At 45.0% G+C, this 230,686-nt stretch carries 170 protein-coding genes, 7 tRNA genes, 1 pseudogene and 2 riboswitches (1 of these 180 cut by a window edge); of the genes and pseudogenes, 103 read left to right on the forward strand and 75 right to left on the reverse strand.

From position 1 onward, the window contains the following. Positions 1-39: 39 nt before the first annotated feature. The 3 genes from N4A56_RS05585 to N4A56_RS05595 form a co-directional block, all read right to left on the reverse strand. Positions 40-117, reverse strand: a tRNA-Glu gene (locus tag N4A56_RS05585). A 51-nt stretch (positions 118-168) separates the two neighbouring features. Next, a tRNA-Gln gene (locus N4A56_RS05590) sits at positions 169-243 on the reverse strand. Between the two features lie 158 nt (positions 244-401). After that, positions 402-2,111, reverse strand: a complete 1,710-nt coding sequence (locus tag N4A56_RS05595; protein ID WP_295545631.1) for a glutamine--tRNA ligase/YqeY domain fusion protein — start codon at positions 2,109-2,111, stop codon at positions 402-404. Positions 2,112-2,767: 656 nt separating this feature from the next. On the opposite strand from N4A56_RS05595, the gene N4A56_RS05600 reads away from it, so the two are divergent. The 9 genes from N4A56_RS05600 (at position 2,768) to N4A56_RS05640 (ending at position 11,969) form a co-directional block, all read left to right on the forward strand. After that, complete coding sequence (locus tag N4A56_RS05600) at positions 2,768-3,889, forward strand: branched-chain amino acid ABC transporter substrate-binding protein (RefSeq protein WP_295545633.1); 1,122 nt, start codon at positions 2,768-2,770, stop codon at positions 3,887-3,889. Between the two features lie 119 nt (positions 3,890-4,008). Next, a complete protein-coding gene (locus N4A56_RS05605) occupies positions 4,009-4,917 on the forward strand; it encodes a branched-chain amino acid ABC transporter permease LivH (RefSeq protein WP_293669939.1) in 909 nt (302 codons plus the stop codon). 60 nt (positions 4,918-4,977) lie between these two features. After that, positions 4,978-6,201: a branched-chain amino acid ABC transporter permease gene (locus tag N4A56_RS05610; protein WP_295545635.1), complete on the forward strand. Its 1,224-nt coding sequence runs from the start codon at positions 4,978-4,980 to the stop codon at positions 6,199-6,201. Continuing rightward, positions 6,201-6,989, forward strand: coding sequence for an ABC transporter ATP-binding protein (locus N4A56_RS05615; RefSeq protein WP_293669943.1), 789 nt, complete (start codon positions 6,201-6,203; stop codon positions 6,987-6,989). The genes N4A56_RS05610 and N4A56_RS05615 overlap by 1 nt, the downstream gene beginning before the upstream one ends. Continuing rightward, a complete protein-coding gene (locus N4A56_RS05620) occupies positions 6,982-7,686 on the forward strand; it encodes an ABC transporter ATP-binding protein (protein ID WP_293669945.1) in 705 nt (234 codons plus the stop codon). Before N4A56_RS05615 ends, N4A56_RS05620 begins: the two co-directional genes overlap by 8 nt. 134 nt (positions 7,687-7,820) lie before the next feature. Continuing rightward, entirely contained in the window at positions 7,821-8,936 is a 1,116-nt protein-coding gene (locus N4A56_RS05625; protein ID WP_295545638.1) for a DUF6765 family protein, read from the forward strand. Positions 8,937-9,192: 256 nt separating this feature from the next. Next, a complete protein-coding gene (locus N4A56_RS05630) occupies positions 9,193-10,176 on the forward strand; it encodes a MoxR family ATPase (protein WP_295545639.1) in 984 nt (327 codons plus the stop codon). 3 nt (positions 10,177-10,179) lie between these two features. Next, entirely contained in the window at positions 10,180-11,496 is a 1,317-nt protein-coding gene (locus N4A56_RS05635) for a VWA-like domain-containing protein (protein ID WP_295545641.1), read from the forward strand. A 2-nt stretch (positions 11,497-11,498) separates the two neighbouring features. Further along, positions 11,499-11,969 carry a hypothetical protein gene (locus N4A56_RS05640; protein ID WP_293669953.1) on the forward strand — a complete coding sequence of 157 codons (471 nt, stop codon included), beginning with the start codon at positions 11,499-11,501 and terminating at the stop codon, positions 11,967-11,969. Between the two features lie 142 nt (positions 11,970-12,111). Here the strand turns inward: N4A56_RS05640 and N4A56_RS05645 are convergent, their stop codons facing one another. The 5 genes from N4A56_RS05645 to N4A56_RS05665 form a co-directional block, all read right to left on the reverse strand. After that, complete coding sequence (locus N4A56_RS05645) at positions 12,112-13,104, reverse strand: diguanylate cyclase (protein ID WP_295545643.1); 993 nt, start codon at positions 13,102-13,104, stop codon at positions 12,112-12,114. Positions 13,105-13,106: 2 nt separating this feature from the next. Beyond that, positions 13,107-13,691, reverse strand: coding sequence for a chemotaxis protein CheB (locus N4A56_RS05650; protein ID WP_295545645.1), 585 nt, complete (start codon positions 13,689-13,691; stop codon positions 13,107-13,109). A gap of 20 nt (positions 13,692-13,711) precedes the next feature. Next, positions 13,712-14,548 carry a protein-glutamate O-methyltransferase CheR gene (locus N4A56_RS05655; RefSeq protein WP_295545646.1) on the reverse strand — a complete coding sequence of 279 codons (837 nt, stop codon included), beginning with the start codon at positions 14,546-14,548 and terminating at the stop codon, positions 13,712-13,714. A gap of 1 nt (position 14,549) precedes the next feature. Then, the gene (locus N4A56_RS05660; RefSeq protein ID WP_295545648.1) at positions 14,550-18,749 is read right to left on the reverse strand and encodes a response regulator; all 4,200 of its coding nucleotides are present in this window, start codon (positions 18,747-18,749) and stop codon (positions 14,550-14,552) included. A 430-nt stretch (positions 18,750-19,179) separates the two neighbouring features. Continuing rightward, entirely contained in the window at positions 19,180-20,229 is a 1,050-nt protein-coding gene (locus tag N4A56_RS05665; RefSeq protein ID WP_295545650.1) for a TOBE domain-containing protein, read from the reverse strand. Positions 20,230-20,524: 295 nt separating this feature from the next. Between N4A56_RS05665 and modA the strand changes: the two genes are divergently transcribed. Genes modA through N4A56_RS05685 form a run of 4 tightly spaced genes read left to right on the forward strand, consistent with a single transcriptional unit; the run spans position 20,525 to position 23,385 of the window. Beyond that, the gene (modA, locus tag N4A56_RS05670) at positions 20,525-21,259 is read left to right on the forward strand and encodes a molybdate ABC transporter substrate-binding protein (RefSeq protein WP_295545652.1); all 735 of its coding nucleotides are present in this window, start codon (positions 20,525-20,527) and stop codon (positions 21,257-21,259) included. Positions 21,260-21,261: 2 nt separating this feature from the next. Beyond that, positions 21,262-21,921, forward strand: a complete 660-nt coding sequence (modB, locus tag N4A56_RS05675; RefSeq protein ID WP_295545654.1) for a molybdate ABC transporter permease subunit — start codon at positions 21,262-21,264, stop codon at positions 21,919-21,921. Next, on the forward strand, positions 21,918-22,679 hold the full coding sequence (locus N4A56_RS05680) for an ATP-binding cassette domain-containing protein (RefSeq protein ID WP_295545656.1): 762 nt from the start codon (positions 21,918-21,920) through the stop codon (positions 22,677-22,679). The genes modB and N4A56_RS05680 overlap by 4 nt, the downstream gene beginning before the upstream one ends. Further along, complete coding sequence (locus N4A56_RS05685) at positions 22,651-23,385, forward strand: DUF364 domain-containing protein (RefSeq protein WP_295545659.1); 735 nt, start codon at positions 22,651-22,653, stop codon at positions 23,383-23,385. The genes N4A56_RS05680 and N4A56_RS05685 overlap by 29 nt, the downstream gene beginning before the upstream one ends. A 3-nt stretch (positions 23,386-23,388) precedes the next feature. Here the strand turns inward: N4A56_RS05685 and N4A56_RS05690 are convergent, their stop codons facing one another. Beyond that, on the reverse strand, positions 23,389-23,730 hold the full coding sequence (locus N4A56_RS05690) for a LysR family transcriptional regulator (RefSeq protein ID WP_295545660.1): 342 nt from the start codon (positions 23,728-23,730) through the stop codon (positions 23,389-23,391). 190 nt (positions 23,731-23,920) lie between these two features. Between N4A56_RS05690 and N4A56_RS05695 the strand changes: the two genes are divergently transcribed. The 11 genes from N4A56_RS05695 to N4A56_RS05745 all read left to right on the forward strand — a co-directional run bounded on the left by N4A56_RS05695 (position 23,921) and on the right by N4A56_RS05745 (position 37,162). Beyond that, positions 23,921-24,937: a molybdopterin-binding protein gene (locus N4A56_RS05695; RefSeq protein WP_295545662.1), complete on the forward strand. Its 1,017-nt coding sequence runs from the start codon at positions 23,921-23,923 to the stop codon at positions 24,935-24,937. Between the two features lie 133 nt (positions 24,938-25,070). After that, positions 25,071-27,788: a molybdopterin-dependent aldehyde oxidoreductase gene (locus tag N4A56_RS05700; RefSeq protein ID WP_293669976.1), complete on the forward strand. Its 2,718-nt coding sequence runs from the start codon at positions 25,071-25,073 to the stop codon at positions 27,786-27,788. Between the two features lie 55 nt (positions 27,789-27,843). Next, complete coding sequence (locus N4A56_RS05705; protein ID WP_295545664.1) at positions 27,844-30,141, forward strand: pyridine nucleotide-disulfide oxidoreductase/dicluster-binding protein; 2,298 nt, start codon at positions 27,844-27,846, stop codon at positions 30,139-30,141. A gap of 9 nt (positions 30,142-30,150) precedes the next feature. Next, complete coding sequence (locus N4A56_RS05710) at positions 30,151-30,366, forward strand: DVU_1557 family redox protein (RefSeq protein WP_293669980.1); 216 nt, start codon at positions 30,151-30,153, stop codon at positions 30,364-30,366. After that, positions 30,363-31,043 carry a DVU_1556 family methyltransferase gene (gene trsM, locus N4A56_RS05715; protein ID WP_295545666.1) on the forward strand — a complete coding sequence of 227 codons (681 nt, stop codon included), beginning with the start codon at positions 30,363-30,365 and terminating at the stop codon, positions 31,041-31,043. The genes N4A56_RS05710 and trsM overlap by 4 nt, the downstream gene beginning before the upstream one ends. Before the next feature lie 3 nt (positions 31,044-31,046). Further along, positions 31,047-31,505 (forward strand): DVU_1555 family C-GCAxxG-C-C protein, encoded by a 459-nt coding sequence (locus tag N4A56_RS05720; RefSeq protein ID WP_293669984.1) that lies wholly within the window; start codon positions 31,047-31,049, stop codon positions 31,503-31,505. A 2-nt stretch (positions 31,506-31,507) separates the two neighbouring features. After that, positions 31,508-32,857, forward strand: coding sequence for a radical SAM (seleno)protein TrsS (gene trsS, locus N4A56_RS05725; RefSeq protein ID WP_295545669.1), 1,350 nt, complete (start codon positions 31,508-31,510; stop codon positions 32,855-32,857). A gap of 222 nt (positions 32,858-33,079) precedes the next feature. Beyond that, positions 33,080-34,378, forward strand: coding sequence for a DVU_1553 family AMP-dependent CoA ligase (locus tag N4A56_RS05730; protein WP_295545671.1), 1,299 nt, complete (start codon positions 33,080-33,082; stop codon positions 34,376-34,378). A 10-nt stretch (positions 34,379-34,388) separates the two neighbouring features. Beyond that, positions 34,389-35,414: an XdhC family aldehyde oxidoreductase maturation factor gene (locus tag N4A56_RS05735; RefSeq protein WP_295545673.1), complete on the forward strand. Its 1,026-nt coding sequence runs from the start codon at positions 34,389-34,391 to the stop codon at positions 35,412-35,414. A gap of 4 nt (positions 35,415-35,418) precedes the next feature. Continuing rightward, a complete protein-coding gene (locus N4A56_RS05740; RefSeq protein WP_295545675.1) occupies positions 35,419-36,579 on the forward strand; it encodes a DVU_1551 family NTP transferase in 1,161 nt (386 codons plus the stop codon). Between the two features lies 1 nt (position 36,580). Further along, a complete protein-coding gene (locus N4A56_RS05745) occupies positions 36,581-37,162 on the forward strand; it encodes a histidine phosphatase family protein (RefSeq protein ID WP_293669993.1) in 582 nt (193 codons plus the stop codon). Between the two features lie 46 nt (positions 37,163-37,208). Here the strand turns inward: N4A56_RS05745 and N4A56_RS05750 are convergent, their stop codons facing one another. From N4A56_RS05750 to N4A56_RS05765, 4 genes are all read right to left on the reverse strand, one after another. Beyond that, entirely contained in the window at positions 37,209-38,072 is an 864-nt protein-coding gene (locus N4A56_RS05750; protein WP_295545678.1) for a patatin family protein, read from the reverse strand. A gap of 134 nt (positions 38,073-38,206) precedes the next feature. After that, complete coding sequence (panF, locus tag N4A56_RS05755; protein ID WP_295545680.1) at positions 38,207-39,691, reverse strand: sodium/pantothenate symporter; 1,485 nt, start codon at positions 39,689-39,691, stop codon at positions 38,207-38,209. Further along, on the reverse strand, positions 39,688-40,011 hold the full coding sequence (locus N4A56_RS05760) for a YhdT family protein (RefSeq protein ID WP_295545682.1): 324 nt from the start codon (positions 40,009-40,011) through the stop codon (positions 39,688-39,690). The genes panF and N4A56_RS05760 overlap by 4 nt, the downstream gene beginning before the upstream one ends. 640 nt (positions 40,012-40,651) lie before the next feature. Next, complete coding sequence (locus N4A56_RS05765) at positions 40,652-41,527, reverse strand: LysR family transcriptional regulator (protein WP_295545683.1); 876 nt, start codon at positions 41,525-41,527, stop codon at positions 40,652-40,654. Between the two features lie 110 nt (positions 41,528-41,637). Here N4A56_RS05765 and N4A56_RS05770 point away from each other — a divergent pair, with 110 nt between their 5' ends. Beyond that, complete coding sequence (locus N4A56_RS05770) at positions 41,638-42,873, forward strand: amino acid permease (RefSeq protein WP_295545685.1); 1,236 nt, start codon at positions 41,638-41,640, stop codon at positions 42,871-42,873. A gap of 196 nt (positions 42,874-43,069) precedes the next feature. Here the strand turns inward: N4A56_RS05770 and N4A56_RS05775 are convergent. Together N4A56_RS05775 and N4A56_RS05780 are read right to left on the reverse strand one after the other, a co-directional pair. Further along, a tRNA-Glu gene (locus N4A56_RS05775) sits at positions 43,070-43,147 on the reverse strand. A gap of 521 nt (positions 43,148-43,668) precedes the next feature. Continuing rightward, positions 43,669-45,057 (reverse strand): FAD-dependent oxidoreductase, encoded by a 1,389-nt coding sequence (locus N4A56_RS05780; protein ID WP_293671072.1) that lies wholly within the window; start codon positions 45,055-45,057, stop codon positions 43,669-43,671. 290 nt (positions 45,058-45,347) lie between these two features. On the opposite strand from N4A56_RS05780, the gene N4A56_RS05785 reads away from it, so the two are divergent. Beyond that, on the forward strand, positions 45,348-46,724 hold the full coding sequence (locus tag N4A56_RS05785; protein WP_293671071.1) for a hypothetical protein: 1,377 nt from the start codon (positions 45,348-45,350) through the stop codon (positions 46,722-46,724). Positions 46,725-46,859: 135 nt separating this feature from the next. Here the strand turns inward: N4A56_RS05785 and N4A56_RS05790 are convergent, their stop codons facing one another. From N4A56_RS05790 to N4A56_RS05800, 3 genes are read right to left on the reverse strand one after another with little or no spacing between them, the layout of a single operon-like run. Further along, the gene (locus N4A56_RS05790) at positions 46,860-49,286 is read right to left on the reverse strand and encodes a PBP1A family penicillin-binding protein (RefSeq protein ID WP_293671070.1); all 2,427 of its coding nucleotides are present in this window, start codon (positions 49,284-49,286) and stop codon (positions 46,860-46,862) included. A 26-nt stretch (positions 49,287-49,312) separates the two neighbouring features. Continuing rightward, a complete protein-coding gene (locus tag N4A56_RS05795; RefSeq protein ID WP_293671069.1) occupies positions 49,313-49,855 on the reverse strand; it encodes a zinc/iron-chelating domain-containing protein in 543 nt (180 codons plus the stop codon). After that, positions 49,855-51,444, reverse strand: coding sequence for a glycosyltransferase family 39 protein (locus N4A56_RS05800; protein WP_293671068.1), 1,590 nt, complete (start codon positions 51,442-51,444; stop codon positions 49,855-49,857). The genes N4A56_RS05795 and N4A56_RS05800 overlap by 1 nt, the downstream gene beginning before the upstream one ends. 455 nt (positions 51,445-51,899) lie before the next feature. Between N4A56_RS05800 and N4A56_RS05805 the strand changes: the two genes are divergently transcribed. The 3 genes from N4A56_RS05805 (at position 51,900) to N4A56_RS05815 (ending at position 56,540) form a co-directional block, all read left to right on the forward strand. Next, entirely contained in the window at positions 51,900-53,063 is a 1,164-nt protein-coding gene (locus N4A56_RS05805; protein ID WP_295545690.1) for an efflux RND transporter periplasmic adaptor subunit, read from the forward strand. A 2-nt stretch (positions 53,064-53,065) separates the two neighbouring features. Further along, the gene (locus N4A56_RS05810) at positions 53,066-56,338 is read left to right on the forward strand and encodes a multidrug efflux RND transporter permease subunit (RefSeq protein ID WP_295545691.1); all 3,273 of its coding nucleotides are present in this window, start codon (positions 53,066-53,068) and stop codon (positions 56,336-56,338) included. A gap of 126 nt (positions 56,339-56,464) precedes the next feature. Next, a tRNA-Thr gene (locus N4A56_RS05815) sits at positions 56,465-56,540 on the forward strand. A 43-nt stretch (positions 56,541-56,583) separates the two neighbouring features. Here N4A56_RS05815 and N4A56_RS05820 read toward each other — a convergent pair. Next, on the reverse strand, positions 56,584-57,474 hold the full coding sequence (locus N4A56_RS05820) for a LysR family transcriptional regulator (protein ID WP_295545693.1): 891 nt from the start codon (positions 57,472-57,474) through the stop codon (positions 56,584-56,586). A gap of 454 nt (positions 57,475-57,928) precedes the next feature. Between N4A56_RS05820 and N4A56_RS05825 the strand changes: the two genes are divergently transcribed. After that, a complete protein-coding gene (locus N4A56_RS05825; protein WP_293671064.1) occupies positions 57,929-58,138 on the forward strand; it encodes an alkylphosphonate utilization protein in 210 nt (69 codons plus the stop codon). Between the two features lie 497 nt (positions 58,139-58,635). After that, a complete protein-coding gene (locus N4A56_RS05830) occupies positions 58,636-59,358 on the forward strand; it encodes a LuxR family transcriptional regulator (RefSeq protein WP_295545695.1) in 723 nt (240 codons plus the stop codon). Between the two features lie 114 nt (positions 59,359-59,472). Here N4A56_RS05830 and N4A56_RS05835 read toward each other — a convergent pair whose 3' ends face one another. Further along, a complete protein-coding gene (locus N4A56_RS05835) occupies positions 59,473-60,087 on the reverse strand; it encodes a LysE family translocator (protein WP_295545696.1) in 615 nt (204 codons plus the stop codon). A gap of 208 nt (positions 60,088-60,295) precedes the next feature. On the opposite strand from N4A56_RS05835, the gene N4A56_RS05840 reads away from it, so the two are divergent. From N4A56_RS05840 to N4A56_RS05850, 3 genes are all read left to right on the forward strand, one after another. Next, positions 60,296-60,862, forward strand: coding sequence for a flavodoxin family protein (locus N4A56_RS05840; RefSeq protein ID WP_295545698.1), 567 nt, complete (start codon positions 60,296-60,298; stop codon positions 60,860-60,862). Between the two features lie 340 nt (positions 60,863-61,202). After that, the gene (locus N4A56_RS05845; RefSeq protein WP_295545700.1) at positions 61,203-63,620 is read left to right on the forward strand and encodes a methyl-accepting chemotaxis protein; all 2,418 of its coding nucleotides are present in this window, start codon (positions 61,203-61,205) and stop codon (positions 63,618-63,620) included. A gap of 544 nt (positions 63,621-64,164) precedes the next feature. Next, positions 64,165-66,579 (forward strand): methyl-accepting chemotaxis protein, encoded by a 2,415-nt coding sequence (locus tag N4A56_RS05850; RefSeq protein ID WP_295545702.1) that lies wholly within the window; start codon positions 64,165-64,167, stop codon positions 66,577-66,579. A gap of 124 nt (positions 66,580-66,703) precedes the next feature. Here N4A56_RS05850 and N4A56_RS05855 read toward each other — a convergent pair whose 3' ends face one another. Together N4A56_RS05855 and N4A56_RS05860 are read right to left on the reverse strand one after the other, a co-directional pair. Continuing rightward, positions 66,704-67,066: a hypothetical protein gene (locus N4A56_RS05855; RefSeq protein ID WP_295545703.1), complete on the reverse strand. Its 363-nt coding sequence runs from the start codon at positions 67,064-67,066 to the stop codon at positions 66,704-66,706. A 393-nt stretch (positions 67,067-67,459) separates the two neighbouring features. Then, positions 67,460-67,855, reverse strand: a complete 396-nt coding sequence (locus N4A56_RS05860; protein ID WP_295545705.1) for a hypothetical protein — start codon at positions 67,853-67,855, stop codon at positions 67,460-67,462. Positions 67,856-68,821: 966 nt separating this feature from the next. On the opposite strand from N4A56_RS05860, the gene N4A56_RS05865 reads away from it, so the two are divergent. Then, a complete protein-coding gene (locus N4A56_RS05865; protein WP_293671056.1) occupies positions 68,822-69,172 on the forward strand; it encodes a hypothetical protein in 351 nt (116 codons plus the stop codon). A gap of 111 nt (positions 69,173-69,283) precedes the next feature. Here the strand turns inward: N4A56_RS05865 and N4A56_RS05870 are convergent, their stop codons facing one another. Continuing rightward, on the reverse strand, positions 69,284-70,627 hold the full coding sequence (locus N4A56_RS05870; protein WP_293671055.1) for a Na+/H+ antiporter NhaC family protein: 1,344 nt from the start codon (positions 70,625-70,627) through the stop codon (positions 69,284-69,286). A 423-nt stretch (positions 70,628-71,050) separates the two neighbouring features. After that, a riboswitch (glycine riboswitch) is annotated at positions 71,051-71,151 on the forward strand. 101 nt (positions 71,152-71,252) lie between these two features. Between N4A56_RS05870 and N4A56_RS05875 the strand changes: the two genes are divergently transcribed. Continuing rightward, on the forward strand, positions 71,253-72,641 hold the full coding sequence (locus N4A56_RS05875; protein WP_293671054.1) for a sodium:alanine symporter family protein: 1,389 nt from the start codon (positions 71,253-71,255) through the stop codon (positions 72,639-72,641). Positions 72,642-73,318: 677 nt separating this feature from the next. On the opposite strand, the gene N4A56_RS05880 is transcribed toward N4A56_RS05875, so the two are convergent. After that, a complete protein-coding gene (locus tag N4A56_RS05880) occupies positions 73,319-73,555 on the reverse strand; it encodes a hypothetical protein (RefSeq protein ID WP_295545708.1) in 237 nt (78 codons plus the stop codon). 25 nt (positions 73,556-73,580) lie between these two features. Beyond that, positions 73,581-74,174 (reverse strand): class I SAM-dependent methyltransferase, encoded by a 594-nt coding sequence (locus tag N4A56_RS05885; RefSeq protein ID WP_295545709.1) that lies wholly within the window; start codon positions 74,172-74,174, stop codon positions 73,581-73,583. Positions 74,175-74,915: 741 nt separating this feature from the next. On the opposite strand from N4A56_RS05885, the gene N4A56_RS05890 reads away from it, so the two are divergent. Beyond that, a complete protein-coding gene (locus N4A56_RS05890) occupies positions 74,916-75,827 on the forward strand; it encodes an SAM-dependent methyltransferase (RefSeq protein ID WP_295545711.1) in 912 nt (303 codons plus the stop codon). Positions 75,828-76,023: 196 nt separating this feature from the next. On the opposite strand, the gene N4A56_RS05895 is transcribed toward N4A56_RS05890, so the two are convergent. From N4A56_RS05895 to N4A56_RS05910, 4 genes are all read right to left on the reverse strand, one after another. Then, positions 76,024-76,467: a cytochrome c3 family protein gene (locus tag N4A56_RS05895; protein ID WP_293670596.1), complete on the reverse strand. Its 444-nt coding sequence runs from the start codon at positions 76,465-76,467 to the stop codon at positions 76,024-76,026. A 14-nt stretch (positions 76,468-76,481) separates the two neighbouring features. Further along, complete coding sequence (locus N4A56_RS05900; RefSeq protein ID WP_293670597.1) at positions 76,482-77,234, reverse strand: 4Fe-4S dicluster domain-containing protein; 753 nt, start codon at positions 77,232-77,234, stop codon at positions 76,482-76,484. Further along, positions 77,234-80,281: a formate dehydrogenase-N subunit alpha gene (gene fdnG / locus N4A56_RS05905; RefSeq protein WP_295545992.1), complete on the reverse strand. Its 3,048-nt coding sequence runs from the start codon at positions 80,279-80,281 to the stop codon at positions 77,234-77,236. The genes N4A56_RS05900 and fdnG (N4A56_RS05905) overlap by 1 nt, the downstream gene beginning before the upstream one ends. A gap of 838 nt (positions 80,282-81,119) precedes the next feature. Further along, on the reverse strand, positions 81,120-83,018 hold the full coding sequence (locus N4A56_RS05910) for a sigma 54-interacting transcriptional regulator (protein WP_295545713.1): 1,899 nt from the start codon (positions 83,016-83,018) through the stop codon (positions 81,120-81,122). A gap of 445 nt (positions 83,019-83,463) precedes the next feature. On the opposite strand from N4A56_RS05910, the gene N4A56_RS05915 reads away from it, so the two are divergent. From N4A56_RS05915 to N4A56_RS05950, 8 genes are all read left to right on the forward strand, one after another. Further along, complete coding sequence (locus N4A56_RS05915; protein WP_295545716.1) at positions 83,464-83,976, forward strand: TRAP transporter small permease subunit; 513 nt, start codon at positions 83,464-83,466, stop codon at positions 83,974-83,976. A 2-nt stretch (positions 83,977-83,978) separates the two neighbouring features. Then, positions 83,979-85,277, forward strand: a complete 1,299-nt coding sequence (locus N4A56_RS05920) for a TRAP transporter large permease (RefSeq protein WP_293670600.1) — start codon at positions 83,979-83,981, stop codon at positions 85,275-85,277. A 21-nt stretch (positions 85,278-85,298) separates the two neighbouring features. Further along, positions 85,299-86,294, forward strand: a complete 996-nt coding sequence (dctP, locus tag N4A56_RS05925; RefSeq protein ID WP_295545718.1) for a TRAP transporter substrate-binding protein DctP — start codon at positions 85,299-85,301, stop codon at positions 86,292-86,294. Positions 86,295-86,465: 171 nt separating this feature from the next. Further along, positions 86,466-87,584 carry an FAD-dependent oxidoreductase gene (locus tag N4A56_RS05930; RefSeq protein ID WP_293670602.1) on the forward strand — a complete coding sequence of 373 codons (1,119 nt, stop codon included), beginning with the start codon at positions 86,466-86,468 and terminating at the stop codon, positions 87,582-87,584. After that, positions 87,577-87,867, forward strand: a complete 291-nt coding sequence (locus tag N4A56_RS05935) for a (2Fe-2S)-binding protein (protein ID WP_293670603.1) — start codon at positions 87,577-87,579, stop codon at positions 87,865-87,867. Before N4A56_RS05930 ends, N4A56_RS05935 begins: the two co-directional genes overlap by 8 nt. Beyond that, complete coding sequence (locus N4A56_RS05940; RefSeq protein WP_295545721.1) at positions 87,867-89,285, forward strand: FAD-dependent oxidoreductase; 1,419 nt, start codon at positions 87,867-87,869, stop codon at positions 89,283-89,285. Before N4A56_RS05935 ends, N4A56_RS05940 begins: the two co-directional genes overlap by 1 nt. Before the next feature lie 8 nt (positions 89,286-89,293). Beyond that, positions 89,294-89,653, forward strand: a complete 360-nt coding sequence (locus tag N4A56_RS05945; protein WP_295545723.1) for a RidA family protein — start codon at positions 89,294-89,296, stop codon at positions 89,651-89,653. 404 nt (positions 89,654-90,057) lie between these two features. Further along, a complete protein-coding gene (locus tag N4A56_RS05950) occupies positions 90,058-90,843 on the forward strand; it encodes a YwqG family protein (RefSeq protein WP_295545725.1) in 786 nt (261 codons plus the stop codon). 274 nt (positions 90,844-91,117) lie between these two features. Here N4A56_RS05950 and N4A56_RS05955 read toward each other — a convergent pair. From N4A56_RS05955 to N4A56_RS06055, 21 genes and pseudogenes are all read right to left on the reverse strand, one after another. Beyond that, positions 91,118-91,252, reverse strand: a pseudogene (locus tag N4A56_RS05955) (IS3 family transposase); the annotation flags it as partial. Positions 91,253-91,383: 131 nt separating this feature from the next. Beyond that, a complete protein-coding gene (locus tag N4A56_RS05960; RefSeq protein WP_295545728.1) occupies positions 91,384-92,766 on the reverse strand; it encodes a phosphomannomutase CpsG in 1,383 nt (460 codons plus the stop codon). Continuing rightward, positions 92,759-94,162 (reverse strand): mannose-1-phosphate guanylyltransferase/mannose-6-phosphate isomerase, encoded by a 1,404-nt coding sequence (locus N4A56_RS05965; RefSeq protein WP_295545730.1) that lies wholly within the window; start codon positions 94,160-94,162, stop codon positions 92,759-92,761. Before N4A56_RS05965 ends, N4A56_RS05960 begins: the two co-directional genes overlap by 8 nt. 556 nt (positions 94,163-94,718) lie before the next feature. Then, positions 94,719-96,620, reverse strand: coding sequence for a nucleoside-diphosphate sugar epimerase/dehydratase (locus N4A56_RS05970; protein ID WP_295545732.1), 1,902 nt, complete (start codon positions 96,618-96,620; stop codon positions 94,719-94,721). A gap of 104 nt (positions 96,621-96,724) precedes the next feature. After that, positions 96,725-98,194 (reverse strand): aminotransferase class I/II-fold pyridoxal phosphate-dependent enzyme, encoded by a 1,470-nt coding sequence (locus N4A56_RS05975; RefSeq protein ID WP_295545734.1) that lies wholly within the window; start codon positions 98,192-98,194, stop codon positions 96,725-96,727. Continuing rightward, a complete protein-coding gene (locus N4A56_RS05980) occupies positions 98,187-98,816 on the reverse strand; it encodes a NeuD/PglB/VioB family sugar acetyltransferase (protein WP_295545736.1) in 630 nt (209 codons plus the stop codon). The genes N4A56_RS05975 and N4A56_RS05980 overlap by 8 nt, the downstream gene beginning before the upstream one ends. Then, a complete protein-coding gene (neuC, locus tag N4A56_RS05985) occupies positions 98,806-99,936 on the reverse strand; it encodes a UDP-N-acetylglucosamine 2-epimerase (RefSeq protein ID WP_295545738.1) in 1,131 nt (376 codons plus the stop codon). Before neuC ends, N4A56_RS05980 begins: the two co-directional genes overlap by 11 nt. After that, positions 99,929-100,999 (reverse strand): N-acetylneuraminate synthase, encoded by a 1,071-nt coding sequence (neuB, locus tag N4A56_RS05990; protein WP_295545741.1) that lies wholly within the window; start codon positions 100,997-100,999, stop codon positions 99,929-99,931. Before neuB ends, neuC begins: the two co-directional genes overlap by 8 nt. Continuing rightward, positions 100,999-101,808, reverse strand: coding sequence for an SDR family oxidoreductase (locus N4A56_RS05995; protein ID WP_295545743.1), 810 nt, complete (start codon positions 101,806-101,808; stop codon positions 100,999-101,001). Before N4A56_RS05995 ends, neuB begins: the two co-directional genes overlap by 1 nt. 32 nt (positions 101,809-101,840) lie before the next feature. Next, positions 101,841-102,755 (reverse strand): Gfo/Idh/MocA family oxidoreductase, encoded by a 915-nt coding sequence (locus tag N4A56_RS06000; RefSeq protein WP_295545745.1) that lies wholly within the window; start codon positions 102,753-102,755, stop codon positions 101,841-101,843. Position 102,756: 1 nt separating this feature from the next. Next, positions 102,757-103,467 (reverse strand): acylneuraminate cytidylyltransferase family protein, encoded by a 711-nt coding sequence (locus tag N4A56_RS06005; protein ID WP_295545747.1) that lies wholly within the window; start codon positions 103,465-103,467, stop codon positions 102,757-102,759. Between the two features lie 19 nt (positions 103,468-103,486). Next, on the reverse strand, positions 103,487-104,608 hold the full coding sequence (locus N4A56_RS06010; RefSeq protein ID WP_295545749.1) for a hypothetical protein: 1,122 nt from the start codon (positions 104,606-104,608) through the stop codon (positions 103,487-103,489). A 72-nt stretch (positions 104,609-104,680) separates the two neighbouring features. Beyond that, positions 104,681-107,329, reverse strand: coding sequence for an O-antigen ligase family protein (locus N4A56_RS06015; RefSeq protein ID WP_295545751.1), 2,649 nt, complete (start codon positions 107,327-107,329; stop codon positions 104,681-104,683). Further along, positions 107,326-108,651, reverse strand: coding sequence for a hypothetical protein (locus N4A56_RS06020; protein ID WP_295545754.1), 1,326 nt, complete (start codon positions 108,649-108,651; stop codon positions 107,326-107,328). The genes N4A56_RS06015 and N4A56_RS06020 overlap by 4 nt, the downstream gene beginning before the upstream one ends. Before the next feature lie 26 nt (positions 108,652-108,677). Continuing rightward, positions 108,678-109,898 carry a hypothetical protein gene (locus N4A56_RS06025; protein ID WP_295545755.1) on the reverse strand — a complete coding sequence of 407 codons (1,221 nt, stop codon included), beginning with the start codon at positions 109,896-109,898 and terminating at the stop codon, positions 108,678-108,680. Next, the gene (gene asnB / locus N4A56_RS06030) at positions 109,898-111,697 is read right to left on the reverse strand and encodes an asparagine synthase (glutamine-hydrolyzing) (RefSeq protein WP_295545757.1); all 1,800 of its coding nucleotides are present in this window, start codon (positions 111,695-111,697) and stop codon (positions 109,898-109,900) included. The genes N4A56_RS06025 and asnB overlap by 1 nt, the downstream gene beginning before the upstream one ends. Before the next feature lies 1 nt (position 111,698). Further along, the gene (locus N4A56_RS06035) at positions 111,699-112,253 is read right to left on the reverse strand and encodes a sugar transferase (RefSeq protein ID WP_295545760.1); all 555 of its coding nucleotides are present in this window, start codon (positions 112,251-112,253) and stop codon (positions 111,699-111,701) included. Continuing rightward, positions 112,253-113,068, reverse strand: coding sequence for an aldolase/citrate lyase family protein (locus tag N4A56_RS06040; RefSeq protein WP_295545762.1), 816 nt, complete (start codon positions 113,066-113,068; stop codon positions 112,253-112,255). The genes N4A56_RS06035 and N4A56_RS06040 overlap by 1 nt, the downstream gene beginning before the upstream one ends. Further along, complete coding sequence (locus N4A56_RS06045) at positions 113,068-114,501, reverse strand: lipid II flippase MurJ (protein WP_295545765.1); 1,434 nt, start codon at positions 114,499-114,501, stop codon at positions 113,068-113,070. Before N4A56_RS06045 ends, N4A56_RS06040 begins: the two co-directional genes overlap by 1 nt. Positions 114,502-115,373: 872 nt before the next feature. Next, positions 115,374-115,451, reverse strand: a tRNA-Glu gene (locus N4A56_RS06050). Between the two features lie 166 nt (positions 115,452-115,617). Beyond that, a tRNA-Gln gene (locus N4A56_RS06055) sits at positions 115,618-115,692 on the reverse strand. Between the two features lie 155 nt (positions 115,693-115,847). Here N4A56_RS06055 and larB point away from each other — a divergent pair. The 3 genes from larB to N4A56_RS06070 all read left to right on the forward strand — a co-directional run bounded on the left by larB (position 115,848) and on the right by N4A56_RS06070 (position 119,043). After that, entirely contained in the window at positions 115,848-116,594 is a 747-nt protein-coding gene (gene larB / locus N4A56_RS06060; RefSeq protein ID WP_293670634.1) for a nickel pincer cofactor biosynthesis protein LarB, read from the forward strand. Positions 116,595-116,971: 377 nt separating this feature from the next. Beyond that, entirely contained in the window at positions 116,972-118,060 is a 1,089-nt protein-coding gene (locus tag N4A56_RS06065; protein ID WP_295545769.1) for an ABC transporter substrate binding protein, read from the forward strand. A 2-nt stretch (positions 118,061-118,062) separates the two neighbouring features. Continuing rightward, entirely contained in the window at positions 118,063-119,043 is a 981-nt protein-coding gene (locus tag N4A56_RS06070) for an arginine N-succinyltransferase (RefSeq protein WP_295545772.1), read from the forward strand. A 75-nt stretch (positions 119,044-119,118) separates the two neighbouring features. Here the strand turns inward: N4A56_RS06070 and N4A56_RS06075 are convergent, their stop codons facing one another. Then, a complete protein-coding gene (locus N4A56_RS06075) occupies positions 119,119-121,020 on the reverse strand; it encodes a SpoIIE family protein phosphatase (RefSeq protein ID WP_295545774.1) in 1,902 nt (633 codons plus the stop codon). Positions 121,021-121,195: 175 nt separating this feature from the next. On the opposite strand from N4A56_RS06075, the gene N4A56_RS06080 reads away from it, so the two are divergent. Genes N4A56_RS06080 through N4A56_RS06090 form a run of 3 tightly spaced genes read left to right on the forward strand, consistent with a single transcriptional unit; the run spans position 121,196 to position 123,226 of the window. Next, a complete protein-coding gene (locus tag N4A56_RS06080) occupies positions 121,196-121,531 on the forward strand; it encodes an STAS domain-containing protein (protein ID WP_295545777.1) in 336 nt (111 codons plus the stop codon). Between the two features lie 4 nt (positions 121,532-121,535). Beyond that, positions 121,536-121,967 carry an ATP-binding protein gene (locus tag N4A56_RS06085; protein ID WP_293670639.1) on the forward strand — a complete coding sequence of 144 codons (432 nt, stop codon included), beginning with the start codon at positions 121,536-121,538 and terminating at the stop codon, positions 121,965-121,967. Positions 121,968-121,987: 20 nt separating this feature from the next. Further along, entirely contained in the window at positions 121,988-123,226 is a 1,239-nt protein-coding gene (locus N4A56_RS06090; protein WP_295545781.1) for a sigma-54 dependent transcriptional regulator, read from the forward strand. A gap of 178 nt (positions 123,227-123,404) precedes the next feature. Here N4A56_RS06090 and N4A56_RS06095 read toward each other — a convergent pair whose 3' ends face one another. After that, positions 123,405-124,214: a hypothetical protein gene (locus N4A56_RS06095; protein ID WP_295545783.1), complete on the reverse strand. Its 810-nt coding sequence runs from the start codon at positions 124,212-124,214 to the stop codon at positions 123,405-123,407. A 109-nt stretch (positions 124,215-124,323) separates the two neighbouring features. Continuing rightward, entirely contained in the window at positions 124,324-124,803 is a 480-nt protein-coding gene (locus tag N4A56_RS06100; protein WP_295545785.1) for a SycD/LcrH family type III secretion system chaperone, read from the reverse strand. Positions 124,804-125,554: 751 nt separating this feature from the next. Here N4A56_RS06100 and N4A56_RS06105 point away from each other — a divergent pair. Beyond that, a complete protein-coding gene (locus tag N4A56_RS06105) occupies positions 125,555-126,166 on the forward strand; it encodes a TetR/AcrR family transcriptional regulator (RefSeq protein WP_293670643.1) in 612 nt (203 codons plus the stop codon). Positions 126,167-126,408: 242 nt separating this feature from the next. Here N4A56_RS06105 and N4A56_RS06110 read toward each other — a convergent pair whose 3' ends face one another. From N4A56_RS06110 to N4A56_RS06125, 4 genes are all read right to left on the reverse strand, one after another. After that, on the reverse strand, positions 126,409-127,362 hold the full coding sequence (locus N4A56_RS06110) for a DUF4037 domain-containing protein (protein WP_295545788.1): 954 nt from the start codon (positions 127,360-127,362) through the stop codon (positions 126,409-126,411). A gap of 18 nt (positions 127,363-127,380) precedes the next feature. Continuing rightward, the gene (locus N4A56_RS06115) at positions 127,381-127,953 is read right to left on the reverse strand and encodes a DUF4125 family protein (RefSeq protein WP_295545790.1); all 573 of its coding nucleotides are present in this window, start codon (positions 127,951-127,953) and stop codon (positions 127,381-127,383) included. Positions 127,954-128,282: 329 nt separating this feature from the next. After that, complete coding sequence (locus N4A56_RS06120; RefSeq protein WP_295545792.1) at positions 128,283-129,020, reverse strand: sulfite exporter TauE/SafE family protein; 738 nt, start codon at positions 129,018-129,020, stop codon at positions 128,283-128,285. A gap of 198 nt (positions 129,021-129,218) precedes the next feature. After that, the gene (locus tag N4A56_RS06125) at positions 129,219-130,385 is read right to left on the reverse strand and encodes a M20 family metallopeptidase (RefSeq protein ID WP_295545795.1); all 1,167 of its coding nucleotides are present in this window, start codon (positions 130,383-130,385) and stop codon (positions 129,219-129,221) included. A 193-nt stretch (positions 130,386-130,578) separates the two neighbouring features. Between N4A56_RS06125 and N4A56_RS06130 the strand changes: the two genes are divergently transcribed. The 7 genes from N4A56_RS06130 to N4A56_RS06160 all read left to right on the forward strand — a co-directional run bounded on the left by N4A56_RS06130 (position 130,579) and on the right by N4A56_RS06160 (position 141,836). After that, on the forward strand, positions 130,579-132,150 hold the full coding sequence (locus tag N4A56_RS06130; protein WP_293670650.1) for an ABC transporter substrate-binding protein: 1,572 nt from the start codon (positions 130,579-130,581) through the stop codon (positions 132,148-132,150). 250 nt (positions 132,151-132,400) lie between these two features. Next, positions 132,401-133,375, forward strand: a complete 975-nt coding sequence (locus tag N4A56_RS06135) for an ABC transporter permease (protein WP_295545799.1) — start codon at positions 132,401-132,403, stop codon at positions 133,373-133,375. Between the two features lie 15 nt (positions 133,376-133,390). After that, the gene (locus N4A56_RS06140; protein ID WP_293670654.1) at positions 133,391-134,314 is read left to right on the forward strand and encodes an ABC transporter permease; all 924 of its coding nucleotides are present in this window, start codon (positions 133,391-133,393) and stop codon (positions 134,312-134,314) included. After that, positions 134,311-135,276 (forward strand): ABC transporter ATP-binding protein, encoded by a 966-nt coding sequence (locus tag N4A56_RS06145; protein WP_295545801.1) that lies wholly within the window; start codon positions 134,311-134,313, stop codon positions 135,274-135,276. The genes N4A56_RS06140 and N4A56_RS06145 overlap by 4 nt, the downstream gene beginning before the upstream one ends. A 20-nt stretch (positions 135,277-135,296) precedes the next feature. Next, positions 135,297-136,304 carry an ABC transporter ATP-binding protein gene (locus N4A56_RS06150; RefSeq protein ID WP_295545802.1) on the forward strand — a complete coding sequence of 336 codons (1,008 nt, stop codon included), beginning with the start codon at positions 135,297-135,299 and terminating at the stop codon, positions 136,302-136,304. Between the two features lie 509 nt (positions 136,305-136,813). After that, positions 136,814-138,943, forward strand: coding sequence for a methyl-accepting chemotaxis protein (locus N4A56_RS06155; RefSeq protein ID WP_295545804.1), 2,130 nt, complete (start codon positions 136,814-136,816; stop codon positions 138,941-138,943). A gap of 763 nt (positions 138,944-139,706) precedes the next feature. Further along, positions 139,707-141,836, forward strand: coding sequence for a methyl-accepting chemotaxis protein (locus N4A56_RS06160; RefSeq protein WP_295545807.1), 2,130 nt, complete (start codon positions 139,707-139,709; stop codon positions 141,834-141,836). A gap of 158 nt (positions 141,837-141,994) precedes the next feature. Here N4A56_RS06160 and N4A56_RS06165 read toward each other — a convergent pair whose 3' ends face one another. Continuing rightward, positions 141,995-143,437 carry a PLP-dependent aminotransferase family protein gene (locus tag N4A56_RS06165; protein ID WP_295545810.1) on the reverse strand — a complete coding sequence of 481 codons (1,443 nt, stop codon included), beginning with the start codon at positions 143,435-143,437 and terminating at the stop codon, positions 141,995-141,997. Between the two features lie 121 nt (positions 143,438-143,558). Between N4A56_RS06165 and N4A56_RS06170 the strand changes: the two genes are divergently transcribed. From N4A56_RS06170 to N4A56_RS06180, 3 genes are all read left to right on the forward strand, one after another. Further along, positions 143,559-144,281: an AzlC family ABC transporter permease gene (locus N4A56_RS06170; RefSeq protein WP_295545812.1), complete on the forward strand. Its 723-nt coding sequence runs from the start codon at positions 143,559-143,561 to the stop codon at positions 144,279-144,281. Further along, the gene (locus tag N4A56_RS06175) at positions 144,260-144,592 is read left to right on the forward strand and encodes an AzlD domain-containing protein (protein WP_295545813.1); all 333 of its coding nucleotides are present in this window, start codon (positions 144,260-144,262) and stop codon (positions 144,590-144,592) included. Before N4A56_RS06170 ends, N4A56_RS06175 begins: the two co-directional genes overlap by 22 nt. 701 nt (positions 144,593-145,293) lie before the next feature. After that, complete coding sequence (locus N4A56_RS06180) at positions 145,294-145,959, forward strand: response regulator transcription factor (RefSeq protein ID WP_293670669.1); 666 nt, start codon at positions 145,294-145,296, stop codon at positions 145,957-145,959. Between the two features lie 144 nt (positions 145,960-146,103). Here the strand turns inward: N4A56_RS06180 and N4A56_RS06185 are convergent, their stop codons facing one another. After that, on the reverse strand, positions 146,104-147,321 hold the full coding sequence (locus N4A56_RS06185; protein WP_295545815.1) for an outer membrane homotrimeric porin: 1,218 nt from the start codon (positions 147,319-147,321) through the stop codon (positions 146,104-146,106). 649 nt (positions 147,322-147,970) lie between these two features. Between N4A56_RS06185 and N4A56_RS06190 the strand changes: the two genes are divergently transcribed. Then, a complete protein-coding gene (locus tag N4A56_RS06190) occupies positions 147,971-149,062 on the forward strand; it encodes an SEL1-like repeat protein (RefSeq protein ID WP_293670673.1) in 1,092 nt (363 codons plus the stop codon). 74 nt (positions 149,063-149,136) lie between these two features. Here N4A56_RS06190 and N4A56_RS06195 read toward each other — a convergent pair whose 3' ends face one another. Beyond that, entirely contained in the window at positions 149,137-149,589 is a 453-nt protein-coding gene (locus tag N4A56_RS06195) for a YhcH/YjgK/YiaL family protein (RefSeq protein WP_295545817.1), read from the reverse strand. 352 nt (positions 149,590-149,941) lie between these two features. Here N4A56_RS06195 and N4A56_RS06200 point away from each other — a divergent pair, with 352 nt between their 5' ends. The 7 genes from N4A56_RS06200 (at position 149,942) to N4A56_RS06230 (ending at position 158,963) form a co-directional block, all read left to right on the forward strand. Further along, positions 149,942-150,319, forward strand: a complete 378-nt coding sequence (locus N4A56_RS06200; protein ID WP_293670677.1) for a LysR family transcriptional regulator — start codon at positions 149,942-149,944, stop codon at positions 150,317-150,319. A gap of 195 nt (positions 150,320-150,514) precedes the next feature. Then, positions 150,515-153,556 (forward strand): formate dehydrogenase-N subunit alpha, encoded by a 3,042-nt coding sequence (fdnG, locus tag N4A56_RS06205; RefSeq protein ID WP_295545819.1) that lies wholly within the window; start codon positions 150,515-150,517, stop codon positions 153,554-153,556. 46 nt (positions 153,557-153,602) lie between these two features. Then, positions 153,603-154,331: a 4Fe-4S dicluster domain-containing protein gene (locus N4A56_RS06210; RefSeq protein ID WP_295545821.1), complete on the forward strand. Its 729-nt coding sequence runs from the start codon at positions 153,603-153,605 to the stop codon at positions 154,329-154,331. A gap of 60 nt (positions 154,332-154,391) precedes the next feature. Further along, a complete protein-coding gene (locus N4A56_RS06215) occupies positions 154,392-155,327 on the forward strand; it encodes a formate dehydrogenase accessory protein FdhE (RefSeq protein WP_295545823.1) in 936 nt (311 codons plus the stop codon). 16 nt (positions 155,328-155,343) lie between these two features. Next, on the forward strand, positions 155,344-156,222 hold the full coding sequence (fdhD, locus tag N4A56_RS06220) for a formate dehydrogenase accessory sulfurtransferase FdhD (RefSeq protein ID WP_295545824.1): 879 nt from the start codon (positions 155,344-155,346) through the stop codon (positions 156,220-156,222). Positions 156,223-156,252: 30 nt separating this feature from the next. After that, entirely contained in the window at positions 156,253-157,926 is a 1,674-nt protein-coding gene (locus N4A56_RS06225; protein WP_295545827.1) for an FmdE family protein, read from the forward strand. A 326-nt stretch (positions 157,927-158,252) separates the two neighbouring features. Continuing rightward, the gene (locus N4A56_RS06230) at positions 158,253-158,963 is read left to right on the forward strand and encodes a DsrE family protein (protein WP_295545830.1); all 711 of its coding nucleotides are present in this window, start codon (positions 158,253-158,255) and stop codon (positions 158,961-158,963) included. Between the two features lie 25 nt (positions 158,964-158,988). Here N4A56_RS06230 and N4A56_RS06235 read toward each other — a convergent pair whose 3' ends face one another. Then, positions 158,989-159,984 (reverse strand): Stealth CR1 domain-containing protein, encoded by a 996-nt coding sequence (locus N4A56_RS06235; protein WP_295545833.1) that lies wholly within the window; start codon positions 159,982-159,984, stop codon positions 158,989-158,991. 354 nt (positions 159,985-160,338) lie between these two features. Here N4A56_RS06235 and N4A56_RS06240 point away from each other — a divergent pair, with 354 nt between their 5' ends. Both N4A56_RS06240 and N4A56_RS06245 read left to right on the forward strand, forming a co-directional pair. Continuing rightward, positions 160,339-161,553 (forward strand): NAD-dependent epimerase/dehydratase family protein, encoded by a 1,215-nt coding sequence (locus N4A56_RS06240; RefSeq protein WP_295545835.1) that lies wholly within the window; start codon positions 160,339-160,341, stop codon positions 161,551-161,553. A gap of 617 nt (positions 161,554-162,170) precedes the next feature. Further along, on the forward strand, positions 162,171-163,004 hold the full coding sequence (locus tag N4A56_RS06245; protein ID WP_295545837.1) for an EcsC family protein: 834 nt from the start codon (positions 162,171-162,173) through the stop codon (positions 163,002-163,004). Positions 163,005-163,236: 232 nt separating this feature from the next. Here N4A56_RS06245 and N4A56_RS06250 read toward each other — a convergent pair. After that, positions 163,237-163,314, reverse strand: a tRNA-Glu gene (locus tag N4A56_RS06250). Between the two features lie 489 nt (positions 163,315-163,803). On the opposite strand from N4A56_RS06250, the gene polA reads away from it, so the two are divergent. The 6 genes from polA (at position 163,804) to argC (ending at position 173,055) form a co-directional block, all read left to right on the forward strand. Then, a complete protein-coding gene (gene polA / locus N4A56_RS06255; protein ID WP_295545839.1) occupies positions 163,804-166,443 on the forward strand; it encodes a DNA polymerase I in 2,640 nt (879 codons plus the stop codon). Positions 166,444-166,539: 96 nt separating this feature from the next. Continuing rightward, on the forward strand, positions 166,540-167,727 hold the full coding sequence (locus N4A56_RS06260) for a class I SAM-dependent rRNA methyltransferase (protein WP_293670694.1): 1,188 nt from the start codon (positions 166,540-166,542) through the stop codon (positions 167,725-167,727). A 453-nt stretch (positions 167,728-168,180) separates the two neighbouring features. Then, positions 168,181-169,848: a methyl-accepting chemotaxis protein gene (locus N4A56_RS06265; RefSeq protein ID WP_295545843.1), complete on the forward strand. Its 1,668-nt coding sequence runs from the start codon at positions 168,181-168,183 to the stop codon at positions 169,846-169,848. A gap of 691 nt (positions 169,849-170,539) precedes the next feature. Then, positions 170,540-171,700 carry an alanine--glyoxylate aminotransferase family protein gene (locus tag N4A56_RS06270; RefSeq protein WP_295545845.1) on the forward strand — a complete coding sequence of 387 codons (1,161 nt, stop codon included), beginning with the start codon at positions 170,540-170,542 and terminating at the stop codon, positions 171,698-171,700. Between the two features lie 11 nt (positions 171,701-171,711). After that, positions 171,712-171,978, forward strand: a complete 267-nt coding sequence (locus N4A56_RS06275; protein ID WP_293670698.1) for a DUF1844 domain-containing protein — start codon at positions 171,712-171,714, stop codon at positions 171,976-171,978. Positions 171,979-172,002: 24 nt separating this feature from the next. Next, a complete protein-coding gene (gene argC / locus N4A56_RS06280) occupies positions 172,003-173,055 on the forward strand; it encodes an N-acetyl-gamma-glutamyl-phosphate reductase (protein WP_295545849.1) in 1,053 nt (350 codons plus the stop codon). A 71-nt stretch (positions 173,056-173,126) separates the two neighbouring features. On the opposite strand, the gene N4A56_RS06285 is transcribed toward argC, so the two are convergent. Then, positions 173,127-173,930: a DUF4344 domain-containing metallopeptidase gene (locus N4A56_RS06285; protein ID WP_295545851.1), complete on the reverse strand. Its 804-nt coding sequence runs from the start codon at positions 173,928-173,930 to the stop codon at positions 173,127-173,129. Positions 173,931-174,654: 724 nt separating this feature from the next. Here N4A56_RS06285 and N4A56_RS06290 point away from each other — a divergent pair. Continuing rightward, positions 174,655-175,830, forward strand: coding sequence for an aromatic amino acid transport family protein (locus tag N4A56_RS06290; protein ID WP_293670702.1), 1,176 nt, complete (start codon positions 174,655-174,657; stop codon positions 175,828-175,830). Positions 175,831-175,894: 64 nt separating this feature from the next. Here N4A56_RS06290 and rdgB read toward each other — a convergent pair whose 3' ends face one another. Both rdgB and N4A56_RS06300 read right to left on the reverse strand, forming a co-directional pair. Further along, positions 175,895-176,524, reverse strand: a complete 630-nt coding sequence (gene rdgB, locus N4A56_RS06295; RefSeq protein WP_295545854.1) for an RdgB/HAM1 family non-canonical purine NTP pyrophosphatase — start codon at positions 176,522-176,524, stop codon at positions 175,895-175,897. A gap of 161 nt (positions 176,525-176,685) precedes the next feature. Further along, positions 176,686-178,239 (reverse strand): PAS domain-containing sensor histidine kinase, encoded by a 1,554-nt coding sequence (locus N4A56_RS06300; RefSeq protein ID WP_295545857.1) that lies wholly within the window; start codon positions 178,237-178,239, stop codon positions 176,686-176,688. Between the two features lie 73 nt (positions 178,240-178,312). Here N4A56_RS06300 and rimO point away from each other — a divergent pair, with 73 nt between their 5' ends. The 7 genes from rimO to N4A56_RS06335 all read left to right on the forward strand — a co-directional run bounded on the left by rimO (position 178,313) and on the right by N4A56_RS06335 (position 188,384). Continuing rightward, entirely contained in the window at positions 178,313-179,611 is a 1,299-nt protein-coding gene (gene rimO, locus N4A56_RS06305; RefSeq protein ID WP_295545860.1) for a 30S ribosomal protein S12 methylthiotransferase RimO, read from the forward strand. Positions 179,612-179,819: 208 nt separating this feature from the next. Further along, positions 179,820-181,532, forward strand: a complete 1,713-nt coding sequence (locus N4A56_RS06310; protein WP_293670707.1) for a 30S ribosomal protein S1 — start codon at positions 179,820-179,822, stop codon at positions 181,530-181,532. Then, positions 181,519-182,421 carry a signal peptide peptidase SppA gene (sppA, locus tag N4A56_RS06315; RefSeq protein WP_295545864.1) on the forward strand — a complete coding sequence of 301 codons (903 nt, stop codon included), beginning with the start codon at positions 181,519-181,521 and terminating at the stop codon, positions 182,419-182,421. Before N4A56_RS06310 ends, sppA begins: the two co-directional genes overlap by 14 nt. A gap of 72 nt (positions 182,422-182,493) precedes the next feature. Beyond that, positions 182,494-183,996 carry a 4-alpha-glucanotransferase gene (gene malQ / locus N4A56_RS06320; RefSeq protein ID WP_295545866.1) on the forward strand — a complete coding sequence of 501 codons (1,503 nt, stop codon included), beginning with the start codon at positions 182,494-182,496 and terminating at the stop codon, positions 183,994-183,996. 73 nt (positions 183,997-184,069) lie between these two features. Continuing rightward, complete coding sequence (locus N4A56_RS06325; RefSeq protein ID WP_293670712.1) at positions 184,070-185,293, forward strand: 6-phosphofructo-2-kinase/fructose-2,6-bisphosphatase; 1,224 nt, start codon at positions 184,070-184,072, stop codon at positions 185,291-185,293. 344 nt (positions 185,294-185,637) lie between these two features. Beyond that, positions 185,638-187,686 carry a DNA mismatch repair endonuclease MutL gene (gene mutL, locus N4A56_RS06330; protein WP_295545870.1) on the forward strand — a complete coding sequence of 683 codons (2,049 nt, stop codon included), beginning with the start codon at positions 185,638-185,640 and terminating at the stop codon, positions 187,684-187,686. A 350-nt stretch (positions 187,687-188,036) separates the two neighbouring features. Beyond that, positions 188,037-188,384: a DUF190 domain-containing protein gene (locus tag N4A56_RS06335; protein ID WP_293670715.1), complete on the forward strand. Its 348-nt coding sequence runs from the start codon at positions 188,037-188,039 to the stop codon at positions 188,382-188,384. Positions 188,385-188,497: 113 nt separating this feature from the next. Here N4A56_RS06335 and rfaD read toward each other — a convergent pair whose 3' ends face one another. From rfaD to N4A56_RS06355, 4 genes are read right to left on the reverse strand one after another with little or no spacing between them, the layout of a single operon-like run. After that, the gene (gene rfaD / locus N4A56_RS06340) at positions 188,498-189,469 is read right to left on the reverse strand and encodes an ADP-glyceromanno-heptose 6-epimerase (RefSeq protein WP_293670716.1); all 972 of its coding nucleotides are present in this window, start codon (positions 189,467-189,469) and stop codon (positions 188,498-188,500) included. 19 nt (positions 189,470-189,488) lie between these two features. Then, positions 189,489-190,166, reverse strand: a complete 678-nt coding sequence (locus N4A56_RS06345; protein ID WP_293670718.1) for a YkgJ family cysteine cluster protein — start codon at positions 190,164-190,166, stop codon at positions 189,489-189,491. Positions 190,167-190,202: 36 nt separating this feature from the next. Next, on the reverse strand, positions 190,203-191,570 hold the full coding sequence (locus N4A56_RS06350; protein WP_293670719.1) for a DUF1566 domain-containing protein: 1,368 nt from the start codon (positions 191,568-191,570) through the stop codon (positions 190,203-190,205). Positions 191,571-191,586: 16 nt separating this feature from the next. Next, positions 191,587-192,321 (reverse strand): metallophosphoesterase family protein, encoded by a 735-nt coding sequence (locus N4A56_RS06355; RefSeq protein WP_293670720.1) that lies wholly within the window; start codon positions 192,319-192,321, stop codon positions 191,587-191,589. A 206-nt stretch (positions 192,322-192,527) separates the two neighbouring features. Between N4A56_RS06355 and gnd the strand changes: the two genes are divergently transcribed. The 3 genes from gnd to N4A56_RS06370 all read left to right on the forward strand — a co-directional run bounded on the left by gnd (position 192,528) and on the right by N4A56_RS06370 (position 197,963). Beyond that, positions 192,528-193,427: a phosphogluconate dehydrogenase (NAD(+)-dependent, decarboxylating) gene (gene gnd, locus N4A56_RS06360; protein WP_293670722.1), complete on the forward strand. Its 900-nt coding sequence runs from the start codon at positions 192,528-192,530 to the stop codon at positions 193,425-193,427. Between the two features lie 8 nt (positions 193,428-193,435). Continuing rightward, positions 193,436-195,037, forward strand: coding sequence for a glucose-6-phosphate dehydrogenase (gene zwf / locus N4A56_RS06365; RefSeq protein ID WP_293670724.1), 1,602 nt, complete (start codon positions 193,436-193,438; stop codon positions 195,035-195,037). A 136-nt stretch (positions 195,038-195,173) separates the two neighbouring features. Beyond that, positions 195,174-197,963 carry an ATP-dependent DNA helicase gene (locus N4A56_RS06370; protein WP_295545876.1) on the forward strand — a complete coding sequence of 930 codons (2,790 nt, stop codon included), beginning with the start codon at positions 195,174-195,176 and terminating at the stop codon, positions 197,961-197,963. 65 nt (positions 197,964-198,028) lie between these two features. Here N4A56_RS06370 and N4A56_RS06375 read toward each other — a convergent pair whose 3' ends face one another. Continuing rightward, positions 198,029-198,415 carry a hypothetical protein gene (locus N4A56_RS06375; RefSeq protein WP_295545878.1) on the reverse strand — a complete coding sequence of 129 codons (387 nt, stop codon included), beginning with the start codon at positions 198,413-198,415 and terminating at the stop codon, positions 198,029-198,031. 607 nt (positions 198,416-199,022) lie between these two features. Beyond that, positions 199,023-199,183: riboswitch (cobalamin riboswitch) on the forward strand. A 169-nt stretch (positions 199,184-199,352) separates the two neighbouring features. Here N4A56_RS06375 and N4A56_RS06380 point away from each other — a divergent pair. After that, positions 199,353-201,425, forward strand: a complete 2,073-nt coding sequence (locus tag N4A56_RS06380) for a ribonucleoside triphosphate reductase (protein ID WP_293670729.1) — start codon at positions 199,353-199,355, stop codon at positions 201,423-201,425. Between the two features lie 95 nt (positions 201,426-201,520). Here N4A56_RS06380 and N4A56_RS06385 read toward each other — a convergent pair whose 3' ends face one another. Both N4A56_RS06385 and N4A56_RS06390 read right to left on the reverse strand, forming a co-directional pair. Further along, entirely contained in the window at positions 201,521-202,891 is a 1,371-nt protein-coding gene (locus tag N4A56_RS06385) for a PFL family protein (protein WP_293670730.1), read from the reverse strand. A gap of 82 nt (positions 202,892-202,973) precedes the next feature. Further along, positions 202,974-203,537: an ACT domain-containing protein gene (locus tag N4A56_RS06390; protein WP_293670732.1), complete on the reverse strand. Its 564-nt coding sequence runs from the start codon at positions 203,535-203,537 to the stop codon at positions 202,974-202,976. Positions 203,538-203,823: 286 nt separating this feature from the next. Here N4A56_RS06390 and N4A56_RS06395 point away from each other — a divergent pair, with 286 nt between their 5' ends. Continuing rightward, entirely contained in the window at positions 203,824-204,519 is a 696-nt protein-coding gene (locus N4A56_RS06395; protein ID WP_295545882.1) for an aspartate/glutamate racemase family protein, read from the forward strand. Positions 204,520-204,613: 94 nt separating this feature from the next. Here the strand turns inward: N4A56_RS06395 and N4A56_RS06400 are convergent, their stop codons facing one another. Next, on the reverse strand, positions 204,614-205,705 hold the full coding sequence (locus tag N4A56_RS06400) for an SO_0444 family Cu/Zn efflux transporter (RefSeq protein ID WP_293670735.1): 1,092 nt from the start codon (positions 205,703-205,705) through the stop codon (positions 204,614-204,616). A gap of 393 nt (positions 205,706-206,098) precedes the next feature. Then, a complete protein-coding gene (locus tag N4A56_RS06405; RefSeq protein WP_293670736.1) occupies positions 206,099-207,229 on the reverse strand; it encodes a hypothetical protein in 1,131 nt (376 codons plus the stop codon). A gap of 449 nt (positions 207,230-207,678) precedes the next feature. Here N4A56_RS06405 and topA point away from each other — a divergent pair, with 449 nt between their 5' ends. The 3 genes from topA (at position 207,679) to N4A56_RS06420 (ending at position 211,745) form a co-directional block, all read left to right on the forward strand. Continuing rightward, positions 207,679-209,964, forward strand: a complete 2,286-nt coding sequence (topA, locus tag N4A56_RS06410) for a type I DNA topoisomerase (RefSeq protein WP_295545884.1) — start codon at positions 207,679-207,681, stop codon at positions 209,962-209,964. Between the two features lie 447 nt (positions 209,965-210,411). Then, positions 210,412-211,614 carry an MFS transporter gene (locus N4A56_RS06415; RefSeq protein ID WP_295545885.1) on the forward strand — a complete coding sequence of 401 codons (1,203 nt, stop codon included), beginning with the start codon at positions 210,412-210,414 and terminating at the stop codon, positions 211,612-211,614. A 2-nt stretch (positions 211,615-211,616) separates the two neighbouring features. After that, positions 211,617-211,745: a hypothetical protein gene (locus N4A56_RS06420; protein WP_295545887.1), complete on the forward strand. Its 129-nt coding sequence runs from the start codon at positions 211,617-211,619 to the stop codon at positions 211,743-211,745. 154 nt (positions 211,746-211,899) lie between these two features. Here the strand turns inward: N4A56_RS06420 and N4A56_RS06425 are convergent, their stop codons facing one another. Beyond that, on the reverse strand, positions 211,900-212,241 hold the full coding sequence (locus tag N4A56_RS06425; protein WP_293670739.1) for a hypothetical protein: 342 nt from the start codon (positions 212,239-212,241) through the stop codon (positions 211,900-211,902). Between the two features lie 250 nt (positions 212,242-212,491). On the opposite strand from N4A56_RS06425, the gene N4A56_RS06430 reads away from it, so the two are divergent. From N4A56_RS06430 to N4A56_RS06470, 9 genes are all read left to right on the forward strand, one after another. Then, a complete protein-coding gene (locus N4A56_RS06430) occupies positions 212,492-215,896 on the forward strand; it encodes an ABC transporter substrate binding protein (RefSeq protein ID WP_295545889.1) in 3,405 nt (1,134 codons plus the stop codon). A gap of 53 nt (positions 215,897-215,949) precedes the next feature. Next, positions 215,950-217,389 carry a sigma-54 dependent transcriptional regulator gene (locus N4A56_RS06435; protein WP_295545892.1) on the forward strand — a complete coding sequence of 480 codons (1,440 nt, stop codon included), beginning with the start codon at positions 215,950-215,952 and terminating at the stop codon, positions 217,387-217,389. 466 nt (positions 217,390-217,855) lie between these two features. Continuing rightward, positions 217,856-221,509: a pyruvate:ferredoxin (flavodoxin) oxidoreductase gene (gene nifJ / locus N4A56_RS06440; RefSeq protein WP_293670743.1), complete on the forward strand. Its 3,654-nt coding sequence runs from the start codon at positions 217,856-217,858 to the stop codon at positions 221,507-221,509. Between the two features lie 143 nt (positions 221,510-221,652). After that, positions 221,653-223,338, forward strand: coding sequence for an L-lactate permease (locus N4A56_RS06445; protein WP_293670745.1), 1,686 nt, complete (start codon positions 221,653-221,655; stop codon positions 223,336-223,338). A gap of 180 nt (positions 223,339-223,518) precedes the next feature. Then, positions 223,519-224,904: an FAD-linked oxidase C-terminal domain-containing protein gene (locus N4A56_RS06450; RefSeq protein ID WP_295545893.1), complete on the forward strand. Its 1,386-nt coding sequence runs from the start codon at positions 223,519-223,521 to the stop codon at positions 224,902-224,904. 4 nt (positions 224,905-224,908) lie between these two features. Then, positions 224,909-226,204 carry a (Fe-S)-binding protein gene (locus N4A56_RS06455; RefSeq protein ID WP_295545896.1) on the forward strand — a complete coding sequence of 432 codons (1,296 nt, stop codon included), beginning with the start codon at positions 224,909-224,911 and terminating at the stop codon, positions 226,202-226,204. Positions 226,205-226,451: 247 nt separating this feature from the next. Beyond that, positions 226,452-228,566, forward strand: coding sequence for a phosphate acetyltransferase (pta, locus tag N4A56_RS06460; protein WP_295545897.1), 2,115 nt, complete (start codon positions 226,452-226,454; stop codon positions 228,564-228,566). Positions 228,567-228,591: 25 nt separating this feature from the next. Continuing rightward, on the forward strand, positions 228,592-229,794 hold the full coding sequence (locus N4A56_RS06465; protein ID WP_293670751.1) for an acetate kinase: 1,203 nt from the start codon (positions 228,592-228,594) through the stop codon (positions 229,792-229,794). A 115-nt stretch (positions 229,795-229,909) separates the two neighbouring features. Next, positions 229,910-230,686, forward strand: the 5' portion of a protein-coding gene (locus tag N4A56_RS06470) for a DRTGG domain-containing protein (RefSeq protein WP_295545900.1). The gene runs 297 nt beyond the window's last position; only the first 777 of its 1,074 coding nucleotides appear in the window; it begins with the start codon at positions 229,910-229,912; its stop codon lies beyond the right edge, outside the window.

A 230,686-nucleotide genomic window follows, 5' to 3' on the forward strand; every position in this document is an offset into this window, starting at 1 on the left:
AAAAGCTCTTACACTTTCGTGTAAGAGCTTAACTTGCTTTGGCGTCCCCAAGGGGATTTGAACCCCTGTCGCCTGCGTGAAAGGCAGGTGTCCTGGGCCAGGCTAGACGATGGGGACGCGTCGAAATATGTATTTCTAAAAAAACTAGATATATTCTTAGAAAAAATTTGGCTGGGCTACAAGGACTCGAACCTTGATTAACGGAGCCAGAACCCGTCGTCCTGCCAATTGAACGATAGCCCAGCAAGTGAGATGTGTATCTATGGAAAACACAGCCCTCTGTCAACGGAAATTTTCAAAAAAAAGACAAAAAGTAAAGCTTATTGCTTGAAACAGCATTATTATCGACAAAAAAATCCCCTGCTTTGCAAAGCAGGGGATCACTAATAGTCAAACTTTATTTATTTCTGGTTGCGCTCTACACGCTTCCAGCTGTCACGCAATGTTGCTGTACGGTTAAACACAGGCTTTTCAGTAGTCGTATCAAGATCTGCACAATAGTAGCCAAGACGTTCAAACTGTACGCGCTCACCAGCTTTGCATTCAGCCAAACGCGGCTCAAGGTATGCGGTGATAATTTTTTCAGAATCAGGATTAATGTAGTCGATAAAAGTCTTTCCTTCCTCGACCTTATTTGGATTCTCTTTCTCAAAAAGCGGTTCGTACAAACGCACTTCGGCAGGAACTGCATGCTTTACAGAAACCCAGTGCAAGGTGCCTTTTACTTTACGTCCGTCTTCAGACCAGCCACCCTTTGTTTCAGGATCGTAGGTACAATGGATTTCAGTAATTTCACCGTTCTCATCTTTCACAACATCAGTACACGTAATGTAGTATGCGTAGCGCAGACGAACTTCTTTACCTACAGTAAGGCGGAAGAATTTTCGAGGTGCTTCTTCTCGGAAATCTGCACGTTCGATATATAACTCACGAGAGAAAGGAACGGTACGCTTGCCGTACTCTTCAAGCTCTGGATGCAGCGGCATTTCAAACTCATCAACCTGATCTTCCGGGTAGTTTGTGATAACCACTTTTACCGGATCAACAACACCCATCAAGCGTGGTGCTACAGCATTAAGTTTTTCACGCATGCAGAATTCGAGCATCGCAGCATCAACCATAGAATCTGCTTTTGCTACGCCGATACGGGAACAAAATTCGCGAATAGCTTCCGGTGGACAACCACGACGACGCAGACCGGAAATGGTCGGCATGCGAGGATCATCCCAACCACGCACATGTCCTTCTTCTACAAGCTGGATAAGCTTGCGCTTGGAAAGAACAGTGTGCGTAAGATTAAGGCGTGCGAACTCAATCTGCTGCGGGCGGTACACACCAAGAGTCTCAAGCAACCAGTCATACAGCTCACGGTTGTTTTCAAACTCAAGAGTACAAATTGAATGCGTAATATGTTCCTGAGAATCAGAAAGGCAATGTGCAAAGTCGTACATCGGGTAAATGCACCACGCATCACCTGTTCGATGGTGCGTTGCTCTGCGGATACGGTACAATGCAGGGTCGCGCATAATCATGTTCGGTGATGCCATGTCAATTTTGGCACGCAGTACGCATTCACCGTCTGCAAATTCGCCGTTACGCATCCGATTGAACAAATCAAGGTTTTCTTCAACGCTACGGGTGCGGTAAGGGCTTTCTGTACCTGGCTCAGTAAGGGTTCCACGCATTTCACGGATAGCTTCCGGTGTGGAATGATCCACATACGCTTTGCCCATTTCGATCAGCTTTACAGCGTGACCAAAGAGCACTTCAAAATAGTCAGAAGTATAAAATGGCTTTTCGCCCCAATCAAAACCGAGCCATGTAACATCTTCCTGAATGGAACGAACGTATTCGTCTTCCTCTTTCAACGGGTTTGTGTCGTCAAAACGAAGGTTGCAAATGCCGCCTTCGTGCTCTTGCGCAATGCCAAAGTTCAAGCAAATGGATTTTGCATGCCCAAGATGCAGATAGCCGTTCGGCTCCGGTGGAAAACGGGTATGTACACGTCCATCGTACTTACCGCTTTCGCAATCTTCAGCAATAATAGTGCGGATAAAATCCAGACTGGTTCCTTCGTTGTTCTCTTCAGTCGCTACAGGAGCCTTACTCATGAATACGTCCTCTAAATCTATTTCTTCGCATTGGTGCGATTATGAACAATTTATAAGCGGATGACATACGGGAAACAATCGCGACGGTCAATTAACATGCTTCACCGTATATATTTTTAAAATCATTTTCGCCTCATAACCGTGTAACATTATATAGAAGCATGGCAAATGCTCCAAGTACAAATCAAATCGTATCTCAAAGAACAAGGCTTGGCACATGAAATTTATTCCGCAGACCCAGCATCTGTTTTTTCTTTCTGCCTAGAGCTTCTCCGGCACCGTCTGCTTAATCCATACCATTGCACGAAAGAACCTTGCCATATTTTGCAACTGAAATGTAATTTTTATTTTATATTATCAACTTTTTTAAAATTACTGAGCACAACTTCACTTTTTATCAGTACGAAACTTCTTCTTTTATATCAGGAGATAATTGAACACTTACATAAACTAAATTTGATATATTAAGTTTATGGAATATATTTTTTACTTTTTTGATAAAAAGAGCAGTTTTCGTTTTGACAATTTTAGTATTTTCGTGAACAAAGAATATGAACGGGACGTTATTTATTCTCGATTGCGCTAGACGACGCTCAATTGAACAACCATATTGCTAAAATAAAAGGCAATACGTTTTTTTAACGCTGGAGGAACATATGAAATTTTCTGGTCTGGTTAAGTCCATCATAACCGGTCTCGCCGTTACAGCATTGTGTGTCCCTGCATTTGCCGCAGACACAATCAAACTCGGCGTAGCTGGTGCCCACAGTGGCGACCTTGCTTCCTATGGTTTGCCTACTGTTAATGCAGCAAAAGTTGTTGTTGAAAAAATCAATGCCGCCGGTGGCGTAAATGGTAAACAAGTTGAACTGCTCATTCAGGATGACCAGTGCAAACCTGAACAAGCTACAAACGTAGCAACCAAACTTGTTTCTGACGGCGCAGACATTGTTCTCGGTCATATCTGCTCAGGTGCCACGAAAGCAGCATTGCCTATCTACACAGAAGGCAAACTTATCGCCATGTCACCAAGTGCTACCAACCCTATGCTTACCCAGTCCGGTGACTACCCTACATTCTTCCGCACCATCGCATCTGACGATATGCAGGCTCGTCTCGGTGTTGATTTTGCCATCGAAAAGCTTGGTGCGAAAAAAATTGCCGTACTTCACGATAAGGGTGACTACGGCAAAGGCTATGCAGAATTTGCACGCAAATTTATTGAAGAAGGCGGCAAAGCCGAAGTTGTTATGTTTGAAGGCGTAACACCTGGTGCTCCTGACTACTCAGCAGTAGTACAAAAAATCCGTCGCAACAAAGCAGATACCGTTATTTACGGCGGCTACCATCCGGAAGCTTCCAAGCTCGTCACACAGATGCGCAAAAAACGTATTAAAGCAAACTTCGTTTCTGATGACGGCGTAAAAGACGATACATTTATCAAAGTGGCTGGCAAAAATGCAGAAGGCGTATACGCTTCCGGCCCTATCGATGTATCTAATCTGCCAATGTACAAAGAAGCCATCGCGGCACACGTAAAAATGTTCGGAACCGAGCCGGGCGCATTCTACCCGGCAGCATACGCAGCAACAGTAGCAATGCTCACAGCAATTGAACGTGCAGATTCCACTGACTACGATGCAGTTACAGCTAAGCTTCGCAGCGAATTTGTTGATACTCCTGTAGGTAAAATCAAGTTCAACGAAAAAGGCGATGCAGAAGGCGTTGGTTTCTCCATGTATCAAGTTCAGAACGGTAAATACGTAGAACTCAAATAAACCGCATTGACCGCAACTACTACGGGGAGCAGTCTCGTATTGCTCCCCGTTTTACTCAGATAATAGCCTTTGTACCTGCAAATATTTTGCAGACAGGCATCTCTGACAGGGACATACACATGGATTGGGAATTTTTCATCGAATTGGGTCTTGGCGGATTAACGCGCGGGAGTATCTACGCTCTCATCGCTATCGGCTATACGATGGTATACGGTATTATTGAGCTTATTAACTTCGCACATGGCGAAATTTATATGCTCGGTGCATTTACCGGTCTTATCGTTGCCGGAGTTATGGGTGTGTACGGATTTCCTGCTGTTGCAATCCTGCTTATGGCAATAGTTATTGCCGTACTGTACTGTGCTGCCTACGGGTACACTATGGAAAAAGTGGCATACAAGCCGCTTAGAGGCGCTGCTCGCCTCTCTCCACTTATTTCTGCTATCGGTATGTCACTCTTTCTCCAGAACTACATTATTCTGGCGCAAACGTCCGACTTTTTACCGTTTCCAACGCTGATTCCAGACTTTGAATTTATGGAGCCGATTGCACACATTTTCGGCTCTACAGATTTAGTCATTGTTGTAGCCAGTGCAATTTCCATGGCTGCACTTACCGTGTTCATTAAATTTACCAAAATGGGCAAAGCCATGCGTGCTACCGCCCAGAACCGTAAAATGGCAATGCTCCTCGGCATTAACGCCGACAGGATTATTTCTACAACCTTCATCATTGGCTCTTCACTGGCTGCTCTCGGTGGTGTGCTTATTTCAACGCACTCAGGTCAGCTCAACTTTATGATCGGTTTTATTGCCGGTGTAAAAGCATTTACGGCTGCGGTTCTCGGCGGCATCGGCTCCATTCCCGGCGCCATGCTCGGCGGACTCTTCCTCGGACTGACAGAAAGCTATGCAGCAGGATACATTTCCAGTGACTACGAAGACGTGTTCGCCTTCTCCTTGCTGGTTATCTTCCTCATTTTCCGTCCATCCGGTATTCTGGGTAAAGCCCCTGTGGAAAAGGTATAACCGTATTCACTCGTAACGAAAGAAGGAGTTGCAGAACATAGTTTTCTGCGAAGAGATACAATGCAAGGACTGAAACAATCCATAATTACCAGTTTGTGGTTCATGTTCCTTACATTTCCTATCATGGTTGTTCGAGTAAATACCATTGAGAACACCGTTGAATGGAGATGGATGAACCTTGCCTACGTCGGCGTTGCTATATTCGTATTGTCATACGTATGGCGCTGGGCTTTGGCTCGTAAGGAAGCAAAACAATTTGAAACTGAACCTGCAACAAAACCGAAAAAACAACTTTGGATATCCCGTGCTCTTGAAGAACCGGCAGTTGCACGCCCTGCTCTTGCAGCGGTGTTTGCATTAAGCATCGCTATGCCGTTACTCGTAAGCACCTACCAGACGAACATTTTCATTTCATTTTTGTTGTATGTTATTCTCGGTCTCGGCTTGAATATTATCGTAGGCGTAGCGGGTCTTCTTTTCTTGGGACACGCAGCGTTCTATGCAATCGGAGCGTACAGTTACGCCCTGCTCAACCATTATTTCGGAATTGGCTTCTGGATAGCCCTGCCTCTCGGCGGCTTATTCGCCTGTCTTGGCGGCATTATGCTCGCCTTCCCTGTGCTTCGTTTGCGTGGTGACTACCTTGCAATTGTTACACTCGGTTTCGGCGAGATCATCCGGCTTGTTCTGGAAAACTGGAGTGACTTAACAGGCGGCCCTTCCGGTATTTCCAATATCGACAGACCGGGTCTGTTCGGCATGGAGCTTTCCGTAGCGGACGCTAATATCTACATTTACTACATCGTTCTTGCTCTCGCCATCATTACGATGATTGCAGTGCAGCGACTGAAAAACTCACGTATCGGTCGTGCATTACAGGCACTACGTGAAGATGAAATCGCCTGTCAGGCAATGGGCATTGATCGAGTAAACGTAAAACTTATGGCATTCGGGCTGGGTACGGCATGGGCTGGTTTTGCAGGTGTAATTTTTGCTGCAAAAACAACCTTTATCAACCCTGCCAGCTTCACCTTTATGGAATCGGCAATCATCTTATCCATCGTAGTACTTGGTGGCATGGGATCAAACCTTGGTGTAATCCTCGGCTCTGCTTTCCTCGTACTTATGCCGGAATATCTGCGTGCATTCTCCGAATACCGCATGATTCTGTTTGCGGCTGCTATGGTGCTCATGATGGTATTCCGTCCACAAGGACTTATTGCTCCAAAGGGACGTAAATACCATGTAGATGACCCCGATCTTGCAAAAGAAGGAGGAGCGTAATGTCTACAGTACTCAACGTAAGTTCGCTCTCCAAAAGTTTTGGTGGTCTGCGCGCCCTTAACGATGTTGACCTTACGGTGGACAGCGGGGAAATCGTAGCACTTATTGGTCCAAACGGAGCCGGTAAAACAACATTCTTTAACTGCATTACAGGCATTTATGAACCGACTGACGGCGATGTGTTCTTTACACCTCTTGGAGATACTGAACGCCGCGTCAACGGCATTAAGCCCAACAAAGTTACTGAACTTGGTATGGCACGAACCTTCCAGAATATTCGCCTTTTCAAAAATATGACTGTTCTGGAAAACGTTATGGTTGCCCGCCACTGCCGAACCAAAGCCGGAATTCTTGATGCGTTGCTGCGCCCGCCGCATGTAAAACGTGAAGAAAAAGAAAATATTGAGAAAAGTTACGAGCTGCTCAAATACATAGGTCTTCATCAGCACTACAACGATCTTGCCTGCAACTTGCCGTACGGCGATCAACGCAGGTTGGAAATTGCCCGTGCTATGGCAACAGAACCTTCTCTGCTGTTGCTTGATGAACCTGCAGCGGGCATGAACCCGCAAGAGACAGCATCACTCAAGCAACTGGTGCTTGATATCCGCGACAAGTTCAATCTTGCCATTCTGCTTATTGAACATGACATGAGCATGGTTATGAGTCTGTCCGAACGCATCTACGTTATGGAGTACGGATGTCTCATTTCTCAGGGTACTCCTGAAGAGATCAGCAAAGATCCGCAGGTTATCAAAGCGTACCTCGGGGAGGAAAGCCATGCTTAAATTAAACGGAATCAACACATTCTATGGAAACATCCATGCCTTGCATGATGTGAGCCTGCATATTGATGAAGGCGAAATTGTAACGCTTATCGGTGCTAACGGCGCTGGTAAGTCCACAACGCTTATGTCCATTTGCGGTGGCACTCCGCCCCGCTCTGGTGAAATAACATTCGAAGGCAAACCGATCCATAAAACTAAAATGGATCAAATTGTCCGCCTCGGCATATCTCAAGTACCGGAAGGTCGCCTCATTTTCCCTGACTTGACTGTTATGGAAAATTTAGAGCTTGGTGCCTTTCTGCGTAATGACAAAGAAGCCATTAAGCGTGACATGGAATACGCCTTCAGCCTGTTCCCTATTCTGGAAGAACGCCAGAAGCAGACAGGCGGCACACTCTCCGGTGGTGAACAACAAATGCTCGCTATCTCCCGTGCCCTGATGGCAAGACCGCGATTATTGCTCCTTGATGAGCCTTCCCTCGGACTTGCACCAATCATTATCCAGCAGATCTTCGAGATCATCCAAAAAGTAAACGCAACTGGTACTACCGTATTTCTTGTAGAACAGAATGCGAATCAGGCGCTCAAGATAGCGCACCGCGGATACGTGATGGAAACAGGACACATTACCATGGAAGATGACGCAGCAACGCTGCTCGCCAACGAGGACGTAAAAAAAGCATACCTTGGCTTATAGCCAAACCCATTCGAGAGAGGGCGTCAGCTGTTGCTGCGCCCTTTTTCGGTTTCTAACACCTAAATTTTGATTAGCCATATCACTCCTGCATCATCTATGGTATCGAAAGGTAAACACGATACAGGAAGGATATTATGCAATTAGACATGCATTTTTACGGCACATATGCTCTTGCCCGTGCTGCTGGCATCCCGCAAGAGGATGCATACACAATCGCATACGCTGCACAATATGTAGATGACTCAACAAAACAGGATAGCAAGCAACACGAAGATGGCGGTTTGCTCTACGGCATTGCTACCTCGCATGACGGTGGGCAGTGCGTCCTGAATTATCATAAAGACGTACATGGCTCCCGCGAAGAGCAACGCCGTGTATGGGTTCCTTTCCACTTTCTCCCCGGCGCAGAAGGAAAAGATTTCGAAGAACAACTTCTTTGCAAAAAGAACAGCAAGCCTGCGCAGGAAATGATGCAAAACCATCTTCGCCTAGCCGCAGAGAAACCATATGGGCTTGAACTGCTTGGAATTGCAGCCCACGTCTATATGGACACCTTTTCCCACTTTGGTTTTTCCGGCGTCAGTTCTTCGTTAAATAAAATTATCGACGGCAGTATTAAGCCGCTTGAATTAAAAGACCCTAAAATGGCAGACTATGTTCTTTCCAAACTAGGGCGCTTCATCAAGCGTTACAAACTGGGCAGTGTTATCAGCTTTTTTGCAGAAGAAAGCACAGGCAGCCTCGGGCATGGCGCAGTAGCCACATTCCCTGACCGCCCATATTTGAAATGGTGTTTTGAATATGAATACCCGCACGAAAGCACAACTTCCTCTCTTCCGATTGAGGCAGAACAAATAGAAGTGCGCGACAACAAAGTTCATTTCTTTGAAGGATGCGAACTCTTGTACCATTACTTTAGAGGCTTTGCCGGAGCACGATACCCAGAGCCGGATGTCATTCCATTTGAAGACATTGCCGATGACATCAAAGAAATCATCGCAACAGAAGATGATTGCCACGGAAGAATTGATAAATGGCGTGCCCTTTCGTGGAAAAATACGCCGGTAATTAGCCAAAAAATCCGGTATAATAAAAGCGACTGGGAGAATCAGAAATTTGACTTTGATGATTCTGAAGAATCAAAACATAATATTTCCAGTAACGTCTATCGATTCCATCAAGCGGCGGCTTACCATAGATACTATGTACTGAAAGACCTGCTGCCTGCACACGGCCTTGCCGCCTACTAGCCTGCAAGGCTGGTGTTCACTGCGAAGTCTATCTGCAAAAGCGCAGTTTTTTGTTCACCGCACCTGATGGAAACACGATCAAGCCAATAATCACGTAGGCTACTACTAAGACAATCCATACATTACGTTAGGATATAACACTCCTACCCGCTGCACAGCTTGTGTGGCGGGTACTTTTTTGCAAAATGAACACTGCTTGTAATTGACTTTGATTATCAACTTCAATATTCTCCAACAAAACGTAACGGAGAAATGAATGAGACCATCCGAGATAACCTCTGCATTAGAAACACTTATTACCGTAAAACAGCCTGTTTTCATTTGGGGAGCGCCGGGAGTCGGCAAAAGCCAGATAGTATCCCAACTCGCTGCACGGCATGAACTCGACCTTATCGACGTTCGGGCAGTCCTTCTTGACCCAGTTGATCTTCGAGGCATTCCACGCATTGATGACCATGGCAAAACAACGTGGTGTGCCCCGTCTTTCCTGCCGACAACAGGTAAAGGCATTCTCTTTCTTGATGAACTTAATACTGCCCCACCGCTAGTTCAGGCAGCATGTTATCAACTTATTCTCGATAGAAAACTCGGCGAATATGAAATGCCGGAAGGCTGGAGCATAGTTGCAGCGGGTAACCGTGAATCCGATAAAGCTGTCACGCACAGAATGCCTTCCGCCCTTGCAAACCGCATGGTGCATTTACACTTTGATGCAGACCTTGATGACTGGCTGTCATGGGCAGACAACAATGAAATTGTCCCTTCGCTCAAAGCTTTTCTCCGTTTTCGCCCTAAGCTGCTACACTCATTTGATCCTAAAAAAAATGACAAGGCATTTCCTTCTCCTCGCTCATGGGAATTCGTTTCCACAATTCTTGCCGCCAACCCAGTAGCCGCTACACGAAAAGCACTCATCGCAGGGGCAGTCGGCGAAGGTGCTGCTGCGGAGTATCTTGCATTTCTTACAGCATGCGACCAGCTGCCAAGTGTTGAACAAGTGCTGGCTGCACCGGAAGCCATTGAGCTTCCCGATGATCCTGCTGTTGTCTATGCCCTTTGTGAATCAGTAGCCCGTAAAGCCTCGGATGATGTAATTCCCCAGATTGCGCTCCTTGCAGCACGACTTCCTGTAGAATTCAGTGTGCTGCTTATGCGCGATTCCGCAGCCACATCGCCATCCATTGTGGAGACTCCTTCCTTTGCTAACTGGGCATGCGCAAACAGTGACATTCTGGTCTAGGCAATGAATCAAGCTGCACATACAAAAATGCTCAAAGCTCGCATGGAGCTGGTGCTCGACCACCCGTTTTTTGCCAATCTCGCGCTCCGACTGGAGCTGCGTGAAGATACATCTTGCCGCACGGCATGGGCAGACGGGCAAACGCTTGGGTATAATCCTAACTACATTAGCGCTCTGCCATTAGAGAAAGTAAAAGGATTACAATGCCATGAAGTGCTGCATTTAGCATGCTGCCACCATACACGCCGAGGACTGCGGGATATAAAACTCTGGAACACGGCATGCGACTACGCAATCAATCCGGTTCTTCTTGATGCAGGTATTGAGTTACCTACCGGATACCTTGATGACCCGAAACATCATGGCAAAAGTGCTGAAGCTATTTATTCGGCACTGAAAAACCATAATGAAGAGCTAAAAGGCGGCGCAGATGGTGGCGCTGAGCAAGGTGCTATTGCGGGTGAAGATATCGAGGGAGGTGGCGACGGCTCCGCTAGTTCTGAGAGCGAAGAAGAGAAATCAGCACAAGGAACAGATGGTGAAGCTCCAGAGGAAACAGGAGACGGTGCCGGAAGCGGTGATGACGGCGAGGATAATCAGAAGACATCTGATGACAGCAACGACCCCGGCATGACCGGAGAAGTACGCGACGCCCCTTCCAGCAATGGCGGTACAGACAGCGAGTCTATGCAGCAACAAGAAGATGCATGGAAATCTGCCCTGACACAGGCTATCCACAAATCACTTGAATTTGGTGATCTGCCCGGAAATTTGGAAAGATTGTTTAACAACATCATGTCACCAACGCTTAACTGGCAGGAGTTGTTACGGCAGTTTATGGAAGATGCCGCTAAAAATGATTTTTCATGGGTTCGCCCGAACAGGCGTTATCTGCATGCAGGGTTATACCTTCCGGGAATGCACAGCGAAGAGTTAGCAGACGTCGCAGTAGCAGTCGATGTTTCGGGTAGTATTACCCAAAATGAGTTGGACATGTTCGCTGCTGAACTTTCTGATATTTTGGAAGAATTTGACCCAACTATCACAGCTTTTGCGTGTGACACACAGATTACGGAAGAAAAAAAGCTTTCCAAATGGGACTTGCCGCTTGAGCTTACGGCATCAGGTGGCGGTGGAACGGATTTCCGACCGCCTTTCAAAAAATTAGACGAAGAGGATATCACACCTGCATGCCTTATCTACCTGACAGACATGCAGTGTAATCTTTTCCCTGAAGACCCGGGGTATCCAGTACTTTGGGTTAGCACAACACGGCAATACAACTCTCCGCCTTTCGGCGAAGTGCTTGTTATGGAGTAATCATGAATATTGATTGGAGCATCAGCAAAAAACGTGGCAACTATCGCCCTGTTCTCACATACACTATCACCCTTACAGAGTTCGAAAAGAGCCTTGCTATGCCCTCTGTCCGCATTACCAGCACCATACCAGTACCGCCTGAATCCGGCTGGACGCACTGTTGGCCAGACCAGCACGAGCGGACAGACTGGACACCTTCAGAATACTACCAGCTTATGTCTCCTTCACATAAAGCAAAAGATACCCTTGTAACTCTCAAACTCCCTTGGCGAGAGTCTAATGCTTATCCTGAAGTAGAAGAGTCGCTGGCTGCTCTTCGTGACGCATTTGAAAAAGTGCTCATCGATTCAATGAACAGCACCGCTGTTACCATGAAGGGCAACTTAACGACTTCTGCTTCTGCAAAAGGGGTTATCGCTCCTACTTTTGCTGCTGAGCGTATACTTCAGTCTGTCGCTCGCAAAACCGCATAACAATTTTAGCGAGCACCAAACAGTATGATTCCATCACCTAAGCGTTATCATAACTACCGATTAATAAAAAAGGAGGGGGAAACACGACGGCTACGCGTAGAAATTCCACACAAAAAAGTTGCAAACAGTGCTGGGCTACACGTTAGAAATCTTTAATGCAGCAAGCATTGCGCCCATCATCCTTTGCTTTGTACAACGCAGCATCGGCAGCTTGGAAAAGAGTAAGCGTGCCAGCTTTATGTGTCGGGATAATTGACGCTACCCCAACACTCACAGTGATGAATGATGAAGTTGACGAGGCACTGTGCGGAATAGCAAGAGATTCAATCTCCTTGCGTACACGTTCTGCAACAACCAAAGCTCCTTCCAGTTCAGTGTCAGGCAAAATTATAGCAAATTCTTCACCACCTACGCGGGCAGCCCTGTCAACATCACGCTTTACTGCATTTGACAATGAATGCGCTACACTCACCAGACATTCGTCCCCCATGGTGTGCCCGTACGTGTCGTTAAAATCTTTGAAATGATCTATATCGATAAGAAGCAAGGAAAGAGGAGATTGTGACCGGTAAGCCCTGTTCCACTCATAGGTAAAGTTTGTATCAAACTCACGCCTGTTCATTAGACCTGTAAGACCATCGGTTATAGAAAGCTGCAATAATTGTTCATTTGTCTGCTCAAGCTGCTGTTGCAACTCTTCCAGCTCAGCAAGTTTTTGATCCAATTCCTGACTTTTCTGTTCCAGAGCAAGCTTATGGTGGTATAATTCGATAAATACCCCCACCTTACTCTTAAAAATATGGATATCCAGCGGCTTAAACAGATAATCAACAGCACCGGATTCATAGCCCTTGAATACATGTGCTTTGCCTTTAACTTCTGCCGTGACAAAAATAATAGGGAGATGCTTGGTCTTTTTGTTACCGCGCATAAGTTCTGCAACTTCATATCCGTCCATTCCCGGCATCTGAACATCCAGCAGAACCAGCGCAAAGTCATGATCGAGCATATGCGCTAATGCCTCTTCTCCAGAGTTAGCGCGCACAATCTGAATTTCGGGTTGTTCCAACAGGCTTTCCAACGTTAATAAATTTTCCGGCCTGTCATCGACTATGAGTACCTTGGCGATTCCCATGGTTATCCTCTATTACAAAGTGAGTTCATAAATATCCCTATTTCATCCAAAGGCAGAATAACATCCGGTGATGCCACTTCAATAGCAGCTTTCGGCATTGCATCATGCTCTGCGGTTGACGGAGCCTGCACTACAGTCAAACCACCAAGCTGTTTTATTCTATGCAGCCCTTTCGAGCCATCTGCATTTGCCCCTGTCAGTACAATTCCTACAAGACTATCACCGAATGCTTCTGATGCAGTCTCAAACAAAATATCAATCGACGGGCGCGAAAAATTAACCTTATCTTCCGTAGATAACGCTATGCTTTTCTCCGCTTCTACCAACATGTGATAGTTGGGCGGCGAAGTGTAAATAGTCCCTGCGACAAGTAACTCCTTGTCTTCTGCTTCCTTAACTATGCCCGAATAGCTTTTGCTCAGTATTGCAGGTAACCGACTTTCATATTGAGAACTGATATGCTGAACCACAAGAATCGGTAAAGAAAAATTGGCATTGAGCTGCGAGAGAATACGTTGCAGCGCAGCAAGCCCCCCCGCTGAAACGCCTATTACAATAGCTTGATATGCATTTGATTCTTTCTTCATTCAACATGTCCAATGGCTCATTACATGCGCTTTTTCCGATATATCTTTTCGCGCTCTGCAACGACCTCAAACTTATGGGCAACATCTGAAAATTTAATATTTTCCTTCGACCCAAGGCACAAAAAGCCCCCCGGACAAAGACTTTCATAAAAAAGATTCAGCACCCTGTTCTGTAATTCTCTGTTGAAATAAATGAGCACGTTACGGCAAAAAATTGCATTCATTTCCCCGAACACACCATCTGTGACAAGATTATGAGAGGAAAACAGCACTGGTTCTTTCAAAAATCTCTTCATAACTACACTTTCATAGTCTGCCGTGTAGTAATCGGAAAACGAACATGTTCCGCCTGCCTGTTGGTAATTAGCAGTATATTCTCGAACCAGATTCACAGGATAAATACCGTCTTTTGCCTTTGCCAAAATCAACTCGTTAAAGTCTGTAGCATACGTCTGCACGCGATCCATCATTCCTTCTTCGTGCATAACAATGCCCATGGAATACACTTCCTGCCCCGCAGAACATCCAGCATGCCAAACTTTAACAAATGGATATGTTTGAAGATACGGTACAACCAGTTCTCGAACCGCCTTGTAAAACCAAGGATCTCTAAACATTTCAGTAACGTTGATCGACAAATCCAACAGTAGTCGATTAAAAAAAGCTTCATCGTGGATCAAATGATGCTGAACAGCCGACAGATTAGGCAACCCTTCAGCCTGCCGCCTGTGCTCGAGCCTGCGTTTTGTATGAGCACTGGCGTACTTTCTAAAATCATATCCATATCTTCGATAGATAGCCTCTAAGAGCAGCTCTACCTCTAAACGTTCATTCTCAACTTGTTCAATATCACCCATCTTAATACAACCACACCCGCATCATGGAAAGTAACTTATCGGTGTTCACCGGCTTTGAAAGATAATCGTTTGCGCCAGATTCAATACACTTAGCCTTATCACCCTTCATTGCTTTTGCTGTAAGAGCAATGATCGGCAACTTCGCATAATCAGGATTCTTACGAATTTCCGTCATAGCTTCATATCCATCCATTTTCGGCATCATTATATCCATCAACACGCAATCAACTGTTTCATTTTCTTCCAGTTTTTCGAGACACTCAATGCCGTTTCTAGCAACTATCACATCCATGTCTATATCTTCCAATACACTGGAAAGAGCAAAAACATTGCGCATGTCATCATCAACGAGCAGCACTTTTTTACCTTTCAGCACAGACTCTTTATCGTGCACCATTTTCAACATCTGCTGTTTTTCATGCGGCAAATTGGATTCCACACGATGCAGGAACAATGCAGATTCATCCAGCAAGCGCTCCGGTGACTTTACGCCCTTGATAATTATGCTTTCTGCATACTTACCAAGTTCTTTTTCCTCTTTGTGCGTTAAGTCGCGTCCGGTATAAATAATTACAGGAACACGCATTGCGGTTTCACTCTGACGAATTTTTTCTAGCAATTCAAAGCCGGACATATCTGCAAGCCCTAAATCGAGAATCATGCAGTCATAATTGCCTTTTGTAAGCTCGGCATATGCTTCTTTTCCAGTAGCAACATCAGTAATGCTTACGTCACCGTTACCGATCAATTCTTTAATACTCTGGCATTGGATGGAATCGTCTTCCACTACAAGCAGGTTCCGCACAGGCTTGGATATAACATCTTCAAGCGCGCTAAACGCATCATCAATATGTTCCATTGTTACAGGCTTCGCCAGATAGCCAATAGCACCCATACGAAGTGCATCTAAGGAATTATCGTTCGCGGACATAAAGTGAACAGGAATGTGTCGCAGTGCAGGGTTATCTTTGAGCCGCTGCATTACTGTCCAGCCATCAATACCGGGAAGTCCTATGTCCAGAATGATTGCACTCGGCTTATAGTAATCAGCAAAGTGCAACCCGGTTTCACCGTCCTCTGCAACAAGGCAGAGGAAATCTCTTTCCCGTCCAAAATCACGCATTATTTTCGCACAATTCCGATCATCTTCAATAATCAGCAAGCTACGTGATTCAGGCGTCACAGAAAGCCGGTCATCTTCTACATACCCACTCTCCGGCTGCGGAATAATTGGAGTAGAAAGCTCTTCACCTTCCGGCTTGCTTGTATCGACAACAGGCTCTTCTTTTGTATCTTCTTGCACTACGTCTGCTAGTACTGCTTCTACTTGTACTGAAGGTAGAGAAGGTGCAGCCTCTACGGCAAATGTCTCACTACCTACAGCTTGCGGCATAACCTTTGGCTCTTCAATCAGTTCAGAAGAGCAATCTATACACTGATAAAATTCCGGTAAAACAACTGTGAACGTGCTGCCTTTTCCTTCCTCACTTTCCAAGTAAATTGCTCCCTGCAACAGGCGAACAAGTTCACGCGAAATGGAAAGCCCGAGTCCAGTACCACCATAATTACGACTGGTACTACCATCTGCCTGCTGGAAAGCTTGGAAAATAGCAGCCTGCTTATCTTTAGGGATACCAATACCGTCATCAGATACCGCAAACGCAATTGCGTTGCTGGCATCAATGCCCAAATCATCGGTCATTTCCTGCGTCGGTCTGGAAATGTGTAATGATACGCCACCCTGATGGGTAAATTTCAAGGCATTTGTCAGTAGATTGCGTAACACTTGCTGTAATCTCTGGTAATCTGTCTCCATGACATCTGGAATGGATTCATCAAGGTCAATTGAAAATCCAATTCCTTTTTCAGCAGCAAGGTCTTTGTAAAGGCGGGTAAGATCCTCGATTAACTTCGGCATTCCTACCTTTTCAATCAGCAGATCAATCTTACCGGCTTCAATTTTTGATAAGTCCAGAATCTCATTAATGAGCGTCAATAAATCTGAACCTGAGGAGTGAATGGCTTTGGCAGACTCAAGTTGTTTTTCACTCAAGTTACCGTCTTTATTTTGACCGAATAATTGCGACAAAATCAAAATTGAGTTCAGCGGCGTACGCAATTCATGCGACATGTTAGCTAAGAATTCAGATTTGTACTTACTTGCCACTTCCAAATCGCTAGCTTTTTGCTTTACTGCTTTTTGTGCTTTAACCAAATCAGCATTTTTCACTGCAATAGCAGCTTTTTGCTCTTCTAAAGCTCGAGTTCGCTCTTCAAGCTCTTCATTCGTTACACGCAATTCTTCTTGCTGTGATTGAAGCTCAGATTCAGAATCTTTTAAAACTTTTGCCTGCTCTTCAAGCTCTTCATTTGTTACGCGTAACTCTTCTTGCTGTGCTTGAAGTTTTGCTTCAGATTCCAGTAACGCGTTTGTTTGTGCTTCAAGCTCTTCATTTGCAACACGTAGTTCTTCTTGCTGTTCATGAGCTTTTTCTAGCAAGTCATGCACAAGCTGGCGAGACTGCGCGGCATTAATCAGCACAGCGATACTTTTGATATTTTGCTCAATAAATCGCATATGCAGTGGCGTAAATTCATCGACTGTACCTAATAATACAGCCCCGCTCACAACCCCTTCAAACGCCACAGGGACAGCCATATATACGTTAGGAAGAACTGTTCCCGCACCATAGTTTATGACCGGAGCCGTTTCCCTAATCTTTGTAAACGTGAGGATTTCATTTTCCAGAACAGCCTGTCCGACCATGCCTTCGCCGACAGCCAACCGGTTGTAATTCCCTTCTCGATTGCTAAAGGCATAACTCGCCTTCAGTTCGAGAACATCACCATCGAGCATGTATACAGCGCCAAGCTGTGCTCCCATGTGATTACACAAAAATGAGATAGCAATACGGGCAAGATCCAGTGGAGAATGTTCACCACGCATGGCATTGTCCAACTCTTCCCTTCCGGATTTCAGCCAGTCCAGATCCTGAAGGTTAAGTGCCATACTATTTAAAGCACGTGCGAGGTCGCCTAGTTCATCTCCGCGGTCAGTATTAATTGTCGAATCAAAATTACCTTCTGCAATACCTTGAGCAAACTGCATATCTGCAATGACAGGACGCGTAATAGTACGGGAAAAAATTGCAGCAAGAACCGCAATCATCAGCAACAACAATCCGGCAACAGACGCAAATATCTTATAGGTGCTCCTGATTGGTTCAGTAACTTCTTGCTTGTTGATTTTTGAAATCAGAAACCAACGCAACCCGGGAATTTTAAGCTCATTGTAGGCAACAAGCACTTCTTCCCCTGCGCTATCTACATAAAGGCTGTGCCCACCAGCAAAGCTCGCATTTACTGCGTGCTGCCAGTATTCAAGCGGCGTTTGCAATGAATACCCAACAACAAACTCACCATTCCCGATCGTTCGCATATTACTACGGAACTCGTACCTGCTGAGATCTTCATTGGTATTCATCAAATACGACTCACCTGTCCGTCCCATGCCTTCACGAGAGTCAACAACGCGAGTGATAAGCTGCGGACTCAACTGAAACGCTAGAATACCGGTGATTCTGCCGTAATCATCGCGAATAGGTTCCGCAATAAATGCAGCTTCTTCCCCTCCAGATGGGGCATACGAACTAAAATCTACGAGCGAAGTTTTACCGGTAGAAACAGCACGGCTCCATGCAAGACCTAACCCGCTATCCCGATATTGTCCGAACTTTAAGCTTGTTCCCAAATCATCTTCTTGTGCCAGAGAGAACAGGACATTCCCCTCCGCAACATCAATAAGGAACAAGTCATGAAACCCTGCCGAGCCAATATATTTTTTTAAATGCGGAAGAAATTCATTTATCGTTTCCTGATATTGCAATGACTGGGCATCAAAGAAAAACGTCTGCTTTTTGGTTGTAGCGTTCTTGTGTCTATTGAGCATGCGCATCATTTTCTGAATACGCTCAGAATCCGCCAAAATGCGTATCTTCGAAAACGTCGCAACAAAAAAGTCTTCGATTTCACCTTTGCGAAGTGATTGTACTGTAATTAACTGGTTATAAGACTTTTCCATTAACGCATCAGTTGCCAGCTTGCTCCCCACAATACTGGCAATAAGCAATGGAATAGCCCCCACAGAAACAAGCAGAAAAACCAGCTTGGATCGAATGCGGATATCAGAAAAGCGAATCATCATCCCCCCTTCAAGCAATACTCAAGCACTTCGTGAAAGTAACAATTCAATGAAAGTGCCTTTATTATGAAACAGCAAAAATGCTATAATTTTAGAATGTAACAACGCAAGGCTAACTATGTTCTAACTTGTCACGAAAATCAATATTATTAGTTAAAAACCATATCTTTGCATAAAAAAAACGACATGTTATCAACTATAAAATAGATTTCCCACATCGAAATATTTCACTATGGCGCACTGCCATTTTGTATATTTGTAAAGAACAAAAATATTCATACAACATAGCACTACATAATGTATTTTTATTTTTTACTTATACACTGCTGTATTTTACTTTGTATTTTTTTGTACTATTCACGTTATATTCAAGATCAAAAAAAACACATAAATATATTTTTTCTCTGTAATAAAAACTCGTTATTCTTCGCTATATCGAATTAAGCACTACTGATAGCTCATTAAATGACACTTCAACAAGCGTACCTGTTGTAATTTGCATTAAATCAACATTATTTTTAGCAATAAGTGCACAAATACCGCTACCATCTTCTAAGTGACCGGTAACTTCTGCGAGCACCTGCGTTGATGCAACACGTTCAACACTACATGTAAAACTATTTCTTTTATGAGCACTGTTATGATTATTTACATTATGCAGAGTTATATACGGAGCTTTCACCGTTGCAACAACAGGCTTTCCGATACTCAGGCGTAAAGTACGCAAACTTTCTTCAGTTATTACTGAAAAGATAGACAAATTGGACTCAGTCACAACCTCTACCTCAGCCATTACGCCATCCACAATTACATGCGCTACATGTCCAACAAAAGAGTTACGTGCACTCGTCCGCTGCTGTACTTCTTTATGCGCTTTGCGAACAATGGAAGTAACATCATCATTGGTATATTTTCTCAGCCCTGTCATTACATCCTGTGACAAATGTCCAAGCACATTGCTCACCACTAGTAACGGCACGCCACCGCGCATCATTTCTAACGCACGGCTGTAGCGAAGAACCCTCGGCGTTGCCAATTCTTTAGGTAATCCACAGTCCATCGCGCGTGCATAAAATGTTCTACGAACATATCCGGGGTCGATGTGGAAAAAGTTCCCGCGAAGCCCGCAGCCCATTGAACTTTCCAATATTTCTTGCAGTGCATTACTTACATGTTTTTCCAAAGGCACATCGCGCAATGTCTCATCATGACCCACCGTGACGATCTTTCGCGTGAAGTCGAACGCCGTGCGGTCATCCAGATTCAACACTTCTCCAAGACGCGCCCCGCTGTAACGCAAGAGTAAAAAAAGTGCCCGCATCCGCTGGCGTGATAAAATATTTTTTTGCTTATCTGTTGCAGCACACCACGAATCGAAGGAATGCAAAAACATTTTGAGTTGCTGCGGTTCAAGGTAACGCAATGATTCTGCTACGGTAAAAATAGAATGCGGCGAAAGACTTCCAGCATGTTTTGGCATGAAAACTCCATAGCAAGTCACGATTTTATATATTTTCGTGACCAACTTGTTCTAAAAAAACAATATTCTTAAAAGCGTAGAGAACTTACGAAGGCTGTAGTTACCGAGTCGATCTGGCAAATAAAAGTAGCTCTGTGCAGTGCCAAAGGAAATTTCCGAAAAAAGCAGGTCAGGCTTAGCTGAAATCCCGCTGTATTTCGAATATCCGCGTACTACGCACAGTTTGTCATTAATCAACAATCAATTTCTGTAAATTTAATTAGTATGTTATCGCCCCAACATTTGGAGACTTTACATGAAACGATTACTCATTTTGCTCATTGTTCTTTGTAGCTTTGTCCCTGCTCAGGCTCAGGATGCCGATCTCGTGATCGCTCAGGCAGCTAACTTTATGCCCGCCATGCAAGAGATTATTCCTGCTTTTGAAAAAGATTCTGGGCTGAAAGTACAAGTAACCTACACTTCAACAGGAAAGTTGTACGGACAAATCATTAATGGCGCTCCATTCGATATTTTTCTAGCAGCCGACACGCTACGCCCTGAAAGACTATACGCTGAAAAAATTGCTGAAAAACCATTTGTATATGCAAAAGGGCGAGTTGTCCTCTGGACTCGCAATGAGCATTTCTGCAAAAAGCCATGGAAAGAAATTGTGACAAACCACACTGTCTCCCATGTTGCGCTAGCCAATCCAGAGACAGCATCATACGGCACAGTAACAAAAGAAATGTTAAAAAAAGAACAACTGTGGACAGCAATGCAGCCAAAACTTGCTATTGGTCAAACCATTTCGCAAGTATTCCAATATGCAGCCACAGGCGCAGCCGATGTCGGATTCTGTGCATACTCATACATGTTTACCCCACAAGCAAAAGAAGGCTGCTACGTCCCTGTAAACGAAGCAGCCCCTGTCATCCAAAAAGCATGTATTATCAGTGGTACCGAGCACTTAGAAGCAGCCGAAACTTTTGTACTCTATCTTAGTTCACCAACAGTCACCGCCATCAAACATAAATATGGGTACGAATAAGCATGACGCTCACTCCACTCCTGCTTTCTGCAAAGCTGGCGTTCTGCACAATGCTGCTTATTCCCTTTTTAGCATTTCCCCCTGCTTATTTTTTAGCTTTCAGCAAATGCAGAGGAAAAAGCATGCTTGATGCACTGGTCACACTGCCAATGGTTATTCCTCCAACAGTACTTGGATTCGGTCTGCTGGTGGCAATGTCACCTTCAGGTACTGTCGGGTCAATATGGCATACCATTACTGGCAGCAGACTTATCTTCAGCTTCGCAGGAATTCTATTTGCTTCCCTTGTTTTTAATTTGCCTTTTGCTGTCCAGCCATTACGAGCGTCTTTTGAAAAGCTGGATAAACGATTATTAGAAAGCGCAGCTGTATTGGGACTATCCCCGTTTCAAACATTCTATCGTGTGATTATTCCAAACTGTATAGGCGGGATTGTAGCAAGCTCCATTCTGGTGTTTGCACACAGTCTCGGAGAATTTGGTGTCATTCTTATGGTTGGAGGAAGCATTCCGGGGCGTACTCAAGTCGCTTCAATTGCAATATTTGAAGCTGTAGAAGCTATGCGCTTTGATGATGCTCTCTTCATGTCTGCAACGCTGATTCCCGTCTGCTTTGTATTTCTTTTAATTATCAATGCAGTTAACCGGAGACAGCAATCATGACGCTTTCATTTTCGATTTCAAAGCAACTGGAAAATTTAACTGTCAACGTTGATGCAGTCTGTGATACGGGAACTCTTACAGCCATCGTAGGGCCTTCAGGTTCGGGAAAAACCACACTAATTCGCATGCTGGCAGGGTTAGAGACACCAGACAGTGGAACTATACAATGTGACAATACAGTCTGGTATTCCCCCAAAGACAACATTACGGTTCGCCCCCAGCATCGGCACGTTGGAATGGTGTTTCAGGATTATACGCTGTTTCCGCATCTTACTGTCGAAAAAAATATTCGGTTTGCCGCAGTACATCCTGACAAGGTTCCCGACCTGCTCCGCAATTTTGGCATTGACCATATCCGGCACAAAAAACCGTGCTGTATTTCCGGTGGAGAACGGCAGCGCGCTGCATTTTGTCAGGCATTAGCACGGGAACCCGTTGCGCTGTTACTAGATGAACCCTTTTCCGCTCTGGATGTAACGACAAGACGTAAGCTGCAAGAATTGCTATTAGCCATAAAAAAAGAGCTTCAAATTCCTATCATTCACGTAACACATGATTTGGAAGAAGCTGCACTGCTTGGTGATACGATTATTGCTATGGAACACGGGCAACTTTCGCCGGACTGGCTCACAAATCAGCTTATGGCAGCTAAAAAAGTTTCCGAAACAACTCTTCAAAAAACATGTACTCAAGTCCCACACACCTCTTTATCACAACCAGCAACCATACATGGAAAAGAAAATGCAGGCATTAGATAGCGTTCACGCAAAAGCACTTTCCTGCTGGAAAGCCGACAATCTTCTACAAGAAAAAATTGTTGTTTCCGCCAAGCCTCTCACCGCTGAAGAAGCTATCGGCAAACCGGATGACATGGACTACCCCATCCAACAAGGTAAAGAACACCTCATAGAAGCAGTATTCAACGGGCATAAAGGACAAGCCTTTACTGCAAGTCGCGGCACATTCTCCGGTACGTTGGAGGAGATTGCCGCACTTCCGCTATCAGATGATTTTAACCGCGCTGTATTTGTCGCAACGCTCAATGCAGTCAGCTGCGCGCAGCATACTGCGACAAACACAATTCATTGCAAAGACAATGCACCTAAAGAATGTGCTCAAAAATTAAGCGAGTACATCAAAAACAAATATGATGAATGCAAAATCACTATCATCGGCTTTCAACCAGCCATGGCAGAAGCACTTCACACGGTGTTTCAAGTACGCCTTGTCGATCTCGACCCGCAAAACATCGGGCTGGTAAAACGCGGTGTTCTTGTTGAAGGTCAAGAAAAAACAGGCGATGCCATTGCATGGGCAGACGTACTGCTTGTAACCGGCACAACCCTTGCCAACAATTCGATTGATCTGTTTCTCACTGACAAACCGGTCATCTTTTACGGAACCACCATTGCAGGTGCAGCAGCCTATATGAACTGGGAACGATTTTGTCCTATGAGCGATTAGCTGCTACCGCACCCATCCAAAATGCTTTGTAAGAACACCAGCTGCGGCAGAATCCATTTCTTTTTCTGCCTCTCTGAATGAATGGACAAACCGCCTTCCAGTTTCTGTAAGGCGGTATCCTTTTTTGTTGCCGCCAACTTTTGTAACAAGTGATTCTCCAATACACTCCTCAAGTTTTTTCAAGCGCCCCCACGCTCTTCTGTATGACATTCCAAGCTCTTTAGACGCTCCTGAAAGAGAACCCAGTGCATCAATTTGTTCAAGCAATACAGCTCCGCCGGAACCGAACAACAGATTTCCGTCTTCTTCCAGCCAAAACTTATATCTGACACTCTTTTTCGGCATATTTCATCTCGCTTTATAGAGTATAATTTACCCGCTTGTGATTTTTTTCTTAAGCAATCCAATACCTACACTGATTTTTTCGTAAAAAAACGTTTGACTTATTATGCCTCACTGGACATATAAAAAGCACCCAGTAATCGCCTACTAACTACTTTTTTTCATCAACCTGAATCGCAAAAAAGAGATTACAATGCAGGCAGTTCCAGTTCAAAATTCAATCGGTATGGTTCTCTGTCACGACATCACCCGCATCGTTCCGGGCGAAAGCAAAGGTCCTGCTTTTAAAAAAGGGCACATCGTAACGGAAGAAGATATTCCTACTCTTCTCGATATCGGTAAAGAACATCTTTATGTTCTGGATCTCTCCGAAAATCAAATCCACGAAAACGAAGCGGCTTTTCGCATAGCAAAAGCTGTTTCCGGTCCCGGTATCACACTCAGTGATGTTTCCGAAGGACGCGTCAACCTTATCGCTGATAAGGGTTTGCTCACTATTGATGTCGAGAAAGTTAACGAAATTAATGCCATTGAAGAGATTGTTCTGTCTACCATGCATACCGGACTGCACGTCCTTTCTGAAAGACCGGTTGCCGGTACCCGCATTGTTCCTCTGGTTACGGATAGGGCAAAAGTTGAAGAAGTAGAAGCTGTTTGCGCCAACAGCGGTCCTGTTATTCAGGTGAAACCGTTTAAACACCATAAAGTAGGTGTGGTTACTACGGGTAGCGAAGTCTACAACGGAAGAATTACAGATAAGTTCGGGCCTGTAATCCGCAAAAAATTTCATGCACTGGGTTCCAACGTCGTGGAACAAGTTTTTGTTCCAGACGACCAGCAGATGACAACTGACGCAATCAACACGTTCCTTGATTCCGGTGTTGATTTTGTTGTTGTTACAGGTGGCATGTCTGTCGATCCAGACGACAGAACGCCAGCCAGCATCCGCGACACAGGAGCAGACGTAGTCACCTACGGCTCTCCGACCTTCCCCGGTGCCATGTTTATGCTCGCCTACAAGGATAATCGACCTATCATCGGGCTTCCCGGCTGCGTTATGTATTACCGCGCCAGTATCTTCGATCTTATCGTACCACGCATTCTCGCAGGCGAAACCATTACTCGAAAAGATATTACAGATTTAGGACACGGCGGCTTCTGTGCTGGCTGCGAAACTTGCCATTTCCCACTGTGTTCCTTTGGTAAGTAGCCATACTACTTGGCTGGTTCTGCTGTAGAACCTCCTGCTTAATAACCTATATGTGATTGGTACCTTTTTACTGTATCGGCGACGTAACTGCCTGTGGATACAATTTGACGCAAGGTACCCGAGAGGAGTTTCCATGCTAAAAAAAATGCTTCATGTTAACGGCGTAGACCGCATGGTCATCTGCGAACAAGATGAAACCCTTGCAAACGTTCTGCGCGAAAACCTTGGTCTCACCAGCGTAAAAATCGGCTGCGGACAAGGTCAGTGCGGTAGCTGTAACGTTGTTGTAGATGGCAAGCTTAAGCGCACATGTACCATGAAAATGAAGCGTGTTGCAGAGCATACTAAAATTGTCACCGCAGAAGGAGTTGGTACTCCTGAACACCTGCATCCAGTTCAGCTTGCATGGATTGCTCACGGCGGCGCACAGTGCGGTTTCTGCACACCTGGCTTTATTGTATCTTCCTATGCATTATTGCTCGAAAATCAGTCTCCAACCCGTGAAGACGTACGTGACTGGTTCCAAAAACATCGTAACGCATGTCGTTGCACAGGCTACAAACCGCTTGTAGACGCAGTTATGGATGCTGCTGCTGTATTGCGCGGCGAAAAAACTCGCGACGAGCTTATGAAAGACGTACCGGTAGAAGGTCGTATTATGGGTACAAAATACCCGCGTCCAACTGCTGTTGCCAAAGTAACCGGTACACTCGATTACGGTGCAGACCTGGGTCTCAAACTTCCTGCCGACACATTACGCTGTGCTTTGGTACAGGCAGAAGTCTCCCACGCAAAAATTATTTCTATCGACACTTCCGAAGCTGAAAAAATGGAAGGCGTTGAAAAAATTATCACACACAAAGACGTTAAAGGTAAAAACCGCATCACCGGTCTTATTACCTTCCCAAGCAACAAAGGTGATGGTTGGGAACGTCCAATTCTTTGTGATGAAAAAGTATTCCAGTACGGCGATGCTATCGCAATTGTTTGTGCTGATACTGAAAAGCATGCAAAAGCAGCAGCAGAAAAAGTCAAAGTTGAACTTGAAGAGCTGCCTGCTTACATGAGCGCTCCTGAAGCAATGCAGGACGACGCTATCGAAATTCATCCGGGTACCCCGAACATCTACTTCGTGCAAAAAGTTGCCAAAGGCGCCGACACAGCTCCTATCTTTAAAGAAGCAGATGTAACTGTTGAAGGTGACTACTACGTAGGTCGTCAGCCGCACATGCCTATCGAGCCGGACGTAGGTTTTGCATACCGTAACGACGAAGGTAAACTTGTTATTCACTCCAAATCCATCGGTCTGCACCTGCACGCTGCTATGATCGCACCGGGTCTTGGTGAAGAGCTTGAAAATATCGTCATGGTACAGAACCCGTCAGGCGGTACCTTCGGCTACAAATTCAGCCCAACCATGGAAGCACTCGTTGGTGCTGCATGCATGGCTACCGGTCGCCCTGTATACCTCAACTACACTTGGTACCAGCAGCAGACTTACACCGGTAAGCGTTCTCCATTCTTTATGAATGTTCGCATGGCTGCCACCAACGAAGGTAAACTCCTTGGTTTGGAAACAGACTGGTCTGTTGACCACGGTCCTTACTCCGAATTCGGTGATCTTCTCACCCTTCGCGGTGCTCAGTTCATCGGCGCAGGCTACAATATCGACAACATCCGTGGTGAAGGTCGTACTGTTTGTACCAACCACGCTTGGGGTTCTGCATTCCGCGGCTACGGTTCTCCGCAGTCTGAATTCTCATCCGAAGTTATTATGGATGAACTTGCAGAAAAACTTGGTATGGACCCTCTGGAACTGCGTTACAAAAACGTATACCGCGAAGGTTCCACAACTCCTACAGGTCAAGACCCTGAGGTCTACAGCCTGCCAGAAATTATCGACACAATCCGTCCTAAATACGAAGAAGCTAAAAAACGCGCAGCAGAGCTTTCCACTCCGGAAGTTAAACGCGGCGTAGGTATTGCTCTTGGTGTTTACGGTTCCGGTCTTGATGGTCCTGACTCCGCTGAAGCAGCCCTCGAACTCGATGAAAAAGGCAACATTACTGTATACACAACTTGGCACGATCACGGTCAGGGCGCAGACATGGGCGCAATGACTACCGCCCATGAAGCACTTATGCCTATGGGATTCCCTGCTGAAAAAATCAAAGTATGCCTTAACGACACCAGCAAATGCCCTAACGGCGGTCCTGCCGGTGGTTCCCGTTCTCAGGTTGTAGTTGGTCGCGCTATTAAAGCTGCCGGTGAAGCACTTGTTGAAGCAATGAAAAAAGACGACGGCACGTACTACACCTATAAAGAAATGCAGGAAAACAACATTCCAACCCGTGTTAACGGTAAATGGACTGCACCTTGTACCGATTGTGACGAAAACGGTCAGGGTAACCCATTTGCATGTTACATGTACGGAATGTTCCTTGCTGAAGTCGGCGTAGAACTTGCCACAGGTAAAACTACTGTAGAAAAAATGACCGCAGTGACAGACATCGGTACCATCATGAACAAACTGGTTGTTGATGGTCAGATGTACGGTGGTCTTGCACAGGCAATCGGTCTTGCTCTTACAGAAGACTTTGAAGACATTAAAAAGCACTCCACAATGGTCGGTGCTGGATTCCCATATGCTAAACAGATTCCAGATGACATGGAACTCATTTACATCGAATCCAAACGTCCTGAAGGTCCATTCGGCGCATCCGGTGTTGGCGAACTTCCGCTCACCAGCCCGCACGCTGCTATCGTAAACGCTATCTACAACGCTTGTGGCGTTCGTATCCGCGCTCTGCCTGCACTTCCAGAAAAAGTGCTTGCAGGACTCAACAAGTAATCTAGATCAAACCGTCCGTGCTGCTCAGGCAGCACGGACGTATTCAGTGCACGCTATGGAACAACACGAACTACGCCAATGGGAAGCGCAGTGTACGCAAGAAGAAGCACCACACTGCCAAGCTCGCTGTCCTTTGCACATTGATGTCCGTGCCTTTTGTAAAAAAATGGCAGCAGGCAAAATGAATGAAGCTTGGGCTGTTTTGTATAAAAACATGCCTATTCCTCACATCGCCGCCAACATCTGTGATGGCGCATGTATGGAATCGTGCCTTCGTAAAGACCTTGGCGGCAGTATCGACATGCCGGAACTGGAGCGTTGCTGCGCTACAAATGCCACCAAAACTCCACTTATGCGCCCGCTTCCTTCCAAAGGTAAACGCGTCCTTATTCTCGGTAGTGGTCTCAGTGCGTTGGCTGCGGCATGGGAACTGGCTAAAAAAGGCATCAGCCCTACAATTTATTCCTCTACACCATACAAGGATGCTGAATCGGGCGATATCACATCTCTCGTTCCCCAAAATGCATTTGAAAAACACAAACAGGCATTCGAAAAACTTGGAGTCCTTTTTTCTGAAAAAGCACTGCCAGAAAACCTTGAAAGCGCCTGTTCCGAGTGGGATGCCATACTCATTGCCTCGCCTGATTTAACTAAAAATTACGCGTGTGAACTGATTGATTCAAAAATTCTTCAAACCAAAATTTCCTCTGTATTCGCCGTTCCCCCCCAGCGGAGAGTCTCAACGATAGAACGGATTGCTTTAGGCAAAACGTTAGCTTTCTCCGCAGAACGTTCGATACAGAACGTATCCTTTACCGCAGGGAGAGAACGCGAAGGGTCGTACATATCCCGCCTGCAAACTGCAGTAACCTCGATCTCTTCGCTACCCCGCCTTCCTGCAACCCCGCAGGGATACGATGAAGCGACAGCTATGCTGGAAGCTGGAAGGTGCATACAATGCGAATGTATGCAATGCGTTAACAATTGCGTGTATCTGGCAGAATTCAAAAGTTACCCCAAAGTCTATGTGCGGCAGATATATAACAATGCCGCCATTGTTATGGGAACACGACATGCCAACAAAATGATCAACTCCTGCATGTTATGTGGTCTATGCGAAGAAATTTGCCCAGAAGACTTTGCGGTACAGAATCTCTGCCTTACAGCAAGACAGGATTTAGTGGCAACTTCCACAATGCCCCCTTCCGCACATGAATTTGCGCTCCGCGATATGGCATTTGCCAATACCGCGGGTATGCTCGCAAAGAATGCACCTTCCGCTTCCACTAGCGCCTTCGCTTTTTTCCCGGGTTGCCAGCTTCCGGCAATCTCACCGCATCTTGTTGAAAGCACCTACGCTTACCTGCAAGAAGCACTTAACGAATCTGTAGGATTATTCATCCACTGTTGTGGTGCTCCGGCGCATTGGTCGGGGCAAAAAGAATTAATGCAGGCAACCGCAGATCAAATAACCAGCCACTGGAAAAATATGGGGAAACCCGTGCTCATTACCGGCTGTCCAACCTGCGCGACAATGTTTGCCGAATGCATGCCACACATACCGACTCGCTCGCTATGGGCTGTGCTGGAAGAAACAGGACTACCACCGACAGCTGCGGCTCCTCAGCAAAAGTATGTATTGCACGACCCATGTTCCACACGACACGATGAGCCGATGCGAAAACATGTGCGAGCCATTGCCGAAGCGTTGCATATTTCCACAACAGAGCCGACTCTTTCTGGATCATTAACAGAGTGCTGTGGGTACGGTGGTCTGCTTGATTCTGCAAATCCACCGCTTTCAAAAAAAGCATCGCAGCATAGGGCTGATGTTCTCTCACAATGCACTGAAGATGAACAAGACGTGCTCACCTACTGTGCAATGTGTCGTGACATGCTTTTTAGAACAGGCAAACGTACTGTACATCTTCTTGATCTGCTCTTTCCTGACTGTAGATCAACACTTTCGTGTTGCAACGCTGACCCAGCTGCGGTTCCGGTTACTGGTTTTTCAGATCGCCGTGAAAACCGTATGCGACTTAAAGAACATTTACTCACAACAATCTGGGGTGAAACAACAGAAAGCGCAGACCAAGACCTGCCGCCTATTACCTACACGGAACAGGCAAAGGCAGCGATGGAAGAACGCCGCATTCTTCGCAGCGACATAAGTAAAGTTGTGAAGTATGTTGAAACTACGGGTGAAAGCTTATTCAACACCAAAACACAACGGCACGTCAGTAGCTTCCGCCCTGTAAGCGTTACCTACTGGATGGAGTACACCAAAGATGACAGCGGGTATTGTATCCACAACGTATGGTCACACCGGATGCAAATCATCCCTCCTAAATAAGAGAACACTATGAACACATTACAAGTTTTACACGACGACTTTTCACACTGGACTTGTAGTCAATGCAATGAACCGCTTGTGTTTTCAGCTGTTGAACTGGTCTACCTCAAAAGCAATTTTTCTGTAGAACTACCTGTCTGCCCCAAATGCGGTTTTGTTCTGATTCCAGAGTCACTCGCCTTGGAAAAAATGGCAGAAGTAGAACAACTGCTGGAAGATAAATGAGCACTCCCCTCTGGCAGCATCCTCTTATGGCAACCCTTGAGGACGGTGCACTACGTCCGGGGGGGCTTAGTCTTACCCAACACACATACAACAAGCTGGATATCACACCTTCCACACAAATTCTGGATGCAGGCTGCGGCATAGGCGCCACGAGTAAATTTATTCAAAAAAGTTACCATGCCTCAGTTGTTGGAATAGACATTTCACATACCAATGTTCAGCAAACCCAAGCGCGTGGTGTTGCTGCTTTGCAAGGCACAATTGCACAACTCCCTTTCCGCGATGCAACATTCCATATTGTTAACTGCGATTGTGTGCTGTCTCTTTGCGATTCTTTACCAGCAGTCCTTTCTGAATTTTCACGGGTGCTCCGCCCTAGTGGTATTCTTCTATTCTCAGACCTCTATTACCGGAAGCAGCCCCATACTTCAGCAGATGCATCCCACGCAGGTTGCGCTAGCTCACCACTCCAGCTTGAAGCAGTATCAGCTGCCCTTACAGCAGCTAACTTTGCTCACATAACCAGCTCAGACCACACCAAAGAACTTAAAGAACTTACCGCAAAACTTATTTTTTCCGGCATCAAATCATGTTGCGCTGGAAATTCTGCACAGCAAACCACATCATACGACAAAAACATCGGCTATATCCAAGTAGTAGCGACAAAAAAGGAGTAACACATGCTTTCCGACATTCAACTCCAACTACTCCAGTGGGCAGGCAAAGGATATTGTTGCAGCCAAATTATGGTGGGCGTGGCTCTGGAGTTTTCCGGCATTGAAAACCCGCAACTACTGCGGGCTGCTGAAGGGCTATGCAGCGGCATGTCCAACTGTAGCGGAACATGCGGTCTGCTTACAGGAGGCTCACTACTCCTAGGATTATATGCAGGGCATGATGCTGAAACAGAAGAAAAAGATGAAAAACTCCCTGTTCTGCTGGAATCATTCACAGACTGGTTTACCCAAAAAACTGCTGAAGAACACGGCGGCATAAGCTGCGGACAGATTCTTGGCGAAAGCTGTGATGCACCAGTGCCAGATGCAAGCAAATGCGGAAACCTTCTAGCTGAAAGTTTTACCTACATTGAAACCCTGCTCACTGAATATGGATACGACATCACCGCGATAAAAGAGTAGCTATGCCAGATCATATTTCTCATACAGAAAGTGTATGCCCAGAATGCCTTCAGCGTATTCCAGCAATGCGTGTAACGAATGGAACTGAGACACGCCTTATCAAACACTGCCCTCAGCATGGTGCATTCTCAACGCCGGTTTGGCGTTCCACTCACATGGCAACAAAATTTTCAGATTGGTTACGCCCTAAAATCCCTTCCACACCACCGACCATATCCACAACGGTAGAAAAAGGATGTCCCTTTGACTGCGGATTGTGCGCGGAACACAGACAACATAGCTGTATGGCACTTATCGAAGTGACGTGGAAATGTAACCTTTCTTGTCCAGTTTGTTTTGCCTCTGCTGAAAACAATAGCAACGCACCCACTGACCCTACCAAAAGCGAGATTTTCCAATTGTTGGAATCAACTATGCAAACCACAGGGGGATGTAATCTACAGTTTTCCGGTGGTGAACCAACAATTCGTGATGATCTACCTGAACTTGTAGCAGAGGCAAAACGCATCGGTTTCCCGTTTGTACAAATCAACACCAACGGGATTCGCGCAGCACAAGAATCTGGCTATGCCGCTAAGCTGGCAGCAGCAGGTGTTGATTCCGTATTCTTACAGTTTGACGGGCTACGCACATCAACATGGCAAGCATTCCGTAATGCAGACCTTCTTGAAATCAAGAAAAAAGCCATCAGCGCCTTTGCCAATGCCAACATTGGTATCGTTCTGGTTCCGGTTATTTCACCAACGATTAATAAGGACGAAATTGGAGACATCATCCGGTTTGCTATTAACCATGCGCCAGCTGTCCGCGGTGTGCATTTTCAACCTATCAGCTATTTTGGGCGATATCCCGTAGCACCAGCAGATGCAGAACGCATCACACTGCCGGAGCTTGCTGAAGAACTGGAAAGACAAACCGAACACCTTGTTGCCACAGGGGACTTTGTGCCGCCAACGTGTGAACACGCGCTGTGCTCTTTCCATGCGAACTATATTATCAATGATGATAACTCACTTCAGCTTTTGTCCGTGCCGAAGAACTCATGCAACTGCAAACCAAAACCCGCGGCAGAAGGAGCAGAAAAAGCACGCTCGTTTGTTCGCAGTCAGTGGGCAGCAGCCGAGCAGAAACAATCATTCAAACCAATTACTGAATTAGATTCTTTTATTCAGAAAGCATCAACACGTCGATTTGCCATCTCTGCCATGGCGTTTCAAGATGCGTGGTCACTGGATATCGAAAGACTCAAGGGCTGCTGTATTCATGTAGTCGCACCGGATGGCAAGCTTGTTCCATTCTGCGCATATAACCTGACAGCATCGGATGGAACACCGCTATATCGCGGCGTATAATTCGACATTAGTACATCGATGCATTGTGCGTAAATCATGCATTGCGTTCGGGGTTGATTGAGACACCAATTGGGGCTGCTTTCTTTTTTCTAAAAAAAAATCACTTTTCCGAGAGTATGTTTAAGGCAGCAGCACTCATAACTAAGCAAAAAAATCCGATACGGACATAACGTGCAGCACTCGACGATTACACATCCTCTTCACGCACAAAGGACACAAGGCATGCCCCTTGATGCTCCCACGTATGCTGATATTTTTTCAGATGCGACAACGCTTGGACTTTCTGCTGAACACATTGATGTCTGGCAACGCAAAAGACTTGCAGAAATTTGCCACTATGCACGAGCAAACAGCAGCTTCTATGGCAAGCATCTGCGTGACCTGAATGAAACTGTATTTGCATCCCGTGAAGCATTTGCCACCTTGCCGCGCACTACTGCTGAAGACATCCGGGAAGCACCGTTCGCATTCTTATGTACTTCACAAGATGACATCGCACGAGTTGTAACGCTCACGACATCAGGCTCGACAGGTAAACCGAAACGAATTTTTTTTACACAAGACGAAATAGACGAAACAATTGCGTTTTATAACCACGGAATGCAGTGTCTTGCAGAATCTGGCGACACTGTTTTAGCACTGCTTCCCGCCCTGCGCCCTGACAGCGTCGGCGCATTATTACGGGATGGATTAACACAGCTAGGTGCAACTCCAGTTCTCAATCAAGACCCTGATGACGTTGCCCAGTCTCTTTCATTACTAAAAGCACACGCTGCCGACTGCGTAGTCGGTACGGCTGCCCATGTTCTTGCATTAGTGAAGCTGTGGGAGCATGCTGGCAATAAAGATACTTCTGTAAAAACAGTCCTCCTGTGCTGGGATGCGAGTTCTCAACCAGTGCGGGAGTATATTGCAAAAACGTGGAACTGTCGGGTGCATACACACTGGGGCATGACAGAAACAGGGCTTGGCGGCGCTGTTAACTGCGCGCACGGCTCAGGTATGCATCTGCGCGAAAGTAAAATGTATGTCGAAATCACTGACCCTGAAACCGGAGCTGTTTTGCCGGATGGCGAACGTGGAGAGATGGTTGTAACGACACTCACACGAAGGGGCATGCCACTTATCCGATACCGTACAGGAGACGAGGCACAAATTCTCACAGAACCTTGCCCATGCGGTTCTCCGCTCCGCAGACTCAGCCCATATATTCGACGTATTCGCCAGCCGAAAAATACTCCTGACTGGTTTAAAGATATGCCGCCATCTGCCATTGACGGCGCATTACTTTCAATACCCAATTTTCTTGCCCAGCAAGCACGATACAGGGTGGCACCTAACAGACTGGAAATTACCATTGATGCGTGTGGCACCGCATCACAGCTTTTACCAGCCTGCACAGAGCTATTACGCAATTTTGTTTCTCCTTTGCGTAATGCTCCAGAAATATTGTGCTTGCCGGGCAAAGACTCTGAAAAAATTTCTATTGGATTCGCAAAACGCATAATCAGCGTAGAGTAACGAGGTCACAATGCATTCTATTCTCATCGATATTGTAAACAAACTGGCAACACATAACTGCGTACTCGCCACCGTCATATCCAGCACAGGCTCAACTCCGCGGTCTTCTGGTGCACATATGCTTGTTTGCCCGCAAGGCGAATTTTTTGGAACCATCGGCGGTGGACTTATTGAAGCGGAAGTACAGGAGACAGCAGCTGCATTTCTTGAAGGCGATGCGGGAGCTGCATCACTCCACTCTTACGAGCTGGACAATACAAAAGCCGGAGCCATCGGCATGTCGTGCGGCGGTTCTCTTACTGTTCTGCTGGAGCGTCTTACTCCTGCGCAATACACTGACTTTCTAGAAATCGAACAGGCAGTGCGCAATGGTCAGGCTGTACGGCGCGAAGCATATTACATGCGAGCCGAAGACGACTGGACATACACCTCTCTGAAAGCACTTCAAGAGCTTCCAGCCCATGCTGCTGCGTTACAAAAAATCCATGATGCCAGCCACGCTCAACAATCTGAGGAAAAACCAGTACTATTAGATGAAAATTCCATCCGCTATGTTGCTGAGACCTTTCACCCTTCAGCAACAGTTATCATCGCAGGTGCAGGACACGTTGCAAAGCCAACAGCTGAGATTGCCCACATTGCCGGATTTTCTGTCATCGTACTTGATGACCGCAACGACTTTGCAAACGCTACGCGTTTCCCCCATGCCCATGTCAAAGTTGTCGATTCACTAGACGACATTTTATCTGACATTACAGTCCACAGCGATTGCTATGTTGTTATTGTTACACGCGGGCATGCACACGACAAAAGTGTACTGAAACAAGCACTTACAACACCAGCAAAATACATTGGTATGATCGGCAGCAAAAGCAAGCGCGACGGGCTTTATGAAAAACTTCGCGAAGAAGGTGTTACAAATGAAGCTATCGCCCGATGCCATTGTCCAATAGGGCTGCCGCTTGGTGGACGAACACCTGAAGAAATAGCAGTCAGCATCATGGCGGAAATCATTCAGGTAAAATCTAGAGGGTAGCATCATGCCAAAAGCATATGCAATCATTCTGGCAGCGGGTTACAGCCAGCGTATGGGGCAATGCAAAGCAGTACTCCCCCTTGGAGAAAAAAGTGCCCTGCAAACTCTTGCGGATACTTTTATCCAAGCAGGGGTCACACCTATTGTTGTCACTGGCTATGCCAAAGAACCAGTGAAGTCCGAATGCAACAGATTAGGACTACAGACAGTACATAACGCGCAATTTGACAGCGGCATGTATTCGTCTGTTCAAGCAGGGTGCACCGCATTACCAGACGATGCAGAAATATTTTTTGTAACTCCGGTAGATATCCCTCTTATTCGCTCGCGTACTATTGCCGCATTGCTTCAGTATGCTCAAACGACAGAAGCACTGGTAATTCATCCTGTTCTTGATGCCGGAATCCATACACCGTTTCCTGATAGTATCCTCAAATCTAGAGACTATCGGGGACACCCGCCTTGCCTTGATATTTCCATAAAAAATGACATTCTCGCATATAATGGCGATGGTGGGCTTGCACAACTGTTAAATCGATTCACCGAATCAACTCAATACCTTTCAGTTATTGATAGCAACATGATGCAAGATATGGATACCCCACAAGATTATGAAACAATCTGCCATCTACATGCAGTACAAAGCGTTCCTTCCTTAGAAGAATGCTATGCAATATGGAATGCGGTAAAACTGCCAGAAGCTATCCGCAGGCATTCCATTGCAGTCACTGATATTGCACGAATTATGTTGAAAGGTATTCCCGCTGCTACCCAGTTATTTTCCCAAACGGTTATTGCTGGTGCTATGCTGCACGACATAGCTAAGGGACAAGCAAAACATGCTTCTGCGGGTGCAAAACTCATTGCCGAACTGGGGTTCCCAGCCCTTGCGGAGTGCATTGCAAATCATTCGCATATGACTGCCCAGAAAGGTGCAATTACCGAAGCAGAGCTTGTATTTTTGGCAGATAAATTTGTCACTGGAACAACCCGTTGCACTTTAGAACACAGATACCAACAAAAAATGGCAATGTTCGCAGATTCACCAGAAGCTGTTACTGCCATTCGACAAAAGCTCCTTGAGGCACAGGCTATTTTAGCAAAAGTCGAAACCGTAACCTGTGCAGATTACAACACACTGCTTGCAGATGAAGGGGAACACTAGCATGCTCTATCTTGTCAGGCACGGAGAAACAGTGCTCCCTAAAGGCATTTGCATAGGACAAACCGATACGCCGCTTGCCAAGCAAGGAATAAAAAACATCACGGAGAAGACTCTCCCCAACCTCGCAGCATTGCAGCTGGAAAGCCCACGCCTCATATCCAGCCCGTTATCACGAACCATGCAGACGGCTCAGATTCTCAGCAACGGACTCAATATTCCTGTTGAACAGGAAGCAGCATTAAAAGAAATCAATATGGGGAAATGGGACGGGCTAGCTTTTTCATATATCAAAAAACACTACGCGGCAGAATATGAGCAGCGGGGAACTGATTTTGCCTATTTTCGCACACCGTGTGGCGAGTCATTTTTTGATCTACAGCAACGAGTGCTCGAATTCATTATTCCATTGTGCCACACAAAAGGTTCCGCCATTCTCGTAACACATGCGGGTGTAATCAGAACCTTGCTGTGCGCGGCAAAACAAACGCCACTCCAAGAATTATTTATCTACAAAGTCACAACAGGTTCAATTACGACGATTCCCAAAGCCACCTTTGCAGAAAAAGGACTTTATCTGGCATAATATAAATGAAAAAGCTCCGTGTACCCAAAAATACACGGAGCTTTTTTTACGCTGTAAGAAACTCTTTAAGCGCATCTGCACGACTCACAGCCAGTGTATAGCCGCTGTCATACAGTGCATAAAGTTTGCGTTGGTTTCGACAAACACGTCCAATTCCAAGCGTACTTTCAGGACGGATTACAAAAATCTCGCCTCGTTTTTCCATAGCTTCAAGAGTTGCCATCAAATCATTATATTCTTGATGGCGACGAGCAAGCGCGTCATGTAAACCGATGAAATCAGGATACCGCCATTTACTCAGTACAGCGGATTTGCTGGCGCTTTTGCGATATCCATAAGGTTGCGTCAGAACGACTACAGGTCTTTCACCGGCAGCAAGGCAGTCTCTCACAGGAACTGAGTTAGCAATACCGCCATCCATGTAGATTGTACCATTGAATTCAACTGGCTCAGCAATAAGCGGCAAACTTGCAGAAGCACGCATTACGGTGAGCAGATCATCTCTGCTGTTCAGCGTATTTTTTTCAAACATAACACTTTTGCCAGTAATGCAGTCAGTAACTCCTATCCAAAATTTTACCGGATTATCCCGAAACGTTGCATAATCTATGGGGACAAGATCAAGCGGAATGTCACGGAAAATAAAGTCCATTCCGAACAAGTCACCACCTTTTAGCAAACGAATAAAACTCAGATATCGACTGTCGTTGACAAATCGAGTGCTTGTAATTCTGTTTCGCTCCGGTTGCTTCGATACATAGTTAGCCCCGTTACAGGCTCCCATAGAAACACCGTATACAGATGCAAAAGGTATATTCAGATCACTAAAATGCCGTAGCACACCAGACGAAAAAATACCGCGCAGCCCGCCTCCTTCGAGAACCAGCCCTGCGGTTTCTGTAAATTGCACGCGAATATCCTCCTGAGAGATTACGCTGAAACTCTATTCTATAGACTGTCCGGCAATACACACCGGACAGTCTCACAAAAGCATACGCGGCAACACATCCTACTGCATCAATATAATGTGCTAAAATAACATTGCTATCTTTGCTCACCCCAAAAAAGCGCGATGACATGCTCGTTTGGAGCTCGACCAACATATGAACCAGCTACAAAAGCCAGCAAGGAAACCAGAGTGGTCGGCACAATTGCGTGGATACCACCCATAGCCGGTTTCATAATACTGATTGTGATGAATGTAGCTACGCCGAAAAGAATTGAAGCGACAGCGCCAGTTGCATTGGCTCGTTTCCAGTACAGCCCCATAATAATCGGCCACAGGAAGACGGCTTCCAACCCACCAAACGCAAACAGGTTAATCCACACCAGCAAATCAGGTGGCTGAATAGCTGCAAGAAAAACCATAAAGCCAATTACAGCTGTAGACATAAGGCTCATACGCTGAATGCTGATTGACGGCATCTGCGATGCATCGCCCTTCAGCTTATAATGCACATACAAATCTTTAATGATCGCTGCTGAAACAAGCAGCAGCATGGAGTCCACTGTAGACATGATGGCAGCAAGAGGACCTGCAATAAAAACACCTGCCCAGAATGGAGACAGTAATTCCATAATCAACGACGGCATTGCAAGGTCACCAGCAGGAAGTTCGGGAAGAATAGCCCGTCCAAGTGCGCCGGAAAGGTGTGCACATAAGATAATAAAACCGATGATAAGCGTACCCACAACCATAGCGTCATGCATTGCGCGGGAGTTTCTGTATCCCATGCAACGTTGCGTAGTCTGTGGCAATCCTAAAATCCCTAAGCCTACCAGAATCCACAAAGATAGAGTAAACGGCTGCGGTACAGCATTCTTAGGGCCTGTAGGGGTGATAAGACCGGGATCTATCGTTTTCAGTGTGGTTACACATTGTTGCATTCCGCCGCCAGCATTAATGATTGCAAGCAGGATAACAACAACTGCTATCACCATAATGATACCCTGAATAGCATCAGTGATAACAACAGCACGAAATCCACCGACAGCGGTGTACATAACAACGGTAATACCAAACAGCACCAGCCCCACAATATACGGATAGCCGGTTACTGCCTGAAAAAGCCGTGCGCCACCAATAAACTGGGCAAGCATGGCTGCCATGAAAAATATCAGCAGCGATACGGAACACAGAATAACAACAGCATCGCTTTTGTATCGTGCTCGCAGAAAGTCTGTAATCGTCAGCGAGTTTGTCTTACGTGCAATAATCGCAAATCGTTTACCGAGCACACCTAGAGTCAGAAATGTAGTCGGTACTTGAATCATTGCGAGAAATACCCAGCTCAACCCGTAACGGTACGCAACACCGGGACCGCCAACAAAGCTGCTCGCGCTGGTGTAACTTGCGATAATAGTCATAGCGAGGACAAAGCCCCCCATTGAGCGACCACCAATGAAATAATCTTCCATAAACCCCTGAGAGGATTTAGAAGCAGCCTTATTGCGTGCCCATATCGCCACTACAAACGAAAGCGCCAAGTAAAGCACTACAGGGATTATAGTAACGAGTGCATTACTCATATAATATTTCCTTTCTGAACTTTTACAGCAGGCTGCTCATCTTGTTCTGTATCAGATTCTTCATCATCCAGCGGCATCTCTTTAAAGAAGAATCGAACAACTCCCCATAAGAACACTGTAATAACTGGGTAGCCAACAACACAGCTGTAAAAAAACCACTCCGGCATTCCAAAGACATACGAATACTGCTCAGGGTCGCCCTCACCCATTCCGTATCCGAAAACGAACCACCATATAAAATAGAGAGCATAGGCACCCAAAGAGAACAACGCTTCTTTGTTTGCCTGAGCAAAGCGCCAATCCTGTGTCTGCTTCTTCATACAATACACCCGTAAAAAGTTTTTAATCCCTACTGCCGGAACCAATATCCGGAGAAGAATTACCGCACCATAAAACAGAACATATCCTCAACTGCATATGGATATAAAAAGAACGCTGTATAACGCTCAATTCTACCCTGCAATTCATCTTTATCCACCCGCGAAAACCACATGGTAACGGTATCCCGTAACATACAGATCTGTCAGCTGGTTGCTGCCTTCTGCCCTAAAGCACACCAGAAAACAAGCTATGGACACCGTTTCTTAAAAATTGCCGCATATCATTAATATGTTCCTGCCAAAACACATAGTTCTCCCTCTACCGACACTCGTCACTCTATCCACATCATACCACGTATCGGCTATGTCTCACACTCTGTGCGTAATCCAACGCGCCCCCTGTTTACGCATGTGCGGACTCTCGTACATAGCAATCGACTGCATTACTGCAAAAAAGCACAACACACTTAAAAAACTCACTATTTTTTTTTGGAACATTTCTTGTTTAGAGAAGCATACCATACCATTTTTTCGAATAATGACTATTCAGGAACACGAGCATGAAAAGCTTTTGCGGAAACCTGCAAAAGCTTTTTTATTGTCTTATCACAATATGACAACGCAACCTGCTATGGCATTATCATTCCCAATTAGCTGCCTCTTCTCGGACAAGTTGCATGAACGCCTCCATAGCAGGAGAAACCCATTTATCTTTATGTCTGGCTAATGCAACACTTACAGGAGAAGGATTTTGCCAAGGAACATGCTTTACCTGCCCTGTTTCAACTTCACGGCGCACTACTACTGTCGGTAAAAAAGACACCCCTATGTCGCAAAGAATGTATTGCTTAATAACTTCCACGCTCGCTGTTTCAATCACGTTACTTGCAGCAACACCTTTCTGTTCTAAAAGCTGTTGAAATATTTTGCGATAGCTGCATCCCTGCTCCGTATATAATATAATATGTCTGTTGGCAGAGGTTAGCTCATTTTTTGGATACTCTTTCGGGAGAACCACACTCATCGGCTCCTCAAAGAGCTTGACCATTTCCAAATCAGACTCATGCTTCAGTTGCTCCAGCAGTACGCACAAATCAAGATCGCCTGTCCGTAACGACGTGCGCATGCTGCTGCAAGTGCCGCTCTCCATCACAAGTTCCACTTGCGGAAACAATGTCTTAAATTTTTGTAACACAGGTGCAAGCCGGTACAGCATTGTTGACTCCGGTGCACCGACGCGCAACCGTCCTGCTGGCGCGCCTGTCAGCTCTTTTAAAGCACAAACATCGTCATATGCCGCCAAAAGAGTGCATACACGTTGATAAACGACCTGCCCGAAATCGTTTAACGCAACCTTCTTACCAATGCGGTCAAACACAGGCTGCTCATAGAATTCTTCAATCATTTGAATATGGGATGTTATAGAAGATTGTGCATAGTTTAGTGCACGAGCTGCTTTGATAAAGCTTCCATGCTCTACGATTGCTTTAAAAGTAATAAGTTGACGGAGTTCCATTACTGACCTCTTCAATCGATTTTATCGAACGATTTATTCTGAATATTCCGTTTTTCTGATAACAGCAGTTGAGGTACTAAGGTGGCGATACAACGTCAAGGAGAGGATCAATGGATACGAAAATGGGAGCACTTCAGCTTGGGGGATTAATTGCAGGTGCGGTGCTGGGTTCTGGAGTAATCCTGCTTCCACCAATGGCTCATGAACAACTCGGAGAGTGGGCAGTAGCAGCATGGATAATCATAATGGCTTTTGGTGCAGTATTTGCCACTATTTTTGCCAAGCTGGCGCACCAATACCCCGGTGGTGAAGGAGTTCCTATTGCTATACGAAAAGCTTTCGGAGCTAAAGCCGGTCGGCTTGCTTCGACATACTTACTCTGTGCGGTATGTGTCGGTCCCATAGCAGTTCTCATGACAGCGGCTGCGACAATTTCTCAGGCGTTCAATATGCCAGCTAGTACCAATGAATTTATTTCCGGCGTACTATTACTTGGTTGCGCAGCGCTGCTTACTCGCCGCATTTCATTTGTCGGAAGTGTAGCTTTGATTGCAAGTTCCATTATCGGCCTCATTCTTACAGCCAGTAGCATCGCCACGATTCTTCACCATCCGGTGCTTCCTATGCCCGAAAGTTCAGTTAACATCCAAAGCATGGGAGAGACGTTACTCTTGCTGTTTTGGGCAATTATTGGCTGGGAAGTTGTCGGAAATTATACCATGGACGTGCGGAATCCAGATAAAACAATCCCCAGAGCGACACTTATCGCTGTTGGCATCATCTCTAGTGTATACGGGCTGGTAGCATGGGCAATGACCGCCTTGTCACCCACAGGAGGAACCGTTGCCGTTACCGATGTAGTTAACTCTTTACTCGGAAACGCTGCAAACTTCGTGGTTATGATTACAACTACCGTGTTATGTGTTTGCACGTATCTTATGATAATTGGTGCAGTAATCCGGCTCATTGCATCACTTGCCGAGCAAAATAGTGCTGGCACGTTTCTAGCTCGCAGAAATACCCATGGTGCGCCTGTGACAGCGTTATTAACGCTCGTTGTCATTCAGAGTGTCAGCTTGTTGTTACTGCAACAGCGAGTACTCTCTCTTGAAGATTGTGTAGCAATTGCAAACGCATTCTTTTTAGCAAACGCACTTCTAGGAATAGGTGCTGCCATACGGCTGCTTCCCTCCCGTATATTACAGCTGACAGGAGCAATGCTTGCTGTTGCCTTTATGACGCTGCTTTCTTTTTCTTCAATATGGGTACTAATTTTACTTTCATGCATTACATTTTTAGTGATCGGAAATCCTCGCTCACTCTGGAGTACCGTACTGAACAAATAATTAGCAGTGATTGCGCCATAACTAGCTTTATGCAAAAAAATCCCCTTACCCATAGCAGTAGCTACAGATAAGGGGATTGCTAATCCTGCCACAACGAATCTCTGAGAGTTGAAGCGCATCTCCCAACAACCCGTTACTCACATTCATTGTCCACAAAAAAAGCTCTTACACTTTCGTGTAAGAGCTTAACTTGCGTTGGCGTCCCCAAGGGGATTTGAACCCCTGTCGCCTGCGTGAAAGGCAGGTGTCCTGGGCCAGGCTAGACGATGGGGACGCTTGACTTGTGCTTCGTGAGTTCCCTCACGTGCGAAGAGGTATTTATGGAAAAGACGCTCTACTGTCAACTAAAAATTTTGTTATTTTTCAAAAAAAATCTTTTTTATCCCTTGCCACCTTTCTTCGCTGAGCTTATCTTAAAATTAAGGATAAGGAAGTTACTATCGATATACCTTCCAGAAGATATATTTCATTAACCCTAACGGAGGGTAAGAAAGGCTAATGGATACTAGGATTGAACAAACTGTGAGAGGGTCTACTGAATAAGAATTTCAGGATTCGGAGCCGATGTACAAAGTACATGACAAGGCCGAACCAAGCAGCAATACGCTAACAGAATTTGTAAGTAGATTCTCTCTTCTTTTGCCTACACACTACTGCCCATCTATTGATGGTCTTTTTTTTGTCCTTTTTTCAAAAAAAACGCTGCGCACCCAAGGGTACACAGCGTTATATATTCTAGTAGCAGCGGATTACATGCCTACAGGGCACTCATCGTTGAAGATACCCACCATACTCTTATTTCTTAGAAATAATCGCTTTAGCAGGAATAATACCGGTTGCAGCCGCAGATACAATATTACCAGCTACCCCCGGACCATCACCAGCCACGTAGAGACCTTCAATGGCTGTTTCAAGGTCGTTGGAAGTTTCTACCTGAGTAGCAAAGAACTTGATTTCAGGAGCGTACAGCAAAGTACCATCATCAGCGATGCCCGGAATTACGTTATTCAGCTGTTCAAGGCCATCAACAAGGTTGGTAACAATACGCTCAGGAAGCGCCATTGCGATATCACCCGGCACAACGTTTGTCATTGTAGGGGCAATGTGACCATTGTTGATGCGTGTCCATGTTGAACGTCTACCGCGACGAAGATCGCCAAGACGCTGCAAAATTGGTTTACCGTCACCAATGATGGTAGCAAGTTTACCAATAGCTGTACCATACCCTGTGTTATCGGAAACAGGATCGGTAAGCACTACTTTGGACAAAAAGGCGAAGTTGGTATTTTCTGACTTTTTATCGCGGAATGCGTGTCCGTTTACACAGACAAAATCCTGATAGTTTTCAAGTGCAATGAAGCCACCCGGGTTTGTACAGAATGTACGAGTCTGGTCATCGTATTTAGAAGTACGCACGAAGAAGGTCGGATCGTACACAACGTCGGTAATGTCTGACATCACGTCATTGTGTGTTTCAACACGAACACCAACTTCGATACCACGCTGGGACACATTCAGACCGTATTCTTCGCACACAGTGCTAATCCAGTCTGCACCTACACGACCGGGAGCAAGAATAACCTGCTTGGCTGTGTATGTTCCTTTGTTGGTCTCAACGCCCTGTACTTTGCCGTCTTCAGCGACAACGCGCTTTACTTCTTCTTTGGTTTTAATCTCAACACCACGTTCAGAGATGTAACCGGACATGTTATCGATATGATCCGGAAGACAGTCTGAACCAAGATGTTTTTGCTTAATCAGCAAGAGATCGATGCCGCTTTTGTTTGCTTCCTTACGGATTGCTTTCGCTTTATCCATGTTGGAAGGGTATACAGGGCCATCCATGCCGAATTTATTAAAGATCACTTCTGTTTCATCAATCAGATCTTTAGATTCTTGCAAACCCATAAACTGGGTTAAATCGGTCTTTCCAAGCTTGTGGATATAGTTCAGCTTACCATCAGAAAAAAGCCCGCCACCGCCAATACCGGAAAGGATATGGCAAGGTTTACATTTCACGCACTTCTGGGTTTTTCCAATTGGGCATGTTCGATTTTTAACCGCCGGGCCGCGGTCAATCATACATACAGAAAGATTTGAATTTTCTGCAAGGTAGTAGGAAGCAAACAGCCCAGCAGGACCGCCGCCAACAACAATAACATCAAAATCTGTCTTGTTAGACATAATAGCAATCTCCAAACATTCTATTTGGCCCGGGACATATTTCCCACAAAACACAGGGAAATACACCCACAAGCGACGTGCACCTTGATTCGCGCGCACAATGGCTTAGTATATGCTCTACTCAAATCAGGAACAATGTCAACTGTGTTTTTTCCATTTTCAGAAAAAAACACTCATCGCCCATTTATAATATTATCCCCCGTTCTCCCTGCAATACACTCTATAGACGGCGCGAAAACCGCATCAAAGCCACGTCCCATTCAACCCCAAACTCCAGAGCCGAGGTAGTTATGCCCACAGAACGTACGACATACCGCAAGCATCTTTATGGAAAAATTAAAGATCGCAAAATTGTCTGGGTCGGGAGTAGAGGGTGTGATGCAATCCCACTTACCGACTTAAAAAATCCCGTTGTTTCCATCTGCTATGGCAGCCCTGCTAACTACGAGGGAATTACAGAATATACGTATGAAGAGATGATGCATCACAGAGTAAATCCCTACACTTATGACTCTGCAACTGATGATTCCGAAGGCATCAAAGAATTACGCCGAATCCTTCTTCAAGAGCTGGCAGAGCCGTGTTGCCTTATCCCGTACAAGCCTATGGCAATTATTGACACAGCATATTTTTTACACCACAACCACACTAAATTATTAGGACTATTCTCTGAATTCCATCATCCCTTCAACCACAAAACTTGGATTGAAACAGCCCTGCAAGAAACCGGAATGCGCATAATTCCGTGGAAGTATCTTGAGATAATCGAAGCGTCGAAGCAGGAAATTTATCGTGCAGCTATGGAGCAGCCAATCATGCTGCGTGTCAATGCCGCCACTGCCGGTTCTGGACTTGTACGCATTGACTCGAAAAAAAGCTTTGAGGCGGCTTGGGAGTGGCTTCAAGAGCATAAATCATCACTGATAGCCTACTCACCGTATTTTTCAGGAGCGTCTTCACTGTCCACATCTGCAACAGTGTTCCCTGACGGGCGTGTGTCGTTGCATCCTTTGAGCTTGCAGTGCATTGGGGTTCCTGAATTAACCCCGATGAATGCAGGATATTCAGGAAATGATTTCGGGATAATACGCGACATTCCAGTCCATATTATCAACCAGCTGGAAGCAATGGTACGAGAAGTAGGGCAATGGCTTGCCTCCAAGGGATTTACAGGCTCATTGGGGCTTACCGCCCTTCTTCATGATGAACAGCTGTATTTTATTGAAGCCAACCCACGTTTTCTTGGCTCATCAAAACTTTGTGCCCGTGTGGATAAAGAATTAGACAGACCCGATGTATACATGACGCACATGGCTTCGTTCTTAGGCTTGCCGCCACCACCACAAATTCCGTTACGCGAGCTGGCAGCTAAACAACCACAGGTTGGGCAAATGATCTTTCATAACACACAGCCCAACCCCGTTGTAGTTCAACGGGATGACGAGGCATACGCAAAATTACCATTTGAAGTATCTCAGACGCCAGAACCTACGGTTGCAGTGGAACCCGGTAGCCCTATCAGCACAATCCGCTGGAATGAACCGATTCTACATCCCAATGGCTCACTAAACGAAACAGGACAGTTTATTGCCGGTACGTTCCTTCAAACCATCAAGGTACAACCGCGAGGTCTGCTGAAAGAACGCCCTAAACGCATCCTCAAATAGTCCGCCACCATCAAAAAAATTCCCTGACGGAATCATCCATCAGGGAATTTTTTTCGTTATCAGCAAGTGTACCCTGCTGGCATACGCATAAAAAAAGCTGGTGAGGAAAACCTCACCAGTTTTTTGATTGTTTGATTAGAACATTTGTTTCAGTAGGTCTTCACCACTTTCAACAGGGTCTTGTTGTTCACGAGTCAAACGCTGACCTTGCATAATTGTCGGCTGTGTTCCCTGCTTAAACGGCAGGAAGTAGCTTTTGCCACTGTAGGCACTTGCCACGCGACCGGAGCCAGCATCAATGCGCACCTGAATAACTCCTGCTGGCATCTCGAAATCTTCTTTCGGGTAGTCATCAAGAATCTCTTTCAAGTAATCACGTACAACAGGTGAAGCTGCACGGGAACCTGTTTCCCACTTACCCATAGGGGTCAGCTGGTCAAAGCCCACATATGCAGTTGTAACGAGGTATGGTGTTACCCCTACAAACCACGCATCTTTCTCATCGTTTGTTGTACCGGTTTTGCCGCCGATAGGACGTTTAAGTTCCTTTAAGCGCCAGCCTGTGCCATCCTGCACAACTTCTTTAAGCAAGGTAGACATGATGTAGGACGTTTCTGGGTCCATACCCTGTGTACGCTGTGTCTCGATGGAAATAATATCATCGCCCCACGCATCTTTTACAGAGCGGATAAGACGTCCTTTTGACCACTCACCACCATTCGCAAATGTAGTGTAAGCTTCTGTCAGGTTAATCGGTGATACAGCTACAGAACCGAGTGATACAGAAAGATCAAACGGGAACGGTCCTTCAAGCCCCATAGCCTTAGCGCGTTCAACAACCTTCGGGATACCCAAAGCTTTTGCGACGCGGATGGTACAGAGGTTACGGGACTTAACGAGTGCAGTACGCAGCAAAGTAGGACCATAGAATACCCCTGAGAAGTTCTCAGGACGCCATACTTTGGAAGTAGACTGATCTGTATATACAATTGGTGCATCCAGAACGATAGAAGCAGGCGTGTAGCCATTATCCATAGCTGTAGAATACACAATCGGTTTAAATGCAGAACCCGGCTGACGTTTTGCCTGTGTCGCGCGGTTAAACTGGCTTTCTGTAAAGGAATAGCCGCCAACCAGTGCAAGGACATCACCTGTACGAGGATCCATTGAAACTACCGCACCCTGAACATTCGGATGCTGCTCCAATGCAAGCGGGAGGACATCATTCGGGGTCAGTAGACTTGGTTCCCAAGTTTCTTTGAGACGCTCAGGAACATTTATGGATGCCCAGACAACATCGCCGACTTTCACCACTTTACGTGCATCTTTGATAGCCGGAACATGGTCTGTTGCCACTCTCGGGTTAGGTCTGCGACACCAGTGCATGGATTTTACAGGAATACGACCCTTCATTTCTCCGAATCGTACATCCGCACCTTTTTTCTCAACCTTAGTTACAAGAACCTGAATCCATTTTTTATCTGTAAGCACGGCAGGAATAACTTCTTGCTGCTGCAAGAAATCATCTACCATTTCCGGCTCGATAGACTGGATAGGACCTTGCCAGCCGCGGCGTTTGGTGGAAGCTTCCAAGCCTGCACGCAGTGCAGCTTCAGCAGCGTCCTGATAATCCAAATCTACAGAGGTGTAGACCTTCAATCCGGCTTCATACACGGCATCTTCGCCATAGCGCGGAAGCTCAATGCCAAGCTTGCGCATATTATCTTCACTCAAGTACGAAATCAGCTTACGACGTACTTCTTCAAGATACCATGCACCGCGCTTCCAACTTGGGTCTTCCATGCTTTTGTATACAAGCGGTGCTGTGATCGCAGTGTCGTACTGAGCCTGAGTAATCCAGCCAAGCTCTAACATACGTCCCAACACGTAGCGCTGACGAGCCTTTGCAGACCCCGGCGCACGAAGCGGGTTATATTTGGAAGGTGCCTGCGGAAGACCGGCTAAGATAGCAGCTTCAGCAACAGACAGTTCGTTAATATGTTTACCAAAGTACGTACGCGCTGCGGCTTCTACACCATACGCACCAGCACCGAGGTAAATTTCGTTCAGATAAATTGTAAGAATTTCATCTTTCGTCAGATAACGTTCAAGACGGAACGCGAGAATAGCTTCTTTCAGCTTACGTTCGTAGCTTTTTTCTGAAGAAAGGAGCAGGCGTTTGATGATCTGTTGCGTAATAGTGGAACCACCCTGTCTGATGGAACCTGCACGCATGTTTTTAATGAACGCACGGAAGATAGCTTTCGGGTCAACACCATCGTGGTCATAAAAACTGTCATCTTCAGCAGCAAGAAAAGCCCGTTTAATTAAGTCCGGCATCTCTTCGTGAGAAACCAAAAAACGTTTTTCACGATAGAAATGCCCAAGAACCTGCCCGTCGCGGGCATATACGGTTGTTACCAACGGCGGCTGATAGTCATTAATGCGGGTAAAACTCGGCAAATCCTTAGACGCCCACCAGTATAAACCGGAGAATGCCAGTGTGCCGACAGCCGCTACTAGCGCCAAGCCGATACAGGTATACAGCAATATTTTTTTCATAAAGTTTATTCTCGTTTGCAGGGTGGCTAATTACCCTTATCGAAGCCCCATGCGGAACGTAGCAATGCAAACAATTCCCGAACACGGGCTTCGTCCATTCCTAACAGCTCCAGCGATTCTTCTACGGTATTCGTTTCACGGCAGACAAGACAACCTTGCGCCGTAAACATGGTCAGCTCTTTGCCGCGAACCCAAAAAGGAAACAGCAGGCAGAACCACGGGCGGACTTCCCTCGGGAGCCTGCACCCCTGCTCTGTCAGATACACACAATATCCTTTTTCGTTGGACAACAGAACCCTGTGAGTCTCATTCGCAGGAAATTGCGCATCTATTTTTTTTCCATCATGCGGGAAAAGTCTTTTTAATGTAGTGATAAATTCCGGTGTGTTAGCAATCTCATTGGCTCCATCCACGTCAGGAGCCGCAGCCTTCACCTTTTCCCACTCTGAATCGGACAATGGAAAACAAAGTTCAACATCCTGAGGCTCTGCATGACAGCAAGTGTGATATTTTTCTGCACACCGCTCGCATACAGAAGGGTCAGATTTGCAGGAAGATGATAAACTCATTAGTAGCCCCCGTTCTCACGCTTCGGCCATGTGCCGTTATAATTTTTCAATACGGCGATATAATATTTTGGACCGTACCCGTTCGAATGCGTTGTTTGATACTCCATAACTTCAACAGATTCAAACAGCGTCTTAAGGCGCTCTATTTCCAAAGGTTTATGACGCACAAAGATTGCATCCCAGCCTTTTTTGTCTTCAGGGGTATTCCACAAATCGTACTGTGTTTTGCGTCGTCCCCAGTCCACACAGTATGCCTGTGGCTGCTGCGGAGCATAAAAAGCAAGGTTTGCAGTGATGCCGTAGCGGTCAGAAAAATAAAAAACTTTATCAGGATTCGGCATACTCTCAGTAAGCTCCTGAAGCTTACTGGACATATCAGTCCAACCCATCAAACGCATAGCAGGGTTTATAGAACGAGAACGGAACGGCAGTTGTCCCAACGAATGCATAAGCAGGAACAGTACGATACCGATGATAACGCCTGTTTTGCGAAGCGGAATACGCTTGCTGCGGATAACCAGAGCAGTTTTGCCCCATACGTGCCCTTTCTCTACGGCAATGGCTGCCAGCATAATACCTGCCGCATAGCTCATTGCAGACCAGTTCGGGTAAATACGGGTATGGAAACTCCAGAAAATAAAGAAGCCCCACAGCATCCAGAAGCCAGTACTGAGTAACAGTGCCTGACGAACTTCATCTTTGTTCTCAACCTGTTCTGCGCCCTTCTTAGTCCAACCTTGTTTTAGAGCTGTCCAGCCGCCGAAAATAAGGAAAGCAAACCACCAAGGAGTCAGCAAGCCGACTTGAGAAGCAAAATATTCAGGGAAGCGGTCGAAGCGGAAAAACGGTTTTGCCGTTGCTGCTTTGTTTACTCCGGCAAGCTTGGCAACGTGTCGGAATCCAACCCAATCATTTTGTATATTCCAAATTAAAATTGGCAGGAAGCCGATTGCTGAACCGGCAGCCATGGCAATAGCTACACGCTTCACAAAAATTTTGCTCAACATGTTCTGACGCCAAAGACCGATGCAGTAGAAAAAGACAATACCGATCATTGCCAGCATCATATATTTGGCAAGAATACCAACCGCCATTGCAGCACCAAGTACCACATACGGAAGCTTACGTTCTGGATTAACGCTCGCAGCATACAACGCAAACAACGCGGACACCCAGCAGACAAGCAACGGGCTGTCAGTTGTCATCAAAATACCGGAAGCAAGGAATAACGGAATGGTGTTGGCTAAAATAACAGCCCACAATGCCGCGACCGGACGCTTCATCAATCTTCCCATACCGTAGAGCAAAATACTTTGCGTCAGGAAAGAGTTAACAACAGCGCCAAAACGCACACCGAACTGGGTATCACCAAAAATGCTTGTCCAGCTTTTGATGATCCACGCAATTAGAGGTCCTTTGGAGTAATATGAGAACTGCATGTGACGAGTCCAATCCCAGTACTGGGCTTCGTCGTACACCAGATCAAGCTGATTGCTCCATAAGAATGCAATACGGATAAGAGTAGTACAGACAATAATCAATGCAGCTATGACATAAGGATGCCGCTGCCAAATAGCCGTTTTATTCAAAATAGACCTCACTAAACAATATATTGCGCCTGCACATTGTAAGGTTCACATATAGTTCGCAAACCCTAAAAACGCACAGTATAATTCGTATACGAAAAAGGCTCCCTAATTCATACCAGTTATGCTGAATTGTCAACTCTGACAGGTTTTGTCTAACGGTTCGTGATGCATGCCTATATTGAGAACCTCAAAAGATGTAAATTTTTTAATACAACTCATTTAGTTATTACACATCTCATTTAGCATTACAAAAAAAACTATGCTAACATGCCACACTGTATGATTTTTTCATCATCTCTCTTTGCAAATAATACGGACATCCGATCAAAAAATGAGACACATCCGGAGGCGGCATGGCAATTTGTGACCACCAGAGATTTTTTTTGTTAGCAACATGCTTGATGAGTGTCTTCATACTCTGCGCCTGCTCGGAAAATGGAAACCAGCAGCAGACTATGGCTCCAGATGTCAATGTAATCTCTGTTCCGCAACAACCGGTTGCGAATTCATGGACTGCCGTCGGGCGTGTCGATTCCAAAGATATCGTCCAAATCAAATCACGGGTCGAAGGATTCTTGATCGAAAAAGATTTTGTTGAAGGTGATATTGTAAAAAAAGGACAAGTCCTTTTTAAAATTGACCCGCGTCCATTTGAAGCAGACTTGATGCTGGAAAAAGCGAATGTAGAAAAAGCACAGGCTGCACTTGTTGAAGCAAAGCAAAATCTGCAACGCGGCACTCAGCTCTATGCAGGTAAAAACATTAGTAAATCAGAACTTGACCGCTACACCAGTACAGAACGACAAGCAGCCGCACAGGTTGATGCAACAAAAGCGCAAGCCTATTCCGCGTCCATCAATCTTGGATACGCAACCATCAAAGCCCCGCTTACCGGACGCATCGGCAAGACAATCTACTCAGTCGGCAACCTTATATCACCATCAAGTGGCACACTTGCGACAATCTATTCTATCGATCCGATTTATGTCTATTTCACAGTTGATGAAAAAGATGTTGTCACATACCGACAAAAGTGGGGGTATAACAAAAGTCCGGAGCTTACTTTTACCTTGGTTCTTCCAAACGGCTCCCTGTATCCGAAGCAAGGAACGCTGGATTTTGCCCAACCATTTATTGATAAAGATACCGGCACAATAAACCTGCGTTGTGTTTTCCCTAACCCTGACAACCTTCTGCTTTCCGGCATGTACACTACAGTAATTGTGAGGGATGCAGAAAAAAAACTTATGCCGCTTATCCCACAGGCAAGTGTGCAACAAAACCAGTCTGGCTACACTGTAGTCGTGGTTGATGATAAAAATATCGCCAACATGCGTAAGGTCACACTCGGTGCACGGCTTGATGCCATGTGGGTCGTAATGGAAGGGCTTAAAGCCGGAGACCACATCATTGTAGAAGGGTTACAAAAAGTTCAGCTTGGCAAGCCGGTAACGCCGCACCTTGTTACTGTTGATCCCAAAACAGGGGTAATTACACAGCAGACTGATACAAAAAAAACTCAGTCGAATAAAAACAGCTCTGATGCTCCCAACACATCCCCAAAAAAGAATGACTCCAAAAAAATGCCAGCATCTGCACCGTCAGGCAGCGGGAGCTAACTATGACGATCAGTCATTTTTTTATCGACAGACCTAAATTCGCCATTGTCATATCTATTGTTATCACGCTGGTGGGGGCACTGGCATTAATCACGTTGCCCGTAGCGCAATACCCTGACATTACACCGCCTATCGTTACAGTTACTGCAAACTACCCCGGTGCAAGCCCTGAAATTCTTGAGCGCACAGTTATCAAGCCACTTGAAGACAATATCAACGGCGTTGATGACATGATCTATATTTCTTCTTCTGCCGACACCACTGGCACTACCACAACCTCTGTCACATTTTTCCCCAAGACTGACCCTGATATAGCACAGGTTAACGTACAGAACCGTGTGTCTCAGGCAGAACCGAACCTGCCGGAAGAAGTGAGAAGGCTTGGGGTAAAGGTAAATAAAGAATCCACAACAATGCTGCTTGGTGTCAGCCTTATTTCTCCCGACAACACCTTCAGCAGCCTGTATCTGAACAACTACGCCAAACAATTTATTGTTGATCCTCTGAAGCGTATTAAAGGTGTCTCCAACGTACAGATTTTCGGCTCGCCGTATTCAATGCGCATCTGGCTCGACCCGAAGCTTATGGAATCGTACCGGATGACAACGTCTGATGTGCAGAATGCGCTAGAACAGCAAAATATTATTGTTGCAGCAGGAAGCATCGGGGGCGGTCCCAACGTAACGCAGCAGCAGTTTAATTACACAGTGCAGGCACAGGGACGGCTTGTTACCGTTAAAGAATTCAACAACATTATTCTGCGTACTTCTTCCGGCGGTGCTATTGTCCGCGTTAAAGATATCGGGCGTGCAGAACTAGGCGAGCAAGCGTACAATTCATCCGCCAGATTGGATAATAAGCCGCAGGCATTTGTCGTTGTCTACCAAAACACAGATGGCAACGCGCTGGATATTGCCAAGCAAGTCTACAAAAGTATGGAAGTACTTTCGCAACAATTTCCGCGCGGCGTCGAGTACCTCATTCCGTATGACACAACCATATTTATTAAGCGTTCGATAGATGAAGTAGTTATTACGCTTTTGCAGGCTATCGGGCTTGTTATTCTTGTTGTTTTTCTTTTTCTGCAAAACGTACGTGCAACTTTTATCCCGACAGTTGCCATTCCTGTCTCCCTTATCGGAACCTTTGCGGTAATGCAGGCTCTTGGATTCTCCATTAACACTATTTCATTATTTGGACTTGTCCTCGCCATCGGCGTTGTTGTTGACGATGCCATTGTCGTTATCGAAAACGTCGAACGACATATGGAAGATTCCAACCTTCCCCCACGCGAAGCGGCACGAATAGCAATGACGGAAGTAACAAGCCCAATTATTGCCACCACGCTGGTTCTACTGGCTGTATTTGTTCCGGTTATGTTTATGCCGGGAATTACAGGCGGGTTATACAGACAGTTTGCGGTTACAATTTCTGTTTCTGTTCTTATTTCTTCCGTTAATGCTCTTACGCTTAGTCCTGCGTTATGCTCTCTCATATTGAAAGAAGGACGCATGGAACCTATTGCTTTCCTGCGACCTGTTGATCGCGCCATTAAGTGGGCAACAGAAAAATATGGTACTGTTGTTACGGCAATTCTCCGCAAGGGAATTTTAACAGCCGTCATCGTTCTCATAATTTTCGGTTCCACAGGATATTTCTACCAGTCTACACCAACCGGCTTTATTCCAAACGAGGATCAGGGATTCTTTTTCGTTGATGCACAACTGCCAGAAGCTGCTTCTCTAAATAGATCTTCACGAGTGCTACGCGAAATCACAGATCTGACAAAAAAAGTAGATGGCGTTGAACGTGTTATTACCGTTGCAGGGCGCAGCTTTCTTTCCGGTAATTTATCAAACACCGGCTTAATTATCGTTATGCTGGAGGATTGGGACAGCAGACCGGATGGTAAAACCTTGCGACAAATCATGACCGAGGTAAATAAGCTCTACAGAAATTACCCCGACGCAGCGCTCAGAGCGTTTGAGATGCCTGCCATTCCGGGGATTGGAACAACCAACGGATTCGCGTACCAGTTACAAGACACGTTAAGTCGTCCACCACAGGCTATTGCAAAAGTAGCTCAAAATCTGGCGCTTAAGGCTACGCAAGATCCTGCAATTCAATTTGCTTTCACAACATTCCGCACAGATGTGCCGCAATATTTTCTGAATGTTGATCGAAACAAGGCTATGGTTCTAGGGATCTCGCTTGGAGATATCTATGCAACACTGCAAGCTCAATTCGGTTCATTGTATGTGAACGATTTTGTACGCGAAGGCAGAATTTATCAGGTAAACATTCAGGCAGACGCTAAATACCGAGCAAACCCTGAGGACTTTCGATTGTTCTATGTTCGTAACGGCAAAGGGGAAATGGTTCCTATAACCTCAGTGGCAACAATCACCCCGATTTTAGGCCCTGCGCAAGTTTTCCACTATAACCTGTACCGCACAGTTGCGATCAACGGGAACGCTGCCTCCGGCTATAGCTCCGGCGACGCCATCAACACTATGGAACGGCTTTCGGATGATTTGCCCCCAGGATACACATTTGAATGGACGGCACTTTCATTACAAGAAATCGAAGCAGGAAACCTTGCACCGCTTATTTTTCTGCTGTCGTTTACCTTTGTATATTTATTCCTCGTTGCCCAATATGAGAGTTGGATTATGCCGATTGCCATCGTAGGCTCTGTACCGCTGGCAATTTTCGGCGCAATTGGAGGGACACACTACTGGGCACCAATTTTTGAACTGAACAACAATATCTATGCACAGGTCGGTGTCATTCTTTTGATAGGCATGGCAGCAAAAACATCTATTTTGATTGTAGAATTCTCCATGGATCTCTACAAAGAAGGCAAATCTGCCCGTGATGCTGCAATTACAGCCGCAAAATTACGATTCCGCGCTGTTCTCATGACGGCATTTTCTTTTATCCTTGGTGTTTCGCCACTGGTTGTTGCTACCGGTCCCGGTTCTGCAAGCAGGCATTCATTAGGCATCGCCGTAATGTGCGGCATGATTACCGCTACGGTATTCGCACCGCTACTTGTTCCCGGATTCTATTTTCATTTGCAGCGCTGGCTTGAATTTTTTGCAAAAAAAATGGGAACACCTCCTACTCCCCCAAACACTTCTGCACAGTCTAATGAGACAAGTTCATCAGAGTCATCTGGCGATACCTCCATTGCTGATTCTGAATCTGTCAGCGCTGCGAACCCTGAAAAGCAATCTGAAGTTCCAGCAATTGAATCTAAAAATAAACCTTAATTCAAACTTTTTTATTTTTTCTATTGACGACCTCAGGCGTTCCATATAAACACCCTTTTCGCAGCACACAATACGTGCTTTCGATACAGCTCTTTAAGCTTTACACAGGTAAAGTTTTACATAGAAGCTCTTGTAGCTCAGTCGGCAGAGCGCATCCTTGGTAAGGATGAGGTCAGCAGTTCAATCCTGCTCAAGAGCTCCATATTTTAGAGGACAACTTACTTTGTAAGTTGTCCTCTTTTTTATTATCTGACGCTAAATGCTTTTTTTAAACGGGTTGCTAACCATTTTTCAGCGGCTCGAAGTGGATGATCTTTTTTCCAGCACAGATAGAGTTCACCACTAAAGCCAGTCTCCATGAAATCGACAGGCAATGCCACCAGTTCACCACGTTGCACCGCTCTTTCCGTCTGCAAACTTGGACACCAAGCCCAACCTGCACCCTTGCAGACAAGCTCTATCATAAAGCGGCTATCATCACATCGCCACAGCTTATCACTCACAACCTCTGTCCCAAGCTCCAAATTGTTATTGGAACTTGTACAAGCAATTTGTGTAACATTTGCCAAGTCACTTTTGCTTACACTCTCTAATGCTGCAAGAGGGTGTGTCGCGGCTGCCATTGGATACCATTTTTCACTTCCGACCTGCTCCCATGAATAATCATCTTGTGGCAAGCCTGATACTGACACAGCAATAGCCACATCAGCTTTATCCAATTTTACTAAATTGCTTGCTTCACCTGCATGGGCGCGCACTATCTCTATCTGAGTATACCTAAATTCTTGTGCAAACTCAGCCAGCATAATGCTTACTTGTTCCTGCGGTACAGCATCGTCCACTGCCAGCCGCAATACACTTTGTGGTTGGTCTGAAACCTCAGTCGCCCGCTCCATCACGACTCTGCATTGATACAAGACATCGCGGGCTGTCTGTATCATGCGTTCCCCATCTTTAGAAAGAACAGGATATTTTCCTGACCGGTCAAACAACGTAATACCTAAATCAAGTTCTAAATTCGCAACTGCGGTACTGATTCTACTTTGCGCCTTCCCCAAAAAACGGGCTGCTGCTGAAAATGACCCTTCATCAACCGTCGCTACAAATGCCTCTAGCTGCTCTATAGAAAAAAGCACTTCCTAACTCCCCAGCTATAATTATTACTATCTACATTAATTATCTAATTTACGGATAGCATTATACTTTATTTATATTTAATCAAGATATATTAACGCGAGAAGTTACGTAAGCAACTGTTACACATGATAAAGTCACACCTTTGCCACACAGCATCACACGCTTAGATTATACGTTATCACTCAAAGTAAACACTGCTTACAAAAAAATCCTCACGAACCTCTTTACTTCACAGGCAACTGGTACGTAATAGACAGTATAGGATTTGGTATATTAATCCTAAAGTGGATTTATTTTAACAATGTTGTATAACCTTCTTTCCCTTGATTCAGCTGTAATTATGGGGGCTTCACCATGGTCAAACAGCTTTCCTTTGCTTACTACATTTGCCATACTCATATGGACAATACTTCAAGCAGATACTTGCTTGTCTCATAAAAAAAAGAGGATTTTATGGATACTAAAGACTCAAACGGTAACGTGCTTAACGACGGTGACAACGTTCAGGTAACTAAAGATCTTAAAGTAAAAGGGGCTTCTATGACCCTGAAACGCGGCACTACCATTAAAAAAATTCGCCTGACATCCAATCCAGAGCATGTTGAATGCCGTGTGGGTAAAGGACAGATTGTCCTCAAGACTTGTTTTTTGAAAAAGGTCTAACAATCTGAAACTACATAAAAAAAGACCGTGCAATATTGTTGTCCGGTCTTTTTTCTATTTTTTAGCTTTGCAATGCATGCACGTGCATAAATGTAAAGGAGCTGTTGCAAGAACAACAGCTCCTCAAGCGATCCATCTTCCCTACGTGTATGCAGTGTGGAAACATCATTAAGCAGATAAATACGCCATAATCTACAAAATGACCTAAAGGGGTCAACACTCAAAGCAAAGTATTGAAGAATAACAATTTTATATGACAGATGCTGGTATACACGCCATATAAAACTGTAAAACCACAGACATACGTAATGGATCTAACATACTGATTTATAAAAATAGACACACTTAGAAACGAAGCAATACTTCTCTAATTTGTACTAGATACACCAGAAAAAAAAAGACTGATGCTACAGAATCTATACATCAGATTATTGCTTTTCACACCTCCCTAAAAGGGTAGGTGCGCAGCCTTTCATATCCAGCAATGGGAGACTGAAATGGATGACCAACTGCAAAGTATTTTAGAAACCATTATTGCAACAGATTCACCAGAACGCTTATGGGCTAAATTTGTTGAGTATGCACGCTCCAAAGGGGCGTCTCAAATTCATACTTGGTTTGGAAAAACAAATGAAGATTTGTTGTTTTTATCAACAGCACCTGATTGGTGGCATGAATACTATGTAAGCAATAATATTATTGAGTATGACCATGTCGCATATCACGGCTTAACAGGACAAGGACCACTACTCTATGGACGAGATAAGGATTTAAACAACCCGTTACTGAGTGAAAGAGCAAAACAATTAGTTCGGATGACAACATCTGAATTTCAATACGGAAGTGGTATTACTATGCCTTCGTTTCACAATAATAAACGCATAGGTGGTATCAATGTCTGTTTTCCTGAAAGCGTAACACAACTTAATGATGTTCCGACCAATAGAGTTCTGGAAATTCTTCTGGTATCATGCACAGCACATGAAAAACTCTATGCGCTCACTTTTCAAGAAACAGATCCGGCACCACTAACCCCACGGCAGCAGGAATGTCTTACATGGCTTGCCTGCGGGCTAACATCGCACCAAATCGCAGACAAAATAGGCATCAGCTACCATACTGTCAAAATGCACATTGATTCTGCAAAAGAACGTCTTGGTGCAACTACCCGAACTCAAGCTGTTGCCAAAGCACTGGCAGCAGGACTCATTAACATTTAATACCAAGTTGCCAAGTTTTTGAATGTAAAAAAAGCCTGAAGACAATTCAGGCTTTTTTAGTCTACTACCCGCTCTCACTACATTGAAAACACAGGAAAAAAAACAGTATACGAATTACATTGTATACACGACTCGAAGCGCCAACCCGATAAGAACAACACCTGCCAATCTATCAACAAGCACAGCGCGGGCTTTTATCTTTTCCAGTACGGTTGGGCGGGTTATCAATAAGCTAACCACTGTGTACCACAATCCATCAAGAAGCACCGGAGTTGCAACGACAATGGCTCGGCTTTCTGAAGCATGACTTTCTGCTACAAACTGACTAAACAGCGCGAGAAAAAACAGCGCAAGCTTCGGGTTAAGCATCGAAATCATCGCTCCGTCACGAGCTGATTCTAACAACGAACTTTCTTTTCCTGCGGAAAGTTTTGCAGTCACACCGCCCTTAGACCGAAGCGCATTAATACCCAACCACAACAAGTACCCCGCACCTAAATAGGCAATCCCTTTAAACAACACAGGATTATGCTGCAACACTATTGCCAGACCAAGAACAGAAGCTAAAGCATACAGCCCTACACCCATGGCATGTGCCCACGCAGTGGCAACACCATTTTTCCAACTACCACCAAGGCAGTTTTTTGCCACTACAGCAAGACTAGGTCCCGGAGACATTGCACCGAGAATACAAATTGCTACGAGTGACATCCAAACACTTAATGACATTTTATCTCTATACCTCGTCCTTTCTCTTCTTCTGGGCATACTTGCTCAGGTAGGTATGAAGTATGTATTGTAGAAAAACAAAGCAAATGACAATTTGGAATTGTAAGTATTCTTAAAGCGCAATACAGAAATATGCGGCTAGGATATCTGGTATACAGACAAACTGCTATCCACGAATTTTTATTAAAATAATAGACAGGATGAACACATGAAAATACTCACACTTCTCGGCAGCGGTAGAGTTGCTGGCAACACCGCCACTATTCTCGGATGGGCAGAAGACGAATTACGTACACTGGGACATGAAGTTGAACGCATCAACCTTATCAAAAAAGATATTAAGCCATGTCTCGGGTGTGCAAAATGCAAAGAATCTGAAACAGATATCAACTGTATTCAAAAAGACGATGCAGAAGAAATCTTGCAAAAAATGATTGATGCAGATATCACCGTCTTCGCTTCGCCTACATATTTCTGGGGCTACGCAGCACCAATCAAAACGCTTATAGATCGAAGCTGGAGCCTTGTATCAAACTACAAAAAACCTAACCATTCTTCATTACTCGAAGGTAAACGCCAAGGTACTTTGCTTACTGGAGGCAGTGACTACGAGAACAATGCTGAAGGTTTGATCTTTACTTTTAATAAATTACAGGGTTTTTATAAAACAGAAAACGCAGGCGAGCTGTTTATCGGAAAATGTACAGCCGATTACAAACGCCCAGAAGATGCAAAAGAGCGTGCATGTGCATTTGCCCGCAACCTTGTTGCATAGTCTACATCATCTAAAGAACGTAATAAAAAACGTTTCTGAATTGTTCAGAAACGTTTTTTATTTTTATAAAGAAAAAAATACATTCAAAAAAAGAAATTCTTTCTATTTGCTACACAATAATATTTTTTTCCCTTATGTTCCGGTCAATTCAACCGATCTAATACATAAGACTTGGTGGAACAATAAAATAGAAAAACATATAACACATTTATTCTATTGCATATTACAAAATAAATGCACACAGATTGTAATTAAATTTGTTTCAGCAAGCTAACTTGTATTATGCAGCACACAAAATACAAAAAAATTCTACAGGCACAATTGTAATGGAGTCTATACCATGAAGCTCTTCTGGAAACTCTCTCTCCCCCAGATGATACTTGTCCCCCTGCTCGGAATCATAGGCTATATAGTCATTAGTAACGGGTTCGTTGCTATTCAGGATCATAACCTTGAGTACGTTATTAACGACACATTTGTAGCGATTGAAAAGAACATCGAGTCAGTAAGCGTGACAGCTCAGGAAACTGCAGCCTTGTTTGCGAATAATCCTGAGGTCATAAAAGCGTACAAACTTGCCCATACCGGCGACATCAATAATCCAACATCACCAGAATCTGCACAAGCACGCAACATGCTGCGTAGCGCACTTGCACCACAGCTAACCAGCTATAAAGCAAACACAGGTCGCAAGCTTAAACTCCACTTCCATTTACCCAATGGCAGGAGCCTTGTCAGACTCTGGCGAAAAAAGCAGACGAAGAAAAATGGTACATGGGTCGATATTTCGGACGACATTTCATCGTTTCGCCACACTGTTCTTGATGTAAACAGATCAGGTGCACCTGTCAGTGGCATTGAGCTTGGCCGCGGCGGTTTTGTGATGCGCGGGCTGGTTCCTGTCAAAGATGAAAATGGAAAAACAATCGGCTCCGCTGAAGTGCTCAAAAACTTCTCCTCTGTTTTCAGCATTGCGAAACAAAAAAATATTCCAATGATGCTGTTCATGGATCAAAAATTCCTGAACATCACTACACGCCTCAATGACTCCGTTAAATACCCACACCTTTACAATACTGTTCTGGTGAATATGAATGCCAGTAACAAAATGTTCATCGACAAGGTTTCCAAAGAGTTTCTTGAAAAAGCTTCACAAGAAAGAGTTTCTGAAACCGTTGGCATTTACACGTTAATCGGCTCACCAGTTCATGACTACCGTGGCAAGCCTATTGGCACATTCATCGGTGTTATTGATTCCTCACATGCACTTGAGCACGCAAGCGAAGCAAACATATCACTCATAGTAACTCTTGCTGCCATGCTGCTGTTGCCGCTCATTTGTTTAATTGTAGTTCTTAAAAAATACGTAACCTCCCCGCTCCACGATGTAACACAGCAGATTCGACTACTCGCGCAGAAAAAAGCTGACCTTAAAGAGCGCATTGTCATTTCTCAGAACGATGAAGTTGGCGATCTGTCGCACTGGTTCAACAAATTAATGGAACGTGTAACCGATCTGCTCAACGAAATGGAAGGGTTCAAATACGTACTGAACACAGTACCTGACCCAATTTTTGCGGTTGATGAAAACTTTAACTTCCTGATTGCTAACAAGGCAGTCGAAATGTCCACAGGAAAAGACCAAACTGGGCTAAAATGTTTACGATGTCAGGAAACATTCAACACCGAAGCCTGCGCTACTGAAAACTGTCCTATTGAGCAGGTAAAACGCACGCACCAAAAAGTTGTATCTGATATTATTTGCGTCGAAAAACCTGACGGTCCAATGTACTTCCAGCCTTTTGCAGATGAGTTTTATGACGCGGAAGGTAATTTAGCTGGCTACATTGAAGTAGCCCGTAACGTAACCGACCTTGTATTATCAGAACAAGCGGTTAATCAGCAGCTTAAACACATTGAAGAAGTGCATGAAGGCACAAAAGAAGCTGCTCGTGAATTGCTTGATGCTGCAACAACACTTGAAGCAGAAGTCACTGACATTGCCAGTGCTGTCGACACACAACAGATACGCATTAGAGAAACATCAACTGCAATGGAGCAAATGAACGTTGCAGTTATTGAGGTAGCCCAAAGCGCCGCAGAAGCTGCTCAGCAGTCTGAAGCCACCCGTGCCCGTGCTACTGACGGGGCAGCTATTGTCTCGAATGCAATTACATCTATCACAAGCCTACATGAACATGCGGACAGTATGAATAACGCCATGACGCAACTTGGTATTCAGGCTGATGCAATTGGTACAGTGCTGGGTGTCATTTCAGATATTGCCGATCAAACAAACTTGCTTGCCTTAAACGCAGCCATTGAAGCTGCGCGCGCAGGAGAAGCTGGACGCGGATTTGCTGTCGTCGCAGATGAAGTTCGCAAACTTGCAGAAAAAACGATGGCAGCAACGCAGGAAGTAAACAACGCGATTGTCACAATTCAAGGACACGCGAATACTTCCATTCAAGCAACGCATGAAACAATGCAGCTGGTCGAAGAAGCAACAGCGTACGCAAATGAATCCGGCAATGCACTTTCAGAAATCGTGACCTTTGCCAATATGGCTGCCAACCAGATTGGAACAATCGCCACAGCCGCAGAAGAACAGTCTACAACGTCTGACCACATGACAAAAACCATGGAAGACATAAACAGTCTGGTAGACAGCGTTGCAAAAGAAACACAAGATTCTTCGCAAAACGTTAGAAACTTATCGGAGCTGGTTCAACGCTTGAACACACTCTCAAATACATAGAGTAAACGGAGGGAAATAGACGGACAATGGACGTCTATTTCCCTCCTAAACTACTTCATGCGGTTTATTGGCATATTGCAAAAAAGGTTGAGGACTGACCCCAAAAGCATTCTTTCGCACACGGCATCTACCTCACTGTATGTACAAGCCTGCCGAAGCAAGCGCCACACTCTTTTCCACACCCTCCTGTGGATATCATCGCTAGCAAAAGACCTCGCCCAATGGTGAGGTCTTTTTTGCTTACAAAACTCCCCCTCTTCAAATGGACAAAGTATATGTAAACAAATAATTTGCTTGTGTTTTATTTCACGCAGAACTATATTCACCTCGAGATTTTTCGGGGGAAAATAACTCAATCACCTTCACTGCTTGTTACAAATTTCACAATTGAAAAAGTTCTTTTCACACTCACACGCATCAATCTTTACGCAGCAGCCACCCTACAGCGCTGACAGAGCAAGCAGATTACTCAACATTCACTAACGTATTTTGTAGCGTAGCGAGTTCAAAAAGACCGGCTAAACACTGTATTGGAGTCTGCGCTATGAAACTCTTTTGGAAACTGTCTCTTCCACAAATCATACTTGTCCCGCTGCTCGGGATAATCAGTTACCTGATTATCAATAGTTTTTTTATTACAATTCACGAACACAACCTTGACTACATCGTTGATGATACATTCATTTCTATAGAAAAAAATATCGAGCATGTAAGCAAGGAAGCACAACAAACCGCAGCGCTTTTTGCTAACTCTCCACAAGTAGTAAACGCATACAAACTGGCTTACACTGGCGATATTAATGACCCGAAATCAAAAAAGTCACAACAAGCACGCGCTATGTTGCGTAAAACACTTGCGCCCAACCTCAACAGCTATCAGGCAAACACTGGTGAGAAGCTTAAGCTACACTTTCATTTGCCGAATGGACGCAGTCTTGTAAGGCTTTGGCGAGATAAGCAAACCAAGGAAAACGGTAAGTGGGTTGATATCTCGGATGATATTTCTTCATTCCGTCATACAGTGCTTGATGTGAAAAAAACAGGTGCGCCAGTTTGTGGTATTGAACTTGGTCGTGGTGGTTTCGTCATGCGCGGTCTTGTTCCTGTTAAAGATGAAAATGGTAAAACAATCGGCTCAGCAGAAGTACTCAGAAGCTTCTCTTCCGTATTTACCATTGCAAAACAAAAGAATATCCCAATGATGCTGTTCATGGATAAAAAATTTCTGCACATCACTACACGCCTTAATGATCCGACCAAGCATCCTATCATCCACAACACAGTGCTCGTAAACCCAACCCGCAGCAACAATCCTTTCATACAAAAAGTTTCCAAAGAATTTCTTCAAAAAGCAGCACACGGCAGAGTATCTGAACCACTTGGAACCTACACATTCATCGGGTCACCTGTTCGTGATTACAAAGGCAAACATATTGGTACACTTGTTGGCGTAATCGACTCCTCAGACGCTATCCAGCACGCAAATGAAGCCAGCACATCGCTTATTGCAACCCTGTCTGCAATCCTTTTGTTACCACTGTTAGGCATGATGCTGGTTGTAAAAAAATACGTCACCACCCCACTCAATAGCATTACCAATAAAATTCAGCTTCTTGCAGAAGACAAAGCCAATCTCAAAGAGCGCATCATTGTTCATCAAAAAGACGAAGTAGGCGATTTGACCCTCTGGTTTAACAACCTGATGGATAGAATTGTCGCCATGCTAAAACTGGAAGAGTTCAAAAACGTTATGAATACTGTTCCAGAACCTATCTTTGCTGTGGATGAAAACTACAACTTCTTAATTGCCAACAAGGCAGTGGAAGAAGCAGCTAAAACAGATCAAGCTGGCTTGCTAAAAATGAAGTGCAGAGATGTATTCAGAACAAAAATTTGCGCCACCCCAGAGTGTCCGATTGAGCAAGTAAAACGCACTCAGAAAAAAGTAGTTGCAGACATTTTAGAAATAGAAAGACCTGAAGGCCCACAGTACATTCAAGCTGTTGCAGATGTTTTATACGATGGGGATGGAAAGCGCTCAGGATACATCAAGGTCGTGCAGGATGTGACAGAACTTGTAGCGTCTGAACACGCAATCAACCAACAACTCTCACGGATTGAAGGGGTTAACGAAGGCACTAAAGAAGCAGCACATGAACTCCTTGATGCTGCCACATCCCTTGAATCAAAAATAACTGGAGTCTCCGCTGCTGTTGATACACAACAAATTCGCATCAGCGAAACCTCTACCGCTATGGAACAAATGAACATTGCAGTAAATGAAGTTGCCCATGGCGCTTCGCAGGCGGCGCTTCAGTCAGAAACAACGCGTACACGAGCTGAAGACGGAGCTACAATTGTTTCCAAAGCAATCAACTCCATAACAGGTCTACACGCGCATGCAGAATCAATGAACTCCGCCATGACACAGCTTGGCTCTCAAGCCGATGACATCGGCGCTGTGTTGGGAGTAATCTCTGATATTGCAGATCAGACCAACCTTCTGGCGCTGAATGCGGCTATTGAAGCAGCACGAGCCGGAGAAGCCGGTAAAGGCTTTGCTGTGGTTGCAGATGAAGTCCGCAAACTTGCAGAAAACACCATGAAAGCCACGCAAGAAGTAGAAAGCGCAATTACAACCATCCAAGGGCATGCAAACAACTCAATTGATACAGCTCAGCACACAATGACGCTGGTAAAAGAAGCCACATCCCTTGCAAATGAATCCGGCAATGCTCTTTCTGAAATTGTAACTCTGGCAAATGAAGCAGCAAGTCAGATTGCAACCATTGCCACAGCAGCAGAAGAACAATCTGCAACATCTGAACATATGACAAAAACCATGGAAGACATTAACGATCTGGTCGAAAGTGTAAATACAGAAATGCACGACTCTGCAAAGAGCGTCACAAACCTTTCACATTTGGCTCAGCGTTTGGACACTCTTTCACGCCAGTAACCAATATATACAATAAAATGGAGAAGCCCCGCATGTTTCATGCGGGGCTTCCTGTATGGTAACACCCTGCGCGACCTAAATTAGCCACTAGCCGCATAATGGCAGGGTTCGGACACAGCCGTCTTTACTCGTAATGCAATCTATATACGGAATACTGAACCGCTGGTTGGTGATACGCATATCCATACGAAGTAGTACGCACCTCATGCGGTGCTGCATACGACATACGCATATGGACTAATCGCGCACGAGGAGTTGCAACTGCATATCTATATGCCTGCCTATTTTTACTTTCTGCAACGAAAGCTGGATGACTTGCATTTGAATATCGTGCGGTATGAGCCGTGGGCGTAATATCAGGTATAGTAATAATTGCCGCAGAGGTATTTTGTACAACCACGGTTCGATGTGCGAAACTGTACGTAACTACTGAAAAAATTAACGCTGCGATAACAAATATGATTGCAATAATCTTTTCCTGCTGCATAAACACCTCTTTTTATGCTGACATACCAATCTATTAGAATAATATTTTCTTTTTTAGACCTAAACACATTCTATAAATCCGCTATTATCCAGCATAGTTCTATATAAAAACGAATTACCGCATTGCCAATATGGTTGTAAAAAGTAGCACAACAGTTTCCGAGCTTATTGTAGCAAAGAACTTTCATTCCTCAATAGCATTTCCGTTGTTTTCTTTGCTGCAACTGAAACCTCATGAAATACTAGCCCCTTTTTAGATTATTTTTTCACACATACTCTTGCCCCTTGAAACAACACACAAAAAACACTTTCTCATATATTTTCAGATATATAAAAAAAGGCACTCTGTTTTTGCACAGAGCGCCTTTCACATTACAATCAACTTTGTATCTGCCTAGTACCGACGATACACTCGCGGTCTCCTATAATACCTTCGATGCGGATATGGCCGCACACGAGGACCTACATAAACGCCTCCGTAAGGGCGTATAATTACTCTTGGTGCTGGTCTGACAACAACAGGTGGAGGAACCACTACAGCAGGAGGCGGCACATAGGCTCTTCCATACGGACGGACATACACACCTCCGTAATATCTTCGTGGTCGAACATATACACCGCCGCGATTAGTACGGACATATGCCCCGCCGTGATATGGGCGATCATAACGTGCCACCGTTGTCTTAGGGTCTAATTCTAACGGAGTACTAAACGCAGGTTGCGCCCAGCTGATGCACAGCACAAACGCAGCCGCAAATATGGTTCCCGTCGCCAGTAATATCTTATTCATATACCCTCCAAAGTCGGAAGGCAGCACCGCTATCTTTAATTGTCGACAAAGCCTTCGTTAAGCGATCGTACTGAAAAAACTGTTCAAAGCTCTGAGCTAGCACAGCTCATATGCGACGATAACGCTTTTCCTTAACAACACCTCACCAACGCCTTGTCATCAAGCCAAGACAGCACCACTGCCCCGCTGTATGTGTCTCATTAAGTCCTTTCTCAGACGATTCAATAAGACAACGGGCGAAGGATAGGCTCAATGATTAACAAATAAGAAAATGCCAAAACACGCCTGAAAATGTAGCGTTCAAGCCCCTTACTATGGCAACACTATGTAACGTAATACTTATTGTACGCACAGTCTTTCCCACCCCAGCAGTCATCATAGATTGCCTACACGTCAGGCACTCGCAATTCAAAATAGCTCAATGCTATTCGGTGAAACCAACCCTCTCACCTGAGAAGATAGCTTTCACCTCTTCCTCCATGCAAACTAAAAACTCTTCACTATACAATAGTTCTCGCCATGCTACAATAGCGTAGAAAAATCACACTGCTACTTTATCGAATAGTACACATGTATACATCATATAAATTTGATATTAATCGCTATTCTCCATGCACATCATGGTTATTTTGTTTACCTGAGAAATAGTAATTAGCATTTTATACAAAAAACACAGCACGCTAAGTGTAAACATAAAACAGTATGCAGTATTTAATTATTGCGCATATTGCATGGTTAATATTTCCTAAAACTTAGCATCTCTGTTTATAAAATTTCGTTCTATAGTTACTAGCGCCCTCTACAATGGTACAGTGCCATTGTAGAACAAGAAAAAAACAGTACACAATGCACAATCACAGTACACACTAAAAAATTGTTACAATATTTGTACAATAAAAAAAGATTGTCAGTGTATTTTGAATCCCCAAATACACAAAATTGTGTGCTGAAATAAGGAGATGAGACATGAAAACTAGATGTTCACTGCTCGCTTTTGCGCTCGTATTAATGACTGCTAGTTTAGCTAGCGCTATGCCTACAGCCGTTGTGGTCGAAGAAGGACAGGGAGCTGTAATTGTTGAAGGTCAAATGATGGCTCCGTCGACTTGCACACGATGCGTAACACCTTGCATGAATATGATCCCTGAGCCAACAATGGAAGTAGCACCGCCGCGTATTGTTCAATCACCATGCGGCCCTTGCAAACGCATTATTGAGAAAAAAGTGGTCATGTACAGAATGCCACCAAGAGTATGTGCACCGCCTACCAGAATGTATCTTGGCTCACACATGCGCCCAATGGTCGTTGGACCATAAGGTATGAATCTTATCCGTCAGGGTAGTTGTTTCCATCTGCTACTCTGATCTGACCAACAAAAAAGGGGTTCCCTGTTACGGGAACCCCTTAGTATTTTGAATTAAATGAACCTACTGCTCAGTAGGTTTACCAAAGTAGATCGCAGCCGAGCCAGCAAAAGCGAGAATCAAACAGTACCAGTTGCTTGCAGCAACATCCACCGGAGAGACTTTAGCAAGTGATCCTGCGAGTAAAACTTGCGCAGCATATGGAACCAATCCCTGCACAACACAGGAGAAAATATCAAGCAGACTTGCGCTACGCTTAGCAGAAATGCCGCTACGTTTCGCAATTTCTTTTGCCATTCCGCCGGAAAGAATAATCGCAACAGTGTTGTTGGCGATACAACCATCAGCGAGTGCCGCCAGCGCTGCAATGCTGAACTCACCAGCTTTTTTGCTTTCTTCTGTTTTGCTGAAGCGCTTTGCAATCTCGCCAATTTTTGAAACAAGCCATGTAAGCCCGCCATTATGACGGATAAGCTCGCCAAGACCGCCTACGAGAATGGAAAGAACAAGAATTTCGTGCATGCCCACAAAGCCGCTGTAAATTTCTTTGCTGAAAGTCAGCAGAGAGAAATCAGGCAAAGAGGCAATACCCACGCCACCAGCAAAGATAATACCGGTTGTCAGTACGATAAACACGTTCACACCAGCGACAGCCATGCCCAGAATTACAAGGTATGGGAGCACCTTGAAGAACTGCCATTCGCCGACGTTAGCAACTGTTCCTGTAGAGCCACAGATTGCGTACAGTACAATGGTAATCAAGGCAGCAGGCAACGCAATCATCAAGTTCATCCGGAACTTATCACGCATATTACAACCCTGAGTACGGGTTGCTGCAATTGTGGTGTCTGAAATCATAGAAAGGTTATCACCAAACATTGCACCACCAACAACCGCACCCATCAGTAATGCGATAGACATATCAGAATGACTGGCAACACCGGCAGCGATAGGACCGATAGCAGCGATGGTTCCCATAGATGTACCCATTGCTGTAGCTACAAAGGCGGCAATCACAAATAACCCTGGCAGAACCAATGATGCAGGCACTAAAGAAAGCCCCATGTTCACAGTTGCATCCACACCGCCAACAGCCTTTGCAACAGCTGCAAAGCCACCGGCAAGCAGGTAGATAACGCACATGGTCATGATGTTAATATCACCAGCGCCTTTCAGAAAAATAGTCACTTTTTCATCAAAAGATTCTTTTCCCATCCACAGCGCAGCCATAATCCCGGGAATTACAGCAACAGTTGCGGAAAGCTGGTAAAACGCCATAGACACGCCAGACAGCATCAGAACAGAGCCTGTGCCGATAAAAAGCACCAAAAAAATTACAAGGGGAAACAAAGCAATACCGTTGCCTTGCTGAACCTCTGCTGCGTGCGTCTCGTCTAACAAACTCATCTTTTTACTTCCTTATAGCTACAACAATTTATCCGTCCACCACCACTTGCTGCAACACGCGCAAGCGATCTTGATTGTGCCCTCATTCATATTTGCAAAGGGCATCTTGGCTACTGATGAGTTCTCTTAGACACAGTTCCAAACGCTGTCTACTTACATTTTTGTTAAAAAACACTTTTTTTGATACATAACTATCTGAAAATATTTTTAATCCATCTAATTTAGATATAGTGAAATTATTTTTTCTATTTATTGAGATTTCTTGAAATAGAGCGGTTACTCGCAAAAATAACCCGTTTCTACTTGCCAAAAATTATTTGGTTATATAAACACCCTTTTCACAATTTCGGATGACGGTTGCAGGAGAGAGTGTCGCAAGACACCGCCGAAGAAGTAAATCTTTCAGGCAAAAGGACTGCTTCCCGACGAGCCTCTGGAGAGACTCCGCATGTTGCGGAGCACCGAAGGAGCAAGCCTTGCCGTGCAAGGTGAAACTCTCAGGTACCAAGGACAGAGTGAGTGTAACAGCACAAATGCCCCCTGCATTTGTGGCTGCCATATCTTTTCCCTTCCGCTCAGAGACTCATCTCATCCATCCTGATAAATTCATTTTTTAGGAGACGAGATGCAAAACATCACAGAACTGCTCAACGCGCTAGATTCCCTTGTATGGGGACCTCCCCTGTTAATCCTGCTTGTAGGAACCGGACTTTTTCTTACTATTCGCCTTGGCGGCTTACAGATTGTCCATCTGCCGACGGCGCTTCGCCTTGTATTTTCCCCGTCCTCACGCCATTCATCCGGCAAAGCTGGTGATGTTACTCCATTTGCGGCGTTATGTACTGCCCTTTCAGCAACAATCGGTACAGGTAACATTGTTGGCGTAGCTACGGCTATTGCTGCTGGTGGTCCCGGTGCTCTGTTCTGGATGTGGATTGCTGCTTTCTTCGGAATGGCAACCAAGTACGCAGAAGCTCTGCTCGCCATCAAGTATCGTGTCATCGACGCAAACGGGCAGATGGCAGGTGGTCCGATGTACTACCTTGAACGCGGATTAAATAACAAATTCCTTGCCCGTATGTTTGCGCTATTTGGTATTGGCGTTGCGTTTTTCGGTATCGGCACATTCGCACAGGTAAATGCCATTGCAGATGCTGCAAAGCTTACCTTTGATGCACCAATCTGGGTTACCGCAGCAGTGCTTACAACGCTGGTTGCCTTCGTAACACTTGGCGGAATTCGATCAATTGCCGCTGTAGCAAGCCGCATTGTACCGCTGATGGCTGTGCTGTACATCACGACATCCATAGCGATTATTCTTTTACATCTTTCAGAAATTCCAGCTGTTATCAGCCTGATTATAGACAGTGCGTTCAACCCGTCAGCTGCCTTTGGTGGCGTAGCAGGCATCAGCGTGCTCATGGTAATGCGCAACGGTATTGCCCGTGGCGTATTCTCCAACGAATCCGGTCTTGGCTCCGCTCCAATTGCAGCCGCAGCCGCACAGACAGATTCCTGTGTACGTCAGGGACTCATTGCCATGACAGGAACATTTTTTGACACCATCATCGTTTGCACCATGACTGGCATCGTACTGGTGCTCACCGGAGCATGGAACACACCGGGGCTTGCAGGCGCAGCCATGACAAACTCCGCCTTTGCGATGGGACTTGGCAGCGACATTGGTAAATACGCTGTAACTATCGGTCTCATGTTCTTTGCCTTCACTACCATCATCGGTTGGAACTACTACGGGGAGCGCTGCACAGCCTACCTCTTCGGTGTAAAGGCAATCATGCCGTACCGTTTCATCTACATTGCACTCATCGCTTGCGGAGCATTTCTCAAACTCGAACTCATCTGGGTTCTGGCAGATATCGTAAACGGTCTAATGGCAGTGCCAAACCTCATCGGCTTACTTGGGCTTTCCAGTGTCGTTATCCGTGAAACAAACGAATACTTTGCTAAAGAAGCTGCTGAAAAAGCAACAGGTGCCGTACTTACTGAAATGTAGATACCTTTCGACGACAGCATGCCCCAGAGTATGGCTAAATCTATTGCTCTAGACTCCTCCTCTTTCCCGAGAGAACTGCACCAACTCTGAGGTTGCTTATACCGCCCTCACCTGCTGGATATATTTTCCAGCAGGTGAGGGCTTTTTATTATTTCTAAGGCTCCTTTTATCAGAATAAATAGCTTCCAGTGCGAGGCTGTCTCCGACGGCTCTCTGAGGAACGGAACGCTGCCCCTATACCTCGCAAGGGAGTCGCACTTTTGTCAGAAGAAATAACTGCCAGAGATGGGCTGTCTCCGACGGCTCTCCGAGGGACGGGGCGCTGCCCCTGTACCCCGCAAGGGGGACGCCCCCTTGACCGCGAATAGTCTTGTAGAAGTATTATACTTGAATTCAAGACTTTTTCTTCTAGAGACAATACGGTGTGGGGTAACTATAGGGAAAAGATAGGAAGGGGATAGGTAGAATGAAAAAGCTAAACTCTATGTAAAACAACTCACATAAGAGATTAGCTTTTTCAGTTGTTCAAGTGGGGGAAGTTCAAAATCATAAGCGCTAGAATACTGGTAGTTTTTCATCTTACAAAACAGAAATATGGTGAAGGCGTAGCCGTCAAAGTAATTTTTTGTTGATAAAAAAAGATAACAGTAGCAAAGACTTACAATGCAAAATTTTCCCTAGTAAACTTGCTGTTCTTTAGAAATAATTGGGCGTTCCCATACACAATTCATAAGAGCTTTTTTGACAAAACGTTTTTTCGAAACATAATCTTCAAAATGTTCACATGTTAAATCAAATGCTTTACGCAGATGCGCTTCATCAAATCTATCACCATACTTTTCAAGCATCGCAGCACGTACTTCTTCCCACAAATCCGTATCTGTTTTATCAGGCCAAACCGTTTCTTCAGACATACAATTCCCTTTCTACTATCGATAATTATAGCTTTTCAATAACAAGCAGATGTTCTTTATTAAATTCTTTATTTGGAAAATCGTATCTACCCACACGAAACTCTTTCCACGGCAGAGTTGCAGCCCAAGCTTTCACTGCATCACCTTCGGCAGTTCCGCCTTCGTGTCCTGTATAAATGTGCACAGTCACAATCCCGTTTGCCATCAACATAGGTAACAATGCTTGCAAGGAAGCAATTGTTGTCTGAGCCCGTGTAATGACCGCATGATCGCTCCCCGGCAAATATCCGAGATTATACATAGCACCGGAAATAGTGATTCCTTCAGGGAGTTTTTCCGCCACTGTTTCATGCCCTGCATGGAACAGCGTAGCCTGCGCAGCTACGCCTGCTTCTTCCAAGCGTTGTTGTGCGTTAGCAATACCGCTCTCTTGCACATCAAAGCCGTAAACATGTCCTGTTTTCCCCACAAGTTCTGCAAGAAACAGCGTATCGTGTCCATTACCAACAGTACCGTCAACAACAACTGCGGCGTGCTCTTCTGAATGCCAATACGCTGCGGCTTGTTGCCAGAGAGCTTTAGTAAAATTCAATATAGATGGAATATGCTTAGGGCGCATAATTTCTCCCGCATAGTATAATCGGTTAGCATCGAGTTTTTTGGAATCCCGAAAACTACGTGAACTCATAAAGAATCACAATACGGTCACACCACTATCCAAAAGAGTGTTCGACTTAAAAATGAAAGTTGTGCAAAAAACGTCCTTTGTGCACAACACTTTTTGCACAAACTGCACAATCAATGAACCGTTTACTTTTCACAATATATTGATTTTAAAGAAGAAACAACTTTGGCACGCTCCCTGCTACATAGCTAGCAACAAACAAAACCAATCACATCACACTCCGTGATTGTTACTATAGAGAGCAATAAAATATCCATCTAACGAGTAACATCGTTACACTGAAGAATGTGTAAAACGCACACCTCTTAAAAAAAGAAAACGACTGAACCACCTACTCCCGTTGGGGCGGCAGTTCGCCGCCCCCCTAAAAAACAAATAGCGACAATTTTCCTCCTCGTCCCCGAAGCTCCACTACTGTTTTGAGCAGGAACAGTAATTAGGAGGGGAACAAAAAGAACGAGAAGTGCAGAGCAGGCACTTCTCGTTTTTTTGTGCCCAACATATAATAGAATCAAAGATAACTTCAAATAGTAGCAAGTAGTTAGCCATAAAATTTCTTGCATTCCAACAGCAAAACACATTCTGGTTCTTGCCCAACCCCGTATCATTAAGGTACACCCCATTTCGTTCCGGCGGTATGCCGAAAAAATATGCAGAAAACGGTACTTGGATACTATGAATAATACTACGCTATATCTTGCCCCGCGGGGGTTTGAAAATGAGCTTGAAAAAGAGCTTACTAATATTGTTGCACATAAAGGTCGTCTGTTCATCGCCAAAGGCGGAGTTCAAAAAACAATCTGGGCACAAAACATTTGGTTGAATCCTATCGAAATCCCAATTGCTTCTATTGGCGACGGTGCAAAGCAGCTTAAAGCCATTCAACGAAATTGGTGGTTACATAGTGCAGACAACCACCGTCGTGCAAAACTTATTCAATCCAAACTGCCGCATGTTTCTGCAAAACGAATCGAATATGGCGCGCCAAAGCCGAGTGCTCCGTTAGGTTCGTGGACTCTGTGGGAACCCAACACAATTATTGCCGCAAGCCGATGCACCAGCCCGTACCCTGATGGTGAAGTAAACTTTGTTGAAGACAAAGAAACATCACCAACACGCGCCTATTTAAAATTATGGGAACTCTTCACCCTGCTGGAGCGCAGCCCAAAGAAAGGCGAACTCTGTCTCGACCTTGGCAGCTGCCCGGGTGGCTGGACATGGGTTATTGCCAATACAGGCGCACATGTATTTAGCGTAGACAAAGCTGAAATCAACCCGCGTATCGGCTCTATGCCAAATGTTAACTTCTGTACCGGCAGCGCATTCGGACTCGACCCACGTCATGCCGGTAAAATCGACTGGCTTTTCAGCGACGTCATCTGCTATCCGGAACGATTATACACGCTGGTTGACCGCTGGTTGCAACATGGAGAATGTCGTAACTTCGCATGCACCATCAAGTTCCAAGGCGAAACAGACTACGAAACGCTAGAAAAATTTAAGCAGATTCCGAATTCAAAAATTATTCATTTATCCTGCAACAAACATGAAGTGACATGGGTAAAGCTTGAAGAATGGGAGAAGTAGCTGCCCTTTTTCCTAATCACGCACCGACCTACGCAAACCAAGCATAGCTACAGGGCACAAAAGCTTCTGAAAGCTATGCGCATCGTTGCACATCCTGAACACAAAAAATCCTCCACAGAGTACTCTGCGGAGGATTTCTTTTTTATTGTTTCAACAGCGGATGAATCACAGCCCGCTAATTGAACATCACCGTGGGCTAGTATAGCCCATCAGGATGACATGCGGATTCGTAGCAACCTGTCATTTCTTTATCTTCACCGAATTCTTCGAGATGGCAAGACAAACAGGAAGGACGAACACCTTTTTTGTGCATGGCTCTAAAGTAAGAGCGCCATTTATTTTCTTTTTCCAGTGTTGTGTTGTTGTGACAAGAAACACACCCTTTAGGCGACTTAGTCACTTTTACAGGCGCACTGAATTTAGGCTTAGCATCAGGAGACTTCCACTTGTGGTGACAAGTGCTGCACTCATACCCTTCATGGCTGGAATGATTAAACGTAACCGAAAGGTCGCGACTGCTGTGACCTTTTACATTGTTGATGACGATATCATCAGGTCCTTCGGACGCGACCTCTTCTGCAAAAGACACGGTAACCGTTGCACAGAAGCAAAGCAGACAAATGATACATATTTTTTTCATAATATCTCCTCGCACTATGCTTGTTCGTTTTTACCGAGCAGAGTCTTCATCATGCCACGGCGAGTTACGTTTTTCACCTTAGGTGCTGCCGCAAGCATAGTTGTATGCTGTTCAGCAGAAGCCACTAACGTTTTATGGTAATTTTCCGGTGCAGATTCGCAGAGATAGATTACACGAACGTGCTCTGGGTCTGCGAGGTATGCATCAGGATTGGTTTTCTGCACTTCTGCTAACCGTTTTTTTGCCAATGCAAGCATTTCGTCACGGTCACCGAAGTTCATAGTACCCGTCGGGCAACTCTTCACACAGGCAGGCAACATGCCTTTTGTGACGCGGTTAATGCACATATCACATTTGTTCCAAATACCTGTTTCTTCATCACGACGCGGAACATTGTATGGACAAAGTTCCCAACTTTCGAGGCGATTCAGTTTTTTGGTATTATCTGTCATCACAACAGCACCAGTTGCCGGATCTTGTTTTACTGCATCTTTTGCATACATATTGCCGATGTACTTACACGGTGGCTCTATGCAATGGCGGCACTGTTCTGGAAAAAACAACCATTTAAGTTTGCCGTCTTCTTTCACTTCATTGAAGCGGACAAGACGGATTGTCTTGGAAGACAAGTCTTGCGGATTCTGATGAGACCCAACGTTACGGGTATGTTCAGCAGGAAGGTCTTTCCACTGCTTACAAGCAACCTGACAACCACGACATGCAGTACAGAGTGTAAGGTCTACAAAAAAAGCTTTACCTTTAACCATTATGCATCACCCTCCTTCCATTTGCGCACGTTAACCATAAAGGCTTTGTACTCTGGAATACCGGTGTTCGGGTCACCTACGTTTGGAGTAACCAAGTTTGCAGAATCACCACCGTCTTTCGGCGCTACCCAACCGTAATGCCAAGGCATGCCGACCATATGGACATCCTTACCGGCAATTTTGTACGGCTGGATTCGATCAGTCACAATTGCAATAGCCCACAAGGAACCACGTACGCTTTCGACAACAACTTTTTCGCCATTCTCAAAGCCACGCAGTTTTGCAAGCTGAGGACTGATCTCTACAAACATCTGCGGTTCTGCTTCCACAAGCCAGCTCATCCAGCGGGTCATAGAACCAGTCTGCCAGTGCTCAGTTACACGGTAGGTAGACGCAACAAACGGGTAACGCTCATCGGCTACAGCTTTTTCTTCATCTTCAAAGTGAACAGCTGTCGGGTTATGCAGCTGTTTAGAAAACGCATGTGTATCAACAGGACACTCAAGCGGTTCATAATATTCAGGAAGTGGACCATCAGCACGTCCCGGACCAAACAGCTGTCCCATACCGTGTTTCAGCATAATAAACGGATGTCGTGCACCCGGTGCCCATCCACCATCCGGCACGTCACCAATCCATTTTTCACCGTTCCATTTGATAACGGCTTTTTCAGGATTCCACGGGTTACCTTTCTGGTCACAGGAAGCTCTGTTATAAATGATACGGCGGTTTACAGGCCAACACCATGTCCAGTTAGGGTACAGACCGATACGTGCCTGCTCTTCTGTCTGAGTACTGTCGTGACGCTCTGATTTGTTTCCTTCATCAGTATAGGAGTTACAGTAGAGCCAGTTACCGGAAGTGGTTGAACCGTCGTCCTGAAGATAGGCAAAACTCGGAACCTGCTGTCCCTTCTTAAACTTCTTCCCTTTTACTTCAACATCACGGGTGAACCAGCCGTTGCATAAACGCGCAGTTTGCTGGGCACTGAAGTGATGCTTGCCGCTCTCATCTTCTTCGCACATGTTGTTGAAAGTAAGATGCGTAATAGGCTCAGGGTAAGCACCACCCTCTTCATTATAGAGATGTACCAATTCCTCCCACAGTTCGTGGAAGTAATGACCATCAGTCAAGACACCATCTTGCGGTTCCTGTGCTTTGTAACGCCACTGCATCCAGCGACCGGAGTTAGAAACAGAGCCTTCTTTTTCAATAGCTGAAGCACATGGCAGATAGAATGTTTCTGTCTTGATGCTCTTAGGGTCCATGCCCGGACCTTTCCAGAAGTCACTTGTTTCACAGGTGAACAAGTTAACGTTTACCATCCAGTCCAATTCGCCTAACGCCTTACGGGTTTTTTCTGAATCTGCACCGGAACAGGCAGGGTTCATGCCCCAGATGAGTGCGCCGGTGAATTTGCCGTCTGCCATACGGTCGATAAGCGGCAGCCATGAATATTCACTAGCCTTATGAGAATCTAGACGCGGCAGGTAATTGTACGCATCTTTCGGATCATCGTTTTCGTACATAGCCTTAATAAGGCTTGCAGAATACTTAGGATAGTTGCTCCACCAGTTAGCACTTTTTGGATCGTTAGAAACCGGAGTAAAGGCTTTGTTGTACTGTTCAAAAGTATCCTGTCCTGCCAGTGGTGTTTTCAAGTAGCCAGGAAGAATGTGATACAGCAGTGCATAGTCTGTTGACCCCTGTACGTTACATTCACCACGCAGCGCGTTAACACCACCACCAGCAACACCCATGTTACCGAGCATGAGCTGAATCATAGCCATAGCCCTGATGTTCTGAACACCAACGGAGTGCTGTGTCCAGCCCATTGCATACATGATAGTACCGGCTTTTTTAGCGGTACCGGTTGCACTGTACAATGTGTAAAGCTGTTTCAAATCTTCAACAGGCACACCAGACATGGAAGAAACCTTATCGAGCGTATAACGCTTGTAGTGTTCCTTCATAATCTGGAATACACAGCGAGGATGAGCGAGAGTTTTATCCTGCTTAGGGTTACCCTTGCTATCCATTTCGAAAGCCCACTTGGACTTATCATAAGAGCGGGTAGTCGGATCGAAGCCTGTAAACAGACCGTCCTTAAAGCCAAAATCTTCACCTACAATGAATGAAGCGTTGGTGTAATTCACCATGTACTCTTTGAAGTACCGTTTCTCATTCAAAATGTAGTTAATCATACCGCCGAGTACAGCAATGTCAGTACCGGAACGAAGCGCGGTATGCATGTCTGAACGGGCAGAGGTTCGGGTAAATCGTGGGTCAACGTGAATAACCTTAGCTCCCGCACGTTGCGCCTTTACTACCCATTTAAAAGAAATAGGATGGTTTTCGGCAGGGTTACTGCCCATGATTAAAATGCAATCACTGTTTTTCAAATCGTTCCAGTGGTTGGTCATCGCACCGCGTCCGAACGACTCTCCCAGAGCCGCTACAGTTGCGCTGTGTCAGATACGCGCCTGGTGTTCCACATACACCAGACCGAGAGAACGAATGAAGGAGTGCATTGCATAGCACTCTTCGTTATCAAGAGCAGCAGAGCCTAATGAGGCAATACCCATAGTACGGTTAACAACCTTACCCGCAGCGTTTTTCTCTTCAAAAGACTCGTCACGAGATTTTTTGATGAGTTTTGCAATACGCTTCTTACACCATTCCCAATCTTTAACTTCAAAAGAATCACTGTACGGTGCGCGGTACATACATTTTGTAGGTCTGTCCGCGTTTACAGTCATTTGAATTGAGCTTGCGCCCTTTGCACACAGTGCACCACGGTTAATCGGGTGATCGCTGTTGCCTTCTACGTTAACAACACGCCCTGTTGATTTATTGGCATGTACCAACAAACCACAGCCGACAGAACAAAACGCACAAATTGATGTGGTCTGCTTGCTCCACTGAATTTTGTTCTTCCCAGCTTCTTTTACGACACTGTCCATAGCAAATGCAGGCCCCAATCCTGTAAATGCTGAGACAGCAACAGCAGCTGTTGTCTTTAAAAACGTTCTTCTTTGCATTTGCAACTCCATAACAACTCAAATAAAAAGAATACCATACCCTTCACTACAACTCAGAACTTTCCACATGATCTGAATTGCTACATGCAACAAAAAGAACAGTTCATTATTTCATGCTATAATAACTAGACCGTATCTATTACAGAATACATCATGAGAAAGTTGTATGTTTTTTCCCTGCAATGCATTGCAATATAGTCTGAAATACATTCTATATTATCTTCTGCAACGATACCGAAAATTACTTATGAAACACTTATTTGACGATCAAACAAATTTAGTGTTTTCCTCATACAAAAAAATAAACTTTTATGTTGTTTTTTCTATGCATTATAAAAGGAAAGTGCGTGGTATATTTGTAAAACAACAAAAACGTTACAGTGTCAATACAGCTCCCTTTTGACAAAAAAAACATATTTGTCAGCTTTTTTTGTTCCATATTTCGTTTTTTGTTCAAATAAATATAGAATAATCGTTTTATTACAAGACATTACACTAACAGAACCCCTTAGTGTCAAAATAAGGCTAAGAGCCTTTTGCACATAAAAAAGAGTGCGAAATATATTTCGCACTCTTTTTTTCGCATTTGATATTTTAAGAAAACACCTTACGTTTTCCCTTCTCCTAAATCTCATTGCAACGCGTCCAAACCAAACATATTTGGCAACCAACCAGTATTGAAGCTGATTAATTCGTTAAGACTCTCCAGCCACGAAACCTCTTTCAATGCAAGCACCACTGGCTTTAGCGTACTAAAAGTTCCCCTATGCTTTTTTTAACAACAAACCCATTTGTACGTGGTTTTCAAGGCTCTATTGAGAGCTAGCACAATACGCTTGCAGAACTAGGCTGGATAGATGCTGTCCTTCATTTTTTCAACTTTCCGGTACAATGTTGCACGCGAAATACCAAGACGCCGCGCAGATTCTACCATATTGTGTTCAGTTTCTTTCAGCGTTGCTTTAATCAGCTTGTATTCCATTTCTTTTAATGTTCCTGTGGAAATTCGCTGCGCATTGTCTGTATTTGGCAGTGCAAAATGCTCTACATCAAGCACTTCCCCCTCACATCTATGCAAAGCACGCTGAACTATATTTTCAAGTTCTCGCACATTTCCCGGCCAGCGGTACGAAATTAGTGCCTGCTCCGCCTCATGAGAAAAAGTAAGCGGAAGCGGCGTTCCCCTGTTTAAAAACAACGTGGCTAGCTCAAGAATGTCTTCAGAACCTCTATGGCGCAATGGCGGAATATTAATAGGAAGCACATTTAACCTATAATATAGATCTTCGCGGAACCGACCTTGCGCAACAGCCTTGCTCAAATTCACATGCGTACTTGCGATAATTCTGGTGTTAATCTTTACAGGCTTTCTAGCGCCAATGCGATATACCTCAGCGGTCTGCAAAACACGTAACAGCTTCACCTGCATATGATGCGGCATATCACCGATTTCATCGAGCAAAATTGTTCCCCCGTCTGCCAGCTCGAATTTTCCGGGACGCCCACCTTTAACAGCTCCGGTGAATGTTCCCTCTACGTATCCGAAAAGCTCACTTTCAAGCAAATCTGCGGGGATAGCACCACAGTTAATTGGCACAAACGGGTACTGGCTCCGCTTACCGTGGTTGTGGATAGCTTGCGCAAAAAGTTCCTTACCGGTTCCAGTCTCACCTTGAAGCAACACTGTCACAACTGAATCAGCAGCCTTTTGCGCAAGATCAATGGCACCTAAAAATTTTGGTGAGTGCCCTACAATCATAGGGAAGGTATAATGCGCTTTTGCACCGGAAATATTTTCTGCCATTTTTTGAATTTCGCTCATTTCGTTGAAAACAAGCACAGCACCGAGCAATTCATTCGTTTCAGAAAGTACAGCCTGCGCAGTATAAATGATCGGTACAGTTCCTCTATCGCACCGAACCCAGCATTCTTTGTTCACCCACTGCTGTGATGCATTTTGCAGCTTATTGATATCCAGACTTAGCCCTTTAAGTTTTGATATATGCTTACCTTCCAGATCATTCGCTTTAAGAATTTGCGCGCCCTTTCCATTAATCTTCCAAATTTCACCTTCTCTGTTCAAAATAAGCAGTCCGGTGCTGGCAGACTCAATGACTTTATCAAAAAAGCCGATATGCAAAGCGAGTGCTTTATTACGCCGCATAACACGTAACTGGCGTTCTGCGGCGCGGGCAGCAGTTGTAACCATATATAGCGTATGCGGGTGCGTGAATTCCTTTGCCCCAGAAACAACTAAAATTCCAAGCAGTTCGCCACCACCACCAAAAATCGGAGCCGAAGAGCTGGTCAAGTGATGTGCTAAATGACAATAATGATCTGCACCAGTCAGCTGGATTGGAATGTGGTGCTTATGGCACATGCTTATCGCCGTTGTGCCCACATCTTTTTCTGTCCACCGAAACCCAGGCGCACAGTTGCGAGTTCGGTACTGCGTCGTCAAACGCTCTGAGCCTGTAATATGTAGGATATAGCCATCAGCATCGACAGCTGCGATAAGGAAATCATCCGGTGACAGTAGCTCAAAGAATTCTGCAAAGTGCGGCAACACCACTTGCAATAATTCCGCATTGTGCTCGCGCCGTTCGTTAAGTGCCTCATTTGAAATACATTCCTGTAATGTATTTCGGCTCATCGGATCTATACCAAAGTGCTTAGAGCGTGCGTGCGACTCTTCAATCAATTCGCTCATTGTTGAAGAATCAACAACGTGTCCTTTTTTCATCTCTCAAAGTCCCCTCATTCCCGTAGAGCCTGCCATAACGCCAGATTCTATCTGCTGAAAATCATGCAAAAAAACCATATTTCTCAATATGAGACATGTGTCAAAACAAAACACAATTTATATCATACTGATTATTTTGACTTTATTTAATTTAATCTTTTCTCTGAGTGCATCATGACTAATTTTGAGACACTTTGCACGCACCTTGAGCTACCACTCAATCTAGCACAAACCTAACATACCGAAAAAACTTTAGTTATTGATTGTTCACACAACCTTATCAAAATCATTTAGAAACATTGAGTTTTCACAAGCGCAACAAAAAAACAAATTTGGAAAAAAAAGCATATACCAACGTTCTGGCATCAAAACGGAACATGCATTGCACTAGAAAATCTAATCGCACTACACTTACTAACGACACTCACCAGAGAAGGAGACAAGTATGGAGAAGCAATTTCGGTATGGCCTTACTATACTGTTGAGCACAGTAGCAATTCTACAGTTTGTACAGGTTATATGGCGCTACATTTTACAAGCCCCACTTATGGGCTTGGATGATGTGTTAATCTACCCAACTCTTTGGCTCTATCTACTAGGTAGTGTAAACGCCTCCCGCGAAGATACCCAGATTAAAGCAAACGTGCTGGATGTATTCCTCAAAACGGAACAGTCCAAACTCGGTGTCCGCATTGTTGCAGACATTATGACTGTGATTGTATCTGGCTGGCTTACCACTTGGGCATGGGGCTACTTCCGCTACGCATTCCGCGTCTGGAAAGAAACACCGACCATCTACTTACCTACATTCTATGCAGAGTGCGCATTATTCATCGGTCTTGTTTTCATGACACTTTTCGGACTGCAACATCTGATTACTAACATCAGACGTTTTAATATGCTCCGCACTAAACCAGTTACTACAAGTTTGCATAGTGCAAGCGAAGGAAGCGCATAGCAATGGTTGAAATCTCATTAATGGCCATCGGCTTACTTGTTGTAATGCTGAGTTTCGGCGTTCCATTACCGTTCTGTTTCGGCGGCGCACTCATGTTTATGCACCTTGTAGGTGGCGCCACCATGAAAGGCACTATGCTCTGGGGTTTCAGCCAGCTTTCCAACCCTGTATTGCTCTGTATTCCGCTCTTTGTTTTTGCTGGCTCAATTATGAGTGAAAGCGGTATCGCAAAGAGCTTGCTAGACTTTGTAAATATTTTTGTTGGTAGAATCCGTGGCGGACTCGGAATTGTTGCCTCTTTAAGCTGCGCTATCATCGGAGCTATCTCCGGTAGTGGCTTAACCGGTGTTGCCGCTACAGGTCCTCTACTGATTCCAGAAATGGCTGAAAAAGGCTACCCGCGCGGTTACGCCACAGCGCTGGTTGCTAACTCTTCCATTCTCGGTCTGCTCATTCCACCTAGCGTTACCATGATTGTATACGGCTGGGTTACAGACACCTCCATCCTCGCTTGTTTCCTTGCAACTGTTGGACCTGGTATACTCATCACCTTCCTTTTCGGTGTCGTAAACCTTGTAATGTGCCGTAACTTCCCGCTTGTGCTTGATGAGCCTAAACCAATCGCTGAAACAGTCCGTGCGGCATCCTCAGCTACCCTGCTTGCTATTCCAGCACTCATCATGCCGGTTATCATTCTTGGTGGTATCTACGGCGGCATCATGACCCCGACTGAAGCTGCTGCTGTTGCTGTTATCTACGCATTCCCTGTAGGCTTCCTTGTTTACAAAGGCTTAACCTGGGAAAAATTCTTTATTGCATCTAAAAACGCGGCTACAGCTATCGGCGCAATCATGGTTATGATTGTATTCAGCCTTATGCTCAGCCAGATGTTTGTTATGGAAGAAATTCCGCAGGCTCTTGTTGAAGGTATCTTCTCTATCACCACAGACAAAACCCTGCTTCTCATTCTCGTTAACGTTCTTCTCTTCTTCATCGGCATGATTGTTAACGATATTACTTCCATCATTCTTACTGCTCCGCTGCTCCTTCCTTTGATGGAAGCTATTGGGGTAAGCCCAATTCATTTTGCTGCAATCATCGGTGTTAACACCGCTATGGGTGGCGTTACACCACCATACGCTAGCATCTTGTACCTTGGTGTCCGTATCGGCGAAGTTGAATTTGTCGATGTTATTAAACCCGCTATGATTCTTATCTTATTCGGGTATGTTCCGGTTGTTTTTCTCACGTCCTTCTGGCCAAAACTGGCTCTCTATTTACCAAGCCTCTTAGGCTACTAACTTTCGTAAGGAGAAAGGGATATGCAAAAAAAGTTTTCAGTTGTTATTGTGATGATGCTTATCTGCATTCTTGCAGCAGGCACTGCTCAGGCCCGTAAGTGGAAAATTTCCCACGTACGCCCACAAAACACTGCTATCGACAACGACCTTAAAGCATTTACAGCCGAGCTTGAAGAAATCAGTAAAGGCGACATGAAAGCCAAAATTTACGCTGCTAGCTCACTCGGCGATTACACTGTTGTTCAAGAACGCGTTGGTCTCGGCGCTGTAGATATGGCATGTCAGCCAGTAGCTGCTGCTGCTGACAAACGTATGCAGATTGCGAACTTCCCATTCATGTTCACTGGCTGGAAGCAAGCTGAGAAAAACTTTGCTCCAGGCGCACCTCTGCGTAAAACAATTGAAGGTTTGTATGCAAAGCAGGGCATTAAACTGCTTGCTACATGGCCTGCGTACTTCGGCGGTATCGCTCTTAACAAAGAGCCACAGAACCCAACTAATCCTGATGCTAAAAAAGGCTTGAAAATCCGCGTTGTACCAACCAAATCCTTCAAACTTATGGCTGATAACATTGGCTTCATCGGCACACCGATTCCTTTCTCCGAAGCCTTTACAGCTGTACAGACCGGCGTTGTTGATGGCGTTGTTGGTTCCGGTGCTGAAGGTTACTACGCTTCTTTCCGCGACGTAACCAAGTACTACCTCCCAATCAATACACACTTCGAAATGTGGTACTTCATCATGAACGCAGAACTCTACGAAGATCTTGATGACGAGCACAAAAAGCTTCTCGACAAGGCTGCTGTAGACTTTGAAAACCGCCGCTGGGCACGTGCTGAAGCCGATCAGGCTGCAAACGAGCAGCGCCTTGCAGATTACGGTGCAAAAATCATTAAAGTTTCACCAGAAGTTATTGAAGCACACGCTGTAAAAGTACGTGCAAACGTTTGGCCTGAAATTCTTAACGACGTTGGCGAAGACTGGGGACGTAAAGTTCTCTCCGGCCTCATCCAGTAAGGCAACAGCTGGATAAGCTGCACCACACTCGACCAACAACCCTGTTCGGGGGCTAACGCCCCCGAGCTTCCACTCCACCTTTCTGTACCAGCAGGAGTCGCTTCCTCATCTGGTATCTTATTCACATTTGTCAGACTGCTGTATGTAGTTGCATTACGTTGGAGGAATTCTGTGAAAACGACAGATGTCATTGTTATCGGCGGCGGGCTTTCAGGCTCAGCCACTGCACTTGGCTTAGTAAAAGAAAAAGCGGGCAAAGTGCTTATGTTCGACAGCCAGCTGCCTTCGCAGCGACTCTCCCGCGCTAATTTCGGTCTCACATGGTTCATGTGTAAGGGGGGCAGCAGCTCCGCTTACGCCAAATGGTGCCGCAACGCCTGTGCCCAATGGCCTGAGTATGCAGCAACTCTGGAAGATGAAACCAACATCAATGTTGAACTGGAATGGACAGGCGGGGCGCTGCACGCGTTCGGCGAAGAGCAATGGAATGCACATGCTGCAAGCATCGAAAAGCTTAGCGGAATTTGTGCAGAAGAAGGACTGGACTACCCGGTTTCCATGCTTTCACGACAAGAGTTTGCAGAGCTCGTGCCTAAAATGCAGCTGGGTGAAGATGTTTCCGGTGCGATGTACACACCGCAGCAGGGGCATGTGAACCCGCTTAAAGTGCTTGCTGCTATGCGTAAGTCTTTCCAGCAGCTTGGCGGTGAATTTGTAGGAAACCAGAACATTCTGGAAATCATTCCGAATGGTGACTCTGTAACCGTCAAAACCAAAGATGAAGAATACAGCTGTCACAAACTGGTAGTTGCTGCCGGACACGGCTGCACACGCTTGCTGTTCCCTCTCGGCTACAAGTTGAATGTTTACCCTCAGCGTGGACAGCTTCTTGTAACAGAACGTTGTGAACGTAAGCTTCCATTCCCGTTACTTGCTGTTCGCCAGACTCAGGACGGAACCTACATGATAGGTCTCTCCACTGAGGACGTTGCGCACGATACCAATATCACTCCGCAGGCAATGCAACAGCAGGCACAAAATGCCATACGAATTTTCCCGGAACTCGCCAAAGTGAACTGGGTTAGAGCATGGGGTGCCATCCGCGTTATGACACCGGACGGTATTCCTGTTTACGACAGACTTGAGCAGCATCCGAACATTTATGTAATGGCTCTGCATAGTGCTTTATCGCTCAACCCGTTACATACTTCTGTTGTGGCACCTTGGATTCTGGACGGCAGTAATTCAGAGATTATTTCCTCTTTCAGTAATGGACGTTTCAATGTTTAAAATCGACCCTTCCCAAGCTCAGCAAACAGTTACCGTTTTACTCGATGGAAAACATAAAGAGATTCCCAGCGGAATGAGTGTTGCGGCAGCTCTTTTAAGTTGCGGAGAAATTATCTCCCGCGTTTCACCATCTTCTAAAAAACCATGCAGTCCTCACTGCTTAATGGGTGTCTGCTACGAATGCCTCATGGAAATTGACGGCACAAAAAAACAGGCATGTATGACAGAAGTAGCAGAAGGAATGGTGATTAACCGTAACTTCACGGATGAGGAGGACAGCTAATGAGCCATTATGATGTTATTGTAATCGGTGCTGGTCCAGCTGGACTTTCATGCGGCGCAGCCCTTGCTGAAATGGGTCTGGATACCCTTGTTCTTGATGAACAGGCTCATCCCGGCGGACAAATTTACCGTAACGTAGAATCCTCTTCCGCTGCTCAGCTGGCATTTTTCGGCGAAGACTATGCAAAAGGTCGCGAAATTGTTCAGCGTTTCAGAAAAAGCAAAGCCAAATACCAAGGCGGAGCAACAGTCTGGCAGGTTGAGTCAGACGGACAAGTTTGCTACAGCTGCGACGGCGTATCACAGCAGATTACTGGGAATTATGTTGTCATTGCCACTGGTGCAATGGAACGCCCTGTGCCTATTCCAGGCTGGACACTTCCCGGCGTTATCGGTGCCGGAGCTGCAAACAACCTAGCAAAAGAAGGCGGACTTTCCCCGAAAGGAAAAGTTGTTCTGTGCGGTAGCGGTCCTTTACTTCTTTTAGAAGCATCCCTGCTTATTAAAAAAGGCGTTCAGGTAGAGGCTATTTTGGACACAACACCGCTTGTTCCTTCGCTGTCTGCTGTTGCCAATCTTCCGCGTGCATTGATGCGTATGGATTTTCTCCTGAAAGGGGTGAAAATGCTGTTCGACATCCATCGTTCAAAAGTTCCGTACCTGCGTGGTGTCAGCGATCTTAAAATGATTGGTGAAGACAAAGTTACGCATGTTGAATGCACCCACAAAAAAGAAACCGTCAGCTTTGCAACTGATGTCGCATTGTTACACTTCGGCGTTATTCCAAACACCCATGTAATGCGTCAGGTTGGTTGTACCCTGAACTGGAATTCCGAACTTCGCTACTGGCATCCAGTCTGCGATGATTGGGGACGTACAAACCATGACAAAGTGTTTGTTGCAGGTGACGGCAGCTATGTTTCCGGTGCTGTTGCAGCCGGATTGAAAGGTGAACTGAGCGCGTTAGAACTTGCCCGCAGTCTTGGCATCCTTTCCACCAAAGCACGCGATGACATGGCACAGCCACTTAAAGCAGAAATTGCAAAAGACAAGCACCCTAGACCGTTTATTGACGCCATGTACGCACCACGGGCTGGACAATATGCTTTTGCAGACGACACCGTTGTGTGCCGTTGTGAAAATGTGACTGTCGGTGAAATCCGCGAAGTCATCAGCCAAGGCGCGCATGATCCTAACGAAATTAAGATCATCACCCGTGCTGGTATGGGGCCTTGTCAGGGAAGAATGTGTGGCTCTGCCATCAATGAAATCCTTGCTGAGGAGCTTTCATCCACTCCGGACGAAGTCGGTTATCTGACTATTCGTCCGCCGTTAAAAGGCATTTCTCTTGGTGAGATTGCTGCAATGAAATTTACCGAGGCTTCAGGGCCTGCTGATTTATTTAAGAACCAAAAGTAGAGAATAGTATGTCAGAAATTACACGTCATTCCACTGGTCCTCGTATGAGTAAAGCAACTGTATTCAACGGCGTAGCCTACCTTTGCGGTCAGGTACCGGACAATACAGACTGTGATATCTGCGATCAGGCACGTAACATGCTCGAAAAAGTTGACACACTGCTTAAAGAAGTAGGCAGTGATCGCAAGCATGTTCTCTCTGTAATTGTATACCTGCGCGACATGAAAGATTTCGCTGGATTCAACTCTGTTTGGGATACTTGGTTTGAAAGCGGATTTGCTCCAGCACGCGCTTGTGTTGAAGCCCGTCTTGCACGCCCAGAGTTGCTCTGCGAAGTTTCCGTTCAAGCAGCAGTGATTGCAGAGTAGCCCCGCCAGCGCTCCTTATCACACTCATTACTTCCGCAAATAAAAAAGTGTGCTCCTGCCGTTTGCCACAACGGGAGCACACTTTTTTTATTGTAAATATAAGAAGTATGACTTGCAGCTCGCTATCTGCAACGTACAATCTTACGACTCTATTATCTTCACTTTTTACTAGCTAAAGAAAAGTCCATCTCCTCTTTAATTCGGAATAGTGGCTTAACTATGGTGTAGCAGGATCATTATTACTGCCCCAAAACAGTGCAAACAACTACCTAAGCAAATTACTTTATATTCAACATAAAGTGTGTACATAACTACTTATTTTAGATAGATCAGCAGCCTCTTATATGGGAATACGTAAACAAAAGTTTTCCCATACAACGATCCAGTTAGAAAGGACTTTAGATATGCAGCTTCACGAATTGTTGATTCCATATGAAGATGAGATCAAAAAATTAAAAAAAGATGCCGTTAAAATCAATCTGACCTCTACGGGGCGCCACCTCATGGACGATGATTCATCACTCACCACATCCAAATTTTGCGGTAAACCATTTGTCCCTCAGGGAATGAAGTATCCATTAGGAAAATATAGTAAAATGCCTATGTATCTGGTGGCTCAGATCAACTTTGAGCAGTTGCCTGCTTTAGAGGGCTACCCAAGCGAAGGTCTGTTACAGATTTTCAGCGAAGGCGATGATGATACAATTTTTGAAACGGCAAAGGTAAGGTTCATTTCAAAAGAGCAGATGGCTGAGGAGCCGATAACTGATTTTTCTTTCTTAAGCGAAATCGCTGATGATCCTTATCTCGAATCTCCAACACACCTTTTTGGCTTCGAAAAAAGAGAAGACTACTGCAACACAGCCAACGACTCCACCATCGAAATTAACGGTCATGATAACCTGTACGATTTCATTGAGGACCTTGGCGAAGCCAACGGCTTAGGTGACTCAGATATTGAGGAGATTGCAGATAGTATCGATAAGTATTCCATGTACAGTAAGGTTGGTGGATACTCTGCGGGGGTTCAGGATCCTTTCAGCGAAGATGAGTTAGCGCTCGTGCTTCAGCTAGACTATTCGAATGTAGAAAATTCGCAGGGAGACGGCTCATTATTCGTGCATGTGCCTAAAGAGGACTTGGCGGAATCAAACTTCAGCAACGCTGAAGTAGTTTATGAATGTACCTAGTTCTAGGCTAAACAGATTGTAGGTTAGAACTCGAAAAGTTCTTTCCCCTTGCAATTCTATTTTTTCTACTCCCACTATCTTTTGATCTATGCGCCAGCAGCTTTTGCGTCTTCGCAAGGACTGCTGGCGTTATCTTTTTCCCATTAAATTTCTTTGGGGAGAAACTGCCGAAATAATCCACTAATACATTTGTAGAAACTTCTTTGTTCGAAAAACAGTCTACAAAAATATCACGCAATGAAAATGCTTCTGCAACGAAAACGTGGACACCAAGTTAAACCACAAGGTCATACTGTTCATTGCGATACTCAAAGGTGGCAGACGAAAGCCAGCCATTGCTCGAATGTCGCCATCTTCGATTGTAGTACGCCTCAATATAGTTAACTAAAGCAGAACAGCATTCTTTTTGAATTCGGCATCATATGATCTATGCTTTCGGACACTCATCTCCATCTTCTCTTTAATTCAGGAAAATGACGTTATTATGTGTCCACAGGGTTGTCGCTAGATCAGACACTGCGTTCAACTCAAGCACATTGCCTATGCAGATTTCAGAATACGAAGAATCTCGTCTGTTTTTTGTTGCATCAACTGCACATTTGCTCTGGACTCAACATTCAAACGCACGACAGGCTCTGTGTTAGAGCTACGCAGGTTAAATCGCCATTCCGCAAATTCCATGCTGACACCGTCTGTCAAATCTACTGCAACTGCTGACTCCGCATACGTGCCGCGAACCTTTTCTATTACAGCAACGGCGTCATCCAATGTTAGGTTGATTTCACCGGAGGCAGGGTATGCTTTAATTCTATCCGCTACTTCCTCTGCGAGCGTTTTGCCTTTGCAACTCAGCAGTTCAATAACGAGCAGCCACGGAATCATCCCGCTATCGCAGTAAGCAAAATCCCGGAAATAATGGTGCGCGCTCATTTCGCCACCGTATACCGCATCCTCATGACGCATTCGTTCTTTAATGAATGCATGCCCAGTTTTTGAGCAAACAGGCACACCGGAAGCTTCCGTTACAACTTCGATAGTATTCCACGTCAGCCGAGGATCATGAATAATTTTGGCACCACGTTCTTTTTGTAAAAACGCTTCAGCCAGCATGCCTACAATGTAATAGCCTTCAATAAAGCGCCCCTCAGCATCAAAAAAGAAACAGCGATCAAAGTCGCCGTCCCATGCAATACCAAGGTCAGCAGCATGCTCAATAACAGCGTCAGCGGTATCTTTACGGCGTTCCGGCAACAAAGGATTTGGAATACCATTCGGGAAAGACCCGTCAGGCTCATTGTGAACTTTTATGAACTCAACAGGAACATTTTTTTGTGCAAACTGCTCTTCAATAGCATTTACCACATGCCCTGCTGCACCGTTGCCTGCGTTCATAACAATTTTCATCGGCGCAAGCTTGTCCATAGAAACATAGGACAACAAATGAGCTACATACGCATCAAGAACCTGCACTTGCTTGTACGAACCACGTTCTTCAGGAGCAACGTGAGCAAATATGTTTTCTTCCGCAAGTCTCTGGACTTCATCCAGACCATTGGCGCGTGTAATCGGCTTGCTTTCAGCTAACACAAACTTCATCCCGTTGTAGTCAATGGGATTATGCGATGCTGTAATCTCAATGCCGCCATCCATCTTTAAATGTGATGTGGCAAAATAAATTTCTTCCGTGCCTGCCAGCCCAATATCCAAAACAGAGACACCTGCATCGCAAAGCCCTTTACAAACAGACTCCGAGAGTACTTGTGAAGACAGCCGCGGGTCATGCCCGATGACAACCTGCTTTGGTTCTCCGCATCCAAGAAATTGTCCGAACGCTCGTCCAATTCTATATGCAACATCCTCTGTTAATTCCGTATCCAGCTTTCCACGAACATCATACGCTTTGAAACAAGTAAGCTTATTCATTCAATCGACCGTAATTATCCTCAAACCGTACAATATCGTCTTCACCAAGGTAGCTTCCTGATTGTACTTCAATAAGCTCCAAAGGAAGTTTTCCCGGATTCTCCAAAGAGTGCACAACACCGACAGGAATGTACGTTGACTGGTTTTCTGACACTAAAAAAGTTTTATCGCCATTAGTGACCTGCGCAGTACCTGAAACAACAATCCAGTGCTCTGCTCGATGGTGATGCATTTGTAAGCTCAGCTTTGCACCGGGCTTTACCGTAATCCGCTTCACCTGATACCGTTCACCAATGTCTATTGAATCAAATTTACCCCACGGGCGAAAAACCTCGCGGTGGGTTTTCAATTCATCACGCCCATTCTTTTTCAGCTCTGCAACAATAGATTTCACATCCTGAACGGAATCACGCGCTGCAACCAGCAATGCATCTTGTGTATCCACAATAACCGTATCTTTTAAACCGATTGTTGTAACAAGACGTTCTTCGCCGTACACATAGCAATCTTTAGAATTACAATGAATCACATCACCTTTCGATGCATTGCCGCTTTCATCCTTCTCCGCCACGTCCCACATCGCTGACCATGAACCGATATCATTCCACCCAGCATCAAGCGGAACAACCACAGCGTGTTCTGTCTTTTCCATAACAGCGTAGTCGATGGATTCATCGGGGCAAGCGCAAAAGGCATCAGCGTCAAGGCGTATAAAGTCCAGATCGTTCTGTATGTTTGCAACAGCAGCTTCACAAGCCGCGGCAATGTCAGGGCGATGTTGTGCAAGCTCCTGCAAATACACACTGGATTTAAACAAAAACATACCGCTGTTCCAATAATATTCTTGAGAAGCAACGTATGCTTCTGCTGTGGATGCATCCGGCTTTTCAACAAAACAATCCACTGCAAAGCCGTCTTCAACGGGCTTACCGCGCTTAATATACCCATATCCAGTATGAGCAGAGGTAGGGACAATGCCGAATGTCACAAGCTTACCCGCTTCTGCGAGCGGTAATGCCTTTGTCACAACATTCGTGAATTCTTCTACATCTGCAATGACATGATCTGCGGCAAGCACAAGTAATACGGGGTCTTCATCATCAGAAACAATATGCACAGCAACCGCAATTGCCGGAGCAGTGTTACGCCCTTCCGGCTCAAGAATAATCTTTCCGAGCCTACCGCCGCTCCGCAGCTGCTCCGCAACAATAAACCTGTGATCTTCATTACAAACCGTAATTGGAAGCGTAGTATCCAGTTGCTCAAGACGCTGTACAGTGTCCTGAAGCATTGAACTGCTACCTGTTAATTTTAAGAATTGCTTAGGATGCAGAGAGCGAGACAACGGCCACAAACGGGTTCCAGTCCCGCCAGCCATTATTACAGGTATCAGCATGTTTCCTCAATTTTTTTAAATAGGAACCAGCGCAAACAACAATATTGCAACAGCTTTTGACCGCATTGACGGTTTATCATTTTCTAATTTTACTCGCTAAGAACTAGGACTCACAAGCAAGATTACCGGGCAAATATGTAAGAAAAGAGTACGCTACGTCCTTCAAGAAAGAACCATCCGAATTCAAGAGACTATGACAACAGCTTTATATCTGCCGGCAATTGATTGATTTTCTTCAAAACTGAAAAGATTCAAAAAAAGCGGCACGCTATAAAAAACATGCCGCTAATCTCGTATTCTTTATACTCATTGCATCGTGGTAATTTGGGTTGCGTTAATTTAGCCTCCCAATTCCGCACAACAAACTTAAAAACAAGCATGAGCCAAGTTGACTTTATTTTATTTGTATCGAGACATACTGCAATCGTAGACAATAGCAAAACAATCTTGCATTCGAGCGTAGAGTTAACGAAAACAGGTTGTTCTTTATTTGCGAAAGTCTGAAGAACGATATCAAGATCAAAACAAGTTCCCCCCAACTCACTCTTTCATTAAATTACGCTACCTGCTTTGCTGAATTATACAACGAATCAACGATCGGGGAACTAGGAGTGAACCCGCTGACGATTTCTTGCAGTAAATTTCGAGCAGCAAGAGAGTCATTTTCAGCTTCAATTGATTCAAACAGTGAAAGTTTTTCTTCCAAAACTTGAAGTGGAAGAAATACCTCGTGTGCCTGCATTATCTTTGGGTGTTCGGTTTTTTTGACATCATCGCCAACCAACAATTCCTCGTATAATTTTTCACCAGGACGCAAGCCAACTACAGAAATTTCAATATCACCATTAGGGTTTTCAGCATCTTTAATTGTTTTACCGGAAAGCAATACCATCCTGCGAGCCATGTCAAAAATCTTTACAGACTTCCCCATATCCAAAACAAATACATCACCACCAATACCCATAGCACCAGCTTGAATAACCAGCTGAGCAGCTTCGGGAATTGTCATAAAATACCGTGTAATATCTTGATGGGTAACGGTTAGAGGACCACCACTAGCTATTTGTTTTTTAAACAATGGCACAACCGACCCTGATGATCCCAAGACATTCCCAAATCTAACCATGGAAAAAATTGTCTTAGAATTTTTCGAAGCCATTGCCTGAAGAATTAACTCCGCTGTGCGCTTAGTAGCCCCCATCACATTAGTTGGACGAACAGCTTTATCAGTTGAAATCAACACAAAATTTTCAACTTCAGCATCTTGAGCAGCTTCTGCTAAAATTTTTGTTCCGAAGACATTGTTCTTAACCCCCTGGAGAATATTACCTTCTACCAAAGGAACATGTTTGTATGCGGCGGCATGATATACGGTATGTATTTTATACTGCGCAAACAGCTCATCAAGCCTTGCGCGATCGCAAACAGAACCGAGCAACGGGATAATAGAAACATTGCTAAAATTACATTCCTCCAAAATACCGCGTAGCTCTTGATCTATTTTATACAAAGCAAATTCTGTAAGCTCATACAACACAAGTGTGATAGGTTCCGCACTAATAATCTGGCGGCAAAGTTCAGAACCGATTGACCCACCAGCGCCTGTAACCAAGACATTCTTCCCTCTAATACACTTAGAGAAAAGCTGTTCTCTGGGAGCAACAGGGGCACGCCCTAAAAGGTCTTCAGGATCGATATCTTCAAGCTGTTCAAGTAAAGCCCTACCTGAAACAATCGCTTCCAGAGAAGGAATAGATTGAACACGCAACGAATGTCCGTCCAGTTTTTCAAGCATGCTACGACGCTGAGCTGGAGTTGCACTTGGAGCTGCAAGCAAAACTCGTGTTGCTTTAGTTAGAGCGATAACCTGCGGCAGATCATCTACACTATACACTTTTAACCCGTGAACAATACAACCTTGGAGCACCTTCTTGTCATCAAGAAAAGCACAGGGACAAAAATCTTCACCCGCAGCTAAGTTTCGTTTCAGCTGAACACCTGCTTCACCAGCACCATAAATAATGACCAGCTCTTTTGTTTTTTGCTGAAGACGTGAATATATATGAAGATAATGTGCAATCCAACGGCTGCCACCAATAAATACAAAAAGTAAAAGACAGTAAATAAAAGGTACAGACCGCGGAAATGCTTCTATTCGGAGAATAAATACTGAGAACAATAACAACAAGCTAGAGCAGATAACAGCAAGAGCAATAGTACGGATTGCATCAATTCCCATGAAATGGACAACTGTCTTATATAATCCAAGCCAGAAAAAAATCCCCATACTCCCTATGGTTAAAACTGAGGCAGTAAGCGGCAAGTTTTCTATAGGGGCAGGGAACATTTCACCTAATCGCAGTCCCAATGCGCCCCATAAGGCTAATGAGATCATCAAGAAGTCTGTTATCAGCATCAAAAATCTTTTCTGACTTCTATTCAATTTTGTAATTTTCATTACCAAATCGTATGACATTGCTTTATCAAGTCCTTATGAATAACTATTTTTAAGCACAGAAATTTGGTTCACTCATCAAGCGCACCGAACCAATTCCAGTAAATTTACTGAAACAACGTACGAATAATATTAATTACGCTTTCCTGTTGCTCTTCAGTCATATTTGATGCTGAAGGTAAACAAACACCTGTTTCAAAAAGATAATCGCAGAAACTTACATCAGCATGCTTGTAGTAATGGCAATCCTCAAACAAAGGCTGCTGGTGCATTGGCTTCCAGAAATGACGGGCATCAATGTTCACTTCTGCTAATGCTTTAATTAAATCCTGCGGCTTAACATCGGTTTTTTCTGGATTAAAAACTACAGCAGAAAGCCATCTGTTAGAATAGTCGCCATCCGGCTCCGGCATCCATTCGAGGCACTCAATATCAGACAACTTGTCCCGATAGCGTTCAAAAATATCACGTCGAGTCTTTGCACGAGAATCAAGAACCTGTAACTGACCACGCCCGATGCCAGCGAGCACATTACTCATACGATAGTTATATCCCATTTCTGTATGCTCATAATGCGGGGCAGTAACTCTAGCTTGCGTCGAAAGATAGCGACACCGGTTCATCAGTTCCTTATCATCAGATATCACCATGCCCCCACCTGATGTGGTAATAATCTTATTCCCATTGAAGGAGAAAATACCAATTTTACCGATAGTTCCTGTGTGCTTACCCTGATACAAAGATCCAAGAGACTCAGCAGCATCTTCAATAATAGGAACATCATACTTTTCGCTCAGTTCGACAATGCGCTTCATGTCTGCACTCTGACCATAAAGGTGCACAACAATCATCGCTTTCGGCTTCTGCCCTTTTTCGCAGTATTCTTTCAACGCTCTTTCAAGAGCCTCTGGGGACATATTCCATGTAGCAGGCTCTGAGTCTATGAATACAGGAGTTGCGTTCTGGTAAAGAATTGGGTTGGCACTGCCAATAAATGTAAAGCTTGAACAAAGTACAATATCACCTGCTGAAACCTCTAAAAGGCGAAGTGCAAGATGAATAGCTGCCGTGCCGGAGCTAACAGCAACAGCTGCGTTAGACCCAACATATTCAGCCATTTCAACTTCAAATGCATCCACATTCGGTCCCAGCGGAGCAATCCAGTTGGTTTTAAATGCTTCTTCTACATATTGAAGCTCATGACCACCCATATGTGGCATAGAAAGCTCAATTCTAGGCATCATCTCACGACTAAGATGTACCCCCACAGGTTTATTTTCAGCATCTACAACTGGAATTTGAGCAACGCCATGCTTATTCATAAGTCCCACAATTTCGCTGCGAGACACACCCTCTTTAACAGTCAAAGGCTGCAACGGCTCTAATTGGTCCAAAGTCTCATCTAAAGATTTTCCAGCCAAAAGCTGTCTGCGAATATCTCCATCTGTAATGGTACGTTGCAACACACCGTTGGAATCAACTAGCAATACGATAGACATGGCACTACGATCTAAAATCTCAAGTGCTTCTTTCAGAGTGTGTGTTTTTAAAACTTTTATCTGACCAATATTATTCATTTGAATTCACGATCCTTTCTGGAATACCCACAACTATCTGATGATCCGGTATATCGCGTGTAACAACGGCACCTGCACCAACAACAACATTACGACCAATTTTAATCATAGGAAGAATTACTGCACCTGCACCAATAAGAGTACACTCGCCCACTTCCACCCCCCCGGTCAAAATGCTTCCAGGAGCTATATGCGAATAAGCACCAATCCGACACTCATGGTCAACAACAGCACTATGGTTAATTATACAGCCTTCATCAATTTTACTCTCTGCCGCAACCACAGCTTTGGCAGCCGCAAACACACCTTCGCCTACTACAGCACTAGGCGAAATGGATGCTTCAGGGTGTATAATGGATGTATATTCTTTACCATTCGCTTGGGCAAGCATACTCAGCTGTTGTCGTACTGAATTATTACCGATAGCAATATGGTATGCTTCGGGAAGCGCGCTCCATTCTTGTAAAAACTCTATGGCAACACCACCTAAAATAGTACGCCCTTTTTTTGCTCTGTCTTGATCAAAAACTCGCAAAGAGCAACTTGGTGCCATAGCTCGTAGTGCTTCTATAGCAACCTTAGAGTGACCTCCAGCGCCAATAATAGCCACACTAGTAGGCATTGATCTTTTCCAAAACTTTTGTAGAAAGAGAAATTTGTTTTAAGCAGTCAACAATGCGTTCTGCGGCAGCCCCATCCCCGTACACATTTTGCCAACGCTGTCCCTTCATGTCGCGCGCTGTTTGCAACGCACTCACAATTGCTTCTTTTTCAGGAGCAGCATCAACAACATTGAGGTTTCGCTCCCTGCAATTCTGACGATTACCTATATTAACAACAGGAGTATTAACAGAAGCCGACTCAATAATTCCACTACTAGAATTGCCTACAAAAACATCTGCGTAAGCCATAAATGACAAAAATTCGTCCCGTGGAAGATGAACTTTTGTTATGACGTTATCCCTTACACTGAATTCATTGATAACGTTAACTATCGCGGCTGAGCCAGAGTCAGCATTCGGGGCAATGACCAAATTTTGCATATCTGTTTCACAGGTAGCTTCTAGCAGAGCACGAGTCTGTTTCTCTGCATCACCAGCACGCTGAACCACAGGGTGAAACAACACGAGAGCCAACGGCTTGTTACTGTTGAGATCATAGCGGGCAAAAAGCGATTCTTTGTCTAGTAGCTTCCGGTGATAGACATCATCCAGTCCTGGAGCGCCTGTCACAAATACATTCTGCTTCTGCTCTCCCATGCTAATCAAACGCTCACACGACTTCTGTGTGGCAGTCATATGATAATGAGCAAGCTTGGAAATAGCATGACGAATAGATTCATCAACAGTTCCTGAAAGCTCACCACCATGAATGTGTGCTACAACAATATTCAAATGCAGTGCCGCAAGGGCTCCTGCCATCATTTCGCCCCTGTCACCAAGCAGCAGCAAAACGTCCGGCTGTATTCTCTCTAGTGCTTTAGTAAAACCAATTACCTGCTCGCCAAGTGCGATAGACATCTCACTTCCAGAACCACCGGATAGTTTAACAGGAACCTTTTCACCAATAGATAATCCACTCTCAGAAATCTCTTTCCATGTCTCTCCATACTCCTCCAGAAGGTGCATTCCTGTAACAAGGAGATTAAGAGAAAGTTCAGGATCTTGGTCTATTGTATGCAAAGCTCTCTTCATGAGCCCAAAGTCCGCACGAGTTCCTGTTATGTAACAAATTTTACGCATCAACAAGATCCTGCCATAACAATACAGACCCTTTGTTTTTAGCTACCTTTAAACGGCGTCCAACAATGCTTTCTAAGTGTTTAGGTGGAATACCTGTACCCGGACGCAGCAATTCTACATCATCCTTGGTAAGTATTTCGCCTTCAGCCTTGTCCACCACCACAGTAACACTACGTCGTACTAGTTCGCGCACTGGCAGTTCTTTGGCGCTCGGCTCTTTTACCCCGCTTCCCATCGAAATTTCAATCTGGCGAATCTGCTGCACCATTTCTGTTAACTCATTTGGCTCCAGTGAAGCCTGATGGTCAGGACCGGGCAAGTTTTTATCCAGCGTAAAGTGCTTTTCTATAACAGTTGCTCCCATGGCAACGGCTGCAACAGGCACCAAAATACCAGCCGTATGATCGGAATAGCCGATAGGCACCGGAAGCTCGCGTACCATGGTATGTATCGCACTCAGGTTCACATCTTCCAACGGAGCAGGATAATTTGAGGTACAATGCAGCACTGTGAGCACACTTTCTAATGGTGCGACAAACCCGCACTCTTCGCGGGCTTCATTGATAGCAGCAACAGCCTCTTTAACTTCTTCTAACGTTGCCATACCGGTTGATAAGATCATCGGCTTATCAAAAGCAGCCAGTTCACGAAGAAACGGGATGTTAGTCAATTCACCAGAAGGAATTTTGAAACGCTCCATTCCCAGACTAAGAAGGTAATGAGCAGAATCAATATCAAACGGCGTAGACATGAATTCAATATCATGAGCTTTGCAGTGCTGAATTATTTTCTCATGCAGCTGATCTGTAAGCTCAAGTTTCTTGAGCATAGTGTACTGATCGCTATTTCCGGTCTGTTCTTTTTGATACTCGGCTGTAGCTGTTCCTTTAGAAACAAGCTTACTCGCTTTAAACGTTTGAAATTTAACAGCGTCAGCACCAGCACGAGCTGCTAATTCAATAATACGTAGCGCAAATTCTTCTGAACCATTATGATTAACACCGGCTTCTGCAATAACAAATGTATGGGGTGCTTTCTTCTGTGCCAGTATAGGAGAATCCATTACCATGCTGACAACCCACCATCGACCATTAAGTTCTGTCCTGTAATGTACCCTGAAGCCGGAGATGCTAAGAACAACGCAGCGTCAATAATTTCCTGCGCAGTTGCCATGCGTCCCATAGGGATGCGTGCACTATAGTTCTTTTCAAACACATCGTTTTGCCCACTGGCAACACCGCCCGGTGAAATTGCATTAACGCGGATACCGTCTTTAGCCCACACAGCAGCGAGATGTTTTGTTAAAGAGATTACGCCACCTTTGGAAGCTGAATATATTGGCGGTGTATTAATCTGGCAGCCAAGATAAAGTGATCCTTCATAGATACGCATATCTGGAGCAAGTGCACCGTAAATTGATGCAGTTTGCACAATCGAACCACCACCATGTTGTGCCATAATCTTTGCACACTCTCTTGCCATAAGGAATAAACCATCGAGGTTAACAGACATAACTTCGCGCCATGTATCCATGGAGTATTCTTCAATAGGATCAAAAAAGCGCAATAAATCATCTGTTTTTGTTGCAGCATTGTTGAATAGAATATCGATACGACCTTTCAATTCAACGATAGATGCAACTACATCTAAAATTTCTTGTTCTTTTGAAAGATCACATGGAAAAGCTGCTACAGAAGCATCTTCCCCTAATGAGGCACAAACTTCATCCAGTGCTTCCTTATTTACATCTACCATAGCAACAAAGGCACCATGGTCGACTAAATGCTGCACAAGTACTTTTCCAAGAATACCAGCAGCACCTGTTACAACAGCAACTTTTCCTTCAAGGCGAAGGTAAGAAGAATTATTCAACGTACAACTCCTAACAAACTATACTCATACTATTACGATTCAACAGTCACCCAGTGTGTAGTGCGCAGCGATTCATGGGCAGCTTCAATCCAGCGCATTGTTGCCATGGCATCTTCCAGAGTGCAAAGCATGGATGTCTCCTGATGCATAGCGGCTAGGTGCTGATCCCGTATCATTGAATCACGGACAACGGGAACGAGTTCTTCTTTCCCATTTATGGAAAAAACACCTTTTATCAAATCAACGTGTATTGTTCCCATAGAACCATTGGCAATAATCCAACGGGATGGGGAACGATCTAGATAATTCACATGAACTGTTGCTAACGGGCAGCGGTCAAGTTTAGCTAACAGCGTTGCGGCATCCTCACTTTCAATTTCCAGCGAGCTTAGTTGACCACCGGAAACAATAGTCTGCCTGCACGTCCCTGCACAAAGCTGCACATAATCAAGTTCGTGGCTCAAATCACGAATAACACCGCCATCTTCTTTGCGCGCTGAATATGATTTACGGTAGTCACTATCTGGACGCCAATCCGGCAAGAACTGACCTACATAAGCAGTCAACGTCCACAACTGCTCATCACGCAAGTGTTTTACCAACCGTTGGATTATCGGATGGAAACGTAACGTATATCCTACATACACAGAGCCAGACGGAACAGCTCCCAGCTCTTCGATTTGAGCTGCCAGAGGTTTCTCAACTAAAGTTATGCCCTCATACTTCAGTTTTGCAAGTTCTGATAAAGATGCTGCATGAATTTTTGTATCATTCGCAATAACAACATATTGTGGTTCCCAAGTTTCAACACCTTCCGAAATTGATCTAAACACTAAAAATTCCGGCGTCGTGCTCCGCGAAACCAAAGCAACATCATGTCCCATTTCCTGCAACACGCGCGCGTGCCGCTGCCCAATAGAGCCGTATCCAATAACTAAGCACTTCATATTAATTATCAGCGGAACGTCGTTCAAGCAGCATAGAAACTATGTCAAAATCCATTTCACAATCAATATCAATTGAACGCTCTTCAGGCATTACGTAAATATCGGTGTCCTCATGAAACAAACCATCTTTCTCCATAAGTACATCTCTACGCCACACATAAATAGAAGCATTCATATCATAACATTCAGGAGTATCCTGCCGTCGCAAAAAAGGGGTATCAGACTTTTTCGCCAAATCAATCCCCCCAGCTTCAGTTCGCTCCACAAGATTAAAATACGGTGATCGTCGAGCTGGTGCGCCAGTAATTACGTTACCAATTCCACGCTCACGTAACAAATTGATACTTGCAGCAATATCCGAAGACAGCCTCAATGGGGACGTACAATCTAAGTCAACCACAATATCGACACGCTTATTAAGCTGTTCTTCTACTTTTTCCACGCAATGACGAATAGCAGCAAGCTTACCAGAACTGTCTGTTGCAAGCTCAGCTGGACGCTTTATAAGAACGGAGGCTCCAGCTTCTTTTGCTGCCTCAAGATATGTAGAACTGTCACTACTAAATGCAATTTCTTCAAACAAATCAGTTTCGATTGCCTGCTCAACAGTATGTGCCAATAGAGGCTTTCCGGCTAGTAACCGAATGTTTTTATTAGGGACCCCTTTAGAGCCGCCTCGAGCACAGATGGTACATAAAATGACTTCTGCCACCTTACACTCCCTCACAAGATTAAAACTTTTTCAATTCGGTCAAATGCGCTGTAAGCCAACTGACAACATACAAATGATCGTCATAAAGACGCAGAGCGACAGGATCCTGCAAACAGCCACGCTCAACGCCAAATCGAAGCATGCGTTCTTTGTAATTCCAGTTTGTATCAAACTTGAACACACTTCCCTGCTGTTTATCTATCAAATAAAAACCACTTTCACATGCAACAAGATCATTGCACACTAAGACTGGGAGAACAGAGTGGTGTTCAACTCTTTCTGTATCCAAGGAAAATGAGGTGACACAACCGAACTTGTTATTATCAATAACATAAATGACACCGTCAAAATATCGGGCGAAATGCACTTGCGGCACAATATCTTGAGCAACTAGCCGCCTTGACTCTTCTTCCCAAAGCTTCCCTGTATAATCGAGAAAAAATGTTTTTCCCTTGTATGCAAACACTAGAATGACAGGCTGTTCATGCTCAAGAAACTCCCACTCACCGCCATCTCCCAGCCATGCTCCCGGAGTGTAAAAAGAACCGACAGCGACTCTACCGTCATGCTGAATATCTATCTGAGTAGGAAGTCCTAACCGCCAATGCTGTTCTGTTCCATCATTGGCTCGATAATGCACATTTTTATCATCAGAAGTAACCCACCAGAAACCATCCGCACACTGCATGTAATCCCAAGGCTTATTGCCCTTAAGAATAGTTTCAGCAACAACACCTTCTGTAAGACTCGCAGGCAGGTCACGGTCAATAATCATCTGGAGATAAAAATTAAGACGTTGCGCTCGCATACGTATAGAACGCTTTCCAGATGGCGTAAGGTGGTTAGACATCACTTCAGACATGCGGAATGCAAGTTCAGCCCAGTTTTCAAACTCAGGAATAGAAGCGCATCCGTTCATTATTTTGAGTGCAATTAAATCTATCTGTTCTTCCTGCTCCAAATTTCCAGAAGACAAGAGTTCCGCTGCAACTTGTGCAGCTGTTCGTGGATCAGGATCACCGGAAATCTGCACAGCATCTCCCGGCATAATATCGTACCACGTCAAGGAGTTCTGCGCCCCATCAACAAAATCCGTATATGAGATACATAATTGTGTCTCGCACATACTCTCTTTATTCATACATCACCGATTTCACGTAGTTACAACTCATTATATCTACGGATATCCTTAAAATTGTTCAATGGCTCAAACCTACTGCACTGGGTACAGTTCGATTTCTGAAATTCCGTTGAGTTCGCCTTTCGAAGCAAGAAATGTAATTCTGTAATACCTAAGCGAATCTTCATTTTGCATTACAAAAGCAGAAGGCTTTGAGGGGTCATGACTCAACATCACATTGCTACGGCTATCAATCTTTTTCCAGACATCACCGTCTGTCGAGCCTTCCACAACCCAACTGTATTCCGTGCCAAGTGCAACTCCCATGCGATTCATTGCTACCATTCGATACACTCCAATGCGCGGCATATCGTCAGAAGAAAAAGCAAAGAGCACAGAAAAATTATCTTCTGCATCCCATGTAATTCCAGAACCATAGTCCATATCTGCAAGCCGCCAAACAGGCATAGTATCAATGCGTCCTTTAACAGCTGCACTTGGCGCTCTGTTTGGCCATGTTTCCATCTGCCCTGTTAACGCTACCTTCGTATTAGGAGGAAAATCTTTACTAGCTATGGAAACAATAGAGGTATGGGCAGAATTGTCAGAAATAGCCTGCGAGATACCTTTCACATACCCTTTTTTTTCTTTTTCAGGTTCAATACTCAATGCAAACGGATGAGGCACGCATTCGTTAAATTGCACCTTCCAGTACAGTTCCTGATCCTCAGTGGCATACAAAAGCGGAAGACCTTCAATATACTCACCTAGGGGTTTAGCACCTTCTACTAACTCAACTTTTCCCAATTCCTGAATAGGAACTGAAATAATCGGCTGCATGCCTACATACAAAGTATCAACAATCGGCTGTGATGAATCAAGCACCCACCAATTATGGGGAAGACGTACACTAGGAGCATCGCCACCTTGCCTGTATACTTGGTATCCAAGTTTATTCCTCAGCTGCAAATATGCAAAATCACGCGCAGGACTCCATAAAACCCATGTGTTATCCTTCGGCAATGCGTTTACATTATCTGGAAGTAGCAGCACCTTTGCGTCAGTTGCTCCCCGTAAATTAAGTAAAGCCTGTAGTATCGGCTTCATTACAGGATCTGTAGTCATCACCTGTTCATCATTATCGATAACACTCGCTCCGTGTTTCGCAACAAACTCAACAGCCGGAAACACAAACGCAGGACTGGTTACAAATGCCCATCCCACTGCGCCGAAAGCAATCATCCCGAGTGCCCAACCATGCTGTAATGCAGGTTGCTTAACAGCAGGTTCTTTTCCAGGACGCAACAGTGCTAATGATGCTATAAGAAATGTAACACCAATCAGGTAATTACGCTCCTGCGGCAGGAACAAGCAACCAACACTGAACATTACCAATACAGCAAGGAGAGCCAAAGCACGATAATTCGTGTCACGCCCCTTCGCTAATATACTATCAGTCGCAGCCCTCCACGCAGCAATAAAGCACATTGCAAGTAGTGCCAAAAGCGCAGGAACCCCTGCCATTAAAATAATATCGAGGTACAACACATGAGTTGAGTAGGTGCACCTTGCCCCATTGAATACTGTACCCGAAAGAGGCAATTCCAATAGACCAATTCCACTACCGGTCCAAAGCAATGATGGCAAAAGTTTAAGACCAGACATAGCGAGCAGTGCACGGTCAGAATTCGCCTGAACAAAACTCTGCACAGCTTCTGCACTTTCAACTGCAACATTCGCGGGCTTTAAATAAAAAATCCCCGAAGACATGAAACTCATGACCAGCACTGCACTAAGCAGCAGCATATAATTCCGCTGACGGAGCGCCCCGATACACACTACAAACGAACCTAGCAGCAGTGCTAAACTTAATGCTCGTGTACCGTTTATAAAAATTAGTCCAACCAAAAAGGCTACAGCCAACCCAATCTGCCACTTACTTTTTGATGAATTTTTTTGTACTAGAGCAAGCATAACCCCGCTTATCAGCACAAGAGCATATGTTGCTGGAGCGTGATAATAACTGGTACCACGAACACGGTAAAAATAATTCGTCAGATCGGGTGCATCAAGAACATACGAAAAATCACCGACAATCCACTGGATGGCTACGATACACCCCGTAATAAGTCCGCCTGCTCCTGCCCATACCAAAAGGCGGCGTACATCGGCTTCACTGCGCACAAGAAAAACTGGCAGCACAGCCCAGTAGACCCATGTTGCCCAACCGGATGCACCGGTAATCATCTGTGCAAAATGACTTTGCTCACCACGGAAAAGAAGATTTACCCCCAGTGCAAACAGTGTCCAAATCCAGAACACGAGAGCACTGCCTGTATACATTCCTACAAGGCGATCACGTTGCCAATTCATACCAGTTGCTATGCAACACAACCCAGTTGCACACATCATATCAAACAGCAGCAACGCACTATCTGAAAAAACGGTCAGCGGCTGACCATACACATCTGTCAGTGCATGAATAATGTGTGCGAAGGGGTGCTGAACCAAATTACTACCCCATGCACCAAGGGAAATCGTTCCCAATAATGCAAATACTACACAAACAGATTTGCGCATTGCTGATGGAGGCAAGGCAGCAAGCAATACCATTGCAGCAACAAGTCTAATTGCTCCCTCCCAAATAGGAAGCAAAGGTAACGCGATGGCACCACAAAGTATAAAAGCTAATGCAGAAAGAAGAGGTGCGCGCAAATCAGAAAAGTTCACTAACAGTTTCATAATGTTAACAACTCAACACCAAATCCGCCGGAACGCCCAGCACCGCCAACGCCCACAGTCTCAACAGCAGAAGGAGGTAAAGTCTGGTTATCGAGCACATACACCCAATGTTCGCCCTTTTCCACAATATCTAAGTTATCATGATAGTATCGCCCATCGCGTGTTTTGATTGCCAAGAAGGGCTGAGGACCAAACAGGGAGCCGGAAACCAAACGTACATGCACGCGCTCTTCGATAAGTTCTATCGAGAATTTAGGGGCAGGCATACACAGTTCTGGTTCGTAGTTTTTAACATGAGCCTGAGCCGCTTCTTCTGCGCCAGAAAAACGGATTTTTACATCAGGAAATTCATCACGCTTGCTTGCAATCAAGGAGCGAACATACTCAACATCCAAACGAAGGTCGCGGTAGTCATGGTCAGCAAAAGAAACAATGGCAGAGCCATTGTCCCGCGCTTCTTGAAACGCTTCTGCGATATGTTCGGTTGTCAATAGACGAAAGCGGGTGCCCACGTTCAAACATCGGAAAACCCAGCGTCTACAACTGCCTTCTTCTTGGTAATCATCATGATGTGGATGGTAACCAAGCCACGACTCCGGTGCTCTACGCCAATCTCCGAAGCGCCCCAGCATAGTGTCACGCTGCAATTTTTTATCTTCACGAATAGACTGATTAGCGTAGTCAAACGGAATCCACTGCTCCATAAATGCATGAGCATCTGGTCTTTCGGAATGGAATCCAGGACGACTCGTGGTCGGGAACCATTTATTATCAATAATTCTTCGTGCAATAATATAAAGTAGCACATCCATATTATTGTTATATGATGTAGCAGCACTTAACGGTTTTCTATCAATGGAAAGCGGGTGGAAATGCCAGTTTATCTCATCTTGTATGCTATCTGTTTCCGCAAGCATATCCTTGTAAAAATTGAATACGTTTCCATACCCGATATCTTTATGACGCGGGTTTTCAGAGAAACCAAGATGATCAACGCAATGCCAGCTATAAACCCAGCCTCTGCCGAAATCATCTACCATCTTATTACGGAATGATGGGCTGAGTGCTTCATCCAACATGGTCTGAACATCGTGCCATGTACGGTTATAGTTCAATAACTGCGGAGAAAGAACAGCAGCAACTTGTTCTTCAGCACCATCTAACGGAATTTCTTTATTCTGCAACTGCGCTAGAGTCGTTCTTGAAGGCTTAAGCCAAATATCAAACAACTCTCCAACACGCTGGAATGTTGCGGACAAATCTTCACTGAGCGGACCTTCAGTATCAATACAATGTACTATATGTAAAACAGGATTATCCAAGAGTTCTCTCCCTCATTATGATTCTGTTATTTGGCTGTCCTTGCAAGAACCTCTTTTTCAATCAGGCGACAGACATTTTCCGTCGCAAGTCCCGGCTTTGGCAAAGCATCACGCAATGCTGCCAGACGCGCTGATTCTTCCGGATCGAACAGCAAGGTTTTCAATCCTTGCTCAGCATCATCAAGAGAGGGTACAGCCAGTGCCCCATCATCCTGCCCATACGTAACTACATTGCTGTAACAGGAAATAGTCATGACTAGAAGCGGTTTTGAAGACAGCAGAAGCTCCCAGCCCACTGTTGAGGTAAGCGTAACACCGACATCACACGCATGGATAACGTGTGCGAGAGGCTCATGGGCATGACTTTGCAGTACCCCATCCGGCAATACTTCCTTGCTGGCATCGGTACTGCTCGGGTGCAGCCGCACAACCAATTTCCACCCGTTCTTTTGGCAAACATCAGCAAGATGGTTACGAACACAGCGAGGCAGTTCCGGATTTGATGGTTCCGGCTGTTCTGCCCAGAAAATCAGAACATCATCCGGTGCAACGCCTCGTTCTTCACGCCATTTTCTCCCTGCAACAGGAAGAGACGGATCAACAAGCTGATCAAAAATAGGACTGCCTGTAAGAAAAATATCTTCACGCTTACGACCTGCTGCTACCAGACGATTGGCAACATCCGGGCGGGCAACAGACACGACATGCCCGTTGTCCGGTCTGCTAAGCCATGACTCTTCCAATAATCCGAAAAGATCAACCATACACAAACTCGGAATTCCAAGCTGATATGCCGCACGCAACGCTGCTTTTTCCATGCGTGGAGAGTTAGTTGCAACAACAACATCAGGCTGCTCTTTTTGTAGAACGTCCCGCATAAAGCGGACAGGACAAAACGCATTAAGCCCGTCGCGCTCGTAGCGTTCCCATGCAGCGTCTTCCCCTATCTCCTGTGCAAGATCACAAAACAAGGTTCCAAGATAAGCAATAGACTGATCTCGTGTAATGCCTTTTCCATCTGTGTGATGACGCTGTGCAAGGCGATTTCCCCACAGTTGGATGTGCGGATCAGCCATATCAACATAATCAATCACTTTCACATGAGGTGTCTCGGCTCGTTCTGCTACGCTGCCAGCCGTTGTCAACGCAAGATAAAGACATTCATGTCCCCGCTCCTTCATGACTTTGAGCACAGGAAGAATTGCCGTGACATGCCCACCGCCATACGAGCAAAATAAAATCTTCATTATGCCTCTTCTTCAGTGAAAAGATAGTCGCTAAATTCACGAAGCCATATTTCAAAAGCCATTAACGCACGGATTTCGCGGGTATAGTTTGCAGTACCATTGCAGTGATCTTCCAGCATTGTTGCAACGTAATCGTAATCAAACAAACCACGGCTTGTTGTCTGGTCAGAACACAGCAAATCATTACACATATCAGCAAGATCAGTCTTAAACCATTCACCTATCGGCACGGTAAACATCTGCTTTTTTCTATACGCAAGTTCTTCACCGATTAAAGGAGTAACAGCTTTTTTATAGATAAACTTAGTTACACCATCGTTCAGTTTCAAATTCCCCGGCATGGCGAATGCAAGCTCCATCATACGATAATCCAAAAATGGAGCACGGTTTTCCAATGAAACAGCCATGCCCATACGGTCCGGCTTGACAAGGTTATTCCCCGGCAGCAACAGCATCATATCGATATATAGCGCCTGATTAATGCGATCCATATCAACGGCTTTTTCGAACAGCGGTTCAACCACATCAAAAACATCCACTTCACCAAGTTCGTTTTTCAACTTTTCAGAGAACAGCTGAAGACGTGCTTCTTTTGTAAATAAGGAAATGTTATCCAGATAGTCCTTCTGGAACTGTTCATCCAGCAGCGCATCTGTCTGCGATGTAAAAAAATGACGATATTTATCGTAGCCAGCAAACAGCTCGTCTGCACCGTCACCAGTAAGCACCATCTTCACCTGCTCTGCCGCCAAACTGGCAACTTTGTAAGTGGGCAGGAAAGAAACATCACCATGCGGCTGGTCACAGTGTCGGGTAGCCATGGGCCAAAGCCCGATAAGGTTCGGCTCAACCTTTTGCATTACGTGCTCTGTCTCAAAACGGTCAGCAGCATCCTGAGCATAGGGAGATTCATCATATTTAGGGTCGTCAAAACCGATGCAGAAGGATTTCACCGGTGATTCAAGATGGCGGCTCATAATGCCTACAACAGTACTGGAATCTACCCCGCCAGATAAAAACGCACCAAACGGGACATCAGAACGCAAGCGTATACGGACAGCGTCATCCAAAACATCATTAAAACGCGCTATCCATTCTTCTTCGCTGTGTTTTTCAGAAGTCACCTGCGAAAGATCCCACCAGCAAGACTCTTCTATGCCCTGACGTGTAATCTTCAACCAATGTCCCGGTAAAACATGCTGAATGCCCTCAAACATTGTTAACGGTGGCGGGACGTAGTTAAAAGCTAAAAACTGGTTCAGAGCCTGAAAATCTACTTTTCTCTTACCGCATGATGGTAAAATAGATTTGATTTCTGATGCAAAAATAACCCTTCCCTCCTCATTGGAGAAGTAAAGAGGTTTTTCACCGATTCGATCACGAATCAGAAACAACGCATCAATACGTTTGTCATACACGGCAATAGCAAACATTCCGTTCAGTTTTGAAACGCCATCTATTCCGTCACGCTCATACAGTCGTAAAATGACTTCTGTATCACACGTAGTTTTACAGGGGTAGCCGTCTGCTGTCAGTTCTTCTGCCAGTTCTACATGGTTAAAAATTTCGCCGTTCTGAACCACGATGATAGACTCATCATCAGAAAAAAAGGGCTGCTGCCCATTATCGATATCAAGAATCGCTAAACGCTGGTTTCCAAGCCCAACAGCTGCGGAATCGTCATGATAGCAACCATACCCGTCCGGTCCACGGTGTCTAATTTCTGCACCCATCTGAGCCAGTTTGTCCGGTGCCATCGTCTTTTTTCCGAAATCATAATACCCAAAGATACCGCACATGCTAGTTGCCTCCCTCAAAAAATACCTGCTTAACTGTCAGCAGAATAATTTTAAGATCAAACAAAAAAGACTGATTAGCAACGTATTCCAAGTCTAACGCAGTACGCTGCTCTGCTGTTCCACCTGAGCGCACTAACGCCTGCGCAAGACCAGTAATACCCGGACGCACAGAGTTACGCAGCACCCATTGTTCTTCAGTATACTCAGCACGCTGTGCAGAAACATTCGGCCTTGGACCAACAACGCTCATTTCGCCTCTCAGCACATTGAGAAGCTGAGGCAGTTCATCAATACTACTCTTGCGGAGCACACGCCCAACACGAGTTATTCGAGAATCGTTTTTCTGTGTAAAATGAGGACCGCGTTCTGGTGCATCCGCAACCATAGAGCGAAACTTATAAATGGAAAAAAAAGAACCGTTAAGACCGACTCGCTGTTGCTTAAACAAGACAGGTCCCTTTGACTCCAGTTTAATCAACACAGCCACAACAAGCATGATTGGTGCAAAACATAATAAGGCACAACCAGATGAAAAAATATCAAAAGCACGTTTCATTACGACCTCTGCGCTACAAAATCTGTCACTATATTTTTTAAACGCAAACAATCTTCTTGTTGCTTTTCTGCATCACGCTGTATCAATTCTTTTTTTGCAGCTTGCAGCTTTTCCAATTCTTCTCGAAGAGTTTCAACAACATCTTCTTTCGAACAGCTCTCATCTTTCCTATTAAATGTACGGGATAAAATTACAGCCGAGGAACCAAGTCGCAAATGTTCTCCCAAGACAAGTTCTCCCGGAATAATCCCTTCTCCGACTCTAGCTATTCCACCAAAGCCAAAAGGAAGCCCTGCTGCTTTTGCCACATCCGCCAGTTTATCGACCAAACCATTAGCTAACGGTTCAAACATAAACTTCAGCTTCATATCCAAATGCAAGTCATTAAGACCAATGTAAATTTCTGTTACCCCAGGAATCGTAACAATCTCATCAATCTCTTGAGTGGCGCTATACGTTTCAAGCAACGGCATTACACCTGCACGTCTGCCCACCATTTCGGAAAAAGAACGTAATTCTGAAGCGTGATGAAACATTGGAAGCATCAAAATATCTGCTCCACCCTCAATGGCTTCGTCTATTTCCTGTTTGGTATTTTCATTCAACGGGTTCAAACGCACAAGCAATTCAGCTTTTGAAAGCCTTGCCCTTACCTTGGCAACATCAGCCATTGAATGACTACTAATGAAAGTGTCTAAATGCCCTTGACGTTCAAACTTGCCCAATTGTTCTAGATCAATAAAGATCCGACTAACACCAAATTGTTCAGCTTTTTCTGCTAAATCTGGTTCATTAGTTATCAAAATATATTTCATTATCTATTGCTCACCCAAGCTTTAACTTCATTTCTTAATTCAGTGTTGAATAACGCCATTGAAATCAATGTCAGCACAGCAGCACCACATGCCAACAACAAAGAAAGCAATGCCGAAAAACCAGCAATACGAATCTGGTAACTAGCACCAATTATCAATGCTGCTGCACAAACGAAGCTTGTCATAAACGATTTATCTAAAATAATAAAACTCAAACTAATACGTTCTTTTTTCAGGCAATAAACCTGCAAAACACATATTACCCCATAACTAAGAACCATTGATTTCATCAACGCTTGCAGCCCAGTACCTAACACACTAAACTGACAAAGGATAAAAAATAAAAACAAACCTATTCCGTTTAAAATCAAAGGAGTAATTGTATTCTTGCGAGAGTTGAAAACAGCAGTCAAAAAATTAGAAAGTCCCTGTAAAGGAAGAGAGACTAGACCAATCGCAGTCAAAGCAGAAATAACAGCGAGGCTATCTGCCTCCATGTTGCCATGCCCATAGACAAGCTGAACATATGCTTCACTCAATTCAGCTAACGTGATTGCAGCCAAAATAGATAAAACCAAAGTAAGTTGCACACCATAACGAATTAATCGCTGATGCATGGCATTATCTTCACCCGCACTTTGGCATAATTTGGGAAAAAAAATGATAATAAGGAATGTGACAGCGATCGAAAGAGGGAAATCAACAAGCCGCGTGGAAAAATTAAAGATTGCAACGCTGCCTGCATCTCCATATGACGCAAAACATCTCGCAACCACAGGAAACAATAGCAGCACGCTTCCTGAAAGCATTGCCTGTCCATACCGAGTGAGCAGATCTTTCGTCAGCAATTTTGGATATAAACTCGAAAAAGGATGCCAGCAGGGGCGAACAAGCCATAGTTGACTGCCCAAACGCAATACGCCCCCCAGTAGCACAAAAAGAGCAAGTGAATATAAGCCGCCCTTTCCATAGTACTTCAAAAGCAATCCGATAATAATCGAACAGTTAACGATCAATGTCCCCAGCGAAGCTACCGCAAACTTGTTTTGGGAATGCAAATACGCTGTAACACCACCTGCAAGTACTGTTAAGGGAATCAGCCAGACTACCCAGCCGACAGCAACTGACGCTTTTTGTAACTGATCCGCTCCAAAGCCCGGGACAAGCGCATCGACCAAAAGACCTGTTTTCCAGTGTAGCAAAGCAGCCACACAAAGAAATACCCCGCCAAGAACCATCAAAGATTGATACAGAAGCTTACGAGCAGTTTTCGGCTGCTGTGTAAATTCCGGAATCAATACAGCTCCCAGTGCCCCACCCATTAAGATATTTACTAACAAATCGGGAACGGTCAGCATTAACACTGCAACATCAGTTTCTGCCGTCACACCGTAAGTCATTGCTAAAATAGTCTCACGGACAAAACCAGACATTCTCCCCAGTAACAACCCGAAACTTATAACAAAAGATGACAACAAGAATTTTTTTATCATTATGGCACAACTTTCTTAATTCGTTCCTAAGAATATATTGAAGTATCAACTTGAGCTACCGCTCTGTAATTTCATTAACTTTTGCTGACTCGAGCTCAAAGAACTTACGAAAAAACGTAAACATTGTTACAAATCGCCCCCCGACTTCTACAAAGTCACCACATAAACTGCAAGGCGTTACCTGCGTCGAACGCTAATAAAAAAATATGTTAAATTCTGACATACAAGGTTTAACACTATTCCAAACTTCTTTGATTAACTCGAAAAAATAAAAACGCTACCCAGCAATGAGCTATAGATACGATCTATTTCATGCTCTTCAACCAATCCCATATCTTTCCGAATAAATACAACAAATTCATCACGCCATAATTCATACGCATTCATTGTAAAAACGTCAGATAACCAGATTAGATACTTAAAAGCATGCAGTTCCAAACGACCTCATATACGCGGACTGGAAACATTGCCTAAAGATGTTGGGGGTAAACCATTTGGTATTAGCGAATTTCGCTCATCAGCAGCCAGCCCTGCAAAAATTGTGGCAATAATGATGTAAAAGCGATGTGATACATCAAAAACGTAAGCTAAAAGAGAGAGGTATTAGCATAAGTTGCTCTGTAGTATCAATTCACACAACAGATAACACCATTAAACTTCTCGATTCACTGGTATCATTGTAATAAGCTGGAAGCTTAGAAGAAGAAAAGAAGGGTAAGAGAATAGAGTGAAATCTTTTTCAAGGAACTTAAATCTATTAACTAATAAACACAAAAAAAGCACTTACGAAAACGTAAGTGCTTGATTTACTGTGGCGTCCCCAAGGGGATTTGAACCCCTGTCGCCTGCGTGAAAGGCAGGTGTCCTAGGCCAGGCTAGACGATGGGGACGCGTCAAAAATATATATTTTCTTTTAAATAATGTTGTACCTACAACAAGCAACTATCTGCACTCTCTCTCAACCTAAGAATTTTTATATAAAAGAAACTCGGTTAATCTTACAGAATTGTCTGTTTGCCATACTGCAACAACACTATATATATTGTAAGAAAAAAATGGCTGGGCTACAAGGACTCGAACCTTGATTAACGGAGCCAGAACCCGTCGTCCTGCCAATTGAACGATAGCCCAACAAGTGAGAGGTGTATTTATGGAAATTGCTATTTCTTGTCAATACAGAATTTTAATTTTTACTCATTTTTCAACCTGCCCTGCATTGCACTTCTTACAAATCCACCGTAGTTCATAGCACCCTCAGTCAATTTTCTCTAAAGCAAGGACACACCATGACCACAAAAGACACAAGCCAGACCACCTCTGTTACGCAGTCAGACTCCGAAGAAGCTCTGCACCTATGCCGTACGTCCTGTTTTGTAAGCAACCACACCCAGCTGGATGTCGACAGAACTCGCAGAACTGGTTGTCCTGAAATAATTTTTTGTGAAGGGAAAACCCCTGAACAAACAACTACTATTTTTCAAAAAATGGTCGAAGTCTATGGAGAATGTCTGGGAACTCGTGCGACAGAAGCACACTATCACGCCGTAAAAAAAGATCTTCCAGATGCACAGTTCTGCGCTGTTGCTCAAACCCTATTTGTACAAAAGGCGGACAAAGAACGCTTTGGTTGTGTTCTTGTCATCAATGCAGGTACATCAGATCATGGCGTTGCAGAAGAAGCAGCATTAACAGCAGAATTCCTCGGCAGTAATGTCATACGGCACTTTGACTGCGGTGTGGCAGGAGTACATCGAGCACTGACCGCAGCAAAAGACTTCTCAAAAGCCTCTGCAATAGTTGCTGTAGCTGGGATGGATGGCGCTCTGCCAACAATTGTTGCAGGACTTAGCCCAGCACCAGTGATCGCTGTTCCTACAAGTATTGGCTATGGCACAGGGCTAGGAGGAGTCGCTGCCCTTATGACCATGCTTAATGGGTGTGCTCCCGGTGTATCCGTGGTCAATATCGACAATGGATTCGGTGCAGGCTACCAAGCCCACATCATCAACACCATGGCGTCTAAGACATTATGATATCAACATAACAACATTACAAACGCCTATTTTATTGGCAGCACTTTTCTACGATACTCTAAAGTTGGCAACCTGTTCAGCACATTCCCACGCACATTACTACCCAAAAGCCCCATAGAAAAAAGCAACACCCGTAACCATTACGGTACAGCACTCTTTTTTCAATCTACTTACCAATATAGACTGCACTAATGGATTTTCTTCCATAAATTCTATCAATTTGGTACAGCAGTTGCTTCATCCCGCTATGTTCCCGCAATACCCCTACGCTATTTGCTGCTTTCAGGCTGTAAACACCGTTCAAAAAAACAGCATAGCAAACACATGGCTAACTATACAATGTACACTACTATTCATATGAATGCAGGTTCATCTCTATGAAAAAACTCACTCTACTTATCACCTTCTGTGTATTGCTTATGGTGCCATCACAACATGTTTTCGCAAAAACAATGCGGTTAGGCTATCTCGAGGCTGGTTCATTCTGGACATATACAGCAAGCGCTGAAGCCCTCCTCGCTGCGCTGAAAGACCCCGGTCTTGCCTCCAAAATGAACTGGCATAATACCGTTACTATACCGGACAATGCCTACTTCAGCCCCGGTTGGGGAAATATTGACGAACTACGCAATGCTGCCGCAACCCTGATGCAAAGAACAGATCTTGATCTTATTCTTGTTGCCGGAACTGATGCGACCACTGCTATTTTAGAAAAAAACAACGGTAAAACCCCAATAGTTGCTTTTTCGGTCGCAGACCCTGTCCTCTCTGGTTTTGTAAAAAGCAGCCACGACTCAGGCGTAGACAACTTTACTGTTCGCATTGTCCCCGGTCGGTATAAACGCATGTTTGATGTGTTCTATAGCATTGCAAAGTACAAGCGGCTCGGCATTATGTACCACAATTCCCCCAGCACTATGTTGTTTTCAAGTGTACAAGATGCACGGGCTGCCGCAGCAGAAAACGGGTACGAACTTGTTGAGTATCCGTACTTGCCGGAATCAGAAAACACTGCTTCCTGCAAAAAAGGACTCAAATTTTTGCTAGACAAAAACATTGATGCCTTTTTCATAGGCTCCTTACTTTGCTTTGACTGGACAAAAGCTGACGTTACACCGCTTATCGATACGTTAATCGATCACAATGTGGTTACTTTTGCACGCGAGGGAACCCCTCTCGTTAAGCGCGGTGGATTGATGGGCTTTTCCACAATTAGTTTCTCAAAACGCGGACGATTTCTTGCGGAGCGCGTTATCAAGATTTTACAAGGAGCCTCTCCTCGCTCCCTTTCGATGATTGATAACGCGATCCCAAAAATTTCATTAAATCTCCTGACAGCTGAAAAAATCGGATTCAATCCCCCTCTGGATCTGCTTGCAGCCAGCGATGAGGTCTTTCTTTCCATCGACGGATCTTGCGTAAATCAATCAAATTCTAATCAATCATTTTACACTGAACAGGAATAGTTATGCGATTTATTGTGCGAGGGGCTCAACATGAAGACCTTCAGGAATTGTGTCGCTTAGCAGTTCAGGCTCCTTTATTAAGCCTGCAAGCAAAGCCGGATATTTTAGCTGAACGAATTGAAACCAGCATCCAGTCTTTTGCAGAAAAGCTGCCGCCGGAAGCATCCATCTATCAGTTTGTATGTGAAGATTTAGCAACGAAAAAACTCGCCGGAGCATCTACGCTTTTTGGGTCATATATATCCGAATCCAGCCCGCAACATTATATTGAGGTTATTGATAAGGATGAATCCCAGCAATACCGAAGAGGTGTTGAGACCAGACGTTTCAGCGGTCTGGGAGGACTCCTTGTAGACAGCATGTTCCGCAATACACATTACAAATTAGGCTCCCAGCTGAGTCATGTGCGCATGCTTTATGCAGGTATGAGACCGGAACGTTTCACGCCTACCCTTGTCTTAGAACTGCTCGGCAAGGTTAATACAAAAGGACAGTCCTACTTCTGGAACTGTTTTGGAAAAAAATTTACTGGGATGGAATTTTCAGAAGCTTTTGAGCGGATATGTTGCAATGATCGAGAATTTATCGACATGTTCCCAAAAGAATACGAATTGCCGCACGGCTGCTCCAAGGCACGTATCAGTGAGAACTCTGTCCCCTTGTCTTCCCGCGGCTCACAATGCCTTTCTAAACGGCTGGGTTTCACATTTCAAAATAAAGTCGACCCAGTAGACGGTGCTTTGTACTACAGCGCAGAATACTGCAATCTGGTTCCGCTGCAAAAAGCTGCATGGTACTCCTATAAGCAGGGGAACATCAAAGGCAATCTGCATTTACTGGCGACGCTCACGAAAAATGGTGAGTTCTACGGAGCCATGACACACTGCGGCTTTCAAAACGGAACAGCTGTTATTCGCAACAATATATGCGATGCCCTGCGGGCAGCAGACAGTGGATCAATTTTCATTGCCCCGCGCTGCTAAATGCAGCTGCGCAAGGCTCCCGTTTCTGGATTGGCGGGAGCCTTCCTTTTTTCAACTGGATGGATGCCAACGACATCACAAAAAGCTCTGCTCAGAGCCTTTATATCGAAGTACAAGCATCGTGATGTCATCCGACTGAGGTGCACCGTCGCTAAAGGCATCAACATCCTTCCGGACTTCATACAACAAGTCACCAAGACGTAATGAACTTTTTGCTTCCATCAAAGCCAAAAGACGATCAGTACCATAGAGCTCTTTTTGCTTATTCATAGCTTCAGTCACGCCGTCTGTGTAGATAAAAAGGGTGTCATTTTTCTCAAGTTGCAATTCAAAAGACGTGTACGTACTACCTTCCATACCACCAACAACTAACCCGCTGACACCGTGTACGTTGTGTGGCTTTCCATTATGCACAAGCACAGGTGGCAAGTGACCACCGCTTGCAAACTGCATTGTGCCAGTAGGCACATGCAATACTCCAATAAACAGAGTAACAAACATACTGCGAGGGTTGTCCTGACTTAATACATCATTTATTTTTTCCATCGCAACATGCACCGGTACGCCTTCCTGCATTGTCGAGCGAATCGTCGCAACCGTAACAGCCATGTACAAAGCAGCTGGCACGCCATTATCTGAAACATCACCTACAACAAGGCAAAGATGGTCATCGTCCACAAAAAAGAAATCATATAAATCGCCTCCAACTTCTTTTGCGGAATCAAGAGCAGCATACAAAGTAAATTCATTACGATCAGGGTAGGCAGGAAATGTTTTGGGCAGCATTCCTTCCTGAATTTCACGAGCAACAACAAGTTCGCTTTGAATACGTTCTTTGGCAGCCGTCGCAGCCATCATGGTAGATACGCTTTCGTTCAGCTCCTCACACATAAAACGGATAGAGCGTGCAAGGTCACCAACTTCATCAGTACGTTTGACAGGCAACTCAGCAGTAAGTTCGTTAATAACATTTTGCTCTGTGAAGTCCTGACGGGGCAAGCGCAGTGCAAAGTTTGATAACATCTCTATGGGTTTTATCAGACGCTGTGCAATAAATAAGGCAAAAAGAAAGCCCCAAATAGCAATAAAAAAAATGATTGCTACTTGCTGATTAAACAGCGTGTAGGCAGGCTTCTGAATTTCTGCAACTGGTGCTGCAACAAGTACGTACCAGTCCAGCGGACGTATATATACAAATCGGAACTCTATTTCACCAGCTACCGGATCATTAATGGTCATAGTTCGATGTCCGCTACCCGCAGCGTTAATAATCGCCGCCTGCACAGATGTATCCGGCTGTTGCAATGATGTATTAATCATCACCTCTCCCGTACCGGAAAAAAGTGTGATGTAGCCCGTTTCGTATACAGATATTTTGGAGAATGTGGCAGCAAGCGATGAAATTAGCTTAGAGAGCTGCACGTCTGCGGCAGCTTGAATATCTGCCAGCGAGGTAAACACTCCGATGGACCATCCTTTACTGACCATCGGAAAAAAGAACACTAACGATTTTGCTTTCTCTGTAGAACGTGCATGTTGAAATACAGTAAATTCGCCATCAGGCGGTAAATTCTCTGGAACAGCGACCTGTGCAAGGTCTCGATCTTTCATATCTTGTATATTACAAAGAGAATATTTCGCATCTATATCTACAAGACCGGAAATTAAATCCCCTTTGGTATCATAAAGAAAAACACGCGTCGTATTTTTAGATACACTATTCAATGAATTTACCATTTTAACAGCAGCATTGACATTGCTGTCTGGAAGTTCATTTAAAAAAGTACTGACGCGAACAGCTGTTTGACGTAAATTTGCTTTTCGTTCTGTTACAGTTGTAAACTTGGAAGAAAGCAGACGAGAATAACTGCTGTCGATATTCAGTTCTACTAGATGAAGTATATTAGAAAGAGAACGTTCTTCTGCATTACGCATTGCAACAACAACACTTGCTCTTGTTAAATATATTAATGGCAATGCAGCCACCGCAATAATTAGCACTAATACAATTGTTGTTCGCGTCCTGATCGATTTTATGTATTTCATACTTGGCAACAATGTTTACAGAGTATTGGTTAATTATATAAGGTTACCCTTTTATTTCCCTTACAACAGTATTCAAACATCCGCAAAGCATATATAAGGGGTACGTATGCAACTTAATGTCACACAAAAAGATGATTTCTTTATTCTACAAGTAAACGGTCGTATGGATGCCGCTAACTCAGTTCAATTCGAAAATGAATGCATGGCTCTTTTTGAAAATGGAATGCGCTGCGCTGTCGTAGACTTAGGTAAGGTTGAATATATCAGCTCCGCTGGTCTCAGAAGCATTCTTGTTCTTGCAAAAAAGCTCCGGTCTGAACATGGAGAGATTCGCTTTTGTGAATTACATGGAATGGTTGAAGAAGTTTTTACTATTTCCGGATTTAACAGCATGTTCGCCATTTATGATAGTTGCGATGCAGCATTAGCAAAGAGAGCATGACACTATGAGCGACATTCTGAATCTTCCAGCATCACTGGAAAGCCTTATTCCGCTTCATAAATTTATTTCCTGCAAAGCAGAAAATGATAAGATACCTGCAATGCAGGTTAAACGTATCGAACTCGTCATCGAGGAGCTTATAGTCAACCTTGTAGAACACGCCGACCTAAGCAAAAACAGTAATGTTTCTATAAAATGGAGCATTGAAACTGATGCCCGAACCAACAAGCGGCAGTGTGTACTACATATTCACGACTGGAGTCATGAATTCAACCCGCTTACCGCCCCGCCCCCAGACATTAGCGCCGACATCGACCGCCGTGCTATCGGCGGACTCGGATTGCATTTTGTACGCACCATGAGTGATGCATGTGTTTACAACCGATACAACAATACCAACATACTTCGATTAGCATTTAATTTACCGTGCGAATAAGCTCCGAATGAGGAAGACCCATGCCCGCTACTGAACCTACTGTTTTTACGCATCTACTTGCTGTATGTGATTCCATTGCTCAGGGAAGCTACGATCAAGCGCGAGATCTTTACCAACTAACGCAGACGGAAACTACTCCCGCGATTGTTTCAGAGCTGGCAGAAGCTTTTGGTCTTATGCTGGTAAAGTTGGAAGCTCGAGAGTTTCACCTCGAACAAATAATCGAAGAACTCACAGCTACCCGCGACAAACTAGAGCAGGCACGGGCACTGCTCGCTAAAGAAAACACATCGCTAAAGCGCGACCTTCAAAACAAGTATGCAGCGGTTAACATCATTGGCAGTAACAGTAAGATGCAATCACTTCTCAAGCAGCTTGAGCGTGTTGCAGATGCTCCGGTAACGGTGCTGTTAGCCGGAGAAACCGGCGTCGGAAAAGATTTGCTGGCGAAAACACTACACTATTCAAGCACCCGTGCTTCGCACCCTTATGTAGCGCTAAACTGCTCTGCAATCCCTGAAACTCTTCTTGAAAGTGAATTGTTCGGTATTGAAAAAGGGGTGGCATCCGGTGTGAGTGCAAGAGTAGGCAGGTTTGAACAGGCAGACGGCGGGACGCTTTTTCTTGATGAGATTGGTGACATGCCACTCGCCAGTCAGGCTAAAATTTTGCGCGTCATCGAAAATGGAGAAGTCGAACGGGTTGGCGGTAGAGACACCATTACAATTAACACCCGCCTGATAGCAGCGACACACAAAGATCTGCAAGCCATGGTAAAGGAAGGTACATTCAGGGAAGACCTTTTCTATCGATTAAACGTGCTACAACTAGAAATCCCACCGTTACGGGAACGCCCTGACGACATCCCACTTCTGGTTAAACATTTTCTTGAAACTTCAGTTGTGCAGATTGGACGTGAAATTCGTGGACTTTCCCCTGAAGCTATGCACGCTCTGACCCAATATGACTGGCCGGGAAACGTGCGTCAGCTAGAGAATGAAGTAGCAAGAGCTGTTGTTCTTTCTCAAAATGAAACAATTGGCATCAGTGATCTTTCTCCGAAATTTGCTCCAGCAGCAAGTACTACACAACAACCTACAGCAGCAGGCATATTTGAACTTATGCCACTACGAAATGCAGAGATTCAACTAATCAGAATGGCTTTGAAAAAATCGAACAATAATAAGTCAGAAGCTGCGCGTATCCTTGGGATTTCGCGGGAAGGATTACGAAAAAAGCTCAACCGCTACAAGTTGTAGCAGTAAAAACTCAATGCAAAATCATCTCGAAAACAACTCGCAGCTATCGGCATCTACTGTAGCTGTACAAAAAAATTCTATTTAGAAAGTTCTGCATTGAGAATAACTGAATATTACATTCAAAACTTCACACTCAAGTTACATAGGACAGATCTACACCCACTTTGAATAAATACAATTAAGTTCGGGAAACTGCTTCTTCATTCTTTGTTTGCGCATCATAAAAAGTACGAAGCAATTCTCTCATTTTTTGTACCGATTCCCGAAATACTTTGCCGGATTGATCGTAGTTAGAAGTGCCAGCCACAGGGGCAGAAAATTCTTCCCCTAGACGCTCAAAAGGCAACGGCTCAAAAGCCCCTATCGCCTGAAAAGCAGCATCAACAAGTCTCTGCATAGACTGAAGCGACGTCATATCGTCCTGAATTTCACCTTCCTGCAACGCACTCATCTTGGTAAGTGCGGTTTGGACTCCTGCTTTAATTTTATCTCGCTTTGTATCATCAAAGCAATACGCTAAACCGTGCCGTGTTGTATCATCATGGGATGCAAACATCGAAAATGTCGCTCTGACAACCACCATGACAAGCGACGCTACGGCAACTGTCACAAGTTGACTTACTTGATTTTCTTCCTGCCCGTCCGCAGTGGAAACATGGAGTGAAGCCTGTTTAATGAGGGCTGTTATAGCCGCATGCGTTTCACTTCCAGCACTAACAGGTTCATGCTCAAAAATATGAAGCAATTCATCTACATGGGCAAAGACTTCTCTAGCTCCGCAAAAATCGAGATTACCAGATGGAGGAATAAGTGATGGTTCTCCCGCTTCATCAACACGAGTTTCACCACCCGTCACAGATTCTGTCCTCTGGATTTCAAGAGCCGCCGAAGCCTGCTTGCTTCCTTCATAATCTTTGGGGTTCAAAGAAATCCACTGCTTAATCTCAGCAATACTCATTGCTTCAAAATCCGGTATGACGTCGGGCACAACATGTCTCCTTTACATAACCGACCGTTACCAAGCCTTTTCTACCCAACCAATTGGCATGCAATAGCACTGCTCTTCAACGCTAGGTATCTCATAGTGATCGGTGATGTTACTCAATACGCTCGAGCATACTTTCAACACGTTTTCGTAACGGGGCGTACTGCGGACTGTCTCCAATCCGACTTAGAGTCAATGCTAACGCTTCGTTAGCTCCTTTCGTATCATTAATAGCAAGCATACATTCTGCGGCATGCAAAAATGGTGAGGGATCGCCTGTATCAAGCTTGCTCGCAATCACGTAATACAAACTGGCTAGCTCATAGCTCCCTTTTTTATAAAAACTAGAGGCAAACCCGAACATATATTTGTATTCAAGCGGGTTCAGCAAGCATAACAGGCTAAAACTCTGAATTGCATCATCATATGCTGCCTTTTGAAACTGATTAAATGCTACAGCATACATCGCTTCCATTTGCCCGTCTGTAATACCCAGCTTTTCTTTGACAATAACAGAACCTTGTATCGCCTGTGCTGCAATATCAGCGATGTTTTCTGCAACATGCTGCTCATCTTTACTATGTTGAGGCAAAAGTACCTCCTACATTGTGTACTGCCTTACTCTTTGCAGTGCGTTTACTGCACAGCAAAACTTCAACAATTACAGTATAAATTTACTGCATGGTTTAACCATACAACATTACAAGCTACATATAAAACACGACACTTAGATATACTACATATCCTTCAGATGTTGTTTTATATTTTTTCTTTTCGATGATAGCCAAATATTCTATATAAATTTAACCTATTACAACAAATAGGTTCTTTCTTACATGCACTTGAATAGCCTACGGGGCGTTCCACACAAACGCACATGAATTCCATACAGTTATTCATCAATACATTTATCCATTATTACGCCTTAACACCCTTCCTACTGTTCAAAAAAATCACAACATAGTAAAAAATATATTCTTTACTGTAGACTGTTTTTAATCTCACGCGTTACTACAATCATGTTGTGTACTACCCATCTTCTATAGTCCTAAACAATAGGTAGCTGAGGGCACTCACCGAAGAATTTTCTTAATATCCCGCTATCATTGCGTGATTAGATTTTTACCCACTATAATACTGATATACCGGTAAAATCACATTTACGTGACACCACGCATGCTATATATAACACCGAGATACGGTATGAAATAGTCCACTGGACAATACGGTAACATACTATCAGCCTTAGACACTGATGGCGCTTCATATGACAAAGGGGAGTCGAAGCTGCCGCAAGACTTTTCATAGATAAGGACCGTATACCTGCAAAGGGAGTTTTTTTGATGAAGAAAGATTGGACACCGGAACAAACAGAAAAACGCCGCCTTATTCTGGATGCAGCGCGAGAATTGTTTTCCAAAGAAGGTGTTGGCAATGTTTCTATGCGACGCATTGCCGCAAAGGTAAATTACAGTCCGGCACTGATTTATCGGTATGTAAAAAACAAAGAGGAGTTGCTGGACCAGCTCCGTGCAGAAGGCTACCAAATCCTTCTTAACCGTTTAGCAAGGCTTGAAGAAGATCCTGACCCGATTCAGCATTTATCCAACCTTGCGATTGAATACGGCAGTTTTGGTGTTGATTATTGGGAATATTACGATCTCATGTTCCACATGCCTATCCAGCTGACAGAAGACGGTCAGATGCCTGCAAAAGGATACGAAGCGGTACTTGGCATGGTTCAAGATGCCGTTAAGCGTGCCATTGATGCAGGACATTTTGCTGGTTGCAGCGTGGAGGATGCCATGTTTATGTCATGGTCTCAAATTCATGGGCTACTCAGTCTCTACATATCTGGTCGAACCACATTCCATGTTGGCGAAGAACGTGCCCGTGAACTGCTTCAGGAAATCCCACGGCACTTCCTGCGCATAGTCGCAACCGGAAAACAGTAACATCCGAAACTGAATCGAATCACTGTATAAGACGCGACGTCAGGTACTTCTTGATTCTCATCACCTAAGGCTGGTCAAAAGTCACTGGCAATATTGAGTGGTGATTACTTCAGCCTTGCTGGAAAATGTACGCGGCTGTCCAGCCCGTTAATACGGCTGGCAACTATACAGGTTTTCCCACAAAAAAACGGAGAAACACACTACCAACGTGTTTCTCCGTTTTGCATTATCTCTTAATAATATTAGCTGCACTGCACCCCGTGCAACACGGGCAAACTGCGGATTTGCGGATTTTCAATTTGGCTTTGAATCATCTCCGCTTGTTCCATCAGCCATGCTTCATTACTGCGGCTTAACCCTTTTTTCTGCAACAACGCGACCATTTCAATGCATACAGCCTCAACTGCTGCTTCTGCCCTGCTCACAATATCAGCACCCTGTGTCAGGTTTAACGCAAGCACATTATGAAGCTTTGCAGCAATGTGTTGACCATCCTGCAAGTCTTGCATTCCCCTGAATGCCCACTTGTAAAACGGCATGTACTTACCCTGCATAAGGTACAATGCCCCGATTGTTGATTCAACAAATCGAGAAGAGGCAAGAAGCGCTGCCGCTGTATCATTACGCTTCAACACACGCAGCAAGTTGTACTGTCCACTTTGCGCCATCGTGGCGAAACGGGCAGCAAGTTTTTTCTTCATGACATCTGTTGGATAAAAATCCAGCAACGTTTGACGGAAAGCAGAGAACTCACCGCATGGGTCGCTAAACACTTCTCCATTTGTTGCTACTGCAAAGAAATGCTCCGGAACAGTATACCACTGCTGCCAAGTTGATAACGGCTGGCTGCTGTTAATGAACTTTCTGTAAAAGCCTTCTATGGTAAACAACCCGACACGACCATTACGGAATTTAGGAGCCATACGCACCGTCGCCCCCCTGAATGTCGTTGGGAAACGGGCAAAAACAGGCTCCAACAAAGGCTCAATCTTTCCAGCTACTGCTTCCGGAACCCACACGCATATACCCGGACCCCAGTCATGATCTCGCGACAATTCATCATCAAAACCGAAGCATTCGGAGCCTTCACCAACCAAGCCTATCGCCATTTGATTAACGTAGCTTGGCAGCTCATTCCGCAACATTGGTGCAGCAACTTCATCATAAAAAGCTCTGGATAACTCTAATCCCTGCATAGGTAGCTCGCTTTTACTCTATGAGCTTTGATGAATTTTAGCACGCAAACGGCTTTCTAATTCTTCTAAAGTGCCCATTCCCATGTCTGCATAGAAATTAGCATAACGGGTACGTGCTAAATTTTCGCCTTTCTGCATCGCAGTATCTACACACTGGCGGTATAAATCGAGACTCCGTTCGGACAGTGTTTCCATCTCTGCTGGAAAATACATGTCAAAACGTGCGAGTGACTGAGGAAAAAGGAAAGGAAATTCTTGGAAAAGCTCCTGCATCCACTGACGTTCTATCGCCGTAATTGCACGAACCTTATCCATGTTCGGGGACACACACGGAATAAGATTATCCATACGTGCGTACTTTTCAGTCATTAAGTTACGCCCCATACGCTCTGCCTGAATCAAATCTTCATGGTATGAAGCAATGTATTCATCGGAAAGCACAGAAAATGTCATCCAGCGCCACTTGCGAAACATGTCCGGATCTTCTTGACAGGAAGCAGTTCCGCCTTCGTTTTTAGTATTTAAAAACATAACCAGTTCGCGCTCGATTACGTCCTTAATCATCTCATCTCTATTTGGAGTGGTTTGCATACCTCGATACCTTCCTGAAAATTAATACTGTCTACGCAGCACAAAGCTTTTACAGTCGAAAATTGAATGCCGCACATCATTACTAGGAATTTTTCCCAATAGCTGTACTAGTAACTTATATTTTTGTGAAGCGAATGAAGCGAATTACTACTTTTTCTGCTTATCGCTTTGCAATACCTTCATAAAAAGAGCCGCCTTACTGCTTCTTTGGATAAAGCACAGGCGACTCCTGTAATCAATACATAACGCTTACAAAAGGTCTGTTCTGTTATTGGATATACTCATTCCATCCCAATCAGAGAACACACAGTAATACGACAACATACCGTTTACAATATAGCTTGTAATGCCGTTACCGCGATTTTTGCTCCGAGAATTATCATCAGAACAAAGAAAAACTTGCGGTACACAGCTTCAGAAATAAATGTCGAACAATATATTCCTAACTTACTCCCGATCACTACAGCTGGAACAGACGCCGCGTAGATAGTGAGTGCAAAACTATCAATATTCCCTACGGCAAATTGTGTTGAAACAATAAGCACGCCAGTGAGAATAAATCCTGCACTGATGACAGCTTTCACTGCATTTTTCGGGCATCCGCAGTACGCAGTATACACCGCAAGCGGAGGACCATTAAAGCTGAATGCCATTCCAAGGGAGCTGGATAGAGCACCTGCTACATAACCCCACGCAGGATTAATCGTGCGCTGCTCCTTTGTTACCGAGTACAAGTTCCAGAGAGCATACACAGCAACAAACGCCCCCATACCAAGCCTAAGCAATTGTTCCGGTGCAAATTGTAATGCATATGCGCTCAGCACCACGCCCGGAAGTGCACCTATCAACAACGGTCTGGTATACCGCCATTCAATATGATTTCGATACACCCAGCCTGCATGGCAGTTAAGAGTAAGCACAATCATTGTGGCACTGGGTACCAAAACCGAAACATCTGTAACATAACTGATGATCGGCATTGCAACCATTGCTGCCCCAAATCCGGCAAGCCCGTTTACAAAACCGCCAACAAGCCACCCCATAGCAATAAAAAGAATATGTTCCATCGTGTCATTATACTAAAGTGTACTTCTAAATTGCGTGTGCAAAGATTCCCGCCAATGTTTCTCCTTGGAAAACAAAAAGATGTTCAAAGCGCAGCAGCGCTATGTCGAAACAAATTTTTTGCTCATACCGCACCAAGGTGAAAAAGGTGCCAGCAGCACAAGTTTACAATGTAGAAAGACACCCTAAGCTGCTGCGTCTTATTTTGAGCAGCAATATTGTTCCCATGCTTTAGCGACAACAAGTGTGGCAAGAACTGCGCGTTCCGGAATTGTTGCAGAAACAAGAAATTCTTCCACAGAATGCAGCTTTCCGCCTAACGGACCGATACCGTCGATAACAGGAATGCCTGTTTGGGAAATAATATTTGCGTCAGAACCACCGCCGCAGTGCGCACATTGAATGTCATAGCCATGCTTTGTGCCGACTTCCTTTACCATATCGTACAGCCCTAAAATGGCATCATTCGTAACCATTGGAGGACGCGCAGTCATTGTTTTTACTGAGCAAGTTGTTCCTTCAGTGAATGGTTTTGCCGCAAGCTCCTGCACCGCTTTCCACACATTGTCACCGCATTCTTTTTTGCTGTATCGAAACTCTACAATAGCGCGGGCTTTTTCAGCAACGGTATTGGCACCAACGCCACCCTCAACGGTTCCAACATTAACGCTGGTTCCCTGTTCGATATCATTCAAGGCTTCGTACGCTTGAATTTGGTGCGCTATTTCAAGAATGGCACTGGCTTTGTGTGCACCAACATTTCCAGCATGCCCAGCCTTGCCTGTGACTTCTAACTCAAATGTCATGCGACCTTTTCGTCCGATTACGAGTTCGCCGCCTTCTTTTGTAGATTCCAGAACAAACCCTGCAAAACTGTTTTCCGCTTCTTGCAAAATAAGTTCTGCGGAGTGTGTTGAACCTGTCTCTTCATCTGAGTTACAAATAAAAGCAATAGACATGTTCTGCAATAAGCCAAGAGCATCAAGCGCCTTTAACAGGTAGATACCCACAACCAAACCGCATTTCATATCCGCAACACCCGGACCATAAAAATTTGTGGCGTCCTGAGTGAAAGAATTAAATCCTAGCTCCGGTGGAAAGACTGTATCCATATGTCCACACATAAGCAGACCTTTTACACCGTCTTTATGCAGTTGTGTTTCAATAACAAGGTTGTCACCGACTTCTGTGCGCGCTTCACGGCGAACATGCAATCCTATGGACTCGCATTCCTGTTGAATAACTGTTGCAACGGCATCTACTCCAGATTTGTTTCCAGTATAGCTGTTTATCTCAACTAATTTTTGCAACAGCGAAACCATTTCCTGCTCATGCGCAGCAATAAATTTGCGAACTTCTGTAATCATCTGTCACTCCTTCCCTTTTCGCCATATCTAAAAAATGTAATTGTATTATAACCTTCAATGCCGGACAAACACCTATATTCAAAACACATTACCGCCGGAAACTCATCATTTTTCGGAGTGTCTCTTGATTCTCAAGATTTTCTTTCGTATAGTCAAACGATTTTGAGTGAGATTAACAAGCAAGGAGAGATTTATGCGTAATAGATTTATGGCTCTTGTCACCGTCTGCATGCTGCTGCTCGTGTGCGCTGCTGGTGCTTTTGCACAGACGCTGACCATCGGTCTGAAAGGTGAACCAACCTCTCTTGACCCGCATTTCCATAACGTAAATGCAAACAACGAACAGGCTATTTATGTTTTCGACAAACTCATCCGTCAGGATTCTCGTCAAAAACTTATGCCGGGACTCGCTGTTTCCTGGTCTCCAGTAAGCGACAACGTATGGGAAGTTAAACTTCGCGAAGGCGTAACTTTCCACGACGGTTCTCCATTTACCGCAGAAGACGTTAAATTTACTATCGAACGTATCCCGACTGTTCCTAACAGCCCGTCTTCTTACACTGCAATGGTCAGTGCCATTAAAGAAATGGAAATTGTGGACCCGCTCACCATTCGATTCCACACAGACGGTCCTTCTCCACTTCTTCCTCGTAACCTCTCTACATTCAATATTATTTCTAAAAAACATGGTGAAGGCGCAACAACTGCTGACTTCAACTCCGGTAAAGCCACCATCGGCACCGGTCCTTACATGTTAGTTGAATGGAAACGTGGTGATTCCATTATCTACAAACGTAATGACAACTACTGGGGCGAAAAAATGCCTTGGGAAACCATTATTGCTAAGCCTATTACCAATGATGGAACTCGTGTAGCTGCACTTAAATCCGGCGACGTTGATCTTATCAACTTTGTTCCACCGGCAGACGTAGCGCACCTTTCCAAAGATGCAAAACTCACCATGTCTAAATCTCCATCTACTCGTCTCATTTACCTGCACCTTGATTCCGACCGTGATGACAGCCCTATGGTAACTGACAACAACGGTAAAAAAATCAAGAACCCGTTGAAAGACGTACGAGTACGTAAAGCTATTTCCAAAGCAATCCACCGTAAAGCTATCGCTGCACGCATTATGGACGGTCTTGCTGTTCCTGCTGCACAGATGGTTCCTGAGGGCTACGAAGGTACAAGCAAAAACCTGAAGCCTGAAGAATACGACCCGAAAGGCGCTAAAGCTCTGCTCGCAGAAGCTGGTTACCCTGAAGGTTTTAAAATTACCATCCACGGTCCAAACGACCGTTATGTAAACGACGGCGATATTGCACAGGCTATTGCACAGATGCTGACTAAAGTTGGTATTAAAACAGAAGTAAACACCATGCCTAAGAGTGTATACTTCGGCAAAGCTTCTGCTCTCGAATTCAGCCTCATGCTCGTTGGCTGGGCTACCGACACCGGTGAGCACTCCAACTGCATAGCTGCACTGCTTCATACCTACGATAAAGAAAAAGGCTTCGGCTCTTCTAACCGTGGTCGCTACTCCAACCCTAAAGTTGACGCTCTGCTCGAAGAAGCTCTCGTTACCGTTGACCCTGTAAAGCATAACGAACTTCTTGTAGAAGCTGTTGAGCTTGGTCTTGGTGAAGTAGGCATCGTACCTATTCACTATCAGGTAAACGTGTGGGCTATGAAAAAAGGTCTCAACTACGAAGGTCGTGCAGACGGCTACACACTTCCACGCGCTATCAGCGTTGCGAAATAGCGTTTGAGTTGACCTAAACCACGACGCTGCCGTCGTGCATACATGACAAACAATCTGGATACGCGAACGACGCCTGTTCGCACTCAGAAAAACAACACAAGGTGCATACACGTACACAAGTTCACTTAGTACAACACACCGCAATGCTTTAGTTTGTCATTTTTATGATTACACCTGTTGAAGGGGCGTGGATATCACGCCCCTTCAACCTGTTTTTTACCCCTTTGGCTTTTTTGGAGCGTCATCCTTTATGCTCGCTTTCCTTATACGTCGCATATCGCAGAGCGCTGTCGTTCTGCTTGTTATGTCCCTGCTAGTTTTCGTGGGCGTGTTTTACATCGGTAACCCTATCGATATTCTAATCGCACCGGACGCGACTCCGGCTGAATATGCACGCGCTGTCCATGAACTGGGACTGGATAAACCGTTGTGGGAACAGTACACCATCTTTTTGAAAGGTGCTCTGCATGGCGATTTCGGTAACTCTTTTGTGTATAACGAACCGGCACTCAAGGTTATTCTTGATCGCCTCCCTGCCACACTGGAGCTTGCGTTTACTGCCATGTTTATTGCAGTAATTTTCGGCATTCCACTCGGTATGGTTGCCGGTATGAAAGCAAACAGCTGGATTGGAAGAAACATTATGCGTTTCTCAATCCTCGGATTCAGTCTGCCGACGTTCTGGGTCGGGCTTATGCTTATCATCATATTCTCGGTACACCTGAACTGGCTGCCTTCGGGGGGACGAGGCGAAACTGTCATGCTTCTGGGCATTCCTGTCAGCTTTCTTACGCTCGGTGGGCTGGCACATCTTATTTTGCCTGCCACCAACCTTGCCCTGTTTAAGACATCACTCGCTATCCGCCTTACCCGCGCTGGTGTGCAAGAAAACATGCAGATGGACTACGTTAAATTTGCCCGTGCAAAAGGCTTGTCCGAAACCCGTGTTATCGGGCTGCATGTTATGAAAAACATCATGATTCCGGTTATTACAGTTCTTGGTATGGAGTTCGGTAGCCTCATTGCCTTTGCAGTTGTTACCGAAACCATTTTTGCATGGCCGGGAATGGGCAAACTGGTTATCGACTCTATCGGTGTGCTTGATCGTCCGATTATCGTAGCCTACCTGCTTATTACCGTAGCAATGTTCATCATTATTAACTTAGTTGTGGACATTCTGTACTCCATTCTTGACCCGCGCGTACGCCTTGGTCAGGAACGATAACCGCGAGGATCTGAAATGGCAGATAATATGACAGAAGCTACTGTACAGGCTCCGGCGGTTCATGATGAATCCTTGTTCCTGCAAGCAGTAAAAGAATTTTTTGAAAACCGTGTGGCAGCGGTCGGTCTTGTTCTTTTAATCATAATGATCGGCATCGCGCTGTTTGCTCCGTATATCGCTCCGCAAAATCCATACGACTTGATGGCTATCGACATTATGGACGGCAAACTTGCGCCGGGTTCCACGTCTTTTGACGGGTCTATTTCATACTGGCTCGGCACAGACAGCCAAGGTCGCGACATGTTCAGCTCTATTCTTTACGGGCTGCGCATTTCACTGGGTGTTGGCGTTGTATCAACTATCATCGCACTTATTATTGGTGCAATCATAGGGCTTTGGGCTGCATATGTCGGTGGTAAAACAGATACCGTCATCATGCGTATTGTTGACTTGCAGCTGAGTTTTCCAGCAATCCTTGTTGCGCTCATCCTGCTGGCAATTCTCGGTAAAGGGGTCGATAAAATCATCCTTGCCCTGATTCTTGTTCAGTGGGCGTACTACGCCCGAGCCATCCGTTCCAACGTACTTGTTGAACGCAGTAAAGAATATGTTGAAGCTGCCAAATGCCTCGCACTACCGCAGCGCCGCATCATGTTCTCCCATGTATTACCGAACTGTACTCCTGAACTTATTGTAATCTCTACCGTTAAAGTAGCGAGTGCCATCGCGCTTGAAGCAACCCTTTCTTTCCTCGGGCTTGGTATGCCAATTACCGAACCATCATTAGGTTTGCTTATTTCCAACGGCTTTAAATACCTGCAAAGCGGCTACTACTGGATCAGTTTTTATCCGGGTGTTGCCCTGCTCATACTTATTGTAAGCATCAACCTTGTTGGTGACAGATTACGTGACGTTCTGAACCCGAGGTTAAAACGATGAGCACTCCATTACTCGAAATTACCAATCTTAAAACACACTTCTTTACCCGTGCTGGCGTGGCTAAAGCTGTTAACGGCATTTCTCTTACCATCGAAAAGGGAGAGGTTGTCGGTATTGTGGGTGAATCCGGCAGTGGTAAATCCGTAACTGGTTTTTCAATCATGGGACTGGTGGATGAGCCGGGTCGTGTTGTTGATGGCTCTATTAAATTCAAAGGACGGGAGCTGTTAACGCAGTCTACAGAAGAATGGCGCAACTTCCGCGGCAATGAAGTTGCTATGATCTTTCAAGATCCGATGATGACGTTGAATCCGGTTTTGCGCATCGATACTCAAATGATCGAAGCGGTCCGTACCCATAAAAAAGTCAGCAAAGCAGAAGCGCGAGAGCGTGCCATCGAAGCTCTTGGCATGGTGGGAATTCCTTCACCGGAAAAACGAGTCAAAGCTTACCCGCACCAGTTCTCAGGTGGTATGCGTCAGCGTGTTGCTATTGCAACAGGTTTACTTAACCACCCTGACCTTATTATTGCGGATGAGCCGACCACTGCGCTTGATGTAACCATCCAAAGTCAGATTCTTTCTGAGATGCAGCAGTTATGCCGCAAAACTGGCATGTCTCTTATGTGGGTTACGCATGACCTTACAGTTATTGCCGGATTAGCAAATCGTGTTGCCGTTATGTACGCTGGAAAAATTATTGAAGAAGGTCCAGTAGAGGCGGTGCTCGACAAGCCGCTTCACCCGTACACTGAAGGACTGGTAGGTTCTGTGCCAAGCCGTAACCATCGTGGCGAACCGCTGTATCAGATTCCGGGTATGACTCCTTCCCTCATCAATTTACCTGAAGGCTGCTCCTTCCGCATGCGATGTCCTAAAGCGACAGAAAAATGTCTGTGTAAGCCGCCGGTAACCGAAACAGAGAACGGGCGCCGTGTCTGCTGTTTTCATCCAAACCTGTAACCCGTAGAACGGAAACATTTATGAGCGATTCCAATACACCATATCTTCAATGTGAAGGACTGAGCCGTGCTTTTGTTAAAAAGCTCGATTTAGCCGGACGTATTGCCCGTTCCCTAGGTTCCAACATACGTGAGGAACGGGTACAGGCTGTTGATTCTGTAGACCTCTCTGTCATGCCGGGTGAAGTGCTCGGACTCGTAGGAGAGTCCGGCTGTGGCAAATCAACCCTTGGGCGAATGCTTTGCGGCATTCTTCCACGCAGTGAAGGCAAAATTTATTACAAAGGTCAGGATGTCGATATATTATCCAAACAAGACCTTACCGATTATAATGTCAACGTGCAGATGATCTTTCAAGACCCGTTCGCGTCGCTTAACCCGCGTAAACGTGTCAAAAACATCATCGGCGAGGCTCCGCTGTATCATAAATTAACCAGTTCATCCGAGTTGGACGATTATCTCGCAAAAGTAATGCTGCGATGCGGGCTAGACCCGTCATACGCGCATCGCTACCCTCACCAGTTCTCTGGCGGTCAACGACAACGCATCGGTATTGCCCGTGCTATGGCTGTACAACCAGAATGTCTTGTGTGTGATGAATCTGTCGCTGCGCTTGACGTATCAATTCAAGCTCAAATTCTGAACCTCTTCATGGAGTTGCGCTCAGAACTGAACCTGACATGTTTATTCATCAGCCATGACCTTGGCGTAGTGGAACACATTTCCGACAGAATTGCGGTAATGTATCTCGGACGTGTTGTTGAAGTTGCCCCTGTGGAAGATATTTTCAGCAACCCTTTCCATCCGTACACTAAAGCATTGTTAGATGAAGTACCTCGTCTTGACCGCCGCGGAGTAGACTTCACTCCTCTTAAAGGTGAAATTCCATCTCCGCTTGATCCTCCTGCCGGTTGTCACTTCCACCCGCGTTGCCCGCATGCCATGGATATTTGTGCTAAAGAGGCTCCGGTTGATACCGAAATTGCTCCCGGTCGCCGAGCATGCTGTCATCTGGCAACCATGCCTTAGCTTGTAAACACATACTTACAACTGACTATAGAATCAGTAACAAATAAAGCGGCTTTGCACGACAAAGCCGTTTTTTTTATGCGATAGACTATTTCATCTCTAGCAAATAGCCACACGCTCTTTCCCCCCCGCATCTCGGCAAAAACCTGTCACATTTTCATTTAAAATCAGCGAATGCGAACACTCTTATAATAAATTTTTACATATTTTACATTTACGCCGTAAGATCAATCATGTTCTAAAACAATTGACTATTCCTGTATCGTTAATCATTTGGTATCAGTGAGTTATTGCAAATTATGTATGAATATATTTAATAATGTAAAATCACGTATACATACTAAAGCTTTAGCGCTTGTCACCGAGAAGAAACATGAGAGTGATTCTCTCACAGGATAAAAAAAGCGAAAAATTTCGATATGTCACGACACATATTTACATCCTTCTCGCTTCGCAATTAACACAAACACAACAACGACTACCTTCAAGCTTCACCACATGGAGAAACTATGCAGTTTAAATCGCTTAAGATGAAACTCCTAATCCTTATATCAGGATGTTCCATTCTGTTCATAGGCTCATTGCTGGCTGTGACGATTAATTTTACTCGCACAGCAGCTGTTGAATCAGCTCGAGTCATGACAGAAGATGCTGCACACAAACAAGCATTGCTTGTGAAACAAGAATTTGATGAAGCCTTTGCTGTTGCACGCACATTTGCACTCGCCATTGAAGGTACAAAAAAATATTTACAGACTCCTGACCGTGAGCATGTTTCTGAAGTCATGAAGCAAATTGCGGTTAAGCAAAACAAACTTTACGGGGTATGGTTAGCAACGGAGCCGATGCTATTCGACGGAAAAGACGCGCAGTATAAAAATGGTGGAAGATTCAACCATTCTGACGGAAGATTTGTTCCTTACTGGAGTAAAGCAAGTGGTACTGCAACACTTGATGCATGTACTGACCTGAATGGTGCATGGTACACATTTAGCCGCAATACTCGTGAAGAATCAGTCACAAACGTCACTGAATACACGAACACCTCCGGTAGTAAGTACAGTGTTTCCAGTATGACAATTCCAGTTATTGTTAATAATAAAGTAATTGGTGTTGCAGGTGCTGACCTCTCAACCGACTTTCTCAAAGGCATCGTCAACAACATTAATGCATTTAACGGCCATTGCCAGATGGCTCTTATTGCTTCAGACGGTACTATCCAAGCATTTACCAACAAGCCTAATCTTCTCGGCACACCATATTCAGATGTTGTTGAAGGCGGCTCAGCCTTGTTCCAACGTGCTCTCGGTGGTGAATCCGTCGTAAACGAGACAGACGATACACTTCGCGTAGCAATCCCTGTTACACTGGGTAATGCAAAAAAGAACTGGGTTGTTTCTGTGTCTGTCCCAATGGACATCGTACTCGCAGATGCTAACAAACTTACCCAGACCCTGTTACTCACAGGTTTTGTCGGCTTACTCATAGCGCTTGCAGGCATATTCTACCTTGTGAAATTAATTACACGCCCGATTATCGATACTTCCTCAGTTATTTCGAAAATTGCAGAAGGTGACCTGAGCGTTCGCTGCAACCCGAAAGGGCAAGATGAAATTGCAGAAATGCAAAATGCAGTAAACAGCATGGCTGGAACCTTGCAGACGAATATGGAAGATATTCAAAAGAACATGCAAGAAGTTGAACTTCGGTCAAAAGAAGCCGAACAGGCAACAGCTCGTGCTGAAGAAGCTCAGGAAGAGGCTGTAAAAGCACACCGCAATGGACAGCTTGCAGCCGCAGAGCAGCTTGAAGTTCTCGTAAGCGACCTTACATCCGTTTCCAGTGAACTTGATACACAGATTAGCACTACTGCCCAAGGCGTTGAGCAGCAGGATTCTCGCAACAGCGAGACAGCAACTGCTATGGAAGAAATGAACAGCACAATCCTTGAAGTGTCCCGTAATGCATCTGAAGCTGCTGAAAGTGTGGATATTGTATATCAAGAAGCACAGTCAGGCTTAGAAGTCGTTGGAAAATCTGTTTCAACAATTCAAAATGTATATTCCCTGAGTGAACATCTCAAAAAAGAGATGGGAGAACTTGGAGAACAAGTTGAATCTATCAGCGACATTCTTAATGTAATTACTGACATTGCAGACCAAACAAACTTACTGGCATTGAACGCGGCGATTGAAGCTGCCCGTGCCGGTGATGCAGGACGCGGTTTCGCCGTTGTTGCAGATGAAGTGCGAAAGCTTGCTGAAAACACCATGGAAGCAACCAGCCGGGTTGGCACTGCCATCCAGACAATTCAATCTGGAACTCAGCAAAATATTGACGCAATGACAAACACCGCCAGTGCAGTTGAAGAAGCAACCAAGTTTGTAACTGAATCCGGTGATGCTTTTGACCGCATCGTTTCCAAGGTAACACCGGCAACAGATCAGGTTAGAGCTATTGCAACCGCTGCGGAACAGCAATCTGCTGCCAGTGAAGAGATCACCCATGCGATTGATGAAATCAGCCAGATTTCTACCGTCACTGCGGAAAAAATGCAGCAGGCGGAAACGTCAGTTCACACACTTGGTGATGTATCTGAATCTCTCAAAAAAATGATGCATACCTTGCAGCAAGGGTAAGCTCTAGAAAACACCAAGCCCCCTGCCAGCCTTTTTGCTGGCAGGGGGCTTTTCTTTTGGAAAAAATTGCTCATGAAATTGTAGCCTTTCTTTCTTCACTCCAGTCTCGCCCTAAAAAAATATGTGCATCCACTTTTCAATGTGAACACACCAAAGAAGTGCAAAATACACCACCATAATAAAAAGCATTTACATCTTTTAAAAAGAGTAAAAACTTCAAAACATTGAAAGATAGACAAATATATCATCATGGCACTTACTGTTATCTTGCATACCTAAAAACGAAAAAATACGCATAGCACGATATCTTTTGTGTAAAAAAATTACGTCTCGCAACACCGCTTTTGAGATATCTTACACTACTACTACAGAGAGGTTTTCTTTATACAGAACGCATAACTATTAGGGTAATGAAAACAAAACAGTCGATAAACAAATCTGAATCAACTCACTAGTACACCTTTTTTTTCCTGAAAGACCATACAGCACTATATATGCATCAATAAATGAATCACTATTATTCACCTATCAGTTTAGGCATCCAGAAACTCAATTTTACAAATTTATCTTTAGGAAAAAAAATTAAATTATACAGTTGCACTAAAGGTTCCTCATTGTTCACCGAGAAGATATAAGAGGAGCCATTTTGTTGCTGACAAAATTTACCGCATATTTCTATGCGCCAACCCATGTTACTACCATTTAACTCTAGTAACTGCTTCGGCCTTGTAACTGTGCAACCCGACGCATACATGGAGGAGCTATGCAGTTTAAATCCCTGAAAGTAAAACTTCTTCTAATAATTTCAGGTTGTTCGATTTTATTTATTGGAGTCTTACTTGCTGTTTCTATCAATTTTACACGCACAGCTGCAATTAAAACAGCACGTGTTCTGGCGCTGGAAGCCGCAAAAGAACAAGCGCTGCTAATTAAACAACAATTCAATGACGCCTTTACAACCGCACGCACACTGGCTCAAACCATCGAGGGGCTAAAGCAAGCCAACGCCACCCCTAACCGCGAAGAAGTTTTGCAGGTCATGAAACAAATCGCAGTAAAAAACAGCGAACTATACGGAGTGTGGTTAGGTACTGAGCCTATGCTTTTTGATGGAAAAGATAGCCAGTATAGAAACGATAAAAAGACAAGCAACAGTATTGGTCAGTTCATCCCGTACTGGAATAAACCATCTGGTCAGCTAACCCTTATGCCGTGTGGGGATATGAGTGGAAGTTGGTACACGGCAAGCCGAGACTCACGCGAAGATGTAGTTACTAATGTCTCAGAATATACAAGCCCCGAAGGTGAAAAATATTACGTATCTAGTCTTTCTGCACCAATCATCGTTAATAATACGGTAATTGGTGTTGCTGGTGTTGATCTATCCGTTGGTTTCTTAAAAAACATTGTAAACAATGTTACTGCATTTAATGGACATTGTGCTGTTGGATTAATAGGACATGACGGAATCCTACAAGCCGTCACCAACAGGCCTAATTTATTTGGAACTCGATACGCCGACGTAGTCGAAGGCGGCAACCAGCTTCTTCAACGCGCCGCACGCGGTGAAACTGTTGTAAGTGAACTTGACGACACATTACGTGTTGTCGTTCCGTTGTCACTTGGCAAGGCTAAAGAAAAGTGGGCTATTTCTCTATCAGTTCCAATGGACGTTGTTTTTGCCAAGGCAAACAGTCTGACTCAAACCCTTCTTATCACAGGGATCGCAGGGCTTCTTGTTGCCCTTGCAGGCATATTCTACCTCGTTCGCGTTATCACCCGCCCTATCATCGAGACTTCCTCCGTTATTTCTAAAATTGCAGAAGGTGACTTGACTGTTCGTTGTCATCCAAAAGGACAGGATGAAATTGCAGAAATGCAAAATGCTGTGAACACAATGGCAAGTACACTGAAAGAAAATCTGGATGATTTAGATACGAACATGAAAGAGGTTCAGCTACGTTCAGAAGAAGCAGAAAAAGCAACTGCAATAGCAGAAGAAGCGCAGCAAGAAACCCTGAAAGCTCGCCGAGCAGGTCAGCTTGCTGTGGCAGATCAGCTTAAAACTCTTGTTGAAGATTTAACATCGGTTTCTGAAGACTTGCACAACCAAATTGGCACTACTGCGGATGGTGTTAAACAGCAGGATAGCCGAAACAGCGAAACTGCTACAGCCATGGAAGAAATGAACAGTACCATTCTGGAAGTCTCACGAAATGCTTCTGAGGCTGCAAACAGTGTTGATTCTGTGTATCAAGAAGCTCAATCAGGTCTGGAAGTTGTAGAGCAATCTGTAACAACCATCCAAAATGTACACGCATTAAGTGAGCATCTTAAAAATGAAATGGGCGAGCTTGGAACGCAAGTTGAGTCTATCAGTGATATTCTGAATGTCATCAGCGACATTGCAGACCAGACAAACCTGCTAGCATTGAACGCCGCTATTGAAGCAGCCCGTGCAGGTGATGCAGGACGAGGTTTCGCAGTTGTTGCAGATGAGGTCAGAAAGCTTGCGGAAAACACCATGGAAGCCACAAGCCGTGTTGGTACTGCTATCCAGACAATCCAGTCTGGCACACAGCAGAACATTGATGCCATGACAAACACTGCTCAAGCTGTTGAGGAAGCGACTCAATATGTAACGGAATCCGGCAACGCCTTTGGTCGCATTGTCACAAAAGTTACACCGGCAACCGATCAGGTACGAGCCATTGCAACTGCTGCCGAGCAGCAATCCGCAGCCAGTGAGGAAATCACACAGGCAGTGGATGAAATCAGCCATATCTCGAATATAACAGCTGAAAACATGCACATGGCAGAAACATCTGTAAACAATCTCGGCAATGTTTCTGAGTCCCTCACAACCATGATGGAAAAACTATACAAAGGATAATGAAATAAAATGCGCCTCCCTGCACTATTCTTTAGGCAGGGAGGCGTTTATTGCTCTTCAGAAGATCATTCCTAACGTTCTAGCAAAACGGATTTCTCACAAACGGCTAACCAGTCTTTTGCTGCATATATTTCATTTGAAATGTCGACATGCTCCTATCACTTCCCGCTTTCCACTTGTTCACAAGCAAGCCGCCCGATAGTTTCCAAGCCTGCACGCATTTCTTCATTCCAAAAACCCACACACGATAAGCGAATAAAATTCGTAAAACTTTCACTTGTCGAAAATATAGCACCCGGTGCGATGCTTATCCTGTGCTTTTTCACATCAAAAAACAGCTTCGTCCCATCCACCTGTTTCGGCAACTCAACCCACAGCACACAACCGCCCTTAGGTTGAGTAGCTCTGGTTCCTTCTGGAAAATATTCCGGTAAAAGCTGCTGCATCATTGCCCGCTGGCTACGCACAGCTGTCCGCAGTTTGCGCAGATGTCGTTCGTACAGCCCCTCTTTTAAATATGTTCCGAGAGTCAGTTGTGTAGGGGTAGAACAGGACACATTAGTCGTTGCTTTAATATCTAACGCCTTGTCCAGTTTTTTACCCGGAATCATATACCCTAACCTGAAGCCCGGGGAGATAGTCTTTGAAAAAGACGAACAGTGGATCACATTCCCTGTTGTATCATATGATTTTAACGGGCGGGGTCGTCTGTCCAGATCACAATACAAGTCTCCCGAAACATCATCCTCTATCAACGGAATCTTGTACGAATCACAAAGCTCAACAATTTCCTGCTTTGCGTCATCTGGAATAAGAGCACCATCAGGATTATTGAAGTTTGGTGCAAGAATACAGGCAGCTATATCAAAACGCGAAAAGGCTCTATCAAGATCCCGCGGGGAGACACCATGCGTCGGGCTGGAAGCAACTTCAATTGCGCGCAACCCTAAGTTTTCCAGCAACTGTAAAAAACAAAAATACGTCGGCGACTGGATAACAACATTGTCTCCAGGGCGGGTCGTAGTCCTGAGTGCAATGTATAGTGCTTCCATTGCCCCAAATGTGACCAGCACATCGTTACCAGTTACCTGACAATCATATTCCTGCATACGCCATCCTATCTGATTACGTAGCAGCTGATTGCCCTGAATAGATTCATATCCCATTACATCCTGCCCGCATGTGCGCAAAACAGAATTCATTATTCTGGCTAATGCCTTATGCGGGAGAAGTGAATTGTCAGCGCAAATGCATCCAAACGGCAGCATATCCTTTTCACCGACAATCCCGAGTACAGTCTGTATAAGTTGCGTTCTGCTAAGCTTACCCATCTGAACATCATGCATCGGCGAGTCTGGAATCGGTAAAAAAGCTGCTTTTTGTCGCACGTAATATCCAGAACGCGGTCGCGCCTCTATTATCCCTTTTTTCTCTAACTCCATATAGGCATGCGTTACAGTTGCCAATGACACACCCATTTTTTGCGCAATCCCACGCAATGACGGAAGCTTATCACCTACATTAAATCTGCCGGAATCGATCATATCAAGCAAATACGACTCCAGACTCTGGTATTTATAGTCCTTTAAAACTGACGGCATAGCTATCTCTGGTTGGATTTCCTAATCTGTACTTATCGTTTTTTGTAAAAACTGCATCTGTTATGTTTACAGATTTTGTGTTTCAATTCAAGAACAATGCAACTCACTAAAGGACATCAATATGCACCAAAATATTCTTGCAAAAAAACCTACTAAACATGCCTTACGGTCAGGTATTGTAGAAGGATTTAAACAAGCTGTTCCGATTATCGTCGGGTTTATCCCTGTCGGTTTTACATTCGGAGTACTCGCAACCAAAAACGGAATTCCCGGTTTTCTAACCGTTATGATGTCTATCATTGTTTTAGCCGGTTCCTCACAATTTATTGCAGTAAGTCTTTTTGCGGCATCAATGTCACCAGTAACGATCATAGTTACGACGTTTATTGTTAACCTGCGACACTTTCTCATGTCTGCTGCAATTGCTCCGCATCTTTCTAAAATGACGTTCATGCGCAAGCTGTTGTTCAGTTTTCAGCTTATTGATGAAACATTCGCCATTCACATGGCTAATATAGATCGAAATAATTTTGGGGAATTGCAAGCCATCACAGTCAATTGCGTCGCCCATTTTTGTTGGGTTTCCGGCACAGTTATCGGCGTGTGCGGCTCACACCTGATAGGAGATATTAAGCCCTTGGGGTTTGATTATGCACTTCCGGCAATGTTTGTCGTCCTTCTCATCTGGCAGGTAAAATCAAACATGCATGCGATAGTTTCAATCATTGCAGCTATCGCATCTATAACATTGTACCTTGCTGGCGCTGAACAACTTTGCGTCATTCTTGCCTCCATTATCGCAGCAACAACAGGAGTTATCCTATGCAATATACGGAAAAAATAATCTTCCTTACAATTGTAGGAATGATGGCAGTTACATATATCCCAAGACTATTACCAATCGCCCTGCTTTCCAAAAAGAAATTTCCAGAAGTAGTCAGCAGCTGGCTTGGATTTGTTCCAGCAGCTATTTTAAGCGCCCTACTGGCTCCGTCTCTGTTTATCCATGACGGTAACTTCTCCCTATCTTTTGATAACAAATACCTTTGGTCTGCTATTCCGGTTTTTGCTATAGCATATTGGACTAGAAGTTTTTTTGGAACAATTGTTACAGGAATGCTTGTGATTGCAGGATGGCGCTATCTTTTGGGATAATCGAATACAACAATATTTCTGATAATTAGCATACCAAAAGTCTTCATTGCATTAAGACGAACATACTACCCTTCTTCAAAGTATTATGTATGCCAGCCCCACCCGCTTTAGGTATAATTACGTATTTTCACTAAAACAAAGCCTTGCCAGTTGATATTGGCAAGGCTTTGTTATTAATTAACTATGTAATACCTGTTAAAGAAATACGTATTTTTTCGTAATAAATATCAAGACGATGCAATAAAGAATATATTACAGAAGAACATCACGTTAACACAGTTCACAAACAACGCTGACTTGACTTTCTACACTCTGCTTCGTAGGAGTCTTACTAAAATTGCGCAAACTAGACACAAAAGCAGAAACTCAACCATATCAACAAGTTGTCTATACCTTAAAAATACAAACAAAAGGATCTTTCACTAACTGGTTATCAGATTAGCACCTTCTTAGAAAAGTTAGCAAAATGACTTCGGGCATTATTTCACGTCACTGCTTTCTTGTTGCACTTAGCCCTGTGCAAGAAACTTTTTTCCAAGAATTGCCACCCTGAATATCCACACACACTTTTTTCAAGCAGCATGACCCCTGCTCGTTTACACGGGTTTGCAACGACATTCATCTGACCAGAATGCAGAGCAATACTCGAATGGATGATACACACACTTTATTCTTTTCTCTAACTTAGCTGGAAAATACCAATGAAAAACAGCTCGCATAAACCGGTTCGCATTCTCATTGTGGATCATCATGAGATTTACCGAATCGGATTACGGGAAAGCCTCTCTCAGCACTCCGATATGAGTGTTATCGGTGAAGCCTCGAACGGAGATGAAGCACTTTCTCAAGCTAAACATTTGCTGCCGGACATTATTCTCATGAACATAAACATGCCTGTGATGGATGGTGTTCAAACAAGCTTGGAAATCAAAAAATGCAACCTCACCAGCAAGATAATTATTTTGACCAACAACACCGCGGGAGATACGATTTTTTCTGCGATTAAATCTGGCGCAATGGGGTACTTGCTAAAAGACACCACTGCTACTGATCTCGCACAGCACATTCGCAAAGTTTACAACGGTGAACCTGCATTCACACCATCTATTGCTCTTGAAGCTCTTTCTATTATCGCCTCACCCGGTGAGCACAAACATGTAGAGCCACACCCGCTTACCCCGAGAGAAGTCGAAATTCTCCAGTTAGTAGCAGAAGGTAAAGGCAATAAAACCATTGCAACCGAACTTACCGTAAGCGAAGCAACGGTAAGCACGCATATGAATAACATTCTCACTAAGCTGCATTTGACCAACAGAGTGCAGGCTACGCTCTATGCTCTGCGCAAAGGTTTATCTTCTCTTGCGTAAATAATACTAAGATACTGCACAACAAAAGCCCCGCTACACTAAACAGGCAGCGGGGCTTTTCTCATACATAAAAAAAGAGGTACCCGTGAGGGTACCTCTTATAGTGGCTGTTAGCACACTGACTTTGATAAAAACAACTTCAGATTAGAAGTTGTACTGTACGCCGAGAGCAGCTTTGTAAACGTTGTCTACGCTCTTAGCAGCGCCACCGTCGAAATCAGTACCTGCGTAAGCGAGGTCAACGATGAAGTCGAGGTTAGGGTATGCAGAGTAAACAGTTACGAAGTCAAATTCGTAAGCACGGTCGTCGTCACCCCATACAGTCAGGTCAGAAGAATCTTCGTTAGTACCCTGAATGTAAGAAAGACGTACAGTGTGAGTTACGTTCTCGAGGAAAGTGAGTTCAGAAGCCTGAAGGGATACGCCCCATTTGCCAAGAGCAGTACCGAAGAGAGAATCGTTAGAAGTACCAGTAGCACCGAAACCAACGAAAGTAGTAGTAGTGAAGTCAAGACCGTCAGCGGTTGGCATGATGCCTTCGCCGTCATCGTCGTTACCAGAACCGTACCAAACAACGAATGCAGGAACAGCGAAGTCAGTTGCGTAAGCAGCTTTACCAGCTACGAGGAAGCCACCGTCTTCGTCAGTAACTTTACCGTACATACCGTCGAATGCGAGGGTAAGGTTTTCGATTGGAGCAGCTTCAACAGCAACACCGTACCACTGTGCATCTTCGCCACCAAAAGCAGCAGCGTTGTCGCCAACGTTAGCAAACATGAAGTATGGAGAAACAGAAACTGTACCGAAATCAGCTGCAACGATAGCACCGAAGAAGTCAACAGTAGTTTCAGATTTAGCAGTGTCGTAAGGACGTGCGAAGAAGCCAGTTACGCCTACGTTGTCGAAAGAAGTGCTAGCTACGATAGCTGCAACGTCGTCAGCGAGGATAGGGGAACCAGAAACTGCACCTGGAAGAGAAAGACCCTGGATACCAGCACGTACTTTAACAGCAGTGTTAGGAACCATGAAAGTCATGTAAGCACGACGAGTTTCGATGTTAACACCGTCAGCGCCGAGATCGCCACCGGAAGTTGGACCATTTTTAGGGCCTTTACCCCAAGTCTGGTCGATTTCGAAGTAAAGAGTACCGGAGAGATTTTCGTCAGTTACGATGTCAATCTGAGAACGGAAACGCTGGGAGAACTCGTTGAGGTCGCTACCAGTAGTTTTGTAGTCATCAGCGTTAGAGTAGTTGTAACCAGCATAAAGCATACCAGATGCTTTAAATTCAGCAGCAGAAGCGCCAAGAGCAGCGCCGAGCACCATGCATGCAGCAAGTGCGAGAACGATAATACGTTTCATAATAAATTTTCCTTCTTAAATTCACTAAGTGTCCAAAGTCAGTGACTGTTCAATTTTTTGTACCCAAAGGGTAAAAAATATACAGCCTAAGATGAAGCTCTTGTCAGGGCGGCTTCACATAGTATTTGCGGCTAACAAAACTATGTGTCCCTATGGTGAGCTTCATATATGAATAAGAATGGCTAAACTCTTATTTCATTCAATTTGAAAAGTGATTTTGTCTAATCTTTAAATTTCGAAACAAGAAAACTTGTCCTCATGTTTTCTAAAAACTAACCGAAAACATATAAAAGAAATACAAATCGCACTTTCAGAAACAGGTCTATCATGGTTCAAAGTTTTTACATCAATGAAAACTTAGAACCACACCGCATACATGATAGTATTTTTTATCCATACGCCTAGATAAAAATATGTAGACCGTTTCATGTAATCACTCTCTTAATCCTCTAAAAAGGTGAGATTTTATCGCAAAAAAGTGTTATCCCATTTTCATACGCCATTTAACACCGTTAACAACTTACTTTGCAAAACAGTACGTCCAAAGGTATATATATGTATCGCCCATATTTCTGTAGGCGTTATCTTGTAATGCAAAAAGCACAACTTTCTGATTCGATACACTCATCACTACTGTCTGGAGCGCCCTGTGTTTTCTTCCGTAAAAAAACTATTTACCAAAGCCCCAAAAAACTCTTCTCTCGAACAAGCATTGGCTGCATACAACCGCGAGGAATATGCTAAAGCCATTGCGCTGTTTGAATCGCTGGCACGAGAGAGAACGCCAAAGGCTCTTTATCACCTTGGCACATGTTACTACTGGGGGTTAGGAACAGATAAAAATCAGGAAAAAGGGCTTCGTCTATTCATTGCAGCAGCGGAACAGGGCTTTTACGAAGCACAAATGGAACTTGGGTACATCTACCGCTATGGTCATGGAGTAACAGCAGACGCTAAAACATCCGTACAATGGTATGAAAGAGCACGTGCTACTGGAAACCCAGATGCCATTGCAGAAGTTGCTCGTTGCTATGAATATGGGGAGGGAATTGATCAAAATATTCCCAGAGCACTGGATCTATATACTATAGCAGCTGAAGGCGGTAACGCTATGGCGCAGTTTGCGCTGGGCTGCTTTCACACCAAAGGTGTTGATGTTGATTACGACCTCGCCACCGCATTTTACTGGTTCAAACGCGCTGCTGAGCAGCACTTTGCTGATGCCTATATTCATGTAGCTGCATGCTATGCACGAGGTGAAGGTGTTGAATCAGACCTCAACCGCGCAATCATGTGGTATGCTAAAGCCGCAAAGCATGGGGATGCTGTGGCGCAGAACAATATGGGCTACTATTACACCACAGGTATTGGTGTTGTTCAGGATGAGGAAAAAGCGACATTCTGGTATTACCATGCAGCTAAACAGGGGCATGCCATTGCGCAGTATAACCTTGCAGAACGTTACAGAACAGGCAGCTCTGTTCCACAAAACGTTGTAGAAGCCGCTTACTTATATCTAGAATCTGCCAAACAAGGTGACAGAGATGCTCAATTCCGTATTGCCATGTGCTATAAATACGGCGAGGGGGTAGAAAAGAGCATAGAACAATTCATCTACTGGATTGAGGAAGCAGCGCGGCAAGGGCAGCGAGATGCTATCCGCGAAATCAGTGCATATGCCACTCCGGATATTCCGCCCCAAGAACCAAGCCAGAATGCGAAGCCTCAGACCATAGAGTAATACCACGTTTGATCATCAAACAAATATGGTGCAACACATCGTTGAGTTTACCCCAACGATGCGTTGCACTTTTTTTATGCAACGACAGCAACTTTGAGTATAACCTTATGGATGTCGCCATCTGCAACCATCGGCATGTGCGCATCTTCAGGAAAAAATATCGCAAACGCTCCAGATTCAACAGTAGCCCAGCTTGCCGGTTCTTCATCATAAAAATAAAGATCCTGATCTTCATTTGGCTTTTCAGCACCAGCTGTTACCAGTCTACGGGATTTCCACCCCATGCGTTCGGTTCCCCGCAACACAAAATGAATATCAATATAGTCGTCATGCGCTTCCAGCTTTGCTCCGGCAGCTGCCCTACCCTTATCTCGCACAACTGTTGCAAAAAGTTTCTTTCCCTCAATGGCATACTGCCCGTCCGCTAATTCGCGTAAATCTTCTCTGTTCAAAAAGGAAAAAGCCTTCGCAAAAAACGGCGACAAAGACTCATATTGCGCAGCATGGTCTAGCACATCTAAAATCATGGTTATAATCCTTCACACTATCATTATATATATTCATCTGAGGAAGATATAGCATATTACGAGACAACACGCTGAAAAATTTGAAAAATAAACCCTAAAAACTATTCATACAGAAAACCAAGCAGATCAATCTTCCTTCATTATTTTATTACTATGTTTTTTTTAACATACATTGCTGCCACTCTATAGCACACCACTATTAACATCGATATTTTAGATAGTTACACAATCCTGTGCCAAACAGAGCTTAATTGTCTTTTTTATTACTATAACAGCTATTTGTTATATCCATTTAGGCATAATAAATATGCAACCTCATATGGATTAAAAAATGACAACAGGCGCTCCAACAATGAGAATTCACCTCTGGCTCGAAACCTCTTCAGGGGTTCTTATCGGGCAAGGCAGGTTACAGTTGCTAGAATACATAGAGCATACTGGTTCACTTAGTGCTGCTGCCAAAGCTTTAGGAATGTCTTACAGAGCAGCCTGGGGCAAAATTAAAGCATCAGAAAAAATCCTCGGTATAAAACTGCTGGAGCAACAAGCTGGCAAAGGCTCTGCGGCTCAGCTGAGCACAGCAGCAAAACACCTTATCGCATCATATAAAGATTGGCTGACCAATGTAGAGCAGTACGCGCTGTCTTCGGCTGCCGAACACTTCGGGTATGCGCCTAATAAGTATTGGTCAATAAAAGACCTTCCTCCGCCAGTTATTTCTCAAAAATAAATATGCATTCGCGTTCCATGGCTGTACCGGACATACCGGACCACCGACAGGATAGGTGCGCCCTCAGCCGTGCTAATCATAACATACCGATATTACAGTTTTACCTTGCAGAAAAATCATACAGCGTGTGATGGTTTGTGCTGAGCATTGCAGGCAAGCAGTGCAATTCATTTACTCACAACAGGAGGTCAACGCATGAGTTATACGCGGCGAGGATTCCTAAAACTCACCAGCGCAGGGGTAGCATGCCTGTCCCTTGGTCAACTGGGGTTTGATTTGAAAGAAGCGCAAGCATATGCGACTTCGCTCAAAACCAAAGGTGCCAAAGAAGTCATCACAATCTGTCCTTTCTGTTCTGTAAGCTGTCACATCATTGCACATGTACGCGATGGAAAGCTCATCAGTACAGAAGGTGATCCAGATTTCCCAGTCAACGAAGGCGCACTATGTGCTAAAGGTGCTGCGCTTCTTTCCATGTCACGTAACGAGCATAGAGTTAAAAAGCCTATGTATCGTGCTCCATACAGTGACAAATGGGTAGAAAAAGATTGGGACTGGATGCTTTCCAAGATTGCCCGCAGAGTCAAAGAAACCCGTGATAAAGAACTTATCGTAAAAAATGATAAAGGTCAGACTGTAAACCGTCTGGAATCCATGTTCCTGCTTGGTACTTCGCATGCAAGCAACGAAGAATGTGCCCTTATCCATCAAGCCATGCGTAGCCTCGGTGTCGTCCACATGGACCACCAGGCGCGTATCTGACACAGCGCAACTGTAGCGGCTCTGGGAGAGTCGTTCGGACGCGGTGCAATGACAAACCATTGGATCGACATTAAAAATGCCGATTCAATCCTCATCATCGGCAGTAATGCCGCTGAACACCATCCAATTTCCTTTAAATGGGTATTACGGGCTAAAGACGCAGGGGCATCAGTGATGCATGTTGACCCTAAATTCTCCCGTACATCCGCCCGTTCAGATTTCCATGTCCCTATCCGTTCCGGCACAGATATCGCCTTTATGGGCGGTATGATTCACTACGTGCTTGAAAACGAAAAATACTTCAAAGACTATGTTGTAAACTACACCAACGCTCCATACATCGTAAGCGAAGACTTTGAATTTAATGACGGTCTGTTTAGCGGATATGACCCTAAGAATCGTATTTACGATCAAAGCACATGGAAATTTGATCTCGATTCCAAAGGTATTCCGAAAAAAGACGAGTCCCTCAAACACCCTCGGTGTGTTTTCAATCTCTTGCGAAACCACTTCTCACGATACAATATTGATAACGTCTCTTCTGTTACCGGTGTATCAAAAGATAATCTGCAAAAGGTATACTCCACATTCAGCTCAACAGGTAAGGCTGATCGTGCGGGTACTATCATGTACGCTCTCGGCTGGACTCAGCATACAGTGGGTGTGCAAAATATCCGTAGTGCTGCAATCCTACAGTTACTCCTTGGTAATATTGGTGTTGCTGGCGGTGGTATCAACGCATTGCGCGGGGAACCTAACGTACAGGGTTCTACTGACCATACCCTGCTCTACCATATTATCCCGGGCTATATGGCAATGCCTAAAGCCGACTGGCAGACATATGCAGAGTACAACAAAGCGAACACACCTGTTTCCAACGATTCACAAAGTGCAAACTGGTGGCAGCATAAGCCGAAGTACTTCACTAGCTTGTTAAAAGCTTGGTACGGCGAAAACGCTACTGATAAAAACGGCTACTGTTACAGCTTGCTCCCTAAAATTGAAAAGGGAGAAGACTATTCCTACATGTTCCTGTTTGACCGGATGTTCAACAACCAGATCAAAGGTGGCTTTATCATCGGTCTTAACCCTATGAACAGCGTGCCGAACTCTAACAAGTTGCGCAAAGCACTTGATAATTTGGACTGGCTGGTAACACAGGAACTGCACCACTCAGAAACTACAGACAACTGGCAGCGTCCAGATGCCGACCCTACAAAAATCAAAACCGAAGTCTTCCTGCTGCCTTCTGCACACCGTGTAGAAAAAGAAGGTACAGTAACCAACTCCGGTCGTTGGATTGGTTGGCACGACAAAGCAATTGAGCCGGAAGCTGAAGCCCGTTCCTTCGGTGCTGCATTCCATCCGCTGATGAATGAAATTCGTGGATTATACAAAAAAGAAGGCGGTACACTACCGGAAGCAATCACCCTGCTTAACTGGCCGAAGACATATGACGTTGAGTATTGGACACGCCTTATCAATGGTCAGTTCACCAAAGACACTGTTGTTAAAGGCAAAAAATACAAAAAAGGTCAGCAGGTTCCATCCTTTACCGCTTTGAGTGACAAAGGTGAAACCATGTCGCTCAACTGGCTCTACGCTGGTAGCTATACAGAAGAAGACGGAAACAAATCTAAACGCCGTAACCCAGAACAAACAGAGATGCAGGCTAACATTGGTCTGTACCCTAACTGGGCTTGGTGCTGGCCTGTAAACCGCCGCATTCTCTACAATAGAGCCTCAGTGAATGCTGACGGCATGCCGCTTAATCCTAAAAAAGCTGTCATCAAGTGGGATGGTAAAAAATGGATAGGTGATGTGCCAGACGGCGGCTGGAAACCACTCTCCAGCGGCAATGGCAGACATCCGTTCATCATGAGTAATCATGGACACGGTCAGATATTCGGTCCGGGCAGAAAAGACGGTCCAATACCTGAACATTATGAGCCAGTTGAAACACCAATTGATTCTCATCCGTTCTCAAAACAGCTCAGCAGTCCGGTATACAAATATGTGGATAGTTCTATGGATAAGCTTGCTAAACCGGCTGATCCTAACTTCCCTATTGTTCTCACCACCTACAGCGTTACCGAACACTGGTGCGGCGGTGGTGAAACTCGAAACGTACCGAACCTGCTTGAAGCTGAGCCGCAGCTCTACGTTGAGATGAGTCCGGAACTGGCTAAAGAAAAAGGTATCAAAAACGGTGACGGTGTCATTGTTGAAAGTATTCGCGGCAAAGTTGAAGCCATCGCCATGGTTACAGTCCGTATCCGCCCTCTTCAGGTCAAAGGTAAAACTGTTCACCTTGTGGGCATGCCTTTCTGCTTCGGCTGGACAACACCGGGAACAGGCGACTCAACAAACAGGCTTACTCCTTCGGTAGGTGACCCGAATACAACTATTCCAGAATACAAGGCTAGTTGCGTCAATATTCGTAAAGCAGACAAGCTTACCGAAATTGAAGTGTAGATCACCCCGTCTGCTGCACATGCAGCACGAGTAAAGGAGAAAGAACATGTCAAAAGCCTTTCTTATAGACACCACACGGTGCACGGCTTGTCGGGGCTGCCAGATTGCTTGCAAAGAATGGCATGAGCTACCCGCAAATAAAACAAAACAGGTTGGCACACATCAGAACCCACCTGATTTAAACGTAAATAACTACAAACTGGTACGCTTCAGTGAACATCTGGACGGGGAAACCATCACATGGAACTTCTTCCCCGATCAGTGCCGTCACTGTGTCGAACCTCCTTGTCAGGGAGCATCCGACACTGTGGAAGAAGGGGCTATCATTAAGGATGAAGCTACAGGCGCAGTTATCTTCACAGAAAAAATGAAACAATTTTCTGACGAAGACCTGCAATATGTTCGAGAGTCATGCCCGTACGATATCCCACGCTGGGATGCAAAAACAAAACGTCCGGGTAAATGCAATATGTGTATCGACAGAATTCAGGAAGGCAAACTTCCAGCATGTGTGCATGCATGTCCGACTGGGGGCATGAACTTTGGCGACAGAGAAGAAATGCTCGCACTTGCACAAACACGACTCGCAAAAGTCAAAAAAGAGCACCCAAAAGCAATGCTTGTCGACCCTGAAGATGTCAGTGTCATCTATCTGCTTGCAGAAGCACCGGAGCGCTACCACACACATGTGGTTGCACAAGCACCTGTGCCTACATCGCGCAGACAGCTCTTTGCCTCTTTGCGTACCTCTGTAACATCTGTGTCCAAGTCCTAGCTACTGAACTCAAGGGGGTGATGACGAATCATCACCCCCTATCCTGTATAGGAGATATTCATGCAAAATGTTGCCACTACTTCAACCGCCCCTCTTTCAGTTTCACAAACATTACATACTGCATGTGAAAGACATCCTGCGCTTGCAACGCTTATTACACATTTTTCCGCACTCTATTCTGCCCATGCCGAACTTATCCCAAAACTTACTGAAAAAATGGCAGAAGATGCAAACTGTCCTGAACCTGTCCTGCATAAAGGACGCCTCCAACAAGGCGTGCCTGTTCTGGCAGATGCGTCCCTTGAGTGGGCGGAAAGCTATTACCCTGACATCGCTGAAGGACTCTTTGAGCCACTATCACAAATCGGCACAATGCAGCAGTCTGTTGAGCTCTATCAAACCGCTATTGCAGATAAAAAACTATCCATCACTGATCTGCTCAGTGCTGTACAAGATTCCAACGAATCTGCACTCACGCAACACGCAGCAACAGCAGGTATGGAATACGGCACGCTGCTTTTCATCACACAACAAATTTTGCATAGCCTGCTCAGCGCCTACGTTGCTGTCCATAACGCAGCATTTGAAAAAATCTTCTGGCGAGAAGCCTATTGCCCTGTCTGTGGCTCTTTTCCAGATATAAGCACCTTGCAACGCCCCGATCCCGATCAATCCGAATTCCTCGCAGGCGGCGGCGGTAAAAAAATGATGCACTGTTCTACCTGCTCACATGAATGGCATTTCCGTCGCGGAACCTGTCCCGCTTGCAATCATGATGAAGTCGGCGCAATTCACTACTTCCACGTAGAAGACAATTCCGCAGAGCGCGTAGAATACTGCGAAAAATGCAAAACGTATCTCAACAATATTGACTTACGTAATTCTACCACAACACCGGATCTTACAGTTGCGCCATTAACATTGATTCACCTTGATATGCAGGCTGCACAGAAAAAGCTTAAACCACTCGTACGCAGTCTATGGAACACTTTTTAGCTTTACAGGACAACGTATGCCAAACGTATCAGCAGCAAAACCCTGTTCCATACATCAACAAATGGTTACCCGAACTATTTTGCGATACCGCGAACAGAAGGTACACCCATCGGACGATAACATCCTTGTGGAAGCTCCGCTTGCCATCACGTTAAATTCTGTCCCCATTGCTAAGCTGGAATGTACTCCGGGGAACGAAGTCGCGCTTGCTTTAGGCTTTTGCATTACGGAACAACTTATTTCCACAACTGAACAAGTCGAGCTAGCCCATTGCAAAAGTATGGTGGAGGGAACTGAAGTAGCTCTTACCATACAAGGTGGCGTCAAACGTGTGTATCGAATCCTTCAACGCAAGGGGGTACGCATCAGTAGCTCCTGCTATGGCAACAATTCAGGTATTCTTCCGAACATGTACACGCTTGCTGGACATGACTGCATGCTCACCCCTGCGCAACTCTACGGACTGCAAAAAGAGTCTGAAGCATGTCAGGAACTGTTCCGCAACACAGGCGCAACACACTTCTGCGCCCTGTACGACAAGAACCTTTCGCTGATTGCGTATAGCGAGGATGTAGGACGGCATAATGCTCTGGACAAATCCATCGGGCAGACAATGCAGTCCGGTCACATTCACGGCATCCGGCTTATCCTCCTTTCCTCACGGGTCAGCCATGAGATGGTACGCAAATCCGCTGCGGTTAATTCTCAGATTATTGCAGGATTCTCTGCCGTAACCAGCTCGGCAATCCGCCTTGCAGAACAAACCAACAGGACTCTGCTGGGCTTTGTACGTAATGGTCGCATGAACATCTATTCCCATAGCGAACGACTGGGCTTTTCATCTCCAAAACCGCAAATGCTGCGGGAACCAACAACCGTTAATTACGCTTTGTAACCCCATCACACTGATTATTGGAGCAACACAATGTCTCAAGCTCACGACATCCAACCTGCTTTTAAAAACATAGGTAGTCATACCTTTGATGAATTTATAAAAATGGCGACGCTATTTCACAACTATCCTGCACCGGGTTTGCTCATCGGCGGATACATGGTGGAAGAAGCCCGAAAGCATATGCCGGAAGGCACTCTCTACGAAGCCATATCTGAGACAACGTGGTGTTTGCCGGACGCAATTCAAATGCTGACGCCCTGCACCATCGGTAATGGTTGGATGAATGTTTTGAACTTGGGTCGATACGCCATGAGCCTGTACGATAAATTCACCGGAGTAGGCGTGCGCGTTTGGTTAGACATAACAAAGATTCCCGAAGATTCAGAAATTCTTGTATGGCTCATGAAAGACAAACCTAAACAGGAACAAGATTCTGACAAACTGCGTAAAGAAATCGGATGCTACGGCGCAGATATACTTTCAACTATTCCTATCACCATTCCGAAGCCCAAGCTGATAAAACGCAGCAAAGGGAGCATCACCACCTGTTCATCATGTGGTGAACCCTATCCTTCTGCCCACGGAACGTTATGCAGAGCCTGTCAGGGAGAATCTCCATACGCAGGGCATGCAACACTTGCCTCTGCATCAAACATTGTATTCCCAGTACCGGAGCAGATCAAAACCATTCCAGCAAGTGCAGCACTCGGTCAAAATGCGGTGCATGATATGACAAGCATTATACCAAAAACAAGTAAAGGAGCCGCTTTTAAACGGGGTGACACATTTGGAGCAGGTGATCTTTGCAGATTGCAACAAATGGGAAAAAACAACGTCTATGTTGCAGAATCCGAAATTGGTGCGGAATGGGTTCACGAAGACAATTGCGCCAAAGCGTTTGCCGATGCCATGTGCGGAGAAGGGGTATGCCCGAAAGGTGAACCGCATGAAGGTAAAGTGACTCTTATAGCAGAACGTAAAGGTCTGCTGCGGGTCAACTCAGATACCATGAAAAAATTTAATATGTGTTCCGGTGTAATGGCTGCCTCACGTAACGGAAACACTATTGTCCGCAAAGGTACAGACATTGCCGGAACCCGTGCCATTCCGTTGTATCTGCAACGTTCCCAATTTGAGCACGCATTACAGGTTGTCCAAGAAGCCCCGCTTTTCGAAGTCCTGCCGCTCGCCACAGCAAAAGCTGGAGTTCTTATTACGGGCGATGAGGTGTACAACGGTGTTATTGAGGACAAGTTCCACAGCATTATCCATAAAAAGCTGCTGGGGCTTGGTGGCGATATACATCGCTCTACAATTGTACCGGACAATCGCACGGCAATTTGTGATGCAGCCAAAGAGTTTGTTGCAGCCGGTTGCAATATCATCATAACCACAGCGGGACTTTCTGTTGATCCTGATGATGTAACACGGCAAGGCTTGTTGGATGCCGGAGCACAAAATCTACTCTATGGCGCACCAATTTTGCCCGGAGCTATGACGTTGATAGGAAAAATAGACTCCATCCCTCTACTGGGAGTTCCGGCATGTGCACTCTTCTTCAAAAATACAAGTCTTGATCTTATCCTGCCCCGCCTTCTTGCCGGAATACAAATTACACGGGAAGAACTTGCGGCTATGGGTGAAGGCAGCATGTGCCTCACCTGTTCAAACTGTTCATTCCCTAAATGTCCGTTCGGAAAATAATTTCAGCAAAGCACAAGGTCTTCAACGGCACACTGAACACCTTCCCCCACAAAAGGGACTCTATCCAGAGTCCCTTTTCTATTTATTACAGTCTATCCAACTAGCTTTTGAAAAGCACATCGTCATTAGGTAAAAACCGCATTTCCCGCCTGCTGCTTTACCAAAAGATATCGATACATAGAGAAGCGTTATGTATAAAAAATCCTATTCATTATGCGATGATGCACATACTATACTGTCATCAAATCACTGAGGCTGGGTACGAGTACTCATTTTCGTTGATGCAGCTGCTAACAATCTTTCAACCGCAACGGATAATTCATCATATGAGCACAAACCACGGAATCTCACAGACGGATTTTCAAAAACTTATGCTCTTACTGTCAGAAAAACGGACAGCCCACACGACGTTACGCTCCGGCATCGCATTATGTGCGTTTTCCATGACCATCATCTCTTTTATTCTCGTTATGGCTTCAAAAGTTGTGGACAGCTTTCAACTGTCAGTATTTATCCTACCCGCAACCATCAGCACTATTCTGCTTATTCTCGGCATCTACTTTATCCGCAGAGGGATTACGAGAATGCAGTTTCACGATAGGCTTATCGACCAAATTCTCTACTCCAGCCATGAGGCACGCTCTATGTTCTACCATACCCGTAAACGTGATAAGGCTTCTTTTTCAAGACCCCCTATGCACTACGATGCTGTTTTTCATCTCGACACTACTAATGCTGACATAAATAGCACTATCAAAAAAATCACAACCTATTTTGCCGCAGTGGGAAGTCAACAATTCTCCGCAAGCCTTGTGGTAACTGGCTCTGGAATTAGCATGCTGAAAAAAGACACACCACACGCTGAACAACTGACTCAATTGGCTTCAAAGGGGTTGCGTATCGTGCTCTGTCATGACGCTATTGCCCAAGCTGCTCTTCGCCCTGAATTCCTGATTCCTGAGGGGCGTATTGTTCCTTCTGGACTTATTGAGCTGGTCGAACTCCAGCGCAAAGGATATGCATACCTCATTGTGTAGATAGCATTCTCAAAACCTCACACTTCTACGCACTAAACGCTCTCTCATACTTGCAACTTTCAGGAAACATGGACTTCAGAAATTCTTGTGTTGTGAGCGTGTCTTCTTCTGTAGTTTCCTCAGTATCATTAATGCAGAATGTCTTTGGCTTGAGCCATTTTATCGCCGCTAATCTTTTTTTATACCGCCTGCTGTCTGCACACGTTTCAATGTGTTTCAAATCATTTTTGAGTAGAGAAAAAACTTTGCTGGCTCCGCCCAAATTCACCATGTCGCCTGCATTACGGTTTAGGCAGTATAAGATATAGGCAAGAGGAGGGGCAAAGTCGTTTCTTGCCCTGAATTTATTATTCAAAGTTTGTTCATATTCTTCGTGAAACTGCCCTATCATTTCGTTTACTAATGACTTTTTAATAGGCTTGGGAGTATGCCTGAACTTAACGGGTGCAAACCCCAACCCCTTATCCATGAAAGCCTTCCGCGTTTGAGCAAAAACGCAATCGAGATCACTCATCTGGTCATCAATTCTCAGACAATCTGCCATAGACTTTTTTTCTGTTGCTCCCCAGATAATTGGCTCGCCTGATTTATCGAAAAAGTCACTCTTCGACACACGATTTCCAAGCATAAAATCATCATTAAAAGCCAAAAAGTGCTCTGAAACTTCAGTGGCGCGAGGCAAACATAATTCAATTGCACAACTGTTAAATGACGGCAGGTAGGAGGGGGCAGGAAAAATATCTTTATGATCTATTATGGTGACATTTTCCTCGTTGATGAAAGAAGGTACCTGATTATCCGTTACGATAAACACCCTATTCACCCACGAAGCATATTTCGCAATAGATCGCAGCGAGTAGAGTAATTCATTATTATCGCGAAACCTGCACTCACTCATCACACCAGAAGCATTTTCTGATTGTTTAGGTTGAGCGTAGGAATCTTTTTTTTTACGCCATTCAGGGTCACTACCATCTACCCACGTATAAACTACATCTACTGGAAAATCGAAGCTCATCATCTATCCCTTCAACTAACTTTTCCCATCATAATTTTTTATAGCTAACACCAGCTAGCCATCCATTTATAACAAGATCGTTCTTATTTTGCGCATGACCGTATGCCCTTTTTGATGTGGATATAACTATTTAATTTCTAATTCTATTTTAGTTCAGTGTTAGCTTATGAAGTGATGGCATTTAATCAGGTAGTATTCAGAAATTCGTTCGTTTGTTTTCAGAATTTGCACAAAGATAATCGGTAAATTTCTATCGCGGTAATTCGGATAACTATATGCCGGTGTGCAGCTCTCACCAGTTCGGTAGACTCAGCACTAGGCTTACGAATAGATATTTCGCTTCAATCAGGAGCAGCTATGGCTAAGAAAGTTATTGTATTGGGTGGAGATGGTTTTTGCGGGTGGCCAACAGCGCTTCACCTTTCGCGGCACGGGTATGAGATAGTAATTGTAGATAACCTGTCACGCCGCAAAATAGACGTTGATCTAGGAACAAACTCATTAACCCCGATAGCATCTATTGAAACACGAATCGCTCGTTGGAAAAAAGAAACAGGCAAAGAAATTACATTTTATAATTTCGATATCGCCGAAGAATATCACCAACTGTATTCTCTTATTTCTTCTTTTCAGCCTGACAGCATCATTCACTTTGCAGAACAACGCGCAGCCCCTTATTCAATGCGGGATGCTAAATGCAAGCGATACACAGTAAACAACAACCTTCGAGCAACCCATAACGTACTATGCGCTATTGCTGAAAGTCAGCTTGATGTTCACCTCGTTCACCTAGGGACAATGGGAGTCTACGGGTACGAAACCACAGGCATAACAATTCCAGAAGGATATTTGCCCGTAAAAGTAGCAAAAGATGACGGTACATTCGTGGACTTTGACATACTCTACCCTCCGGGGCCCGGCAGTGTGTATCATATGACAAAAACACAAGATGCTCTTTTCTTCTACTTCTATAACAAGAATAACGGAATTCGCATTACTGACCTGCATCAAGGAAATGTATGGGGAACAACAACAGAAGAAACCAGACTCCACGAAGAGCTTATCAACCGCTTTGACTATGATGGAGATTACGGAACTGTTTTAAACCGTTTTTTGATGCAAAGTGCGGTTGGACACCCGTTAACTGTGTACGGCACAGGCGGGCAGACTCGACCTTTTATTCATATTCAGGACACCGTTAAATGTCTGAGGATTGCAATAGAAAATCCTCCTGAACATGGTGAGCGAGTGAAAATTTTCAACCAGACTACCGAGACATATAACGTCCGAAACCTTGCAAAGAAAGTTTCTGAACTAACCAACGCCAAAATTATGTACTTCCGCAATCCACGAGTTGAAGCCGCTGATAACGACTTTGTTGTCACACGGGAACAATTCCGAGCATTAGGTCTAGAACCGACCACGCTCTCTGATGGATTACTGGTTGAAATTGCGGAAACAGCAGAAAAGTACAAGGAACGGTGCATAATGGATAAAATTATATGCACTTCGCTTTGGTCTCAAGACCAGGAAGTTGATGCTGTAGGAAGTGAGCTTCCGGTGAGTGCATAACCGTCATCATTTCGATGCCATACACAAAAAATTCCATGAAATAAAAAATGAGCTTCAAGATATTCAATCGAAAAAGATTCTGCTCTGAATATCTTGAAGCACATATTCTTTAAAAGCCAAACACCGTAATTCATCAAGGCTTAGCCGTCGCATACTGTTGCCTACTACGCCAGCTTCCTAACAGCTTATAGAGGAAGGAGCGGTCAATACGTCAGCAGTACGTAACACAACATCTGTTTACGGCTCAAAAACAAAAAAGCTCTTACACTTTCGTGTAAGAGCTTAAATTGCTTGGCGTCCCCAAGGGGATTTGAACCCCTGTCGCCTGCGTGAAAGGCAGGTAACACTATAAATCTAGCGCCTATCCTACATTTAGCGCGAAGATTACTTTATTCTGTATCGTTTTATAATCATTAGAATCGATGAATATTCCCAGCTGTTAGCCGAAGTTTAACACATAACACTACGCCATATAGGGCAAACACTTAAAAAGCATGTCCATTAAATAGTAGCTAAACTCAGAAACTTAAAAAAACATAACGCATCTTGTCTGTGTATATTTACTTATACATCCTGTTTTTGTAATTTGTAAAAAATTTTAACATGTCGGAGTTATAATGAATACAATGACTATTAGCGATATTGGCGAATTAAAGCGGGCAAAAATGATATTAGAGAATCCTGGCTTCGCAATGAAGGCTATAAACTATTTAGGGATGCCAATTGAAAAAGGGCTAGAGGCATTACCCAAAAAAGTAATGGATACCGTGCAGGTTGGATTAGAGAAAGCAGCCGATGCAGCTCTATTTTCGATGAAAGATTTACAAGGAGAATCAAAGTCAAACTATGTCCATAAAGCAGCGGTAGCGACAACAGGCGCTGTAGGAGGTTTTTTGGGTATTGAAGCTCTAGTTGTTGAATTACCAATATCTACTACTATTATGCTCCGCTCAATTGCAGACATCGCTCGTAGCCATGGAGAATCTCTTGCTGATATTGAAGTTAAGTTTGAATGTCTCAAAGTCTTTGCCCTAGGTGGGCGATCTGCAAGTGATGATGCTGCTGAATCTTCGTATTGGACTATTCGCAATGCATTAGGAAAAGTTGTAAGTGAAGCTACTGCAGAAGTGGCATCACGAGTTGCAGCAGCAGATGCCGCAAGTGCTGCTGCATCTAAAGCAGTTAATGAAGCGGCAGAGCAAGTTGCTAGCAAAAATAGTAGTTCTGTTTTGGTAAAATTAATTGAGTCTATTACTGAGCGGTATGGAATAAGTGTTAGTGAAAAAGTATTAGCTCAAGCAGTACCGGTTGTAGGAGCTTTAGGCGGAGCTGCAATTAATACAATGTTTATAGATCATTTTCAGGATATGGCAGAAGGGCATTTTATAGTGCGAAAACTTGAGCGAACTTATGGCTCCGAAATTGTTCGCGAGACATATCGCGCATTATAACACTGATTCACTTATTGATTATGTTCGTTTTGTTATAATTGCCTACAGAGTCTCTCTTAGAGGCTCTGTCTTGTTTTTTAACGTGGAATATACAAAAAGATGCCAATAGAGCGATCCAGAAGATATGTTCAGAGTAGAAATTTAATGGCAAAATTATTACCCAGCGATGTTACCCAAAAGGATATCAAAAACAAAAAAGCTCTTACACAAAAGTGTAAGAGCTTAAATTGCTTGGCGTCCCCAAGGGGATTTGAACCCCTGTCGCCTGCGTGAAAGGCAGGTGTCCTGGGCCAGGCTAGACGATGGGGACGCTTGAGTGCTTCGTGAGTTCCCTCACGTGCGAAAACGTATTTATGGAAAACAGTGCTGACTGTCAAACCATTTTTTTGTTTTTTTGCATTTAATTTTCACCACAAATGACCACTTACAACACTTACCTTTTAAAAACAAAATATTAGGTTCAAAAAAGATAATTTTAAAAAAATAAATTTGACTCTCAAAATACAAGCATTAGTGTTTGCAGGCGAAAGACTTAGTGAGTATCATTTGCTGTCGAAGACAATCGACACCGTCTTACTTACCAGAAGGCGGTCACGTTGTGCCATGCAAAGCATCAGAATGTTCAAGAACTCAACATCCTTCACCGGATAACCGTATTTTTTTCTACAACGCAACGCCGCGCTTGCGAAGTTTTCACCATACAGCTAGAGGCTGATGACACGGCAGCATTTTTCCTGCATAAATTTAATGATACTTCCCTGCTGTCATTACAACAACCCGAACCACCTATCTATATTATATGTCTTTACAAGAACGCCTTGGTCTCACATCACCACCAGTCTATCTTATTGACGGCTCTGCATTTATTTTTCGTGCATTTTACGCAATGCAGCATCTTAAACGTGCGGATGGTTTTCCAACCAACGCCCTGTTTATTGTTTCCCGTATCTTAATGAAGATGCTGCGGGATGAGTCTCCGGAATATATCACCTTTGTTCTCGATGGACGTGGTAAGAACTTCCGTCATGAACTTTACAACGATTACAAAGCAAACCGCTCTGCAACTCCAGAAGATTTGATTCTTCAATTTGAGCCTATCAAAGAAATGGTGCGCCATCTTGGCATTCACCTCATCATTTCTGAAGGTTGCGAAGCTGACGACTGCATTGCAGCGCTGTCGGAGCGACTCAAGAAAGATCATCCTGTTGTTATTGTCGGAGCTGATAAAGACTTGAAACAGTGCCTCGACACCAACGTATTCCTCTGGGATCCGGGTGCAAAACAGGAAAAGCTCACCAGTCTTGAAGATTTCACAGAAGAAACAAATCTTCTCCCAAGCCAATGGGCGGACTATCAAGCAATTATCGGTGACTCTTCAGATAACATTCCGGGTGTGCCGGGCATTGGTCCTAAAACAGCAGACAAAATTTTTGCTCAGTTTAAGACATTAGAAGAAATCCGCGACGGCTTTGATGAATTAAAGCCAAACCTGCAAAAGAAATTTGCTGACCATCTTGAGAACATGTTCACTTTCCGTAAGCTTACTACGCTGGGAACAACCTCATGCGACAACGAACAACTTGCAGATTTCAAGTGGAAGCCAATTGCCCGCGAAGAAGTACTCGATTTCGTCAAAGAATATGAATTGCGCGCACTGGTGCGTGAAGTAAACTCGCTCTCAAATGCAGACACTCCTGCACCGGAAGCAAAAAAGAAAAAAGTTGCAACAGACCAGCTTGGTCTTTTCGGTGGTGGAGAAAAAACAACACCAGACGAGCCGGATGCACGCCCTGCTATGTCTGCTAATGATGTCACCGGACTCACCTCCTGCACAGACAAGCGGGTAGCGGTACTGCTTGCCGATCAGACCGAAAGCAATTCCGTTCTGGTTGCTGTTGATCAGACAGAATTTCTCTACGCTGGCAAAATGGATGAACTGGCAACATTCTGCGCGAATGCAAAGCAGATCATCACACCGGATGCCAAAGCTCTTTTCCATCAGCATGAAGGATGGTCTTCCATTGACCCGAACAAATTGCTTGATCTAGGACTTATGGCATATCTGCTGAATCCAGAAGACCGTGATTACTCATGGAAAAAACTCTCACGCAAAGCTGATGAGCTGGAGATTTCCCGTAAAAACGGTGGACTCCTTGCACTTGCCATTGCTGAAGAGTTGGAACGCAGCCTTGATGGTGGACACTTGCGCCCTCTCATGCTGGATATTGAACTGCCTCTCGTAGGCGTTCTGACTGAGATGGAAGAAGCAGGTATCTGCATTGATCGCGAAGCGTTCACAGAATTTCTTAAGGAAGTGCAAGCAGACCTCGACAATCTGACGCGTTCCATCTACGACATCGCGGGCAAGCCGTTTAATATTCGTTCTGCACAGCAGCTCGGCAAAGTGCTATTTGAAGACTTAGGGCTGGCATCCAAAACAAAAACAAGTGGCGGACAAGCTTCCACGTCACAAGCTGTGCTGGAAAAACTAGCTGGTGAGCACAAAATTATCGACCTTATTCTGGAATACAGAAAGCTCGAAAAACTCCGCTCAACCTACCTTGAGCCGCTTCCGAAACTTGCTGATGCTCATGACCGTATTCACACTACGTTCAATCAGCTGGCAACTGCGACAGGTCGTTTATCTTCCAGCAATCCGAACTTGCAAAACATTCCAGTACGCGGAGATTTCGGTACACGCATGCGTAGCTGTTTTGTTGCAGCAGAGGGCAAAAAACTTGTGTCTGCTGACTACTCGCAGGTTGAACTGCGCGTACTTGCGCATTGCTCACAAGACCCGACACTGCTTACTGCATTCCAGCAGGACAAAGATATTCACAGCTCAACAGCTGCGCTGCTCTTTGAATCAACTGTAGAAGAAGTAACATCAGATCAGCGACGCGATGCCAAGACCATCAACTTTGGACTGATCTACGGCATGGGGCCGCAGAAGCTGGCGGGAGAACTCAAAATTTCTTTGAAGGAAGCTAAAGAGTTTATCGCCCGTTACTTTGAAAAGCTCCAGCATCTCAAAGAGTTTTACGACAAAGTAGAAGAAGATACCAAGCAGCATGGCTACGTCGCAACGCTTGCCGGTCGCCGCAGATACCTTCCGGAAATCACATCCGGTAACAATATGCTGCAATCACAAGCACGCAGACAGGCTATCAACACTGTCATTCAGGGAAGTGCAGCGGATATCATCAAAATAGCGATGATTAAAACCGCACATGATGAGCAGTTAAAACAACTGGGTGCACAGCTTATTCTGCAAATTCACGATGAATTGGTACTTGAAGTACCCGAACAAAATGCAAAAGCTGCTGCTGAACGTCTTCAGGAAATTATGTCCAACGTTGCCCCTGACGGTAAAACCTTGATGGAAGTTCCACTCAAGGTTGACGCCGGAATCGGTGACCGATGGAACGAAGCACACTAATATTTTTCCCTTTGGGAGTATGCACCGCATACCTTTTCGGGGCGCGCAAGCGAACCCAAACATAACCGTACGGTTTACAGGAAACCGATAGAACAGATGAAACAATTAATTCTCAAAAAAGGTGAAGACCGTCGTATCCGCCTCGGTCACCTCTGGATTTTCAGTAACGAAGTAGACACGAAAAAAAGCCCGCTTAAAGAATTTGAACCGGGTGAAAGCGCAGTAGTTGTAAACGCTCAAGGGCGTCCTATCGGCTCTGCATACGTGAATCCGAACTCTCTCATTTGCGCTCGTATGATAAGCAATCGTCCTCATGAAGGATTGACTGAATCATTACTCGACAAGCGTATTTCACAAGCGCTTACCCTGCGTGAATCCATGTTCGACAAGCCATTCTACCGTATGGTTTTCGCAGAAGGAGACTTCCTCCCTGGTCTGGTAATTGACCGTTACGACGATCTTCTCGTCGCACAGCTTACCACTGCTGGCATGGAAAAAATGAAAGATCAGATCACATCTGTTCTCTGTGATATCCTGCACCCTAAAGCAATTCTTTTCCGCAACGATTCTGCTAACCGCCCGCTCGAAGGTCTTGATCGTTATGTAGAGCAGGCAGTAGGCACAGTTCCGGCGAAAATTGCTCTCGAAGAAAACGGCGTTAAATTCGAAATCCCAATGATTGAAGGTCAAAAAACCGGATGGTTCTATGACCAGCGTACCAACCGTCGTGATTTTGCATCATTCTGCAATGGAAAGCGCGTACTGGATGCATTCTGCTACGCAGGCAGCTTCGGTTGTAACGCTGTAAAAGCTGGCGCAAAAGAAGTTACATTCCTTGATGCTTCTAAAATCGCTCTTGATGCAGCAGTGAATAACGCCAGCCTCAACGGTTCTCCTGATAAAGTAGATACCGTATACGGCGATGCGCTGGACACTCTGCAAGAACTCAAAGATTCCGGCGCGCAGTTTGACGTAATCTGCGTTGATCCGCCAGCATTCATCAAACGCAAAAAAGCCTTTAAAGAAGGACTTTCTGCATACCAGAGAGTAAACAAGCTCGCTATGGAGCTTGTTGTAGATGGCGGTATCGTCACAAGCTGTTCATGTTCACAGCATCTGAGTGCTCAAGACTTGAACCGTGTACTGCTTCACGCTGCATCCAAGTCTAAAACACGCATCCAGACTCTCATTCAGGGTCATCAGGGTCCAGACCATCCGGTACACCCTGCAATGCCAGAAACCCACTACCTCAAAAGCTACACAGTCCGAGTATTCAAAAGCTAACACTGCTACTCGAAACGCATACAGATAAAAAGCTGGTGGAACATTGTTCCACCAGCTTTTTTTGTTTTTATTGCATATAAGAAAGTATTACGTGTACTTTTCCGCGATGACTGCCCACCTCAAATTATGTTATGCCATCTTCAAAAAGCGCCAATCTACATTTTTTTTAATACAGTAACACTTCACTATAAACAAAAAACACTACAAAATAAGTATACAAAACAAAAAAATATAATTTAATTACTAATGTTTTTTTATAACCAACCGTAAAGCATAATACTAAGTCAGTAAAATGTTAAACACTGCGTATTTTTTACACTAAAACTTGAAGCACTACATCTTTCAATTTTTATTTTGTATTATACAATATTGTTAAATTTATTTTTAATGATATTTGTTCATGAATTACAATCTAAGTATGTCTTTAACCTTCATATAAAGCAGGAATCAGATATGAAAAATAGTAAGCTCAAAATATTTTTTGCTTTTTCTATCTACATACTGGGCGCTCTACTGTTCACGTGTTATGAATACATCAGTGAAAAAGAGACACTACTCACTGCAACAGATCAAAAACTAAAAATAGCTGCATATTCAGTTCCCTCAATGTTGGGAACATCCTACCATGTTAATATTAGTCCACAAAAAGTAGATGAAGCAACATACATCAATTTAATAAAAGAACTTGATCGTGCAATTGAAAATACTGATGTGGATTTCACATACACCATGATCATCAAAAATGGGAAAGTGCTATATACAAGCAGTAATGCATCCCCCATGAAGATAGCAAAAGACAATCATGATGAGTATTTATCAGAATATACCGATGCCAGCCAGCTCTTGAAACAGACGTTTCACAGCAATGAGCCTGCATTTGAAAATTTTCAAGATAGTGACGGCAATTTCCGCTCTGTATTCATTCCCTGCACAGCACCTGACGGAACCCGCTATATTACTGGTGCTGACATAAAAATGGACACCGTAAACGATCTACTTTTTGAAAAGTTACTCGCACAGATTGTTAAAGGCGTTGTCCTACTCCTACTTGTCTTCCCTATTCTCATGGCGTTCTGCTGCTTCTCCAAAGAAGAAAAAAAATACCTCCAACAAAAAGTCACCGAAGGGCTCGCAGAAATTACTGACCTCAATGAAAGGCTTCAGGAAAAAGTTGATGCAGCCAAACGTAATGAAAAAGAAGCACTAGAAGCAAAACAACACGCTGAAGAAGCTCAACGCCAATCCGAGCAAGCAGAAACAAGAACGAAACACAACGTTGCAGCCACTCTGGAAGATTCTTCAAATCAAATATCAGCCATGAGTAATGAGCTTGTTATACAGGTTGAACACGTTGTGACCGGGGCGGAAACCCAACGTTTACGAACAATAGAAACTGCCACCGCGATGGAACAAATGAACGCGTCGGTTCTAGACATTTCCAGTACCGCCTCTACCACTGCGACAAATGCTGAACACGCTCTCAATGTTGCGGAATCTGGATTAACAACCATGCAGGAAGTTATCGGCTCTGTAGTTGAAATCACAAAACATGCTGAAGCAATGCGCGATGCTCTCGAACTATTGGGAAAAGAAGCGCAGGGTATCGGTATGGTAATTGATGTCATCAATGACATTGCAGACCAAACAAACTTACTAGCGTTGAACGCAGCAATTGAAGCTGCCAGAGCAGGCGAAGCAGGGCGCGGCTTCTCTGTTGTCGCTGATGAAGTGCGCAAACTTGCAGAAAAAACTGTCGCAGCAACTAAAGAAGTTGAATTAGCAATCGGTTCCATCCAAAAGCTCACAAACAACAATGTGGCGCAAATGAATGAAGCAAAAGGGGTGGTAGGCTCCACGGCACAGCTAGCAGAAAAAGCTGGCGCAAATTTACGTGAACTTGTTCAACTTGTTGACGAAAGTTCAGGGAAAATTCGCCAAATCGCTACAGCAAGTGATGAACAATCTGAGGCAAGCGACCATATTAACAGAGCAATTGAAGAAATAAGTACTATTTCAAAACAGACTGCTGAAGAAGTTACACTTTCTACTCAGGCAATCAACCGAATTGCCGAGCAGGCTGGGCAGCTCAACACGCTGGTAGATTCATTGCGCACAGAATAAATTTTTACTCAAAAAATAAACGCCCGAGATGATGTCAGCAGCGTTGCTCCCATACCCCTCCTCTCCTTACACAACAATGCGGCATCTCATTAAAGATTGAATACATCAATCTTATAAACTGGCGGATGTATCATCCGCCAGTTTTTTTATTCCAAAGCCCTAAGCTCTTGGGGGCATTTCTAGATTATACACGCAGCAATTTCAGACAGCTTTTTTTCGTATACAACAGAAGTGAGAATGTAGCAGCGTTACCTCAAACAAATTTCTTGCTGATAACTCATTCAAAAAAGTCATTACAGCAAAAGGTTGCAACACAGCCCCTTAGCGCTTCCGAGCAACCAGCTCAATTTTTGCAAATCAGCTTGAACGCCCGCGATGCGTCTAATTCCCTAGTTCCCCTATTTGTTGTATCAAGTCAGTGCGTTCGTATCTCGCAACATACCATTGCATTAGTTATAGCCCGAAGCACTGGAATGTATGCCGTACAGACCTCCGATACACAAAAAGTCGTTGTTTACACTCGTATCCCGACTTTTATTTTTTGCGCTGCCAAGGTACAGTCAGCAAGATACTCAACAATAGAAGTAGAAACATTTTTCCTGTTGCCGCAAACCGTACGACCACAGAAAAAGACTCTTCCACTTCTTAACCCACGTAACATTAGTATTTACAATCAATTGCGGAGAAGATCATGCGTAACAAAAAAAGGTTGTTAGCACCGGGACCAACTCCGGTTCCAGAACGTGTCCGTCTCGCACTTGCGCAAGACATGATCCATCACCGCAAACCTGAATTCAAAGCCATTATGGCACAGGTTCAGCAGCGGTTACAAAAATTATTCGGTACGACCCAGCCTGTAATGCCGCTTGCATGCTCAGGCACTGGTGTCATGACAGCGGCTGTAACAAACCTGTTTGCAGCAGGCGAAAAAGTCCTTGTAATTGAGGCTGGCAAATTCGGCGAGCGATGGGGCGAAATCTGCAACGCCAGCAATGTAGTTGTTGAAAAGCTTGTACTTGACTGGGGCGAAGCTGTTACTGCGGAAGCCGTTGCAAACATGCTGGACATACATCCAGACTGCAAAGGCGTTCTTGTGCAGCTTTCAGAGACATCCACGGGCGTTTTACACCCTGTCGATGAAATTGCCGGAGTTACAAAAGACCGAAATGTACTTCTTGTCGTGGATGGTATTTCTGCTGTTTCCATTTCTCCGTGTAGCATGGATGAATGGGGTATAGACTGCCTGCTCACCGGCTCTCAAAAAGGGCTTATGCTTCCTCCGGGTCTAGGACTGATCGCATGCAGTGACAAAGCATGGCAAAAAGCAGAATCAGTAACTCCTTCCTGCTTCTACTTCAATCTGCGTGCAGAAAAGCAAAAAACATTGCAAAACCAGACGTTATTTACAACGCCGGTAAACCTTATTGTTGGGCTAAACGAAAGTCTTGCAATGTTTGAGGAAACAGGATTTGATGCTGTTTTCAGAAAACAGTGGGCGTTAACCATGATGGCGCGTACTGCCATTGTAGAAATGGGACTTGAGCTGTTTGCTAAAGACCACTTCACTTGGGGTCTTACAAGTGTTTTAGTGCCGGAAAATGTCGATGCCAGCGCAGTTCTGGAATACGCAAAAGAACAATTTGGTGTTACGCTCGCTGGAGGACAAGCGCATATGAAAGGACGTCTTGTACGTATCGGGCATATGGGCTGGGTCGACTGGGCAGACCTTGCTGCCGGTCTGCATGCATTTGCAGAAGGCTGCAAAGCTTGCGGCGGCTCAATTACGTCTGGATATCTTGAAAAAGGTCTGCACGCATACCACAGTGCACTGAACGATTCAGAAATATTATAAAGGAGCAGGCAATGGCGGATCAACATACCGAAATGCCAGAGGTTACGTTTTCTACATTTATTCTTTCTATTGGTTCTTCAGCGCTGGTACAGCTTGGAGAAGTAGCTGACCCTGAAAGCGGGCAAATGATGGAAAACCTGCTTGCAGCCAAGCACTCAATTGATATTTTATCTATGCTACAGGAAAAAACAAAATCCTGCTTAGAAAATGACGAAAAGCAGCTGCTCGACACACTGCTTTATGATTTACGCATGAAATACGTAATGAAAACCAAGTAACAACCAAAACAAGGTATTATGCAAATGGCACAGACTAAAGTAGGCTTAGTAGGGGTGACCGGATACACCGGAATGGAACTGATGCGCCTTTTGCAGACTCATGACCACTTCGAACTGGTGCGTGTTACTTCGCGTGCAGAAGCCGGAAAAAAACTACATGATATTTACCCGTTCATGCTCGGCATGGACAACGGCAATTTGACAATTACAGAGCCGGATGCAGATGACCTTGCGCAGGCATGTGACCTCGTATTCCTCGCAGTTCCCCATCGTACCGCTATGGAGATCGCTGCGGTTCTGCTGGAAAAAGGATTGAAGGTTGTTGATCTGTCAGCAGATTTCCGCTTGCGTGACAAAGATGAATACGAACATTGGTACGCATGTGACCATACACAATGCGAACTGCTTGATAAGGCTGTGTACGGTCTGCCAGAACTGTACGCCGAGAAAGTGGCTACAGCGCAGCTTGTTGCAAATCCGGGGTGCTACCCGACTTCTGCAATCCTAGGCTTATACCCTGCTCTTGAGGAAGGGTTTATTCTTAAAAGCGGGATTGTCATTGATTCTAAATCCGGCTCAACCGGAGCAGGTCGAAAAGCAAACGTCGGTACACTGTTCTGTGAAGTTTCGGACAGTTTCAAAGCATATGGATTAACCACGCACCGCCATACGCCAGAAATTGAGCAAGAGCTTTCCCTGATCGCAGAAGATGACATTACAGTCTCTTTCAATACGCACTTGCTACCAATCAACCGTGGTATCCTTTCTACAATCTACACAACGTTATCAGAAGACATGACGCTGGATGACGTACACGCAATTTATGAAGAAGCCTACCGCAAGCACCCATGGGTGCGGGTACTGCCTACTGGAAAGCTACCAGAAACTAAGTATGTTCGCGGAACCATGTTCTGTGACATAGGGCTTGTTATAGACAAGCGTACAAACCGCCTCATCATCGTTAGCGCCATCGACAACCTTTGCCGCGGTGCTTCCGGTCAAGCTTTGGCTAACGCCAACATTATGTGCGGACTGGACATCACAGAAGGACTTAAACTCGCCCCGATGGTTCCGTAAGTAATATGCCACAAAAAAAGGTGAATCGTATACGATTCACCTTTTTTAATTACAAAATCCTGAGCAAGCCGCTAGTCGTGCTGCTGTTCATGTAGCTTGCCATGCCGTTTTAACCATTCCACCCACTCTGCCACCTTGGATTCAGCATCAACTATGCATTGTTCCAAGCGCTTTTCAGATATCTTCAATTCGAGCATTTCCTGTTTCAACTCTTCATCAGGCAGAACACCATACGCCATGCAATACGCAGCAAGAACTCGTGTATTGTGCAGCACAAGCTTACTTATCAAATCCTTATCAGCTACTTTATAACGTTGTTTATCCCTCAAAACCAGATAATCACCTGCTATCAACGCCATATCTCTTCCTGAATTAAAGCTGTCGATAAGCATCAGCACGGCAAATTCATCAGTTGCAGTATCAGCATACTTTCTTGCTGACAGATCGTATACATCCACAAACGCATGCCCCAATTCCCGATAAATAGAATACGCCACAACAGCTTTGCAAAGTTCATCTAGAACGTTGCCAACGTCTTTGTCAGAATACTCCTTTTCAAAACATGTATGGCACTCACTCCAAAGCCCGTACGGAATTTCGATTGTTCGTGTTTTATTGTCGTAGCGAGCTTCATCTGACCCATTTGCCGTAATGCGCAACGTCATAGGTTCAGGAAGCTGTAGATTTGTGTTGATATATTCAGCAATTTTTTCAACGACTCCGGAATCTTTAATCGCGTCTTTTGCTCTTTGCTGCTTTCCGTTTTGCGGCTCTTCATATTGTATTGAAAGTGCATTACCAGCTGCCAATGCCGATGTAATCGGTGCGAGCAAAAAACTGCATATCAAAAAAGCGGTTACGATACGTCTTGTCATGGTGTCTATCCTCCACACATTGCCGACATCATACATTCAATCAGTATCCTTTGTTATTTCCTTGAGAATAAACACCGATTGAGTCCCAGACTGATGACCAACCTGCACGCAGCAGCTTCATATACAACATGTTCAAATCTTTTTTGGATTCTAAACCATCCTGTATCCCTTGCGCTGCAACGCTAAACGCCAATCTGACAGCCAAGGGCATAGTCAACAATCTTGGTTCTTCTTATACCTTAATAAGTGTCTACTGTAACAGCTATTAGCAATATGCTTATTTTCACCAGTGCAACGAATAGTTACACATATTTGTCAGCCATTTTTCCGTAGTGAATCTACAAAACATCATGCATTCATTTTTTTTAGAACGTAATTGTAAACAGTTGTGCCTTGTTAAAGGGAAGAAAAATGATGCGAAAAAAATTACAACTCATGGTACACAAGGCGTATCTTTTCTTTTTTCGATTTGAACTTTTCTCATTAATTAAATGAGAAAAAATGAACGTATTTTCAAATTTCAGCACGCTATTACATTATATCGAGTATATAATAAAACAACTTTATACATTTTAGTGCTGCTAAATATGTTTATCAAAAACAAAAAAGACTGTTGTTTCTTTGCATTAGCGAACACTGCTATGCATGTAACATAAGACTATTTTTTAGACAGCGGAGAATTTTTACTTTACGTACGACTACAACATCAACTGGGAGGTTCGATATGAAGAAAAAAGCATTTAGTGCTTCATGTATAGTTGCAGGTTCAACAATTGGTGCAGGGATGCTCGGTCTACCGATGGCTGTCGGCAATCTCGGGTTCACCATGAGTTGTGTTTTACTTGTCTTTATGTGGGCATTAGCGCTCTACTCCGGTTTGCTCCTTATTGAAGTCGACATGCAGGTCGGTCCCGGATTAAATTTCAATAAAATGGTAAAAAAAGTGCTGGGACGCCCGGGGCAAGTCATTGCCGTAGCGAGTCTCGGTTTTCTTCTCTATGCACTGCTTGTTGCCTACATTACAGGCATGGGAAGTATTCTTGCCAACATTCCTCAGATTGCCGCTAGCGGAATCAGCAATTCTGTTTGCTCCATAACCTTCGCGTTAATAATGGCGTTCATTGTTTTTTGCGGAACCAAAACCATCCTGCGTTTTAACAACACATTTTTTATTATTATGGTGTTAGCAATGTCTTTTGCTTTCACATCACTCAGTTCTACTGTTAATTTTGATAACCTGCTCGCAGTTGCTCCAAACTATGATTACCTGCTTGGCAGCTTGCCTATTTTATTTGCAGCCTACGGATACCACTTCTGTATTCCTAGCAGCTGTAAGATCGTTGATGGCGACAGAAAAACTCTTTACTGGGCTATGATTATCGGAACAATTGTTCCTCTTGTCTGTTACGCCCTGTGGCTTTTCCTTGCTCTCGGCAGTATTCCGATGACAAAAATTGACCAGATGGCTGGCAACGTGGATTCTCTTATTGCTGCCATTGCACAAGGCTCTGTTTTCATTAAAGCAGTTCTTTCACTCTTTGCATCTTTTGCACTGGTTACCTCCTTCTTCGGTGTGTCATTGTCACTGTACGACCTTGCCAGCGAAACATTCAGTCTTGGTGAATCTCAGTTGCATAGAGTGATCGCTACTATTGTAGTATTTGCCCCGCCAGTTATAGCTTCTTATCTTTCTCCAGACAGCTTCATTAAAGCACTTGCCCATGCAGGTGTCGGCTTTGCCATTCTTTGTCTTTGCCTGCCGTGTGCTATGAGCTGGAAACTGCGTAACGAACGCAGCAAAACAAATGCGGAAGCTCCTTATGAAGTTGCAGGCGGCAAATTGAGCATCGCATTTGCTTCTGCATGCGGTGTATTCCTCATCGTTGCAGCCTACATCTAACATTCGGAACACGGACACAAAAAAAGCGCCCGACAATTGTCGGGCGCTTTTTTACTGCTATATTTTATTTGCCATGCTCTTTCCAAAAATCATCCCACTGAGAAAGCAACGCAGCTAATGCGTTACCTCGATGCGAACGGGCATTTTTTGCTTCACGGCTGAGCAACGCAGAAACAGACCCATCAGCAGCATCAATAAAGAGAGGGTCGTATCCAAAACCGTTATCGCCCACTTCTTCAGTACCGATAAAGCCTTCCCATGCACCTGATGCAGTAATGCATTCACCGGACGGTGCACATGCAGACATCACACAACGAAAACGTGCTGTTCTCTTTTCATGCGGAATACCGGAAAGCTCCATAAGCAGTTTCTCGTTGTTTCGCTTGTCGCGTGTTTCACCCTTTAAATTTAGGGTATCATCACTGTAGCGAGCAGAATACACACCGGGAGCTTTATCTAAGGCATCAACTTCCAATCCAGAGTCATCTGCTACTGCAACATGCCCTGTCAGCTGCGCAACAGTACGCGCCTTGATAAGAGAATTTTCTTCAAAGGTAACACCATCTTCAACAATTTCACCAATCTCAGGGTAGGCATCAAGCCCTTTTACGGTGAGACCGTACTCGCTGAGTGTTTTTTCAAGCTCAGCAATTTTTCCTGCGTTGCGAGTTGCAAGCACAATAATTTTTTCCATTACACAATCCTTGTATGCAGCGGATGCTCTATATGGCTATGTAGATTCTGAGTATCCGAATCTACTATTCATCATTCAAACCACATATCCTAGTAGCATATCCGCCCACGCATCAAGCATAAAATACGTCCGCAGCTGCCCTGAATTCTACCGTGTTCTGTCTATGGAATATATTCAGCCGGCCCACCGAAAAATCCCACATTCCCCGTATCATCTTCGCTGCCCTTTGTTTCTTGTTTAGGAGGCTTTGGTGGATTTAGAGAAATCGGTGGCAAATAAAAAGCCAGCATCGTTCCTTTGTATGGTTTACTGCGTAACTTCACCTTGCCACCCATATCTTCGATAATTTTTTTCGTCATAGCCAACCCAAGACCAGTACCACCACTTTTTGTACTGAAAAACGGATTAAAGATATGCTCACGAACATCATCCGGAATCCCCTCACCGGAATCGATAATTCGCACTATTACCCAGTTGTCTGCACTGAGAGTTGTTTCCACCTTCAATGTGCCGCCATGGGGCATTGCTTCAAATCCATTTTTAATCCCATTGATGACACACTGCTTAACTTGGTCTGGGTTACCACGGACTTTTGCAACCTTTTCACTCAAGTTGCTAATAACTATGCCACCCTGCGCTTCAAATTTAAGTCGTAGCAAACCGAGTGCTTCCATAATAACTTCATTGACATCAACCTCACCATCCGAGCCATGCGCCGGACGTGCAAAGTTAAGAATAATCTTAAGAATTTTCTCAAGTCGTTTAGACTCATTGAAGATTATTTCTATTTTCTTTCTATCGCCACCTTCTAAATGATTCTGTTTTAGCAGGGCATTTGCAAAGCCGCCTATGGCGAACAAGGGGTTACGTATTTCATGAGCAACAAAAGCAGACATTTCCCCCACTGCTGCCAGCTTTTCTGTCTGCTGAAGGTTACGCACCATGAAATAGTTTTCGGTGATATCTCTACGTGTCAAAATAACAGAGCGTACGGTTCCATCACGTTTTACCACAGGGTACGCGGATAGTCCGAAATATTGTAACTCACCATCGCTTGTAACGTTGGTGACCACCTGATCTGTACGTCGAGCAGTGTTAATAGATTCAGTAACGGCATTTCCCGGCTGCAATGCGTAAAGTAGAACATTATTTACCAGCTTTTCATGCGTCCCTTCAAATTCTTCATCCCGTTCCCTATTAAGCACAACGCTGTTTGCATCAAGAACAACCCCCTCCTTGTCTAGCAACCAAAATTCCTCTTCAGCTTTATCAACAAATGTACTGAACAACCCAAGCGCTCTGTCCAGATCACATGCTTTAATTTCCAACGGCTCAGGATCAATCACAGTCTTTCTGAATAAAAGCATGGCATCGCCGCCGACAACCGACACATTTTTCGGAGCACATTGCTTAACCTTTTCAATATATTCACCTTCCTCTGAAAGGTCGAAGACTATATTGACATCTGCTATATTCTCGCATAGCTCCTCAACACTGTCATAGAACGCCACACCGTCAAGAGACATAAGACCGGGCAACTCATTATACGGCGCACAGGCAATAGCTAAAATTTTGATTCGCACCAAGCCGTCCGGCACTGTTGTAGAAAACAGATGCATTAACAACTCTCGGTAGGAATCGCGATACCCGACAGTTGCAACGTTCAGCGTTGTGAATATGTCTTTGCCTGTTTCAAAATATTGCTTAATCTTCACGTATGATCTCCTATGGCAGAGCAACGAATAGAATTATATCAGTCAAAATAGTATATACACTGGAAATCGCCCCATGATAAATATTTATTCCATCAGCCTTGGCTGTCCGAAAAACAGAGTCGACAGCGAATGGCTTTTAGGTGCTGTGAGTGAACAAGTTACGCCGGTTGAAGCACCTGAAGAAGCAGACCTTGTTTTAATTAACACCTGTGGCTTTATTCAGCCTGCCATTGAAGAATCCGTTCAGACTATCCTTCAAGCTGTTGCCGATGTTGAACACATGGCAGCAGGCAAACGCCCGCTGATTGCTGTTGTCGGCTGTCTTGTAGGTCGCTTTGGTGAAAACGACCTTGCTTCTGAAATTCCTGAAGTTGATCTGTGGTTGACCAATACACAAATGGACGAATGGCCGGAAATGATTGCTAAGGCAATGAAACTTCCGCTCATTAAAGACCCATTGCGTATTATCTCAACTGGTCCATCGTATGCATATTTAAAAATCAGTGACGGCTGTAACCACAAATGTGCATTCTGTACTATACCGTCTATCCGCGGAGACTTACGTACAACTCCTGCCGAGACAGTCGTCCGTGATGCGAAACATGCACTGGATCACGGTGTAAAAGAGCTGATTTTTGTCGCACAGGATGTTACAGCATACGGAAGAGAACTGGGGCTCAAGCACGGTTTGCGGGAACTTCTGGATAAAATTTTACCGCTTGATGGACTTGAGCGATTACGCCTCATGTATTTGTACCCTGCTGGACTTTCCACAGAGTTTCTCAAATATCTCCGCGATGCCGGTAAACCTTTTGTGCCGTACTTTGATGTACCTATTCAGCATGCTCATCCTGATGTTCTTTCCAGAATGGGACGCCCGTTTGCCCGCAATCCGCGAGAAGTTATTGACCGCATACGGGACGTGTTTCCGGAAGCTGCCATTCGTACCAGTCTTATAGTCGGCTATCCTGGTGAAACAGAGGAACAGTGGGAATACCTGCGAGATTTCATCATTGAGACCCGTTTCCATCACCTCGGTATTTTCTCATATCAGGCTGAAGAAGGCACTCCTGCGGCAGCTATGGAAAATCAGATTGATGATGTAGAAAAAGAGTGGCGACGCGATGCGCTTATGGAAATCCAAGGCGACATCAGCGAGGATATTTTAGAGCAATATGAAGGGCAGCGAATGGACATTCTTGTCGACAGCGAACACGACGAATGGCCGGGTCTGCACGTTGGGCGCACTTGGTTCCAAGCACCGGAAGTGGACGGCATTACCTATGTAAGTGGTCCGGGTGTTGAACCTGGAAACATGGTCGAAGCAGAAATCGTAGAAACACGCGATTATGACCTTGTCGCCCTTGCATAATGCGCTGAAGCCTTTTTTGAGATGTTTTTTCGCAAAATAGAGTCTACTATACGAAAAACATACGCAAAACGGGCGAACTAAGGAATTATCAAAGGTAAAATCCTGATATTCACAGCATTTTCTGTTGAGTTCTCAACGGTAATTTGCTAACTGTTCGCATCTCACTTTCCAAGTGGGAAAAATTTTTTTGTTGGTTGGAGGATTCTTTATGGAAACCATGGAAAATAACTCACTCGAAGCTGAAATGAGCTTTGAGGCTGCTCTTGAAGATTACCTTAGCTCCGATTTTGGTGAGCTTGATGAAGGTTCAATCGTTAAGGGCGAAATCGTTCGCGTGGACAATGACTACGTTCTCGTTGACGTAAACTTTAAGTCAGAAGGTCAGATCCCTGCTTCCGAGTTTGCAGATGCAGACGGCGCAGTAAGCGTTGGCGTAGGGGACAAGGTGGATGTTTTCGTTGTTCGCAAGAACGAAATGGAAGGCACCATCACCCTGTCCTTTGAAAAAGCAAAACGCATGCAGATGTTCGACCAGCTCGAAGAAGTTCAGGAAAAGAACTCCGTCGTTACTGGCCGCATCGTTCGTCGTATCAAAGGTGGCTACACAGTCGACCTCGGTGGCATTGAAGCATTCCTTCCTGGCTCCCACGTTGATCTGCGCCCAGTGCCAGACATGGACGCACTCGTGAACGAAGAGTTTGAATTCCGTGTACTGAAGATCAATCGTCGTCGTAGCAACGTTATCGTTTCTCGCCGTGTACTTCTCGAAGAAGAACGCGATTCCAAACGTCAGGACCTTCTCCTCACTCTTGATGAGGGTCAGATTGTTACTGGTAAAGCGAAAAACATCACCGAATACGGTGTATTCGTTGACCTCGGCGGTCTCGATGGTCTCTTGCATATCACTGATATGTCCTGGAAACGTATCCGCCATCCAAAAGAGCTGGTACAGCTTGGTCAGGAACTCGAGCTTAAAATTCTCAGCTTCGACAAAGAGAACCAGAAAGTATCTCTTGGTCTCAAACAGCTTGTTGAAGATCCTTGGCAGGACATCACTGCTAAATTCCCTGAAGGTCAGCGTCTCAGCGGCAAGGTTACTAACCTCGTTGATTACGGTGCATTCGTGGAACTCGAGCCAGGCGTTGAAGGTCTCGTACACATTTCCGAAATGTCATGGACCCGTAAACTCCGTCACCCATCCCAGATGGTACGTGTAGGCGACGAAGTTGAAGTTGTTATCCTCGGCGTAGACGAAGATAAAAAACGCATCTCCCTCGGCATGAAACAAGTTAAGCCGAACCCATGGGAAATCGTTGCTGAAAAATACCCTGAAGGTACTATCCTTGAAGGTGTTATCAAGAACATCACCGAATTCGGTATGTTCATCGGTATCGAAGATGGCATTGACGGCCTGATTCACGTATCCGACATTTCTTGGACCAAAAAGATCCGTCACCCTAACGAACTCTTCCAGGTTGGCGACACTGTACAGGCAAAAGTTCTTACAGTAGATCAGGGCAGCGAAAAATTCACCCTCGGTGTTAAACAGCTTTCCGAAGATCCATGGTCTAAAGTTCCTTCCAACTACCCTAACGGTACCATCGTTGAAGGTGTTGTAACTAACATCACTGACTTCGGTCTCTTCGTTGAAGTAGAAGAAGGCATTGAAGGTCTCGTTCACGTTTCTGAAATCTCTCAGAAAAAAGTGAAATCTCCTTCTGAAATGTTCAAAGAAGGCGTAACTATCAAAGCTAAAGTTATCCACGTTAGCGCTGAAGAACGTCGTCTCGGACTTTCCATCAAGCAACTTCAAGAACAAGAAGATCGCAAAAAGCCTCGTGAATTCCGTTCCGGCGGTTCCGATGGTGGTCAGCAGACCCTCGGCGATATCTTCAAGCAGCTTGAGGATGCAGGCGAATAAGCCTAAGTTCTCGCAGAAGCATCCGCTTCTGTTTGGCATAATGCTAATTATTGCCGCAGTAGCCCTGTTCGCAGGCGCTACTGCGGCTTTACGCGTTACGAAAGGCAATGACATGCCGTACTTCACGCAGGAAAAATTCGGCGTGATTAATGTTAACGGCTTTATTGCAGATTCACGCAAAGTTTCCGACTGGGCATGCACCCTCCGTAATGATGATTCCATCAAAGGTGTCGTTGTACGCATCAACTCACCGGGTGGCGGTGTCGCAGCTTCACAGGAAATGTATTACGCTATCAAACGCCTTGCTAAAGTTAAGCCGGTTGTCGTTTCTATGGGCACAGTGGCAGCTTCCGGCGGGTACTACATAGCAGCAGCCGGACACAAAATTATTGCAAATCCGGCTACCCTCACCGGCTCTATCGGTGTAAAGATGGAGCTTCCCAATTTCAAAGGGCTGATGCAAAAAATCGGCGTTTCCTATCTCTCACTTACAAGCGGCAAACTTAAAGCAGCCGGTAGTCCTTTCCAGACAATGACCAAGGAAGAACGAGATTACCTGCAAGCTATTATTATGGATATGTACAACCAGTTCATTGATGTAATAGTAGAAGGTCGCCAAATGGAACGCGAAAAGATTTTGCCATATGCTGATGGTCGCGCCATGACAGGGCAACAAGCCTTCAAGCTTGGTTTTGTTGATATGCTGGGTGACAGAGAAACAGCGTATATGGAACTGGCAAAACTTTGTGACCTTGACCAGCCCCTCCCACTTGAAGAAGGTCCTAAAAAAGAACAAAGCCTTCTGAAAGAACTGCTCTCCTCTGTTCTCGACCTTGCACCAGTTAACACCGTGCGGGAACAGAACTCTATCCAGCTTCTGTATAATTAAGCCTCTGTGCTAGTCTCCGCGGCTGCCTCCATGCTATAGAAAGGAGTGCAACTCGACTTTTGGAGGCTCTTTATGAATATTCGCTCCAGCGGCGTACTCTTACATATTACCTCACTTCCTTCGCGGTTCGGCATTGGTGACCTAGGTCCTGCTGCGTATGATTTTGCGGACTTTCTCCGATCTCACGGACAACTTTACTGGCAATTTCTGCCAACAACTCCCACCACAGAAATAATGGGGAATTCCCCGTATGCCAGCTGGTCTGCATTTGCAGGTAACCCGCTGTTTATCAGTCCTGAAATGATGGTCGAAGATGGTATCATCACATGGGAAGAAGTACGAGACGCTCCGCAGGGACATGAAGGGCATGTTAACTACGGCGCAGTGGAAATCTACAAAGCTCACCTTCTGCGGCTTGCCTATGCACGAAAACAAAAATCACTCAACACCTGCCCACGATTCGCAGTTTTCAAAGAAAACCATGCTCACTGGCTGCGGGACTATGCACGCTTCGTTACCATCATGGATGAATATCCGGGGAAAATCTGGAGCCAATGGCCTGATCCCCTAAAATACCGTGAAAGAGATGCGCTTATCCAATGGGATCATGCCCATCGAGATGCCATTGAGTACGAAGAGTACGTTCAATATATTTTCTTCTCACAGTGGCGCAGGCTGCGTTTATACTGCAATAGAAACGGGTTGAACCTCATTGGCGATATTCCGATCTATGTTACCCACCACAGCGCAGATGTGTGGACATCTCCACATTTATTTAAATTGGATGGCAACGGTGAGCCTACGCATGTTGGTGGAGTTCCACCGGACTATTTCAGTGCCACAGGGCAACGTTGGGGAAATCCTGTCTTTAATTGGGACGCCATGCGGCATGAAAACTTCGAGTGGTGGGTACGGCGCATGCGTCATAATATCGCGCTCGTAGATAAAATTAGGCTCGATCACTTCCGTGGCTTTGCTGGCTATTGGGAAATCCCTGCATCAGAGACAACTGCCATCAACGGACGCTGGATTGATGCACCGGGAATGGAACTGTTTAGGATTTTCACCCTCCGCCTAGGCATACTGCCTATCATTGCCGAGGACTTAGGAGTAATCACGGCAGATGTACGCGAACTCAAGCAACAATTCAGTTTACCGGGTATGAAAATACTACAATTCGGATTCGGCGGTGACCTTACCCAAAACCCTGATACACCATTCCACCATGAGCCTCATTGTGTGCTCTATACAGGCACACATGACAACTCGACGGTAAAAGGTTGGTACGCAACCGAAGCTGGAGACCAAGGTCGAAATAATCTGCACGAGTTTGTTGGACAATGTACAGACATCGACAATGTCCACATCACGTTTTTACGCCTCGCCATGCAGAGTGTTGCCAACACCGTTATATTCCCCGTTCAGGACATTATCGGTCTGGACAATGCAGCTAGGATGAACACACCATCAACGGCAAATGGCAATTGGGAGTGGCGTATGACCAAAGACCAACAGCACCACCCTATGTTCAGAAAACTATCACAGCTTACAGGATTATTTGGACGCTGGACATAACAGACAGGAAAAGAGAAACTATCCGCGATACACAGCACTGGCTCTATGCCAGAATGCACATGCCGGAGGAAGAATGCATAAGCTTTATATTGGGATGGTAGGTCTGCCTGCACGCGGTAAAACAACTGTCGCTGCTAAAATCCTTGATGGTCTTTCCAAAGAAGGAATCCGCACAGAAATTTTTAATAACGGAGATATCCGCCGCGAACAAATCGGCGCAAAATCTTCCGAACCTGATTTTTATTGTCCAACAAATCAGGCAGGGCGCGCTGCCCGCGAAGAAATCGCCGTCACCAATATGAACCGTGCCACAGATTTTTTACAGAACGGTGGTAACGTAGCTATTCTGGATGCAACCAACGTCAGCAGGCATCGCCGCCTTATTATTGAGCGACTGGCGATCTACCCTATTCTCTGGATTGAGTGCATCAACAACGACGAAGAGCTGGTGGAAGCATCCATTGTACGAAAAACAAAACTTCCTGAATTTGCTAAGCTTTCAGAAGAACAAGCCTGCATGAGCTTTAAAGAGCGCATTAAGTATTACGAGCATATTTACTCACCGCTGCTTGATGAGAAAATGTGGGTTGTTATAGACTCTCTGCACAACCTTATCCTCAATGAAAACGTTCCAAGCGGAGTGCCTTTCTACGCAAACATCCGTGATATTTTGGTATCGGACTGGGTTCGCAACTTGTATCTCGCCCGTCACGGTCAAACAGAATACAACGTAATGGATCGAATAGGTGGTGATTCTTCCCTGACAAAACTTGGTCACAAGCAGGCAAGCTGCCTTGGCGAATACTTTAAGGGAAATGAAATTAATTACGTATTTACAAGCATGAAGCGGCGTTCAAAACAGACCGCACAATACGTGGTTGACCAAATGAAGAATTGCACCGTAATCCCGCTTCCTGAATTCGACGAAATTGATGCGGGAGTATGCGAAGACATGATGTATTCAGAAATTAAGGAACAATATCCAGATATTGCGCGTGATCGCTCCTATGACAAATACGGGTATATTTATCCCAAAGGTGAAGGATATATTACGCTCAAAGAGCGGGTAGACCGTGGTTTACAGAAAGCCCTGTTCCTTTCCGGCAATGCAGAACGTGTCCTCATTGTAGGACACCAAGCCATTAACCGCATGATTCTGTCCCACTTCCTGTTCCGAAGGCAAGCAGATGTACCCTATATTCTGGTGCCGCAAAATTCGCTGTTCCACATCATCTCCACACAGCAAAAGAAACTATTTGAACTTGTTAAGTTCATGGATGTAGATTTAGGCAACTAAATAAAAAGAGGATTCTATATAGAGTCCTCTTTTTTCACATATTGCTGCAACCACGCCTCTTAATTACAACAAAACATTCGTTATAGTATACCAAAATGTTATTTAATACTATGTTATAACGTAAATAACTGCGCAAAGTTTCCTTGTAAACCCATTTTACAATTCCATATCTAACTCTACAAAAGTAGAGCAGGCACACACTTCAGGGCTAGACAATACGTTATAAAAGTCACCATCAATTCATTCTTTTTTATCGGTTGCAAATTGCCAAAGCATAACTAATTCAGTAGATGAATAGTAGAACTGCCCGTTCTAAACGTAATCGCCGTAACATGGAATTGTATATGACACAGCAAACTGAAATTAGACGCAATATTAAAGTCTTACCGACCGACCTTCGCAACCAGATTGCGGCAGGCGAAGTTGTCGAACGTCCAGCCTCCGTCGTCAAAGAACTTGTAGAAAACAGCATTGATGCCGGTGCAACACACATCGATATAACCATCGAAGAAGGTGGACAAAACCTTATTCAAGTGCGCGACAACGGGCACGGCATCCCACAGAACGAGCTGGAAATGGCAGTAACCCGCCATGCAACGAGCAAGGTCGCCAACCTAAAAGAACTCATCAATATCGGCAGCTACGGCTTCCGTGGTGAAGCGCTCCCTTCTATTGCCTCTGTCTCTACTTTCAGTATGACATCCGCTCCCGTGGCATCGTCACCCAATACTCCGGCAGATGCCTTCTTTATTCAGGTAGAGCACGGAACCATCGTCAGCCAAGGTCCAGCAGCGTTGCATCAAGGCACTGTGGTTGAAATTCGAGACCTGTTTGCCAATATTCCTGCACGACTCAAATTTTTAAAAACCAAAAATACCGAAACGAAACGTTGTCAGGAATTACTGTCCCGTCTTGCTTTGGCGCGTCCTGACATTGGTTTCACCTTTACCAACAACGGACGAGAAGTCTGGCGTTTTCCGCAGAATCAATCCCTTCGTGACCGTTTAGCAGTCCTGTGGCCACCGGCTATTACCGACGATCTACTGCCTCTTGAACACACGCGATCCGAATATACCGTTCGCGGTCTCACAGGGCATCCTAAAAAAGCACAGCGCCGTGCTGACCGTATGCTCTTTTGGGTAAACGGACGTTCCGTAAACGACAGACTTCTTATGCGCGCAGCGCGCGACGGATATAAGGGGCGTCTTATCAGCAAGGAATATCCTCAAATAGCGTTGTTCCTTGAAATGTCACCAGATCTTGTCGATGCCAACGTGCATCCGGCAAAAAATGAAGTCCGTTTTCAAGATGAAAACAGCGTCTATCTTTCAGTTCGGAAGGCAATAGAGCACGCACTGGAGAATATTACAGAGCTGAGTCAGACAGAAGCGACTGAGGATCCTTTTTCATCTCCCGCGCCACAAGCCCCTGAAGCCATACAAACCAGTATAAATCTGGAAACACCAGCACCGAAACCCGCTGGTTTCTGGGGAGCAGCAGACGATGAAAGCGTCATCGGAAACAATTCATCTACAGAAGTCTCCGGCTACGAAACAGAAGTAATGCCGACTTCTCATGCTGCGTCTAGCTCAATTTCATCTGCACACGCTGATTTTGCAGACGTCACCATCGATTTTACACCGTCACAGCAACGTGCGGAAACACCATACACACCTGCCATGGCAGTTGAGGAGCCGCCGTCACCAACAGCAAGCCAAGGTGACCTCTCTCTTGCGCCGCAAGCATATTCTGCTTCAAGTACTGACCATGCCACAACAGTTGAATCGCAAGTTGTGCATGAGGAAGCTATAAATCACACAGAGGGAAACAGTACGGCTATCATTGGTGATCTTACGTATCTCGGGCAGCTGGCAGACACATACCTCATCATTCGGCAACGGGATGAAAAGCTTGTGCTGCTTGACCAGCATGCAGTGCATGAACGAATTTTATTTGAACGTATTAAACGTGATGCATCACAAGGACATTCACAGCTTCTTGCCCTGCCGATAAACCTCACGCTGCATCCTTCGGAATCAAGTAGACTGCAAGAAATGTGGGGCGATCTCGAAACAATCGGTTTCTCTCTTGATACAGCTGGGGAAACCGCTGTGCGCGTCAAAGGAATTCCGACAGCACTAGACACGGCTGAAGCCAAAGAATTCTTACGTGAAATTCTTTCCGGACAAATAAGTTCAATGGAAGACTTATGGGCTATGATGTCCTGCAAAAGTGCTATTAAAGCCGGACAAAAACTTACATCTGACGAAGCAGCCGGACTTATCGCTCAATGGCTGAAAACACCGGATCGTACCTATTGCCCGCATGGACGTCCGGCAGTACTCCAGTTCACCATTAATGATCTGGAAAAGATGTTTAAACGCAAAGGGTAACATCTCCCCGTCTATCTAATATTCCTTTATCAAAAATAACACTGGAGCAGCCTGAAACAGGCTGCTCTTTTTTCATTCCAAGTATCGCGCTACCGAATATCACGCAGCTAAACGCAATACTCTTTCATAGGGTACGATAGATATTACAACGCATTAAGAGGACTGCTCTCTTTGATTACCGTTTGTGGATTGATTTTGTCCCATAACAGCCTGCCACTTTGCTAAAAATAGCAGATACAACATCAAGAACGCTGTATTGTGAAACGGTATTCAGTGAATTTTTTTCTCCATGAATACGCACACTATTTTCCATACCCGCAACGCTCAGAGCAGCTCCGACGGAGGCAGAAATGAAAGAATGTAAAAGTGTTGAACGTATTACATGCATCATCGACGAAGATAGAACTCACGATGGCGAGCCATTATACCGCGCAATTGTTGAAGCGGCTCAAGGGCACGACCTCGGCGGCGCTACCGTAACCAAAGGTATTATGGGATACGGTGCCGGAAAAGTTTTGCGTCGTGACCGCCCGCTTGGTCGCAACTCCAACCTGCCAGTTGTAATCAGCATCGTCGACGAAGCAGAAAAGCTTGATGGGTTCTCCAAAACACTCTGCGACATGGTACAACAAGGTATTATTCTACGCGAACCTGTGACCATGTGCGTTGTTCGCCATGCCGGTGAAACAGTCGAGTAACACTGCAAAAATAAAAAAGGTGGAGACATACATCTCCACCTTTTTTTATTGCAAATTACATGTGGCAGATACACTCTGCCATATGATTTCATATGCTTTATACGCGCTAGAAACTATAAATACGGGTCTTCCTGAGCAAGGTAGTTCTGCACGTAGTCTTTTGCACCTTCTTCAAGAGAACGGAATGTTACCGGACAACCTGCATCCTGAAGACGTTTCATTGGTGCTTCTGTAAAGTACTGATACTTACCGCGCAAAATTTCCGGCATTTCAATGTAGCTGATATTAGATTCAATATCCATTGCAGCAAAAACAGAATTGGCAAGATCATTCCAAGTACGGGCATTGCCTGTACCAATATTAAAAATGCCGTTAGCCTGCGGATTTTCAAGAAGCCACCACATAGCTTCAACGCAGTCTTTTACGTATACAAAGTCACGCTTTTGCCCACCGTGCGGGTAATCCGGATGGTAAGACTTAAAGAGCTTCATCTCTTTAGTTTCACCAATCTGAGAGAATGCCTTGCAAACAACACTCATCATGTTGCCTTTATGGTATTCATTAGGACCGTACACGTTAAAGAATTTAAGAGACGCAATCTTGTCGAGACGTCCGGTACGTTCTGCCCATAGATCAAAAAGCTGCTTGGAGTAGCCATACATATTCAATGGCTTGAGCTTATGCATGGTCTCAAGAGAATCCTCAAAACCGAACTGTCCATCACCGTATGTAGCAGCAGAGCTTGCATTAATGAAACGGGCGTTGTTCATAAGCGCAAGTTCGCACATTGCTTTTGTGTATTGCAGATTGTTTTCCATAAGGAAGTCTGCATCTTTTTCGGTGGTAGAAGAACAAGCACCCATATGGATAACTGCATCAACTTCCCAAGGAAGCTGGTCATGCATCACCATCTCAAGAAAAGTATCGCGGTGGACATATTCTTCGTATGTGCGGTTAACAAGGTTTTTCCATTTTTCTGTAGAAGCGAGGTTGTCCACAACAATAATATCTGTAATGCCCATTTCGTTGAGCTTCCAGACCATAGCGCTGCCGATCATTCCGGCGCCACCAGTAACAATGTACATTATGTCCTCCTAGCAGGAGCTAGCTTGCTTTTTTCTCGGTAATTTTCTCAAGTTTCGGACCATGCTCAGTTTCAACTACTCGCAAGCCAAACATAGATACGGTTTCGCCAAGGGTGCGTCCAAAAAGAAATTCCATTTCAGTTGCCGGAACTCCGGCTTTTTCCATAACAACTTTACGGAAAGCCATATCGAAACGAACTGCTTCAAGAAACTCTTCTTTTGCGGAAGGGTCTTCTTTCATGCGCTCAAAAATAGTTCCGAGGTACTCGTAACCACATTTTTCTTCATGCATCCGCACCAGTTCAGCATAGCCGTTGTTATCACCAAGAACATCAAAACGGGTAATGCGGTTTTCGTCGTACATTTCCTGAATTGCATCAGGATTCCAACAGTCCAGAGTTCTACATTCTGCCGGACGGTCGTTGTAGATGAAGCACAGACGATCCACTACGTTAAAAAAGCAACAAGTCCATGTGCTCTCGTTACGGCGGGTAATCTTGACAATTTCCTGCTGAAGCGGTTCAAGCTGACCTGTAACGTTGTTACGCATCAACTCACCACGACGAAATGTCATAAGATCTTTACGTTGAAAAATACCTTTTTCGTACAGCTCTAAATCTTCTTTGTGCAGAGCAGGACCGCCCTTGGCACAACAGGTACCGCAACGGGTACATTCTTTTTGTATTTCCTGACCCATGTTAGGTCTCCTTTTTTATCTGTATGGACAGTTCGTCTATCCCCGCACCGCTCGTACAGCAAACTGGCATGTCATGTCCTGCCAGCCGACAAACCCCATTGATGCACTTACAAACCATGCCGCCATATACGACTTTGTATCACACGTCCAGAGCGTATCCTGTGCGCTGTCCAACAACTGCGGCACACAAAACGCTCCAAGTTCCGGTGGTTCCTGCACTAGTGACGATAATTCATCGACTGTTGGCAATCGCCAATCTTGAAAGCCTGCAAATTTTTGCTCATTCAACACCGTAATGTATGTATGAGCTTCATCCCATGTACAAGCAAATTCACTGCCGGACTGCTGCCACTTTTTACCGGTTGCAGCATCCGTTACTGTGCCGTCTTCATTATCAACCAAATCTGCCATGCCTACGCAATCTGGTCGCCATAATGAATCCAGTCCAAAAAATTTCTGTGCGTTATCAAGCCGAACCTTAACAGGTTCTGAACGAAGAACAGGGGCATCTGTAGGGCAAGGAGGCGTCTCGGCGAACTCGTCAATAAACCGGCACTCGTTATCTACCCGCTCGCGCCATACTTCCACTAGCGAATCAAGCGCCAACCGCATTTCTTTAGCTGTAGAAAAACGCTTTGCAGGGTCAAACGCCATTGCTCTATCAAAAAAAGCATCCCAGTCACTATCTAAATCAAGAGAATACTGGCTTGCACGCGGAACAACATTGTTTGTATACAGAGCTTCATCCGTAGGCAACACTCCGGTAAGCATGCGGTATAACATAACGCCCACTGAAAAAATATCCGCCCTGCCGTCTACACTGTCCGGCGCTGCTTCCTGTTCCGGCGCGGCATAATACGGAGAGCCAATCCGCTCACCTTTAGCCGTGGATGTCGGCAACATTTCCCCGCGCAAACGGGATAATCCAAAATCTATAAGCTTGATTTCGTCCAGTCCGGTAATCATCAAGTTAAACGGCTTCACATCGCGGTGCACAATTCCAGCCTGATGCATTCTATACAGAGCATCAAGGGTCTGGGACGCGTACGAAACCGCAACCGTGAGAGGCAATTTCCGAGTTGGTGCTTCAACACGGTAACTTTCACCGATGACCATGCCAAGGTTACGACAAAAATACTCCATCACAAAAAAAGGCGTGTCGCCCGCGGTATCGTAGTCCCATATTGCTGCAATATTGGGATGATCGAGTTTACCCATTATACGAGCTTCTGTTTCAAAACGCGTAATCAACTCGTCCCGATCAACAAGAAGCTCCATCATCTCTGATGGTTTAAGCACCTTGAGAGCTACAATTCGATCTGTAACAGGCTGACGAGCTTTAAATACAGCTCCCATGCCGCCTCTTCCAAGAAGCCCGCATACCGTATAACGTCCAATCTTCATGAAATATTCCTGTAGCCTACGGCATCAACCGTCTGGCGTACCGTTCCGGCAAACCGCGAGCCTTCATCTTGGCAACAGTCTCAGCGGGGTCGTATGCAACACAGCGTACAATAAGCTCATGAGACTCCGTGTCCCACACAAGATATTTTGCCCGTGGGTCACCGTCCCGTGGTTGCCCTACCGCACCTGCATTTACCATATACCGGCTGATAAAATCGAGAGTATATTCCCCTTCATGCAAATCACACCGCTCTACAACGCCGTTTGCAGCGCGTACGAGTCCCAACTCATGTGTGTGTCCAAGAAAAGCAATTTGTTCGGGAAAACGAGAAAATTTTAGCAGAACTCTTTCGTCGTCCAGTTCCCATATATATTGGAAAGCAGAACGCGGCGGTAGCCCGTGAACAAACAACGCGCCGTGTAACGAAAGGACAAGAGGGAGCGAGCGCAAGTACTGCAATGACTGTTCAGAAAGCATCAACGCTGTTTTATCCACGACCTCTATGGATTGCTTGTTGAAACAGGATCGATACTTACTGCGCCCAACGCCAAGCTCATGATTTCCGGCAACGGAAATAATACCCCGCTCCTGTACCGCTTTTACGCATAATTCAGGGTCGGGACCATACCCCACAATATCCCCAAGAGAAATTATCTCCGAAACATCTGGAAAAGAATGGGTAATATCATGTAGCACATGAGTAAGGGCTTCATAATTTGCATGAATATCTGACAGAACTGCAATTCGCATATGCGGAGCATATCAGGAAGTGATTTTGCTGACAAACTTTTGCCAGTACAATTACAGCGTTCAAAGGAGATTGAGAAAAGGCAAGGCAGAGCCACGACTACGGCATATATAATCACTGAAGATTGCACTAACCGCGCAGCTCACGTACCCTGAAAACTGGATTCTTTCTTTTACCGAAACAATAGTACTTTTATCGAGGTAATCGTATGCAAATAGCAATGATCGGGCTTGGGCGTATGGGAATGAACATGGCACGCAGACTTATCAAGGACGGGCACGAAGTTGTTGTCTGGAACCGTTCCCCTGATAAAGTTGCCACCATGGTTTCGGAAGGTGCAATTGGAGCACAATCAATTAAAGAAGCAGTACAAAAACTTACTGCACCGCGCATAGTATGGTGCATGCTCCCTTCCGGTGCTGTCACCCAGAAAGCTCTTGGAGAAATTTTAGAAGCACTTGATTCTGACGACCTTGTCATTGAAGGCGGCAACTCTTACTGGAAAGACGATCAAAAAAACTCAAAAAAATTTGTCGAAAAAGGGTGCGGCTATATTGATGCCGGAGTTTCCGGTGGCGTGTGGGGATTAAAAGTCGGGTACTGCACCATGGTTGGCGGTAAAGACCGTTTTGTCCACCGCGCCAAACCTATTTTCGATTCTCTTGCTCCGCCACGAGGCTGGAAACATGTAGGGCCTGTTGGAGCCGGTCATTTTGTTAAAATGGTACATAATGGCATTGAATACGCCATGATGGAAGCCATTGGTGAAGGCTTTGATCTCATGCATAACGGTCCTTTCGATCACCTTGATCTCGGCGGCATTGCAGACCTGTGGGGACAAGGTAGCGTAGTCCGGTGCTGGTTGCTCGAGCTGCTTGTTCTTGCCTATGAGCGTGACCCCGACCTTTCTTCCATTCGAGGATACGTTGACGACTCCGGCGAAGGACGCTGGACAATACTCGATGGCGTAGAAAACGGCGTTTCTGTTCCGGTGCTGGCGCAATCTCTCTTTAAGCGTTTTGAATCACGGCAGAAAGATGTTTATTCCAACAAAATTCTTGCAGCTCTTCGTAACGAATTCGGCGGTCATGCCGTTAAAAAAGAGTAGGTGCGCCCATGCCAAGTTTTGAAGCAACCGTTGCTCCATCCTCTGCCCCCTGTGAAGAGCGCAGACCGGACGGATGCGGAGTAATTATTTTTGGTGCATCCGGTGACCTTGTATACAGAAAACTCCTTCCGGCACTCTTTCATCTGTTTATGCGCGAACTCATGCCGGAGCAATTCTATATTCTTGGATTTGCCCGCACAAATATGAATGATGACGACTTTCGGAATCGAACACGGGAAGCACTCAGCGATGCCCACGAAACGAGCGATTCTGCAATTATTGACGCTTTTCTTTCCAAATGCATGTATGTCTCCGGTGACTACAAAGATCCTGAAGCCTATAAGCGCTTGCAAAAAAAAGCTGCCAGTTGCGATTGTGATTTCTCACAAAAAGAAAATAAGCTCTTTTATCTAGCACTGCCACCACAGCTGCATCCAACAGTTGTCAGCCGGTTATCTGAATGCGGTTTAACTATGGAAGGTGAAGATAAAAATCCGTGGGCACGCGTAGTTTTTGAAAAACCGTTCGGACACGATTTAAACTCAGCACTGGAACTGGATAAACATCTTTGCTCCATGCTCACACCGTCACAGATTTTCCGCATAGATCACTATCTCGGAAAAGAGACGGTTCAGTCCATTTTGATGCTCCGCTTTGCAAACATTATGTTCGAACCGCTTTGGAATCAGCGCTATATTGATAACATCCAGATAACCGTAGCGGAATCCGTGGGCGTTGAGCACAGGGGCGGATACTACGAACAGGCGGGATGTCTGCGCGACATGTTCCAGAACCATATGTTGCAAATGCTCTCACTTGTCACAATGGAACCACCAACACGGTTTGAAGCAGAATTTGTTCAAGGCGAGCGGGTTAAACTGCTTAAAGCTATACGTCCGTGGTCAGAGCGTACTCTTAAGGAAAATATTGTCCGTGGACAGTACACCGCAGGAAGGCTGCACGGCAGCGACGCTATTGGGTATCACGATGAAGCAAACATCGCGAAAGATTCGCAGACAGAAACCTTTGTCGGCATGAAACTCTATATCGATAACTGGCGCTGGCAGGGAGTGCCTATATATATGCGTTCCGGCAAACGCCTCAGCATGCGCGAATCAGAAGTAGCAGTAACCTTCAAGCGTGTTCCACACTCCATGTTCGGGTTTGCTTCCCAGCACGAGATGCCAGCCAATATTCTGGTTATGAAAATTCAACCGAATGAAGGGGTCGATCTTACAATCCATACAAAGCAGCCGGGTCCCAAAACCTGTATGGCAAGCTTATCCCTTTCGTTTAAGTACGAAGAAGTGTTCGGCATTGTTCCACCGGATGCGTATGAACGATTATTACTCGATTGTATGCTCGGAGACCGTACCCTTTTCCTTTCCAGTGAAGGGGTAGAAGCCGCATGGACAGTCGTCGATCCAATCCTCAATTACTGGCGGGATCACCCAGAAAATGCACCACTGCATCCGTATAAATCCGGTTCATGGGGCCCTGCTGCCTCAGATGATCTTCTGCTACGAAGCGGACACCAATGGCGCAACCCACCGGAAGAACACGGAACCCATTTCAAAAGTCTGGCAAAACCGCTCATTGTGCGGAAATAAGTATTGGTACTAATCACTATCAGGGGGAAGCTTATACACGAACAGCTTCCCCCTGATAGTGAAATTTTTCCAGCCCAGAACACCTATTCACGAAATCACACCTGACAGGCATGGTAGCATTTGATATATCCATAGCATGTTTCGTCCTTTTACTACCCCTATTGAAGATATAGCCATCATCTTCGGACATGAACGCACCCGCAGCGACGGTCAGAAAAGAATATATTCCATCGCTGGGGTACGAATTTCACCAGATGCCAAGACCAGCACCTTCACCTCACACATTCGCTCAGATAAATTACGCGCACGAGAGTATGCCCATTCTCAACTTAGCGAAGCACAGTTAAAAAAAGCACCGGACGAAATAACGGCATCGGGTCATTTACAAGACTTTCTCGAAGGGGTGGACCATATTATAGGATATGTTCCCAATGGACATATCATCTCCCTTGAGCCGCTCTGCAACAATGAACGCATTATTGATGCCGCTCTGCTGGCAGATTACTTCATGCCGTGGACTGGTGCGGCTACAGCAAAATCCCTATGGGAATATTTAAACAAGCAGGAGCGCAAAAAGGTAAGCTTTTCAGCAATGGAAGGTGCTGAACTATGCGTTGATCTGCTCAAGCATGTATTCGGCACTGTTCTCAACGACACATCATACCCTGCGGCGAGCACGCTGCGCTACTACTTACGGGCAAGCAACACGCTTTTCGGTACTTTTTGCTGTCACATGCTGGAACATTACAGCGATTATTTCGGACAATCCCTCATTACTCCGGCAAGTAGACCGGAAACTGCCGATTGGGAGCAATTTTTAGACACTGTTCCGAAGCAGAACAAGGAAACACCACGACGCGAAGCTTTCACGAAGCTGCCGGAAAACGAGATTCAACAACTGTTCGATCAGCTTGCTCATAAACGTAAAGGCTACAGTGTACGTCAGCCTCAAGTAGACTACGCTACCAACGTTGCACATGCCATAAATTCTAACGCTGTCGCCTGTATTGAGGCAGGAACAGGCACTGGCAAAACGTTAGGCTACCTGCTCCCTGTAATGGAGTTTCTTAAGCGCAATCCTTCCCAACGGGTTGCTATTGCCACTTATACTAAAAGCTTACAAAAGCAACTGTACGGTAACGAACTGAACGCCTGCCGTGAACTTTTTGGGCAATATAAGGATATCCCCGTTGCGCTCATTAAAGGGAAATCTAACTATGTGTGTGCGCACAAATTAAATGACATTCTTTCCCCGCTTCTTGATGGGATAGAACTCCTCTCATGGCTGTATTTTGCCAACATTTGCTATAACTACCGTATTGCAGATTTAGATGACGTGACGCCACGCATGCGAGCCTACTTTGATGAAGGTCGTACCCTGAGCAATATTGCGCAAGAAGTATCGGCGGGCAATGGATGTTTCAGCACCCACAAACAATGCCCCGGAAATATTGTTACTGCGGAAGCTGCCCAATCACGGCTGGTCATTACAAACCACAATAAGCTTGTGCTCATGGAAAATGACACACTCTTGAGCGGACTTTTTACGCATTGCATCATCGACGAAGCAAATCATTTTGAAGACGCAGTGCGCACGACATTAAGCCCAGAAGTATCTACATCTGACATTTTTTTCTACTGCAAATACCTGCGTGAGCAGTGCCGCAAACTTATACATGCCAGATCCATTTCGGAGATAATAGAGCATCAGGCAGAAGCGGTTGTCAGTGAAATTGCGTATGCAGTAACCAAAATGAATGCACTGCGGGATCAGTTCAAACAGATGAATCAGTCTGCCGCATATGGGGCTGTTCCTGTAACGCCTGCCCATGCAGCCTTCACAGAAGGTGATGCCGCAAAAGATCTTGCTATTTTGAACAAGCACCTCAAGCGCATTCACGAATTATCGGCATTTTTCACTGGTAAAAAGGCAAAAGATCTTCCCCTCGGCTACAAAACTATCTCCCGTTGCCGCACAATGCGAACATTATTGCAGGATGTTTGCACAAACCTTGATCTGATACGAAAAGGTCTGCACGAGGACGGCACATGGAAGTCTGTTCATGTTTTCCCGCGTAACTGGCTGTTATGCGGTGGACAAGTCTACATGGGAGCGTTCATCCGTGAGTCCATCATCAAACATCTCGATACAATGGTACTCACATCTGCCACACTCACCCACCAATCCAGTTTTACTCCGTATCGGCGTTCGCTGGGACTTGGTAAAGCAGACAGAGTGCCTTTTGCAGATGAAGAAGCACCGCAAAAGCCGTGTTTCGTTGCCCGCATAGCTCCACCTTTTACACCGGACTACTCTCTTGTCGTCCCTTCAGACGCACCGAGCGGTTTATATGACCAAAAAAAGCTGTGGCTGGAATACACGTTGAAGGTCTTGCCAAAACTCATTGAATACAATGACGGCGCAACCCTTGTTCTTTGTGCAAGCTATGAGGATTTAGAAGCGCTCCGTAAAAGTCTGGAAAATACATACGACGGTAACTACCCCCTCCTTTTTCAGAGAAAAGGAGAGCCAGCAACCGCACTTATCGAAGAGTTTCGAACAACCCGCGAAAGTGTCCTGTTCGGCGTAGAAACATTCTGGCATGGTGTAGATTTTCCAGGAAAAACACTTACTCAAGTTGTGATTACCCGCTTGCCCTTCCCTGCGCCCAACTCACCACTTATGGATGCCCGAAAGCGTTTTCTGCCAGAGGCAGCCTTCTGGGATCGTTACCGCTACGAAACTGCTATAAAATTCAGACAAGGAACTGGCAGACTCATTCGACGCGAGACCGACTCAGGAGTTGTTGTGGTGCTCGACAACAGGTTACTGCGCAATCAACGCCTTGCACCATGCGCTGTCATTCAAGGAATGCGCAACATACCGGCGCGGCATCGTGGCAAAGGATGGAAAAACAAACCATAACCTTTCAAAATTTATCTGGACAAGGGAGCACTGCCCCCTTGTCCTTATTTACTACGCAAAGCTAGTTATTCTTTTTCTCTCAACTGAGGCTTATCAGAAGCTTTTTTACACATGTTCTCGTATGCATGCGTAAAAAGCTTATTCAAGTCACCCATTGAACTCATACCGCTCATCTGTCCTGCAAGATATCCATGCAGAAAACCACGCTCGTATGAAAAAACTTTGGCTAAATCCATTTCGGTTGCTTTTGGGTTCTGCTTTTTAAATAACGCTTCCCCCTCAGTGAAGTATTGCTTTGCAACGGCATTTTTACGCATTTCAAGCGCAAGGTATCCGCACTGAATTTTATTCTTATAATTTCCTGCAACGGGAGCATTACTCATTTCTTTTGGAGCAGCCACAGCAACCTGCGCAACGAGCATTAAGCTCATTGCCAGTAACAATACTCGCATATCTTTTTCCTTATTTTTATAATGACGATACATTGAGACATTACGCCACACGCATGTCCCATCATATACGCAATGCTGTCATTTTTTATCCCTGCCAAGGCTGGCGGCTACGACTAGCACGTACAAAAAACAATCGCACTATATAGCGAACCACTGCAAAAAGCATATTCTTTTCGTAGTTAAATCGTAGCGCACGGAATGATCATCAATCAGGGTATAACAACATGACTCTGATTTCCCAGACAGCCTTCGCAGAGAAGTGACAACATTTTCTTTTACGCTCTATACTCATTTTTTTAAAAGCACATTCGCAATTATCTATAATAACACCACATCTACATGTAACCGTTTCATACCCTCTTTTTCTGTAACTCAAGTCACAGTTTACAGGGCTTTGAGCGGTATTTTACGGACGCTCAAAGGCTGCTTTTTTTGCTAACTCACCGGATTAGAACACGTAAGTGCAAAAAAGGTACATCGAATTTGTGCGTAAAAAAAATATATAAATGAATCTGGATAATTATCTTGTGAATTAGGTGTGGATTTGCCCTCGTTTAGAAACTCACTACTTGATGCTAAAGAGCCTTTTTGATAGCTCTTTGCCACCCAAAGAATACTTCCTTCAGGAGCCGAAAGGCGCAAAGGAAATCCGGTCAAAAATCCGGTGCGGTCCTGCCGCTGTAATCTTGCCAGTCTTCTCAAAGACTATCGCCCACACGGTATATGAAGCAAGAAAGCCAGCTCCCTTCCTGAAGTCTACCGGCACAAACGTGCTGCCGGTATAATTCAAATAATCCATAACCTGTGCCTGCGTATATTGGGGTTCCGCCGCAGTATACACATCCCAGGCTGTTAGATGTCGAATTGCTTCGCAACGCATGCGTTCTTTTCGTGTGCCTTTCTTTTGCCATGCACTTTTTATGACGTCGGAGTTGTAATGCCTAAACAGATTCTCAAGCGCGACGGTTGTATTGAAACCTGGTCCCTCGAACGAATTGCCCAAGCGATCCTTAAAGCACTCAAAAGCAGTGGCATCAAAGACCCACTTCTTTCTAAACGCCTTGCACGCAAGGTTGAGGAAAAACTTGCCAATGTAGAAGCTCCAGAGCAAGAACAAGTACAAGATACTGTGCAACAAGTGCTTATGGAAGCTCGCTTGTATGCAGTAGCTGAGCGTTACATCATTTACCGTGAAAAACGCCGTGAAATGCGTACACAAAATCAGGCATACTTTGACGTATCCAGCATGATTGAAAGCTACCTTGACCGCAGTGACTGGCGCGTTAATGAAAACTCCAACATGGGGCATTCATTCCAAGGTCTTATTCTTCACATGGCTGGTTCCGTTCAGGCTCGTTACGTGCTTGAAAAATATCCGGAAGAAATCCGTCAGGCTCATACTCACGGTTACTTCCACATTCACGATCTTTCCTTCGGTCTTGCAGGCTACTGCTCCGGCTGGAGTCTCCGCGATCTGTTGCTTGAAGGCTTCAACCTTGAAGGTCGCTGTTGTTCTGCTCCTGCAAAACACTTCGACTCTGCGTGCGGTCAGATTGTAAACTTCCTCGGAACATTGCAGAACGAATGGTCCGGTGCACAGGCGTTCAACAACGTTGATACATACCTTGCACCATTTATCCGCAACGATAACCTTGACTACCCTACCGTTCGTCAGCAGATTCAGAAACTTGTTTACAACCTGAACACCACTTCCCGTTGGGGCGGTCAAAGCCCGTTCACCAACTTTACCTTCGATATGGTTGTTCCTGCACACATTGCTAACGAACCAATCATTATCGGCGGCGCGTTCCAAGACTCCACATACGGTGACTACCAGAAAGAAATGGATATGATTAACCGTGCATTCCTCGAGGTTATGCTCGAAGGTGACGCAGATGGTCGTATCTTCTCTTTCCCAATTCCTACATACAACGTTACCAAAGACTTTGACTGGGATTCCAAACCAGCTCAGCTTCTGATGGAACTTACAGCTAAATACGGCGTTCCGTATTTCCAGAACTTCATCAACTCCGATCTTAATCCGGAAGATGTTCGTTCCATGTGCTGCCGTCTGCAAATGGATCTTCGCGAAATCCGCAAAAAGACTGGTGGTCTTTTCGGTGCTGGCGACCTCACCGGCTCCATCGGTGTTGTTACTCTGAACTTGCCTAAACTTGCCTACCTTGCACACAATGAAGAAGATTTCCTCGACCTCGTTGAAGAATATGCAGAAATGGCAAAAGAATCTCTCGAGTTCAAACGCAAACTTTGCGAAAAGAACCTCGATGCTGGCATGTTCCCGTTCTCTCGTCGTTACCTCAAAAACGGATACAAAGGTCACTTCTCCACCATCGGTCTTATCGGTGGTCACGAAGCATGCCTCAACCTGCTCGGAAAAGGTATCGAAACAGAAAGCGGTCTGCGCCTCATGCGTCGTGTACTCAACCACCTGCGCGCTCTTACAGTGCGTTTTCAGGAAGAGACAGGCAACCTGTACAACCTTGAAGCAACACCGGGTGAAGGCACTTGTTACCGTCTGGCTAAAACAGACAAAGACCTTTACGCAGACATCGTTTCTGCCGGTAGTGAAGTTCCGTACTACACCAACTCCACTCTGCTCCCTGTAGGTCTTACTCAGGACGTTTTCTACGCTCTTGAGCACCAGAACGAGCTGCAAACCCTGTACAATGGTGGTACTGTATTCCACTCCTTCCTCGGCGAAGCTGTACCGGAACCGGAAAGCGTAAAGAATTTCCTCATCAAAGCGATGAGCAATACTAAAATTCCTTACATTTCCGTAACGCCTACCTTCTCCATTTGTAAGGAACACGGCTACATCAACGGCGAACACTTCAACTGCCCGACATGTGGCAGCGAAGCAGAAGTATACACCCGCGTTGTAGGGTACTACCGTCCAGTAAAACGCTGGAACAAAGGTAAGCAGGAAGAATACCGCGAACGTCAGGAATACGCACTGTCTGCGGTAACTGATTGCTGCTGCGGCAACTAGTCTGCGCGTACGATACTATCAATAAAAAAGCCGTTCTGCTTATGCAGAACGGCTTTTCTTGTATAATCGGCAGGGATAAAAATCTAAAGGACAGCCTAGTTCTTCAAACTATGAATAGGCGCAGGAATGCGACCGCCAAGTTTAATAAACGGCTCTGCATTTCCACCCGGTACAGCCATAATTTTCGCTTCGCCAAGCAGACCGCCGAAGGAAACATTTTCGCCGACACCTTTACCCGGAACCGGAATAATTCGTACAGCTGTTGTTTTGCTGTTAATCATGCCGATTGCCATTTCATCTGCAATGATACCGGAAAGAGTCGAGGCTGTGGTATCCCCCGGAACTGCAACCATATCAAGACCTACAGAACAAACGCTGGTCATGGCTTCAAGCTTTTCCATAGTCAATGCACCGGATGCAGCAGCCGCAGCGATACTGGAATCTTCGGACACAGGAATAAACGCGCCAGAAAGACCACCGACATGTGATGATGCAAACGCACCACCTTTTTTCACTGCATCGTTGAGCATAGCAAGAACCGCAGTGGAACCCGGTGCACCAATAGAAGAGAGTCCGACAGCTTCAAAAATCTCACCGACAGAGTCACCCACTTCCGGAGTCGGAGCTAATGACAAGTCCGCCACACCAAAAGGAAGTCCGAGACGCTCTGCCACTTCTTTACCGATGATTTCACCGACACGGGTTACTTTAAACGCAGTTCGCTTAATAACTTCGGCGATGTCGCCAAGGCTGTTCGCACTGCCATCCTGCACGGCACGATCAATAGCTTTTTTAACAACACCGGGACCGGAAACACCCACATTGATAACTGCTTCCGGCTCACCCACACCAAGGTAGGCTCCCGCCATAAACGGTACATCTTGCGGAATATTGGCAAAGACAACAAGCTTTGCACAGCCAAGACCGTCTGAATCTGCCGTGCGCGCTGCGATATCTTTAATTCGCTGCCCCATAAGTGCAACCGCATCCATATTGATACCGCTACGTGACGATGCAACGTTAATAGACGAGCAAACACGTTGTGTCACTGCCAGTGCTTCCGGCAGGGAATCAATCAAGGCACGGTCGCCCTTGGTCATACCTTTTTCTACAAGCGCACCAAAACCACCGAGGAAATCAACACCCGCTTCCTGTGCAGCTTCATCAAGCACCTGACACGCCTTAACCATCTGTTCCGGCGTAAAAGAAGAACATACAACACCCATCGGGCTTACGCTGATACGTTTATTAACGATTGGAATCCCGTACTTGTCGCCCACCTCATTACACGTAGCCACAAGTTTTTGAGAATAATGTCTGATCTTGGTGCGAACTCTATCTGCAAACACGTCAAAGTCGTGACTTGCACAGTCAAAAAGGCTGACACCAAGCGTAACAGTACGAACATCCAAGTGCTCATTTCGGAGCATAGCTAAAGTACTGAGTACTTCACGATCTGAAAGCATCTTTTTTCCTTATAAAATGATGTACACAAAAACTCATCTTATACAGCTGCGACAATCAAGTAATGATTGTACCACATCTGAGCTACACAGGTTGCACCCTGTGCACCGCTTCGAAAATATCCCTATGCTGAACGCTCACCCGCAGCGAAAGCTCTTCCGCTTTGGTATTCAGCGCACCACGTAAAGCTGCAAGCTCTACAGAACCGGGGACAGTTACCTCAAAAACAATAAGAGCATGTCCATCCGGCTGATCTTTAGGAACAATAGCTTTCAGGTTGGCAATATTCACATTAAACTCACCAAGAATACCTGAAATTGCAGCAACCAGCCCTTTCTGGTCAGGGCCATCCACACTTACCACAAATGGCTGTGGATTTTCAGCAGACCAGCTTCTACCATCATAAAGGCGCGCTGTAACACTAAGGTCAATCTGTCGCTCAGTAAGTCCCTTCACCAGTGATTCTTGCAACGCTTCAACAGTGCACCCGTCCGGCATCTCAGCTATGACGATTGCAGCAAATTCACTATGCAGAATAGTTTGACTTACTTCATTAATATTGCATTCCAACCCTGTTAGCAGGCTGGATACCGCATGTACGACTCCCGGACCATCTTTGCCGAGAAATGATACAACTACCTTTTTCATATTTTGCACTCCAAACATATAGATACCGGAAGATTGATAGGCTCACACAATTATGTCAAGCCTGACAAAAGATAGTAGCCACACAGAACCATAGATAGCAGCTGTTTTACTACACAAGCAAGCTTCATCTCTTTTCACTACCCTACGTAGTCGGAACAGCCATATCCGCACAAGCATTTTTTAACAAAACAACACGCTGTATTTTATATATATTTTATATTAACAACAAAGCGTACATATTGGCTGACCAAGCCATGATATTTCAAATCACGCAAAGGATATTCGCATGAAAAAGATCGGGTTGATAGGCGGAATGAGCTGGGAGTCTACTGTTACATACTACCGACTACTCAATGAAGGCGTGCGTGAACGGCTCGGCGGTTTGCATTCATGTCGTATTCTTATGGAAAGTGTTGATTTTTCAGAATACGAAACACTGATGCAAAAAGATGACTGGGAAGGAATCGGCAATAAGCTCACACAAACTGCACTCAATACCGAGGCAGCTGGTGCGGATATGCTTCTTATCGGCGCGAACACTATGCATATGGCAGCTGACACGGTTCAGAGTTCATTAGAAATTCCTCTCATCCATATTGCTGACGCTATCGCAGAAAAGGCAAAAGAGCTTAATGTACAGAAGCTTGGCTTGCTTGGCACTACATTCACTATGGAAAAAGATTTTATCACCCGACCTCTTACAGAAAAATACGGGCTAGACGTTCTTATTCCTGATGAAAAAGCACGGACAGTTATCCACGATAGTATCTTTAATGAATTTTGTTACGGAAAATTCATTAGCAGCACTCGTGAAAAATACATCCGTATAATTCAGCAGCTTGAGCGTGATGGCGCTGAGGCAATTATCCTAGGCTGTACTGAAATAGCCCTGCTCGTTAAGCCGACAGATTGCAATATACCACTTATTGATACGGTACAGGCACATGTTGATGCTGCTCTCAACGCAGCGCTCGGTGAATAAAAACGCTTATAACATCTTATTCTGTCAGCATATTTGAAAAACAAAAAAGCCACGCTTTCAAGCGTGGCTTTTTGCATCTATAACTATCAATAAATTAGTGACATCCGCAGGAAGCACCATGCTGATTTCCACGCCCGACATACTGCCTACCCACAAGGATAAGTAATAAAATCGCAGATACATAGGCGATAATTCCATGCTGATGCGCTTCGACATCATTAATCCATGAAAAAACTGAAAGACCAAGTTTTGCGTACAACCAGTTCACGGCAAGACCAAGAATGACGGATGTTACCGCAATGGAACTTACGTAAATAAAGGCTACACGTTTACCGAGAGTCTGCGCTACGACAGTGATGGTTGCAGCGTTTGTTGCTGGTCCTGCTAACAGAAACACCAACGCACCACCCGGAGAAAGTCCTTTAAGTGCCAATGCGGCGGCAATAGGTGTCGATGCCGTTGCACAGACGTACATAGGCACACCAATGACTACCATTAGAATCATACTCAAAAGTCCGTCACCCACATATTCCTGAAAGAATGTAACCGGCAGGAATGTAGAGACAACAGCAGCGATAAGTATACCAATCAACAGCCATTTTCCGATATCAGCAACCAGCTCTCCAAAAGCGAACTGCATACCGGTCATAAATTTTTCTGTAAACTTTGACCCAGTGGATTTTGAAGAACAACAGCCAGAAGTGCACTCTTCTTTCTTTAAGGTCGTCGGTGCGAAATTAAGCGGAGTGAACTCCACTTTGCCCGGTTTTGGTTTTTCGGGAAACATATCAACCAGTGTTCCAGCAGTCAGTGCGGATATAAATGCTGCCACCGGACGGACAATAGTCATAATAGGGTCAAGCAACGCGTAGGTAATCGCTATTGAATCCACTCCGGTTTCGGGAGTAGAGATCATAAACGATGTCGTTGCTCCCTTACTTGCACCCTGTTGACGCAGTCCCGCTGCTGCCGGAATAACCCCGCAGGAACAAAGCGGTAAGGGAACGCCGAACATAGACGCCTTAACAACTGCCCCTTTTTTATTGCTACCAAGGTGGCGGGCAACAAAGTCATCCGGCAAAAATCCTTTAAGAAGCCCTGCGACAAAGAAACCGAAAAGAACGTATGGTGCGGCTTCAAGCAGTATGTCCCATACTTCGGCAAAGTATTGTATTACAATTTCCATAGTTACCTCTGAAAAAGCATTACACATGAATACGTGTTCATATGTAATTAAAACAGAAGGCTCAGCCGGTCAAGATTGAAAAAAATTATTTTTGAAAATAGGATTCAATTAAACAAAAAAAGGACATCAAAAATGATGTCCTTTTTAAATGATAACAATCTGAATCTATTATAGAAAAAGAGAGTACCGCGTCATACAAGATTACTGCTGCAACGCCATTTATTTACCAAAACAACACTGCAACATGCAGACTAGCCATCAATCTGAAAGGACATCAAAGGTGATGTCCTTTCGATACCTATAGTCATAACAGGCTCCGTCTACTTATTGACACATGATGAGCTTTGTAAACTCAATCCGCTGTCATTCTTCTGAGCGCGGCATTATAATACACTACGCAAGCATAGCTAAAGCAGCACTTAACTCAGCATTCAACCTGTTTTGTACACCAGATCGAACAAGTGGAGATGAGGTTACAAATTCAGTATGACGCTGTGCATAAACATTCTTAATAAATGTTTCCTGCATTTCTTCTGAGAAGCCGCCTGTTTCGCCAAATGCTTTTGCAAATATTTTCACAGCCCCACGAGGACCATGCTGCAAAGAGGTGGAAAGCAGAACTTCTTCCATAGCTGTACTCATGGAATCAATATTCATTTTTTCCTGCACAACACGAGCTACCGGCGTAAAATAGCGTGACTGCATAAATGCATCCTGCATTTTTTCAAACCGTACAGGGTCAATATTGGCTACTTCTTGCCAAGCTGTCGGCATTTCACCCTGCTTGGAACCAGTATTTATTTCGCCCGCTGCCCGCAGATGCAATGAGATATCTGAGGCATGCGTATCAAGATACGTCAAAAAATCGTCCATTGTTCCACGTGCAGAAGAGAACTGGTACTTACCGTACGAAGTTCCGCCTGTTGCATCGTATCCAATAGCACCAATATTTCCGGCTGCTCCAGATTCAAACATTGCTGCTAACGATCCGCGAACATTGGTTTTACCAATAATCACATTTTCAGCTTCATGCTGTTCGCTATCGTCGCTTGAAGCACTGTCAGAAGCTTGAACAACCGTTTCAAGATCACCACGAACGACTTCGCGGCTCATCATTCCTTCTAAATTAAATGCAACACCAGCGGCAGAAGCTGTTTCGAGCTGATTTTTTTCAGCTGCTTCTGTCAGCATTTTGAGTGCATTACTTAAAACATTCGGCTTAACAGCTGAAATGTCTATAAAGTTTGCAAGTTGAGAAACATTTCCTAGGTTCGTTTTTGCAGATGAAACCTGCTCTGTACCAAGCAATCCATAGTATGGAGATTGAATAGGTAGAACAGAATTTCCGGCAGACGAAGACGATGCCATCGCGTCTGCAATTTGCTGCGGTTCTCTAAGCAAGGCTTCAAAACGGCTTACACCATTGTTTTGTGCAGCATTATCAAGTTTACTCGCACCTGTGCGCCGTTTTGACTGCTGCAGGACTCCCTGCACCTGCGCCATAGAAATCTGGGTCACAGACATAGTTTTCCTCCTAAAGCTCCCCCGAGCTTGACAACGTACTCACGTTATTAAGCAAGTAAAATGCCAACCTTTTAGACTCGTTATAATCCGTGGCTTCCCAGAGGGGCGAGAGTACGTACTCACTGCTGTAATCCAAAACTTTGTCAATAATTTGAAAGTAATTTACTAAAAATGGATGCAACACATCGCAAGCAACATTCCTTCAGTCTGTATCATTCCCAAGCTGTGTACTTTTTGTAATATAGAAGCAATGGCAATCCGTTCTCCAATTTTGCATTGATCTTCAGGAAGATATGCTGTCCGTATTCAGATTTTAGAAAATCGACACTTGACGCTGACAGCATTTGCCGTATCTTCCCCTAACGGAAAAACGCTTAGCATCTGGTGCACCTATCTATTGTTGTACGATAGCTGCTGCACCTTAACCACCTTCGGATACAGGACATTCAATGGGAAAAGACCTGATAATTGTAGAATCACCCGCAAAGGTGAAAACAATCAAAAAGTTTCTTGGCCGTAACTACATGGTTCACGCCAGTGTAGGTCATGTGCGCGATTTGCCAAAAAAAGATCTCGGCGTTGACGAAGAAAAAAACTACAAGCCAAAGTATCAGATCATTCAGGGTAAGCAGAAAGTTGTTTCCACACTGAAAGAAGCAGCCGCTAAAGCTGACCATGTATACCTTGCTCCCGACCCCGACCGCGAAGGTGAAGCGATTGCATGGCATATTGCTGAGATTATCAAAAAAGAAAATCCTAACGCTAAGCGCATTCAGTTTAACGAAATTACCGCCCGCGCCGTTCGAGAAGCACTTGAGCACCCAAAAGATTTGAATGAAGATCTATTTGATGCCCAGCAAGCTCGACGCATTCTGGATCGTCTTGTTGGTTACAAGCTTTCTCCGCTGCTTTGGAACAAAGTAAAACGCGGTATCTCTGCCGGACGAGTACAATCTGTTGCCTTGCGTCTTATTGTTGAGCGCGAAGCAGAGCGCTATGCGTTTACTCCAGAAGAATACTGGGTATTCAAAGCTGAAATGGAAGGTGAAACTCCGCCGCCGTTTAAAGCAGCATTGCATAAAATTGCAGGTAAAAAAGCAGTTGTACCAAATGAAGAAGCCGCCCTTGCGCTTCAGGAAGCAGTGCTTGCCTCCACAATGACTGTTGAAAAAGTTGAAGAGAAAAAACGCAGCCGTCAGCCGTTGCCGCCTTTCATCACTTCCACACTTCAGCAGGCAGCAAGTCAGCGACACGGCTATTCTGCAAAACGCACCATGTCCATTGCGCAGCGCCTATATGAAGGTGTTGAGCTTGGCGACAAAGGTACAACAGCGCTTATCACGTACATGCGTACTGACTCTGTACGAATTGCGGACGACGCACGCGACGCTGCAAAAGAATTAATTCTCTCCATGTACGGCGAAGAATACGTTCCGGCAAAGCCGAGATTCTTCAAAACTAAATCCAGTGCTCAGGATGCTCACGAAGCTATCCGCCCTGTTGATGCTTCCATCACACCGGACTCCGTGCGTAGCCTGCTCCCGCGTGAGCAGCACGCCCTGTACACGCTCATCTGGTCACGTTTCATGGCTTCCCAAATGGCTGCTGCGCAGTTCCACGACACCACAGTGACCATCGCAGCCGCTCCGAATCCGACCACAATCAAAGACGCAGATACGCTTGCAAGCACATGGCGAGTTAAGGGCGAGCGTATGCTCTTCCCTGGCTTCCTTGCTGTTTCTCCGCAGAAGACCAAAGAAGATTCTGTTGAGTTGCCAAAACTTGAAGCCGGACAAGCCATTCGTCTCATCAAGCTTGATAAAGAACAAAAATTTACGCAGCCGCCAGCCCGCTTCTCTGAAGCGTCACTGGTACGCGAAATGGAAGAGCTTGGCATCGGGCGTCCTTCCACCTACGCGGCTATTATCTCCACATTAATAGATCGCGGCTATGCACAGCTGGAAGAAAAGAACTTTATTCCGACTGATTTAGGACGCGTCGTCTGTCAGCAGCTGGTAAAGCACTTCTCCACTCTTATGGATGTACGTTTTACCGCGCAGATGGAAACACTGCTTGATAACGTTGCAGAAGGGAAACTCAACTGGACACAGTTGATGACTGACTTCATGAACGATTTCAATCCGACGCTCGAAAAAGCAGCAACGGAAATGGAGTCCGTGAAGCAGGGACTTGAAACAGACCTTACCTGTTCAGAGTGTGGCAAGCCGATGATGATTAAATTCGGTAAGGCTGGCACATTCCTCGCGTGTTCCGGCTATCCAGACTGTAAGAACACATCAAACTTTACCCGTGACGACAACGGCAACGTCGTTCTTGTAGAGCGTCCAAAAGAAGAGCTGCAAAAAATGGGTGAATGCCCTGACTGTGGCAAAGACCTCGTGCTCAAACGCACTCGTACCGGAGGTCGTTTTATTGCATGCACAGGCTACCCAGAATGCAAACACGCCAAGCCGTTTTCAACAGGCGTCAAATGTCCGCGCTGTAACGAAGGCGAGATTGTCGAAAAATCTTCACGCTCTGGTAAAATCTTCTACTCCTGTAGCAGATACCCAAAATGTGACTACGCATTGTGGAACTACCCTGTTGAGGAAGAATGTCCACAGTGTGATTCCAAACTTCTGACAATCAAAACAACCAAGGCACGCGGCAAGCACTTAGCTTGTCCTGAAAAAACATGCCGCTACACCCGCAGCCTTGATGATGATTCTGAATAGAATCAATTGTTGTTGAGTAAACAAGGCATAAATACCTGAACTCTCAGCACAGACAAAAAATTAACAAAAGCCGCCCAAGCACATACAATGCTTGGGCGGCTTTTTGTGTAATTCCCTAGTACAATTCTAGGAAACCAACTCAACGATACGCAACAAAAAAACAATACTCTATTTGGAGATTGTCTTTTTTATCCCCACGGACGTGGGGAACACCTCAAACAGTAAACATAGTCCATCAAGCGTACCGGTTCATCCCCACTTGTGTGGGGAACACTTCGTGTGTAATTCGCCGCTCTAATGAAGCAGCGGTTCATCCCCACGGGGGTGGGGAACACTCTTTCGGTAACACACTAAAGATAAAGAAGAAAAATCGCCACATAAATTCTACCGACAAAAAACAAACAATTTTTAAAAAATCAGAAGTTATTATCCTAGAAAGACAGAGAGATGACACGCTATTCTTGCGGTATGTCAGATTCTGCACTCCCCAATCCTCTCAAGGATAAAAACCTGCTGCTCTCGCTTGGTTTAATCATTTTTATCCAGCTGGGTATTTCCAGCATCATTCCTATTCTTCCACTTATGAGCGATGAATTGGGGCTTTCGCTTGGCAAGGTGAGTCTTGTAGTAGCAGCCTATACGATGCCAAGCATTTTTTTGACACCCTTTGCCGGGTATCTTGCAGATCGATTCGGCAGAAAAGAAATTCTTATTCCAAGCTTACTTTTTTACTCTATCACCGGAACGGGATGTGCGCTTGCACCATCATTTAGTATGCTGATCTGGCTTCGGCTATTACAGGGTATAAGCGTGGCAACGTTTGGCGTACTTTTTTCCACGATCATCGGAGACCTATATTCAGGCAAAGAACGTGTCAGAAACATGGGCTATATCACCACAACATTCAGCGCCTGCACAGCCGTAATTCCACTTGCAGGAGGCTTGCTGGCGCTCATACACTGGCGGCTTCCCTTTGCATTGCCTATTTTTGGATTTGTATATGCAAATCTTGCGTTCAAACATCTTTATGTACCCAATCCAAACCATACACCAGACACCCGTAGCTATCTCGCAAACATAAAAAAATCTCTGTTCTTACATCATGGTCTGATATTGTATTCAATTACACTACTGGCAAGCGCAGGCAGCTTCGGTGCATATCAAATATACATGCCCAAGCTGGTAAATGTCGCCTTTTCTGGAAGTCCCGCACAAATCGGCAGCATACTCACGCTTTCAGCGTTGGTATCAGGTGTTATTTCGACACAACTCGTTGCCATCAACACCCTGTTTTCAAAGCGCAGTATGCTACTGGCATCCTTTATTCTCTATATAATAAGTATGGGAATGATGCCATTTGCTGGCACATATTGGGGGCTAGCTATACCTATGGCGTTAAGCGGATTGGCTCAGGGCATGTCGTACAGTACAATACTGATGTTTCTTTCCGAAGCATCCAGCGCAGCACAGCGCGGAAGCATTATGGCAATCAATGCCAGTATGCTCACACTAGGACAATCAATTGCACCATATATACTACTGCTACCGTACATGGCGGGCGGAACAGCATGGGCATTTATCACCGCTGCCAGCATTATGGCAGGATGTGTATGGCTTGCTCTACGGCTTCCACAAACGCATAGGCAGTGAATATGGCTACAAAGAGCACTGTGCACGAACAGTATCGCACAATGTTCTGCAAGCACATTGTCCGCGCATGCTTCAACACATCTCAAGATTGCTGTGATATGGGGAATAGAAGAATGGATAGCTCTATCTAGCAACCGCCGCTGAAGACGATTTATGCGCCAGATAATACCTTACGGCTTGCTGTGCTGAACCTAGGTAAGTTCTCGGAGGGGGGGAGAATACACAACAAGCCGTAAAGGTAGTATTACGCTGCCAAATGTGAAACAACCATTTGGAGGCGTATAGCTAAGCTCGTTTGGAACGGTCAAACTGCACAGCAGTACCGTAACAAGAGAAATATTTACTACCATCCGGATGGAACGCTATGTTCTCCTGATATCCGATGATGGCTTGAGCACCTTTATTAACTGCACGAGCAGTCATACCGAAAAAGGCATCGTCGGAATCATAGCCGCGACATGCAACCAGCCCGAGAACTTTTCCGATAGCACGTCCCTCGAGTACCTCAGTAGTTACTACAGGAAACCGACCGGCAAGAAATAAGTCCTTAACACGTTCCATATTTTCGGTACGAGCCTGTTCAGCCTGTGTCGGCTTTTTATCATTTCCACCAAGCAAAAATAACATTGTAGTCCTCCTGAATTGGCACCCTATCTATCGGGAACGCCACATAATTGTCTTTGCCGTGACTTATAGCAAGGAGCTTGCCATTTTTGTAAGCAACTGTTTATAAAGAACTAATTCAACACAATGTCAAAAAGACGCCACTTCACCGTTGGTGACAATTGAGTAAATAAACGGTACACGGAGGCGAGAGGGATGCTGCAAAATCATACTGGAGCGCCTTCAATCATTAGCTGCGAGGGGATTATTTTCTATGGGTGCACGCCTTTTCCGAATCTTTTTTTGCGTACTAGTAACCGTCATTTTGTCGGCGACATACGCTATTGCTGCCCCTACTGCGCCAATTAAAGAACGAAAAAATATTCTGTATCTAAACTCCTACCACAACGGGTACGAATGGTCGGACAACCTTCTCGAAGGTTTTAAAAAGCGCATTGAAGACAGTCCGTATTCCATAATGTTGCAGGTTGAATATCTCGACTCCAAAAAATTTCCTTACGAACAAGCAATCCAACATGTCATGGAATTGTTCCGACGAAAATTTTCTGACACTCCCTTCGACCTGATTGCCGTTTCAGACAACGATGCATTCAATTTTATCATTAAATACGGGGAAGAACTTTTTCCAGATGTCCCTGTTGTGTTTGTCGGGGTAAACGACTTTAACCCAGCACAAATTGCAGGCAAGCAAGTTACTGGTGTCACAGAAACGTTTGACGTAGCAGCAAACATCCGTCTTGCATTGGAGATGCACCCAAACCTGAAGCAATTGATTGTTATTGGTGACGAATCCGTCACGGGTAAGGCGATTCGCAAACAGGTTGTGGAAGGTATTCCTACTATTGATAAAGGGTTGAAGGTACAATTTTGGACAGACCTGCCGCATAAAGAAATTATCCACCGTGTTAAACAGGTTTCCCGCGATACATTTTTTTATTTTATTCCGATGTATCGGGAAATTGACGGTCAATTTTATTCCGCGCAGGAACTCCTGCAAAAGGTGCATGACAACACACATGCACCGCTTTATTCAAACTGGAGATTCTTACTCGGGCACGGCATCCTCGGGGGTAAATTAATTTCCGGCGTAACTGACGGAAGACTTGCCGCTGAGCTTGGTCTTAAAATCCTTAACGGCACACCTGCAAATCAAATCCCTGTTATATCCCAAAACACTTCACCGTGGGCATTCGACTACAACGAGTTAAAGCGCCTGCACATAAGCGAACGCGCGTTACCGGAATCTGCTAATATGATTAACGCGCCGAGCCGCTTCTACGAACTGAACAAGCAGGTGTTCTGGGTCATTATCATCAGCCTTATTCTTCTCACCATCACACTTGTTCTGTTGGTGATGAATATTCTTGAAAAAAAATCTGTAGAGCAAAAAATTAAAGATCAGCTTTCATTTTTACGCCTGCTTATGGATACCATCCCGATTCCTATTTATTCGAAAGATAAGTATGGAAGATACCAGCAATGCAACCTTGCGTTCGAAAAGTTTTTCGGAGTTCAACGCGACGACATTTTGAATTGTAATGAATGGGAGCTGCAAGAATTCGGTCTGTCCCAGTTGCAGCACCCTGTCGATCATCAATTGCTGCAAGAACCGGATGAATCCATCTACGAACAGACTATTTCATCCCGCGAAGGCGGCGTACACAATATCCTGCTGCACAAAGCAACAAACGTGAACGCCCGTGGTGAAATTGCGGGCATGGTGGGTGTCATCTTTGATTTTTCTGACCGCAAAAAGGCAGAAGACCGCTTACGCTTTGCAGAAGAAAAATACCGCTCTATCTTTGAAAACTCCCCGCTTGGCATTTTCAGGGTACGTCCTACAGGAGCCTTTGTTGATGTAAACCCTGCGTTTGCGAGGATGAACGGGTATACTTCGCCAGCAGAGTTTATGGCAGATGAAAATAATGCCCTTGAAGATTTGTTACAGGATGTTGATTTCCACAAAGCCCGTGCAAACGAGATTTTGACGTTTGAAAAAACACTGCTGCGCCCAGATAACACGAAAATTGCCGCAAACTTATCTGTGCGTGTTGTACGTGACCGCCTGAATAACATTGAGCTTCTCGAAGGCTTTTCCGAAAACGTCACTACACGCAAACGCGCAGAAAAAGCATTACGCAATTCAGAACGAATGCTGCAATCCGTCATGGACAACATCCCACAGCATGTTTCGTGGAAAAGTAATAACTTCAAATATATGGGAAGCAACAGGTCGTTCGATCAGTTCTTTGGCGTCCAGCATGCCCGTGAGCTTATAGGCAAAACAGACGCAGAATTCTTGTTCAATAAACAAGATGCCGATGCAATGCAGCATGCTGACAGTCTGGTGCTTACCCGCAACATCCCGCAGCTAAAATCCAAAGAGCGTATCACGGATAAAGAAGGCAATCTTGTCTGGCTGGAAATAAACCGTCTGCCGCTTCACGGCGACAAAGGCGAAATTGTGGGGCTGCTCACCACAGCAGAAGACATTACGCAACGCATCAACCTTGAGCGCCAATTGCTTCAGTCACAAAAAATGGAAGCTATCGGCACTCTTGCCGGTGGCATTGCCCATGACTTCAATAATATTCTGACGTCCATTATCAACTCAGTTGAACTGGCACTTATTGATATTGACGAGGAAACGCTCACATCCAAAGATTTGGAACGTGCATTGCGCGCCGCACAACATGGTAGCGGACTGGTGAAAAAGATCCTTACGTTCAGCAAGCCATCCGTTGCCGGATTCCGTACAATTAATATTTTGGAAATTATGAACGAATCCGTGGGACTTATTTCAGCATCGCTACCACGTAATATTAACGTAGAAACAACCTATAATGTTGATGATGCACATACCTTCGGTGATCCGACTCAAATGAATCAGGTCATGATGAATATATGTACAAACTCGTTCCAAGCATTGCGCGAGCATGGCGGCACGTTGTGCCTTAGTGTGGATGCGGAATATCTTACAGAAGAAAAAGCAAGTCAGTTCAACATCCCTAAGGGTGAATACTTCAAATTAGTCATTGAAGATAACGGGCCTGGCATTACGTCTGAAATTCAAGACAAGATTTTTGACCCGTTCTTCACTACAAAAGGAAAGACAGAAGGAACCGGCTTGGGGCTTTCCGTTGTTCTTGGAATTATCACAGGGCACGGCGGGGGTGTCGAAGTAAGTAGTATACCGTTTGAACGCACCGCTTTCACAATCTATCTCCCGCATATTGACAAACCAGTCTTAAGGGCAGAAGAACAGCACGTAGAAAGTATTCTTCAAGGTGAAGGACGTATTTTGTTTGTTGAAGACGACCCTGACCAACTTACGACAATTCCTAGAGTTCTCAGAAACTTAGGCTATGAGGTTGACCCTATAGGTGATGCTGCGTTAGCAGCAGATATGATTAGTGAGCAACCCGAATCGTGGGATCTCGTCATCACGGATTTTGATATGCCCGAACTGAACGGTCTTGAGTTAGCGCAACATATCAGCGACACCGCACCGGAGCTTCCGGTTATTATGGTTTCCGGTCGAAATCTCGCAGCCAAAGGTGCTCAAGAAATTCCGTCTGTCAAAACCTTGGTCAGCAAGCCGTACAACAGTTCCATTATTGGAAAAGCAATCACTTCTGTACTGCACCCGTTACAGTAACTTCTCGCTAACCGCCCCAAAAGGCGCAGAAACACAAGTTTCGGAAACTGAGCATGCCCAACATTCTGATTATTGATGATGACGTTAATATCTGTGAGACTTTCGAAAGTCTGCTTTCCCGCCTTCAATATGATTGCTCCACAGCACAGACTATTGCTCAAGGATTCAGTCTGCTGCGGGAACAAGAATTTGACGTGCTCTTTCTTGATGTCCGCCTTCCGGATGGCAACGGACTAGACTACCTTTCTGACATCGGACATTTTGATAATCCACCAGAAGTTATTATCTTAACAGGTGATGGCGACCCGGCAGGAGCCGAAACAGCTATTCAACGCGGCGTGTGGGACTACCTTGTAAAACCTGCATCTATCAAAGATATTACGCAGACACTCAAGCGTGTTCTTAAATATCGTCAAGAAAAACGAGATAAAAGCCGCGACACAAAGCCACTAGCCAGTGCCCATATGGTCGGCACCAGCTCTATCATCCAAAACTGTTTCAGTCTGATGGCACAGGCAGCATCTACCGATGCAAACGTGCTCATCACGGGTGAGACAGGAACAGGCAAAGAACTTACGGCACGGACAATACATACCAACAGCAAACGCTCAAAAGGAGATTTTGTTGTTGTTGACTGCGCTGCTTTAACAGAAACCTTGCTTGAATCGACACTGTTCGGACATAAAAAAGGGGCATTTACCGGCGCGCAAACCGATAAGGACGGGTTGGTAAAACTGGCAGACAACGGCACACTGTTTTTAGACGAAGTGGGCGAAATGCCTCTAACTATTCAGAAATCCTTTTTGCGCTTCCTGCAAGAACGGGTCTTTAGACCTGTAGGGGGAACTGTTGAAGAAAAAAGCGATTTCCGCCTTATTTCCGCAACAAACCGTAACCTGCAACAAATGGTCGAACAGGGAGAGTTTCGCCGAGATCTCTTCTTCCGCCTTAAAACAGTCCATATTGAACTTCCTGCTCTTCGTCTTCGTAACGATGACCTTGAACAGCTTTCACAATATAGAATTGAGAAACTCTGCAAACAATATGGAATGCCCACTAAACATTTTTCTGCGGACTTTTTCCCTACGCTAGCCAAATACGACTGGCCGGGAAACGTTCGTGAGTTATTTAACGCCCTTGAACAGGCGTTAGTCGCTGCCGGTTCGGAATCTGTCCTCTACGCAAGACATCTTCCAGCCGACATCCGTATCAAGATTGCACAAGCAAACCTTGTGCGCGGACTGGAAAATCAGACAACTACCGAGACTCAATCACCGGTGTCTGAAAAATCAGACCAGCAATCTGCGGCACCGTTTTCATTTTCTTTCGATGCGCTGCCCACATTGCGACAATTTAAATCTGATATGGAAAAAAAGTACCTTCTACAACTCATCGCGCAGCATGGTTCCAACATTCAAGAAATCTTGGAAACTTCGGGATTATCCCGCTCCCATCTCTATGCATTGCTGAAAAAGTATAATATCTCCTTATAAAACAAGGTTGATAAAACAAACAAAATAAACGCTAATATTATGCAAACAAGCATTGTTTGTGTACTCATTTTGTTGTAGAAGGAGCAACTAGTTATATTCGTCTGATTTTTAAGACAAGATAACCTTTTAGATTTACAGGGTTAAGCCCCCCTGATTCAGGGATTATCCTTTTACTATTAGCCCTATCATCTATTGATAGTCTTATTTTTCAGACAACTTCGTGATTCGCAAAAAACCACAACAACAGCTTCTCAATATAACATATTGTAATCGCTGGGTTTATAAAAAATCACACAAGTGGCATATCTTTTGTATTGGTTAACCCGATCACCCTGTTTTTTCCTGTCGAGGAATGTGGGGCGGGGATAAACCCGCATTCCATGCAAAGTTAAGTAACTGCGACGCTCAGGAAAATGCAGGACAGCATGACCCACATGCTTTCAGGCTACATAAAGGAGTTACTCTAATGGCCAAGACTATGAAAACTATGGATGGTAACACCGCTGCTGCGCATATTGCGTACGCGCTGAGTGACACGGCTGCTATCTACCCGATCACTCCATCATCCAACATGGCAGAAGCTGCAGACGACTGGGCTGCTGCCGGCAAGAAAAACATCTTTGACCAGACAGTTTCCATCCGTCAGCTCCAGTCAGAAGCTGGTGCTGCTGGTGCGGTACACGGCTGTCTCGCAGCAGGCGCGCTGACTTCTACATTTACAGCGTCTCAGGGCCTTCTGCTCATGATTCCTAACATGTACAAAATTGCCGGTGAACTTCTTCCTGGCGTTTTCCATGTTTCTGCACGTGCTCTTGCATCACATGCACTCTCCATCTTCGGTGACCATCAGGACGTAATGGCTTGTCGTCAGACTGGCTTTGCTTTCTTATGTTCCAACTCCGTACAGGAAGCTATGGATATGGCTCTCGTTGCTCACCTTGCAGCAATCGAAACCAGCGTTCCATTCTGTCACTTCTTCGACGGCTTCCGTACTTCTCACGAACTTCAGAAAATCGAAGTTATCGACTACGAAGATATCAAAAAAGTAGTTAACTTTGAGAAAATTGAAGCATTCCGTCAGAACGCAATGAACCCTGAGCACCCACATCTTCGTGGTACTGCTCAGAACCCAGATATTTACTTCCAGGCACGTGAAGCTTGTAACACATTCTACGATGCTGTTCCTGCAGCAGTTATCGATGCAATGGCTAAAGTTGAAAGCATCACCGGCCGTTCCTACAAACCTTTTGAGTTCGTTGGTCACGAAGACGCAGAACGCGTAATCGTATGTATGGGCTCTGGTAACGAAGCTATTGAAGAAGTAGTTAACTACCTTACCGAAAAAGGTGAAAAAGTAGGTCTTCTTAAAGTTCGTCTCTACCGTCCGTTCTCTATCAAGCACATGCTCGAAGTTGTTCCTGCTTCCGCAGAAATCTTCACTGTTCTTGATCGTACAAAAGAACCTGGCGCAATTGGCGATCCTCTTTACCTTGACGTTTGCGCTGCATTTAAAGAACACGGTGAAATGCCAGTAATTCTTTCCGGTCGCTACGGTCTCGGTTCTAAAGAATTCACCCCTGCTGACGTACTCGCAGTATACGAGAACATGAAAGTAGCTGGTCCTAAAGACCACTTCACTGTTGGTATTACAGACGACGTTACTCGTTCTTCCCTTACTGTTGGTGACGTACTCGACACCGTACCTGCTGGCACAGTTCAGTGTAAATTCTTCGGTCTCGGTGCTGACGGTACTGTTGGTGCTAACAAGCAGGCTATTAAAATCATCGGTGACAACACCGACATGTACGCACAGGGTTACTTCGCTTACGACTCCAAAAAGTCCGGCGGCTTCACTGTGTCTCACCTTCGTTTCGGTAACGAAAAAATTCAGTCCACTTACCTTGTTAACGCAGCTGACTACATTGCTTGTCACAAGTCTGCTTACGTTAACCAGTACGATCTCCTCGACGGAATCAAAGATGGCGGTATTTTCGTACTGAACTCTAACTGGTCACCAGAAGAGATGAACGAACATCTCCCTGCTTCCATGAAACGTACTCTCGCTGAAAAGAACATCAAGTTCTACAACGTAGATGCTGTTAAGATTGCATCTGAAGTAGGTCTTGGCGGTCGCATCAACATGGTTATGCAGACTGCATTCTTTAAGCTTGCAAACGTAATTCCTTTCGATCAGGCAGTAGCTTACCTTAAAGATTCTATTAAGAAAGCATACGGCAAGAAAGGTGATCACATCGTTAACATGAACGTTCAGGCTGTTGATAAAGCTGCTGACGCTCTTGTTGAAGTTAAAATTCCTGCAGACTGGGCAACCGCTTCTGATGATTGCGCTTGCACTGGCGATGCTCCAGAATTCATTACCAACGTTGTTCGTCCTATCCTTGCACAGAAAGGCGACAAACTCCCTGTTTCCGCTTTCGAACCGGACGGTCTCTTCCCAGTTGGTACTGCAGCATTCGAAAAACGCGGTGTAGCTATTCTCGTACCTGAATGGGTACAGGAAAACTGCATCCAGTGTAACCGCTGCTCTTACGTTTGTCCTCACGCTGCAATTCGTCCTGTACTTGCTACTGAAGAAGAACTTGCTGACGCACCAGCAACCTTCACTACTCTCGATGCTAAAGGCAAAGAAGTAAAAGGTCTCAAGTACCGCATGCAGGTTTACGCAGAAGACTGCCTCGGTTGTGGTTCTTGTGCAAACGTATGTCCTGCTAAAGAAAAAGCACTCGTTATGAAGCCAATCGAAACTCAGGTTGACGATCAGGCTGCTAACCTTGCTTTCGCAGAAGAAACAATCGAGATCAAAGATGCTCTCATGTCCCGCGACTCTCTCAAAGGCTCTCAGTTCCAGCAGCCTCTGATGGAATTCTCCGGTGCATGTGCAGGTTGTGGTGAAACTCCATACGTAAAACTCCTCACTCAGATGTTTGGTGAGCGTATGATTATCGCTAACGCAACCGGTTGTTCTTCCATTTGGGGTGCATCTGCACCTACCACACCATACACTGTAAACAAAAACGGTCACGGTCCTGCTTGGGGTAACTCACTCTTCGAGGACGCTGCTGAATTTGGTTACGGTATGGGCATGGCTTACACACAGCGTCGCAACAAACTTGAAGACGTTGTAAAAGAAGCTATCGACACCGTTGAAAGCGTACAGCTTAAAGATGCTCTCACTGCTTGGCTTGAAGTTAAAGATCAGGGCGATGCATCCGCAGCAGCTGGCGAAGAAATCCTTACACTCATCGAAGCTGGCGTAGACCACAGTGCAATGGCACACGAACTCTACTCCATGGCTGACCTCTTCACCAAAAAATCCGTATGGGTATTCGGTGGTGACGGTTGGGCATACGACATCGGCTTCGGCGGTGTAGACCATGTTCTCGCTTCCGGCGAAGACATCAACATCCTCGTAATGGATACCGAAGTGTACTCTAACACTGGTGGTCAGTCTTCTAAAGCTACCCCACTCGGCTCCATCGCGAAAATGGCAGCTTCCGGTAAGAAAGTTGGTAAAAAAGACCTCGGTCTTATCGCAATGTCTTACGGCTACGTTTACGTTGCATCCGTATCCATGGGTGCTAACATGAACCAGGTTCTCAAGGCATTTAAAGAAGCTGAAGCATTCGACGGTCCGTCCATCGTTATCTGTTACGCACCTTGTATCAACCAGGGTATCCGTAAAGGTATGGGCAAATCCATCGAAGAAGAAAAAATCGCAGTTGAGACTGGTTACTGGCCATTGTACCGCTACAACCCAGTTCTCGCTGACGAAGGCAAAAACCCATTCATCTACGAGTCCAAAGCACCTAACGGTCAGATTCAGGAATTCCTCTCTGGCGAAAACCGTTACGCTCTGCTCGAGAAGCTTGCCCCTGAAGAGTCCAAACGCCTCCGTGCTCAGATTGAAGAGGATTACATGAAGCGCTACGAGTACTTCAAATCCCTCAGCGATCTTCCAGGCATCGAAGTAGCGGCTCCGGGTGCACCAGTTGCCTCTAAAGGTAACGGCGAAGAACGTTGCGAAATTGCAGCAACCGCCGAAACCGACGGCAAAAACGGTGCAGGTGATGCCTGCAACGATGGCCGCGACGCTAAATAGCACGCAGCCAGCTAACTAGCTGTTAAAGGTTCCCGGTAAGGGAGCGGAAGCCTGAGCCGGGAACCTTTTTATTCAATCGTATCCGTTTTAATGGTGGAAAAGCGGATACGGTTGCTAACAACCTAAATGAGGAGCGTTTTATTATGTTAGCAATGTTTGCTGTACTGCCTATTCTGGCAGCTCTTATTCTCATGGTAGGCCTTCGCTGGCCTGCAACTAAGGCTATGCCTGTAGCTTGGGCGTGTGCTGTTCTTGGCGCAATGGCAGGCTGGGGTCTTGATGCAGGCTACGTAGCCGCTATGTCTTTCCATGGCCTCATTACAGCAATCTCCGTACTTATCATCGTTTTTGGTGCTATCCTTATTCTGTACACATTGCAGTACAGCGGTGGTATGGAAACAATTCAGTACGGCATGCAGCAGATTTCCGCTGACCGTCGCGTTCAGGCGATCATCATCGGTTTCATGTTTGCTGCATTCATTGAAGGTGCTGCTGGCTTCGGTACTCCGGCTGCTCTTGCTGCACCTCTGCTTCTGTCTCTTGGCTTCCCGCCACTCGCAGCAGCAGTACTCTGTCTCGTATTTAACTCTTTCCCAGTAACTTTTGGTGCTGTTGGTACCCCGATTATTCTCGGTCTTAAATACGTTCGCCCTCTCGTGGATCAGGCTGTTGCAGCTGGCATCCCGGGTCTCAACTTCGCTTCTGTCGATCAGTTCAACGCTGTTATCGGCCAGTGGGCAACCGTATACAACACACCAATGATTTACATCCTTCCTATCTTCATGCTCGGTTTCATCACCCGCTACTTCGGTCCTAACCGCAGCTGGAAAGAAGGCTTTGGCGCATGGAAATTCTGTGTATTTGCATCAACCGCATTTATCGTACCTTACCTCGTATTCGCTTGGATGATCGGTCCTGAGTTCCCATCCCTTATCGGTGGTCTCGTTGGTCTCGGTATCATCATTCTTGGTGCTAAAAACGGTTTCTGCATGCCTAAAGATCACTTTGACTTTGGTGATCACAACAAATGGGATCCTGAATGGACTGGCGAAATTAAAGGTGGTGGTTCTACCAACTTTACTGCTCACATGTCTCAGTTCCGTGCATGGCTTCCATACGTTCTTATCGGTGCTATCCTCGTTGTTACCCGTATTCCTGAACTCGGTCTCAAAGGCATGCTCGCTGGCGTATCTCTCGGCTTCGACGCAGGCTTCCTCGGCCACCCAGAAATTAAGAACTCAATTAAATACCTCTACCTGCCGGGCACCATTCCATTCGTACTCGTTGCTATTCTCACCATCGGCCTGCACGGCATGAGCGGTGAAAATACCAAACGTGCTTGGAGTGAAGCTATCGCTAAGATGAAGAACCCAACCATCGCTCTCGTATTCGCAGTAGCGCTGGTATCCATCTTCCGTCTTTCCGCTAACAACCCTTCAGGTCTTCCTTCCATGCCATTGGCATTGGCGGAAGTTGCAGCTAACATCTTCGGTGGTGCATGGCCAATGTTTGCATCCTTCGTTGGTGGCTTAGGTGCATTTATTACTGGTTCCAACACCGTATCTGACCTTCTCTTCGCTGAATTCCAGTGGGGCATGGCAACACAGCTCGAGTTACCTCGTCAGCTTATCGTTGCTGCTCAGGCAGTTGGTGGTGGTATGGGTAACATGGTTTGTATCCACAACATCGTTGCTGCTTGTGCGGTTGTAGGTCTCTCTGGTCGTGAAGGCGCCATCCTTCGTCGTACCTACGGTCCTTTCCTCCTTTACGGCATCGTAGTTGGTATCATGGTATCAGCTTGTATCGTGATGTTCCCAACCCTCTTCTAAAGTATACTTGCCGGAGACAGTCACATACGGCTGTCTCCAGCTTTTTACTAGTGTATTGAAGAACGGGGCTACTGCGGAAGTGTGCCCCGTTTTTTCAAGTATTCGCCCAAGCTGCTCGTTGCCGGTTATTTTGAGCACTTGAGGCTGATTGTAGACAACATAATTATTGAGGAGAACTCCGTGATTAGTGCGTCCTTGACTAAAGAATTTGAAGCCGCAGTCGGCAAAGAAAATGTGTTTACTTCTGAGCCGGAGCGTCAGGCTTACTCTTATGACTCCGCTGTACTTGAACCTGTAACTCCTGCATTGGTTGTTCGCCCGACCAATTCTGAAGAATTAGGTAAAGTTATTGCGCTCTGTAACGAAAACAACTGCCCTATCACTGTACGCGGTGCCGGTACAAACCTTTCCGGCGGCACTATTCCAGATAAGCGTGATGGCATTGTTATTCTCACAAACGGTCTGAACAAGATCCTCGAAATCAACGAAGAAGATCTTTACGCTGTTGTTCAGCCGGGTGTTGTTACTGCACAGTTTGCACAGGAAGTTGCAAAACGTGGTCTGTTCTACCCGCCTGACCCGGGTTCTCAGGCTGTTTCCACTATCGGCGGTAACGTTGCCGAAAACGCCGGTGGTCTTCGCGGTCTTAAATATGGCGTAACCAAAGATTACGTTATGGGTCTCGACTTTTTTGATGTAAACGGTCAGCTCGTAAAAACCGGTTCACGCACTGTTAAATGTGTAACCGGCTATAACCTTGCAGGTCTTATGGCTGCTTCTGAAGGCACTCTTGGTGTATTCAACGAAATCATCCTCAAACTTACACCACCACCTGCTGCATCTAAAGCTATGATGGCTGTATTTGACGATGTTAACAAAGCTTCCGAAGCTGTTGCTTCCATTATTGCTGCCCACGTTGTTCCTTGTACTCTTGAATTCATGGATCAGGCTGCACTCAAACACGTTGAAGCATACACTAAAGCAGGTCTTCCTGTAGAAGCTGCTGCTATTCTTCTTATCGAAGTAGACGGTCACCCGGGACAGGTTGCTGACGAAGCTGCTGTTGTAGAAAAATGTCTCTCTAAAGCTGGTGCAACTGCTGTTCACGTTGCAAAAGACGCTGAAGAGAAATTCAAACTGTGGGAAGCACGCCGTAACGCGCTGCCAGCTCTTGCTCGTGCTAAGCCGACTACAGTTCTTGAAGATGCAACAGTACCTCGCTCCCAGATTCCTGCAATGGTAGCTGCAATTAACGACATTGCGAAAAAATACGATCTTGCTATCGGCACATTCGGTCATGCTGGTGACGGTAACCTTCACCCGACAATCCTTTGTGACCGTCGTGATGCAAAAGAATTCCACCGTGTAGAAGAAGCTGTTGATAATATCTTTGACGTAGCTCTTTCTCTCAAAGGTACACTTTCCGGCGAGCACGGCATTGGCATGGCAAAATCCAAGTGGATGGAAAAGGAAACTTCCCGCGCAACAATTGACTACTCTCTCAATATGAAGCGTGCGATTGATCCTAATAACATCCTCAACCCAGGTAAAATCATCGCAGGGTAGTAGTATGTCAGCAGATCTTACTAAACTTGCGAAGCTCCTTCAGGAGCTGGATGACCAGATGGTTGCTTGCATGAAGTGCGGCATGTGTCAGGCTGTTTGTCCAGTTTTCTCCGAAACAATGAAAGAGTCTGACGTAACCCGTGGTAAAATTGCCCTGCTCGAGCGTCTTGCAGCAAAACTTATTAACGATGCAGAAGGTGTTCAGGAAGCTCTGAACCGCTGCCTGCTTTGCGGCTCCTGCGGAGCCAACTGTCCATCCGGCGTACAGATTAGCGATATCTTCATTAAAGCTCGTAGCATTGTTAACGAGTACATGGGGCTTTCCCCAGTGAAAAAAGCTATCCTGCGCGGCATGGTCGGCAACCCTAAGCTTTTCAACATGCTTCTTGATTTCGGTTCTAAGTTCCAGAACCTGATGACATCAAAAGCATCTGAAACTCAGGCTACCCGCAAAGCACTATTGCTTGAGCCATTTATCGGCAACCGTCATTTTAATCCGGTTGCTAAAAAATCACTGCACGCCAAATACGGTACAATTGATACTCCTGCCGGAAAATCCGGTCTGCGAGTGCTCTTCTTCCCTGGCTGTGTAGCGGATAAAATGTACACCAACATGGGCGAAGCATGTCTTAAAGTATTCAAGCATCACGGCGTAGGCGTCTGGATGCCAGCTACTCAGGCTTGCTGTGGTATTCCTGCTCTTTCAGCAGGCGATAGAACTGCCTATGACAAGATGGTGAAATACAACGCGGAAATTTTCGCCGAGGGTAAATATGATTATATTGTTGCCCCGTGCGGTTCCTGTATTTCTACCATCATGAAATACTGGCCTAAGTACGGTAAAGAATATCCGGCTGACGTGCAGGCAAAAATCGAAAAGATTGCTGCCAAAGCAATGGATATTAATGAATTCCTCGTAGATGTTCTTGGTGTAAAACCGCAAGGCGATGCACCTAAGGGCGGAAAAAAGGTGACCTTCCACGATTCTTGTCACCTTAAAAAAGGACTCGGCGTAGCAGAACAGCCACGCGACCTTATCCGCATGAACAATAACTACGAACTGGTAGAAATGAATGAAGCTGACCGTTGCTGTGGATGCGGCGGTACCTTCACATTATACCACTATGATCTGTCTAAACAGATCGGGGGACGTAAGCGTAACAACATTGTTGATACCGGTGCGCAGGTTGTATCTACAGGCTGTCCTGCTTGTATGATGCAAATGAATGATATGCTTTCACAAAACTACGACAATGTAGAAGTAAAGCACAGCATCGAACTCTACGCTGAAACCCTGTAATCGCTATGCGATATATGGTTCAGTGACAACGTCCTGAACTTACAGACTGAAACAAATCCGTACATTGTCATTGCGGTAGATATCTTTCTCCGACGTATAGTGCGTAAGAGCTTGAAATTTATATTGCAATAACGCAATGTACGGGTTTGCCATCGGTCTGCAAAAGTATTCCTCAGGAAGTGGTTCTGAGGGTGCAGGTTCGATCATAAAAATTGGCTAGTATCAATGGATATGCAAGGAGTCCATAGTGTCCCAAAACCTTTATATTACAGCTACCGAAGCAAGAACAGGTAAATCTGCCGTTGTGCTCGGCATGATGCAGTTGCTGACTAAAGACATCAGCAACGTTGCGTTCTTCCGCCCTATCATCAATGATGATGAAAACGGCAAAAAAGACCACGACATCAACCTCATTCTTGAATACTTCGGCATGGATATCCCTTACGAGGATACCTATGCTTACACACTCAATCAGGCTCGTGAGCTTATCAACAACGGTCAGCGCTCCATCCTGCTTGAGAATATTCTCAACAAGTACAAACAGCTTGCTGACAAATACGACTTTGTTCTTTGTGAAGGAACTGACTTCCTCGGTAAAGATGCAGCTTTCGAATTCGACCTCAACGCAGATATTGCAGCTAACTTAGGCTCCCCTGTTCTTGTTGTTATCAACGGTCAGAAACAGGACTGCGAAGAAATTATCAGCTCCACCAAGCTCACACTCGATTCTCTCGAAGACAAAGGTCTCGATATCGTTGCTTCCGTCATTAACCGTGCAGAAGTAACCTCTTCACAGTGCGCAGACATCATTTCTCAGATCGGCACCAAAGACGATGCTGACAAAGAGCTTGCAGTCTACATTATTCCTGAAGAACCAACCCTGAGCAAACCGACTATGAAAGACGTGGCTCAGTGGCTTGGCGGTGAAGTTGTTTACGGTGAAGACCGCTTGGACACCCGCGTAGACGACCTGTGCGTTGCAGCAATGCAGATTGGCAACTTCCTTGATTACGTGAAAGAAGCCAGTCTTGTTATCACCCCTGGTGACCGCTCAGACATCATTATTTCCACTCTCGCTTCCCGCATGTCTTCCACCTACCCGGATGTATCCGGTATTGTGCTTACTGGTGGTCTTGAGATGGCAAAGAATGTCAGCCGCCTTGTTGAAGGCTGGTCTGCGGCTCCAATTCCTGTAATCAGCGTAAAACAGCACACCTACCTCGCTATTCAGGTTCTCAACCAGATGTACGGTCGCATTGATCCTAAAGACAGCCGCCGCGTTGCAACTGCTCTGGGTATCTTTGAAGACAACGTAGATACTGCGGAAGTTTCACGCCGCGTTATCTCCCGTAAATCTGACAAAATTACTCCAAAGATGTTTGAGTTCAACCTCATTGAGAAAGCTAAATCACATAAAATGCGCATTGTACTTCCTGAAGGTCAGGAAGAGCGTATCTTACGTGCAGCTGAAATGCTCAACCGTCGCGGTGTTGCAGAAATCATTCTGCTCGGTAACGTTGAAATCGTTAAACAGAAAATTTCTGAATTAGGTCTCCAGCTTTCTGATATCACTATCATTCAGCCAGAACTTGCACCTAACTTTGACGACTACGTAGAAACCTACTTTGAAGCACGTAAAAAGAAAGGTATCAGCATGGAGCACGCCCGTGACACCATGTGCGATACCACTTACTACGGCACTATGATGGTTAAAAAAGGCGATGCAGACGGCATGGTATCCGGTGCAGTTAACACCACTGCACACACAATCCGTCCAGCATTCGAATTTATTAAAACCAAACCGGAAGCTTCTATTGTTTCTTCCGTATTCCTCATGTGCCTCAAAGATCGTGTTCTTGTTTTCGGTGACTGCGCAGTTAACCCGAACCCTACTTCCGAACAGCTTGCTGAAATTGCTATCGGCTCTGCGGACACTGCACGCATTTTCAATGTTGACCCACGCATTGCAATGCTCTCTTACTCCACCGGTTCTTCCGGCAAAGGTGCAGATGTAGAAAAAGTTATTGAAGCTACTAAAATTGCTCAGGAACGTGCTCCACAGCTCAAACTGGAAGGCCCACTCCAGTACGATGCTGCTATCGATGCAGACGTTGCAGCGACTAAGCTTCCTGACTCCGAAGTTGCAGGTCAGGCCACTGTATTCATCTTCCCAGACCTCAACACCGGTAACAACACATACAAAGCTGTTCAGCGCGCTGCAAATGCAGTAGCTATCGGTCCAGTCTTGCAAGGACTCAATAAGCCTGTTAACGACTTGTCCCGCGGTTGTACCGTACCAGACATTGTGAACACTGTTGCTATTACAGCAATTCAGGCACAAGCTGAGAAAGGGCTTATTTAGCCAGCACTTTTAAAGGATAAAATAGATGAACGTACTCGTAATTAACTCCGGCTCTTCTTCTTTGAAATTTCAACTGATTGACATGGAAAACGAAACCGCTCTTTGTTCCGGTCTCGTAGAACGTATCGGTCAGGACATGGGCAAACTTGTTAACAAGATTGCTCCTGACACCGACGACGAACGTAAAGTTGTCATCGACGAAGCGTTTCCTAACCACGAAGTGGCTATGAAACGTGTTGTTGAACTGCTCACAGACGAAAAAGACGGCGTAATTAAAGATAAATCTGAAATTGGCGCAATCGGTCACCGTGTACTCCTCGGTGGCGAAGAAATTAAAGAATCCGTAAAAGTGGATGACAACGTAAAAGAGATTATCCGCAAATACATCCCACTCGGTCCTTTGCATAACCCTGCAAACCTTGATGGTATTGAAGTTTGTGAAACTCTCTTCCCTGGCACTCCAAACGTTGGTGTATTCGATACTGAATTCCACCAGACAATGCCTGAGAAAGCGTTCCTTTACCCGCTTCCTTACGATCTTTACGAAGATCTTAGAATCCGTCGTTACGGCTTCCACGGCACTTCCCACCGTTTTGTTGCAAAACAGGCAGCAAAATTCATGGGTAAAGCACCAGAAGACCTTAACCTCGTGATTTGTCACCTTGGTAACGGTTGTTCCATGTCTGCTGTTAAAGCAGGTAAATGCGTAGACACCACCATGGGTATTACTCCTCTTGAAGGTCTCATGATGGGTACCCGTTGTGGCGACATCGACCCTGCTCTCGTTCCTTTCATCATGGATCGTAAAGGTCTTACCGGTGCAGAAGTTGATACCCTCATGAACAAGCAGTCCGGTCTCTTCGGTATCTGCGGCATGAGCGATATGCGCGACATCCACGCAGCAGTAGAAAAAGGCGACGAAAAAGCAAAAACCGCTCTCGACATGTTCGTTTACCGCATCAAAAAATACATCGGCTCCTTCATTGCTGCACTCGGCAACGTTGACGCTATTGTATTTACTGCTGGTATCGGTGAAAACGATGACATCGTTCGCGAAATGGTTTGTGCTGACATGGATCTCTTCGGCATCAAAATTGATGTTGAAGAAAATGCAACCCGTCGTGGCACAGAACGTTCCATCAACGGTGGTGGCAAAACTGAAGTTCTTATTATCCCAACCAACGAAGAACTCGAAATCGCTCAGGCTACAGTTAAAGTACTCGCCTAGCATTTAAGTTCATTGCGAAGTTAATCCGGAGCAGAAACGTGCCGGTTTCTGCTCCGGTATTTGCCATTTTGCCGAAAGAGGTATATCCCGAAGCATCTTCTTTGGGAGGGAATACATGATTGGACTTTATATTGGATCTACAGACGCATTTGCGGGAAAAAATATTGTATTGATGGCTTTAGGGCTGGAGATGCAACGGCGCGGGATGCGTGTAGGCTATATGAAGCCTGTCGGGTCACTTCCTAAACGGGTTGATGATGTCATCGGGGATGAGGACGCCATCGTCATTCAGGAGCTTCTCGGTCTTGAGATTTCTCCGGATATACTTACACCGGTAATTATTCCAGATAACCTGAGAGTCACTACCCTCTCTGATGAAACAGACGCTTTGGCTGCCATCCAAAGTGCCTACAACACCATTTCCAAAGACAAAGATGTTATGCTCGTCGGCGGTTGTGGTTCCATCCAATATACCGGTACCCACAGGGGTGTGGATGGTCTCACCTTGTCGCGAAAACTTGGATTGAAAACGTTACTCGTAGATCGTTACCGCAGAAACAGGCTCAACTATGATGCCATTCTTAACATTAAGAAAACACTCGGCGACGATATGCTCGGAATACTGTTTAACGATGTACCGGAAGATTTTTCACGCGATGCAGAAGACATTCTGATTCCGTTTTTAGAAAAAAACGACGTGGATGTATTCGGCATGGTTCCTAGAGACCCGATGCTTAACGCCATTAAAGCATCCGAACTCTCATGGCGCCTCAAAGGAAAAATCATCTCAGGTAACTCACAATCCCAACGTATTATTCAGAACTTCTTGATTGGTACTATGCAGGTGGAAAACTTTATGACGTATTTCCGCCAGTCATCCAATCTTGCCACC

Origin of the sequence: Halodesulfovibrio sp. (assembly GCF_025210605.1) — a bacterium.
Lineage (GTDB): Bacteria > Desulfobacterota > Desulfovibrionia > Desulfovibrionales > Desulfovibrionaceae > Halodesulfovibrio.

Bases quoted from the DNA above. Each gene is read 5' to 3' on its own strand.
- N4A56_RS05710 (WP_293669980.1), top strand. From the start codon at position 30,151: ATGAACACATTACAAGTTTTACACGACGACTTTTCACACTGGACTTGT.
- panF (WP_295545680.1), bottom strand. From the start codon at position 39,691: ATGAGTAATGCACTCGTTACTATAATCCCTGTAGTGCTTTACTTGGCG.
- N4A56_RS05690 (WP_295545660.1), bottom strand. From the start codon at position 23,730: ATGCCGAAAAAGAGTGTCAGATATAAGTTTTGGCTGGAAGAAGACGGA.
- N4A56_RS06245 (WP_295545837.1), top strand. From the start codon at position 162,171: ATGAATACAATGACTATTAGCGATATTGGCGAATTAAAGCGGGCAAAA.
- N4A56_RS06275 (WP_293670698.1), top strand. From the start codon at position 171,712: ATGGCGGATCAACATACCGAAATGCCAGAGGTTACGTTTTCTACATTT.
- rdgB (WP_295545854.1), bottom strand. From the start codon at position 176,524: ATGGAAAAAATTATTGTGCTTGCAACTCGCAACGCAGGAAAAATTGCT.
- N4A56_RS06380 (WP_293670729.1), top strand. From the start codon at position 199,353: ATGCCTAAACAGATTCTCAAGCGCGACGGTTGTATTGAAACCTGGTCC.
- larB (WP_293670634.1), top strand. From the start codon at position 115,848: ATGACCACAAAAGACACAAGCCAGACCACCTCTGTTACGCAGTCAGAC.
- N4A56_RS06465 (WP_293670751.1), top strand. From the start codon at position 228,592: ATGAACGTACTCGTAATTAACTCCGGCTCTTCTTCTTTGAAATTTCAA.
- N4A56_RS06310 (WP_293670707.1), top strand. From the start codon at position 179,820: ATGGAAACCATGGAAAATAACTCACTCGAAGCTGAAATGAGCTTTGAG.
- trsM (WP_295545666.1), top strand. From the start codon at position 30,363: ATGAGCACTCCCCTCTGGCAGCATCCTCTTATGGCAACCCTTGAGGAC.
- N4A56_RS05650 (WP_295545645.1), bottom strand. From the start codon at position 13,691: ATGAAGAAAGAATCAAATGCATATCAAGCTATTGTAATAGGCGTTTCA.
- N4A56_RS05630 (WP_295545639.1), top strand. From the start codon at position 9,193: ATGAGACCATCCGAGATAACCTCTGCATTAGAAACACTTATTACCGTA.
- N4A56_RS05845 (WP_295545700.1), top strand. From the start codon at position 61,203: ATGAAGCTCTTCTGGAAACTCTCTCTCCCCCAGATGATACTTGTCCCC.
- N4A56_RS06285 (WP_295545851.1), bottom strand. From the start codon at position 173,930: ATGACAAGACGTATCGTAACCGCTTTTTTGATATGCAGTTTTTTGCTC.
- N4A56_RS06290 (WP_293670702.1), top strand. From the start codon at position 174,655: ATGAAGAAAAAAGCATTTAGTGCTTCATGTATAGTTGCAGGTTCAACA.
- N4A56_RS06405 (WP_293670736.1), bottom strand. From the start codon at position 207,229: ATGTCTGTGACCCAGATTTCTATGGCGCAGGTGCAGGGAGTCCTGCAG.
- N4A56_RS05900 (WP_293670597.1), bottom strand. From the start codon at position 77,234: ATGGTTAAAGGTAAAGCTTTTTTTGTAGACCTTACACTCTGTACTGCA.
- N4A56_RS06385 (WP_293670730.1), bottom strand. From the start codon at position 202,891: ATGCTTTCAGATCGTGAAGTACTCAGTACTTTAGCTATGCTCCGAAAT.
- fdhD (WP_295545824.1), top strand. From the start codon at position 155,344: ATGCCAAACGTATCAGCAGCAAAACCCTGTTCCATACATCAACAAATG.
- N4A56_RS05940 (WP_295545721.1), top strand. From the start codon at position 87,867: ATGAGCCATTATGATGTTATTGTAATCGGTGCTGGTCCAGCTGGACTT.
- argC (WP_295545849.1), top strand. From the start codon at position 172,003: ATGGCACAGACTAAAGTAGGCTTAGTAGGGGTGACCGGATACACCGGA.
- N4A56_RS05870 (WP_293671055.1), bottom strand. From the start codon at position 70,627: ATGAGTTTGTTAGACGAGACGCACGCAGCAGAGGTTCAGCAAGGCAAC.
- N4A56_RS06000 (WP_295545745.1), bottom strand. From the start codon at position 102,755: ATGAAGTGCTTAGTTATTGGATACGGCTCTATTGGGCAGCGGCACGCG.
- N4A56_RS06260 (WP_293670694.1), top strand. From the start codon at position 166,540: ATGAAACAATTAATTCTCAAAAAAGGTGAAGACCGTCGTATCCGCCTC.
- N4A56_RS06395 (WP_295545882.1), top strand. From the start codon at position 203,824: ATGAAAAAGATCGGGTTGATAGGCGGAATGAGCTGGGAGTCTACTGTT.
- N4A56_RS05850 (WP_295545702.1), top strand. From the start codon at position 64,165: ATGAAACTCTTTTGGAAACTGTCTCTTCCACAAATCATACTTGTCCCG.
- N4A56_RS05655 (WP_295545646.1), bottom strand. From the start codon at position 14,548: ATGGGTGATATTGAACAAGTTGAGAATGAACGTTTAGAGGTAGAGCTG.
- N4A56_RS06065 (WP_295545769.1), top strand. From the start codon at position 116,972: ATGAAAAAACTCACTCTACTTATCACCTTCTGTGTATTGCTTATGGTG.
- N4A56_RS05745 (WP_293669993.1), top strand. From the start codon at position 36,581: ATGCTCTATCTTGTCAGGCACGGAGAAACAGTGCTCCCTAAAGGCATT.
- rimO (WP_295545860.1), top strand. From the start codon at position 178,313: ATGATAAATATTTATTCCATCAGCCTTGGCTGTCCGAAAAACAGAGTC.
- N4A56_RS06225 (WP_295545827.1), top strand. From the start codon at position 156,253: ATGTCTCAAGCTCACGACATCCAACCTGCTTTTAAAAACATAGGTAGT.
- N4A56_RS06140 (WP_293670654.1), top strand. From the start codon at position 133,391: ATGGCAGATAATATGACAGAAGCTACTGTACAGGCTCCGGCGGTTCAT.
- N4A56_RS06265 (WP_295545843.1), top strand. From the start codon at position 168,181: ATGAAAAATAGTAAGCTCAAAATATTTTTTGCTTTTTCTATCTACATA.
- N4A56_RS06010 (WP_295545749.1), bottom strand. From the start codon at position 104,608: ATGAATAAAGAGAGTATGTGCGAGACACAATTATGTATCTCATATACG.
- N4A56_RS06370 (WP_295545876.1), top strand. From the start codon at position 195,174: ATGTTTCGTCCTTTTACTACCCCTATTGAAGATATAGCCATCATCTTC.
- N4A56_RS06025 (WP_295545755.1), bottom strand. From the start codon at position 109,898: ATGAAGATTTTATTTTGCTCGTATGGCGGTGGGCATGTCACGGCAATT.
- N4A56_RS05825 (WP_293671064.1), top strand. From the start codon at position 57,929: ATGGATACTAAAGACTCAAACGGTAACGTGCTTAACGACGGTGACAAC.
- N4A56_RS05600 (WP_295545633.1), top strand. From the start codon at position 2,768: ATGAAATTTTCTGGTCTGGTTAAGTCCATCATAACCGGTCTCGCCGTT.
- N4A56_RS05730 (WP_295545671.1), top strand. From the start codon at position 33,080: ATGCCCCTTGATGCTCCCACGTATGCTGATATTTTTTCAGATGCGACA.
- N4A56_RS05920 (WP_293670600.1), top strand. From the start codon at position 83,979: ATGGTTGAAATCTCATTAATGGCCATCGGCTTACTTGTTGTAATGCTG.
- N4A56_RS05970 (WP_295545732.1), bottom strand. From the start codon at position 96,620: ATGAAAATTACAAAATTGAATAGAAGTCAGAAAAGATTTTTGATGCTG.
- N4A56_RS05865 (WP_293671056.1), top strand. From the start codon at position 68,822: ATGAAAACTAGATGTTCACTGCTCGCTTTTGCGCTCGTATTAATGACT.
- N4A56_RS05605 (WP_293669939.1), top strand. From the start codon at position 4,009: ATGGATTGGGAATTTTTCATCGAATTGGGTCTTGGCGGATTAACGCGC.
- N4A56_RS05625 (WP_295545638.1), top strand. From the start codon at position 7,821: ATGCAATTAGACATGCATTTTTACGGCACATATGCTCTTGCCCGTGCT.
- polA (WP_295545839.1), top strand. From the start codon at position 163,804: ATGTCTTTACAAGAACGCCTTGGTCTCACATCACCACCAGTCTATCTT.
- rfaD (WP_293670716.1), bottom strand. From the start codon at position 189,469: ATGTACATTGTTACTGGTGGCGCCGGAATGATCGGCAGCGCTATGGTC.
- N4A56_RS06170 (WP_295545812.1), top strand. From the start codon at position 143,559: ATGCACCAAAATATTCTTGCAAAAAAACCTACTAAACATGCCTTACGG.
- N4A56_RS05915 (WP_295545716.1), top strand. From the start codon at position 83,464: ATGGAGAAGCAATTTCGGTATGGCCTTACTATACTGTTGAGCACAGTA.
- N4A56_RS06230 (WP_295545830.1), top strand. From the start codon at position 158,253: ATGAGCACAAACCACGGAATCTCACAGACGGATTTTCAAAAACTTATG.
- N4A56_RS05980 (WP_295545736.1), bottom strand. From the start codon at position 98,816: ATGCCTACTAGTGTGGCTATTATTGGCGCTGGAGGTCACTCTAAGGTT.
- N4A56_RS05830 (WP_295545695.1), top strand. From the start codon at position 58,636: ATGGATGACCAACTGCAAAGTATTTTAGAAACCATTATTGCAACAGAT.
- N4A56_RS05785 (WP_293671071.1), top strand. From the start codon at position 45,348: ATGCCCACAGAACGTACGACATACCGCAAGCATCTTTATGGAAAAATT.
- N4A56_RS06335 (WP_293670715.1), top strand. From the start codon at position 188,037: ATGAAAGAATGTAAAAGTGTTGAACGTATTACATGCATCATCGACGAA.
- N4A56_RS05635 (WP_295545641.1), top strand. From the start codon at position 10,180: ATGAATCAAGCTGCACATACAAAAATGCTCAAAGCTCGCATGGAGCTG.
- N4A56_RS06200 (WP_293670677.1), top strand. From the start codon at position 149,942: ATGAGAATTCACCTCTGGCTCGAAACCTCTTCAGGGGTTCTTATCGGG.
- gnd (WP_293670722.1), top strand. From the start codon at position 192,528: ATGCAAATAGCAATGATCGGGCTTGGGCGTATGGGAATGAACATGGCA.
- N4A56_RS05835 (WP_295545696.1), bottom strand. From the start codon at position 60,087: ATGTCATTAAGTGTTTGGATGTCACTCGTAGCAATTTGTATTCTCGGT.
- N4A56_RS06135 (WP_295545799.1), top strand. From the start codon at position 132,401: ATGCTCGCTTTCCTTATACGTCGCATATCGCAGAGCGCTGTCGTTCTG.
- N4A56_RS05615 (WP_293669943.1), top strand. From the start codon at position 6,201: ATGTCTACAGTACTCAACGTAAGTTCGCTCTCCAAAAGTTTTGGTGGT.
- N4A56_RS05735 (WP_295545673.1), top strand. From the start codon at position 34,389: ATGCATTCTATTCTCATCGATATTGTAAACAAACTGGCAACACATAAC.
- N4A56_RS06160 (WP_295545807.1), top strand. From the start codon at position 139,707: ATGCAGTTTAAATCCCTGAAAGTAAAACTTCTTCTAATAATTTCAGGT.
- modA (WP_295545652.1), top strand. From the start codon at position 20,525: ATGAAACGATTACTCATTTTGCTCATTGTTCTTTGTAGCTTTGTCCCT.
- N4A56_RS05760 (WP_295545682.1), bottom strand. From the start codon at position 40,011: ATGAAGAAGCAGACACAGGATTGGCGCTTTGCTCAGGCAAACAAAGAA.
- N4A56_RS06445 (WP_293670745.1), top strand. From the start codon at position 221,653: ATGTTAGCAATGTTTGCTGTACTGCCTATTCTGGCAGCTCTTATTCTC.
- N4A56_RS06375 (WP_295545878.1), bottom strand. From the start codon at position 198,415: ATGCGAGTATTGTTACTGGCAATGAGCTTAATGCTCGTTGCGCAGGTT.
- N4A56_RS05895 (WP_293670596.1), bottom strand. From the start codon at position 76,467: ATGAAAAAAATATGTATCATTTGTCTGCTTTGCTTCTGTGCAACGGTT.
- asnB (WP_295545757.1), bottom strand. From the start codon at position 111,697: ATGTGCGGTATCTTTGGGTATTATGATTTCGGAAAAAAGACGATGGCA.
- N4A56_RS06325 (WP_293670712.1), top strand. From the start codon at position 184,070: ATGCATAAGCTTTATATTGGGATGGTAGGTCTGCCTGCACGCGGTAAA.
- N4A56_RS05855 (WP_295545703.1), bottom strand. From the start codon at position 67,066: ATGCAGCAGGAAAAGATTATTGCAATCATATTTGTTATCGCAGCGTTA.
- zwf (WP_293670724.1), top strand. From the start codon at position 193,436: ATGCCAAGTTTTGAAGCAACCGTTGCTCCATCCTCTGCCCCCTGTGAA.
- N4A56_RS05705 (WP_295545664.1), top strand. From the start codon at position 27,844: ATGGAACAACACGAACTACGCCAATGGGAAGCGCAGTGTACGCAAGAA.
- N4A56_RS05840 (WP_295545698.1), top strand. From the start codon at position 60,296: ATGAAAATACTCACACTTCTCGGCAGCGGTAGAGTTGCTGGCAACACC.
- N4A56_RS05660 (WP_295545648.1), bottom strand. From the start codon at position 18,749: ATGATTCGCTTTTCTGATATCCGCATTCGATCCAAGCTGGTTTTTCTG.
- N4A56_RS05740 (WP_295545675.1), top strand. From the start codon at position 35,419: ATGCCAAAAGCATATGCAATCATTCTGGCAGCGGGTTACAGCCAGCGT.
- N4A56_RS05875 (WP_293671054.1), top strand. From the start codon at position 71,253: ATGCAAAACATCACAGAACTGCTCAACGCGCTAGATTCCCTTGTATGG.
- N4A56_RS06165 (WP_295545810.1), bottom strand. From the start codon at position 143,437: ATGCCGTCAGTTTTAAAGGACTATAAATACCAGAGTCTGGAGTCGTAT.
- N4A56_RS05945 (WP_295545723.1), top strand. From the start codon at position 89,294: ATGTCAGAAATTACACGTCATTCCACTGGTCCTCGTATGAGTAAAGCA.
- N4A56_RS06180 (WP_293670669.1), top strand. From the start codon at position 145,294: ATGAAAAACAGCTCGCATAAACCGGTTCGCATTCTCATTGTGGATCAT.
- N4A56_RS05890 (WP_295545711.1), top strand. From the start codon at position 74,916: ATGAATAATACTACGCTATATCTTGCCCCGCGGGGGTTTGAAAATGAG.
- N4A56_RS06045 (WP_295545765.1), bottom strand. From the start codon at position 114,501: ATGTCTGGTTTTGTCCGTGAGACTATTTTAGCAATGACTTACGGTGTG.
- N4A56_RS05780 (WP_293671072.1), bottom strand. From the start codon at position 45,057: ATGTCTAACAAGACAGATTTTGATGTTATTGTTGTTGGCGGCGGTCCT.
- N4A56_RS05950 (WP_295545725.1), top strand. From the start codon at position 90,058: ATGCAGCTTCACGAATTGTTGATTCCATATGAAGATGAGATCAAAAAA.
- N4A56_RS06185 (WP_295545815.1), bottom strand. From the start codon at position 147,321: ATGAAACGTATTATCGTTCTCGCACTTGCTGCATGCATGGTGCTCGGC.
- trsS (WP_295545669.1), top strand. From the start codon at position 31,508: ATGCCAGATCATATTTCTCATACAGAAAGTGTATGCCCAGAATGCCTT.
- N4A56_RS06350 (WP_293670719.1), bottom strand. From the start codon at position 191,570: ATGAAGATTGGACGTTATACGGTATGCGGGCTTCTTGGAAGAGGCGGC.
- N4A56_RS06090 (WP_295545781.1), top strand. From the start codon at position 121,988: ATGCCCGCTACTGAACCTACTGTTTTTACGCATCTACTTGCTGTATGT.
- N4A56_RS05975 (WP_295545734.1), bottom strand. From the start codon at position 98,194: ATGAATAATATTGGTCAGATAAAAGTTTTAAAAACACACACTCTGAAA.
- N4A56_RS06080 (WP_295545777.1), top strand. From the start codon at position 121,196: ATGCAACTTAATGTCACACAAAAAGATGATTTCTTTATTCTACAAGTA.
- dctP (WP_295545718.1), top strand. From the start codon at position 85,299: ATGCAAAAAAAGTTTTCAGTTGTTATTGTGATGATGCTTATCTGCATT.
- N4A56_RS06240 (WP_295545835.1), top strand. From the start codon at position 160,339: ATGGCTAAGAAAGTTATTGTATTGGGTGGAGATGGTTTTTGCGGGTGG.
- N4A56_RS05645 (WP_295545643.1), bottom strand. From the start codon at position 13,104: ATGGGAATCGCCAAGGTACTCATAGTCGATGACAGGCCGGAAAATTTA.
- N4A56_RS06355 (WP_293670720.1), bottom strand. From the start codon at position 192,321: ATGCGAATTGCAGTTCTGTCAGATATTCATGCAAATTATGAAGCCCTT.
- N4A56_RS06120 (WP_295545792.1), bottom strand. From the start codon at position 129,020: ATGGAACATATTCTTTTTATTGCTATGGGGTGGCTTGTTGGCGGTTTT.
- N4A56_RS05790 (WP_293671070.1), bottom strand. From the start codon at position 49,286: ATGAAAAAAATATTGCTGTATACCTGTATCGGCTTGGCGCTAGTAGCG.
- N4A56_RS05665 (WP_295545650.1), bottom strand. From the start codon at position 20,229: ATGCCAAAACATGCTGGAAGTCTTTCGCCGCATTCTATTTTTACCGTA.
- N4A56_RS05610 (WP_295545635.1), top strand. From the start codon at position 4,978: ATGCAAGGACTGAAACAATCCATAATTACCAGTTTGTGGTTCATGTTC.
- N4A56_RS06115 (WP_295545790.1), bottom strand. From the start codon at position 127,953: ATGCAAACCACTCCAAATAGAGATGAGATGATTAAGGACGTAATCGAG.
- N4A56_RS05885 (WP_295545709.1), bottom strand. From the start codon at position 74,174: ATGCGCCCTAAGCATATTCCATCTATATTGAATTTTACTAAAGCTCTC.
- N4A56_RS05640 (WP_293669953.1), top strand. From the start codon at position 11,499: ATGAATATTGATTGGAGCATCAGCAAAAAACGTGGCAACTATCGCCCT.
- N4A56_RS06455 (WP_295545896.1), top strand. From the start codon at position 224,909: ATGTCAGCAGATCTTACTAAACTTGCGAAGCTCCTTCAGGAGCTGGAT.
- N4A56_RS05860 (WP_295545705.1), bottom strand. From the start codon at position 67,855: ATGAATAAGATATTACTGGCGACGGGAACCATATTTGCGGCTGCGTTT.
- mutL (WP_295545870.1), top strand. From the start codon at position 185,638: ATGACACAGCAAACTGAAATTAGACGCAATATTAAAGTCTTACCGACC.
- N4A56_RS05595 (WP_295545631.1), bottom strand. From the start codon at position 2,111: ATGAGTAAGGCTCCTGTAGCGACTGAAGAGAACAACGAAGGAACCAGT.
- N4A56_RS06435 (WP_295545892.1), top strand. From the start codon at position 215,950: ATGCCCAACATTCTGATTATTGATGATGACGTTAATATCTGTGAGACT.
- N4A56_RS05695 (WP_295545662.1), top strand. From the start codon at position 23,921: ATGCAGGCAGTTCCAGTTCAAAATTCAATCGGTATGGTTCTCTGTCAC.
- N4A56_RS06400 (WP_293670735.1), bottom strand. From the start codon at position 205,705: ATGGAAATTGTAATACAATACTTTGCCGAAGTATGGGACATACTGCTT.
- N4A56_RS06415 (WP_295545885.1), top strand. From the start codon at position 210,412: ATGACACGCTATTCTTGCGGTATGTCAGATTCTGCACTCCCCAATCCT.
- N4A56_RS05960 (WP_295545728.1), bottom strand. From the start codon at position 92,766: ATGAATAAGCTTACTTGTTTCAAAGCGTATGATGTTCGTGGAAAGCTG.
- N4A56_RS06430 (WP_295545889.1), top strand. From the start codon at position 212,492: ATGGGTGCACGCCTTTTCCGAATCTTTTTTTGCGTACTAGTAACCGTC.
- N4A56_RS06130 (WP_293670650.1), top strand. From the start codon at position 130,579: ATGCGTAATAGATTTATGGCTCTTGTCACCGTCTGCATGCTGCTGCTC.
- N4A56_RS05910 (WP_295545713.1), bottom strand. From the start codon at position 83,018: ATGAAAAAAGGACACGTTGTTGATTCTTCAACAATGAGCGAATTGATT.
- N4A56_RS05805 (WP_295545690.1), top strand. From the start codon at position 51,900: ATGGCTCCAGATGTCAATGTAATCTCTGTTCCGCAACAACCGGTTGCG.
- topA (WP_295545884.1), top strand. From the start codon at position 207,679: ATGGGAAAAGACCTGATAATTGTAGAATCACCCGCAAAGGTGAAAACA.
- modB (WP_295545654.1), top strand. From the start codon at position 21,262: ATGACGCTCACTCCACTCCTGCTTTCTGCAAAGCTGGCGTTCTGCACA.
- N4A56_RS06345 (WP_293670718.1), bottom strand. From the start codon at position 190,166: ATGGGTCAGGAAATACAAAAAGAATGTACCCGTTGCGGTACCTGTTGT.
- neuC (WP_295545738.1), bottom strand. From the start codon at position 99,936: ATGCGTAAAATTTGTTACATAACAGGAACTCGTGCGGACTTTGGGCTC.
- N4A56_RS06110 (WP_295545788.1), bottom strand. From the start codon at position 127,362: ATGCAGGGATTAGAGTTATCCAGAGCTTTTTATGATGAAGTTGCTGCA.
- N4A56_RS05765 (WP_295545683.1), bottom strand. From the start codon at position 41,527: ATGGAACTCCGTCAACTTATTACTTTTAAAGCAATCGTAGAGCATGGA.
- N4A56_RS05810 (WP_295545691.1), top strand. From the start codon at position 53,066: ATGACGATCAGTCATTTTTTTATCGACAGACCTAAATTCGCCATTGTC.
- N4A56_RS06125 (WP_295545795.1), bottom strand. From the start codon at position 130,385: ATGATTACAGAAGTTCGCAAATTTATTGCTGCGCATGAGCAGGAAATG.
- N4A56_RS06035 (WP_295545760.1), bottom strand. From the start codon at position 112,253: ATGAAACGTGCTTTTGATATTTTTTCATCTGGTTGTGCCTTATTATGT.
- N4A56_RS06155 (WP_295545804.1), top strand. From the start codon at position 136,814: ATGCAGTTTAAATCGCTTAAGATGAAACTCCTAATCCTTATATCAGGA.
- N4A56_RS06040 (WP_295545762.1), bottom strand. From the start codon at position 113,068: ATGAAATATATTTTGATAACTAATGAACCAGATTTAGCAGAAAAAGCT.
- N4A56_RS06215 (WP_295545823.1), top strand. From the start codon at position 154,392: ATGCAAAATGTTGCCACTACTTCAACCGCCCCTCTTTCAGTTTCACAA.
- nifJ (WP_293670743.1), top strand. From the start codon at position 217,856: ATGGCCAAGACTATGAAAACTATGGATGGTAACACCGCTGCTGCGCAT.
- N4A56_RS06420 (WP_295545887.1), top strand. From the start codon at position 211,617: ATGGCTACAAAGAGCACTGTGCACGAACAGTATCGCACAATGTTCTGC.
- N4A56_RS05720 (WP_293669984.1), top strand. From the start codon at position 31,047: ATGCTTTCCGACATTCAACTCCAACTACTCCAGTGGGCAGGCAAAGGA.
- neuB (WP_295545741.1), bottom strand. From the start codon at position 100,999: ATGGATTCTCCTATACTGGCACAGAAGAAAGCACCCCATACATTTGTT.
- N4A56_RS05795 (WP_293671069.1), bottom strand. From the start codon at position 49,855: ATGAGTTTATCATCTTCCTGCAAATCTGACCCTTCTGTATGCGAGCGG.
- N4A56_RS06150 (WP_295545802.1), top strand. From the start codon at position 135,297: ATGAGCGATTCCAATACACCATATCTTCAATGTGAAGGACTGAGCCGT.
- N4A56_RS05880 (WP_295545708.1), bottom strand. From the start codon at position 73,555: ATGTCTGAAGAAACGGTTTGGCCTGATAAAACAGATACGGATTTGTGG.
- N4A56_RS05770 (WP_295545685.1), top strand. From the start codon at position 41,638: ATGGATACGAAAATGGGAGCACTTCAGCTTGGGGGATTAATTGCAGGT.
- N4A56_RS06105 (WP_293670643.1), top strand. From the start codon at position 125,555: ATGAAGAAAGATTGGACACCGGAACAAACAGAAAAACGCCGCCTTATT.
- N4A56_RS06145 (WP_295545801.1), top strand. From the start codon at position 134,311: ATGAGCACTCCATTACTCGAAATTACCAATCTTAAAACACACTTCTTT.
- malQ (WP_295545866.1), top strand. From the start codon at position 182,494: ATGAATATTCGCTCCAGCGGCGTACTCTTACATATTACCTCACTTCCT.
- N4A56_RS05965 (WP_295545730.1), bottom strand. From the start codon at position 94,162: ATGCTGATACCTGTAATAATGGCTGGCGGGACTGGAACCCGTTTGTGG.
- N4A56_RS06270 (WP_295545845.1), top strand. From the start codon at position 170,540: ATGCGTAACAAAAAAAGGTTGTTAGCACCGGGACCAACTCCGGTTCCA.
- N4A56_RS06210 (WP_295545821.1), top strand. From the start codon at position 153,603: ATGTCAAAAGCCTTTCTTATAGACACCACACGGTGCACGGCTTGTCGG.
- N4A56_RS06195 (WP_295545817.1), bottom strand. From the start codon at position 149,589: ATGATTTTAGATGTGCTAGACCATGCTGCGCAATATGAGTCTTTGTCG.
- N4A56_RS06425 (WP_293670739.1), bottom strand. From the start codon at position 212,241: ATGTTATTTTTGCTTGGTGGAAATGATAAAAAGCCGACACAGGCTGAA.
- N4A56_RS06235 (WP_295545833.1), bottom strand. From the start codon at position 159,984: ATGATGAGCTTCGATTTTCCAGTAGATGTAGTTTATACGTGGGTAGAT.
- N4A56_RS05620 (WP_293669945.1), top strand. From the start codon at position 6,982: ATGCTTAAATTAAACGGAATCAACACATTCTATGGAAACATCCATGCC.
- N4A56_RS06390 (WP_293670732.1), bottom strand. From the start codon at position 203,537: ATGAAAAAGGTAGTTGTATCATTTCTCGGCAAAGATGGTCCGGGAGTC.
- N4A56_RS06085 (WP_293670639.1), top strand. From the start codon at position 121,536: ATGAGCGACATTCTGAATCTTCCAGCATCACTGGAAAGCCTTATTCCG.
- N4A56_RS06175 (WP_295545813.1), top strand. From the start codon at position 144,260: ATGCAATATACGGAAAAAATAATCTTCCTTACAATTGTAGGAATGATG.
- N4A56_RS06015 (WP_295545751.1), bottom strand. From the start codon at position 107,329: ATGAAACTGTTAGTGAACTTTTCTGATTTGCGCGCACCTCTTCTTTCT.
- N4A56_RS06070 (WP_295545772.1), top strand. From the start codon at position 118,063: ATGCGATTTATTGTGCGAGGGGCTCAACATGAAGACCTTCAGGAATTG.
- N4A56_RS05700 (WP_293669976.1), top strand. From the start codon at position 25,071: ATGCTAAAAAAAATGCTTCATGTTAACGGCGTAGACCGCATGGTCATC.
- sppA (WP_295545864.1), top strand. From the start codon at position 181,519: ATGCAGGCGAATAAGCCTAAGTTCTCGCAGAAGCATCCGCTTCTGTTT.
- N4A56_RS05935 (WP_293670603.1), top strand. From the start codon at position 87,577: ATGTTTAAAATCGACCCTTCCCAAGCTCAGCAAACAGTTACCGTTTTA.
- N4A56_RS05680 (WP_295545656.1), top strand. From the start codon at position 21,918: ATGACGCTTTCATTTTCGATTTCAAAGCAACTGGAAAATTTAACTGTC.
- N4A56_RS05685 (WP_295545659.1), top strand. From the start codon at position 22,651: ATGGAAAAGAAAATGCAGGCATTAGATAGCGTTCACGCAAAAGCACTT.